195 protein-coding genes, 5 tRNA genes, 3 pseudogenes and 1 riboswitch (2 of these 204 only partly in view) are annotated in these 230,686 nt (G+C 70.0%); of the genes and pseudogenes, 80 read left to right on the plus strand and 123 right to left on the minus strand.

The features are described 5' to 3' along the window. The 4 genes from OG584_RS08720 to OG584_RS08735 form a co-directional block, all read right to left on the minus strand. On the minus strand, nt 1–2,268 hold the 5' portion of the coding sequence (locus OG584_RS08720) for a [protein-PII] uridylyltransferase (RefSeq protein ID WP_405776717.1). The gene continues 198 nt to the left of window position 1, outside the view; only the first 2,268 of its 2,466 coding nucleotides appear in the window; it begins with the start codon at nt 2,266–2,268; its stop codon lies off the left edge, out of view. A 24-nt stretch (nt 2,269–2,292) separates the two neighbouring features. Next, entirely contained in the window at nt 2,293–2,631 is a 339-nt protein-coding gene (locus OG584_RS08725) for a P-II family nitrogen regulator (protein WP_405776719.1), read from the minus strand. Beyond that, nucleotides 2,628–3,971: an ammonium transporter gene (locus OG584_RS08730; RefSeq protein WP_405776721.1), complete on the minus strand. Its 1,344-nt coding sequence runs from the start codon at nt 3,969–3,971 to the stop codon at nt 2,628–2,630. The genes OG584_RS08725 and OG584_RS08730 overlap by 4 nt, the downstream gene beginning before the upstream one ends. A gap of 307 nt (nt 3,972–4,278) precedes the next feature. After that, nucleotides 4,279–5,757 carry a hypothetical protein gene (locus tag OG584_RS08735; protein ID WP_405776723.1) on the minus strand — a complete coding sequence of 493 codons (1,479 nt, stop codon included), beginning with the start codon at nt 5,755–5,757 and terminating at the stop codon, nt 4,279–4,281. 428 nt (nt 5,758–6,185) lie between these two features. Between OG584_RS08735 and OG584_RS08740 the strand changes: the two genes are divergently transcribed. Continuing rightward, a complete protein-coding gene (locus OG584_RS08740; RefSeq protein WP_405776725.1) occupies nt 6,186–6,842 on the plus strand; it encodes a bifunctional DNA primase/polymerase in 657 nt (218 codons plus the stop codon). Nucleotides 6,843–7,008: 166 nt separating this feature from the next. Here the strand turns inward: OG584_RS08740 and ftsY are convergent, their stop codons facing one another. Then, the gene (gene ftsY / locus OG584_RS08745; protein ID WP_405776727.1) at nt 7,009–8,229 is read right to left on the minus strand and encodes a signal recognition particle-docking protein FtsY; all 1,221 of its coding nucleotides are present in this window, start codon (nt 8,227–8,229) and stop codon (nt 7,009–7,011) included. A 193-nt stretch (nt 8,230–8,422) separates the two neighbouring features. Here ftsY and OG584_RS08750 point away from each other — a divergent pair, with 193 nt between their 5' ends. Together OG584_RS08750 and OG584_RS08755 are read left to right on the plus strand one after the other, a co-directional pair. Next, nucleotides 8,423–9,892 carry a purine-cytosine permease family protein gene (locus OG584_RS08750; RefSeq protein WP_405776729.1) on the plus strand — a complete coding sequence of 490 codons (1,470 nt, stop codon included), beginning with the start codon at nt 8,423–8,425 and terminating at the stop codon, nt 9,890–9,892. Between the two features lie 61 nt (nt 9,893–9,953). After that, nucleotides 9,954–10,931: an LLM class flavin-dependent oxidoreductase gene (locus OG584_RS08755; protein WP_405776731.1), complete on the plus strand. Its 978-nt coding sequence runs from the start codon at nt 9,954–9,956 to the stop codon at nt 10,929–10,931. Between the two features lie 28 nt (nt 10,932–10,959). Here the strand turns inward: OG584_RS08755 and OG584_RS08760 are convergent, their stop codons facing one another. The 4 genes from OG584_RS08760 to OG584_RS08775 all read right to left on the minus strand — a co-directional run bounded on the left by OG584_RS08760 (nt 10,960) and on the right by OG584_RS08775 (nt 17,463). Beyond that, the gene (locus tag OG584_RS08760) at nt 10,960–12,378 is read right to left on the minus strand and encodes a sugar porter family MFS transporter (RefSeq protein WP_405776733.1); all 1,419 of its coding nucleotides are present in this window, start codon (nt 12,376–12,378) and stop codon (nt 10,960–10,962) included. Nucleotides 12,379–12,508: 130 nt separating this feature from the next. Continuing rightward, nucleotides 12,509–16,366: an AAA family ATPase gene (locus OG584_RS08765; protein ID WP_405776735.1), complete on the minus strand. Its 3,858-nt coding sequence runs from the start codon at nt 16,364–16,366 to the stop codon at nt 12,509–12,511. Nucleotides 16,367–16,575: 209 nt separating this feature from the next. Further along, nucleotides 16,576–16,791 carry a hypothetical protein gene (locus tag OG584_RS08770; protein ID WP_164267867.1) on the minus strand — a complete coding sequence of 72 codons (216 nt, stop codon included), beginning with the start codon at nt 16,789–16,791 and terminating at the stop codon, nt 16,576–16,578. 390 nt (nt 16,792–17,181) lie between these two features. After that, the gene (locus tag OG584_RS08775) at nt 17,182–17,463 is read right to left on the minus strand and encodes an acylphosphatase (RefSeq protein ID WP_405776736.1); all 282 of its coding nucleotides are present in this window, start codon (nt 17,461–17,463) and stop codon (nt 17,182–17,184) included. Between the two features lie 131 nt (nt 17,464–17,594). On the opposite strand from OG584_RS08775, the gene OG584_RS08780 reads away from it, so the two are divergent. Beyond that, complete coding sequence (locus OG584_RS08780) at nt 17,595–18,491, plus strand: CAP domain-containing protein (RefSeq protein WP_405776738.1); 897 nt, start codon at nt 17,595–17,597, stop codon at nt 18,489–18,491. 55 nt (nt 18,492–18,546) lie between these two features. Here the strand turns inward: OG584_RS08780 and mutM are convergent, their stop codons facing one another. The 9 genes from mutM to OG584_RS08825 form a co-directional block, all read right to left on the minus strand. Next, nucleotides 18,547–19,479, minus strand: a complete 933-nt coding sequence (gene mutM, locus OG584_RS08785; protein ID WP_405776740.1) for a bifunctional DNA-formamidopyrimidine glycosylase/DNA-(apurinic or apyrimidinic site) lyase — start codon at nt 19,477–19,479, stop codon at nt 18,547–18,549. A gap of 102 nt (nt 19,480–19,581) precedes the next feature. Beyond that, nucleotides 19,582–20,385, minus strand: coding sequence for a ribonuclease III (gene rnc, locus OG584_RS08790; protein ID WP_405776742.1), 804 nt, complete (start codon nt 20,383–20,385; stop codon nt 19,582–19,584). A 19-nt stretch (nt 20,386–20,404) separates the two neighbouring features. Next, a complete protein-coding gene (gene rpmF, locus OG584_RS08795) occupies nt 20,405–20,578 on the minus strand; it encodes a 50S ribosomal protein L32 (protein ID WP_030753522.1) in 174 nt (57 codons plus the stop codon). A gap of 2 nt (nt 20,579–20,580) precedes the next feature. Next, nucleotides 20,581–21,225 (minus strand): YceD family protein, encoded by a 645-nt coding sequence (locus OG584_RS08800; protein ID WP_405783941.1) that lies wholly within the window; start codon nt 21,223–21,225, stop codon nt 20,581–20,583. Between the two features lie 210 nt (nt 21,226–21,435). After that, a complete protein-coding gene (locus OG584_RS08805) occupies nt 21,436–22,536 on the minus strand; it encodes a cell division initiation protein (protein ID WP_405783942.1) in 1,101 nt (366 codons plus the stop codon). Nucleotides 22,537–22,655: 119 nt separating this feature from the next. After that, nucleotides 22,656–23,147 (minus strand): pantetheine-phosphate adenylyltransferase, encoded by a 492-nt coding sequence (gene coaD / locus OG584_RS08810; RefSeq protein WP_405783944.1) that lies wholly within the window; start codon nt 23,145–23,147, stop codon nt 22,656–22,658. Between the two features lie 26 nt (nt 23,148–23,173). After that, nucleotides 23,174–23,758 (minus strand): 16S rRNA (guanine(966)-N(2))-methyltransferase RsmD, encoded by a 585-nt coding sequence (gene rsmD / locus OG584_RS08815; RefSeq protein ID WP_405776744.1) that lies wholly within the window; start codon nt 23,756–23,758, stop codon nt 23,174–23,176. A 74-nt stretch (nt 23,759–23,832) separates the two neighbouring features. Then, the gene (gene recG / locus OG584_RS08820; protein WP_405776746.1) at nt 23,833–26,043 is read right to left on the minus strand and encodes an ATP-dependent DNA helicase RecG; all 2,211 of its coding nucleotides are present in this window, start codon (nt 26,041–26,043) and stop codon (nt 23,833–23,835) included. A gap of 57 nt (nt 26,044–26,100) precedes the next feature. After that, nucleotides 26,101–27,765, minus strand: a complete 1,665-nt coding sequence (locus OG584_RS08825; protein WP_405776748.1) for a DAK2 domain-containing protein — start codon at nt 27,763–27,765, stop codon at nt 26,101–26,103. Between the two features lie 245 nt (nt 27,766–28,010). On the opposite strand from OG584_RS08825, the gene rpmB reads away from it, so the two are divergent. Beyond that, nucleotides 28,011–28,196 (plus strand): 50S ribosomal protein L28, encoded by a 186-nt coding sequence (rpmB, locus tag OG584_RS08830; protein ID WP_015036441.1) that lies wholly within the window; start codon nt 28,011–28,013, stop codon nt 28,194–28,196. A gap of 164 nt (nt 28,197–28,360) precedes the next feature. Here rpmB and thiD read toward each other — a convergent pair whose 3' ends face one another. Together thiD and OG584_RS08840 are read right to left on the minus strand one after the other, a co-directional pair. Further along, complete coding sequence (thiD, locus tag OG584_RS08835; protein WP_405783946.1) at nt 28,361–29,179, minus strand: bifunctional hydroxymethylpyrimidine kinase/phosphomethylpyrimidine kinase; 819 nt, start codon at nt 29,177–29,179, stop codon at nt 28,361–28,363. Then, nucleotides 29,149–30,114: a thiamine-phosphate kinase gene (locus OG584_RS08840; protein ID WP_405776750.1), complete on the minus strand. Its 966-nt coding sequence runs from the start codon at nt 30,112–30,114 to the stop codon at nt 29,149–29,151. Before OG584_RS08840 ends, thiD begins: the two co-directional genes overlap by 31 nt. 272 nt (nt 30,115–30,386) lie before the next feature. Here OG584_RS08840 and OG584_RS08845 point away from each other — a divergent pair, with 272 nt between their 5' ends. Both OG584_RS08845 and OG584_RS08850 read left to right on the plus strand, forming a co-directional pair. Then, entirely contained in the window at nt 30,387–30,620 is a 234-nt protein-coding gene (locus OG584_RS08845; protein ID WP_405776752.1) for an Lrp/AsnC family transcriptional regulator, read from the plus strand. Between the two features lie 19 nt (nt 30,621–30,639). Next, nucleotides 30,640–31,110, plus strand: coding sequence for a DUF3515 domain-containing protein (locus tag OG584_RS08850; protein WP_405776754.1), 471 nt, complete (start codon nt 30,640–30,642; stop codon nt 31,108–31,110). 20 nt (nt 31,111–31,130) lie between these two features. Here OG584_RS08850 and OG584_RS08855 read toward each other — a convergent pair whose 3' ends face one another. From OG584_RS08855 to OG584_RS08865, 3 genes are read right to left on the minus strand one after another with little or no spacing between them, the layout of a single operon-like run. Beyond that, nucleotides 31,131–32,294, minus strand: a complete 1,164-nt coding sequence (locus tag OG584_RS08855; protein WP_405776755.1) for a D-alanine--D-alanine ligase family protein — start codon at nt 32,292–32,294, stop codon at nt 31,131–31,133. A 34-nt stretch (nt 32,295–32,328) separates the two neighbouring features. Next, on the minus strand, nt 32,329–33,330 hold the full coding sequence (locus tag OG584_RS08860; RefSeq protein WP_405776757.1) for an NAD(P)H-dependent glycerol-3-phosphate dehydrogenase: 1,002 nt from the start codon (nt 33,328–33,330) through the stop codon (nt 32,329–32,331). Continuing rightward, nucleotides 33,327–34,079 carry a lysophospholipid acyltransferase family protein gene (locus OG584_RS08865; RefSeq protein WP_405776759.1) on the minus strand — a complete coding sequence of 251 codons (753 nt, stop codon included), beginning with the start codon at nt 34,077–34,079 and terminating at the stop codon, nt 33,327–33,329. Before OG584_RS08865 ends, OG584_RS08860 begins: the two co-directional genes overlap by 4 nt. A 138-nt stretch (nt 34,080–34,217) precedes the next feature. Between OG584_RS08865 and cofC the strand changes: the two genes are divergently transcribed. After that, nucleotides 34,218–34,946, plus strand: a complete 729-nt coding sequence (gene cofC / locus OG584_RS08870; protein WP_405776761.1) for a 2-phospho-L-lactate guanylyltransferase — start codon at nt 34,218–34,220, stop codon at nt 34,944–34,946. 43 nt (nt 34,947–34,989) lie between these two features. Continuing rightward, on the plus strand, nt 34,990–35,199 hold the full coding sequence (locus tag OG584_RS08875; RefSeq protein ID WP_405776762.1) for a hypothetical protein: 210 nt from the start codon (nt 34,990–34,992) through the stop codon (nt 35,197–35,199). A gap of 143 nt (nt 35,200–35,342) precedes the next feature. On the opposite strand, the gene OG584_RS08880 is transcribed toward OG584_RS08875, so the two are convergent. The 4 genes from OG584_RS08880 to leuC all read right to left on the minus strand — a co-directional run bounded on the left by OG584_RS08880 (nt 35,343) and on the right by leuC (nt 38,498). Then, entirely contained in the window at nt 35,343–35,999 is a 657-nt protein-coding gene (locus OG584_RS08880) for an HU family DNA-binding protein (protein ID WP_405776764.1), read from the minus strand. A gap of 125 nt (nt 36,000–36,124) precedes the next feature. Then, a complete protein-coding gene (locus OG584_RS08885; RefSeq protein WP_266852593.1) occupies nt 36,125–36,370 on the minus strand; it encodes a hypothetical protein in 246 nt (81 codons plus the stop codon). A 104-nt stretch (nt 36,371–36,474) separates the two neighbouring features. Continuing rightward, nucleotides 36,475–37,068: a 3-isopropylmalate dehydratase small subunit gene (leuD, locus tag OG584_RS08890; protein WP_405776766.1), complete on the minus strand. Its 594-nt coding sequence runs from the start codon at nt 37,066–37,068 to the stop codon at nt 36,475–36,477. 5 nt (nt 37,069–37,073) lie between these two features. Then, entirely contained in the window at nt 37,074–38,498 is a 1,425-nt protein-coding gene (gene leuC, locus OG584_RS08895; protein WP_405776768.1) for a 3-isopropylmalate dehydratase large subunit, read from the minus strand. Between the two features lie 173 nt (nt 38,499–38,671). Here leuC and ndgR point away from each other — a divergent pair, with 173 nt between their 5' ends. After that, on the plus strand, nt 38,672–39,388 hold the full coding sequence (gene ndgR, locus OG584_RS08900) for an IclR family transcriptional regulator NdgR (RefSeq protein WP_164265352.1): 717 nt from the start codon (nt 38,672–38,674) through the stop codon (nt 39,386–39,388). Nucleotides 39,389–39,488: 100 nt separating this feature from the next. Here ndgR and OG584_RS08905 read toward each other — a convergent pair whose 3' ends face one another. Then, entirely contained in the window at nt 39,489–40,004 is a 516-nt protein-coding gene (locus OG584_RS08905; protein WP_405776770.1) for a DUF4188 domain-containing protein, read from the minus strand. A gap of 134 nt (nt 40,005–40,138) precedes the next feature. Here OG584_RS08905 and OG584_RS08910 point away from each other — a divergent pair, with 134 nt between their 5' ends. Beyond that, on the plus strand, nt 40,139–40,780 hold the full coding sequence (locus OG584_RS08910; RefSeq protein WP_405776772.1) for a MerR family transcriptional regulator: 642 nt from the start codon (nt 40,139–40,141) through the stop codon (nt 40,778–40,780). An 82-nt stretch (nt 40,781–40,862) separates the two neighbouring features. Here OG584_RS08910 and OG584_RS08915 read toward each other — a convergent pair. From OG584_RS08915 to OG584_RS08955, 9 genes are all read right to left on the minus strand, one after another. Continuing rightward, nucleotides 40,863–40,935: transfer RNA gene (locus OG584_RS08915), tRNA-Glu, on the minus strand. Nucleotides 40,936–40,954: 19 nt separating this feature from the next. After that, nucleotides 40,955–41,026: transfer RNA gene (locus OG584_RS08920), tRNA-Gln, on the minus strand. Nucleotides 41,027–41,034: 8 nt separating this feature from the next. Beyond that, nucleotides 41,035–41,107, minus strand: a tRNA-Glu gene (locus OG584_RS08925). Between the two features lie 61 nt (nt 41,108–41,168). Next, nucleotides 41,169–41,241, minus strand: a tRNA-Glu gene (locus tag OG584_RS08930). 34 nt (nt 41,242–41,275) lie between these two features. Next, nucleotides 41,276–41,347, minus strand: a tRNA-Gln gene (locus OG584_RS08935). A gap of 84 nt (nt 41,348–41,431) precedes the next feature. Next, nucleotides 41,432–42,151, minus strand: a complete 720-nt coding sequence (locus OG584_RS08940) for an HAD family hydrolase (RefSeq protein ID WP_405776774.1) — start codon at nt 42,149–42,151, stop codon at nt 41,432–41,434. 4 nt (nt 42,152–42,155) lie between these two features. Beyond that, on the minus strand, nt 42,156–43,652 hold the full coding sequence (gene gltX / locus OG584_RS08945; protein ID WP_405776775.1) for a glutamate--tRNA ligase: 1,497 nt from the start codon (nt 43,650–43,652) through the stop codon (nt 42,156–42,158). Next, nucleotides 43,645–44,430 carry a fumarylacetoacetate hydrolase family protein gene (locus tag OG584_RS08950; RefSeq protein WP_405776777.1) on the minus strand — a complete coding sequence of 262 codons (786 nt, stop codon included), beginning with the start codon at nt 44,428–44,430 and terminating at the stop codon, nt 43,645–43,647. The genes gltX and OG584_RS08950 overlap by 8 nt, the downstream gene beginning before the upstream one ends. Before the next feature lie 80 nt (nt 44,431–44,510). Then, nucleotides 44,511–44,705: a hypothetical protein gene (locus OG584_RS08955; protein ID WP_405776779.1), complete on the minus strand. Its 195-nt coding sequence runs from the start codon at nt 44,703–44,705 to the stop codon at nt 44,511–44,513. A gap of 590 nt (nt 44,706–45,295) precedes the next feature. Here OG584_RS08955 and OG584_RS08960 point away from each other — a divergent pair. The 8 genes from OG584_RS08960 to OG584_RS08995 all read left to right on the plus strand — a co-directional run bounded on the left by OG584_RS08960 (nt 45,296) and on the right by OG584_RS08995 (nt 55,882). Next, nucleotides 45,296–49,144 (plus strand): nitrate- and nitrite sensing domain-containing protein, encoded by a 3,849-nt coding sequence (locus OG584_RS08960; protein WP_405776781.1) that lies wholly within the window; start codon nt 45,296–45,298, stop codon nt 49,142–49,144. A 9-nt stretch (nt 49,145–49,153) separates the two neighbouring features. Beyond that, nucleotides 49,154–49,567 (plus strand): roadblock/LC7 domain-containing protein, encoded by a 414-nt coding sequence (locus OG584_RS08965; protein WP_164260060.1) that lies wholly within the window; start codon nt 49,154–49,156, stop codon nt 49,565–49,567. A 117-nt stretch (nt 49,568–49,684) separates the two neighbouring features. After that, nucleotides 49,685–50,092: a DUF742 domain-containing protein gene (locus tag OG584_RS08970; RefSeq protein ID WP_405776783.1), complete on the plus strand. Its 408-nt coding sequence runs from the start codon at nt 49,685–49,687 to the stop codon at nt 50,090–50,092. After that, nucleotides 50,073–50,654, plus strand: coding sequence for a GTP-binding protein (locus tag OG584_RS08975; protein WP_405776785.1), 582 nt, complete (start codon nt 50,073–50,075; stop codon nt 50,652–50,654). The genes OG584_RS08970 and OG584_RS08975 overlap by 20 nt, the downstream gene beginning before the upstream one ends. A gap of 367 nt (nt 50,655–51,021) precedes the next feature. Then, nucleotides 51,022–54,252, plus strand: coding sequence for a nitrate- and nitrite sensing domain-containing protein (locus OG584_RS08980; RefSeq protein WP_405776787.1), 3,231 nt, complete (start codon nt 51,022–51,024; stop codon nt 54,250–54,252). A gap of 10 nt (nt 54,253–54,262) precedes the next feature. Continuing rightward, complete coding sequence (locus tag OG584_RS08985; RefSeq protein ID WP_164260062.1) at nt 54,263–54,676, plus strand: roadblock/LC7 domain-containing protein; 414 nt, start codon at nt 54,263–54,265, stop codon at nt 54,674–54,676. An 89-nt stretch (nt 54,677–54,765) separates the two neighbouring features. Continuing rightward, entirely contained in the window at nt 54,766–55,320 is a 555-nt protein-coding gene (locus OG584_RS08990; RefSeq protein WP_405776789.1) for a DUF742 domain-containing protein, read from the plus strand. Further along, entirely contained in the window at nt 55,301–55,882 is a 582-nt protein-coding gene (locus OG584_RS08995; protein ID WP_014048542.1) for an ATP/GTP-binding protein, read from the plus strand. The genes OG584_RS08990 and OG584_RS08995 overlap by 20 nt, the downstream gene beginning before the upstream one ends. 95 nt (nt 55,883–55,977) lie before the next feature. Here OG584_RS08995 and OG584_RS09000 read toward each other — a convergent pair whose 3' ends face one another. The 4 genes from OG584_RS09000 to OG584_RS09015 all read right to left on the minus strand — a co-directional run bounded on the left by OG584_RS09000 (nt 55,978) and on the right by OG584_RS09015 (nt 61,194). Next, a complete protein-coding gene (locus OG584_RS09000; RefSeq protein ID WP_405776791.1) occupies nt 55,978–56,184 on the minus strand; it encodes an acyl-CoA carboxylase subunit epsilon in 207 nt (68 codons plus the stop codon). 60 nt (nt 56,185–56,244) lie between these two features. Then, nucleotides 56,245–57,828: an acyl-CoA carboxylase subunit beta gene (locus OG584_RS09005; protein ID WP_405776793.1), complete on the minus strand. Its 1,584-nt coding sequence runs from the start codon at nt 57,826–57,828 to the stop codon at nt 56,245–56,247. Between the two features lie 198 nt (nt 57,829–58,026). Beyond that, nucleotides 58,027–60,399: a polysaccharide lyase 8 family protein gene (locus OG584_RS09010; RefSeq protein ID WP_405776795.1), complete on the minus strand. Its 2,373-nt coding sequence runs from the start codon at nt 60,397–60,399 to the stop codon at nt 58,027–58,029. Nucleotides 60,400–60,675: 276 nt separating this feature from the next. Then, the gene (locus tag OG584_RS09015; protein ID WP_405776797.1) at nt 60,676–61,194 is read right to left on the minus strand and encodes a hypothetical protein; all 519 of its coding nucleotides are present in this window, start codon (nt 61,192–61,194) and stop codon (nt 60,676–60,678) included. 282 nt (nt 61,195–61,476) lie between these two features. Between OG584_RS09015 and OG584_RS09020 the strand changes: the two genes are divergently transcribed. Next, nucleotides 61,477–62,097 carry a YceI family protein gene (locus OG584_RS09020; protein WP_405776799.1) on the plus strand — a complete coding sequence of 207 codons (621 nt, stop codon included), beginning with the start codon at nt 61,477–61,479 and terminating at the stop codon, nt 62,095–62,097. Between the two features lie 193 nt (nt 62,098–62,290). Continuing rightward, a pseudogene (locus OG584_RS09025) lies at nt 62,291–62,548 on the plus strand (MFS transporter); the annotation flags it as partial. On the opposite strand, the gene OG584_RS09030 reads toward OG584_RS09025, so the two are convergent. After that, nucleotides 62,538–62,939: an ATP-binding protein gene (locus OG584_RS09030; RefSeq protein ID WP_405776801.1), complete on the minus strand. Its 402-nt coding sequence runs from the start codon at nt 62,937–62,939 to the stop codon at nt 62,538–62,540. The pseudogene OG584_RS09025 and the gene OG584_RS09030 sit on opposite strands and share 11 nt — an antisense overlap. Nucleotides 62,940–63,050: 111 nt before the next feature. On the opposite strand from OG584_RS09030, the gene OG584_RS09035 reads away from it, so the two are divergent. From OG584_RS09035 to OG584_RS09050, 4 genes are all read left to right on the plus strand, one after another. Further along, the gene (locus OG584_RS09035; RefSeq protein ID WP_405783947.1) at nt 63,051–63,875 is read left to right on the plus strand and encodes a helix-turn-helix domain-containing protein; all 825 of its coding nucleotides are present in this window, start codon (nt 63,051–63,053) and stop codon (nt 63,873–63,875) included. Further along, nucleotides 63,872–64,105 carry a DUF397 domain-containing protein gene (locus OG584_RS09040; protein ID WP_405776803.1) on the plus strand — a complete coding sequence of 78 codons (234 nt, stop codon included), beginning with the start codon at nt 63,872–63,874 and terminating at the stop codon, nt 64,103–64,105. The genes OG584_RS09035 and OG584_RS09040 overlap by 4 nt, the downstream gene beginning before the upstream one ends. A 77-nt stretch (nt 64,106–64,182) precedes the next feature. Next, nucleotides 64,183–65,385, plus strand: coding sequence for a phospholipase D-like domain-containing protein (locus OG584_RS09045; RefSeq protein ID WP_405776805.1), 1,203 nt, complete (start codon nt 64,183–64,185; stop codon nt 65,383–65,385). 67 nt (nt 65,386–65,452) lie between these two features. After that, nucleotides 65,453–65,866, plus strand: a complete 414-nt coding sequence (locus OG584_RS09050; RefSeq protein WP_405776806.1) for an STAS domain-containing protein — start codon at nt 65,453–65,455, stop codon at nt 65,864–65,866. Nucleotides 65,867–65,922: 56 nt separating this feature from the next. Here OG584_RS09050 and OG584_RS09055 read toward each other — a convergent pair whose 3' ends face one another. Then, nucleotides 65,923–67,086 (minus strand): PP2C family protein-serine/threonine phosphatase, encoded by a 1,164-nt coding sequence (locus OG584_RS09055; protein ID WP_405776808.1) that lies wholly within the window; start codon nt 67,084–67,086, stop codon nt 65,923–65,925. A gap of 460 nt (nt 67,087–67,546) precedes the next feature. On the opposite strand from OG584_RS09055, the gene OG584_RS09060 reads away from it, so the two are divergent. The 4 genes and pseudogenes from OG584_RS09060 to OG584_RS09075 all read left to right on the plus strand — a co-directional run. Then, the gene (locus tag OG584_RS09060; RefSeq protein WP_405776810.1) at nt 67,547–68,680 is read left to right on the plus strand and encodes a globin domain-containing protein; all 1,134 of its coding nucleotides are present in this window, start codon (nt 67,547–67,549) and stop codon (nt 68,678–68,680) included. Continuing rightward, nucleotides 68,677–69,462, plus strand: coding sequence for a pyridoxamine 5'-phosphate oxidase family protein (locus tag OG584_RS09065; protein WP_405776812.1), 786 nt, complete (start codon nt 68,677–68,679; stop codon nt 69,460–69,462). Before OG584_RS09060 ends, OG584_RS09065 begins: the two co-directional genes overlap by 4 nt. A 151-nt stretch (nt 69,463–69,613) precedes the next feature. Next, on the plus strand, nt 69,614–70,132 hold the full coding sequence (locus tag OG584_RS09070) for a MarR family winged helix-turn-helix transcriptional regulator (protein ID WP_405776814.1): 519 nt from the start codon (nt 69,614–69,616) through the stop codon (nt 70,130–70,132). A gap of 329 nt (nt 70,133–70,461) precedes the next feature. Continuing rightward, a pseudogene (locus tag OG584_RS09075) lies at nt 70,462–71,919 on the plus strand (glycoside hydrolase family 30 protein); the annotation flags it as partial. A 126-nt stretch (nt 71,920–72,045) separates the two neighbouring features. On the opposite strand, the gene cimA reads toward OG584_RS09075, so the two are convergent. The 6 genes from cimA to ureA all read right to left on the minus strand — a co-directional run bounded on the left by cimA (nt 72,046) and on the right by ureA (nt 79,572). Beyond that, entirely contained in the window at nt 72,046–73,653 is a 1,608-nt protein-coding gene (gene cimA / locus OG584_RS09080; RefSeq protein WP_405776816.1) for a citramalate synthase, read from the minus strand. A 339-nt stretch (nt 73,654–73,992) separates the two neighbouring features. Next, complete coding sequence (locus tag OG584_RS09085; protein WP_405776818.1) at nt 73,993–75,324, minus strand: MFS transporter; 1,332 nt, start codon at nt 75,322–75,324, stop codon at nt 73,993–73,995. A gap of 111 nt (nt 75,325–75,435) precedes the next feature. Beyond that, entirely contained in the window at nt 75,436–76,047 is a 612-nt protein-coding gene (locus tag OG584_RS09090) for a TetR/AcrR family transcriptional regulator (protein WP_405776819.1), read from the minus strand. Nucleotides 76,048–76,086: 39 nt separating this feature from the next. Then, nucleotides 76,087–77,118 carry an agmatine/peptidylarginine deiminase gene (locus OG584_RS09095; RefSeq protein ID WP_405776821.1) on the minus strand — a complete coding sequence of 344 codons (1,032 nt, stop codon included), beginning with the start codon at nt 77,116–77,118 and terminating at the stop codon, nt 76,087–76,089. Between the two features lie 109 nt (nt 77,119–77,227). Then, on the minus strand, nt 77,228–78,892 hold the full coding sequence (locus tag OG584_RS09100) for an urease subunit alpha (RefSeq protein ID WP_405776823.1): 1,665 nt from the start codon (nt 78,890–78,892) through the stop codon (nt 77,228–77,230). After that, the gene (gene ureA / locus OG584_RS09105; RefSeq protein WP_405776825.1) at nt 78,889–79,572 is read right to left on the minus strand and encodes an urease subunit gamma; all 684 of its coding nucleotides are present in this window, start codon (nt 79,570–79,572) and stop codon (nt 78,889–78,891) included. The genes OG584_RS09100 and ureA overlap by 4 nt, the downstream gene beginning before the upstream one ends. A gap of 143 nt (nt 79,573–79,715) precedes the next feature. Here ureA and OG584_RS09110 point away from each other — a divergent pair, with 143 nt between their 5' ends. Both OG584_RS09110 and OG584_RS09115 read left to right on the plus strand, forming a co-directional pair. Beyond that, entirely contained in the window at nt 79,716–81,173 is a 1,458-nt protein-coding gene (locus tag OG584_RS09110) for a cytosine permease (RefSeq protein ID WP_405776827.1), read from the plus strand. An 11-nt stretch (nt 81,174–81,184) separates the two neighbouring features. Further along, complete coding sequence (locus tag OG584_RS09115) at nt 81,185–82,396, plus strand: amidase (RefSeq protein ID WP_405776829.1); 1,212 nt, start codon at nt 81,185–81,187, stop codon at nt 82,394–82,396. Nucleotides 82,397–82,512: 116 nt separating this feature from the next. Here the strand turns inward: OG584_RS09115 and OG584_RS09120 are convergent, their stop codons facing one another. Both OG584_RS09120 and OG584_RS09125 read right to left on the minus strand, forming a co-directional pair. Further along, nucleotides 82,513–83,619 carry a branched-chain amino acid aminotransferase gene (locus OG584_RS09120; RefSeq protein WP_405776831.1) on the minus strand — a complete coding sequence of 369 codons (1,107 nt, stop codon included), beginning with the start codon at nt 83,617–83,619 and terminating at the stop codon, nt 82,513–82,515. 228 nt (nt 83,620–83,847) lie between these two features. Then, complete coding sequence (locus OG584_RS09125) at nt 83,848–84,888, minus strand: 3-isopropylmalate dehydrogenase (protein WP_405776833.1); 1,041 nt, start codon at nt 84,886–84,888, stop codon at nt 83,848–83,850. A 130-nt stretch (nt 84,889–85,018) separates the two neighbouring features. Here OG584_RS09125 and OG584_RS09130 point away from each other — a divergent pair, with 130 nt between their 5' ends. After that, on the plus strand, nt 85,019–86,587 hold the full coding sequence (locus OG584_RS09130; protein WP_405776835.1) for a purple acid phosphatase family protein: 1,569 nt from the start codon (nt 85,019–85,021) through the stop codon (nt 86,585–86,587). Between the two features lie 174 nt (nt 86,588–86,761). Here OG584_RS09130 and OG584_RS09135 read toward each other — a convergent pair whose 3' ends face one another. Further along, nucleotides 86,762–86,899 (minus strand): hypothetical protein, encoded by a 138-nt coding sequence (locus OG584_RS09135; protein WP_405776837.1) that lies wholly within the window; start codon nt 86,897–86,899, stop codon nt 86,762–86,764. Nucleotides 86,900–87,162: 263 nt separating this feature from the next. On the opposite strand from OG584_RS09135, the gene OG584_RS09140 reads away from it, so the two are divergent. Then, nucleotides 87,163–87,510, plus strand: coding sequence for a PadR family transcriptional regulator (locus OG584_RS09140; protein WP_405776839.1), 348 nt, complete (start codon nt 87,163–87,165; stop codon nt 87,508–87,510). Next, nucleotides 87,507–88,241, plus strand: coding sequence for a hypothetical protein (locus tag OG584_RS09145; RefSeq protein WP_405776841.1), 735 nt, complete (start codon nt 87,507–87,509; stop codon nt 88,239–88,241). Before OG584_RS09140 ends, OG584_RS09145 begins: the two co-directional genes overlap by 4 nt. A 72-nt stretch (nt 88,242–88,313) precedes the next feature. Here OG584_RS09145 and OG584_RS09150 read toward each other — a convergent pair whose 3' ends face one another. Beyond that, entirely contained in the window at nt 88,314–89,603 is a 1,290-nt protein-coding gene (locus tag OG584_RS09150; RefSeq protein WP_405776843.1) for a multiprotein-bridging factor 1 family protein, read from the minus strand. Nucleotides 89,604–89,736: 133 nt separating this feature from the next. Between OG584_RS09150 and OG584_RS09155 the strand changes: the two genes are divergently transcribed. From OG584_RS09155 to OG584_RS09185, 7 genes are all read left to right on the plus strand, one after another. Continuing rightward, entirely contained in the window at nt 89,737–90,117 is a 381-nt protein-coding gene (locus OG584_RS09155; RefSeq protein WP_405776845.1) for a hypothetical protein, read from the plus strand. A 579-nt stretch (nt 90,118–90,696) separates the two neighbouring features. Further along, a complete protein-coding gene (locus OG584_RS09160; protein WP_405776846.1) occupies nt 90,697–92,067 on the plus strand; it encodes an ATP-binding protein in 1,371 nt (456 codons plus the stop codon). Further along, nucleotides 92,064–92,492 carry a roadblock/LC7 domain-containing protein gene (locus tag OG584_RS09165; RefSeq protein WP_405776848.1) on the plus strand — a complete coding sequence of 143 codons (429 nt, stop codon included), beginning with the start codon at nt 92,064–92,066 and terminating at the stop codon, nt 92,490–92,492. Before OG584_RS09160 ends, OG584_RS09165 begins: the two co-directional genes overlap by 4 nt. Beyond that, entirely contained in the window at nt 92,489–92,848 is a 360-nt protein-coding gene (locus tag OG584_RS09170; RefSeq protein WP_405776850.1) for a DUF742 domain-containing protein, read from the plus strand. Before OG584_RS09165 ends, OG584_RS09170 begins: the two co-directional genes overlap by 4 nt. A gap of 49 nt (nt 92,849–92,897) precedes the next feature. Next, a complete protein-coding gene (locus OG584_RS09175) occupies nt 92,898–93,443 on the plus strand; it encodes a GTP-binding protein (RefSeq protein ID WP_405776852.1) in 546 nt (181 codons plus the stop codon). Then, nucleotides 93,443–94,762: a cytochrome P450 gene (locus OG584_RS09180; RefSeq protein WP_405776854.1), complete on the plus strand. Its 1,320-nt coding sequence runs from the start codon at nt 93,443–93,445 to the stop codon at nt 94,760–94,762. The genes OG584_RS09175 and OG584_RS09180 overlap by 1 nt, the downstream gene beginning before the upstream one ends. Nucleotides 94,763–94,772: 10 nt before the next feature. Then, the gene (locus OG584_RS09185; protein ID WP_405776856.1) at nt 94,773–96,023 is read left to right on the plus strand and encodes a cytochrome P450; all 1,251 of its coding nucleotides are present in this window, start codon (nt 94,773–94,775) and stop codon (nt 96,021–96,023) included. A gap of 423 nt (nt 96,024–96,446) precedes the next feature. Here OG584_RS09185 and OG584_RS09190 read toward each other — a convergent pair whose 3' ends face one another. From OG584_RS09190 to OG584_RS09225, 8 genes are all read right to left on the minus strand, one after another. Next, nucleotides 96,447–96,812: a hypothetical protein gene (locus OG584_RS09190; protein WP_405776858.1), complete on the minus strand. Its 366-nt coding sequence runs from the start codon at nt 96,810–96,812 to the stop codon at nt 96,447–96,449. A gap of 306 nt (nt 96,813–97,118) precedes the next feature. After that, nucleotides 97,119–97,796, minus strand: coding sequence for a hypothetical protein (locus OG584_RS09195; RefSeq protein WP_405776860.1), 678 nt, complete (start codon nt 97,794–97,796; stop codon nt 97,119–97,121). A 113-nt stretch (nt 97,797–97,909) separates the two neighbouring features. Continuing rightward, on the minus strand, nt 97,910–98,677 hold the full coding sequence (locus OG584_RS09200) for a transposase (RefSeq protein WP_405773694.1): 768 nt from the start codon (nt 98,675–98,677) through the stop codon (nt 97,910–97,912). Nucleotides 98,678–99,500: 823 nt separating this feature from the next. After that, nucleotides 99,501–99,947: a hypothetical protein gene (locus OG584_RS09205; RefSeq protein WP_405776861.1), complete on the minus strand. Its 447-nt coding sequence runs from the start codon at nt 99,945–99,947 to the stop codon at nt 99,501–99,503. Nucleotides 99,948–100,202: 255 nt separating this feature from the next. Next, nucleotides 100,203–101,450, minus strand: coding sequence for an LPXTG cell wall anchor domain-containing protein (locus OG584_RS09210; RefSeq protein ID WP_405776863.1), 1,248 nt, complete (start codon nt 101,448–101,450; stop codon nt 100,203–100,205). A 405-nt stretch (nt 101,451–101,855) separates the two neighbouring features. Continuing rightward, complete coding sequence (locus OG584_RS09215) at nt 101,856–102,533, minus strand: DUF4291 domain-containing protein (RefSeq protein WP_405776865.1); 678 nt, start codon at nt 102,531–102,533, stop codon at nt 101,856–101,858. A 153-nt stretch (nt 102,534–102,686) separates the two neighbouring features. After that, nucleotides 102,687–104,327 carry an L-glutamate gamma-semialdehyde dehydrogenase gene (gene pruA, locus OG584_RS09220; protein ID WP_405776867.1) on the minus strand — a complete coding sequence of 547 codons (1,641 nt, stop codon included), beginning with the start codon at nt 104,325–104,327 and terminating at the stop codon, nt 102,687–102,689. Nucleotides 104,328–104,375: 48 nt separating this feature from the next. Continuing rightward, the gene (locus OG584_RS09225) at nt 104,376–105,302 is read right to left on the minus strand and encodes a proline dehydrogenase family protein (protein ID WP_405776869.1); all 927 of its coding nucleotides are present in this window, start codon (nt 105,300–105,302) and stop codon (nt 104,376–104,378) included. Nucleotides 105,303–105,482: 180 nt separating this feature from the next. Here OG584_RS09225 and OG584_RS09230 point away from each other — a divergent pair, with 180 nt between their 5' ends. Then, complete coding sequence (locus tag OG584_RS09230) at nt 105,483–106,637, plus strand: PucR family transcriptional regulator (protein WP_405783949.1); 1,155 nt, start codon at nt 105,483–105,485, stop codon at nt 106,635–106,637. A 16-nt stretch (nt 106,638–106,653) separates the two neighbouring features. On the opposite strand, the gene OG584_RS09235 is transcribed toward OG584_RS09230, so the two are convergent. The 7 genes from OG584_RS09235 to OG584_RS09265 all read right to left on the minus strand — a co-directional run bounded on the left by OG584_RS09235 (nt 106,654) and on the right by OG584_RS09265 (nt 117,001). Then, nucleotides 106,654–107,235: a TetR/AcrR family transcriptional regulator gene (locus OG584_RS09235; RefSeq protein ID WP_405776870.1), complete on the minus strand. Its 582-nt coding sequence runs from the start codon at nt 107,233–107,235 to the stop codon at nt 106,654–106,656. A gap of 78 nt (nt 107,236–107,313) precedes the next feature. Continuing rightward, nucleotides 107,314–108,906, minus strand: a complete 1,593-nt coding sequence (gene serA / locus OG584_RS09240) for a phosphoglycerate dehydrogenase (protein ID WP_405776872.1) — start codon at nt 108,904–108,906, stop codon at nt 107,314–107,316. Between the two features lie 223 nt (nt 108,907–109,129). Then, complete coding sequence (gene ilvC / locus OG584_RS09245) at nt 109,130–110,131, minus strand: ketol-acid reductoisomerase (protein WP_405776876.1); 1,002 nt, start codon at nt 110,129–110,131, stop codon at nt 109,130–109,132. A 130-nt stretch (nt 110,132–110,261) separates the two neighbouring features. Continuing rightward, complete coding sequence (gene ilvN, locus OG584_RS09250) at nt 110,262–110,789, minus strand: acetolactate synthase small subunit (RefSeq protein WP_405776878.1); 528 nt, start codon at nt 110,787–110,789, stop codon at nt 110,262–110,264. Between the two features lie 20 nt (nt 110,790–110,809). Beyond that, nucleotides 110,810–112,696, minus strand: a complete 1,887-nt coding sequence (locus OG584_RS09255) for an acetolactate synthase large subunit (protein ID WP_405776880.1) — start codon at nt 112,694–112,696, stop codon at nt 110,810–110,812. A 215-nt stretch (nt 112,697–112,911) separates the two neighbouring features. Then, on the minus strand, nt 112,912–115,764 hold the full coding sequence (locus OG584_RS09260; protein WP_405783951.1) for a putative bifunctional diguanylate cyclase/phosphodiesterase: 2,853 nt from the start codon (nt 115,762–115,764) through the stop codon (nt 112,912–112,914). 298 nt (nt 115,765–116,062) lie between these two features. Next, on the minus strand, nt 116,063–117,001 hold the full coding sequence (locus OG584_RS09265) for a 2-hydroxyacid dehydrogenase (protein ID WP_405776882.1): 939 nt from the start codon (nt 116,999–117,001) through the stop codon (nt 116,063–116,065). A 47-nt stretch (nt 117,002–117,048) separates the two neighbouring features. Here OG584_RS09265 and OG584_RS09270 point away from each other — a divergent pair, with 47 nt between their 5' ends. The 3 genes from OG584_RS09270 (at nt 117,049) to OG584_RS09280 (ending at nt 119,623) form a co-directional block, all read left to right on the plus strand. Then, complete coding sequence (locus tag OG584_RS09270) at nt 117,049–118,041, plus strand: aldo/keto reductase (RefSeq protein ID WP_405776884.1); 993 nt, start codon at nt 117,049–117,051, stop codon at nt 118,039–118,041. Between the two features lie 142 nt (nt 118,042–118,183). After that, on the plus strand, nt 118,184–119,374 hold the full coding sequence (locus OG584_RS09275; RefSeq protein WP_405776886.1) for a PQQ-dependent sugar dehydrogenase: 1,191 nt from the start codon (nt 118,184–118,186) through the stop codon (nt 119,372–119,374). Between the two features lie 66 nt (nt 119,375–119,440). Further along, entirely contained in the window at nt 119,441–119,623 is a 183-nt protein-coding gene (locus OG584_RS09280; protein WP_405776888.1) for a DUF6191 domain-containing protein, read from the plus strand. On the opposite strand, the gene OG584_RS09285 is transcribed toward OG584_RS09280, so the two are convergent. The 5 genes from OG584_RS09285 to OG584_RS09305 all read right to left on the minus strand — a co-directional run bounded on the left by OG584_RS09285 (nt 119,583) and on the right by OG584_RS09305 (nt 126,666). Further along, nucleotides 119,583–122,744 (minus strand): AAA family ATPase, encoded by a 3,162-nt coding sequence (locus tag OG584_RS09285; RefSeq protein ID WP_405776890.1) that lies wholly within the window; start codon nt 122,742–122,744, stop codon nt 119,583–119,585. The two genes, OG584_RS09280 and OG584_RS09285, sit on opposite strands and share 41 nt — an antisense overlap. A gap of 179 nt (nt 122,745–122,923) precedes the next feature. Next, entirely contained in the window at nt 122,924–123,097 is a 174-nt protein-coding gene (locus tag OG584_RS09290; protein WP_405776892.1) for a hypothetical protein, read from the minus strand. A gap of 194 nt (nt 123,098–123,291) precedes the next feature. Further along, nucleotides 123,292–123,900, minus strand: coding sequence for a hypothetical protein (locus tag OG584_RS09295; protein WP_405776894.1), 609 nt, complete (start codon nt 123,898–123,900; stop codon nt 123,292–123,294). Between the two features lie 35 nt (nt 123,901–123,935). After that, nucleotides 123,936–124,490, minus strand: a complete 555-nt coding sequence (locus OG584_RS09300) for a GNAT family N-acetyltransferase (protein WP_405776896.1) — start codon at nt 124,488–124,490, stop codon at nt 123,936–123,938. Continuing rightward, nucleotides 124,468–126,666, minus strand: coding sequence for an MMPL family transporter (locus tag OG584_RS09305; protein ID WP_405776898.1), 2,199 nt, complete (start codon nt 126,664–126,666; stop codon nt 124,468–124,470). Before OG584_RS09305 ends, OG584_RS09300 begins: the two co-directional genes overlap by 23 nt. Nucleotides 126,667–126,831: 165 nt before the next feature. Here OG584_RS09305 and OG584_RS09310 point away from each other — a divergent pair, with 165 nt between their 5' ends. Continuing rightward, nucleotides 126,832–127,218 (plus strand): RNA-binding S4 domain-containing protein, encoded by a 387-nt coding sequence (locus tag OG584_RS09310; protein WP_405776900.1) that lies wholly within the window; start codon nt 126,832–126,834, stop codon nt 127,216–127,218. A gap of 92 nt (nt 127,219–127,310) precedes the next feature. Here the strand turns inward: OG584_RS09310 and OG584_RS09315 are convergent, their stop codons facing one another. From OG584_RS09315 to OG584_RS09350, 8 genes are all read right to left on the minus strand, one after another. Beyond that, complete coding sequence (locus OG584_RS09315; RefSeq protein ID WP_405783953.1) at nt 127,311–128,567, minus strand: SLC13 family permease; 1,257 nt, start codon at nt 128,565–128,567, stop codon at nt 127,311–127,313. Between the two features lie 162 nt (nt 128,568–128,729). Then, nucleotides 128,730–130,238, minus strand: a complete 1,509-nt coding sequence (gatB, locus tag OG584_RS09320; protein WP_405776902.1) for an Asp-tRNA(Asn)/Glu-tRNA(Gln) amidotransferase subunit GatB — start codon at nt 130,236–130,238, stop codon at nt 128,730–128,732. 16 nt (nt 130,239–130,254) lie between these two features. Beyond that, the gene (locus tag OG584_RS09325) at nt 130,255–130,488 is read right to left on the minus strand and encodes a hypothetical protein (RefSeq protein WP_405783954.1); all 234 of its coding nucleotides are present in this window, start codon (nt 130,486–130,488) and stop codon (nt 130,255–130,257) included. 5 nt (nt 130,489–130,493) lie between these two features. Next, on the minus strand, nt 130,494–132,002 hold the full coding sequence (gene gatA, locus OG584_RS09330; protein WP_405776904.1) for an Asp-tRNA(Asn)/Glu-tRNA(Gln) amidotransferase subunit GatA: 1,509 nt from the start codon (nt 132,000–132,002) through the stop codon (nt 130,494–130,496). A 3-nt stretch (nt 132,003–132,005) separates the two neighbouring features. Beyond that, nucleotides 132,006–132,302 carry an Asp-tRNA(Asn)/Glu-tRNA(Gln) amidotransferase subunit GatC gene (gene gatC / locus OG584_RS09335; protein ID WP_266852761.1) on the minus strand — a complete coding sequence of 99 codons (297 nt, stop codon included), beginning with the start codon at nt 132,300–132,302 and terminating at the stop codon, nt 132,006–132,008. 169 nt (nt 132,303–132,471) lie between these two features. After that, nucleotides 132,472–134,637 (minus strand): putative bifunctional diguanylate cyclase/phosphodiesterase, encoded by a 2,166-nt coding sequence (locus tag OG584_RS09340; protein WP_405776906.1) that lies wholly within the window; start codon nt 134,635–134,637, stop codon nt 132,472–132,474. 298 nt (nt 134,638–134,935) lie between these two features. Further along, nucleotides 134,936–137,119 carry an NAD-dependent DNA ligase LigA gene (gene ligA, locus OG584_RS09345; RefSeq protein WP_405776908.1) on the minus strand — a complete coding sequence of 728 codons (2,184 nt, stop codon included), beginning with the start codon at nt 137,117–137,119 and terminating at the stop codon, nt 134,936–134,938. A gap of 33 nt (nt 137,120–137,152) precedes the next feature. Next, a complete protein-coding gene (locus tag OG584_RS09350; protein WP_405776910.1) occupies nt 137,153–138,157 on the minus strand; it encodes a methionine synthase in 1,005 nt (334 codons plus the stop codon). Between the two features lie 97 nt (nt 138,158–138,254). Here OG584_RS09350 and OG584_RS09355 point away from each other — a divergent pair, with 97 nt between their 5' ends. Continuing rightward, the gene (locus OG584_RS09355) at nt 138,255–139,640 is read left to right on the plus strand and encodes a PQQ-binding-like beta-propeller repeat protein (protein ID WP_405776912.1); all 1,386 of its coding nucleotides are present in this window, start codon (nt 138,255–138,257) and stop codon (nt 139,638–139,640) included. Between the two features lie 106 nt (nt 139,641–139,746). Here OG584_RS09355 and OG584_RS09360 read toward each other — a convergent pair whose 3' ends face one another. Both OG584_RS09360 and OG584_RS09365 read right to left on the minus strand, forming a co-directional pair. Then, nucleotides 139,747–140,445 carry an SDR family oxidoreductase gene (locus OG584_RS09360; RefSeq protein ID WP_405776914.1) on the minus strand — a complete coding sequence of 233 codons (699 nt, stop codon included), beginning with the start codon at nt 140,443–140,445 and terminating at the stop codon, nt 139,747–139,749. 7 nt (nt 140,446–140,452) lie between these two features. Further along, nucleotides 140,453–140,992 carry a TIGR00730 family Rossman fold protein gene (locus OG584_RS09365; protein ID WP_405776916.1) on the minus strand — a complete coding sequence of 180 codons (540 nt, stop codon included), beginning with the start codon at nt 140,990–140,992 and terminating at the stop codon, nt 140,453–140,455. A 50-nt stretch (nt 140,993–141,042) separates the two neighbouring features. Between OG584_RS09365 and OG584_RS09370 the strand changes: the two genes are divergently transcribed. Then, nucleotides 141,043–141,366 carry a DUF427 domain-containing protein gene (locus OG584_RS09370; protein ID WP_405776918.1) on the plus strand — a complete coding sequence of 108 codons (324 nt, stop codon included), beginning with the start codon at nt 141,043–141,045 and terminating at the stop codon, nt 141,364–141,366. Nucleotides 141,367–141,533: 167 nt separating this feature from the next. Here OG584_RS09370 and mnmA read toward each other — a convergent pair whose 3' ends face one another. Then, nucleotides 141,534–142,709, minus strand: coding sequence for a tRNA 2-thiouridine(34) synthase MnmA (gene mnmA, locus OG584_RS09375; protein ID WP_405776920.1), 1,176 nt, complete (start codon nt 142,707–142,709; stop codon nt 141,534–141,536). 80 nt (nt 142,710–142,789) lie between these two features. Here mnmA and OG584_RS09380 point away from each other — a divergent pair, with 80 nt between their 5' ends. Beyond that, a complete protein-coding gene (locus tag OG584_RS09380) occupies nt 142,790–143,440 on the plus strand; it encodes an N-acetylmuramoyl-L-alanine amidase (protein ID WP_405776922.1) in 651 nt (216 codons plus the stop codon). A 117-nt stretch (nt 143,441–143,557) separates the two neighbouring features. Here the strand turns inward: OG584_RS09380 and OG584_RS09385 are convergent, their stop codons facing one another. From OG584_RS09385 to OG584_RS09395, 3 genes are read right to left on the minus strand one after another with little or no spacing between them, the layout of a single operon-like run. Continuing rightward, nucleotides 143,558–144,721: a cysteine desulfurase family protein gene (locus tag OG584_RS09385; protein WP_405776924.1), complete on the minus strand. Its 1,164-nt coding sequence runs from the start codon at nt 144,719–144,721 to the stop codon at nt 143,558–143,560. Nucleotides 144,722–144,781: 60 nt separating this feature from the next. Beyond that, complete coding sequence (locus OG584_RS09390; RefSeq protein WP_405776926.1) at nt 144,782–145,054, minus strand: DUF4190 domain-containing protein; 273 nt, start codon at nt 145,052–145,054, stop codon at nt 144,782–144,784. An 11-nt stretch (nt 145,055–145,065) separates the two neighbouring features. Beyond that, on the minus strand, nt 145,066–145,239 hold the full coding sequence (locus OG584_RS09395) for a hypothetical protein (protein WP_405776928.1): 174 nt from the start codon (nt 145,237–145,239) through the stop codon (nt 145,066–145,068). A 132-nt stretch (nt 145,240–145,371) separates the two neighbouring features. On the opposite strand from OG584_RS09395, the gene OG584_RS09400 reads away from it, so the two are divergent. Continuing rightward, entirely contained in the window at nt 145,372–145,998 is a 627-nt protein-coding gene (locus tag OG584_RS09400) for a TetR family transcriptional regulator (protein WP_405776930.1), read from the plus strand. A gap of 97 nt (nt 145,999–146,095) precedes the next feature. Here OG584_RS09400 and OG584_RS09405 read toward each other — a convergent pair whose 3' ends face one another. The 11 genes from OG584_RS09405 to OG584_RS09455 form a co-directional block, all read right to left on the minus strand. Beyond that, nucleotides 146,096–146,932 carry a thioesterase family protein gene (locus OG584_RS09405; protein WP_405776932.1) on the minus strand — a complete coding sequence of 279 codons (837 nt, stop codon included), beginning with the start codon at nt 146,930–146,932 and terminating at the stop codon, nt 146,096–146,098. 23 nt (nt 146,933–146,955) lie between these two features. Beyond that, nucleotides 146,956–147,618 carry a trimeric intracellular cation channel family protein gene (locus OG584_RS09410; RefSeq protein ID WP_405776934.1) on the minus strand — a complete coding sequence of 221 codons (663 nt, stop codon included), beginning with the start codon at nt 147,616–147,618 and terminating at the stop codon, nt 146,956–146,958. A gap of 295 nt (nt 147,619–147,913) precedes the next feature. Further along, nucleotides 147,914–149,305, minus strand: coding sequence for a M1 family metallopeptidase (locus tag OG584_RS09415; RefSeq protein ID WP_405776936.1), 1,392 nt, complete (start codon nt 149,303–149,305; stop codon nt 147,914–147,916). A 124-nt stretch (nt 149,306–149,429) separates the two neighbouring features. Continuing rightward, nucleotides 149,430–150,689, minus strand: coding sequence for an ABC transporter ATP-binding protein (locus OG584_RS09420; RefSeq protein ID WP_405783955.1), 1,260 nt, complete (start codon nt 150,687–150,689; stop codon nt 149,430–149,432). Nucleotides 150,690–150,727: 38 nt separating this feature from the next. Beyond that, complete coding sequence (locus OG584_RS09425; protein WP_405776938.1) at nt 150,728–151,822, minus strand: ABC transporter ATP-binding protein; 1,095 nt, start codon at nt 151,820–151,822, stop codon at nt 150,728–150,730. Further along, nucleotides 151,819–152,826: an ABC transporter permease gene (locus OG584_RS09430; RefSeq protein WP_405776940.1), complete on the minus strand. Its 1,008-nt coding sequence runs from the start codon at nt 152,824–152,826 to the stop codon at nt 151,819–151,821. Before OG584_RS09430 ends, OG584_RS09425 begins: the two co-directional genes overlap by 4 nt. A gap of 95 nt (nt 152,827–152,921) precedes the next feature. Continuing rightward, a complete protein-coding gene (locus OG584_RS09435; protein ID WP_405776942.1) occupies nt 152,922–154,667 on the minus strand; it encodes an ABC transporter substrate-binding protein in 1,746 nt (581 codons plus the stop codon). A 46-nt stretch (nt 154,668–154,713) separates the two neighbouring features. Continuing rightward, nucleotides 154,714–155,712 carry an ABC transporter permease gene (locus OG584_RS09440; RefSeq protein ID WP_405776944.1) on the minus strand — a complete coding sequence of 333 codons (999 nt, stop codon included), beginning with the start codon at nt 155,710–155,712 and terminating at the stop codon, nt 154,714–154,716. A gap of 337 nt (nt 155,713–156,049) precedes the next feature. Further along, the gene (locus OG584_RS09445; RefSeq protein ID WP_405776946.1) at nt 156,050–156,823 is read right to left on the minus strand and encodes an enhanced serine sensitivity protein SseB C-terminal domain-containing protein; all 774 of its coding nucleotides are present in this window, start codon (nt 156,821–156,823) and stop codon (nt 156,050–156,052) included. Nucleotides 156,824–157,042: 219 nt separating this feature from the next. Continuing rightward, on the minus strand, nt 157,043–157,792 hold the full coding sequence (locus tag OG584_RS09450) for an enhanced serine sensitivity protein SseB (RefSeq protein ID WP_405776948.1): 750 nt from the start codon (nt 157,790–157,792) through the stop codon (nt 157,043–157,045). 21 nt (nt 157,793–157,813) lie between these two features. After that, nucleotides 157,814–158,503: an AAA family ATPase gene (locus tag OG584_RS09455; RefSeq protein ID WP_405776950.1), complete on the minus strand. Its 690-nt coding sequence runs from the start codon at nt 158,501–158,503 to the stop codon at nt 157,814–157,816. A 127-nt stretch (nt 158,504–158,630) separates the two neighbouring features. Further along, nucleotides 158,631–158,726, plus strand: a riboswitch (glycine riboswitch). A 142-nt stretch (nt 158,727–158,868) separates the two neighbouring features. Between OG584_RS09455 and gcvT the strand changes: the two genes are divergently transcribed. From gcvT to OG584_RS09500, 9 genes are all read left to right on the plus strand, one after another. Beyond that, complete coding sequence (gcvT, locus tag OG584_RS09460; protein WP_405776952.1) at nt 158,869–159,984, plus strand: glycine cleavage system aminomethyltransferase GcvT; 1,116 nt, start codon at nt 158,869–158,871, stop codon at nt 159,982–159,984. Nucleotides 159,985–160,051: 67 nt separating this feature from the next. Then, on the plus strand, nt 160,052–160,432 hold the full coding sequence (gene gcvH, locus OG584_RS09465; protein ID WP_405776954.1) for a glycine cleavage system protein GcvH: 381 nt from the start codon (nt 160,052–160,054) through the stop codon (nt 160,430–160,432). A 9-nt stretch (nt 160,433–160,441) separates the two neighbouring features. Continuing rightward, on the plus strand, nt 160,442–161,704 hold the full coding sequence (glyA, locus tag OG584_RS09470; RefSeq protein WP_405776956.1) for a serine hydroxymethyltransferase: 1,263 nt from the start codon (nt 160,442–160,444) through the stop codon (nt 161,702–161,704). A gap of 172 nt (nt 161,705–161,876) precedes the next feature. Beyond that, a complete protein-coding gene (locus tag OG584_RS09475) occupies nt 161,877–163,244 on the plus strand; it encodes an L-serine ammonia-lyase (RefSeq protein WP_405776958.1) in 1,368 nt (455 codons plus the stop codon). Nucleotides 163,245–163,726: 482 nt separating this feature from the next. Then, complete coding sequence (locus OG584_RS09480) at nt 163,727–164,143, plus strand: hypothetical protein (protein WP_405776960.1); 417 nt, start codon at nt 163,727–163,729, stop codon at nt 164,141–164,143. A 602-nt stretch (nt 164,144–164,745) separates the two neighbouring features. Beyond that, nucleotides 164,746–166,653, plus strand: a complete 1,908-nt coding sequence (locus tag OG584_RS09485; protein WP_405776962.1) for a serine/threonine-protein kinase — start codon at nt 164,746–164,748, stop codon at nt 166,651–166,653. After that, on the plus strand, nt 166,650–167,456 hold the full coding sequence (locus OG584_RS09490) for an FHA domain-containing protein (RefSeq protein ID WP_405776963.1): 807 nt from the start codon (nt 166,650–166,652) through the stop codon (nt 167,454–167,456). The genes OG584_RS09485 and OG584_RS09490 overlap by 4 nt, the downstream gene beginning before the upstream one ends. Before the next feature lie 77 nt (nt 167,457–167,533). Next, on the plus strand, nt 167,534–168,364 hold the full coding sequence (locus OG584_RS09495; protein WP_405776964.1) for a right-handed parallel beta-helix repeat-containing protein: 831 nt from the start codon (nt 167,534–167,536) through the stop codon (nt 168,362–168,364). A gap of 140 nt (nt 168,365–168,504) precedes the next feature. Then, the gene (locus OG584_RS09500) at nt 168,505–169,062 is read left to right on the plus strand and encodes a glycoside hydrolase family 25 protein (protein WP_405783957.1); all 558 of its coding nucleotides are present in this window, start codon (nt 168,505–168,507) and stop codon (nt 169,060–169,062) included. Between the two features lie 3 nt (nt 169,063–169,065). Here the strand turns inward: OG584_RS09500 and OG584_RS09505 are convergent, their stop codons facing one another. Then, the gene (locus OG584_RS09505; RefSeq protein WP_405776965.1) at nt 169,066–169,770 is read right to left on the minus strand and encodes an NADPH-dependent F420 reductase; all 705 of its coding nucleotides are present in this window, start codon (nt 169,768–169,770) and stop codon (nt 169,066–169,068) included. A gap of 394 nt (nt 169,771–170,164) precedes the next feature. On the opposite strand from OG584_RS09505, the gene OG584_RS09510 reads away from it, so the two are divergent. Beyond that, entirely contained in the window at nt 170,165–171,370 is a 1,206-nt protein-coding gene (locus tag OG584_RS09510; RefSeq protein WP_405783959.1) for a glycoside hydrolase family 64 protein, read from the plus strand. Between the two features lie 59 nt (nt 171,371–171,429). Here the strand turns inward: OG584_RS09510 and OG584_RS09515 are convergent, their stop codons facing one another. From OG584_RS09515 to OG584_RS09525, 3 genes are all read right to left on the minus strand, one after another. Further along, nucleotides 171,430–172,092 (minus strand): ANTAR domain-containing protein, encoded by a 663-nt coding sequence (locus OG584_RS09515; protein ID WP_405776967.1) that lies wholly within the window; start codon nt 172,090–172,092, stop codon nt 171,430–171,432. Between the two features lie 94 nt (nt 172,093–172,186). Beyond that, nucleotides 172,187–172,399 carry an EF-hand domain-containing protein gene (locus OG584_RS09520; RefSeq protein WP_405776968.1) on the minus strand — a complete coding sequence of 71 codons (213 nt, stop codon included), beginning with the start codon at nt 172,397–172,399 and terminating at the stop codon, nt 172,187–172,189. A gap of 35 nt (nt 172,400–172,434) precedes the next feature. Next, the gene (locus OG584_RS09525) at nt 172,435–173,379 is read right to left on the minus strand and encodes a MerR family transcriptional regulator (RefSeq protein ID WP_405776969.1); all 945 of its coding nucleotides are present in this window, start codon (nt 173,377–173,379) and stop codon (nt 172,435–172,437) included. A gap of 57 nt (nt 173,380–173,436) precedes the next feature. Between OG584_RS09525 and OG584_RS09530 the strand changes: the two genes are divergently transcribed. Continuing rightward, the gene (locus tag OG584_RS09530; RefSeq protein WP_405776970.1) at nt 173,437–174,099 is read left to right on the plus strand and encodes a GNAT family N-acetyltransferase; all 663 of its coding nucleotides are present in this window, start codon (nt 173,437–173,439) and stop codon (nt 174,097–174,099) included. 84 nt (nt 174,100–174,183) lie between these two features. Here the strand turns inward: OG584_RS09530 and OG584_RS09535 are convergent, their stop codons facing one another. The 6 genes from OG584_RS09535 to OG584_RS09560 form a co-directional block, all read right to left on the minus strand. Next, nucleotides 174,184–175,383, minus strand: coding sequence for a hypothetical protein (locus OG584_RS09535; protein ID WP_405776971.1), 1,200 nt, complete (start codon nt 175,381–175,383; stop codon nt 174,184–174,186). Continuing rightward, entirely contained in the window at nt 175,380–176,183 is an 804-nt protein-coding gene (locus OG584_RS09540) for a polysaccharide deacetylase family protein (protein ID WP_405776972.1), read from the minus strand. The genes OG584_RS09535 and OG584_RS09540 overlap by 4 nt, the downstream gene beginning before the upstream one ends. A 245-nt stretch (nt 176,184–176,428) precedes the next feature. Further along, a complete protein-coding gene (locus OG584_RS09545) occupies nt 176,429–176,953 on the minus strand; it encodes an ATP-binding protein (RefSeq protein WP_405783960.1) in 525 nt (174 codons plus the stop codon). 221 nt (nt 176,954–177,174) lie between these two features. Beyond that, entirely contained in the window at nt 177,175–177,942 is a 768-nt protein-coding gene (locus OG584_RS09550) for an enoyl-CoA hydratase/isomerase family protein (RefSeq protein ID WP_405776973.1), read from the minus strand. 120 nt (nt 177,943–178,062) lie between these two features. Continuing rightward, the gene (locus OG584_RS09555) at nt 178,063–179,319 is read right to left on the minus strand and encodes an Ig-like domain-containing protein (protein WP_405776974.1); all 1,257 of its coding nucleotides are present in this window, start codon (nt 179,317–179,319) and stop codon (nt 178,063–178,065) included. A gap of 188 nt (nt 179,320–179,507) precedes the next feature. Continuing rightward, complete coding sequence (locus tag OG584_RS09560; protein ID WP_405776975.1) at nt 179,508–180,719, minus strand: Ig-like domain-containing protein; 1,212 nt, start codon at nt 180,717–180,719, stop codon at nt 179,508–179,510. 198 nt (nt 180,720–180,917) lie between these two features. Between OG584_RS09560 and glgX the strand changes: the two genes are divergently transcribed. Next, on the plus strand, nt 180,918–183,134 hold the full coding sequence (gene glgX, locus OG584_RS09565; RefSeq protein ID WP_405783962.1) for a glycogen debranching protein GlgX: 2,217 nt from the start codon (nt 180,918–180,920) through the stop codon (nt 183,132–183,134). Nucleotides 183,135–183,157: 23 nt separating this feature from the next. Here the strand turns inward: glgX and OG584_RS09570 are convergent, their stop codons facing one another. The 4 genes from OG584_RS09570 to OG584_RS09585 are packed head-to-tail and all read right to left on the minus strand — an operon-like array spanning nt 183,158 to nt 186,819. Further along, nucleotides 183,158–183,799 (minus strand): response regulator, encoded by a 642-nt coding sequence (locus tag OG584_RS09570; protein WP_405776976.1) that lies wholly within the window; start codon nt 183,797–183,799, stop codon nt 183,158–183,160. Next, entirely contained in the window at nt 183,789–185,099 is a 1,311-nt protein-coding gene (locus OG584_RS09575) for a sensor histidine kinase (protein ID WP_405776978.1), read from the minus strand. Before OG584_RS09575 ends, OG584_RS09570 begins: the two co-directional genes overlap by 11 nt. Nucleotides 185,100–185,134: 35 nt before the next feature. Then, nucleotides 185,135–185,920 carry an ABC transporter permease gene (locus tag OG584_RS09580; protein WP_405776980.1) on the minus strand — a complete coding sequence of 262 codons (786 nt, stop codon included), beginning with the start codon at nt 185,918–185,920 and terminating at the stop codon, nt 185,135–185,137. Continuing rightward, entirely contained in the window at nt 185,917–186,819 is a 903-nt protein-coding gene (locus tag OG584_RS09585; RefSeq protein ID WP_405776982.1) for an ATP-binding cassette domain-containing protein, read from the minus strand. Before OG584_RS09585 ends, OG584_RS09580 begins: the two co-directional genes overlap by 4 nt. Nucleotides 186,820–187,001: 182 nt before the next feature. On the opposite strand from OG584_RS09585, the pseudogene OG584_RS09590 reads away from it, so the two are divergent. Beyond that, a pseudogene (locus OG584_RS09590) lies at nt 187,002–190,678 on the plus strand (ABC transporter ATP-binding protein). On the opposite strand, the gene OG584_RS09595 reads toward OG584_RS09590, so the two are convergent. Beyond that, nucleotides 190,679–191,389, minus strand: a complete 711-nt coding sequence (locus OG584_RS09595; RefSeq protein WP_405776984.1) for a DUF6333 family protein — start codon at nt 191,387–191,389, stop codon at nt 190,679–190,681. A 239-nt stretch (nt 191,390–191,628) separates the two neighbouring features. Here OG584_RS09595 and OG584_RS09600 point away from each other — a divergent pair, with 239 nt between their 5' ends. Then, nucleotides 191,629–193,869, plus strand: a complete 2,241-nt coding sequence (locus OG584_RS09600) for a hypothetical protein (protein ID WP_405776986.1) — start codon at nt 191,629–191,631, stop codon at nt 193,867–193,869. Nucleotides 193,870–193,986: 117 nt separating this feature from the next. Here OG584_RS09600 and OG584_RS09605 read toward each other — a convergent pair whose 3' ends face one another. Further along, nucleotides 193,987–194,910 carry a sulfurtransferase gene (locus OG584_RS09605; RefSeq protein ID WP_405776988.1) on the minus strand — a complete coding sequence of 308 codons (924 nt, stop codon included), beginning with the start codon at nt 194,908–194,910 and terminating at the stop codon, nt 193,987–193,989. Nucleotides 194,911–195,348: 438 nt separating this feature from the next. Here OG584_RS09605 and OG584_RS09610 point away from each other — a divergent pair, with 438 nt between their 5' ends. From OG584_RS09610 to OG584_RS09620, 3 genes are all read left to right on the plus strand, one after another. Further along, a complete protein-coding gene (locus OG584_RS09610; RefSeq protein ID WP_405776990.1) occupies nt 195,349–197,379 on the plus strand; it encodes a M4 family metallopeptidase in 2,031 nt (676 codons plus the stop codon). A 174-nt stretch (nt 197,380–197,553) separates the two neighbouring features. After that, nucleotides 197,554–199,185 (plus strand): M4 family metallopeptidase, encoded by a 1,632-nt coding sequence (locus tag OG584_RS09615; protein ID WP_405776992.1) that lies wholly within the window; start codon nt 197,554–197,556, stop codon nt 199,183–199,185. Nucleotides 199,186–199,311: 126 nt separating this feature from the next. After that, nucleotides 199,312–200,007 carry a response regulator gene (locus OG584_RS09620; RefSeq protein ID WP_405776994.1) on the plus strand — a complete coding sequence of 232 codons (696 nt, stop codon included), beginning with the start codon at nt 199,312–199,314 and terminating at the stop codon, nt 200,005–200,007. Between the two features lie 60 nt (nt 200,008–200,067). On the opposite strand, the gene murJ is transcribed toward OG584_RS09620, so the two are convergent. Continuing rightward, on the minus strand, nt 200,068–201,636 hold the full coding sequence (gene murJ, locus OG584_RS09625) for a murein biosynthesis integral membrane protein MurJ (RefSeq protein ID WP_405783963.1): 1,569 nt from the start codon (nt 201,634–201,636) through the stop codon (nt 200,068–200,070). Between the two features lie 291 nt (nt 201,637–201,927). Between murJ and OG584_RS09630 the strand changes: the two genes are divergently transcribed. Continuing rightward, nucleotides 201,928–203,466: a sensor histidine kinase gene (locus tag OG584_RS09630; protein WP_405776996.1), complete on the plus strand. Its 1,539-nt coding sequence runs from the start codon at nt 201,928–201,930 to the stop codon at nt 203,464–203,466. A gap of 77 nt (nt 203,467–203,543) precedes the next feature. Here OG584_RS09630 and OG584_RS09635 read toward each other — a convergent pair whose 3' ends face one another. Continuing rightward, nucleotides 203,544–204,791 carry an alginate lyase family protein gene (locus OG584_RS09635; RefSeq protein WP_405776998.1) on the minus strand — a complete coding sequence of 416 codons (1,248 nt, stop codon included), beginning with the start codon at nt 204,789–204,791 and terminating at the stop codon, nt 203,544–203,546. 178 nt (nt 204,792–204,969) lie between these two features. After that, complete coding sequence (glgP, locus tag OG584_RS09640) at nt 204,970–207,597, minus strand: alpha-glucan family phosphorylase (RefSeq protein ID WP_405777000.1); 2,628 nt, start codon at nt 207,595–207,597, stop codon at nt 204,970–204,972. A gap of 637 nt (nt 207,598–208,234) precedes the next feature. On the opposite strand from glgP, the gene OG584_RS09645 reads away from it, so the two are divergent. From OG584_RS09645 to glgB, 4 genes are all read left to right on the plus strand, one after another. Then, entirely contained in the window at nt 208,235–210,385 is a 2,151-nt protein-coding gene (locus OG584_RS09645) for an alpha-1,4-glucan--maltose-1-phosphate maltosyltransferase (RefSeq protein WP_405777002.1), read from the plus strand. Then, nucleotides 210,382–212,088, plus strand: coding sequence for a maltose alpha-D-glucosyltransferase (gene treS / locus OG584_RS09650; protein ID WP_405777004.1), 1,707 nt, complete (start codon nt 210,382–210,384; stop codon nt 212,086–212,088). The genes OG584_RS09645 and treS overlap by 4 nt, the downstream gene beginning before the upstream one ends. Nucleotides 212,089–212,305: 217 nt before the next feature. Further along, nucleotides 212,306–213,763, plus strand: a complete 1,458-nt coding sequence (locus OG584_RS09655) for a maltokinase N-terminal cap-like domain-containing protein (protein ID WP_405777006.1) — start codon at nt 212,306–212,308, stop codon at nt 213,761–213,763. A gap of 122 nt (nt 213,764–213,885) precedes the next feature. Further along, nucleotides 213,886–216,063: a 1,4-alpha-glucan branching enzyme gene (gene glgB, locus OG584_RS09660; RefSeq protein WP_405783965.1), complete on the plus strand. Its 2,178-nt coding sequence runs from the start codon at nt 213,886–213,888 to the stop codon at nt 216,061–216,063. Nucleotides 216,064–216,137: 74 nt separating this feature from the next. Here the strand turns inward: glgB and OG584_RS09665 are convergent, their stop codons facing one another. From OG584_RS09665 to OG584_RS09680, 4 genes are all read right to left on the minus strand, one after another. Beyond that, nucleotides 216,138–218,405 carry a HelD family protein gene (locus tag OG584_RS09665; RefSeq protein ID WP_405777008.1) on the minus strand — a complete coding sequence of 756 codons (2,268 nt, stop codon included), beginning with the start codon at nt 218,403–218,405 and terminating at the stop codon, nt 216,138–216,140. A gap of 189 nt (nt 218,406–218,594) precedes the next feature. Further along, nucleotides 218,595–218,927: a thioredoxin gene (trxA, locus tag OG584_RS09670; RefSeq protein WP_405777010.1), complete on the minus strand. Its 333-nt coding sequence runs from the start codon at nt 218,925–218,927 to the stop codon at nt 218,595–218,597. Then, nucleotides 218,924–219,343: a MerR family transcriptional regulator gene (locus OG584_RS09675; protein WP_405777012.1), complete on the minus strand. Its 420-nt coding sequence runs from the start codon at nt 219,341–219,343 to the stop codon at nt 218,924–218,926. The genes trxA and OG584_RS09675 overlap by 4 nt, the downstream gene beginning before the upstream one ends. A gap of 95 nt (nt 219,344–219,438) precedes the next feature. Further along, nucleotides 219,439–221,031 carry an MFS transporter gene (locus OG584_RS09680; RefSeq protein WP_405777013.1) on the minus strand — a complete coding sequence of 531 codons (1,593 nt, stop codon included), beginning with the start codon at nt 221,029–221,031 and terminating at the stop codon, nt 219,439–219,441. Between the two features lie 94 nt (nt 221,032–221,125). Here OG584_RS09680 and OG584_RS09685 point away from each other — a divergent pair, with 94 nt between their 5' ends. Next, complete coding sequence (locus tag OG584_RS09685; protein ID WP_405777015.1) at nt 221,126–221,740, plus strand: TetR/AcrR family transcriptional regulator; 615 nt, start codon at nt 221,126–221,128, stop codon at nt 221,738–221,740. Between the two features lie 138 nt (nt 221,741–221,878). Beyond that, entirely contained in the window at nt 221,879–222,103 is a 225-nt protein-coding gene (locus OG584_RS09690) for a hypothetical protein (protein WP_405777017.1), read from the plus strand. Nucleotides 222,104–222,231: 128 nt separating this feature from the next. Here OG584_RS09690 and OG584_RS09695 read toward each other — a convergent pair whose 3' ends face one another. Beyond that, complete coding sequence (locus OG584_RS09695; RefSeq protein ID WP_405777019.1) at nt 222,232–223,263, minus strand: alcohol dehydrogenase catalytic domain-containing protein; 1,032 nt, start codon at nt 223,261–223,263, stop codon at nt 222,232–222,234. 272 nt (nt 223,264–223,535) lie between these two features. On the opposite strand from OG584_RS09695, the gene OG584_RS09700 reads away from it, so the two are divergent. After that, entirely contained in the window at nt 223,536–224,108 is a 573-nt protein-coding gene (locus OG584_RS09700; protein WP_405777021.1) for a DNA-3-methyladenine glycosylase I, read from the plus strand. A 76-nt stretch (nt 224,109–224,184) separates the two neighbouring features. Here OG584_RS09700 and OG584_RS09705 read toward each other — a convergent pair whose 3' ends face one another. Next, nucleotides 224,185–225,597, minus strand: a complete 1,413-nt coding sequence (locus tag OG584_RS09705; RefSeq protein ID WP_405777023.1) for a cation:dicarboxylate symporter family transporter — start codon at nt 225,595–225,597, stop codon at nt 224,185–224,187. 105 nt (nt 225,598–225,702) lie between these two features. Between OG584_RS09705 and OG584_RS09710 the strand changes: the two genes are divergently transcribed. From OG584_RS09710 to OG584_RS09730, 5 genes are all read left to right on the plus strand, one after another. Then, a complete protein-coding gene (locus OG584_RS09710; RefSeq protein ID WP_405777025.1) occupies nt 225,703–227,280 on the plus strand; it encodes an ATP-binding protein in 1,578 nt (525 codons plus the stop codon). Next, complete coding sequence (locus OG584_RS09715; RefSeq protein WP_405777027.1) at nt 227,277–227,951, plus strand: response regulator; 675 nt, start codon at nt 227,277–227,279, stop codon at nt 227,949–227,951. Before OG584_RS09710 ends, OG584_RS09715 begins: the two co-directional genes overlap by 4 nt. 180 nt (nt 227,952–228,131) lie before the next feature. Further along, entirely contained in the window at nt 228,132–229,499 is a 1,368-nt protein-coding gene (locus tag OG584_RS09720; RefSeq protein WP_405777029.1) for an extracellular solute-binding protein, read from the plus strand. Beyond that, nucleotides 229,496–230,389, plus strand: coding sequence for a carbohydrate ABC transporter permease (locus OG584_RS09725; RefSeq protein WP_405777031.1), 894 nt, complete (start codon nt 229,496–229,498; stop codon nt 230,387–230,389). The genes OG584_RS09720 and OG584_RS09725 overlap by 4 nt, the downstream gene beginning before the upstream one ends. Beyond that, nucleotides 230,389–230,686: the beginning of a carbohydrate ABC transporter permease gene (locus OG584_RS09730; protein WP_405777033.1), read on the plus strand. It continues 548 nt past the right edge of the window; the window shows 298 of its 846 coding nt (coding positions 1–298); its start codon is at nt 230,389–230,391; the stop codon falls past the right edge of the window. Before OG584_RS09725 ends, OG584_RS09730 begins: the two co-directional genes overlap by 1 nt.

Below are 230,686 nucleotides of genomic sequence, written 5' to 3' on the forward strand. Positions count from 1 at the left end.
GGCGCGGACCTCGATCACTGTGGCCAGCCGCGAGCCGGTGGGGGCCACCTTCACGCGTGGCGGCGGCGCCTGGATGCCGCGGCGGCGCGGGTAGGCCGCCTCCCGCTCGGCCAGCCTGGCCCGGACGTCCAGTGAGCCGTCCAGCGCCCTCACGAGATCCGCGCGCAGCCGCACGGCCTGCGGGAGTGATCCGTACTCGGCCGCCACCCGCCAGGTCAGCAGCAGCACGGCCGCCTCGCGGCCCAGCTCCGTGGGGAGCTCCACTGCGCGCAGATCGGCCGCGCGTACCGTGAGCCGGTGCAGGGCCAGGACGCCGGCCACCGCGGGCAGCACGCCGGGCCGGTCGGGGAGCGCGATGAGCAGTTCCACGCCCACCGGCTCCGGGGCGCCGTCCTCCTGCGGTTCCTCGGTCCTGGCGTGCAGGGCCAGCACCGGCCCGCCGGTGCGCAGCGCCTCGACGGCCAGCCGCTCGTGCTCGGCGCCCGGCGCACCGGGCTCCGGCTCGTCGGGTGCCTCGCCGGCCAGTACCGCGGCGACCCGTCCGGTCAGGTCGTCCACCAGCGACGCCCGCCACGACGACCAGGCCGCGGGGCCCGTCGCCAGCGCGTCGGCCTCGGTCAGCGCGTGCAGCAGTTCCAGCGTGGCGGTGGACTTCACCGCATCCGCGACCGTACTCACGGTCGCCGGGTCGTCCAGGTCGCGCCGGGTGGCGGTCTCGACGAGCAGCAGGTGGTGGCGTACGAGGGTGGCGAGCACCTCGGCGTCCGCGTGGTCGAAGCCGATGCGGGCCGCCACGTCCCGGGCGATGACTTCGCCCGCCACCGAGTGGTCGCCCGGCCAGCCCTTGCCGATGTCGTGCAGCAGGGCGGCGACGAGCAGCAGGTCGGGGCGGCTCACCCTGCGGGTCAGTGACGAAGCCCGCACGGCGGTCTCGACGAGATGGCGGTCGACGGTCCAGGTGTGCACGGGGTTGCGCTGGGGCCTGCACCGCACTCGCTCCCAGTCCGGCAGCAGCCCGGTGATCAGCCCCTCGGCCTCCAGAGCCTCCCAGACCGGCACCGTGGACTCCCCCGCGCCGAGCAGGGTGACCAGCTGTTCGCGCGCCTCGGCGGGCCAGGGCGCCGGCAGCGGCCTGGTGCCTCCCGCGAGCCTGCGCACGGCGTGCAGGGAGATCGGCAGCCCGGCCTGTGCCGCCGCGGCGGCCGCCCGCAACGGCAGCACGGGGTCGCGCTCGGGGCGGGCGGTGCGGGCCAGCACCACCTCGCCCTCCAGTTCCACCACGCCTTCCGCCAGCGGGGTCCGCTCGGCCGCCGCTGTCCTGCCGCCGCCAGCGCCGAGCAGGGCGCGCAGCCGCGGGCGGGCGGAGCGTGCGCGCAGCACCCGGTTGACCTCGCGCCAGGTGACGTCGCCCGCGTACGAGACGGTGCGGGCGGCTTCGTACACCTCGCGCAGCAGCACATCGGCGTCCAGCAGCCCGAGTTCGGCGGCGACCTGGTCCTGTTCCTGGAGTGCGAGGCGGTCGGTGGCGCGCCCGGTGACCAGGTGCAGAGCGTCCCGTGCGTCGAGGAGCCGCCTGCGGGCTCCGTCGAGACCCGCGCGGGGCGCGTCGGCCAGCCAGGACGCGGCGACGGCGCGCAGCGCGGTGGTGTCCCGCAGTCCGCCCCTGGCCTCCTTGATGTCCGGTTCGAGGAGGAACTGAAGCTCCCCCTGGCGCTCTGCTCGCTCCTGGCACAGTTCGTACAGCTCCGGCAGCCGTTTCGGCGCCTGGTTGCGCCAGTCGGCGAGCACGGAGGTCCGCAGCCCGGTGGTGAGCCCCAGGTCACCGGCTACGTGCCGGGCGTCGAGGAGGCCGAGCTGGACCTTGAGGTCGTCGCCCGCCGTCTTGCGCGCCTCCCCCGGTGTCCTCACGGAGTGGTCGAGGTCGAGCCCCAGGTCCCACACCGGGTACCAGACCCGGTCGGCGAGCGAGGCGATGGCGCCCGGGTCCGCCTTTCCGTCGTGCAGCAGGAGCAGGTCCAGGTCGCTGCGCGGTGACAGCTCGCCGCGCCCGTACCCGCCGACCGCCACCAGGGCCGCACCGCGCACCCCGGCGGCCTCGGCGGCCGATGTGAAGAGCGCGCTCGTCCACGCGTCGGTCAGCCGGGCGAGGGCGGACCGGCGCGGCGGTCCGGGCTGCGCCTTCTCCTGGAGGAGGCGCAGCCGGGCCGCCGCGTAACCGCTGGGTCCCGGGTCATCCGCCTGACCGGTCAGTTCGTCGGCACTCGTCACCCGGCAGTTCCCGTCTCTCGTCGTTCAGAGCGCGTCAGGGCCGCGTTCGCCGGTCCTGACCCGGATCGCTGTCTCGACCGGGACGCTCCAGACCTTGCCGTCACCGATCTTGCCCGTCCTGGCCGCTTTGACCACCACATCGAGGAGCTGATCGGCATCCGCGTCCTCGACGAGGACCTCGATCCGGATCTTGGGCACCAGGTCCACGGTGTACTCGGCGCCGCGGTAGACCTCGGTGTGGCCGCGCTGGCGCCCGTATCCGCTGGCCTCCGTGACGGTGAGGCCCTGGACTCCGAAGGTCTGGAGCGCCTCCTTGATCTCGTCGAGGCGATGGGGCTTGACGACCGCGGTGATGAGTTTCATACGTCCACCTTCTTGTTCGCTGGGCCCGCCGGTCCGCCGGCGGCGGGCGGGACTGTCCGCGAGCCGCCGCCCGCTCCGCTGAAGTCGTATGCCGTCTCGGCGTGCTCGTCCTGGTCGATGCCTGTGACCTCGACGTCCTCGGTGACCCGCATCCCCATGGCCCTGTCGATCAGGAAGGCCAGGGCTGCCGACACGACCAGCGAGTAGCCGAGGACCGAGAAGACCCCGATGGCCTGGATACCGAGCTGGTGGAAGCCGCCGCCGTAGAAGACGCCCGCCACGTCGGACTGCACCCCGCCGGTCGCGAAGAACCCGATGAGCAGGGAGCCGACGATGCCGCCGACCATGTGGACCCCGACGACGTCGAGCGAGTCGTCGATGCCGAAGCGGTACTTGAGGCCGACGGCCATGGCGCACAGCACACCGGCGATGGCGCCGACCGCGATCGCGCCGAGCGGGCTGACCGCGCCGCCGGACGGGGTGATGGCGACCAGGCCCGCCACCGCGCCGGAGGCCGCGCCGAGTGTGGTGAAGGAGCCGTGGCGAAGCTTCTCGTACGCCAGCCAGGCCAGCATCGCGGCGGCTGTGGCGACCTGCGTGTTGACGAACATGACGGCGCCGACGCCGTCGTCGTTGCCCAGCCATGATCCGGCGTTGAAGCCGAACCAGCCGAACCACAGGAGGGCCGCGCCGAGCATCACCAGCGGAAGGCTGTGCGGGCGCATCGGGTCCTTCTTGAATCCGACGCGCTTGCCGATCACCAGGATCACGCCGAGAGCCGCGGCGCCGGCGTTGATGTGGACCGCGGTACCGCCGGCGAAGTCGATGACGCCCTTCTTGAAGAGCCAGCCGTCGGAGGCCCAGACCCAGTGCGCGACCGGGAAGTAGACGACGGTGACCCAGCCGACGATGAACAGCGCCCAGGCCGTGAACTTCACACGGTCGGCGAGCGCGCCGCTGATCAGCGCCGGGGTGATGATCGCGAACATCAGCTGGAAGACGGCGAAGACGTAGACCGGGATGGTGTAGCCGGGCCACAGCTCGGTCAGTCCGATGCCGCTGAGTCCGAAGTAGTCCTTGGACCAGCCGAAGAAGCCGTTGCCGGAGCCGAAGGCGACGCTGAATCCGTAGAGCACCCAGAGGATCGTGACGATCCCGAGGCTGATGAAGCTCATCATCAGCATGTTCAGGGTGGATTTGACCCGGACCATGCCTCCGTAGAAGAAGGCCAGACCCGGTGTCATGATCATCACCAGGGCGGAGCAGATCAGCATGAAACCGGTGTTGGCGGAGGACAGTTTCGGAGCTGCTGCAGCAAGAGTCATGATGCCTGCGGGCATCGGCGTCTCCTCGTCGTCGGTGCGGCCACGTGCGGGCGAGCTGTGGGGAGCGGCGGGAAAGCGGGCCGGTTATGCGCCAGAGACTGGCGCAGCGCGGTTTCCGCCGATGCTGCCCGGTGTTTCACCGCAGTGACGAAGAGGTGGCGCGTGTTACGCCCGGATGAAGCACGGGATCACCCCCGTCGGTCCGGGTCCGCCCCGCGGACGACGCAGACCGGCCACGGCAGCCACCCTGATGACCTGGCGTGGGGGAGCCGAGTCGGGCATCACGGGGTGAGCTGTCGTGGCCGGGGCCTTGGGGTGCGGATCAGACCGCTTCGGCGGTCTCGGGGAGCTGCTCGGCGAGACGTTCGGTGAGGTCGATGACCGCGGGGACGTCGCCGAAGTTCCTGACCGCCGTGTCGACGGTCTTGCGGAGCCTGGTGTTGACGCGCTCCGAGCGGACGCGCTTGGCGATGTGCAGCGCCTGGGTGGCGAACGAGGTGGACTGCTCCGGTTCCCTCTTCAGCAGGTGCACGGTGGCCATGCCGACGAGGTTCAGGGCGTACGAACGCTGGTGCTCCTCGTCCTTGCCGAAGAGCGCGACCGCGTTGTCGAGGACCGGCTCGGCGAGCGAGGCGTAGGTGGGGCTGCGGCCGGCCACGTAGGCGAGATCGCGGAACGAGTGGCCGTTCTCGCCGTTCAGTTCGGCCTCGGAGAAGAAGCGGATCCAGTCGGGCTCGGGCTCACCGTCGACGCCCGCGTCGGAGAAGGTGTCCTCGGCCATCCGTACGGCTCGTTTGCACCTGCTCGGCTGGCCCATGTTGGCGTAGGCGCGGGCCTCCATCGCATACAGCATCGCCTGAGTGCGGGGGGTGGCGCACTCCCGGCTGCCGTACTGCGCGAGATGGACCAGTTCCAGTGCGTCGTCGGGCCGGCCGAGATGGATCATCTGCCGGCTCATGGAGGAGAGGATGTACGAGCCGAGTGGCTTGTCGCCGGCCTCCTTGGCCGCGTGCAGGGCGAGCACGAAGTACTTCTGGGCGGTGGGCTGGAGACCTACGTCGTAGCTCATCCACCCGGCCAGCTCGGCCAGTTCGGCGGCGCAGCGGAACAGCCGCTTCGACGTGGCGCCCGGCTGCGGCTCCTGCAGCAGGTCGGTGACCTCGTGCAGCTGGCCGACGACCGCCTTGCGCCGCAGCCCGCCGCCGCACTGGGCGTCCCACTGGCGGAACATCGCGGTGGTGGACTCCAGGAGTTCGAGCTCGGGCGGCGAGAGTCTCGAAGGGCGCCGCGCGTGGTCGGCGAGGTCCTCGGCGGCGGGCTCAGCGGCCGGTGCGGGCACCAGCCAGCGCTGCATCGGCTCGATGAGCGTCGGCCCCGCGGCCAGTGCGAGCGAGCTGCCGAGGAAGCCGCGCCGGGCGAGCATCAGGTCGCTGCGGGAGAACTCGCTGAGCAGCGAGACCGTCTGCGGGCCGGCCCAGGGCATGTCGACACCGGACACCGAGGGCGACTGGTGCGCCGCGCGCAGCCCCAGGTCCTCGATGGCGACCACACTGCCGAACCGTTCGGAGAAGAGCTCCGAGAGGATGCGCGGGATCGGCTCACGCGGGTTCTCACCGTCGAGCCACCGCCGCACTCGCGAGGTGTCGGTGCTGATGTGGTGGGCGCCCATCTGCCGTGCCCGGCGGTTCACCTGGCGGGCCAGTTCGCCCTTCGACCAGCCGCTGCGTACGAACCAGGAGCCGAGCCGCTCGTTCGGGCGCTTCCCGGCACCTGTTTCGTCGCCGTCGCCACTGCCGACCACTGGAACGCCCCCATCCCGCTGAAGCCTCATTACGCCAACGCATATCAGATTGCCGCGAGTTGAGGTTCTCTGTCCGGCGCTTGCGCCTCTTCGAACAGAAAACCGGCTTGCCCCCGGCATACCCGCGAGTGCATCCGTCCCGAGGGTTCGTGCACTGAAAGTAATCCTACGATCACGCACCCGGCGAGGGCGATCCCGGAAACGCCACCATTCGCCACCCCTTCGAATGAACGCGCCTGGCGCCGCGCGCGATTCACTTGACACTCGGCGATAAGGGTCAGGCGGAGCGGTGCGCGCCGGGGCGTGCGATTCACTTCGCACCACCCCCGACGTCACTCCACGCCACCGATACCCAGGCGTTTGCGACACAGGGTGACGGAGAGACTCCAGGTCGTAACCACCGGTGCGCACGACCCGTTGGAGGGGGCATGGGCTTCACTATCGGCGGCATCCGGGACATCCGCTCCGCCACCCGGCGTCGCGGCCGCACATCGGAGTGCACGACAGCGGCCGAGTTCACCGGCCTCTGGGGCTGGGACGTGGTCCCTGGCGCGCGGGCGGCCGCGGGCGACTGCTCCTGCGGCGACTCCGCCTGCGCCTCGCCCGGCGCCCATCCGCTCGGGTTCGCGCCCGAGGTACCCGCGGGGGCCACCCTCGACGAAGCGGCGAGAGCCTGGTCCCTGACACCGGGCGCCTCGGTGCTGCTGCCGGTCGGCCGCTGCTTCGACATCATCGACGTGGCCGAGCCGGCGGGGCGCACAGCCCTGGTCCGGATGGAGCGGATGGGGCTTCCACTGGGACCGGTCAGCGCCACCCCGGACGGCCGGGCCCAGTTCTTCGTCGCCCCGGGGGCCGCACGCGAACTTCCGGAGCTGCTCTACCGGATGGGCTGGGACGACGCGGATCTCGATCTGCACTGCCTCGGCCCCGGCGAGCACATCACCGCCCCGCCGTCGAATCACGCGGGGCTGGGCCCGGCCCGCTGGCTGCGCCCCCCGTCTCTGGAGACGACGGGCGGCCTGCCCCAGGCGCGGCTGCTGCTCGGCACCCTCGCGTACATCTGCCACCGCCACCTGCCCGCCTGACGGACGCGTCCGGAAGCCGCGGCGCGGACCACGGCCCCCGCGCCGGCCGGCGCCGGCGCGGGACAGCGCGAAGGGCCCCGCCGCGTCTGCACTGTGCGGCGGGGCCCTTCGCATTGCCTCCGGTCAGCAGCCGGGACCACCGGTCTGCGTCAGCGGGAGGCGGGGTTCACTCCCCGACGAGCGCGTCCACGAACGCCTCGGGTTCGAAGGGGGCCAGGTCGTCCGGGCCCTCACCGAGGCCGACCAGCTTGACCGGTACGCCCAGTTCACGCTGGACAGCGATCACGATGCCGCCCTTGGCCGTGCCGTCCAGCTTGGTCAGCACGATGCCGGTGATGGACACCACCTCGGCGAACACCCGCGCCTGCACCAGGCCGTTCTGCCCGGTCGTGGCATCCAGGACCAGCAGCACCTCGTCCATCGGCCCGTGCTTCTCCACGACCCGCTTGACCTTGCCGAGCTCGTCCATCAGACCGGTCTTGGTGTGCAGCCGCCCGGCGGTGTCGATGAGGACGACATCGGCGCCCTCCTTGATGCCCTCCTTCACCGCGTCGAAGGCGATCGACGCGGGGTCGCCGCCCTCGGGGCCGCGTACCGTCCGCGCCCCGACCCGTTCGCCCCAGGTCTGGAGCTGGTCGGCGGCTGCGGCCCGGAAGGTGTCGGCCGCGCCGAGCACCACGCTGCGGCCGTCGGCCACCAGCACCCGGGCGAGCTTGCCCGTGGTGGTGGTCTTGCCGGTCCCGTTGACCCCGACGACCATGACGACGCCCGGGGTCTCCAGACCGCCCTCGGTCTTGACCTCCCGGTCGAACTCCGTGCCGACCAGGTTCAGCAGTTCCTCGCGCAACAGGGTGCGCAGATCCTGCGGTGTGCGGGTGCCGAGCACCCTGACCCGCTCACGCAGCCGCTCGACCAGCTCCTGGGTGGGTGCGACCCCGACATCCGCCGTGAGCAGGGTGTCCTCGATCTCCTCCCAGGTCTCCTCGTCGAGGTTGTCGCGCGACAGCAGGGTGAGCAGTCCCTTGCCGAGCGAGTTCTGCGAGCGGGCCAGCCGGGCGCGCAGCCGTACGAGACGGCCCTCGGTCGGTTCCGGGATCTCGATCTGCGGGGCGACGGGCTCCGCGACGACCGGGTCCTCGACGGCGGCAGGGGCTCCCGCCGCCTCGTCGGCGGGCGGGAGATCCACCTCCTCGATGGTGCGGCGCGACTCGTCGCGCGGTGGGGCAGCGTCCTCGCCGACCTGGGGTTCGGCGGGCGGCGCTGTGATGGTCGGCGCACTCGGCGGTGCCGTGGGCAGCTGCTTCTTCTTGCGGCTGCTGACCACGAGCCCGCTGATCGCGCCGACAGCGACCAGGGCGATGACTACAGCAAGGATCACGATTTCCATAACCCCCCCAGTATCAGCCACGGCTCAGCGTTCGTTCACAGCCCGGCCGTACAAGCCTTCGTCGGAACGCACAAGGGACTAAATCCTCTATTTGAAATTTTCACCGCCGCCCTACCATGATGTCGCTATCTACGCGCGTCACATCGCCTTCCCCCTCGTCCCCAACTCCCCTCACACGTGCACGGAGTACCCCATGCCACACGCCTCCGACGTCGAAGGCGCGGTGGAAACCCGCGGTCTCGAACCCGTCCCGGACAACGAACGCAAAGGCCGTGTCCGCGACCTGATCCCGACCTGGGTCGCCGCCAACATCAGTGTGCTGCTGCTCGCGATGGGCGCGAGCCTGGTCGTCGCCGACAAGCTGAACTTCTGGCAGGCACTGATCGCCGCCTTCGTGGCCCCGGTGATCAGTTACGGCCTTGTCGGCTTCATCAGCATCGCGGGCAAGCGCGGCGGCGCCCCCGGCATGGCACTGTCCCGTTCGGTCTTCGGTCAGCGCGGCAATCTGCTGCCCGGTTCACTGATCTGGATCGCCCGCTGGGGCTGGGAGACGATCAACGCGGTCACCGGTGCGTACGCGCTCCTGACCGTCCTCGACATCTGTTTCGGCATCCACAGCAGCACCCCGCTGATCGTCGTGACCCTGCTGCTCTTCGTCGCCGCGACGTTCCTGATCTCAGGGCTCGGCATCAACGCGCTGCACCTGTGCAACAAGTGGTCCACGTATCTCTTCGGGATCTTCTCCGTCCTGGTGCTGGTCTATCTGATCGCCGACACCGACTGGTCGGCCGTCTTCGCCAAGCCGGCCGGTACCACCGCGTCCCTCATCGCGGGTATAGGCCTGATCGCGGCGGGCGGCCTCAGCTGGGTCCCGTCCGGGCCGGACTTCGCGCGGTACCTGCCGCGGCGCTCCTCCGGCGGCGGCATGATCGGTGCCTCGATCGGCGGCGCCGGCATCGTCGTCCTGCCGATGGTGCTGATGGGCGCCGTGATGGCGGTCTCCACCCCCGACCTCGCGAACGCCTCCGACCCGGTCTCCTTCCTGGGCAAGGTCCTGCCGATGTGGATCGCGGTGCCGTATCTGCTGATCGCCGTGGTCGGCATGGTGCTCATCAACGCGATGTCGATGTACTCGGCCGGCTTCACCGCGCTGACGCTCGGCATCAAGGTGCCGCGCGCCTGGGCGGTCTCGGTGAACGCCGTGATCAGTGTGGTGCTCGGACTGATCCTGATGCTGGCCGCGACAAGCTTCCTCGGCTCATTCGTCGCGTTCCTCTCGCTGCTCGCGGTGGCCTTCTCCGCCTGGATCGGGGTATTCGGCGCGGACATGCTGCTCGGACGCACATACGATCCGGTGGCCCTGATGGACACCACGCGGACGAGCGCCTACTGGTACCGGGGCGGGTTCAGCCCCGCCGCCGTCGTCGCCTGGCTCGCCGCACTGGTCACCGGGATGCTGTTCACCACGGCGGGCACCGCGGACTCCGCGTGGTTCAGCGGCCCGTTCGCGGACAGCTGGCTCGGGCGCAACGGCCTCGGCTGGGTGGTCACCATCCTGGTCTCGGCCGCGCTCTACGCCCTGCTCCCGAAGCCGAAGCCGCGGGCCGGCGCCGCGGGGCAGGGCCCGGACCAGGACCGTGAGCCCACGGCCCTACCTATCTGACGCTACGTCAGCTACCGTCCCCCTTCGCCAGCTCCCACCCGGCGAAGGGGGACTTCCCGTCATGGCCTTCACAGTCGTCAGGTTCAATCTCGTCGACCCGCGGGCGACCCCCGAGTCGCTCTCCGCCCGCTACCGCACCGCCCTGGAGATGGCCGCGTACGCGGACGACCGTGGTGTCGACACCGTGCAGACGGAGGAGCACCACGGCACCGGCAACAACTGGCTGCCCTCCCCCTTCGTCTTCGCGGGGTCCGTCTTCGGGGCCACCCGCCGGATCGCGGTCACCGTCTCGGCGATCATCGGGCCGCTCTACGACCCGCTGCGCCTCGCGGAGGACATCGCGGTCCTCGACCTGATCGGCGCGGGCCGGCTGGTGACGGTGGCGGGCATCGGCTACCGGCCCGAGGAGTACGCGCAGCAGGGAGTCGAGTGGACCCGGCGCGGCAGACTCCAGGACGAGCTGCTCGAAACCCTGCTCGCGGCGTGGACCGGCGAGCCGTTCGAGTACCGGGGGCGTACCGTCCGGGTCACCCCGGCCCCGTACACCCGGCCCCACCCGCTGCTGCTCGTCGGCGGTTCCTCCAGGGCGGCCGCCCGCCGGGCGGCCCGTCTCGGACTGCCGCTGTTCCCCAGTGCGCATCTGCCGGAACTGGAGACCTACTACCACCAGCAGCGCGCGGAGTTCGGGACGGAGGGCTTCTGCATGATGCCACCCGCCGAGACCCCGCTGCTGCACGTCGCCGAGGACCCCGACCGGGTCTGGGCCGAGTACGGCGACTGCTTCCTGCACGAGGCCCGGACGTACTCGTCCTGGCAGTCCGCGGACATCCGCTCCGCGGTCCGTTCGGGCGCGGAGACCGTGGACGGGCTGCGCGCGGAGGGCATCTACCGGGTCGTCACACCGGACGAGTGCGTGACGCTCGCCGAAGGCGTGGGGAGCCTCGTGCTGCATCCGCTGTGCGGCGGAATTCCGGTCGCCGAGGGATGGCGCAGTCTTCGTCTCTTCGCGGAAAGCGTGCTGCCCCGGCTCAAGGGCTGAGCCGGGGCGGCACGGTACGGGGCGGCCCTCAGCCCATCTCCTCCAGCGTCTTGCCCTTGGTCTCCTTCACGAAGAGCAGCACGAAGGGGATCGAGAGCACGGCGAAACAGGTGTAAATGACGTACGTCGCCGAGAGGTTCCAGTCCGAGAGGCTCGGGAAGCTGGCCGTGATCGCCCAGTTGGCGATCCACTGGGCCGACGCGGCCACCCCGAGCGCGGCGGCACGGATCTTGTTCGGGAACATCTCGCCGAGGAAGACCCAGACGACGACACCCCACGACATCGCGAAGAAGAACACGAACCAGTGGGCGGCGACGAGCGCCACCCAGCCCTGGAGGGACGGCAGCTTGCCGCCGACGAGGTGGTACGAGAACGCCCAGGCTTCCAGCGCGAGCCCGATGACCATGCCCACGGAGCCGATCAGCACCAGCGGCCGGCGGCCGATCCGGTCGACGAGGACCATGGCGACGACGGTGCCGATGATGTTGATGATGGACGTGGTGAACGAGTAGAGGAACGAGGTCGACGGGTCGATGCCCACCGACTGCCACAGGGTCGCGGAGTAGTAGAAGGCGACGTTGATGCCGACCAGTTGCTGGAAGGCCGAGAGGCCGATACCGATCCAGACGATGCGCTTGAAGTAGAAGCCGCCGCCCAGCAGGTCCTTGAACGTCGACTTGTGCTCGCGCTTCATGGCGAGCTGGATCTCCCGCACCCGGGCGTCGAGATCGATGTGCTCGCCCTCGACCTCGGCCAGCACCTTCCTGGCCCGTTCCTCCTTGCCCGCCGAGATCAGATAGCGCGGCGACTCGGGGATCGCGAAGGAGAGGAGACCGTAGATGACCGCCGGGATCACCATGACACCGAGCATGAGCTGCCAGGCCTCGACGCCCAGGAGCTTCCCGCGCTGATTGCCGTTCGCGGTCTGGAGAATGCCGTAGTTGACGAGCTGCGAGATGGCGATACCGATGACGATCGCCGCCTGCTGGAAGGACCCGAGCCGGCCGCGGTACGCGGGCGGGGAGACCTCGGCGATGTAGGCAGGCCCGATGACCGAGGCCATCCCGATGCCGAAACCGCCGATGATGCGCCACAGGGCCAGGTCCCACAGGGCGAAGGGGAGCGCGGAACCGACGGCGCTGATGGTGAACAGCACGGCCGCGATCTGCATGCAGCGGATACGCCCGATGCGGTCGGCGATACGGCCGGCTGTCGCCGCGCCGATCGCACAGCCGATCAGGGCGACGGCGATGACCTGGGCGAGCGTCGCCGAACCGACGTCGTACTTGCCGCGGATCCCCTCGACGGCCCCGTTGATCACCGAGCTGTCGTAGCCGAACAGGAATCCGCCCATCGCAGCCGCCGCCGTGATGAAGACGACGTGGGCGAGATGCTCCGGGGCAGCGGGGCTGCCTCCGGCCTGCGGTGTGTTCGCCGTGCTGGTCACATGAGCTCCTCGGGCCCGTCCGCGATGACGGCCATGGGGGTACGAGCCCCTCCAGTTGCGCACAGCTTCCGGACGCGCACCACTTGAGGACCGCTCCGTCTGAGGGCCACTCAGAACGGCCGGGGCGGGCTCAGCGCAGGCGCTGGCTGATCACCTTGGAGACTCCGTCGCCCTGCATGGAGACGCCGTAGAGGGCGTCGGCGACCTCCATCGTCCGCTTCTGGTGAGTGATCACGATGAGCTGGGAGCTCTCCTGGAGCTCCTCCATGATCCGGATCAGCCGCTGCAGGTTGGTGTCGTCCAGCGCGGCCTCCACCTCGTCCATCACGTAGAACGGACTGGGCCTGGCCTTGAAGATCGACACCAGCAGGGCCACCGCGGTCAGCGACCGCTCCCCGCCGGAGAGCAGGGAGAGACGCTTGACCTTCTTGCCCGGCGGCCGGGCCTCCACGTCCACACCGGTGGTCAGCATGTTGCCGGGGTCGGTGAGGATCAGCCGTCCGTCGCCGCCGGGAAAGAGCCGCGCGAAGACCCCTTCGAACTCCCGTGCGGTGTCCCGGTACGCCTCGGTGAAGACCTGCTCGACGCGTTCGTCGACCTCCTTGACCACCAGCAGGAGGTCGGCCCTCGTCTTCTTGAGGTCCTCCAGCTGCTCGGAGAGGAACTTGTGCCGCTCCTCCAGCGCGGAGAACTCCTCAAGGGCGAGCGGATTCACCTTCCCGAGTTGCTGGTACGCCCGTTCGGCCGACCTGAGCCGCTTCTCCTGCCCGGCCCGGTCGAACGGCACCTGCTGGTTCCTCGGATGGTCCGGGTCGTCGGGCAGCTCCTCCCCCTCGGCTGCCGGGGACGGCGGCACCGGCTGGTCCGGGCCGTACTCGGCCACAAGACCGGCCGGCTCCACGCCCAGCTCCTCCAGCGCCCTGGTCTCCAGCTGCTCGATCCGCATCCGCTTCTCGGCCCCGAGCACCTCCCCCCGGTGCACCGAGTCGGTGAGCAGGTCGAGTTCGGTCTTGAGCTCGCGGCCCCGGTTCCGCTCGGCGGACAGGTCCTGCTCCCGCCCGGCTTTCGCCGCGTCGGCCGAGGCCCGCTCCTGCTCGGCACGGACCAGGGACACCTCCACGTGGGCGAGCAGCTGACGCGCCCCGTCCGCGACCGCCGAAGCGACAGCGGCCTCGTGGCGCAGCCGGGCGCGGCGCTGTTCGGCGCGCGTCCTGGCCTCACGCTCGGCCCGCGCCCCCCTGTCGAGCGCCTCGGCCCGCCCCGCGAGCCCCTTCACCCTCTCCTCATGGGTACGGGCCTGCAGCCTGGCCTCCATCTCGGTCTGCCGGGCATTGGCCCCGTCGGCGGCGAGCCGGTCCCGTACGGAGGTGTCGGGCTCCTCCTCCATGGGTGACTCCTCGGCCACCAGCAGCCGTTCGGCCAGCTCCTCGGCTTCCGCGGTCGCGCGCTCCAGGGCCTCCTGGGCCTTGGCTGCGGCCGCCGCCGACCGCTCGGCCTCGCCGGCTGCCCCACGGGCCTGCCCGGCGAGGCGCCCGAGCTGCTGGGCGACACCGGACTTCTCGCGGTCCGCGGCACGCCGCAGCTCCGCGAGTTCCTCGACGAGCGCCGCGCAGTCGCCGCGCCGGGCGACGGCCGTCCGCTGCGCCCCGGCCAGCTCTTCGCACCGTACGGCCAGTTCCGCGAGGCCGGTGGCGGCCTCGTCCACGGACGCCTGCACTTCCAGGAGACTGGGCGCACCGGCGGAGCCCCCGTGTGCGAAGTGCGCGCCCAGGACATCGCCTTCGGCGGTCACCGCGGTCAGCTCGGGCCGGCCCGCGATCAGTTCCTCGGCGTCGTCGAGGGTTCCCACGACGACGATGTCGCGGAGCAGTCTGCGCACCCCGGGCAGCAGTTCCGCGGGGCCGGCGACCAGATCGACCGCGAGGGGGGCGGCGAGAGCGAGGGCGGCGCGGCCCGGCGGCGCGGCGTCCGGCGGGTGCGCGGCGCTCCCCGCCTGGCTCGCGGCCTGTCCCGGGACGGTCGCGCGGGGCGGACCGCCGAGGGCCGGGCCCCCTCCGGGCCCCGCATCCGGTTCCTGATCCGCTTCCTGCTGCTGACGTGGCTCCCGGCCCTGCTCCGCTTCCCGGCCCGAAGCCTCTTGCGGTCCGGGCGGAGCGGTGTGCGGCGGCTGCGCCCCGGCATGCGCCGACCGGGCTCCGCCGACCGCGGTGGCCGCGCCGGTGGCCTGGCCCGGCAGACCACCGGCGCCGGGTTCCCGCGACGGTACGGCGGCCACGCCCGGCAGCAGTGTCGCGCGGCCCGCTTCCTGCTTGCGCAGCTGCCGGATCGCGTCAGCGGCAGTGGCTGTGTCGCGCACCGCGAGCGCGTCGGCCGCGACCCCCAGTGCCGCGGCCACCGGGACCTCGTACCCGGCCGTCACCGTCAGCAGCTCCGCGACCGGGCCCAGCAGACCGGCCGGGCGGTCCTCGGCCCCCAGCAGCGCGCCGGTGCCGTCCTTGCGGCGCAGGCCGAGCGCCAGCGCCTCGTGGCGGGCCGCCAGTGCGGCGCGCTCGCGCTCCGCCGCGGTGGCCGAATCCCGGGCCGCGGTGAGCGCGGCCTCCGCCGCGGCCATTGCGGACTTCGCCGCGTCGTACCGGCCGGCCAGTTCCAGGTCGCCGGCGTCGAGCCCGTCGACCTCGGCCTTGAGCTGCTCGTACTCCTCCCGGGCCGCGGCAGCGCGCTCCTGAGCACCGTCACGTGCCTCGGTGAGCCGGTCGATCTCGGCCTGCGCCGAACCAGCCCGGCTGCGGGCCGCGTTCACCTGGCCGTTCAGCCGCGCGAGTCCTTCACGCCGGTCGGCGATGGCACGGGCGGCGTCCCTGAGTCTGCGTTCCTCGGCCGCGAGCTCCCGCTCCAGTTCGGCCCGGTGCGCCGAGGTGTCCTCCAGCGCGCGCTCCGCGGACTCCAGCGCCGCCTCCAGCTCCGCTTCCTGTTCGCGGATCCTGGCCGCCTCGCGCTCCATGTCCTCGGGGTCCCGGCCCCGCCGCTCCTCCTCGGGCGCCGCGGACGCGCTCTTCACCCGTGCGCCGGCGAGCGAGACCGTGCCGCGTACCCGCTCGGCCAGCTGCGACAGTTCGTACCAGGTCTGCTGGGCCCGCTGGAGGCGCGGGGCCAGCTGCCGCACCTCGTCCTCAAGGCCTGCCTCGCGCGAGAGCGCGGCCTTCAGCGCGGCTTCCGCCGTCTCTCTGCGCTGCTTCAGCGCGGCCTCGTCGGCGATCTCGCTCCGCAGGGCCCGGCGCATCGTCACCAGATCGTCGGCCAGCAGCCGCAGCCGGGCGTCCCTGAGGTCGGCCTGGATCACGGCGGCGCGCCGGGCGACCGCGGCCTGGCGCCCCAGCGGTTTGAGCTGGCGCCGCAGTTCGTCGGTGAGATCCTGCACGCGGGCGAGGTTGGCCTGCATGGCGTCCAGCTTCCGCAGCGCCTTCTCCTTGCGCTTGCGGTGCTTGAGCACACCCGCGGCCTCCTCGATGAAGGCCCGGCGCCCCATCGGATCGGCGTGCAGTACGGAGTCGAGCTGTCCCTGCCCGACGATGACGTGCATCTCGCGGCCGATCCCGGAGTCCGAGAGCAGTTCCTGGATGTCGAGCAGCCGGCAGGTGTCACCGTTGATCTGGTACTCGCTGCCGCCGTTGCGGAACATGATCCGGGTGATGGTGACTTCCGCGTACTCGATGGGCAGCGCACCGTCGGAGTTGTCGATGGTGAGCGAGACCTCGGCGCGGCCCAGCGGCGGGCGGCCGGTCGTCCCGGCGAAGATGACGTCTTCCATCTTGCCGCCGCGCAGCGACTTGGCTCCCTGCTCCCCCATGACCCAGGAGAGCGCGTCGACCACGTTGGACTTACCGGATCCGTTGGGGCCCACGACACACGTGATGCCCGGCTCGAACCGGAGGGTGGTGGCCGAGGCGAAGGATTTGAACCCGCGGAGGGTCATGGCCTTGAGGTGCACGCCGCCGGACTCTACCTTTCGCTGCCGGTTTCACCCGTGAAGGTGCAGGGCACATCAGACGTTGAAGGCAGCACGCCGAAGCAGACGGGGGCCGGGGGAAGCGAGCGGACAGAAAGAAGGGACGCCGAAGCGTCCCTTGCATATCCTTGCGCATTGGATCTCAAGCGGCTGTACGGATCAGCCCGGCCCGTGCCCTTGTGGGGTGTGGGTCAGGTGAGCGCAGGCTCCGCCTGGGGTACGTCCATGTCGATACCGTCGAGCAACGAGTCTCCGTGGTGCTGAACAGCGGCGGCCAGCGCGTCATTCTCGGACTGAATCCGTACAAGCTCGGACTCGAGGTCCTGGACGCGCTGCTGAAGCCGTCGCATCTCGGAGAGAAGTCGCGGGTCGGAACCGCCGACGTAACCGAGAAGCGCCTTTGCCATGATGGATGGTCCTCCACACTGAGTGACCGACCGGGGAGTGGTGGGTCGTAGGGGGAATCGCACCCGCGGAACTCGGCAGCCTCTGTCTTCGTGCTGTTTCCTTGCGTTTCCCGCTGCCGAGCAGCTGAGGTGCGCGGGGCTTCCAGAGTCTCACCAAAAAGTTTGACGGTCAACACGATCACACCCCGTATCGATGGGCAGACCCGGGGGCTCGCGCCGGAACATGTCCGGTGCGGCTCTCCTGCGGGGCCCAGGGGGCGCGGAGATCATTCCTACTGCCGGAGCCTGGCACGGGGAGCGCTACTTGGCAACCACCAGGCATTTTCTGCCCACCGCATATGTCAGCGGCAGATCAACGAGGCCCCACGTCCACCCCTGGGCCGGGCCGCTTCAGCGGATCGCGAAGGTCTGGTACCCGCCGCGTGGAGTGTCCCAGATCTCAGTGACACCATCGACGCGCCCGGGTGTGTCGGACGACCTCAACCACTCCAGGAGAAGGCGGCACCTCTCGCCCGGCCCTTCGGCGACAACCTGCACCCTGCCGTCCTCAAGGTTGAGGGCGAATCCGGTGAGTCCGCCGATCCGCAGAGCGTTCGCCCTGGTGAACCAGCGGAATCCCACGCCCTGCACCTTGCCGCGCACCCAGGCGGTAAGCCGTACATCTTCGTTCATGTCTGCACGCTAACCGGCCAATTGCCCCGGCAGCACCTCGCCTCCGGGCCCCATGGACTACAGTCCCGAGCCAATGAGCCTCACCCGGACGGGTGAGCCACGTCGAGCCGAGCGAGAGGAAGGCACCGCGTATGGGACGCCATCGTCGCTCCGCCGCCGCACCTGCCGCCGTTGAATATCCGGCGGGACCCGAAAGCGGCCGCAGGAACCACGGCAGGGGCCGGGGCACCACGCCCGTACGCACCGGGCTGCTGGGAGTGTCGGCAGCCGTCGCGGTGGGTGCCGTGGCGATGGCCTCGGGGCTGCTGCCCGGCGGCGGCTCCTACGCGGTGGACGGCTCGGGCGGCAGCGACCAGGTACGTGCCGACGGAGTACCGGACCTCCAGGCCCAGGGCGGATCATCGGCCTCACCGGCATCCGGCGCCCCGTCGTCCCCCGCCGCGCCGTCCGCCACCCGCGCACACGCCCCGTCGGCCTCACCCTCCCCGCGTACTCCGAAGTCGTCCGCCGTGCCCTCGCAACGGAAGAAGAGCAGCCCCGCCACCCGGAGCGGGTCGCCCAGCGCCGCCCCGGCCAGAGCCGCGGCGCCCGGCGCGGCACCCCGGCACACCACCGAGGCCACCGCTCACACCGACGCTGCCGGGAGCGCCGAGAGCACCGCCGCAGCCTCGGTTCTGAGCCTGGTCAACCAGCACCGGGCGCAGGCGGGCTGCCGGCCGTTGCGGCCCGACGCGGCTCTCGCCTCACTGGCCGGGTCCTTCAGCGACGAGATGGCGTCCCGGGGCTTCTTCGACCACACCGATCCCGACGGGGCGACCCCGTGGGACCGGGCGGACAAGGCGGGCGTGCAGCACCTGGGCGGCGAGAACATCGCGCGCGGGCAGACAGACGCCGCCTCCGTGATGGACTCCTGGATGAACAGCCCCGGCCACCGCGCGAACATACTCAACTGCGACTTCAGGACGCTCGGCGTCGGTGTCCACTTCGGTACCGGCGGCCCCTGGTGGACCCAGGACTTCGGCTACTGAGATCCGGCCGCCGAACAGAGTCCGGCGCCCCTCCACCCGGCCGCAGGGACCGGGATCAGGCGCGCGGCCCGGCGGGCGGGCGCTGGCAGCGCGGGCAGAAGTAGCTGGAACGGTTCATCCAGGGACGGCGGCGCATGGGGGTGCCGCAGCGGCGGCACGGTTCGTCCTCGCGTCCGTAGGCGTCGAGCGACCGGTCGAAATAGCCGGATTCGCCGTTCACATTGACGTAGAGGCTGTCGAAACTGGTGCCGCCCGCGGCGAGTGCCTGGTTCATCACGTCCCGCACGTGACCCAGCAGTTCCGCGGTCCGGGGGCGGGTGAGCGTGGCGGTGGGACGCTCGTAATGGAGCCGCGCGCGCCAGAGCGCCTCGTCCGCGTAGATGTTGCCGACCCCGCTGATCAGCGACTGGTCGAGCAGGGCGCGCTTGACGGTGGTGCGGCGCAGCCGCAGCGCCGTGTGGAACGCGGCGTCGTCGAACTCCTCGTCCAGCGGGTCGCGCGCGATGTGCGCGATGACGTCGGGCAGCCCGTCGGGGGTGTTCGGGTGCAGCGAGAGCCCGCCGAAGGTGCGCTGGTCGACGAAGCGCAGCTCGGTGCCCTGGATGTCGTCGAACCGGAGCCGGATCCGCAGGTGCTTCTCGTCGGGGGCCGCCTCGGGCTGGACCAGGAGCTGCCCGCTCATGCCGAGGTGCCCGAGTACCGAGTACCCGGCGTCGGGCTCCGGACCGCCGGCGGTGACGGCGGTCGAACTGCGGGTGCCCGTTCCCGCGGCCGTGCCGGTGTCCTCCAGGGGCAGCCAGAGGTATTTGCCCCGGCGGCGGGCCACGCCGAAGCGGCGCCCGCGCAGGACCGCGGCGAAGTCCGCACCGCCCGCCGTGTGACGGCGCACCGCACGCGGGTGCAGCACCTGCACTTCGGCGACGGTACGGCCGGCGACCCAGCGTTCCAGTCCGCGCCGTACGACTTCGACCTCGGGCAACTCGGGCACGCTGCTCCTCCGGGGTGGATCACCGTGAACGGTGAGGGCTGAGAGGGACCATGAAAGAACCGCCCGTCCCCCGGAGGGGACGGGCGGGGAAAGAAACCGGCGTCAGGCCGAGGCCGTGCCTGCGGCCGGAGCCGAAGAGGTGTCGGCGTCCTCTTCGGGTTCGGCGGGGGCGGCCTCGGCCGCCACCGCGCGCTCTTCCGCCGCGGCGCTGATCGCGCGCCACGCGGACTCCGCCGCCTGCTGTTCCGCTTCCTTCTTGCTGCGGCCGGTGCCGGTGCCGTACGAGACACCACCGACGCGAGCAGCAGCGGTGAAGGTCTTCTCGTGGTCCGGTCCGGTCTCACTGACCAGATATTCCGGGACCCCGAGACCTTCGCTCGCGGTGAGTTCCTGGAGGCTGGTTTTCCAGTCCAGGCCCGCACCGAGGTTGGAGGACAGCTCGATAAGGGGGTCGAAGAGCCGGTGTACCAGCTCGGACGCCGCTTCGAGGCCCTGATCGAGATAGACGGCGCCGATCACCGCTTCCAGGGTGTCGGCGAGGATGGATGCCTTGTCCCGCCCGCCCGTGCCTTCTTCGCCCCGGCCGAGCCGGATGAAGAGACCGAGTTCGAGGCCACGGCTCACCCCTGCGAGCGCACGCGAATTGACCACCGCCGCCCGGAGCTTGGCCAGCTGGCCCTCCGGGAGATCGGGGTGGGTGCGATAGAGCGTGTCCGTGACCACCAGACCGAGCACGGAGTCCCCGAGGAACTCCAGCCGCTCGTTGGTGGGCAGACCGCCGTTCTCGTACGCGTACGAACGGTGGGTGAGCGCACGCACCAGAAGGGCGGACTCGAGTGTGTACCCGAGCCGCCCTTCCAGAAGCGTGTGGGACGAGGCATTGTCCGTCTTGTTGACGTCAGACATTGCGCCTCTCACCAGCCGCTCAGACCTCGAGGACCTGGCGCTTGTTGTAGGTGCCGCAGCTCGGGCACGCGATGTGCTGGAGCTTCGGCTCCTGGCAACGCTCACACGCAACCAGGGTGGGGACCGCAGCCTTCCACTGCGACCGGCGGTGGCGCGTGTTGCTGCGCGACATCTTCCGCTTCGGAACAGCCACGGCTACTTCTCCTGCTTCTCGTCGACGCCAGGTTCGGCGCCGTCAACGTTGTCCTTCTCGTCGACCTGGCCGGTCCCGACGAGTCCCTGCAGCGCCGCCCAACGTGCGTCGACGGCGTCATGGTGGTGACCGGGTTCGTCGTCGAGCCTGATTCCGCATTCGGAACACAGACCGGCGCAATCCTCCCGGCACACCGGCTGCATCGGCAGTGCGAGCACCACCGCATCACGCAGCACGGGTTCGAGGTCGAACAAGCCGTCCTCAAGGGGGGTGATTTCCTCGTCCTCGTCGTCGGCACTGTCAGCCGGGTCCGCCTTCTTGCTGCGGCCCCGGTCGTCGGCTTCGGGGTACGAGAACATCTCCTGGAAATCCGCTTCGAGCTCTCGCTCCAGCGGCTCCAGACACCTTACGCACTCCCCCTCGGCGGACGAACGGGCGGTGCCTGTGACAAGCACCCCGTCCATGACCGACTCAAGGCGGAGCTGCAGTTCTACGGGAGCGCCTTCCGGCACTCCGACGACCCCGGCTACGCCGAGGTCCTTGGGCGCTGCGACCGAGCGGGTAAGCCGCTGGAGCGCACCGGGACGCCGGCCCAGCTCGTGTGTGTCGAACACGAGGGGGTTGCGGTGGTCGAGGCGGGCGTTCAGGGCTCTTCCTGCTTTCGGATCGCTGAAGACTGGGGAAGGAGGCGCCGCCTCTTCGGAATCCGTCCGGGAGACCGTCGGAACGGGCAGCACGGATCACGGAGGTACGGGCGACCGAAGAGCCAGGATACTGGACCGGCCGCCATAGACCCAATCGGCCCCTTCGGGCCCCGGGGCTCCCTGCCCGCGGGCGCCGCAGCCCCCGGACACGGCCTAGCGCCCCTGCTCGTACTCCCGCAGCTGATCCAGGTTGATCATGCTGGTGTCGAAGAGACTGGTCTCGTCGAGGGCGCCCTGCTGCTGGGGGTGCTGCGGCTGCTGAAGCTGCTGAGCGTGCTGGACCTGCTGGGACGGGTCGGACTCCGGGTAGCCGTAGCCGTCCTGCTGCTGGGCCTGCTGATAAGCGTACGGATCGTGCTGGTAGGCGTACTGCTGCTGCTGGTACGCGTACGGGTCCTGGGGCTGCGGCTGATAGCCGTACGGGTCGTACATCTGCTGGACCGGCATGTCCACGGGCTGCTGCGGGACCGCGTCCGGCGGAAGCTGGGCCGCCATCGGGGCGGGCGCCTGAGCGGGCAGCTGGGCCGGGGCCTGCGGCTCGGCCAGGTCCGAGAGGAAGTCCGCGTCACTGCTGTGCCTGCGGCCCATCTCGTCCTGCTCGGCCATGTGTACACCGAGCTCGTCGGACGCGACCCGGCCGTGCAGCTTCTGCCTGCCCCGTCCCACGGCTTCGAGGGTCTTCGCCATCACGGCCTCGAAAGCACCGAGCTTGGTGTCGACGTACTCGTCGGCGCGCATCCGCAGCGTCTCGGGGTCCTGGCTGCGCTCCGGCGCCTCCGGGTCCTCGTAGCCCTGGTCGTCGAGGCCCGGACCGCGGCCGAGCAGCTTCTCGCGGCCCCGGTCGACGGAGCCGATGGTCTTGGTGAGGACGACCTCGAAGTTCGCCAGCTTGGAGTCGACGTAGTCGTCCGCCTCGGCGCGGATCTCGTCGGCGTCGCGCCGGGCCTCGGCGAGCACCCGGTCCGCCTCGTCCTGGGACTGCCGGGCGACCTCGGTGTCGGAGATGAGGGAGCCGCGCTGGGCGTGGGCCGCCTCGATGATCCGCTCGGCCTCGTCACGGGCCTGCTCGACCAGCTGCTCACGGCCGCCGATCAGCTCCTCGGCCTGCGCCAGGGAGCCCGGTAGCGCTTCGCGGACCTCCTGGAGCATCGCCAGCAGCTCGGCGCGGTTGACCACGCAGGAGGCCGACATGGGCATGGACCTGGCACTGCCGACCGTGTCGACGATCTCGTCCAGCTTCTTCTGCACGTCCACCGTGTGCGCCACCTGTTCTTCCGGCCTGGAGACGGACGGGGACGACTGTACGGCCAGTCGGCGCCCGCCCGACACCTGGTGACGGTCCGTCAGTCAACCGTCGGGTCAGTGTCCGTCCGTCACCCGGCGTCCCGCTTCTCGCCCAGCCGCTTCGTCAGAGCCTCGCGGACCAGCGGGGGCAGCAGATGCGAGACATCCCCGCCCCAGGTCGCGACCTCTTTGACCAGGCTGGAGGAGAGGAAACTGTAGGTGGGGTTGGTGGGGACGAAAAGCGTCTCGACGCCCGAGAGGCCGTTGTTCATCTGGGCCATCTGCAGCTCGTAGTCGAAGTCACTGACCGCGCGGAGCCCCTTCACGATGGCCGGGATGTCGCGCTGTTTGCAGAAGTCGACGAGAAGGCCGTGGAAGGACTCGACCTCGACGTTCCCGAAGTCCGCGGTGACCTGGCGGATCAGCTCCATCCGTTCCTCGACGGAGAACAGACCGTGCTTCGACTGGTTGATCATCACGGCCACATGTACGACGTCGTACAGTCTGGAGGCGCGGGCGATGATATCGAGGTGTCCATTGGTGATGGGGTCGAATGACCCCGGACAGACGGCGCGGCGCAACTGAAGTCCCTCGCTCCCGGGTCCGGTCATCGTGCGTCTTCGCACGTAGAGGCGGCGCGACCGTACCAAAGCGTGGCCTCGCCGTACCGACGGGCCCGCAAAGGCTCAAAACCCTTGGGCCACTTGAACTCTCCGCCTCTTGTGCTCCGTTCCACCGTGACGAGGGCATCGCCCGTGAGCCACCCCTGTGCACGGAGTGTGAGCAGGATCTCGCGAAGATCGTCATCGGTGACGGCGTACGGCGGATCGAGGAAGACCACGTCGTACGGGGCGGCCGGCGCCGGTCCTGCCACGATCTGCTCCGCTTTGCCGGTCCGCACCTCCGCCCCGGGGAGACCGAGCGTGCGGACGTTGTCACGGACCGTGGCCACTGCCCGCGGGTCCGCCTCGACGAGCAGGGTGTGCGCGGCGCCACGGGAGAGCGCCTCAAGACCGACGGCGCCCGAACCGGCGTACAGATCGGCGATACGGGTTCCGCCCAGGGTGCCGAGCAGCGCTTCCCAGGTGGAGAAGAGCCCCTCTCTCGCACGGTCGGAAGTGGGGCGGGTGCCGTTGCCCGGCGGTACGGCGAGGCGGCGCCCGCCGGCCGTACCGGCGATCACGCGGGTCATCTCAGTCCTTCTCGGTGAGCGGAAGCTGTCCTGGTCTGGCTCCTGTCCCGGCCAGTCTCTCACCCGGCGGCCCCTCAGCCCTTGTCGAGATACCGCTCGCGCTCCTGGTCGAGGAGGGCGTCCAGGGCGGTGCGCAGGGCGGGCAGATGTGCCAGCTCCGGGTCGGCCGCGACGACCTGCGCGGCCTCCTCGCGGGCCGCCGCGATGATCTCCTCGTCGTCGATGACGGCGAGCATCCGCAGCGAGGACCGGACCCCGGACTGGGCCTGGCCCAGGACATCGCCCTCACGACGCTGTTCGAGGTCGATACGGGACAGCTCGAAGCCGTCGAGCGTGGCGGCCACCGCACCGAGCCTGGCACGGGCGGGGCCGGCTTCGTGCGCCTCGGTCACCAGGAGGCAGAGGCCGGGCGCCGAACCGCGGCCGACCCGTCCGCGCAGCTGGTGCAGTTGCGATACGCCGAACCGGTCGGCGTCCATGATCACCATTGCGGTGGCGTTGGGTACGTTGACCCCGACCTCGATGACCGTCGTCGCGACCAGGACGTCCACCGCGCCCGCGGCGAAGCGGCGCATGACGTCGTCCTTGTCGTCCGGGGCCATCCGCCCGTGCAGCTGCTCGATCCGCAGTCCGCTCAGGGGCCCGCCGGCCAGCTGTCCGGCGATCTCGACCACGGCGAGCGGCGGCCGCTTGTCCCCCTCGGCCTCCGCCCCCTCCGCCGTTTCACCCGATGCGGGCTTCCGCTTCTTCGGCTCGTCGTCGCCGTCCCCGATGCGCGGGCACACCACGTACGCCTGGTGGCCGTTCTCCGCCTCCTCGCGCACCCGCTCCCAGGCGCGGGCCAGGAAGTGCGGCTTGTCCCTGGCCGGCACGACATGGGTGGCGATCGGTGAACGGCCGGCGGGAAGCTGATCGAGTACGGAGGTCTCCAGATCCCCGAAGACGGTCATGGCGACCGTACGGGGGATGGGCGTGGCCGTCATGACGAGCAGATGCGGCGGCTGCTTCCCCTTGCCCCGCAGGGCGTCGCGCTGTTCCACACCGAAGCGGTGCTGCTCGTCGACCACGACCAGACCGAGGTCGTGGAACTGGACCTTGTCCTCGATCAGCGCGTGCGTGCCGATGACGAGTCCGGCCTCCCCCGTGACCAGGTCGAGCAGCGCCTTGCGACGGGCGGCCACCCCCATGGACCCGGTCAGCAGCACGACCTTGGTGGACAGCTCGCCGCCGCCCAGCATCCCGCCCTCGGCGAGCTCGCCCATCATCTCGGTGACGGACCGGTGGTGCTGCTGGGCGAGCACCTCGGTGGGCGCCAGCATCGCGGCCTGTCCGCCCGCGTCGACGACCGCCAGCATCGCCCGCAGCGCGACCAACGTCTTGCCCGAGCCGACTTCCCCCTGGAGCAGCCGGTGCATCGGGTGCTCGGTCGCGAGCTCGTCGAAGATCTCCCCGGTGACCTTCCGCTGGCCTTCGGTGAGGGTGAAGGGCAGCTTGGCGTCGAAGGCGTCGAGCAGCCCTCCGGGTACGGGTTTGCGCGCCACAGCTGGCAGTTGGGTCTCGGCGTGCCTGCGCCTGGCGAGCGCGACCTGGAGGACGAAGGCCTCGTCCCACTTCAGCCGGTCGCGCGCCACCGCCACATCGGCCTTCGTGCGCGGCCGGTGCACCTTCTGCAGCGCGTCGGGCAGCGTGGTCAGTCCGCGTCCGTCGCGCAGCGCGGGCGGCAGCGGGTCGACGGCCTCCTGCGCGGCGGGCAGCACGGCGTCGACGGCTTTGGAGATCTTCCAGGACTCCAGCCCCTTGCAGGCCGGGTAGATGGGGATCAGCTCATTCGCCCAGGCCTCGACGGCGCCCGCGTCGGTGTCGGCGTCCAGCAGTTCGTACGTGGGGTGTGCGAGCTGGAACTTCTGGTTGAACTTGGACACCTTGCCCGCGAACATCGCGCGGCGGCCCGGGAGCAGCTCCTTCTGGGGCTTGTGGATGCCCTTGCCGAAGAAGACGAGCTGCAGACGGCCGCTGCCGTCGGTGATGTTCACCTCCAGGCGTCTGCCCCGGCCCTGGTTGAAGGTGAGCACCCGGGCGTCGGCGACCTGCGCGAAGACCGTGACGTGCTCGTCCAGGGGCAGCTCGGTGAGCTGGGTGAGCTCACCGCGCTCGGCGTACCTCCGGGGGTAGTGGTGCAGGAGGTCGCCGACCGTGTGCAGGTCGAGGTGGTCGGCCATCACCTTGGCGGTGGGGGCGCCGAGCGTGTTCTTGAGGGGTTCATCGAGCGCGGGCACGCCGTCCATTGCACACCATGGGTCCGACAGCGGGGGTATTTCCCCCTCGCCGCCCTGACCGGCGCGCTACTCCACCCCGATCAGCAGCGGGGCCGGCTGACGGCCGCCGTCGTAGACCACCGTGTCGACCGCCAGGTGTCCGCCCCGTACGAACGCCTCCAGGCGTTCCGCGACCGTCTCCGGTACACCGTCGCCGAGGACCAGGGTCACCAGTTCGCCGCCCGCCGAGAGCATCCGGTGCAGCACCGTCTCCCCCGTGGTTACCAGATCCGCTCCGATCACCGCCACGTCACCGTCGATCAGGCCCAGCACGTCGCCGGCCTGGCAGACACCGGCCGATGTCCAGGACTGCCGCTCGGCCAGCGCCAGTTCGGCGTAGCGGGTGGCGCCGGCCGCCGCTGTCATCGCGACGACGTCCTCGTCGAACCGCCGCTCGGGTTCGTGCACGGCCAGCGCCGCGACACCCTGGACGGCCGCCCGCGTCGGGACGAGGGCCACCCGTACGCCCTCCACCCTCGCCTGTTCCGCGGCCGCCGCCGCCGTGTGGCGCAGTTCGGCGTCGTTGGGCAGCAGCACGACCTCCCGGGCGTGCGCGCGCCGGATCGCGTCGACCAGTTCGCCGCTGGCGGGCGGCTCTCCCGGGCGGGCGAGCACGGTGGTGGCGCCGGCCTCCCGGCACAGAGCCGCCAGCCCTTCGCCCGGCACGACGGCGACCACGGCTCGCTGGACCTGCTCGGGTGCGGGTGTCGCGGCCGCGCCGAAGTGGGTGATGCGGATCCGGTACGGGCGCCCGGCGTCGACTCCCGCCTCCACGGCGGCTCCGGCGTCGTCGACATGGACATGGACGTTCCAGAGGCCGTCGCCGCCGACGACGACCAGCGATTCGCCGATGCCGTCCAGCCGGGTGCGGAGCCGGGCCACGGCGTCGTCCGACGCCTCCAGGAGGTAGATCACCTCGAAGGCCGGGCCGCCGTCGGCCGGGCAGTCGTCGGTGAAGTGCGCGGGCACAGTGGGGGCCCGCCGGCGCTCCGCGGCCGGGGCCTCCCCCGAGAACGCTCCGGCCAGCGCGGCGAGCACATCCACCAGGCCCCGGCCGCCGGCGTCGACGACGCCTGCCCGGCCGAGTACGGCCAGTTGTCCCGGGGTGGCGTCGAGCGCGGTGCGCGCCCCTTCGTGTGCGGCGCGCGCCACCTTCGTACAGCTCGCCCCGCTGCCGCGGCAGGCGGTGGCAGCGGCTTCGGCCGCCGCGGTGGCCACGGTCAGGACGGTGCCCTCCACCGGGTGCGCGACCGCCTGGTAGGCCGATTCGGCCGCCCGCCGGAGCGCCCGGCCCAGCAGCACGGCGTGATCATCGTCACCCGCCGGCGCCCCGATCACCTCGGCCATGCCGCGCAGCAGCTGGGCCAGGATCGTGCCCGAGTTGCCCCGGGCCCCGATGAGCGCACCGTGGGCCATGGCCCGTACCGCGTCCGCCAGGGCGGGGGCCGAGTCCCTGGCGCCGGGCTCGTCGGAGGTGCCGGTCGAGAGGGTCCCGTGTGCGACGAAGACCGCTTCCACCGCCTGGGCCGCGGACTCCACGGTCAGATAGAGGTTGGTGCCGGTGTCCCCGTCGGCGACCGGGTAGACGTTGATCGCGTCGATCTCCTCGCGGTCCCTGCCCAGCGCTTCCAGGGCCAGTGAGCACCAGGTGCGGACCACGACGGCATCGATCTCGTCGGGCGGCTGCGGCACCTGAAGCCTCCTTGAGCAGCGGGGTTGAACCGCAGGGTAGTCGTGGGCCGGGGAGGGCACCGGGGACCCGGGCCGGGCGGGGGGCGGTGCCAACCATGGTAGTTTCGTTCCACCGGCGCAGTCGTTGTATGCTGCTTCGGTTGCCCGATGAGAATCGGGCCATTCCTCCGGTACCGCCACTTCAGTCAATGATTCCGGCGCGCCGGATTTCACTGTAAGTGCACCTGAAGTCTTTGGAGTGACCCGTGGCTGCCAACTGCGACGTCTGCGGCAAGGGGCCGGGCTTCGGCAACAACATTTCGCACTCGCACCGCCGTACTCCGCGTCGCTGGAATCCCAACATCCAGCGCGTGCGTGCAGTGGTCGGTCGGACGCCGAAGCGGCTCAACGTCTGCACCTCGTGCATCAAGGCCGGCAAGGTCTCGCGCTAATTTGAGGTTGCTCCCCGCCTGTGCGGGGATGACCCAGCCGACGTTTCGTCGTAGCGCAGCCCCTTGCGGTTGCCTTGAAAAGCCGGTCCACCTCGGTGGACCGGCTTTTTCGCGTGCCCGCCCGGCTGTCCCGCCGGGCCGGCTGTCCCACCGGCCCGGCGGGGTTACCGGCGAAGCCGCCAGCCGTGGTCGACCGGGCCGATGCCCGAGCCCAGCGCGAATCCGGCGGCGATGGCGCCCGTGACGTACTCCTTGGCCGCGGCCACCGCGTCGGGCACGGCCTGGCCGTGCGCCAGCTGCGCCGCGATCGCCGATGCCAGCGTGCATCCGGTGCCGTGGGTATGGCGGTTGTCGAAGCGGGGTGCGCGCAGCCAGTGCTCCTCGCTGCCGTCGGTGAGCAGATCCACCGCGTCACCGGCGAGGTGACCGCCCTTGATCAGCACCCACTTCGGCCCATGTGCGAGCACGGCCGCCGCTGCCCGCGGCAGATCGGCCTCACTCTCCACCCGTACCCCGGTGAGCTGGGCCACCTCGTCCAGATTGGGGGTGGCGACGGTGGCCGTCGGGAGCAGCAGCTTCCGTACGGATTCGAGCGCCGAAGCGGCGAGCAGCGGATCACCGTGCTTGGAGACCCCCACCGGGTCGACGACGACCGGAGCTCCGGTCCCGGCGAGCAGTCCGGCCACTGTCTCCACCAATTCGGCGGACGACAGCATTCCGGTCTTCACCGCGTGCACGCCGATGTCGTCGACGACGGCGCGGTACTGGGCGCGTACGGCTTCGGCGGGCAGCTCCCACGCGCCGTGCACACCCTGCGAGTTCTGTGCGGTGACCGCGGTGAGCACGCTCATTCCGTGCACGCCGAGTGCCAGCATCGTCTTCAGATCGGCCTGGATGCCCGCGCCGCCCCCGGAGTCGGAACCGGCGACCGTGAGGACCAGCGGTGGCGCCGTCACGACGGGTCGTCCCCGAAGTGGTCCCAGCCGCCCTTGCTGGTCCAGGGCGCCCCGTCGACCGTCACATGGGGCAGGGCCGAGGGGTTGACCACCTCACCGATCACCTTCCAGCGGGCGGGCAGTTTCACGTCCGGCGGGAAGGTCGCCACGATCGCGTGGTCCTCTCCCCCGGTGAGCACCCACTGGAGCGGGTCCACACCGACGGCCTGGCCGATGTCGCTCATCTGCGAGGGGATGTCGATGAGCCCCGCCCGCAGGTCGATCCGCACCTTGCTGGCCTCGGCGATGTGCCCGAGATCGGCCACGAGGCCGTCGCTGACGTCGGTCATCGCGGTGGCACCGAGGCCGGCGGCCGCGGGCCCCGCGTGGTACGGGGGTTCGGGGCGCCGGTGCGCCTCGACGAAGGCGCGGGGCGAGCGGAATCCGCGGGAGAGCACCGCGAACCCGGCGGCGGACCAGCCGAGCCATCCGGTCACGGCCACGACGTCGCCGGGCCGGGCGCCCGACCTGGTGACCGGTTCGTGGTTGCGCAGATCGCCGAGTGCGGTGATGGAGACGGTGATCGTCTCTCCGCGTACGACGTCACCGCCGACCACGGCGGCCCCCGCGACCTGGCACTCGTCGCGGATGCCGTCCATCAGCTCGGTGGGCCAGGTGACCGGGAGCTCGGCGGGCACCACGAGCCCCAGGAGTATCGCGGTGGGAACCGCACCCATGGCCGCGATGTCCGCGAGGTTCTGCGCCGCCGCCTTGCGGCCGACGTCGTACGCGGTGGACCAGTCCCGGCGGAAGTGCCGCCCCTCCAGCAGGATGTCCGTACTCGCCACGACCCGCCGGTCGGGAGCGGCCACGACCGCGGCGTCGTCGCCGGGCCCCAGCCGTACCGCCGGGGTCGTCGTGAGCCGGGAGGTGAGCTCTCTGATCAGCCCGAACTCCCCGAGCTCCCCCACAGTGCCCTTCATCGCCGCTCGCCTCTCCTCGTGATCCGGACCTCGTGTCCGGTCTGTCTGCCGGCTTGCCTGCCAGGGGGGATGCCCCGTATGCCCCGGTCCGCTTGCGGTCGCGGGCCGCCACTGCTGTCGGTAACGTCAATGAGGTACGTCAACTCCACATCCCGTACGCCCCGGACGCGTGTGACTGCCGGGTGCGCGGGTCTCCCCGCCACCTCGGGCGACGCGATACCGTGGCGTCCCTTTCTCCCCCACATGATCCTCGTGGCCCCCTTGGAGGTTCCGTGGTACAGGCGTACATCCTCATTCAGACCGAAGTGGGCAAGGCGACAGCCGTCGCCGAGCTCGTCGGGAAGCTCCCCGGGGTGATCCAGGCCGAGGACGTGACCGGTCCCTACGACGTGATCGTGCGCGCACAGGCCGACACCGTCGACGAACTCGGTCGCATGGTGGTCGCCAAGGTCCAGCAAGTGGACGGCATTACCCGCACTCTGACCTGCCCGGTCGTTAATCTGTAGCCCCCTCTACGCTGAGCCGGTGAAGTCCAACAGCCACCGGCTCCTGTCCCTTTCCGCCGCCGCCCTGCTTCTGGCGGCGGCGGGCTGTTCAGCGACGGACGACACGGCGTCCGTCTCGGTTCCCGAGCCTCCCGCGGACCAGGTCACGCTGTGCAGGGCACTCGACAAGGCGCTGCCGAAGACCGTCGCGGGGCTGACCCGCGGCGATCCGGATCCGAAGTCCGAACTGACCGCCGCATGGGGGGACGCGGCGATCGTACTGCGCTGCGGTGTCCCGCGGCCCGCCGAGATGGACGACTCCCAGGCCAAGGCAGTGGACGCGAACGGGGTCAACTGGCTGCTGGAGCAGCGGGCCGGCGGACCCCGGTTCACGAGCACCTACCGCAAGGCCTACGTCGAGGTGACGCTGGGGCCGAAGTACGCCCACGACGTCACCCCGCTCTCGGACTTCGCGGGTGCCATCAGGAAGACGGATCCGTCCAGCCTCTGAAGGCCGTCCGGAACACGGTCTCAGCGCAGCCCCGTCGAGCGGCGCAGCGCGGCCTGGATCAGCCGGTCCACCAGCTCCGGGTAGCCGACGCCGCTCTCCTGCCACATCCGCGGGTACATCGAGATCGGCGTGAAACCGGGCATCGTGTTGATCTCGTTGATGACGAACCCGCCGTCATCGGTGAGGAAGAAGTCGGCCCGCACGAGGCCCTCGCAGGAAACCGCTTCGAACGCCTCGACCGCGAGCCGCTGGACCTCCGCGGTCTCCTCGGCCGTCAGCGGGGCGGGCACCATGCCCTCCGCGGACTCACCGGGGATGTACTTCGCCTCGAAGTCGTAGAAGTCGTGCGAGGTGACCGGCGGGATCTCGGCGGGCACGCTCGCCCGGGGCCCGTCCTCGAACTCCAGCACCCCGCACTCGATCTCACGGCCGCGCAGCAGCGCCTCGACGAGCACCTTCGGGTCGTGCCGCCTGGCCTCCTCCACCGCGTCGTCGAGACCGGCCAGTGAGTCGACCTTGGTGATGCCCATGGACGAACCGCCGCGTGCGGGCTTGATGAAGAGCGGCCAGCCGTGCTCACCGGCGAAGTCCACGATCTTCTTGCGGGCGGCGGCCGGATCCAGGCTCCACTCGCGGGGACGGATCACCTCGTACGGGCCGACCGGCAGCCCGTACGAGAGGAACACCCGCTTCATGTACTCCTTGTCCTGGCCGACGGCGGACGCGAGGACGCCCGCACCGACGTAGGGCACTCCGGAGAGTTCCAGCAGCCCCTGAAGGGTGCCGTCCTCGCCGTAGGGGCCGTGCAGCACCGGGAAGACCACGTCGACGTCGCCCAGCGCCTTGGGCACCGAACCCGGTTCGCTGTAGACGACTTCACGGTTGCCGGGGTCGACGGAGAGCACCACGGCGCCGTCCGCGCCCTCTGCGATCGCGGCCACCGACGGCATGGTCCGGTCGGTGATGGCCATCCGCTCGGGATCGTCCGCGGTCAGCGCCCACCGGCCGTCCGCAGTGATGCCGATGGGCAGCACGTCGTACTTCGTCCGGTCGATGGCGCGCAGGACAGCACCCGCGGTGACCACCGAGATGGCGTGTTCGGAGCTGCGCCCGCCGAAGACAACCGCCACACGCGGCTTACGACGCTGCTGCTCAAGGCTCTGGGGGGAGTTCTCGCTGCTCATATCGCGTTGAGGGTACCTGCTGGTACGTACCGAGTCAGCGTCGCTCGGCCTTGGCGCTGCGCGACATCAGTTCCTTCAGCGCGACGAGCGGGGCCTTCCCGTTGTGGACGATGTCCACAACCGTCTCCGTGATGGGCATGTCGACGCCGTGCCGGCGGGCCAGATCGGCCACCGACTCGCAGGACTTGACGCCCTCGGCGGTCTGGCTGGTGGCCGCGATCGCCTCCTGGAGGGTCATGCCCCGCCCGAGGTTGGTGCCGAAGGTGTGGTTGCGGGAGAGCGGCGACGAGCAGGTGGCCACCAGGTCGCCCAGGCCGGCGAGTCCGGAGAAGGTCAGCGGATCCGCGCCCATCGCCAGGCCCAGACGGGTGGTCTCGGCCAGCCCGCGGGTGATCAGCGATCCCTTGGCGTTGTCCCCCAGCCCCATGCCGTCGGCGATCCCGACAGCGAGGCCGATGACGTTCTTGACGGCGCCGCCGAGCTCGCAGCCGACGACGTCGGTGTTGGTGTACGGGCGGAAGTACGCGGTGTGGCAGGCGGCCTGAAGCCGCTGGGCCACCGCTTCGTCCCGGCAGGCGACCACGGCGGCAGCGGGCATCCGGCCGGCGATCTCCTTGGCCAGGTTGGGCCCGGTGAGTACGGCGACGCGCTCGGTGGGGACCTTGCCGACCTCCTCGATGACCTCGCTCATCCGCTTGGCCGTGCCGAGTTCGACGCCCTTCATCAACGAGACGAGGACGGTCCCCGGGTGCAGCAGCCCCGTCCAGTCCGCCAGGTTGGCACGCACCGTCTGCGAGGGCACGGCGAGCACGGTGAAGTCCGCGCCGCGGGCGGCCTCGGCGGGGTCCGCGGTGGCGTGCACCGACGCGGGGAGTTCGATTCCCGGCAGATAGTCCGGGTTGGTGCGGGTGGCGTTGATGGTCTCCGCGAGAGCGGCACGGCGGCCCCACAGGGCCACCTCGCACCCCGCGTCGGCGAGGACCATGGCGAAAGCCGTGCCCCAGGATCCGTTGCCGAAGACGGCTGCTCGCGTCACTTGGTGCCCTCTCCTGCGGCCTTGCGGCGCTCTGCGGCGCGGGCCTTGCGGTGGTCGTACGGTTCGGCGGGGGCCTGCTCGCCGCGCAGGTCCTCCAACAGGACGGTGACGGCGGCCATGATGGCCTCGGTCGCTTCCTTGAGCACCTCGGGGGTCGGGTCCTTGCCGTAGAACCGCGTGAGATCCACCGGCGGTCCGGCCTTGACCTGAAGGGTTTTGCGCGGGAAGAAGCGGATCTTCTTCGCGCTCGCATACGGCGGCATCGCGAGGTTGGCGCCCCACTGGGCCACCGGGATCACCGGAGCCTTGGTGAGGAGCGCGGCCCGCGCGACCCCACTCTTGGCGGTCATCGGCCACTGCCCCGGATCGCGGGTGAGAGTGCCCTCCGGGTAAAAGGCCACGCACTGCCCCTGCTCCACTGCCGTCACCGCGGCCCGGAACGCGCCGAAAGCGTTGGACGACTCCCGGTAGACGGGGATCTGTCCGGTGCCGCGCAGCAGGGGTCCGACGACGGGAACCTTGAAGAGCGCCGCTTTGGCCAGGAATCGGGGGACCTTGCCCGTGTTGTACTGGAAGTGGCCATAGGAGAACATGTCGAGATACGAGTTGTGATTGACAGCGGTGATAAATCCGCCATCATCCGGAATGTGCTCCATTCCGCTCCAGTCCCGCTTGAACAGAACCAGCAGCGGCGGTTTAGCAATGACCGCCGCCAGGCGGTACCAGAAGCCGATTCTGCGGCGGGACACTCGGACACCTTCCTCTTGAACCTCAACGCTGCCTGGCTACGGAACGTCACGCGTCGCCCCAGGCCCCTGCTCTGTCGAGAACACCGTACGCCCGGCCCGGCCCGCCCGGTATCGCGGGCTGGGGCCACAATAGGGCCGATGCCGAACTCGGATCGGACCGCCAACTGGTCCCTGGTCGTACCTCTGAAGCCGTTGGCGCTGGCGAAGAGCAGACTCGCGCCGACGGCCTCCGACGAGGTGCGTCCCGGGCTCGCCCTGGCCTTCGCGCAGGACACCGTCGCCGCGGCGCTGGCCTGTTCCGCGGTGCGGGATGTGGCCGTCGTCACCGACGACGCGCTGGCCGCCGCCGAACTGGCCGCGCTGGGCGCCCGGATTGTGCCGGACACGGCCGCCGCGGGCCTGAACCCCGCCCTGGCGCACGGTGCTCGTGCCGTCCGCGAGCTCCGCCCGGACGCGGCCGTGGCCGCGCTGAACGCGGACCTTCCCGCACTTCGCCCGGTGGAATTGCGGCGAGTACTGGACCGGGCGGCCGAATTTCCCCGCGCATTTCTGGCGGATGCCGCCGGAATCGGCACGACTTTGCTGACCGCGCGTGCGGATACGGAATTGAGCCCGGCATTCGGTGGGCCGTCGCGGGCGCGGCATCGCGCATCGGGGGCGGTGGAAATACTGCTCGGGGACGTCGTCTCGGTACGCCAGGACGTGGACACCGGTGACGATCTGCTGGCCGCCGCGGCGCTGGGGCTCGGCCCGTACACGGCCCGCAGATACTCGGCGGTCACGGCGGGGCCGGGGCCCGCCCCCTCCGCGGGCGGCCGGCCGGAACGCGGTACCGCGCACGGGCCGGCGGCCGGTCCTGAGGCCTGAGCACAGCAGGGAACCGGCCCGGGGGACGCCGTAAGCTGCGCCCATGCAGGCGACCGCGTACACGTACGACTCCGAGACCCGCAGCGGCAGCGTGCTGCTCGACGACGGCACCCCGGTGCCCTTCGACGCCGCCGCATTCGACGCGGGGGGCCTGCGGCTGCTGAGATCCGGCCAGCGCGTGCGGATCGAGACGGCGGACGACGACGGGGGCGAAGCCCCGCACATCACTCTGGTGACACTCCAGACGTTCTGATCCGGCGGGATTTTCCGGGGCACCGGGGGTCGCCGTCCGGCTTCCGGGCTCCCGTCCGGCCGCGCCGCAGGCGCTCTTGCGAACGCACCGCGGGCCGGACTCCCCAAGGGGAGTCCGGCCCGACGCGTGGGTGGCCGTACCGCTTACTTCTTCCTGGCGGTGGCCTTCTTGGCGGTGGTCTTGCGCGCCGTGGTCTTCCTGGCGGGCGCCTTCTTCGCGACCGCCTTCTTGGCCGGCGCGGTCTTCTTCGCGGTGGCCTTCTTGGCGGTGGTGGCCTTCTTCGCCGGAGCCGCCGTCTTGGCCGCCGACTTCTTGGCGGTGGTCTTCTTCGCCGGGGTGGCCTTCTTGGCCGCCACCGTCTTCTTGGCAGCGGTCTTCGCCGCCGTGGTCTTCTTCGCAGCCGTCTTCTTCGCGGCGGTGGCCTTCTTGGCCGCGGCCTTCTTGACGGTCGTGCGGGTGGAAGATCCGCCGGAGAGGCTGCCCTTGGGTGCCTTCTTGACGGCCACATCGTTCTTCGGGAGCTTCTTCGAGCCGCTGACCAGGTCCTTGAAGCCCTGCCCCGCGCGGAAGCGCGGCACCGAGGTCTTCTTGACCCGGACGCGCTCACCCGTCTGCGGGTTGCGGGCGTAACGGGCCGGCCTGTCGACCTTCTCGAACGAGCCGAAGCCGGTGACCGACACCCGGTCGCCGCCGACAACTGCGCGGACGATCGCGTCCAGTACGGCGTCGACAGCGTCTGCGGCCTGCTGGCGGCCACCGACCTTGTCGGCAATGGCCTCTACGAGCTGCGCCTTGTTCACGTCTTCCCCTTCGGAGACATTGCCAGAACGAAACTGTTCAGGCTTTTTCGCACGTTAGGCAGATATATACCGCAAATCAAACACGAAACGGTCTAATCACCCTTGTGCCGCAACGAACTCAACCGTCACGGAGATCCACCAAGGGAGTTGCCATCGGGGAATCGACCCTCGTCGAGGTCCTTCATCAGCCGATCCAGCCGCGTTGCTGCATCGGTGAGATCGTGCTTCGCCGCGGCCGTGATGACCAACAGCTTCCGGGACAGCGCCATCCTTACGCCCTCCGGGACTTGCAGTTCACGCACCCTTGCGTGCGCTTCTTTCATTTGTTCGGCGACTTCCGCGTAAAGCTTGAGTTGGTTGTCGCGTTCCATGCGCCGATTGTGCCATCTGGGGCGAGTTGTCGCCCGGCGGGGGCTCAACAAGCGACTGCGCCCCCTGCCGCATGGCAGGGGGCGCAGTCCTGAAAACGTGCTGCTCAGACCTCAATTGTGCGTGGCTTGTGGGCGGGTCGGGCCGCCTCGTAAGCCGTGATGTCCGCTTCGTTCTGAAGGGTGAGGCTGATGTCGTCCAGACCGTTCAGCAGCCGCCAGCGGGCGTTCTCGTCCAGCTCGAATCCGGCGGTGATGCCCTCCGCGACGACCTGACGGCTCTCCAGGTCCACGGTGATCTCGGCGGACGGGTCGGCCTCCGTCAGTTTCCAGATGGCGTCCACGACCGTCTGGTCGATAACCACGGTCAGCAGGCCGTTCTTCAGCGAGTTCCCGCGGAAGATATCGGCGAACCGGGACGAGATGACCGCCTTGAAGCCGAAGTTCTGCAGAGCCCAGACCGCGTGCTCGCGGGAGGAACCCGTACCGAAGTCAGGGCCTGCGACCAGCACCGATGCGCCTTCGCGCTCCGGGCGGTTGAGTACGAACTCGGGGTCCTTGCGCCAGGCCTCGAAGAGCCCGTCCTCGAAACCGTCGCGGGTGACCTTCTTCAGCCAGTGGGCCGGGATGATCTGGTCGGTGTCGACGTTGCCACGGCGCAGCGGGACGACCCGGCCGGTGTGCTTGGTGAAAGCTTCCATGGAAATCAGGCCTCCACGAGAGTCGGGGCGTCGGACAGGTCGGCGGGCGAGGCCAGATGCCCCAGCACCGCGGTGGCGGCGGCCACCTGCGGGGAGACCAGGTGGGTACGGCCGCCCTTGCCCTGCCTGCCCTCGAAGTTGCGGTTGGAGGTGGACGCGCAGCGCTCGCCGGGCGCGAGTTGGTCGGGATTCATACCCAGGCACATTGAGCACCCCGCGTGCCGCCATTCGGCGCCCGCAGCGGTGAAGACCTTGTCCAGGCCCTCCTCGATGGCCTGCAGAGCGACCCGCACCGAGCCGGGGACGACCAGCATCCGCACGCCGTCGGCGACGCTGCGGCCCTTCACCAGGGCGGCCGCGCTGCGCAGGTCCTCGATGCGGCCGTTGGTGCAGGAACCCACGAACACCGTGTCGACCTTGATGTCGCGCAGTGGCTGGCCCGCGGTCAACCCCATGTATTCCAGGGCCTTTTCGGCGGCCAGGCGCTCCGAAGCGTCTTCGTACGAAGCCGGGTCGGGGACGCTGGCGGAAAGCGGTGCACCCTGGCCCGGGTTGGTGCCCCAGGTGACGAACGGGGCCAGTTCGGCGGCGTCGATGAGGACCTCGGCGTCGAATGCCGCGTCGTCGTCGGTGCGCAGCGTCTTCCAGTACTCGACCGCGGCGTCCCAGTCCTCGTCCTGCGGGGCGTGGTCGCGGCCCTTGAGGTAGTCGAAGGTGGTCTGGTCGGGGGCGATCATGCCCGCCCGCGCGCCCGCCTCGATCGACATGTTGCAGATGGTCATCCGGGCTTCCATCGAGAGCTTCTCGATGGCGGAGCCGCGGTACTCCAGGACGTAGCCCTGGCCGCCGCCGGTACCGATCCGGGCGATGATCGCCAGGATCAGGTCCTTGGCCGTGACCGAGTCGGGCAGTTCGCCCTCCACCGTGATGGCCATGGTCATGGGGCGGGCCATCGGGAGCGTCTGGGTCGCCAGCACGTGCTCGACCTGCGAGGTGCCGATGCCGAACGCCAGCGCGCCGAAGGCGCCGTGCGTGGACGTGTGGCTGTCACCGCAGACCACCGTGGTACCCGGCTGGGTCAGACCCAGCTGCGGTCCGACGACGTGGACGACGCCCTGCTCGACGTCGCCCAGCGGGTGGAGCCGTACGCCGAAGTCCGCGCAGTTCTTGCGCAGCGTCTCCAGCTGGACGCGGGAGACCGGGTCCGCGATCGGCTTGTCGATGTCGAGGGTGGGAGTGTTGTGGTCCTCGGTGGCGATGGTGAGGTCGAGGCGCCGTACGGGCCGGCTGTTCTGGCGCAGACCGTCGAACGCCTGCGGGCTCGTCACTTCGTGCAGCAGGTGCAGATCGATGAAGAGAAGGTCGGGCTCGCCTTCGGCGCGCCTGACGACATGGTCGTCCCAGACCTTCTCCGCGAGTGTCCTACCCATCGCTTTCCCTCCGGCCGGCGTCTTCGCCGGCCCAACTAGAGATCGGGCGCCCCCGTCCGAACCCCCGTACCGGGCGGGTGACTGCGAGCCGTTGTACGGCCGCACCTACAGGTTGGCAAGTTCCATGGAAAATTGAACTTGCGTTTCACAGAGTGAGACGCGAGTATCGTTGCATGGACAACTCTAGCGGCGTCGGCGTTCTCGACAAGGCAGCTCTGGTATTGAGTGCTCTGGAGTCCGGCCCGGCCACCCTCGCCGGACTGGTCGCGGCGACCGGGCTCGCACGGCCCACGGCACACCGCCTTGCCGTGGCACTGGAACACCACCGGCTGGTGGCGAGGGACATGCAGGGCCGGTTCATTCTCGGTCCGCGGCTCTCCGAGCTGGCAGCGGCGGCGGGCGAGGACCGCCTGCTGGCCACCGCCGGGCCGGTATTGACGCATCTGCGCGATGTCACGGGCGAGAGCGCTCAGCTCTACCGCCGGCAGGGAGACATGCGGATCTGCGTGGCGGCGGCCGAGCGGCTCTCCGGGCTGCGGGACACCGTTCCGGTCGGCTCGACGCTCACCATGAAGGCCGGCTCCTCGGCCCAGATCCTGATGGGCTGGGAGGAGCCCGAGCGGCTCCACCGCGGACTCCAGGGCGCCCGCTTCACGGCGACGGCGCTGTCCGGAGTGCGCCGCAGGGGCTGGGCCCAGTCGATCGGCGAGCGCGAGCCGGGCGTGGCCTCGGTCTCGGCCCCGGTACGCGGGCCTTCGAACCGGGTGGTCGCCGCCGTCTCCGTCTCGGGGCCCATCGAGCGGCTGACCCGCCACCCGGGCCGGATGCACGCCCAGGCGGTCATCGATGCCGCCGGGCGCCTCTCCGAGGCGCTGCGCCGCACCAGCTGACCGGAGCCCCGTCGGCTCCAGCCCCTTTTGAGCACCACCGCCCCGCCATCCCGGCGGGCCGCCCCAGCGTCGTGGCGGCCCCCGCGGACCCGGTCCGCCGTCAGCGCGCGGGGCGCGCCGGCTTCGCACCGGAGCGGTGCGCGAGACGCTCCGCCGCCGAGCGGCCCCTCCCCCCGACCGGGAGCACACCGGTCGCCGCCGACAGCCCGTAGGGCGGCATATCGGCGTAGATGGATTCGTACGACCCCTCCGGCACGATGTACGTCTCGTGCCACAGCCCCACATGCTGCCGGGACTTGCGCTCCGTGCGGTTGATCCTGGCCCACGCCGTGCGGTGGAACATGTCGGGGGCGGACGCGTACGCGTACAGCTTCTCCTTCGACTCCCAGTACTGGACGACGTAGTACGTCCGCGGCGAGCCCGTCAGCAGCGTGTAGCCGAGCAGCCCCCGGCTCTTGTCCCTGGACAACTCCCTGAGCATGCGCGGCATCGCCAGGAGGACCGGGAACCAGTGGTGCACTCCCCGGAAGTGGTTGATGCGCATCCCGATCAGCAGGACGACCACATCACCCTCAGCGGCCGCAGTCGTCCGTCCCGGAACCGGTTTCGCGAACATGCCGTACCCCCTTCGCCGTACTGGACTTCGCTTGGCTGGACTTCGCCGTACTGGAGCATGGTGTTGGATAGTGACGCTATCCAGTAATGGACAGTGGCACTGTTCGAACGGCTGCGCAAGGGAAGGCGCCAGGAATGCGACTGTCGGAACTCAGCGAGCAGAGCGGCGTCCCGACCGCGACGATCAAGTACTACCTGCGGGAGCGGTTGCTGCCCGCAGGCCACCGGATCAGTGCGACCCGGGCCGACTACGACGGGAGCCATCTGCGCCGGCTGCGCCTGGTGCGTGCGCTCATCCAGGTCGGCGGGCTCCCGGTGGCCACGGCGCGGGAGGTACTGAGCCATGTCGACGACGCGTCCCTGAGCCGCACGATCCGGCTGGGAGCGGCTCTCTGGGCACTGCCGCACGGACCCGATCCGGACGACGCGGCGCCCGTCACGGCCGCCGCGCGCAGCGAGGTCGACCGGCTCCTGGGCCGGCTGGGCTGGACGACCGCACAGGAGATCGGCGAGCTCTCACCCGCCCACCGTTCGCTGGTCGCGTCGGTGGCCACACTGCTGCGGCTCGGCTATCCGTGCGAGGCCGATTACCTGGTCCAGCAGGCCCGGCTGATGCATCAAGTGGCTGTGCAGGACCTGGACATGATGGAGACGTACCCCTCGGAGAAGGAGCAGGTGGAGTCGGCCGTCGTGGCGACCGTGCTCTACGAGCCGCTGCTGAATTCACTGCACAGGCTGGCGCAGGAAGAGGAGTCGGCGCGCCGCTACGGGCTGTGAACGGAGCGCACGCCACCGGGAGTTCGGGCATCCGGGCATGCAAAAAGGCCCTTCACCGAAGTGAAGGACCTTACTTGTCCTGTACCCCCGACCGGATTCGAACCGGCGCTACTGCCGTGAGAGGGCAGCGTGCTAGGCCGCTACACAACGGGGGCTTGTACAACAAGTGTTGCGCTGGGCTACCAGGACTCGAACCTAGAATGACGGTACCAGAAACCGTTGTGTTGCCAATTACACCATAGCCCATGGTGGAGTACCCCCGACCGGATTCGAACCGGCGCTACTGCCGTGAGAGGGCAGCGTGCTAGGCCGCTACACAACGGGGGCCCTGGCGATCCTGCATCAAGCTCATCGGGTGCGACCCTGATGAACTCACGGGAAGGATCTGTACCCCCGACCGGATTCGAACCGGCGCTACTGCCGTGAGAGGGCAGCGTGCTAGGCCGCTACACAACGGGGGCTTGTACTGCAAGGTGAGTTACTGCTGATCCTGCGCTGGGCTACCAGGACTCGAACCTAGAATGACGGTACCAGAAACCGTTGTGTTGCCAATTACACCATAGCCCAATGAAACGCAACCCCTGGAGGGTCTGTTTCACTCACGCTGTCCGCTCCGGCCTTCCGGCCCGCTCGGGCGGCGCAAGAAGAACATTACCTGAAGGTGGACGGCGCTCCAAAACGGGTATCGCCCCGGAGCAGCCCGGGAAGTCCGCCCAGCCCGGTGATCCGGTCCAGCTCGGGACGCCCCCCGCGGTCCGCACGGTCCAGCCAGACCGCCCGCAGTCCGGCGGCGAGCGCTCCGGCGGCGTCGATGTCCGGGTGGTCCCCCACGTACAGGACCTCCGGCGGGTCCAGGCAGAGCGCGTCGCACGCCGCGTGGAAGGCTCCGGCCGCGGGCTTGGCCACCCCCAGGTCGGCCGCGCAGACCAGCACCTCGAACCGGTCCCGTACCCCAAGGACGCGCAGCTTGCGGTCCTGGTTGCGGGCCGCGGAATTGGAGAGGAGGCCGTGGCGGTAGTCGTCCGCCAGCTCGTCGAGTACCGGGACGGCGTCCGGGAAGAGCGCCCAGGCCGCCTCGTAGTGCGCCAGGTGCCGGGCGAACCAGGCATCGGCCTCCTCGTCGCTCAGCTCCGTACCGGTGAAGGTCCGGACCCGCTCGCGGCGCTGGCCCTGCCAGTCGGTCTCGCCCGCGGCGAACCTCGCCCACTGCAGATCGGTGATCTCGCGCCAGCGGCCGAGGGCCTGCTCGATGGAGGTGTATCCGTCGGGCAGGCCCTCGGTCTTCAGGTGCTGCAGCAGTCCTGTGCGGTCCGCGGTGGTGTAGTCGAAGATCGTGTCGTCGATGTCCCAGAGGACGGCGCGGATCGCCATGGGTTCAGGCTGCCAGCTTCGCCAGCGCCGCGTCGATCCGCTCCAGCGAGCGGTCCCGGCCCAGGATCTCCAGGGACTCGAAGAGCGGCAGGCCGACCGTGCGGCCGGTGACGGCGACGCGGACCGGGGCCTGGGCCTTGCCGAGCTTGAGGCCGTGCTCCTCGCCGGCCGCGAGCACGGCGGCCTTCAGCGCCTCGGGGCTGGACCAGTCGGCGTCGGCGAGCTTCGCGCGAGCCGTGGTGAGCAGGGCCACCGGGTCGCCCTTCATCGCCTTCACCCAGGACGCCTCGTCCTCGACCGGCCGGTCGAGGAAGAGGAAGTCGACGTTGGCCGTGATGTCCGAGAGGACCGTGAGGCGGGTCTGCGCGTACGGGGCGATGGCCTCCCACGCCGCCTGGTCGAAGTTCTCCTGCGGCCAGTTGGCGTGCGGGGCGCGCAGCCACGGCATGCACGCCTCGGCGAAGGCATTGACGTCCAGCAGGCGGATGTGGTCGGCGTTGATCGCCTCGGCCTTCTTCAGGTCGAAGCGGGCCGGGTTGGCGTTGACGTCCGCGATGTCGAACTTCTCGACCAGCTGGGCGACGGAGAAGATGTCCTGGTCCGCCGAGTACGACCAGCCCAGCAGGGACAGGTAGTTGAGCAGGCCCTCGGGGAGGAAGCCCCGCTCACGGTAGAGGTTGAGGGATGCCTGCGGGTCCCGCTTCGAGAGCTTCTTGTTCCCTTCGCCCATGACGTACGGGAGATGCCCGAAGAGCGGGACGTACTTGGCGACGCCGATGTCGATCAGCGCCTTGTAGAGCGCGATCTGGCGCGGGGTGGAGGAGAGCAGATCCTCGCCGCGCAGCACGTGCGTGATCTCCATCAGCGCGTCGTCGACCGGGTTGACGAGGGTGTACAGCGGCGCGCCGTTGGCCCGGACGATCCCGTAGTCCGGCACGTTCTCCGGCGTGAAGGTCAGCTCGCCGCGGACCAGGTCCGTGAAGGTGATCGTCTCGTCGGGCATCCGGAAGCGGACGATGGAGGTCCGGCCCTCTGTCCGGTACTCCTCGACCTGGCCCGCGGTGAGGTCCCGGCAGTGGCCGTCGTAGCCGGAGGGCCGTCCTGCCTTGCGGGCGGCGTCACGGCGCTCGTCGAGCTCGGCGGTGGTGCAGTAGCAGTCGTACGCGTGGCCCGCGTCCTGGAGCTTCTTCGCGATGTCCGCGTAGATGTCCATGCGCTGCGACTGGCGGTACGGCGCGTGCGGGCCGCCCTTCTCGTCGGGGCCCTCGTCCCAGTCCAGGCCGAGCCAGCGCAGCGAGTCGAGCAGCTGGTTGTACGAATCCTCGGAGTCGCGTGCCGCGTCGGTGTCCTCGATACGGAAGACCATGGAGCCGCCGGTGTGCCGGGCGAAGGCCCAGTTGAACAGGGCGGTGCGGACCAGTCCCACGTGAGGGTTGCCGGTCGGGGAGGGACAGAAACGTACGCGGGGGGGTACCCCCGGGGACTTCGTCGCGTTAGCCACGCTTGATCACCTTGTTGGTGAGAGTGCCGATGCCTTCGATGGAGACGGCGACCTCGTCGCCGACGTTGAGCGGTCCGACGCCGGCCGGGGTGCCGGTCAGGATGACGTCGCCGGGCAGCAGCGTCATGGCGTCGGAGATGTTGACGATCAGATCCTCGATGGAGTGGATCATCTCGCTGGTCCGGCCGAGCTGCCGCTGGCCGCCGTTGACCGTGGCCTGGATGGTGACGTCGGACGGGTCGAGGTCCGTCTCCACCCAGGGCCCGAGCGGGCAGGAGGTGTCGAAGCCCTTGGCCCTGGCCCACTGCTTCTCGCGCTTCTGCACATCACGGGCGGTGACGTCGTTGGCGCAGGTGTAGCCGAAGATGACGTCCTTGACACGCTCGCGGGGGACCTCGCGGCACATCCGGCCGATCACCACGGCGAGTTCGGCCTCGTGGTGCAGTTCGCTGGAGAAGGAGGGGTACTCGATCGCGTCCCCCGAGCCGATCACCGATGTGGTCGGCTTGAAGAAGGCGAACGGCGCGTCGGGCACGGCGTTGCCGAGCTCCGCGGCGTGCTCCGCGTAGTTGCGGCCGAAGGCCACGACCTTGTTGGGGAGTACGGGGGGCAGCAGCCGCACCTTGCTCAGCGGGACCTTGACACCGGAGAGCTCGAAGTCGGCGTACGGAATGCCCTTGATGATGTCGAGGACGAGGTCGCCCGAGGGATCGGAGCCCTCGCCCTCGACCACGCCGAAGGCGACATTGCCGTCGATGGAGAATCTGGCGATGCGCACGAGTGCTGTCGCCCCTCACTTACTGGCTGGCTGGAGTCTGACGCTCCAGGCTAACGCGGCGGCGGGGGGCTCCGGCGCGATTACTTCGCGCCGATGACCTGCGCCGGGGCCGGTGCTTCCATCAGGATGGTGCGGCGCGGGTTCGCCGTCACGGCCGGCAGGGTCGCGGCGTGCTCCGGCTGCTCGGGGCGCTGCAGCTGCTCGGCGTCCGGGAGATGGGCGAGCGTGGTGCGGCGGGGGTTGGCAATGTTGCGGAACAACGTCGTGGTCTTCATCTGTTCGTGAGGCCCTGTCGGTCGGGCGGCGCCGGAGCGCCGGTGTCGGATTCGCCATCCCTTGCAAAGGGTCAGGCTAAACATCTGATTCCCCGCAGAAGCGTGGCCAGGACAACGATCTAGGTGTGAGTTTGCTCACGAGTTGAGTGATATTTAGGGCATTGCGGTCACCCATTCCTGACCCAGTAAGCGGACATTACGTACCTGAAGCTCCCATTCCGCTCCTGATCATCGCGACTGGGACACCCCTGACCCGTAAGCAGTACGTAAACAAAAGTCCGATTCATCCGGGAACAATTTCTACGCCAGGTGATGTGACGCTCACGCCCTGTCAATAAGGTCACATCCCGGTACTCGGGCCTTGTTGGAGATCCGTCGCTGTGCTGGAATTCCACGCACTGCCGCGCAGTCTTTGTGAAAACACAGGCAGGCCGGCGCACGAAGGGCGCGACGCAGCGCCAAGTGGCGGCGGTAAAAGGGGGAGAACACGCCGGTCACTGACGACCACCATGGGGCGCGCCGCGCCCCACGACTCGACACCGTTCCGCCGCCTGTGCGGGGGAACGCCTGGTCCAGAGGTTGCGACGCTAGTGCAGGGACGTTTCAAGAGGGATGGCAGCGCTGCGGCTGAAGAGGAGCCGCGCGGCGGGACCGACCGCGGCTCCTCGCCCCAGCACGCCCAGACCCCGCAGAACCATGGTCCGGCTGCGGCCGGCGGCGGTGAGTCCAGGACCACGCCCTCGGCTCCGGCTGTGCCGAAACCCAAGGGCCCGGTCAACACGGGCTCACGAGTAGCCCTGCGCAACTGGCGCATCAGCACCAGGCTCGTCTCTCTGCTGGCACTGCCCGTGGTCGCCGCGACCACCCTGGGCGGGCTGCGCATCAATGACTCGCTGGACAAGATGCAGCAGCTGGACCACATGCAGCTGCTCACCCAGATGACCAAGCAGGCGACCGAGCTGGCCGCCGCGCTCCAGGAGGAGCGCGACAAGTCCGCGGGTCCGCTGTCGCACGGTGCGAAAGCCAGCGACTTCAACGTCGAAGAGCCCCGCAAGCGCACCGACCTCGCCGACCAGGCCTTCCTCGCGGGCACCGCCGACTTCGACAACGCGAAGCGCGACGACTCGATCGAGTCGATCCGCGGCAGCCTCCGGGGCATCGCCACCAAGCTGACCCGGCTCAAGGCCATCCGCGCCGACGCGTACCAGGGCAGCGCCACCACCTCGCAGACGGTCAACGAGTACAGCGAACTGATCGACTCGCTGCTCGGCCTGTCCCAGGACATGGCCCAGGCGACCGCCAACCCCGAGATGATCAAGCGGACCCGCGCGCTGGCGGCCTTCTCCTCCGCCAAGGAGTACGCGTCCATCCAGCGTGCCGTCATCGCCGCCGCCCTGCCGCCGAACAAGAAGGGCCACGGCCACCTGGCGGAGAGCGACCGGCTCTTCGCCAAGTCCGCCATGCAGAGCGAGGACGACGCGCTCAAGTCCTTCAAGCTGGTCTACGCGGGCAACTCGGCGACGCTGACCGCCCCGCTGGACACCGGCAACCCGGAGATCACGGCCGCGAGCCTGTACGCGAAGCACGTCCTGGAGAACCAGGGCGGTCTGGAGAGCCAGACCCCTCGTTCGTACAAGGACTGGTACGACGCGGACAGCAACCGCATCACGGCCATGAAGACCATCGAGGCCACGCTGCTCGGCGAGATGGAGCAGAAGGCCCGCGGGCTGCGCAACGACGCGGAGCGCGAGGCGATCATCAACGCCGCGCTCATCGTGCTCGTCCTGGGCGTCTCGCTGGTCGGCGCCTATGTCGTGGCCCGTTCCATGATCCGCTCGCTGCGGCGGCTCCAGGACACCGCGACCAAGGTCGCCAGCGAGCGGCTTCCGGAACTGGTCAAGCAGCTCTCCGAGACCGACCCGCAGGATGTCGACACCTCGGTGGAGTCCGTCGGTGTGCACAGCCGGGACGAGATCGGAAAGGTCGCCGCGGCCTTCGACGACGTGCACCGCGAGGCCGTCCGGCTCGCGTCGGAGCAGGCCATGCTCCGGGGCAACGTCAACGCGATGTTCACCAACCTCTCGCGCCGCAGCCAGGGCCTCATCCAGCGCCAGCTCTCGCTCATCTCCGAACTGGAGTCGCGCGAGGCCGACCCGGACCAGCTGTCCTCGCTCTTCAAGCTCGACCACCTCGCGACCCGCATGCGCCGTAACGGTGAGAACCTCCTCGTCCTCGCGGGCGAGGAGCCGGGCCGCCGGTGGACCAGGCCCGTGCCGCTCGTCGACGTGCTCCGCGCCGCCGCGTCCGAGGTGGAGCAGTACGAGCGCATCGAACTGGCGGCGGTACCCGCGACCGAGGTCGCCGGACGCGTCGTCAACGACCTCGTCCACCTGCTCGCGGAGCTGCTGGAGAACGCCACGTCGTTCTCGTCGCCGCAGACCAAGGTCCGTGTGACCGGTCACGCGCTGCCCGACGGACGGGTGCTCGTCGAGATCCACGACACCGGCATCGGCCTCTCCCCCGAGGACCTCGCCGCGATCAACGAGCGGCTCGCGTCGCCGCCCACCGTGGATGTCTCCGTCTCCCGCCGCATGGGTCTGTTCGTGGTCGGCCGGCTGTCGCTGCGCCACGGCATCCGAATCCAGCTCCGGCCGTCCGACTCCGGTGGTACGACGGCGCTCGTCATGCTGCCCGTCGATGTCGCCCAGGGCGGCAAGAAGGCCCCGGGCGCGGGCAAGCCGGGGATGCCGGGGATGCCCGGCGGCCGGCAGCAGCCGCAGCAGCTGGGACAGACACAGCAGCAGAGCACGGGTGCACCGAACCGAGCCGGTGCGGGCGCAGTCGCAGGTACGGGCGCCGGGACCGGCCCGGCTTCCGGTGCACCGCGCGGCCAGGTCTCGGGAACGGGTCCGCGTGCCGCGCTGCCCTCCCGCGACGGCGACCGCTCCATCCAGCCGGGCGGCCCGCAGCAGCAGGGCCAGCCGCAGAGCGGCTCCGCACCCGCTCCGGCGATGAACGCCTTCGGCGCCGGCGCACCCATGCCACGGCGTACCGGCCGCGGCGGCCAGGGCGGTCAGGGCGGTCAGGAAGCAGCCCCCGGCCGCAACAACGGACAGCAGCAGCCCGGGGACGGCATGTTCCAGCCCCCGGCCGGCCGTCAGCAGCAGCTGCCGCCCACCGGCGGCCCGCGGGCGGAACTGCCCGGTGGCAATCCCCGGTCGCAGGCCCCTGCCCCGCAGAGCCCTCAGCCGCCGCAGAATCCGCAGGCACCGCAGCGCCCGCAGACCACCAGCTGGGGCAACGAGCTCCCGCAGCGGGCTGCCCAGGACCTGCCGCGCGGCCATGAGGAGCCGGACGCCAGGACCCACGGAGCCGGTGCGAACGGCCCCGGCGCCCAGTACCGCCAGCCGATGCGCCCGCTCCGCCAGTCCGGCGAGCGCGCCCCGGCCGACGGCCGGTTCGCCGACGACCCGTTCGGCGACAACCGCCAGGCCGGTGACCGGCTCTCCGCCGACCGCCAGGGCCCCGGCTCCACCGCCGAGTTCCAGCGTCCGGACTTCAACGGACCGCCGCCCGGCTCCACCGGTCAGTTCGAGCGGGCCGACGTCTTCGAGCGTCCCGACGTCCGTGGCCCGCGGCGCCGCCCGCAGATACCCCAGGTACCGCAGATACCCCAGGTGCCGCAGGCTCAGCAGCAGGACGAGCGGTACCAGGACGACCGGTACCCGAACACACAGCAGCAGAACCTCCCGTACCAGGACCGGCAGCAGCAACCGCAGCCGCAGGACCCGGCGTCCACGGCGCAGTTCCCGCGGGCCGACTTCTCGGACTTCGGCGGCTTCGACGCCCCGCGCCCGGCAGCACCTTCGGACGCTCCCGGCAGCGCACCGCACCAGCAGCGCGAGCGTGCCGAGAACGACTTCGGCGCGCCGCGCCCCGCAGCTCCGCAGAGCCTGCCTCCGCAGCCGCAGTACGACGCGCTGCCGCCGGCCGCCGACCCCGGCGACGGGCGCACGCCGCTCTACGACACGCTGGAGACCAACTGGTTCCACGGCGCGCAGTCCGCGAGGGCCGCCGAGCCGCAGGAACCGTCCGCTCCCCGGCAGCCGGAGCCGACCGCTCCCCCGGCACCGCTCAGCGAGCCGATGGCGCAGACCGCCCCCGGCAGCAACTGGCGGGCGTCGCCCAACGACGAACTCGTACGGCAGGCCGAGCGGGCGAAGAAGCCCGCCGCCGGTGGTGTCACCACATCCGGTCTGCCCCGACGTGTTCCCCGTGCCAATCTGGTCCCCGGCACCGCACAGCAGCAGGCCCACCAGGCCGGTCCGCAGGTCTCGCGTGCGCCTGACGACGTACGCGGCCGGCTGACCAATCTCCGGCGCGGCATCCAACAGGGTCGCCAGGCCGGAACCGGCCCCTCTCACCAGCAGGAGCACTAGTTGAGTCCGATGAGCCAGGCAGCGCAGAATCTGAACTGGTTGATCACGAACTTCGTGGACAACACCCCCGGGGTGTCCCACACAGTGGTGGTCTCCGCCGACGGACTCCTTCTGGCGATGTCCGAAGGCTTTCCGCGTGACCGTGCCGACCAGCTGGCGGCCGTCGCCTCCGGGCTGACCTCGCTCACCGCGGGCGCCTCCCGGATCTTCGAGGGCGGCGAAGTCGCCCAGACCGTGGTGGAGATGGAGCGCGGCTTCCTCTTCCTGATGTCCGTCTCCGACGGCTCGTCGCTGGCCGTGCTCTCCCACCCGGACTGCGACATCGGCCTGGTCGGGTACGAGATGGCTCTGCTCGTCGACCGTGCGGGCAGTGTCCTCACCCCGGACCTGCGCGCCGAACTGCAGGGGAGCCTGCTCCACTAGACACCTCCCCCACAGGTTCAGCCCGTACGTTCATCACCAACCGTCCGGCCGCATCCCGCCCCCCACCGGCCCAGTCAGACGGCACTCCGACTCATCGCTGTCACGCCCGGAGGATCCATGACCCCGCCCCCCGCCTCTCACGATCCGTACGGCGTGCTCCACGACACGTCGTACGACAGTGAAGGCGACCAGCCGCTGGTACGTCCGTACGCCATGACCGGCGGCCGGACCCGGCCCCGCTACCAGCTCGCCATCGAGGCGCTGGTCAGCACCACGGCCGACCCGGCGCACCTCGCGGGTCTGCTTCCCGAGCACCAGCGGATCTGCCACCTGTGCCGTGAGGTCAAGTCGGTGGCCGAGGTCTCGGCGCTGCTCTCGATGCCTTTGGGCGTGGCGCGGATCCTCGTGGCCGACCTGGCGGAGGCCGGCATGGTGGCCATTCACCAGCCGGGCAACGGAGAGGCCGGCGGCACGCCGGACGTGACACTGCTCGAAAGGGTGCTCAGTGGACTTCGCAAGCTCTAGTGGCGGTGCGGTCAGATCGACCACCTCCGCGAAGATCGTGGTGGCAGGGGGCTTCGGCGTGGGTAAGACCACGTTCGTCGGCGCCGTCTCGGAGATCAACCCGCTGCGTACCGAGGCCGTCATGACGTCCGCTTCGGCAGGCATCGACGACCTCACACACACCGGCGACAAGACCACCACCACGGTGGCCATGGACTTCGGACGCATCACCCTCGACCAGGACCTGATCCTCTACCTGTTCGGCACCCCCGGCCAGGACCGCTTCTGGTTCATGTGGGACGACCTCGTACGCGGAGCCATCGGCGCCGTCGTCCTCGTCGACACCCGCCGCCTTTCCGACTGCTTCCCCGCCGTCGACTACTTCGAAAACTCAGGACTCCCCTTCGTCATCGCCCTCAACGGCTTCGACGGACACCAGCCCTACACCCCCGACGAAGTACGCGAAGCACTCCAGATCGGCCCCGACACCCCCATCCTCACCACCGACGCACGACACCGCGCAGATGCAAAGAGCGGACTGATCACGCTCGTCGAGCACGCACTGATGGCACGTCTCAAGTAGTCATGCTTCTACGGCAGTTGTCGTAGCCGTTCTGGGGCGGACTTGTGTCCTTTGACACGATCCGCCCCCATGTTCATAACGTTTCGACAGAGAATTCATCGACTGCGGACACCCGTTGCATTCGCATGGTGCCGCTGCGCTCACATCCGCCTCGGCTTTTGGCGCGGCTCGCTCTTTATGACCGTTTTATCTGAGGCGTACGCCACTCGGCGCGGCGGGTTCCAGCTGTTTGGAACCACGCCGCCCGACGTGCTGCAATTCGGCGAACTCCCGAGTAGGACCGCCTCCGACCGGCGGCGGTCCGCAGTACGGCTATGAATGATGGACGGCACACCGTAGGTGCCGACGCCGAGAGGTTGTTGGTCGAGTGAGGCGAAGCAGGAACAGCTCCGCGGCGGAGCAGGCGCGGGGGAACTTCACGCCGCCGTCGCAGTCGGCGACGCCTGCCGACCGGTCCGGAGCCGCTGCCGCGGGCAGCGACGCCGTGCAGAGCGGCAGCAGGCTCGCGCCGCGCAACTGGCGGGTGCCCACCAAACTCAACGCCATTCTGCTGATTCCCGTGGTCGTCGGCCTCGTCATGGGCGGGTTCCAGGTCCACAGCTCGATCACCACCTGGAATGACGCTCAGGACGCCGAACGGGTTGCACTCGTCGTACGGTCCGCTTCGGCCTACAGCGAAGCGCTCCTCAACGAGCGGGACACCAGCGCGGAGCCGCTGCTGTCCAACAAGCGCACCGGCGACTTCAACGTCAAAAGGGCCTACGAGCGCACCGACGACGCCGCGAAGTCCTTCGACACCGCGGTCAAGGACCTGCCGAAGACCAAGGGCCTCCAGCGCCGCCTCAAGCTCTTCCGCGCCGAGGAGCCCACTCTCGCCACGCTGCGCAAGACCGCGTACGCCGAGGCGATGGACCCGGTGAAGACCGAAGAGGGCTACGTCAAGGTCCAGCACTCGCTGATGGAGTTCTCCAACGAACTCGGCCTCGGCACCGGCAACATCACCAGCTACGGCCGCACCGTCTACGCGATCCAGCTGGCCCAGGCCGCGGAGTCGCTTCAGCGCGCCATCGGCACGCACCTGCTGGTACGCCCGAGCCAGGACCCGGCGACCTTCCAGGCACAGGTCGTCGCGTTCAACTCGTACAACTACCTGGAGCAGATCGCGCTCCAGGAATACGTCTCGGGCGGCACCGAGGCGGATGCCACCGCGCTGAAGAAGGAAATGGCCTTCCAGGCCACCAGCGCCAAGCACTTCGCCGACGAGGACAGGGATTCGGCCAAGGGCACCAAGAAGCACTACGTGCAGCCGCCGTCCAAGGCCGGTTCGATGTTCGACGGCATCGCGGCCGAGATCGGCAAGGGCCAGACCCCCGCCGCGCTGAAGGCCAAGGGCATCGACTCCGAGTCCTGGGACATCGCGGCCGGCACCAAGTTCAACGGCTACAGCTCGGTCGAGAAGGACCTGGTCGACAAGGCGGTCGGGGACGCGTCGGTCATCTCGCACAACGCGAAGAACGACGCCATCACCAACGGCGCCGTCGTCCTCGTCGCCCTCCTGATCGCCTTCGTCCTCGCCGGGATGATGGCCCGCCAGATGAGCCGGGCGATGCGCCGGCTGCGCACCGCCGCCTTCGGGGTGGCCGAGCAGCGGCTTCCGATGCTCGTCGATCAGCTCTCGCGTACCGAGCCGGGCCGGGTGGACACCCGTGTCGAGCCCATTCCGATCCACACCCAGGACGAGATCGGCGAGGTGGCGCGCGCCTTCGACCAGGTGCACCGCGAGGCGGTCAGGCTCGCGTCGGAGCAGGCCATGCTCCGGGGCAACGTCAACGCGATCTTCACCAACCTCTCCCGCCGCAACCAGTCGCTCATCGAGGGCCAGCTGACGCTGATCACCGATCTGGAGAACAACGAGGCCGAGCCCGAGCAGCTGGAGAGCCTCTTCAAACTGGACCACCTGGCGACCCGGATGCGCCGCAACGGTGAGAACCTCCTCGTCCTCGCGGGCGAGGAGCCGGGACGCCGCTGGAATCAGCCGGTGCCGCTGGTCGACGTGCTCCGGGCCGCCTCGTCCGAGGTGGAGTCGTACGAGCGCATAGAGCTGAGCGGGGTGCCCGAGACCGAGATCCACGGGCAGTCCGTCACCGACCTCGTGCATCTGCTCGCCGAGCTCCTGGAGAACGCCACGACGTTCTCCTCCCCGCAGACCAAGGTGCGCGTGACGGCGACCCGGCTGCCGGACGGCCGGGTGATGATCGAGATCCACGACAAGGGCATCGGTCTCACCGCCGAGGACTTCGCCGACATCAACCACAAGCTGGCGAACCCGCCGACCGTGGACGCGGCGATCTCGCAGCGCATGGGGCTGTTCGTGGTCGGCCGCCTCGCCGACCGGCACGGTGTACGCGTACAGCTGCGCCCGTCGGGCGAGCAGGCGGGCACCACATCGCTGGTCATGCTCCCCGACGCCATCACGCACGGCGGCGGCGGCGACCAGCTGCCCGCCGACGACTTCAGCGTCTCCTCGATCATTCCGGCCCGGGAGCCGGGGGACCATCACTCCCCGCACCCGGCCCCGCAGCGGACGGCCGCCGAGCTCGGCTTCGACGACACCCGCTACGGCGAGAGCGAGCCGCGCCGTCTCGACCCGGTCAACCGTTCGCTGATGCGCGAGGAGCGCCGTGCGGCGCTCGAAGGGCCGCAGAACGGCGACGGCAGGCCGCTGTTCCGCGACGAGGTCCCGGTGCCGGAGCAGCACGGGCACGGGCAGCAGCCGCAGTACACGCAGCAGGATCAGTACACGCAGCAGCACGACGGCTACGCGCAGTACGGCGAGGAGCAGCGGGCGCCGTACGGCCAGAACGGTTACGGGGCCCAGGACGGCCACCAGGACGCGGTCTACGGGGGCTCCGGCCACCCCGCGTCCGACAGCCTGCAGCAGCCCTACGACCGCTCGTTCGAATCGTCGGCCCACCAGGACGACTGGGCTGGTCAGGCCACGTACCAGGACGGTTTCCGGTCGGCCTACCAGCCGGAGGCGGAATCTGCGCAGGGCGCTCCCGCAGGTCCTTTTGAACGCGTAGGCTTCGACCGTCCGGGACCGTCTCCGAGCACTTCCCACGAACTGACCGACGCCGGCCTCCCCCGCCGTGGCGGCCAGCCGCAGGCTCCCAGGGCCGTCCCGGAAGCGGATCTTCCCGGTCAGCAGAGTTCCGGTCAGCACCATGCCGGACAGCAGAATCCCGAGCAGCAGAACAACGGGGAAGGGGACGGTGACGGCAGCGGACCGGCCGGCTGGCATTCGTCGAACGACGAGCGCTGGCAGCGGGCGGACAAGCTGCGCGAGCCGAAGGCGGGCGGGGTCACCCCCTCCGGTCTCCCCCGGCGGGTGCCCAAGGCCAACCTGGTCGAGGGCAAGGCTGAGCAGACCCCGCAGGGCGGCCCCCAGGTTTCCCGCGCACCCGAGGACGTCAGGGGCAGGTTGAGCAACCTGCGCCGCGGTGTCCTGCGGGGGCGCAATGAAGGTAGTGACACGAACGGTCAGTCCACCGGGAATCACCACGGTGGTCCTGACAGCACCTACAACCAGGAGCGTTAGTGTGAGCCCGATGAGCCAGGCGGCGCAGAACCTGAACTGGTTGATCACCAACTTCGTGGACAACACCCCCGGGGTGTCCCACACAGTGGTGGTCTCCGCCGACGGACTCCTTCTGGCGATGTCCGAAGGCTTTCCGCGTGACCGTGCCGACCAGCTGGCGGCCGTCGCCTCCGGGCTGACCTCGCTCACCGCGGGGGCGTCCCGGATCTTCGAGGGCGGTCATGTCAACCAGACCGTCGTGGAGATGGAGCGCGGCTTCCTCTTCATCATGTCCGTCTCCGACGGCTCCTCGCTGGCCGTACTCGCTCACCCCGAGGCCGACATCGGCCTGGTGGGTTACGAGATGGCCCTTCTGGTGGACCGCGCGGGCAGCGTCCTGACCCCGGATCTGCGCGCCGAATTGCAGGGCAGTCTTCTCAACTAGCAAACAGACAGTGCGTTTCTCGCCACCGCGCCATAAGGTGCGGTGGCGCGGCTCCACAGGAACAGCGACGGGCAGTCGGAGGAGGAAACGTGGCAACACCCCCAGGCGGTCACCCTTACTACGGTGAGCGGGTTCCGGGTGAGTTCGACCGGAACCGTTTCGATTTTCCCTCCACGCCGGGCAGACACGGCAGGCAGCCGAACCGGCAGCCCGATCCGCCTTCGCCGTACGACCAGCCGCCCCGTATCCAGCCGGTGCAGCCGAGCTGGAAGCCGCAGCCCGACCCGGCTCCGGCTCAGGACCGCAACCCCCTCGTACGCCCGTACGCCATGACCGGCGGCCGGACCCGGCCGCGTTACCAGCTCGCCATCGAGGCGCTGGTCAGCACCACGGCAGAACCGTCACAGCTGCAAGGGCAGTTGCCCGAGCACCAGCGGATCTGCCGGCTCTGTGTCGAGATCAAGTCTGTTGCCGAGGTCTCGGCACTCCTTACGATTCCTCTCGGCGTCGCCCGGATTCTCGTCGCCGATCTGGCGGAGGCCGGGCTTGTCGCCATTCATCAGCCCGGCGGCGACGACGCCGTCGGCGGCCAGCCAGATGTGACACTGCTCGAAAGGGTGCTCAGTGGACTTCGCAAGCTCTAGCGGCGGTGCAGCCCGCTCCACTACCTCCGCGAAGATCGTGGTGGCAGGGGGCTTCGGCGTGGGTAAGACCACGTTCGTCGGCGCCGTCTCGGAGATCAACCCGCTGCGTACCGAGGCCGTCATGACGTCCGCTTCGGCAGGCATCGACGACCTCACACACACCGGCGACAAGACCACCACCACGGTGGCCATGGACTTCGGACGCATCACCCTCGACCAGGACCTGATCCTCTACCTGTTCGGCACCCCCGGCCAGGACCGCTTCTGGTTCATGTGGGACGACCTCGTACGCGGAGCCATCGGCGCCGTCGTCCTCGTCGACACCCGCCGTCTCGCCGACTGCTTCCCCGCCGTCGACTACTTCGAAAACTCAGGACTCCCCTTCGTCATCGCCCTCAACGGCTTCGACGGACACCAGCCCTACACCCCCGACGAAGTACGCGAAGCACTCCAGATCGGCCCCGACACCCCCATCCTCACCACCGACGCACGACACCGCGCAGACGCGAAGAGCGCGCTGATCACGCTGGTCGAGCACGCACTGATGGCCCGCCTGCGGTAGCGGCCGTCCGTGCGTACAGCGCAAGGCCCGCACTCTCGGAGGAGAGTGCGGGCCTTGTGCTGTGTCCGGCGTGAGGCGAACCGGAGGCCGGGGCCTCAGCCCTGCCAGGAGTGCGGCGCCCGGAAGCCCGGGGTGCGCTCCAGGCGGCGCCAGCCGGCCGTGGTGCGGGGCGTGTATGCCGGCGCCTCCGGCCGGTTGCCGGCGCGGGCCAGCAGGATCGCGGTGATCGCGGCCAGCTCCTCCGGCTCCGCGTGACCCTTCTCGACGCGGAGCAGCGATGCGGCGGCGGTGGGAGTACTCAAGGTGTTTCCCCTTACTGAGTCGTGCTGGGAGAAGAACGGAGAAGTGCGGAGGCGCTGTGCCTACTGGGGCGGGTTGCCGTGCTTGCGGGAGGGCAGGTCGGCGTGCTTGGTGCGCAGCATCGCGAGGGAGGCGATGAGGACTTCGCGGGTCTCGGCGGGGTCGATGACGTCGTCGACCAGGCCGCGCTCGGCCGCGTAGTAGGGGTGCATCAGCTCGGCCTTGTACTCCTTGACCATGCGGGCGCGCATGGCGTCGGAGTCCTCGGCCTCGGCGATCTGCTTGCGGAAGATGACGTTGGCCGCGCCCTCGGCGCCCATCACCGCGATCTCGTTGGTGGGCCAGGCGTAGGTGAGGTCGGCACCGATGGACTGGGAGTCCATGACAATGTACGCGCCCCCGTAGGCCTTGCGCAGGATCAGCGAGATGCGGGGCACGGTCGCGTTGCAGTACGCGTAGAGCAGCTTCGCTCCGTGGCGGATGATCCCGCCGTGCTCCTGGTCCACACCGGGCAGGAACCCGGGGACGTCGAGGAGGGTGATGATCGGGATGTTGAAGGCGTCGCACATCTGGACGAAGCGGGCCGCCTTCTCGGACGCCTCGATGTCCAGGACACCCGCCAGGGCCTGCGGCTGGTTCGCCACGATCCCCACGACCTGGCCGTCCATCCGGGCCAGTGCGCAGATGATGTTGCGCGCCCAGCGCTCGTGGATCTCCAGGAAGTCGCCGTCGTCGACGAGCTCCTCGATCACCTTGTGCATGTCGTAGGGTCGGTTCCCGTCGGCGGGCACCAGGTCCAGGAGGACCTCGGAGCGCCGGTCGGCGGGGTCGTCGCTGGGGTGCGAGGGCGGGTTCTCGCGGTTGTTGGAGGGCAGCATCGAGACGAGGTAGCGGACCTCGGCGATGCAGGTCTCCTCGTCGTCGTACGCGAAGTGCGCCACGCCCGACGTCTCGGCGTGCACGTCCGCACCGCCGAGCCCGTTCTGAGTGATCTCCTCACCCGTCACCGCGCGGACCACGTCGGGTCCCGTGATGAACATCTGCGAGGTGTCCCGGACCATGAACACGAAGTCGGTCAGCGCCGGGCTGTAGGCGGCGCCGCCGGCGCACGGGCCGAGCATCACGCTGATCTGCGGGATCACACCCGAGGCCCGCGTGTTGCGCTGGAAGATCCCGCCGTATCCGGCGAGCGCCGATACGCCCTCCTGGATGCGCGCGCCCGCGCCGTCGTTCAGGGAGACCAGCGGGGCACCCGCCGAGATCGCCATGTCCATGATCTTGTGGATCTTCGTCGCGTGAGCCTCACCCAGCGCCCCGCCGAAGATCCGGAAGTCGTGCGCGTAGACGAAGACCGTCCGGCCCTCGACCGTGCCCCATCCGGTGATGACACCGTCGGTGTACGGCTTCTTCGCCTCCAGGCCGAACCCGGTCGCCCGGTGCCGGCGCAGCTGTTCGACCTCCTTGAACGATCCCGCGTCCAGCAGCAGCTCGATGCGCTCGCGCGCGGTCAGCTTGCCCTTCGCATGCTGGGCCTCGGTCGCTCGCTCACTGGGCCCGCGCCTGGCCTGCTCGCGCAGCGCCAGCAGCTCGGCCACCCGCCCGCGTGCGTCGGTGGGCTCGCCCGCAGTCTCGTCCAAAACGGTCATGTTCCGACCCTACGAACTCCAGCAAGAAAATACGCAGTGCACTTCGAACAGTCTCCGGACCAGTTTCCTGGCCGCCCTGGACAGAAGACACCTCAGGCGCAGCCGAAGTGCCAGTCCAGGGCCACCCTGGATTGTGGAGTTCCCACAAGAGCCGCAGGCGAGCTCGCGGCGGGGGCCGGAGCGCGGGCGGCCGCGCGGTCAGCCGGTGACGACCTCGCAGGCGTGCGTGGCGCCCGCGGTGCCCGGAGTGATCCGCAGCCGCAGCGACCGCCCCGTCGAGACCACCTGCACCGAGGGATCGGCGCTGGTCACCCGGCGTACCGGCTGCTTCCAGACGATCTCCACCGGCTTCCCGGACCGCGGCGGCTCACTGATGTGCAGGGTCGCGGTGTGCCGCTTGCGCCGCACGAGCACGCTCGCCGGAGCGGACGCGGTGAGCGGCCCCACCGTACCGGCCTGCCAGAAGTTCGCCGCGGTCAGCCCGAGCGAGCGGACCGCGACCGCCTGCTGGGCCGCCGTGTTGGCCAGTACCTCCAGCCAGCCGCGGTCGGCCGCGCGGGCCGCGAGCGTACGGCTGGAGGCGCCCGGCATCAGCAGATACGCGTACGACGCGTCCACCGGGTCCGTCCCGTGGTCCAGCCAGAGGGTCTGAAAGGTCCTGGTCTGTTTGTCGGTCGAGCTGGTGGTGTTGATGTCGTGCCAGGCCCCGGTGCGGGCCTCCCGCAAGGTGTGCAGCGCGTCCGTGCCTCCGGGGAACACCCACCCTCCGTGGCCCGCGAGGTGGGCCCAGCGCGGTCGGCGGTGCTCGTCCAGCGTGAACGCGCCCTTGCCGCCGGCGCCGAGATTGCGGTTGTCGACGACCGTCTCGACCGGGACACCGTCGGTGGCGGTGATCCCGGCGCCCAGGCAGATCACCGTGTCGGCCACGCAGAACCAGGACTTGCGCGCCTGCAGCGTGGAGAGCAGCCCCTTGACGTCCTGGCCCACGGCCGCGAACTCGCCGTCGCTCGCCCCGCCCACCCACTTGACGGCCGGTTTGGCGGCGCCCCACTCGCCGCCCGCGTTGTCGGCAAGTCGCTTGGTGGACACAGTCGTTCCGGGCATCCGGTACGGGTCGACGGTCGGCCAGAACCAGTCCGTGTAGTGGTCGTTCGCCTGCTTCGCCGGCCACCAGTAGAGCATTCCGGCACCGGTGTGCCAGCCGTGCAGGTTCTCGCCGTTGCCACACTCGTAGTACGAGATCCGCTCGGAGGACATCGAGATGTTCGCGGCCCAGCCGTGGCGGCGGTGCACGGCGCGGTCCATGGAGGCGAAGAGGTTGTGGGCGACGGGCTCGGGGGCCGCGGCCACCGGAGCGTCGGCGACCGCCCGCAGCCGCGAGAGGTCCGCTACGCCGAACTGCGGTGATGTGAGGATCGGCGTCGTGGTGTCCCGCTCGATCCAGCCCTTGATCATCCCCTGCCAGCGCAGCCGTTCGGCGTCGGACGCACCGCCCGCTATCACCGCCATGGCGGCGATCAGCCCCTTCCCGTGGAAGTGGTCGCTGCGCATCACGTGCTGGTCGTCGCTGGTGAGGTAACCACGGCTGACCGCACGCCCGTTGACGCTGTCCATGGCCAGGCCGTTGTAGATGATGGGCGCGTAGGCGTGCTCGACACTGTCCAGGATGATCTGCCGGTTGGGATCGGTGACGTCCCAGGTGGAGCCCGCGAGCAGGGTGAACAGCCGGCCGAGTCCGTCGAGCATGACCTGGCCGTAGGTACCCGAGTAGGCGATCGTCGTGTGCTGAAGGAAGGAGCCGTCGGGGTAGAGCCCGTCGCTCGTGGTGACGTACGGGAAGACGGGCGAGAGTGCGTCGCGGGCCAGCGCGATCTTCTCCGGGGAGCGGCCGTTCACCCCGCGCATGGCGACCGAGCGGCAGAGGTCGACCCGGTTGGCGCCGGTCGAGGTGCCCGAGTAGGCGGCGAGCACCAAGTCGGGGATGAAGTGGTCGACGGCCGCGCACGCCGCCTGGATCTGCGTGTCGGTGAGGTGGCTGTAGAGGGCGGCCACCAGGTCCATCAGCAGCCGGGGGCTGCCGATCTGCCACTCCCACCAGTTGCCGTAGACCGTGGTCTTCTCGTTGTAGATCTTCGCGGAGAGATGGTCGATGCCCTTGACCACGTCGGCGAGCAGCCCGGCGTCGCCGGTGAGCCCGGTGCCGTCCTGGAGGTACGCCTGGGTCATCGTCCACAGCCGCGTGTAGCTCTGGGTGATGCCGGCGGGCGGGTCGAACGGGTAGTCCGGCCAGAGGGACTTGTCCGCCGGGACCATCGACGCCCGGAAGCCCATGGCGAGTTCACCGGTGGCCTTGAGAACGGAGGCGTACGGCTCCGCGGTCGCGTCGTAGCCGCTGCCGAGCGCGAGATCCAGCCAGCGGGCGCGGAGCGTCGCGAACTCGTCGTCGGAGCCTGCCCCCGCGGCGGAGGGCGCGGGGGCGGCGCTCGCGTACGGGACGGCCGTCAGGGTGAGCGCACCGGCGCCCGCGGTGGCGAGAAAGGCGCGGCGGGACCAAGGGGGCAACGAGGGCACAGGGGACTCCCGGAGACAGGCGGCGTGGAACTGCTAACCGCTGGTGTAGCAGGGCGCCAACTGCCGGGCAATGGTCTGGACAACATGATTAGAAAGCGCTTGCTCCCGGATCACCGCGAACCAGGAGCAAGCGCTTTCTCCGGGCGGCCGATTCCTCCGGACCTCCGATTCCTCCGGACCTCCGAATCCTCAGGACCACCAGGTCCTCCGGACAGCCGATCCCTCCGGACGACCTGAACGCTCCGGACGACCCGGACGACCCGGACGCTTCCCCGGTCAGCAGCCGCCGCAGTTGTAGAACGTGATGTCCCAGTGGCTGCCCTCGTCCGCATAGACGTTGCCGGCGCCGGACTTCCACTGCGGATAGCCGTCACCGCGCAGGCCGATGTACGTGAAGGTGTTCTTGACGTAGTTGGTCAGGCAGGTCGTCTTGGCGATGTCGAGCTTGTAGCCGTTCCAGTGCGAGTACGTACCGGACGCGTGCCCCGTCTCGGTCCCTCCCGTGATGTTCACCGCGCAGCCGAGTGCGCCCTTCAGCGTTTGGGCGCCTTGCGCGGTGGCCAGGTTGAGTTGGTCGAATGAGGTGCAGGTGGCCACGTTCCGGTCGGAGCAGCCGCCGGACGAGGACCAGGTGATGCCGGACGAACGGAACATCGAGGTGGCCGTCGCCTGGCTGATCTTCGTCACGGCGAAGGCCTCGGTGGCACCGCCGAGAACTCCGACGCCGGGTGCGAACAGGACACCGAGGACGAGTGCGAGCGCTACGAGAACCGGACGGACCGGGTGGTTTTTCATGGGGGATTCCCTCCTGCTGATGGCCGTGAAGACCGTGATGACCGCGTTGTCCGTGGGGCGGCTGTGCAGGTGGAGCGGGACAGATAGTGCCGCAGTTCTACGCGCGTCCGCCAGAGGGCGTCAGCACGCACCACGATCGGGTTCACCGGCGCGTCCGTAATCCCGCCCGCGATCCGGCCGACGAAGATGTTGAACTTTGAACCAGATGTGTTTACAGTGAATCTCGTTGAAGGTTAAACAACCTTGTTCGCAGCCGTACCAGTCACCACCCGAGGAGGAGCCATGGCTCTGTTCAACCGCAAGTCCCCGACCGCCCCGGCCGCCGCCACCGCTCTCCCGGTGGACCCCGCCCTGGCCGCCCTGTCCGGCGACTACAGCATCGACCCGGCGCACAGCGCCATCGGCTTCACCGTGCGCCACGCCATGGTGACCAACGTGCGCGGCACCTTCACGGAGCACGAGGGCACGCTGCATCTGGACGGGACCGACCCCGCGCAGTCCACCGCGGCCATCGACATCCGGATCGAGAGCGTCGACACGGGCATGGCGGACCGCGACGGCCACCTGCGCGGCGACGACTTCTTCGACGCCGGGCAGTTCCCCCGCATGACGTTCCGCTCCACCCGCGCCGAGCAGCTCGGGGGCGACGCCTACCGCATCGTCGGCGACTTGACCATCAAGGACGTCACGAAGCCGCTCTCGATCGACCTGGAGTTCAACGGCTCGGCCACCGACGTCTACGGCAACCAGCGCGTCGGCTTCGAGGGCGGCGCCGAGATCCTGCGCTCCGACTGGGGCCTGACCTGGAACGCGGCGCTGGAGACCGGCGGCGTCATGGTCAGCGACAAGGTCAAGCTGTCCTTCGACATCTCGGCGATCAAGTCCGCCGGGTCCCAGGCGTGATGACGGCGCGCAAGCCGTAGCGCTCGCAGTACCCGCTGTCCGTACGCGCCCGAGGCCCCGGCTGCCCGCCGGGGCCTCGGTCCGTCCTCCGGGAGCGCCGGTGAGCCGCCACTCCCGGAGGACGGACCGGCGCGAGCGCCACCGGCGGGCAGGGCAGGTCCCCCTCGACGACGAAGACGTTCCCACAGAACGGGGAAGCACAGAGACCGCGCTGTTCGCGGTGCGCCACCGGGAGGCGCCCGAGCGGCTGCGCGGCCAGATCTTCACCACGGGCGCCAGCCTGAAGCTCACCGGATTCGCCGTCGGCGCGGCCGCTGCCGGGCCACTCGCCACCTGGTCACTGCCCGGCGCGCTGCTGACGGCGGCCGGGATTCAGCTGCTCGCCGCGCTCAGCTTCTCCGCCCTGTCTGCCATGTCCACCATCACCGACACGGTCACAGTCACAGAGTGAACTCGCACCACACCGTTTTGCCCGGACTCCGTTCCCCCACGCCCCACTTGTCGGCGATAGCCGCGACGATGGACAGCCCTCGCCCACCGTCCGAATCCACGGCTTCCGGCGGCACGCGTACCTCACCCGGGCCACTGTCATGGATCTCCAGACGGAGCAACCCGTCACGCTCCAGGTAGAGATGCAGACGAAATCCCCGGCCGGGCGGGACGCCGTGCAGCAGCGCGTTGGTGGCCAGTTCGCTCACACAGAGCAGCACATCGTCCGTACGGGCGGTGCGGCCCCAGTCGGCGAGAGCCTCCGCGGTGAACTTCCTGGCCCGGGGGACGGACCTGCGCTCCCGCCGGTAGAACGCCTCACGGAAGTAGGGGAGTTGGAGTTCCAGGTTCATACGACAACGGTCACGCAATGTGACTAGGGTGGGCCAATGAGTGAAGGCGTACAGATTCCTGGTACGCCGCGAAACCGGTCCTTTGCGGCCTCGGGCGGGAAGGCAGCCCCCATGCACCCGGCGAACAAGCGCAAGAAGAACCCGTCCTGGCATCTGATCGGTGCGCAGCTCAGACACTTCCGCAAACGGGCCCGGCTGACGCAGCCGCAGCTGGCCGACGAGGTGAACGTGCACGTCGACACGGTCGCCTCGATCGAACAGGGCCGCCGGCCGCTGCAACCCGACCTGGCCGACCGGCTGGACCGGGCGCTGGAGACGGGCGGGGCGCTGGCGGTCGGGGTGGAGGAGATGCCGGACCGGGAGCGATTTCCCGTGTTCGTCCAGGACTTCATCGACTACGAGGCGGGGGCGCGCACGCTGCTTTCGTACGAGAATCAGGTCGTTCCCGGGTTGCTTCAGACCCAGGACTATGCGCACGCCGTCTTCGGCTCGCTCTACCCTCCGCTGGCCGCAGAGGAGTTGAAGGAGAACGTTTCCGCTCGGATCGACCGGCAGAGACTGTTCCAGCGTACGCCGTGGCCACCAATGATGAACTTTCTGATTGAGGAGTCCATCCTGCACCGCCCGACCGGCGGTCCACGAGTCAGGCACGAACAGATCACGCACCTGCGCGAGTGCGCCGAACTCCCTTTTATGGGGCTCCAGATCATGCCGACCGGTCAGGAGGTTCATGCTGGACTCTCAGGCCCATTCGTCCTGCTGGAAACTGCGGAACACGATCACCTCGCCTACCTCGAAGTCCAATACGCAAGCTTCCTCGTCGATGATCCGGATCAGGTCAGCGTCTACGAGCAGAAATATGGGATGCTGCGTTCGCAGGCCCTCTCGGTACAGGACAGCATGGGCCTGCTGGACTCCCTGCTAGGAGACTCATGATCCCCGAACTGATCTGGTTCAAGTCGGCTCACAGCGGCAGCGAGGGCGGCAACTGCGTAGAGGCCACTTTCACCTGGCACAAGTCGAGCTACAGCGGAGACACCGGCGGCAACTGCGTAGAAGTGGCAGCCCACCCCCGCGCCATCCATATCCGTGACTCCAAGGTCACCGACGGTCCCGTCCTGACCGTCGCCCCGGACGCCTGGGCCGCCTTCCTCGCGGAGCGCTGAGCCGGGCGCTGACGCGCACCGTTTACGCTCCTCATCGTCGTCGCGCACCACCGTGCGGCGACGAGGAGGAGAGACTCATGCAGCTCACGCAGCAGAAGACAGCGGCAGCGCCGCCGGATGACGCCCAGGTGCGCAAGCAGCGTCTGCGAAGACGGCTGGAGCGGCTCATCGGGATCGCGGCGACCGAGGGTAACGAGCTGGTCCCGCTGCGCAACGGGGACGAGATCTTCCCCGCCATGCTGGACGCCGTCCGTACGGCCGAGCACACCATCGACCTGATGACCTTCGTGTACTGGCGCGGCCAGATAGCCCGCGACTTCGCGACAGCGCTGGCGGACCGGGCCAGTGCCGGTGTGCGGGTGCGGCTCCTCCTGGACGGCTTCGGCGCCAAGGAGATCGAGCAGGATCTGCTCGACGCGATGGACGCCTCCGGGGTGCAGGTCGCGTGGTTCCGCAAGCCCACCCGGCTCTCCCCCTTCAAGCAGAACCACCGCTGCCATCGCAAGGCCCTCGTCGTCGACGAGCACACGGCCTTCACCGGCGGTGTCGGTATCGCCGAGGAGTGGTGCGGCGACGCCCGGAGCCCGGCCGAGTGGCGCGACACCCACGTACGGCTCCGCGGGCCCGCCGTCGACGGCGTCGCCGCTGCCTTCGCCCAGAACTGGGCCGAGTGCCATGACGAGTTGTTCGACGAGCGCGACCGCTTCACCGAGCACGCCCAGCCCGGCGACGCGACTGTCCAGGTGGTCCGCGGTTCGGCCAGCTTCGGCTGGCAGGACCTGCAGACCCTGATCCGGGTGATGCTCACATCCGCCGAGCAGCGCTTCCGGTTGGCCACCGCCTACTTCGCGCCGGACGACTACTTCATCGAGCTGCTGTGCGCCACGGCCCGCCGAGGTGTGCAGGTGGAGATCCTGCTGCCGGGGCCGCACACGGATCAGCGCGCGTGCCAACTCGCGGGCCGCCACCACTACGCCGCCCTGCTGGCCGCAGGTGTCGACATCCGCGAGTACCAGCCCACGATGCTCCACACCAAGATCATGACGGTGGACCATGTCGCGTCGCTGATCGGGTCCAGCAACTTCAACCGCCGGTCCCTCGACCACGACGAAGAGGTCATGCTCGCGGTGCTAGACGAGACGTTCACCGCCGCGCTCGACGCCGACTTCGACGAGGACCTGAAACACGGCGAAGCGATCGACCCCGCCCGCTGGGGCCGCCGGGCGCTGTCCGAGCGGCTGCGCGAGGCGGCGGTGCTCCCCATCAGGCGCTTCCTGTGAGGGTGAACTCCGCCATGGTGGCCGGAGGGCACTCGCCAAGGCACGGCGGCCATGCGATCATTGCCGAATGACAACAGTTAGCTTGCCTCCGGAACAGAACGGTGGAAGGGGCGTCCTGTCCTGCTCCGAAGAGGGCACTGTCACGGTAGTGGCACCTGCCGGCGAGATCGACATCGACGCCGCCCCGCCGGTCCGGGAAGCCATCTCGGGCGCTTTCCAGGCCGGGAGACCCGTGGTCCTCGACCTGTCAGGGGTGACGTTCGCCGACTCCAGCGCGCTGAATCTGCTGCTCTGGGCGAACAGCACCGGGACGTTCTGCCTGGCGGGCCCCGTCCAGCAGCAGGTGCAGCGTCTGTTCGACGTCACCGGGGTCGACGGGATCTTCACCACCGCCCCCACTCGCGCCGAAGCACTGCTCCTCGTGGTCCGGGCAGAGGCGCAGGGGCCGACCGCGGACGCGCAGGACCACACCGCGAGGTGAGGAGCCGCGAGGGGAAGGGGCGCAAGGCGGCACCGTCCGGGGTCCGCCCCGCACGGTCAGCCGCGCCCCGCCCAGTCCACGCAGACCACCAGGGCGTCGTCGGCGAGCGGTACACCGCTGCGGTAGGTGGCGAGTTCACCGAGGACGGCGCGCGGTACCTGCGAGGGAGGCAGCAGCCGGGTGGAACTCATGGAGCGGGCCAGGGCCCGGTCTCCGTATGTCTCACCGCTGGCCGACCTGGTGTCGTAGACACCGTCGCTCCCGAACAGCAGACGGTCTCCGGCGAGGACCTGGAAATGCTCGGTGGTGTACTGGGTGTCCTCGAACATGCCGAGCGGCAGCTGGGCCTCGAAACGGACCTGTTCGACCTCGGACCCGCGCATCCGCCACAGGCGGGGCGAACCGGCGTCCACCGCCTCCACGTCGCCCGTCGCCAGGTCGAAACGCATCAGGAGCACAGAGAGGTAGGCCTTGCCCCGGTACTGCCCGTAGATGGCCTGGTCGGCCAGTGCGGCCTGGTCCGCGAGGCCGAGGCCCGCGCGCCGCGCGTTGCGCAGGGCGTTGGTCGCGAGGCTGCTGAGCAGCGAGGCGTTGATCCCTTCGCCCATGCCGTTGGTCACGGCCAGCGTCAGGGTACTGGCGGAGACCGCCCAGTCGTAGCCGTCGCCGAAGATCGCGTACGCGGGCTCCAGATGGGCGCCGAGCGTGAACTCCGGGCGGTCGAGCGACCGTCCGGGAAGCAGCTGCCACTGCACCTCGGCGGCCAGCGTCAGCCGGGCGGCCCGGCGCGCCACGAGGTACAGGTCGGTGTCACGTTCCGCGACGAGGATCTCGTGTCCGAGCGCCTCACAGATGTGCACCAGCTCCGGCAGCATGGCCTTCTCGTACCGGGCCTCCGGGAGACTCACCGACAGGACGCCCATGCGGTCCCCGCGGATGGTGACGGGCAGGTGAACGGTCACCAGGCCGCCGCTTCCGCGCTCCACGCGGGGCTCCTGCGCGCCGAAGGCACGGCCCTGCGGGCTGTCGTGGACCGAGACGGGTTCCGTGGCGAGGGGGACCGGCTCGACCACCTGCAACGAGGTCACGGCGTAGTCCGCCATGCGCAGCTCTACACCCACCGCGCCCCAGTGCTCACGCAGAGCGTCGGCGGCCACATCCACCAGCAGGTGAGGCGCTGCCGTGCGAAGCGCACGCTCCACCGCTGCGTAACTGTCCACACCCGCGATGATGACACATCCGGATTACGGGCTTCCCCTATGGCGTAAGGTCTGCGGATCTACGCCACCGGCGAGGGCTTGCGTAGTGATCAAGCCGTCGCTGTAATGGCTGCCGCAATGGAACTGTCGCTGCTTGGATCCGCCCTGCGGTCAGCAAGCCCCGCAGGATCCGTGGAACCGAGGAGCTGGGAAAACACATGACGGACAGACCGGACCTGAGCGGTATACCCGGCGCGGCCGCCGACCATGCCGCGTCACACCCGTCAACCGGCGCACTGTGAGGGAGTCGCCGCCCAGCGGCGGCGGCTGGTTCCGCCGAGGCCCCATCCCTTCCGAGCACGCGGCGCACAGCGTGCCGCCGCCCGAGCCGCCTCCGCGGACCGCAGCGCAGCCCGCGGCCCCGCCGGAGGCGACGGCCGACGGCCAACGGGACGTAGCGCTCATCCGGGCCAGTCTGGAGGTGGTCGAGCCACAGATCGCGGACGTCACGGTGTACTTCTATGCCATCCTCTTCGCCCGGTATCCGGCGGTTCGCGAGCTCTTCCCCGCCAATATGGACGCGCAGCGGGACCGGCTGCTGCGGGCGCTCCTGCGCATCGTCGAGCTCGTCGACGATCCCGAGAACCTGACGCGCTTCTGCTCGCACCTGGGCAGGGACCACCGGAAGTTCGGGACGCAGAGCGCCCACTATCCGGCGGTGGGTGAATGTCTCCTCGACGCCCTGGCGCGTTTCGCGGGGCCCGCCTGGAACGAGGAGCTCGCCGGGGCCTGGGGACGGGCCTACACGGCGGCGGCGAACATCATGGCCGGGGCCGCCGAACAGGACGCCCAGCGCTGCCCGGCCGTCTGGGAGGCCCGGGTGACCAGGCATGTGCTCCACCCCTCCGGCATCGCGGAAATCACCGTGCGCCCCGACCAGCCGTACGGCTACACCGCGGGCCAGTACCTGAGTCTCGAGTCGCCGTGGTGGCCCAGGGAATGGCGCCATTACTCCCCGGCCAACGCGCCCCGCGCAGACTCGTCCATGACCTTCCACATCCGGGCCGTCCAGGACGGCCGGGTCAGCCAGGCCCTCGTCCACCACACGGCCGTCGGCGACCGGCTGCGGCTCGGCCCGCCCCAGGGCGACATGGCCATCGACCCCGCCTCCCGTGACGACGTGCTCTGCGTCGCCGGAGGCACCGGGCTCGCCCCCATCCGGGCCCTGATCGAAGAGGTGTCCCGGCAGGGCATGTCGGACCGGCGGAGTGTCGATCTGTTCGTCGGCGCGAGGACGGCCGAGGAGCTGTACGGACTCGACGACATGCTCCGTATGTCCCAGCGTCTGCCCTGGCTCACCGTCCGTGCGGCCGTCTCCGAGGAGAACATCGTGGGCCGCACCGGCTCGCTCCCCCAGGTACTGGCCGAGTTCGGCCCCTGGGACCGGCACGAGGCGTATCTCAGCGGCCCCCAGCAGATGATCGCCGCGTCCGCCGACGTCCTGCTCCGCCGCGGTCTCCCGCCGGCCAAGCTGCACTACGACCCGTGGGGTGCGCCCGCCCTCGCCTCGTCTCTGCGCCATGCCCGCGCTCAGGAGGAAGTCGATCAGCCGTGACCACATATGACGAAACCTTCGGCTCCCCCGGGGAGCGGCTGCTGCAGGAATCCCTGGGGACGGCGGACCGCGCCTCCGGCTTCTACGAGAAGCAGATGCGGCCCTGCCTCACTCCGGCCATGCGTGACTTCATCGCGCGGCAGTACATGGTCTTCCTGTCCACCGCGGACGCGCACGGCGAGTGCGACGCGAGTTTCCGCTCGGGGCCGCCGGGATTCGTCATCGCCATCGACGACCACACCCTCACCTACCCGGAGTACCGGGGCAACGGGGTGGTGGCCAGCGCGGGCAACATCACCGAGAACCCGCACCTCGGCATGCTCTTCATCGACTTCACCGAACACCACATCGGTCTGCACGTGAACGGGCGCGCCCAGGTCTACTCGGCCCACCAGCATCACGCCCTGTATCCGCACCTGCCCGTCGACACGGCGCCCGGCAGGCAGCCTCAGATGTGGATACACCTGTCGGTCGAAGAGGCGTACATCCACTGCTCCAAGCACATCCCGCATCTGGAGCCCGCGCCGCGGCCGCGCGTCTCGCCGGACGAGCGGCCCAAGGACGCCGAGTACTTCACCGGGGAACGGCGCCCGACGCAGCCCGCGTATCCCGCACAGCCCGCGTATCCCGCCGCACAGCCCGAATCCCCCGCACCGCCCGTACCGCCCGCGTCCCCCGCACGCCACGCGGCTCCCCCGCGCCATGCCGCCGCCGGGGGCGAGAACGCCTCCGAGGCGCTTCCACGGACGCGGCGGCAGCGTCTCCTGAACCTTCTGCGCTGACCGCCCGGACCGCACCCATGAAAGACTGTCCGGGCGGCCCCATGCCGTCAGCCCGACTTCAGCGCTGCCCCCGGCACACAGGGGGCAGCTCCACGGATCACGTATCGGTCAGCGTCGCGCACTGACACAGATGATTCGGAGTACCCCAGCCATGGCTCTGTCCCGTAAAGCCTCGAACTCACGGCCTCAGCCGGCCGCTGACGTGTCCTCCGAGGTCATCGAGCTGCTGGAGGTTCTCTGGGAGCACGGCAGAGACGCCGTCTCGCCCGCGCCCGTGTCCACGTCCCAGCTGAGAGTGCTGTACACGCTGGACCGCGAGGAAGGTATCAACCAGCGGTCGCTCGGCGAGGTGCTGGGCGCCGCCCCCTCCTCGGTCAGCCGGCTGTGCGACCGGCTCCAGGCGCTGGGCTTCGTCGAGCGCTCCCCCAGCCCGGTGAGCCGTCGGGAGCTGGAGCTCAGGCTCACCGCGCAGGGCAGGACCTACCTCCGCGACCTGCGCGCCCAACGGGAGGAAGCCCTGCTGGCGGCCATCGCGACCATGCCCGCGGCGACCCGGCAGGCGCTGGTCGAGGGCCTGACGGGTTTCCGGCACGCCCTGGAGACCACATCGCCCGTCGCCGCGCCGGACCGCGGCGACACCCGGTGGGGAGCCCACGGGATGCCGGCCTAGTCCGGACGGCCCGTTCCCGTCCGCAGCTTCCCACCGCACCGCATCGTGCCGGGCCGTCGGCCCGCGCACTGGTGTCAGGCAGCGGTGTCGCGCCGACGTCGCGCCGCGAGTAAAACGCACCCCCTGAGTGCCGTCAATACTTCACACCGCAATTGGTCCAGACCGAGCTTTCCGGCAGGCCGGAACCGTCTTTCGTTCAGGTCATGAAGCCGTACCTATTGACGTGGACACGCTATGCGCAGTTCACTCACGCAGCGATCGACGGCACTTCCCCGGCATCTCCCCCACATCTGCCAGAAAGGCAGCTGCCCATGATCCGACCGGCATCCATGAGCCGCCTCACCCGGACACTCCTCGCGGGCGTGCTCGCGACAGCGGGTCTCACCGCGCTCACCACCGGCCACGCGCACGCATCGGGCGAGCAGATGAACATCTGGCTCACCACCACCGACGACGCGGGGGGACGGCATGTCACCCGCGGCCTGGAGCAGCAGACCCCGCTCACGTTCCAGTCGGGCGGCGGCGGCAGCGGCGAGAACATCGACATCGACGAGGGCACCCGCTACCAGACGTTCACCGGCGGCGGCGCGGACTTCACCGACACCGCGGCCTGGCTGATGAACAGCAGCGGCGCCCTGTCGCAGGCCACCCGTGACGCCACGATGAAGAAGCTCTTCTCCCCCGCGGACGGCATCGGACTGTCCTTCGTCCGCAACCCGATGGGCGCTTCCGACCTGGCCCGCACCGGCTACACGTACGACGACATCCCGGCCGGGCAGACCGACCCGGCGCTGTCCCGCTTCTCCGTGGCACACGACGAAGCGGACGTGCTGCCGCTGACCAAGCAGGCCAAACAGCTCAACCCCGGGCTGACCACGATGGCCTCACCATGGACTGCGCCCGCCTGGATGAAGGACAGCGGTGCGCTCAACGGCGGCTGGCTGAAGGCCGAGGACTACGGGGCGTACGCCGACTACTTCGTGAAGTACCTCCAGGCCTACCGCGACCAGGGCGTCCCGGTGGACTACGTCACCCCGCAGAACGAGCCGACGTGCTGCGACGGCTATCCGTCGATGAGCTGGAACGGTTCCGGGCTCGCGTACTTCACCAAGAACGACCTGCTGCCGAAGCTCCAGGCGGCCGGTCTCTCCACCAAGGTCCTGGCGCTGGACTGGAACTGGGACAAGTACGACGAGTACGCGGCCCCGACCGTGGACGACGCCGCGATCCGCGACCACCCGAACTTCGGCGGGGTCGCGTGGCACGGATACGGCGGCGACGTGGGCAAGCAGACGGAGGTCCACGACAAGTACCCGCAGACGGACGCCTTCGACACCGAGCACTCCGGCGGCACCTGGGTCACCGATCAGCAGCACGACGACATGTACAACATCATCGACTACACACGTAACTGGGGTAAGTCGGTCATCAAGTGGTCACTGGCGGTCGACCAGAACCGCGGTCCGCACAACGGCGGTTGCGGCACCTGCGACGGATTCGTCACGGTGCACAACGGCGACAGCCGAAGCGGGCAGGTGGACTACAACATCGAGTACTACACGATGGGCCACCTGACGAAGTTCGTCCGTCCGGGGGCGACCAGGATCGCTTCGACGGCGAGCACCTCCGTACCGAATGTGGCGTGGCGCAACACAGACGGTTCCAAGGCGCTCATCGCGTACAACGAGAGCACTTCGGCGAAGGAGGTCACGGTGAACTGGGGCGGCCGGCACGCGACGTACTCGCTGCCCGGCCGTACGTCGGCCACCTTCACCTGGCAGGGGACGGCAGGTTAGACGGCACCCCCGTTCCGGGCTCCGGGCGGGCTTGGAGGAGCGCTTCAAGCCCGTCCGGCGTTCGACGGCATCCCGCGTGCCGCGTGCGAGGGCGGCCGGCACCGCAACGCCCGCGCCCTACTCCGGCGGTTCCACCCCGGCCCGCAGCAGCCCGTACGTGTACGCGTCCTCCAGCGCCTGCCAGGAGGCAGCGATCACGTTCTCCGCGACACCCACCGTCGACCACTCCGCCTCGCCGTCACTCGTCGTGATCAGCACGCGGGTCGTCGAATCCGTACCGTGCCTGCCCTCCAGGATGCGGACCTTGTAGTCCGTCAGCTCCAGCTTCGCGAGCTGGGGGTAGATCCGCTCCAGGCCGACCCGCAGCGCCCGGTCGAGCGCGTTGACCGGGCCGTTGCCCTCCGCCGTCGCGACGATGCGCTCGCTCTTGGCCCACAGCTTCACGGTCGCCTCGTTGGCGTGCGTCCCGTCGGGGCGGTTCTCCACGATCGCGCGCCACGACTCGGTCCGGAAGTAGCGGCGGGCCCGGCCCTCCGCCTCCTCGCGGAGGAGCAGTTCGAAGGAGGCGTCCGCAGCCTCGTAGGTGTAGCCCTGGAGCTCGCGTTCCTTGACGCGGTCGACGACCCGTGCGACCAGCCGGCGGTCGTCGCCCAGGTCGATGCCCAGTTCCTTGCCCTTGAGCTCGATCGAGGCCCGGCCCGCCATGTCGGACACCAGCATCCGCATGGTGTTGCCCACCTGTTCGGGGGCGATGTGCTGGTAGAGGTCGGGGTCGACCTTGATCGCGGACGCGTGCAGCCCCGCCTTGTGCGCGAAGGCGGAGACACCTACGTACGGCTGGTGGGTGGAGGGCGTGAGGTTGACGACCTCGGCGATGGCGTGCGAGATCCGCGTCATCTCGGCCAGCGCGCCCTCGGGGACGACGGTCTTGCCGTACTTCAGCTCCAGGGCGGCGACGACCGGGAAGAGGTTGGCGTTGCCGACCCGCTCCCCGTATCCGTTCGCCGTGCACTGGACGTGGGTCGCGCCCGCGTCGACGGCCGCGAGGGTGTTGGCGACGGCGCAGCCGGTGTCGTCCTGGGCGTGGATTCCCAGGCGTGCGCCGGTGTCGGCGAGGACCGTGGCAACGACCGCCTGGATCTGGGCGGGCAGCATCCCGCCGTTGGTGTCGCAGAGGACGACGACGTCGGCGCCGGACTCCGCCGCCGCCCGCACGACGGACTTGGCGTACTCCGGGTTGACCTTGTACCCGTCGAAGAAGTGCTCGCAGTCGAGGAAGACGCGCCGGCCCTGCGCGTGCAGGTAGGACACGGAGTCACGGACCATCGCCAGGTTCTCGTCGAGCGTGGTGCGCAGCGCCAGTTCCACATGGCGGTCGTGGGACTTGGCCACCAGGGTGATCACCGGGGCGCCGGAGTCCAGGAGCGCCTTGAGCTGCGGGTCCTCATCGGCGGGGGTGTTGGGCCGGCGGGTGGCGCCGAAGGCCACCAGCTTCGCGTGCTGGAAGTCGATCTCCTGCTGCGCACGGGCGAAGAACTCCGTGTCGCGGGGGTTGGCGCCGGGCCAGCCGCCCTCGATGAATCCCACGCCGAAGTCGTCGAGGTGCCGGGCGATCGTCAGCTTGTCCGAGACGGTGAGGTTGATGCCTTCGCGCTGCGCGCCGTCGCGCAGCGTCGTGTCGAAGACATGGAAACTGTCGTCCGTGGCCTTGGCCTCTGTGGTCATGCTGATCTGACTCCTGTCGGATGGGTGGATCCGGACTGTCTGGCTCCACTTGCCCCCATCTTCGCGTGCGCCCCGTTCCCGGCCGAGGTGGGGCCTGGAAACGAAAAAACCCCTCGCGGGTGCGAAGGGTTGGCGCGCGGGTCTGGGGCACGATGGCCGTGCCGTACATGGTGGTACGGACGCGGTCACTGCGGACCGGCGCGCCTGCTGCCGATAATCATGGCGAACGAGGACACAGTCGCAGTCTGCCATACGGCCCACGCCCGTCAGCGGGAATCTCACGATCCGGTCAGACCGGAGCGCGGGCGTGGTGGAAACCACGCCCGCGGCCGCGCGCTTTCACAGCGCGGACGGGCTCGTCTCCCCCAGGCTTTCCGGCGCCCTGGGCCCATCTGCCACTAGGGACGCCCGGTTCAGGTCGATGTCACGAGTCTCCCGCATGGTGAGATACACCACCAGGGAGACGGCCGCGCACCCGGCCACGTACCAGTAGAACCCCGACTCGGCCCCGGCCCTCTTGAACCAGAGCGCGACGTACTCCGCGGTGCCGCCGAAGAGGGCGTTGGCCACCGCGTACGGCAGCGCGACGCCCAGCGCGCGGATGCCGGTCGGGAAGAGTTCGGCCTTCACACACGCGTTGATCGATGTGTACCCGGTGACGATGAGCAGAGCGAGCAGCGCCAGGCCGAACGCAGGCCAGAACGTCCCGGCGTGCTTGAGCATCGTCATGATCGGCACGGTCAGGAACGTCGATCCGACCGCGAACGTGACAAGCAGCGGGCGGCGGCCGATCCGGTCCGAGAGGATGCCCGCCAGCGGCTGGACGCACATGAAGACGAACAGCGCGCAGAAGCTGACCAGCGAGGCGGTCGACTTGCTCATGCCGGCGCTGGAGGACAGGAACTTGGTGAGGTAGGTCGTGTACGTGTAGTACGCGACGGTGCCGCCCATGGTGAGCGCCATCACCAGCACCGCTTCCCGCCGGTGCGCCCAGAGCAGCTTGAGCGTGCCGCGGCTCTCGTCGGCCGCCGCTCCGGACTCCGCGTACACCTCGGTCTCCAGGAGCGAGCGCCGCAGGTAGAAGACGACGGCCGCGCCGACGGCCCCGACGACGAACGGGATGCGCCAGCCCCAGCTGTGCAGCGCGTCGTCGGACATGGAGCGCTGGAGGATGATCTGCAGCCCCAGGCCGACGAGTTGGCCGGCGGTCATGGACACGTACTGGAAGCTGGAGGCGAAGCCGCGCTTGCCGGGGGCGGACGCCTCGGTGAGATAGGTGGCGCTGGCCGCGTACTCGCCGCCGACCGAGAGCCCCTGGAGCAGCCGGGCGACCAGCAGCACGGCGACACCCCCGTACCCGGCGACCCCGTAGGTGGGAGCGATCGCGATCAGGATCGCCGATGCCGACATCAGGCTGACGGTCAGGGTCAGCGCGGCCTTGCGGCCCCTGCGGTCACCGGTGCGGCCCAGCAGCCAGCCGCCGACGGGCCGCATGAAGAATCCGACGGCGAAGATCCCCATGGTGTTCATGAGGTTCGCTGTCTCGTTCCCCTTCGGGAAGAACGCGTCGGCGAAGTACACCGCGAAGGTCGCGTACACGAACCAGTCGAACCACTCGACCATGTTGCCGGCCGAACCGACCCAGATCTTCTTCCACTGCTCTCGTCCCATGAGGACCCACGGTGGCGCAGCCGCCCGAGGGCTCACAAGAGGGCCGCACGCAACGATCATGCGTACTTGCGTGCGTTGTGTTCTCCGGGCGCCGTCGGCAGGCCGCCGCTCTCACACCGGCGGAGCGAGCGCGTCGTCGATGAACTCCCTCACGTGGGCGAGGACTTGGGGACGGTCCGAGCCGGGAAGCGCCATCGCGACATGCGTGCTGAAGCCGTCGAGCAGCGCCCGTATCCGTGTCGCGAACCGCTCGGTGTCGACCGCCCGCAGCTCGCCCCGCGACGCTCCCTCGACGAGCAGCGCGACCAGGTCGCGGTGCCAGGACAGCTCGATGTCGAGCAGCCGGGCACGGGTGTCGTCGTCGACGCCGTGCGCCCGGTTCCACAGCTCCAGCCAGAGCGACCAGTGCGGGTCGCGGGGGCCCGCCGGGATGTACAGGTCGACGTAGGCGTCGATCCGTTCACGTACCGGCACCTGCAGGGCGAGCGCCGTCCGGCGCTCCATGCCGAGCAGCTCCTCGCTCCATTCGAGGGTCTGGAGGAGCAGCTCGTCCTTGGTACGGAAGTAGTAGAGGAGGTGGCCGCTGCTCATCCCGACCTCGCGCCCGAGCCCCGCCATGGTGAGCCTCTCCAGACCGGCGGCGGCGATACTGGCCATGGCCGCGGCCAGCAGGCTCTCGCGGGGCGGGGCGTTCTTGCGTGCGCGGGCCGCCGGTTCGTTCATGTCGCCCAGAATATGGGATGCCCCGGCGGCCATCGCGTCCTATCCCGCCTGCTGTCCCGGGCCCACCAACGGCTGCTGCTGGGTGATGCAGTGGATCCCGCCGCCACCCGCGAAGATCGTCCGGGCGTCGGCCTGGACCACGGTGCGGTCCGGGAAGAGACCGCGGAAGATTTCCGCCGCCTCCTCGTCCCTGGGGTCGTCGAACGAGCAGAGCACCACTCCCCCGTTGCAGAGGTAGTGGTTGATGTACGAGTAGTCGGCCCAGCCCCCGTCGGCCTCCAGGACGGTCGGGGCGGGTACCTCCACCACCTCGAGCGGGCGGCCCCTGGCGTCGGTCTCCGCCCGGAGCTGCGCCACGATCCCCTTGCACACCTCGTGGTCGGGGTGGGCGGGGTCGGGCTGGGTGTGGGCGACGACCACGCCGGGCCGCACGAACGCGGCGACGATGTCGACATGTCCCCGGGTGCCGAACTCACCGTAGTCGCCGCTGAGTCCGCGCGGCAGCCAGATCGCCTTCGTCGTACCGAGCCGGGCATGGATCTCGGCCTCGACCTGGTCGCGTGTCCAGTCCGGGTTGCGCTCGGGGCCGAGCTGCACGGTCTCGGTCAGCAGGACGGTGCCCTCACCGTCGACGTGGATCGCGCCGCCCTCGTTGACCAGCTCCGAGGCGTGGGTCTGCGCCCCCGCCAGGTCGGAGACGTACGCGCCGATCTTGGCGTCGTGCCCCCAGCGCGCCCAGGACTGGGCGCCCCACCCGTTGAACGTCCAGTCCACCGCGGCCAGCCGTTCGCCGTCGGTGACGAAGGTCGGGCCGATGTCCCGCATCCAGGCGTCGTCCAGCTCACGCTCGACGAGGTCGATGTCCGGGCCGAGCAGCATACGGGCCTGTACGGACTGGCCGGGTCCTGTCACCACCGTCACCGGCTCGAAGTAGCGGACCGCGCGTGCCACGGCAGCCCAGGCCTCACGCGCCTGAGCCAGCCCGACCGCGTCGTCGAAGGTGGGGTTGGGGCCGGGCCAGGCCATCCAGGTGCGCTCGTGCGGGGCCCACTCGGGCGGCATACGGAACATGGGCGGGTCCTCCGGGGGAGTCGGGAAGGCGCTGAGGCGGATGACGGACTGTGCGGATCGGCTGTGCCGGTCAGTGGTGCGGATCAGCTGTACGGATCAGCTCCGCGGATCAGAGGAAGTACAGGCGGTTGAGCGGGACCGAGTCGGCCGGCTGCGACTCCAGCGGGTCGCCGTCGAGTGTGACGAGACCGGTGCGCTGGTTCACGTCCACCGCTCCCGTCCGGGAGTTGAGGCGCAGGTCGGCCGGGCCGATGCCGCGGGTGCCGCGTACGGCGACGCGCCGGCGGCGGGTCGGCATGTGGTCGCTGCCCAGATCGATGGCGGCCTGTGCCACGAAGGCGACGCCCAGGTCCGCGGCTGTCGCCCCGTAGGACCCGAACTGCGGTCCCAGGATCAGCGGCTGGCAGGTGTCGGTCGCCGCGTTCGGGTCGCCGGTCACTCCGTACGCCGGGAAGCCCGACTTGAGGACGAGCTGCGGCTTCGCGCCGAAGGAGTCGGGGCGCCACAGCACGATGTCCGCGAGCTTGCCCGTCTCGATCGAACCGATCTCGTGGGAGAGGCCGTGCGCGATGGCCGGGTTGATGGTCAGCTTGGCCATGTAGCGCAGGACACGGGCGTTGTCGTCGTCGCCCTCGGCGCCGCGCTCGGCCTTCATCTTTCCGGCCATCGCGAAGGTCCGGCGCACGGTCTCACCCGCGCGCCCCATGCCCTGGGCGTCCGATGAGGTGATCCCGATGGCACCCAGGTCGTGCAGGACGTCCTCGGCCCCCATCGTCCCCGCGCGGATCCGGTCGCGGGCCATGGCGGCGTCACCGGGCAGATCGGTCTTCAGGTCGTGGACGGAGACGATCATCCCGTAGTGCTCGGCCACGGCGTCCCGGCCGAACGGCAGCGTCGGGTTGGTGGACGAGCCGATGACATTGGGGACCCCTGCCATCTTCAGCACGTTCGGGACATGGCCGCCGCCGCACCCCTCGATGTGGAAGGCGTGGATCGTGCGGCCTTCCAGGACGCTCAGGGTGTCCTCGACGGAGAGGCACTCGTTCAGCCCGTCGCTGTGCAGGGCGACCTGGACGTCGTACTCCTCGGCGACGCGCAGCGCGGTGTCCAGGGCGCGGGTGTGCGCGCCCATGTCCTCGTGCACCTTGAAGCCGGAGGCGCCGCCCTCTGCGAGCGCCTCCACCAGCGGGGCCGGGTCGGACGACGAACCGCGCGCCAGGAAGCCGATGTTGACCGGCCAGGCGTCGAAGGCGTTGAAGGCGTGGCGCAGTGCCCAGGGCGAGTTGACGCCGACGCCCCAGACCGGGCCGAACTCCTGGCCGATGATGGTCGTCACGCCGGAGGCGAGCGAGGCCTCCATGATGCGCGGCGAGAGCAGATGGACATGCGCGTCGACCGCCCCCGCGGTGGCGATCAGCCCCTCACCGGAGACGATCGAGGTGCCGGTGCCGACAACGACGTCGACCCCGTCGAGGGTGTCGGGATTCCCGGCCCGCCCTATAGCGGAGATCCGGCCCTCACGGATACCGATGGACACCTTGCGGATGCCCTGCACCGCGTCGATCACCAGTACGTTGCTGATCACGACGTCACAGGTCTCGCGGACCGCGGCGGCCTTGAGGTGCAGACCGTCGCGGGCGGTCTTGCCGAATCCGGCGAGGAACTCGTCGCCGGGCCGCTGCGCGTCGGACTCGACCCGGACCGTCAGCCCGGAGTCGCCGAGGCGGACCCGGTCGCCGGCCCGGGGGCCGTGCACGGCTGCGTACTCACTCATCGTTCCGCTCCCAGATATCCGCAGGCCGCCGCGCGCCGCAGGGCCTCTTCCTTCGCGCCCGGCGCGTCCAGCTCCCCGTCGACCAGTCCCGCGAACCCGATCGCGATCCGGGCGCCGCCGATCGGGACCAGCTCCACTTCGGCGCTCTCGCCGGGCCCGAACCGGACGGACGAGCCCGCCGGCACACACAGCCGCATGCCGTAACCGGCGGCGCGGTCGAAGTCCAGCCGGGGGTTGGCCTCGAAGAAGTGGAAGTGCGAGGTGACGCTGACCGGTACGGACGCGGTGTTGCGCACGGTCAGCGTCACCTCGGGGACCAGGTCCGGGTAGCCCGGACCCGGCAGCACCGCGCCCGGCGCCTCCTCACCCAGGGAACCGCCGCCGATGGGGTCGGCGATCACGGCGAGCCGCGACCCGTCGTCGAATACGGCCTCGACATGCACCTCGGTGACGACATCGGCGACGCCGGGCAGCACATCGCCGGGGCCGAGCACCGCGCGCGCCGCCTCGATCGCCTCGGCGAGGCGGCGCCCGTCACGGGCGGCCTCACAGACCGTGTCGGCGATCAGCGCGGTCGCCTCGGGGACGTTGAGGCGCAGCCCGCGCGCACGGCGCGCCCGTGCCAGCTCCGCGGCGCCGAACAGCAGCAATCGGTCGCGCTCCGTCGGGGTCAGTCTCACGCCCACTCACTTCCATCGATCATGGATTTGAACGCCACTCTAACCGTAAACAACGGCTATAGAAAGAACAGAAACCATTGACATGCGAATGCGGAGCGCATGAGATTGAGCGGCACTCAAACAGACGAGCGGAGAGGTACCTCGTGCCGATCGAACAGCGCGGAGTCGACACCATCCCGGACGCGGAGCGCACCAGCGGTCCACGCGATGTCATCAGCATCCTCCTGGGTTCCAACCTCTGCCTGGGTGTGATCATCTTCGGCTGGCTGCCGGTCTCCTTCGGCCTCGGGCTCTGGCCCGCGGTCACCTCCGTCGTCGCCGGTACGGTCGTCGGCACCCTGCTGACCGCACCGCTGGCACTGGTCTCGCTGCGGACCGGTACCAACCTCTCCACATCGAGCGGCGCGCAGTTCGGCGTACGCGGCCGGCTCATCGGATCGGTCGTCGGCCTGCTGCTCTCGCTCGGCTACACGGCGCTGACCCTGTGGACGGGCGGCGACGTGATGATCGGGGCGCTCTCCCGGCTCACCGGGCTGCCCGACAACGGCTGGATGCACGCACTCGTCTACGCGCTGCTCGCCGCCCTCACCGTCACCGGGGCGGTGTACGGGTACCGGATGCTGCTGCGCCTCAGCAAGGCGCTCGCCGTCGGCATGACGGCCCTGCTGGTGATCGGGCTCTTCGCCTACGCCCCCCACTTCACCACCGCGGCGGCGCCGCACAGCACCTATCTGCTCGGCTCCTTCTGGCCCACCTGGTTCCTTTCGGCGGTCGCCGCCGGACTCAGCGGGCCCATCGCCTTCATCACCCTGCTCGGTGACTACACCCGGTACGTGTCGCCGCGCCGCCACACCTCCCGCAAGGTCCTCACCGCCACCTGTCTCGGCCTGATCGTCGGGCTTCTGGTGCCGCAGCTCTTCGGCACGTACACCGCACTGGCGGCCCGCTCGGCCGTCGACTTCGCGGGACCGCTCGTCGCCGCTTCGCCCGGCTGGTACCTGATCCCGCTCCTGCTCGCGGCGTCCGCCGGTTCGATCGGCAACGCGGGGCTGATGCTCTACTCGATGGGCCTGGACCTCGACGCGATCCTGCCGCGCGCCACCCGTGCGCGGGCCACCCTGGTGGTGGCCGCCGTCGCCACGGCCTTCGTCTTCGTCGGCCACTTCGCCTGGGACGCGCAGTCGGCCATGACCTCGTTCGTCCTGCTGCTCACAGCCGTCGGCACGCCCTGGGCCGTGATCACCGTCATCGGCTACGTCCGGTGCCGCGGCCAGTACGACCCGGACGCCCTCCAGGTCTTCAACCGCCGGTCCAGGGGCGGCGTCTACTGGTACCGCTCCGGCTGGAACGTCCAGGCGGCGGTGGCGTGGGCGGCCGGCGCGGCCGTCGGTCTCGCCGCGGTCTCCACCCCGTTCTACGAGGGCCCCCTGCTGCACCTCACCGGCGGGGTGGACTGCAGCTTCCTCTTCTCGGGCGCGGTCGGCGGGCTCGTCTACTCGGCCCTGACCGCGCGCACGGCCGCAGCCGGTGCTCTCGCGGTGACCCCGGCAGGACCGGCGGACCCTTCCGAGACCCCTGCCGGAGCGCTCGCGGAGTTGTAGCCTCACGGTCCATGGACCGTGAGATACAGGCTTTCGTTCCCGAACCGGCCCGCACCGAACGGATCGCGGCCGAGACGGCGGCGGTCACCGCCCGCTGGCCCGATCCCGCGGACCGGCCGCCCCTGTTCGGCGTCCCGGTCGGCATCAAGGACATCATCCACGTCGACGCGCTGCCCACCCGGGCGGGCTCGGCCCTCCCGCCGGAGGCCCTGGCCGGTCGCCAGGCCAAGGTCGTCGACCGGCTGCGAGCGGCGGGAGCGGTGATCGCGGGCAAGACGGTGACAGCCGAGTTCGCGGTACTGGCACCGGGCCCGACCCGTAACCCGCAGAACCCCGCGCACACACCCGGCGGATCGAGCAGCGGCTCGGCCGCGGCCGTCGCGGCGGGAATGGTCCCGCTGGCCGTGGGGACCCAGACGGTCGGCTCCGTCATACGGCCGGCCGCGTACTGCGGGGTGACCGCCTTCAAGCCGACGTACGGACGCATCCCGGTGGACGGCGTCATCGCGAACGCGCCGAGCTTCGACACCCTCGGCCTCTTCGCCGCGGACGTGGCCGGGCTGGTGCCCGCGGTGGCCGCGGTCTGCGACAACTGGCGCCCGTACGAGCCGGGCGCGGCCCCGGTCGGCCCCTCCCCCGTCCTGCCGGTGCTCGCCGTGCCGGAAGGGCCGTACCTGGAATGCGCCGGAGCTGAGGCACTCGACGTCTTCGCGACCCGGGTGGAGCGGCTCCGCGCGGCCGGATTCGCGGTGCGGCGCATCCCCGTGATGGCCGATTTCGAACAGATCAGGGCCCAGCTCTTCACCATGAACCGCTACGAGCTGGCCCGTACGCACGCGGAGTGGTTCGCCGAATACGGAGCGCTCTACCGGCCGGAGACGGCGCGCGCCATCCGTGAGGGCCAGGCCATCACGGAGGTGGAGTACACACGGGCCCAGCGGGAGCGGGTCGCCTTCCGGGACCGGATGGCGTCGGCGATGGACGGGATCGACCTGTGGATCACCCCGTCGGCGACCGGCCCGGCCCCCGTGGGGCTGGCCACCACCGGCAGTTCCGTCATGTGCCTGCCCTGGAGCAACGCGGGACTGCCGTCCCTGACGCTCCCGGCCGGGCACGCGGGCAACGGGCTGCCCCTGGGGATCCAGTGCGTGGGCGCCGCCGGGAATGACGAGCGCGTACTCGTGTGGGGCGCGGCGGTCGAGGCGGCGCTCGGGGAGGGGTGACCTCTCTGCCGTCGGCCGCCGGAGGAGCCGGACGCAGGGCCCCCGCTCGCCGGAGGAGCGTTCCGGCTCCTCCGGCGACAGCGGCGCGGAGTCCGGGGCGGAGCCCCGGGGGCACATCAGCCCAGCGGGTGCATCCAGCCGTGCTTGTCCTCGCCGATCCCGCGCTGGATGTCCAGCAGCGCCGACCGCAGTGCCAGCGTGACCTCGCCCGGTGTCCCGTCGCCCTGGGCCCACTCGCCGCCGGCCGACTTCACGGTGCCGACGGGGGTGATGACCGCCGCCGTGCCGCAGGCGAAGACCTCGGTGAGCGAGCCGTTCTCGGTGTCACGGCGCCACTGCTCGATCGAGACGCGGCCCTCCTCGGCGTCGTAACCGAGGTCACGGGCGACGGAGAGCAGCGAGTCACGGGTGACGCCCGCCAGCAGGGAGCCGGTGAGCGTCGGCGTGACGATCTTCGGCTTGCGGCCTTCCCCGCCCCCGTAGACGAAGCACAGGTTCATGCCGCCCAGCTCCTCCACCCACTTGTGCTCGACGGCGTCGAGGTAGGCGACCTGGTCGCAGCCCTGCCGGGCGGCCTCCGCCTGGGCCAGCAGGGACGCGGCGTAGTTCCCGCCGGTCTTCGCCTCACCCATGCCACCGGGCACCGCACGCACCCGGTCCTCGGACAGCCAGATCGAGACCGGCTTGACGCCGCCCTCGAAGTAGGCGCCGGCCGGCGAGGCGATCACGAGGAAGAGGTACTCGTTGGCCGGCTTCACACCCAGGCCGACCTCGGTGGCGATCATGAACGGACGCAGGTACAGGGACTCCTCGCCGCCGTGCGCCGGGACCCACGCCTTGTCCTGCTGGACCAGCGCGTCGCACGCGTCGAGGAACGTCTCGACCGGCAGCTCCGCCATGGCGAGGCGGCGCGCGGAGAGCTGGAAGCGCCTGGCGTTGGCCTCCGGGCGGAAGGTCGCCACGGATCCGTCGGGCTGGCGGTACGCCTTGAGCCCCTCGAAGATCTCCTGCCCGTAGTGCAGGGTCATGTTCGCGGGGTCGAGCGAGAGCGGCGCGTACGGGACGAGCTGGGCGTCGTGCCAGCCGCGCCCCTCCGTCCACTTGATGGTCACCATGTGGTCGGTGAAATGGCGGCCGAATCCGGGGTGGGCCATCAGCGCCTCCCGCTCCGCGTCGGACAACGGGTTGGAAGAGGGCTTGAGCTCGATCGGGAGCGTCGTCATGAGTGGTATGTCCTTCACCGGTTGTTTGTGACGGACCGCGCTCACGCCACTACTAGGACGTCCGAGCTTCCCCTCATACCGCGGCCCCACGTCCGATTATCGCTCGGAGGTGTCCGCTGATGAAAGGCGTGAATGCGGTCCAGGATTCGATGGTCGCACCCGGGGACCGCAAAACACAGCCGCCGGGTGTCTGGGAGACCCGGCGGCTGTGATGAATCAGTCGACGGGTCAGCCCGCTACTCGTACCGCGAGCGCGTCGCCGATCTCGTCGGTCGTACGCGACCCCGTGCCGCGCTCCGCCAGGTCGGCGGAGACCGCGTCCTCGATGCGGGCGGCCTCGGACTCGTGGCCGAGGTGGCGCAGCAGAAGGGCGACGGAGAGGATCGTGGCGGTCGGGTCGGCCTTGCCGGTGCCCGCGATGTCGGGCGCCGAACCGTGCACCGGCTCGAACATCGACGGGAAGGTGCCCGTCGGGTTGATGTTGCCGGAGGCCGCCAGGCCGATGCCGCCGGTAACGGCAGCGGCCAGGTCGGTCAGGATGTCGCCGAAGAGGTTGTCGGTGACGATGACGTCGAAGCGCTCGGGCTGCGTGACGAAGAAGATCGTCGCGGCGTCGACGTGCAGGTAGTCGGTGGTGACGTCCGGGAACTCCTGGCTCACCTTGTCGAAGATGTTCTTCCACATGTGGCCGGCATAGACGAGGACGTTGTTCTTGTGCACCAGCGTCAGCTTCTTGCGCGGGCGCGCCTGGGCGCGGGCGAACGCGTCCCGGACGACCCGCTCGACGCCGTACGCCGTGTTGACGCTGACCTCGGTCGCGATCTCTGCGGGCGTGCCCGTGCGGAGGCTGCCGCCGTTGCCGGTGTACGGGCCCTCGGTGCCCTCACGGACGACGATGAAGTCGATGTCCGGGCGGCCGGCGAGCGGGGTGGCCGTGTTCGGGAAGAGCTTCGACGGGCGGAGGTTGACGAAGTGGTCGAAGGCGAAGCGGAGCTTGAGCAGCAGACCGCGCTCCAGGACGCCCGACGGCACGGAGGGGTCACCGATCGCGCCGAGCAGGATCGCGTCGTGCTGCTTGAGCGAGTCGAGTTCGGCGTCCGGGAGGGTCTCACCGGTGCGGTGCCAGCGCTGAGCACCGAGGTCGTACTCCTCGGTCTCCAGCTTCACATCCTGAGGAAGGACCGCGTTCAGGACCTTGAGGCCCTGGGCCACGACTTCCTGGCCGATGCCGTCACCGGGGATCACTGCGAGATTGAGGCTGCGAGACATGACGGCACTCTACTGCTCCGTCCCAGGGGATGACATGAGGCGTCCAGTATCCGGACATGTGATCTGCTGTACGGGCACCGTTCATCCGTACGGCAGGCGCGCGTCAGGCGGACCGGGCACCTTGTCGGCCATGGACACACCTCGCTTCGGTATCCCCGAGAAGCTCGCCGACCGGATGAGTATGGCCGAGCAGCACGAGTACCTCCGGACCCGGCTGACCCGCCGCGGAGTGCTCCGTACGACCGCTGCCGGCGCCGCGGTCACCGTCGCCGGTACCGCCCTGGGCACGCCGTCCGCGTACGCCGCACCCGCGAACAGCGCCACGCACTCCATGCCGGCCGTCGACGGCTCGCTGGTCGCACCCTTCGGCAGGCACCTCGCCTACGGCGCTGACCCCAGGACGCAGATGCGGGTCTCCTGGCAGGTCCCGTTCGCGGTGAAGCGGCCGTACATCCGGATCGGCACCTCGCCCTGGGACCTGAGCAGGAAGATCACCGCCGAGGTGCGGCACCTGACGACGCCGAGCCTGAACGGCGGGCAGATCGCCGCCGCGGAACAGTTCTACGTGCACGCGGGACTCGACCGGCTGCGGCCCGGAGCGACGTACTACTACGGCGTCGGACACGATGGCTTCGACCCGGCCGACCGCCGCAACCTGGGCACGCTCGGCACCTTCCGCACCGCGCCGTCCCGCGCCGAGCCGTTCACCTTCACGGCCTTCGGCGACCAGGGCGTCAGCTACCACGCGCTCGGCAACGACCAGCTGATCCTGGGCCAGAACCCGTCGTTCCACCTGCACGCGGGCGACATCTGCTACGCGGACCCCTCGGGCTCCGGCCAGGAGACGGACGCCTACGACGCCCGCACCTGGGACCAGTTCCTGGCCCAGACCGAGACAGTCGCGAAGACCGTGCCGTGGATGGTGACCACCGGCAACCACGACATGGAGGCCTGGTACTCCCCAGACGGCTACGGCGGCCAGAACGCCCGCTGGTCGCTGCCGGACAACGGCCCGGACCCGGTCGGCCAGCCCGGCGTGTACTCGTTCGTGCACGGCAACGTCGGGGTGGTCGCGCTGGACGCCAACGACGTCTCGTACGAGATCCCCGCCAACCACGGCATCAGCGGCGGCAAGCAGACCCGCTGGCTCGACAGGCGCCTGGGTGAACTGCGCGCGGACCGCGACGTCGACTTCGTCGTGATCTTCTTCCACCACTGCGCGTTCTCGACGACGAACTCGCACGCGTCGGAGGGCGGGGTACGCGAGCAGTGGGTGCCGCTCTTCGAGAAGCACCAGGTGGACCTGGTCATCAACGGCCACAACCACGTGTACGAGCGCACGGACGCGATTCTGCGCAACAAGGTCGCGCGCAAGGTGCCGGCCGGCGAGCGGACGGACCCGACACGGGACGGCATCGTGTATGTCACCGCGGGCGGCGCGGGCAAGTCGCTGTACGACTTCCCGGCGCCCGACAGCTATGAGGGACACGTCCACGAACAGGAGAGCGTGCCCACTTACCACTGGGTCGAGGGCGGCGCCAAAGCGACCGAGACCGTGGAGTGGTCACGGGTGCGCTACACCGGCTACTCGTTCCTCGCGGTGGAGGTCACAACCGGCCGGCAGGCGGCGCTGAAGGTCAGCGCGCTCGCCGAATCGGGCGAGCGCATCGACCACTTCGAGATCCGGCGCGGTCACTGAGCCACGTCACTGAGCCACCGGCCCCGGACCGCGACAGACAGCCTCCCGCGACCGCCCTCGCCGTACCGCCTCGCGCCGTACGGCGGGGGCGGTCGTGCGTGGGGCGGCTGTGCGTGGGGGGCGGCTGTGCGTACAGGACTGACGCGCTCACAGCTCCCGGCAGGGAGACCCCGGTCAGTGCCCGGTGGAGCCGCCGTTGTCACGGCGGTCGAGTGCGCGCTGGAGGGCGGCTGCCGCGTTCTTGCGGTCGGAATCACCCGAGCGGGCGGCGCGGGTGGTGTGACGGACGCGGCGGACAGTCGTCTCGGCCATGGTGATCGACTCCTTTGAAGCAAGGGGGATATCGATGCGCCGGAGGGGGCGGGGAGCGGGCGCCGCAGGGGTTACCTGCTCCAAGGCGCCGCTCACGACCGCCAGTCGCTGGGTCGAGCGAGACGTTCGGCTTCTTTCAAGCTAGGGGAGCCGAGCCCGTCTGTCTGCACAATTACTCGGACTTCCTACTATCTGAGACGCACTCACGAAAGTGCACACCTACCTAGGTTGCATTCCTAACTAGATAGTGATGCACTGTCGTCATGGCCGCAGACCGCAGATCCAGCTGGCTCAAGGGTGTCCTTGACCTCCTCGTCCTCTCCTGCCTCACCGGTGGTGAGAGTTACGGATACGAGATCGCCAAGTCACTGGCCGCCGCCGGGCTGGGCGAGATCAAGGGCGGAACGCTCTACCCCGTACTCAACCGACTCGAAGAGGCCGGACTGGCCGTCGGGGAGTTCCGCGCCGCGGAGCGGGGGCCGGGACGGCGGTACTACCGCCTGACCGACGCGGGCCGGCGGGCGCTCGGTGAACAGAGCGCTTCCTGGCTGGAGTTCCACGCGGCCGTGAAGAGCACGCTGTATCCAGGGGGAACAGGGGACATGACATGACGAAGTATTTCGACGACCTCACCGCGGCACTGCGCTCGCACGGCATGCCCGGGGAAGACGTGGCGGCCACCGTCGCGGACCTCTCGGGGTACCTCGCGGAGACCGGTACGAGCGCGGAGGAGGAGTTCGGCCCGGCCGTGATCTTCGCGGAGCGGCTCGCCGGGGGCGGTGGCGCCGGAGAGCCCGGGGACGGGGCCGAGACCTGGAAGTGGATCTGCGACATCTACACGGACCGCAGGTATCTGAACTTCTACGGGGACCAGGGCTGGGAGCTCGAAGGGCTGGACCGGCTCGGCCGGTTCGTCTGCCACCGGGACCCGGACGCGGCGATGCGCTGGGAGTACCGGCGGGAGGCCGCGAAGAACGCCGCCGAACGGGACACCCTCGCGGCCGGCCTCGCCCCGGACGGCTGGGAGCCGTGCGGGCACTGGGTCTTCTACATGTACTTCAAGCGCCCCAAGGCCGCCGGCGCCGGCCCGGCCGCCGCACTGGACACCACCCCACGCGCCCCCGACCGGCATCTCCTGCTCGGCGACCGGTACCGCGGCAAGCTGAGGCAGATGGCGGTGTCGGCCGTCATCGCGGGACTCGTGACGTTCGCGCTCATCCACTTCAGCGGGGGCCTCCCGAGGACCCCGGTCCTGATCGGCGCCGCCGTCGCGGCACCGCTCGCCGGCTACCTCGGCTGGCGGCGCATCAAACGCGAGGTGATCAGCGGAGCCGAGGGCTGAAACGCCGGAGTCCCGCACCCGCCGTCGCCGGCCTCCCGCACCCGCCGTCCCACGGACACCGCGGGCGCCGTTTCAACGGACCAGCGCACTGACGGTCGGCCCCCATCCGTACAGCCGGTCGTCGAGATCACGCACACAGGGTTCGTGCCGGTGGGGAGCGAGTGTCCTGCGCGCATCCCGCACGCGGTCCATACCCGCCCCGTACCAGGCCACCTCCAGCTGCTCCAGCGCCTGGAGCGCGTGTGCGCAGGCGCGGTCGGGGCGGCCGTCGGCGGCCTCCACACCGGCCAGGTCTCCCAGGACGACGGTCCGCTGTCTGCCGTCGCTCCGCGGAGTCCGTTCGAGCACCCCCAGGAGGGTCTGCCGGGCCTGCGACAGGAGCCCCGCCTTCAGCTGGGTGTTCCCCTTGACGGCGGCCAGTGCCGCTGGGCTGAACCAGTCCAGCCAGTCCGGGCTCGGGTGGGCCGGCTCCTGGATCAGCGCGTCCTCGGCCTGACCGATCAGGTGCAGAGCGGTGCGGGTGTTCCCGCACCTGGTCTGGCACTCCGCCTCGACCGTGTCCAGCCACGCCAGGAAGAGCGGGGAGGGCCGCCCCCTGCGGGCGAACGAACGCGCCGCCTGCATGCGCTCCATCGCCGCTTCGTGCTGCCCTTCCCACCCCGGGACGAGTGCCAGGTGGGCCAGTACGGCCGCGCCGAGCACCTGGTCGTCGGCCTCCGCGGCCATCTGCAGGGCCAGCAGCATGGTCTGGCCGGCCTTTTCCGGCTCCCGTAAGTCGAAGAACGTGATGCGCCCGGCCAGCAGATACGTCTCCGCCAGCGCCCCCGCCAGCTTCTTCCGCGTCTTCCCGGTGGTCTCCGGCAGCAGCACGCTGCCGAGGTTGGCGTGCGCTATCACTGCCGGACAGAGCTTGTCGGGAGCGACCGACCAGTACAGGTGCCGGTGCGCGGATGTGACATCGAGGAAGTCGACCGCCGCGGAAGGCGGCTGAGTGAGAGTCGACTGCCGCACCGCCACCACGGACAGCCGCCCCGCCCCCGCGCTCGACGCCGGCCTGCGCGCTCCCGCGGCGGGGGTGCCGTGCCCTCCCGGCGCCGTGAAGCCGAGGTCCGGCAGGTCCTGGCCGAGTACGTGTGTCAACGCCCTGCACTGTTCAGGATGCGGCCAGCCGGGGTTCCCCGATTCCCAGCGCCTCACCGTGCGGACATCGACGTTCAGCATCCTGGCGAGTTCCGCTTGCGAGCGGTACCCCTTCGCCAGCCGGGCCGCTCTCAGACGGGAGTTCCCCCCTGCGGGCGTCCTCGTGATCACGCTGTACCTCCTGTGCTCCCGGCTTTGCCACGACACCTCAGAGGATGTCATCCCCGAGTACCATCTCCCTCCGGAAATAGCCTACTTATGACTCTCAATGTCCTACGGATGTCCTTGTCATCCAGCTGATCGCGGGCGAGTCTTGTCGCACTGACAGTCGCTCAGATGTACGACGGGAGATGACATGGCCCTGCGGAGGCCGCCGGTCGAAGCGGTCCCCATCCTGGTGCCACGCGGGGTGGGACTAGGGGCGATGGCGATTCTCGGTGACCGCTGCGGCGCCGTCCTGGAGGACGGTGAGGGGCTCCGTCTGTACTGGTTCGTGGCCAAGGACACCGCCGAGGACTGGAACGTGGGCAGCACCCGATGTGTGCGATCGGCGGATCTGCCCCCCGTGCCGCCCCCGAATCTCACTGCGGGTCCTGGCCCGCGCTGGCGCATGTGCCCGGGTGACAACAGGTGGCTCACGAACACCGCCGCTCTCAAGGCCGCCCTGGCCGACGCCTTCAGCTCGGCACCGGCGGTACGGAACCCCACCGCACACGACACCCCGCGCGCTTCGTGATCCCTGAGTGCCGTTGCGGGAACCCGTGCGCCCGAAAACTTCAGCCGTGGCCACCGGCGCACCAGCGGATCCACCCGGATCGGCCGGATCAACAACTGCGCCTTTCCCCCTGCGCCGTTGGGCCACCGGGGCGCCTCACCGCGACAGGCCGTCCGGCCGTCCCGTGCCCGGCCGCTCATCTCCCCATGCCAGTCCCTCCCCCTCCCTCCGGAGCTTCCGTGACCGACAGCAGACGCCTTCCCGGCACCCCCGAAGCGGACCGATCGGGCCGGCCGAGATCGCGCGGGAGACGGGTGATCGGGTCCGCTCCCGCCCGGTGAGCGGGGGCCCACTCAAGGACCTTGGCGTACGGAGCCGTACTCCAGAGGAACGGTCCGCCGGAGCGGCCGGGCAGGTGGCGTGTCCACCGGCCGGGGGCCCTGATCTCCGGTTACGGCGTCCACGTCCTGCCGCGCGGACTCAAGCCGCCACGAAGCCGTTCCCACTCCGCCCGCTCGCCTGTCGCCCACACCCGCCCCTGCACCTGCCCGTCGCCCGGCTGTTCGTCCGACTGTTCTCCCGTCTTCGTCCGAGGATCTGATGACCCCACTCACCACGGCCGTATTCGTCGTGCTCCTGCTGTGCACGGCCCTCGCCATCGCCAAGGCCATGAGCTACCGCAGGAGCGCGCACAGCAGCGCCTGCGAGATCCAGAAAGTGAAGGACGAGGCAACCAGGCACCTCACGCACATAGGCCGGCTGAACGGCGAGGTGGGCCAGCTGAGCGACCAGGTGAAGGTCCTGGCCACGACGCTCGACGAGCGCGACGCGGAGGCCGACTACACCGTGCGGTTCCGGCTGCGCCAGGTGGTGGATGAGGTGATGGCAGGGCACACTCCGCCGGACCCCGGCCCCTTGCACACTCACCTGGCCGGTACGCCGTTCGCCCAGGCGATGGAAGAAGTCGTACGGATCGTCCTCGGAAACGGCGAAGCAGCGGCCCAGCAGGCCGAGCAGCATGCGGAGGTGGCCGCCCGGTCCGCGATGAACGCGGCCACCAAGTCGATGCAGGCCCTCCTCAACGAGCTGGATGCCGCCGTCATGGAGACGCTGTCGCGGCACGCCGACGAGAAGGTACTGGCCGACCTGCAGGACATCGACCATCTCTGCCGCCAACTGGCACGCCGGGCGACGGGCATCAGTATCCTGACCGGCTCCTGGCCCGGCCGCAGCCGCCAGAACTCGTCGATATCCAACGTGGTGCGCGGCAGCATGGGCCTCATCCGCGACTTCAAGCGGATCAAGGTCACCGGGAACCCGCCGTTCGACGTCCTGGGCCGTGCCGTGGAACCGGTCGTGCTGGCTGTCGCGGAACTGTTCGACAACGCCGCCCGGCATTCCTCGCCGAGCCAGGACGTACGGGTGTGGTTCGTCGAGGGCCACAACGGCGTCACCATCGGCGTCGACGACGCGGGGATCGGCATGCTGCCCGAGACCAAGGTCCAGGCAGTCACTGTCCTTTCCGGAAGGATGCCGGTCCGTCTGACGCAGATACCCGCCCCGCCGCAGCTCGGACATCTCGTGGTGGGCCAGCTGGCCGCAAGGTACGGCTTCAGGGTGAGCGCCACCCAGGACTCCGACTTCGGGGGTGTCCGGGCGACTGTCTTCCTCCCCAGTGAACTGCTCGTCGCGTCCAGCAGCCCGCTGTCCCTGCCCGGCAACCAGCGGGTGGCGCAGCCGGTGACACCGTCTCCCGCCCTGGAGGGCACGGTGACCGGTCCTCACACGGAGCCGGCCCCGACGCGCCCCGACGGCCTGCCGCAACGCCGTCGCTCGGCCAGGCAGACGGCCCCGGCCGAGCAGGGGCCGGCCACTCATACCCCCACCAACCCCGGTCAGGTCTTGGGGGCCTTCACCCGCCGCAGGCAGGCCACCGAGAGCACCCCTCCCGATGAAAGGAATTCGTCTTGAGCTCCCCCAACAACGCCGGCTCCCCCACGGGGAGCATCGACTGGATCCTCGACGACCTGGTCAGGACGCCTCACACGCGGCACGCGCTGCTCACTTCCGCCGACGGCCTGGTCGTGGCCCTCTCCCACGCCACCGGGAAGGACCGCGGGGACAGAACGGCCGCGGCCGTCTCCGGCCTGCAGGCACTCAGCCGTACGGCTGCGGAATTCGCGGACTGCGAGAGCGAGCCCCTGGAACAGACTCTGATCCAGTTCTCCGGCGGCTACTTCATCATCATGGCCGCCGAGCGCGGGAGCGTCCTGGCCCTCAGTGCGAGCAAGGAGGCAGATATCGCGATCGTCTCCGACGCCATGGTGAATGTGATCGCCCGCCTCGGGCGCGCCATGGCCGTTCCGGAGCGCGACAGCATAAGCACGGGCTCATGACGGGGGCCCGCGAGGGCCGGGACCAGCTGGTACGTCCCTACGTCGTCACCGGTGGCCGCTCGACCGCCGGACGCAACGCGTTCTCCGAGGTCACGCTCGTGATGCTCGGTACTGACGGCCTCTCCAGCAGCAGCCTCACCCCCGAACAGACCGGCGTCCTGGAGCTCCTGCGGCACGGGGCACTGTCGGTTGCCGAGATCAGCGGGTACCTCGGGCTGGCCCTCAGCGTGCTGCGGATCGTCCTGTCGGACCTGATGGACAGCGGTCATATCAGGACCCGCTCGCCGATACCGGCCGCCCGTCGCGCCGACCGAGACCTCTTGGAGGCAGTCCTTGCTGGACTCCAGAACATCTGACCCCGGGACCCTTGGCGGCAGTGCCTTCCTCCGGGGCACGGAGAACACAGTGAAGATCGTGGTCGCCGGTCACTTCGGTGCCGGCAAGACCACTTTCATCGGGACGTTGTCGGAGATCCGGCCGCTGTCCACCGAGGAGGTCATGACCACCGCGAGCGAGGGCACCGACAGCCTCGCCGGACTGCCGCACAAGACGACCACCACGGTCGCCATGGACTTCGGCCGGCGGACCCTGAGCGAAGACCTGGTGCTGTACATGTTCGGCGCCCCCGGCCAGGCGCGGTTCGATTTCCTGGAGGGCCTCGTTCAGGGGGCCCTGGGAGCTCTCGTGCTGGCCGACACCCGGGTTCTGGCCGAGAGCTTCCCGGTCATCCAGCGGCTCGAAGAACTCGGTGTGCCGTACGCCATCGCGATCAACGTGTTCGACAACCACCCCGAACGCCGGGACTACACCGTGGAACAGCTGCGTTCCGCGATGGATCTGGAACCCGGAACACCACTCGTCCTCTGCGACGCACGCGACCGGCTCAGCGCCAAACAGGCTCTGATCACGCTCGTCACCTACCTCCTCACTCTGCCCCCGGAGCCCTCCTGATGACTACTCACCGCTCCCCCGGTCCGGGCCAGGCACCGGCCCCGGGCTGTCCGGTCGGCCGCGGGGCCGACCCGACGCCGCAGGGCCGGCTGATCCCGATCCACGGACCGGATTTCTCGGCCAACCCCGGCGCCACGTACGCGGCTCTGCGGAAGCTGGGGCCGATCGCCCCCGTCGAGATCGCACCGGGCGTCGCGGGGTACCTCACCACGACCTACCGGGCCGCTCTCCACCTGCTGCGCAACACTCCCAGCCTGTTCGCCAAGAACCCCGAGCACTGGGTGGCGCTGCGCAGCGGGCAGGTACCCGCCGACAGTCCGGCCGCCGTCATGATGATGCCGCGGGACAACGCGCTGTGGATGGACGGGGCCGCTCACACCCGGCTGCGCTCGGCCATCACCGACAGCCTGGCCCAGGTGGACACCCATGCCCTCACCGAGATGGTGACCCAGGTGGCGGACGAGCTGATCGACGCCTTCGTCGAGCAGGGTGAGGTCGACCTCGTCGCCCAGTACACCGAACCGTTGCCGATGCTCGTCCTGGCCCGGCTGTTCGGCTGCTCGCCCGACATCACCCGTGACCTGCTCACGTCCATCGCGATGCTCTTCGACACCGACGAGAACGCGGCCGAGGCGAACGCCGCGGTGCTCAAGGCGTGCATGGCGCTGATCACTCTCAAACAACGCCGGCCGGGCCGCGACATCACCTCGTGGCTGCTGGCACATCCCACCCGGCTGACCGACGAGGAGATGACGCAGCAGATCCTCCTCACGGTCGGCGCGGCAAGCACCCCCAGCACGAACCTGAGCAGCAACGCCCTCGCGCTGATCCACGGCGAGAAGGAGATACGCGGGGGCCTCTTCGAGGGTGTCATGCCCGTCAGCGATGCCGTGGACCACGTGCTCTGGACCGACCCACCGGTCTCCAACTACAGCCCGCTGTACGCGCTCACCTACCAGGCGTACGAGGGGGTGACGCTTCCTCCGGGGGTACCGATCCTGGTCAGTTTCGCCGCAGCCAACGGCGATCCCGAGCACCACATGACCGGCAACCAGTACGTGGGAAACCGCGGGCATCTCGCCTTCAGCGCGGGCGTTCACGGCTGTCCCGCGCCGGGCCTCGCCCGCGTGATCGCCGAGACCGCCATCGAGCGCGTCCTGGACCGGCTTCCCGACCTCACGCTGTCCTGCCGGCCGGAGCAACTCGTGCGCCGTCCGGGGACGTTCCACTCCGGATGGACCAGTCTGCCCTTCACCTTCGAGCCCACCGCGCCCTCGACGCGTGCGTCAGCCACACCCGCGTCCTCCACCACCGTTTAGGAGAGCCCGAATGGAACCCACCACCACCGGTTGCCCCTACATCCTGGATGCCGGCGCCGCCGACATCCACGGCGAAGCCGAACGGCTGCGTGCGCACGGCCCGGCCGCCCTGGTCGAACTGCCCGGCGGTATCGAGGCCTGGTCGGTGACCGACCCGGAGCTCATCAAGCGGCTGCTGTCCGACCCACGGGTCTCCAAGGACGCGTACAGCCACTGGCCGGCGTTCGTCAACGGCGACATCCCCGAGGACTGGCCGCTGCGTATCTGGGTCAGCGTCCGCAACGCCCTGACCGCGTACGGCTCCGAGCACAAGCGGCTGCGGCGTCTCATCGCCCCCGCGTTCAGTGCCCGCCGGGTCCGTGCGCTGACCCCCGCCATCGAGAAGGTCACCGCCGAGCTCCTCGACAGCCTCGGGCAGGAGGGGGACGGCGTCGTCGACCTGCGGGAACGGTTCTCGGGGGAACTTCCGCTGCTCGTCGTCAACCTGCTGCTCGGCGTACCCACCGGGCTGCACGCCAGGTTCCGGTCCGCGGTGGGCAGTCTGTTCTCCACCGGCCTCAGCGGAGAGGAGGCCATGGCGAACGCGATGGAGGTCAGCCAGATCCTGACGGAGCTCATCGCCGCGAAGCGCCAGGTCCCGGGCGACGACGTCACCACCGCGCTCATCGCAGCCCACGACGACGAGACCGGAACCGAGCTGGACGAGGAGGAACTCCGTGACTCCCTGCTCCTGCTGATCGGCGCGGGCCACGAGACGACGGTCAACGCCATCGGCCACGGGGCCTGCAGCCTCCTCACCCACCCCGAACAGCTGGCCCTCGTACGCTCCGGACGCCATACCTGGAGCGACGTGGTGGAGGAGTCCCTGCGCCACCAGGCCCCGATCGCCAGCATCATCATGCGATACCCCATCGAGGACATCCACGACAGCGGTCTGGTCTTCGCCAAGGGCACCCCCATCGTCATCAACTACGCGGCCGCCGGCCGCGACCCCCACGTCCATGAGGACGCCGGGCGCTTCGACATCACCCGCACCAAGAAGGACCACCTCTCCTTCGGCCACGGGGCGCACTTCTGCCTCGGCGCGGAACTGGCCCGCCTCGAAGCCGGCATCGCCCTGGCCGCGCTCTTCGACCGCTTCCCCGATCTCGCCCTCGCCGTACCCGTCGAAGACCTGCAGCCGATGCCGTCGTTCATCTCCAACGGCCCGCAGGAGATCCCTGTCCGCTTGAAGGGGCCGGTCCGGGCCGTTCTCGCCTGAGCCGCACACCTGTACACGCAGGCAGTTCGCCACTGTGCTCACGTCCGGCAGCGCTGTCGCCGTGGCTGCCGGGCAGCCACCTCGGCCCCGACGGCTACGGCGGTTCCACGGCTGACGTGAGCCGTCACGCATGTGCTGTGGGGAGGCCGGGTGGGGCGCTCCGCTTGCCTGCCGGCCGGTGTCGGACACCGGCCGACAGACAAGCAGTAATGGGTGTCGGGCCGCTCGCGAGCGGCGGCCCAGGTACGCGTCCCCGGAACCGCCTGCGTTCCGGGGAACGCCCTGCACCGTTTCCCTTCTCACCGACGCCCGGGGGCACGTCAGTTCACGACGCCCGGGACGGCGAATCCAGCCGGAACGGGGGATGCTTCAGGCAGAAAAGCCGTTTCCCCCGGAACGTGTCTTCGCCTCACGAGACCTCACTCACCTGGCCCGCTCAAGGTGATCCGGGTCGGGGAAACCTGTCGGCACTGGAGATTTCGAGGCGTCCTTCGGATCGTACGGGTCGCTCGACTGACTCCCGTAGTCACGGAGCACCTCCTTCTTGGCGTCTCCCACATCCGTGCATCCGCTTCGAGCCCAAAGTGAGGCACCGGGCTTCTGACCGGCCTCGCGCTTCAACGGAACGAGCACAAGCTTCACGTCACGCACTGTGGACGAATAAACATTCCTACCCGAAGGACGAAGGTCCCACCCTGCGTCAGCCAATTCAAGTTTCAGCGATTGCAGAAACTCCGAACCGGTTTCCTTGCCACTCGCTTCAATAAGGGGTGAGTAGATTTCGTACATGCTGGAGTTCTCGACATCGCCTCCTGTGCATTCAGCGAATCGGCCGACGCCGGGCGTTGCGCCACTCGGGGGCGTACCAGCACGGAGGCGGAGTCCAGTTGGAATCGGTGGAGGCCAGCTGACCGGAGCCGCCTCCGCTGTTGCCGGAGGCGTGGTACTTGATTGATACCTGGGAGCCGATGGTCCGGTTTGGGTGCTCGGTCCGCTTGGCTCCGCTGATGGTGTCTTCCGCACTGGCTGGCGCAACGACTGCCCACAGCAGCGAGCTACTGATGACCGAAACCAGGACTGGCTTACATATCACCTTCACATGCACTGAGCGGCCTCCCCCTGCACCTTGATCTCCCTGGCGCGCCAGAGACCGTTGACGCCGTCCGCAGCACTCATCCCGATCTGCCAGAAGTAGAAGTCCTTGACGCTCCTGGTGGTTCGGGTCACGGCGCCACTCTTGACGTTCTTGCTGTAGAGCTTCGAACCGTCACTACAGAAAGTAACAACGGCGGCCTTCTTGCCGTTGACCGACTGCACCTTGGGCTCGTAGTACTTCCTCTCGCCGGTGACGGTCATACCCGCCTCAACATGCTGGGCGATCTGGTCCCGCGCATAATCCTGGGCAAGGCTCTGGAATTCGGAGTAGAACTTGTAAGCTGCGTCGTCCTTGTCCTGCTTGACGATTCCGTGTTCGATGGCGCGAATGAAATTCTCGGCATCGCCCAGGGCTGCAGCCTGGTCCGGATCCGCCAGATGGGACACGGGGAACGCGAACTTGACGTCTCCAGGAAGCTTCACATCGGGCCGGTCAATACCGGGCGCCTTGCTCGGCGCAGGCTTACTCGGCGCCGCGGTCTTCTTCGCTCCCCCGCCATCCGCGCCGGCGGTCTTGTCGTTACCGGAGCCCTTGTCCCCACCTCCGCATCCGGTCAGCAACAGGGCAGCGGCCGCCGCGAAGGATACTGCGGCGGGCAGGACACGACTGCGGTTCACTGGTAACTCCCGTTAGGCGAGGGTTCTTTGAGTCAAAGGTTCGTACTAAGACCTGTCCCGTAAATGATCTCTGCCTGGTGTGGACGTGGGCGGTGACCAGCCCGACCGCTCGTCTATCCGGCGAGGTTGAGGTTGTGCAGGCGGGCGATGCCGAGCATGGCGTGGTGGACGCCGTCGCCCTTGAGGCGGCAGTCGCGGAGGATTTTCCAGGTCTTCATGCGGGCGAAGACGTGCTCTACGCGGGCGCGGACCTGTTTGTGGGACTTGTTGTGGGCGTGTTTCCAGTCGGGCAGTTCCTCGCCGTTGCGGCGCCGGTGTGGCATCACCAGCCCGGTGCCCGGATAGCCGCCGTCGGCGATTGTCATCGTCTTGCCGACGGCGGCCTTCGCGCCGGACTCCTCCCACGCCTTGCAGTCGTTGCGGTTGCCGGGCAGAGGCCGGCCGACCACCACAACGAGCCGAGTGTCGGCGTCGATAACGACCTGGTGGTTCGTGGAGTACCGGTAGTTCTTGGACTGCTCGGCGATGGTGTGGTCGCGGGTGGGCACCAGGGTGCCGTCCACGATGAGCACGGTGTCCTTGCGGAACCGCTTGCGGGGCTGCAGCGCGAGGGACGGGCCGAGGTGGTCGATGATGCGGTCGGCCGCGGACTTCGAGATACCGAAGAGAGGGGCGATCTGGCGCAACGTCAAGTTCGTGCGCCAGTAAGCCGCTACCAGCAGCACCCGGTCCTCCAGCGGAAGAGACCACGGGCGGCCCTTGCGGACCGGATCTGCACCTTCGCGGCGCAGCGCGGTCACCAGCTTGCCGAAGATACGCGGGCTCAGCCCGGTGAACGGGGCTATCCAGGACGGCTCCGACGCCGTGATCACACCAGACACAGCAAGATCATCTCACCTGTGACCAGCAGTTACGGGACAGGTCTTAGCACCAGCCGCGCAGACGTTCAGCCCATCCTCCCAGCGAGAATACGGCGCTCGGTATCGGCCTCGGCCTCTGTGACCTCCTTGGGGTGACCGGCGCGCTGGCGCTGCACATCCGCGAGGAAGCCATGCGCCTGCCTCCTTACAGAGGGTGTCGAGCTCCTGCCGTACAGGGCTGGGACCTTCTTTTCTGGCCTACCAGCCATAGGAACCTTCCAGAAATTATACGTTTGGAACTAATTCGAGCTTCGCCGAACGGACACACTAGGTGGATTCGAATTAATTTCCTTCGCAGCCCCACCCAGATCAAGGCATTTACTCTGCACGCGGAAGGCAACCGTCCTGTCATTGATCGTGGATGCTTGCATCTCAACACTTACACCATTCTTTGATGCGGAGCGAATCCCACCGGATGGCTTCAAGTGCCACCCGATATTATCCAATCGATTGGCAACCGTAGCCATGAAATGCTCACGCGTCATCTTTTCTTGGCTCTTCCCCTCAGGGTTGAGAACAGATCCGACAATGAAGATCAGTGAATCATCCCGATCGTCATCACACCCCTGAAAGTATCTCTGGGCCGGAGACCTATTCGCCTTATCGCCAATCGCATCGTAAAGTTTCCAGTAGGTTTCCGTCACGGACTTCTGTGATTTGTTAGCCAGCTTCTTTCCTTCGGCGAGACTCGGCTCGGCACTCCCGCCCGAACAGGCACTCGTAAGCACTGCAACCGTGAGAAACATTGGCAGCCATGGATGCTTCATCATTAACCAGCTATCTTTTATCCGTCGGTGCGACCTTGAGCTCGCAGGCCGAATGAATTATGCCTTCCAGCAATAGAGAGGCCCACTTCGGGGTCTTTCCTGGCGGCCTTCTTCGCGGCCTTCTGGGCGGCGACCTGCGTCTTGTACTTGCCCAGGTCACCCGCTCCGGAAGTGACCATGCCCGCGCCCAGCCCTGCGTCCTTGTCCAGCTTCTCCTCATCCATCACCAGGCTGTGGCGGCGCCGGAGCATGGCCAGTTGGCCGTGCGCCCAGGTGAGGTGACCGGTCATCTTCGTCAAGCGGGACGGATCCATCTGAAGGCGTCTCGCGTGGTTCATCCATCTGTCTATGTGAGGCTGGCCCGCCGCAGCCCCGTCGCCGGAGTTGGTGTTGATCAACTTGATGAGATCGCCGAGTCTGTCCGGGTTGATGCCCTGGAAACCCTTACCAGCATCCGGATCCATGAACGTCCCCATGGGTCAGTGCTCAAGTCAAGTGAAGTTGTGACGAGTTGCGCGAGCGGGGCCGCGAGCATGGCAGAGCGCCCCCCGGTGCCTCATGACGCTATCTGTCGTGCCCATGGTTTCGCCAGTGCCAACACTGTTACCGGCCGTGATCCCGCACAGCGGAACGCCCCGGCTCGCCCCGACTTCGCAAAGCTGTCGGAGCAATCCGGGGCGACGGACGGTCAGGACTGGACGCCGAACCGACCGGAGAAACTACTGGGCCTTCGCGGCGTTCCTGCGGCGCAGGGCGAACACCATGCCGCCGCCGAGCGCCACCGCTGCCGCGCCGGCTCCGGTGAGCAGCGGGGTGTTGCTGGAGCCCGTCGACGCCATGGTGCCGGTCGCGCCGCCGGACGACGAGGAGCCGCCCGTGCTGAGCGCGGAGCCCGTGCCACCGGTGGACTGGGCATGGGTGCCGCTCTGGGTGGCCGCGCCCCCGGTGTCCGAGCCACCCGTCGTGCCGGCCGACGAACCACCCGTGGCGGTACCGCTGTTGGAGCCGCCGGACGTTCCCGAGCCGGAACCCGAGCCGGTCCCCGTCCCCGTGCCCGAACCCGTGACGTCGACCGTGAGCTTGGCCTTGTCGTTGGCGGGGTTCTTGTCGAAGTCCGGGTGGATGTCGTACACCGAGGTGGCCTTGACCTCGCCCGACGTGTCCTTCGCACCCTTCTCGATCTTCAGCACGAACTTGTAGGCGTTGAGCGAGCCCACCTCGTAGATGTGGTCCGGGGGCAGGCAGACGTACTTGGGCTTCCCCGGTGCGGACGGGCCGCTCGGGCCGTCTATCCCGAAGGGCTGGCAGTCCTTCGGGACCTCGACGGCCGTGGTGCCCTTGGGAATGTTGACCATCACCGCGGGCTGGTCGTCGCTGGTGTTGATGTCGACCCAGCCGGGGCCGTCGTTGCGCAGTCCCGCGGTCACCGTGACCTTGTCGCCCGGCTTGCCCTTGGCCGTGTCCCCGACCGCCGCGAGGTCGGCCGTGCTGTCCGCGGTGACCGCGAGCGAGCGGTAGCTGAGCGCAGTCGACCCGGACTCCGGGTCGCCGCCGGTGGTTCCCGTGCCGTACTCCACGTTCTCCATCAGCGCCTTCGGCAGCACCTTGAAGTTGACGGGCGCGGTGAAGTGCTGGCCGGGCTCCAGCACCTTGTCGAAGTGGCACACGGCCACGGAGACCTGGTCGCTGTCGGTGGAGTAGGTGCAGCCTGCCGCGTTGTCGGGGAAGGCCAGGCCGCGGGTGATCCGCAGGCGCATCGTGACGCCGTCCGCGGGAGCGTCGCCCTGGTTGGTGAAGGTGAGGGAATCCGTCCGGACCTCGCCCGGCTTCCAGGGATCGCTGGACAGCTCGGACACCACGAGAGCCGGGGCAGCCGCGTCATCGGCGTGCGCCTGGACGGCCGGTGCGAGGGCTACGGCAAGCAGGGCGGCCGCGACGGCGGACACGGAGCTGATGCGGTGACGCAAAATGATTCTCCTGTTATGGGTTCACGAACGCGTATCAAACCTTGGATGCACGAAAGTCGAACGAAGTTGCGCGCACACACCGGACCATCACTGATGAGGCACGCTTTCTCCACATCGGCCGTCGTTGCCAGCCACTCAGGACCGAACCTCAGGTCGTACGCCGGCCACAGCCGGTCCAGCCGCTCGGCGACGACCCCTCGGCGAGCTGCTCCGGCGTGAACATGCCGGAGATCCGGGTCCGCGGCCGCCGCGCAGCCGGCGCAGGGCATGCAGCTCCGCCATGTCCGACACCGGGAAGCCGAAGCCGTTCTCGTCGAGCTCGTCGAGCTCGTCGAGCTCGTCGAGATGAACGATGATCTCGTCCGCGTCCGCGTCGGTGCCGGTCCGGTAGCGTCGCCGGGCGACTCAGCCGTCCCGCCGGGAAGCACCTCCGGGAAGCACCGCGGACAGCAGCCCGTCCTGTCCGGGGTACGGACGTTCCCGGGGCAGCAGCGCTGCCGCGCCCTCGTCGTCACCGGCTCGGACGAGCGCATGAATCCGGTGGGCCAGCGGGGTCACATCGGTGATCGACACGGTCCACTCGTCGGCGTACCGGCGGGCAGCGGGGCCGGCGAGGCCGAGCTGCAGCGAGCGGTGGGGCTGGGGCCTGAGCCGCAGGTCCCGTTCCGGATCCCACTGCACACGGGCCGGTGACTGCCGCAACTCCCGCTTCCAGGAAGCCTGGTCGGGATGGACAGTGCGCTCGTAGGAGGAGAGGCAGGCGTGACGCAACGCCCAGTCGAAACCGGCTCTGCTCATCTCGACGGCGAGCACCGTCTCCTGACCCTCCTTCGTCCCCCAGCCGCAGCGGTACATCATCCACAGGAACGACGGCTTGATCCACGTCATCCGGTCCCGCTTCCAGGCCGCGGGGAACCGGCCGTCGCGCGCCGCCGGGAGCCCGATGGACGGGGTGTACGCCTGGTACACGGTGACCGTCGACTCGGTGTGCAGGGCGCGGACGTGGTGCTTCGGCACCTCGACGGTCCGCGCATCGGCGCGGTGATCGTTCAGTTGTTCTGCCACCCGGCCAGGGTGCTCCATCGCCGCTCTCGCGCACCACCGAAATACCGCTCCGCCGACGGGACGCGGCCCGCGGGAACGGCGCCACCGGACAGGCGGGGTGCCGCCGGACATGGAACCGCCCCCTCGCGGCGGGGGACCGGGAGGGGGCGGTGTCTCAGGGGTGGGCCGGTATCAGCCCTGGTGGGGGTAGGTGTACTCGGTCGGCGGGACCAGGGTCTCCTTGATGGCCCGGGTCAGGGTCCAGCGCTGGAGGTTCTGCGGGGCACCGGCCTTGTCGCAGGTGCCCGATGCGCGGCCGCCACCGAAGGGCTGCTGGCCGACGACGGCGCCGGTCGACTTGTCGTTGATGTAGAAGTTGCCCGCCGCGTAACGCAGCTTGTCCATCGTGTGAGCGGCCGCCGCGCGGTCCGACGCGATGACCGAGCCGGTCAGGGCGTAGTCGGACGCCGACTCCATCTGGGCGAGCATCGCGTCGTACGAGCCGTCCTTGCTGTCGTCGTAGACGTGGACGGCGAGGATCGGGCCGAAGTACTCGGTCGTGAAGACCTCGTTCTCCGGGTCGCTGCACTCGATGACCGTGGGCCGCACGAAGTACCCTACGGAGTCGTCGTACGTGCCACCCGCGACGATCGTGCAGGTCGGGTCGGACTTGGCGCGGTCGATCGCGGCCTTGTTCTTCGCGAACGCGCGGTCGTCGATGACGGCGCCCATGAAGTTCGACAGGTCGGTGACGTCACCCATGGTGATCCAGTCGACCTCGGCGGCGAACTCCTCGCGGAAGCCGCTGTTCCAGATCGACGCGGGGACGTACGCACGCGAGGAGGCCGAGCACTTCTGGCCCTGGTACTCGAACGAGCCCCGGGTCAGCGCGGTCTTCAGCACGGCGCGGTCGGCGCTCGGGTGCGCGACCACGAAGTCCTTGCCGCCGGTCTCACCGACCAGACGCGGGTACGTGCGGTACTTGGTGATGTTCTCGCCGACCGTCTTCCACAGGTACTGGAAGGTGGGCGTGGAACCGGTGAAGTGGATGCCGGCGAGGTCGCGGTGGTTCAGCGCGACCTCGGAGACCGCGATGCCGTCGCCGGTCACCAGGTTGATGACGCCCTTGGGCAGACCGGCCTCGGCCAGGAGGTCCATCAGCAGCACGGCCGCGTGGGTCTGGGTCGGGGACGGCTTCCAGACGACCACGTTGCCCATCAGGGCGGGGGCGGTCGGCAGGTTGCCCGCGATCGCCGTGAAGTTGAACGGCGTGACCGCGTAGACGAAGCCTTCGAGCGGGCGGTGGTCGAGCCGGTTCCAGACGCCCGGAGAGTTGGCCGGGGGCTGCTCGGCCAGCAGGTCACGGGCGTACTTGACGTTGAAGCGCCAGAAGTCGACGAGCTCGCACGGGGTGTCGATCTCGGCCTGCTGGGCCGTCTTGCCCTGGCCGAGCATCGTCGAGGCGGCCATCGTCTCGCGCCACGGGCCGGAGAGCAGCTCGGCGGCGCGCAGGATGATCGCGGCGCGGTCGTCGAAGGACATCGCGCGCCAGGCGGGGGCGGCGGCCAGTGCGGCGTCGATCGCGTCCTGGGCGTCGGCCTGCGTGGCGTGCGCACCGGTGCCGATGACGGACCGGTGGTTGTGCGGCTGGACGACGCTGAACGGCTCGCCGCCGCCCATCCGCTTCTCACCGTCGATGGTCATCGTGAGGTCGATGGGGTTCTCGGCCAGCTCCTTGAGCTTGGCTTCGAGACGCGCACGCTCCGGGGTGCCCGGGGCGTAGGAGTGGACCGGCTCGTTGACCGGCGCGGGGACCTGGGTCACAGCGTCCATGAGTGCCTTGTCTCCTTGTGTCTGAGGTGGGGTGGTCAGCCGGGCAGGTCAGCCCTTGGTGAGCACGGAGCGGCCGAAGAACAGCAGGTTGGCCGGCTTCTCCGCGAGACGGCGCATGAAGTAGCCGTACCAGTCCGTGCCGTAGGCCGTGTAGACGCGCATCCGGTGGCCCTCGGCCGCGAGCCGGACGTGCTCGTCGCTGCGGATGCCGTACAGCATCTGGAACTCGTACTCGTCCAGTTTGCGCCCTGCCTTGCGGGCCAGCTCCTGGCCGATGGCGATCAGACGCGGGTCGTGGGACCCGATCATCGGGTAGCCGGTGCCGTCCATCAGGATCTTCAGGATACGGACGTACGCCTTGTCGATCTCGGCCTTGACCTGGTACGCGACCGAGGCGGGCTCCTTGTAGGCACCCTTCACGACGCGGACCCGGCTGCCGGCCGCCGCGAGACGGCGGGCGTCGTCCTCGGTGCGGAAGAGGTAGGCCTGGATGACGCAGCCGGTCTGCGGGAAGTCCTTCCGCAGCTCCTCGTGGATCGCGAACATCGAGTCGAGCGTCGTGTGGTCCTCGGCGTCGAGGGTGACCGTGGTGCCGATGGCCGCGGCGGCCTCGACGACCCGGCGGACGTTGCCGAGCGCCAGCTCGTGCCCACCCTCCAGTCTCTGGCCGAACATCGACAGCTTGACCGACATCTCGGCCTTCTCGCCCAGACCGAGGTCCTTGAGGCGGTCCACCAGCTCCAGGTAGGCGTCACGGGCGGCGACGGCCTGCGCGGGGGTGGTGATGTCCTCCCCCACCACGTCCAGGGTGACCTCCAGGCCCTTGCCGGCGGCGTCCTCGATGACCGGGACGACCTGCCCGACCGTCTCTCCGGCGATGAACCGGGCGACGACCTGCTTGGTGCCGGGGGCGGCCGATATGAAGCGGCGCATCTTGTCACTACGGGCCGCAGCCAGGATCACGGGAGCCAGCACGGGGCACCTCCAACCAGAAGTACGAACGAGGACCGTAGCGGCACGGACCGAATCGGACCGGCACAGCACGGAGAACCACTTCGAACCTAAGGACCGCTCCGATGTTCTGCCATCGACAGCTGTCACGCATCCGTGGACTGGATCTCAGACATATGTCTGAAGGGGTGGGAGAATGCCAGGGTGAAGGGCGACTACCAGGAACTGGCCGACGAGATCTCGGCGCTGCTCGGTGCTCCCGCGACCCTGGAGAACCGGGATTTCGGGCTGATCGCGTTCGGAGCGCACAACAGCGAGGACGACAGCGAGATGGACCCCGTCCGCACCCGCTCCATCCTCACCAGGCGCTCCACCCCGGCCGTCCGCTCCTGGTTCGAGGACTTCGGCATCACCCGCGCCACCGGCCCGGTCCGCATCCCCGCCGCCCCCGAGGCCGGCGTCTACCGCGGCCGGATCTGCCTTCCGGTGCGCCACCGGGGCACCGTGTACGGATACGTCTGGCTCCTGGACACCGACCCCGGCCCCACGGACCGCCGGCTGGCGGCGGCGATGGAGGTCACCGCACGCATCGGCGACCTGCTGTTCGACGAGGAGCAGGCGGGGGCGGGGCTCTCCCGCGAATTCCGCGCGGTGCTCACATCCGAACGGGGCTGGCCGCGCGACATGGCGGTCTCGGCGCTGCGTACGGCCCTGGGCCCGAGCGCGGACGGGTTGCACGTCATGGTGTGTGTGGCGCCCTGGCCCGACGAGGAACCGCCGGTCCGCCCGGTCCCGGCAACCGCGGCGCTGTGCACCGTGCCGGGAGCCGGCCCGGACGCCGGGGAGGACTCCGCGTACGCCCTGGCCGCGCTGATCAGGCTGCGCACAGCGGGCACCCTCGACCCGGCGCTGAGCGCCGCTTCGCGGCTCGCCGAGCTGGCGGGAGCCGGAGCGACGGCAGGGGTGTCACCGGCGCGGCACGGCCTGGCGGAGCTGTCCGTGTCCTGGCGGGAGTGCTCGGCCGCCGCCCGCGCGGCGTCGGCCGAGACGCGCTTCGGCCCGGTCGCCGAGTGGGCCTCGATCGGTCCGTACCGGCTGCTGACCGCGCTCCCCCGGGACCTGGCGCAGGACACGGCCGTACGGGATCTCACACAGCCGGTGCACGCGGAACTCGCCCACACCGCCGAGGTGTTCCTCGACTGCGCGGGCCAGGCCGGGCGCACCGCGTCGGTCCTGGGCATCCACCGGCAGACGCTGTACTACCGTCTCTCGCGCATCGAGCAGTTGACCGGGCTCGACCTGGACGAGGGCGAGGACCGGCTGCTGCTGCACATGGCGCTGAAGGGCACCCGGCTGTAGGAGCGGGGGCAGGCCGTCACGCGGGACGCGCGTCTCCGGTGATCGCCCTGAGGCCGTCCGTCAGGTCCCGCGCGGAGGGCGCCGAGTCCGGATCCACCAGCCACTGCATCATCACGCCGGCGAGCAGCGCCTGGTAGACGAGCCCGGCCGTCCGGGCCCTCTCCGGGTCGGTCTTCTCGTCGATGCCCTGGAAGATCCCGGCGAGACCCGTGCGGCCCTCCTGCTGCGGCCCGGCGATCGCCTTGCGCAGCTCGGGGTCGTGATCGACGCGCGCCATCACTTCGAGCTGGAGCTTCCACAGCGACCGGCTGTTCTCGTAGGAGCCGATCAACGGCCCCCACACCGCTTCGAAGCGCTCGTACGGATCGGCGACGGCAGCGGGGTCCACTCCGGACTGCTCACCGAGCGTGTCGCCCCACTCCTCGGTCATCTTGAGAAAGGCCAGATTGAGCAGGGCCTCCTTGGAACCGTAGTGATAGCCGATCGAGGCCAGATTCGTGCCGGAAGCGGCGACGATGTCGCGGGCCGTCGTCCGCGCGTACCCCTTGTCGAGCAGGCAGCGCTTGGCGCCTTCGAGCAGATCCTCACGGTGTCCCATGAAAGCAGCGTACCCGGCCCGCAGACGCCTGTGTAAGACAGATGTCTACGAGCCGGGTACGCCGGGGACCTGCGGAGGTCAGTCGGTCAGGTCGACCGAACGGGCCGAGACGGCGCCGATCTCCTCGGAGATCTCGGCCAGCACGGCCGGCGGCACGTTGTCGTCGACGGTCAGGACGACCAGCGCCTCGCCACCCACGGCCGCGCGCGAGACCTGCATGCCCGCGATGTTCAGCCCGGCCTCGCCGAGGATCTTGCCGACGGCGCCGACCACACCGGGGCGGTCCGCGTAGCGCAGCACGACCATGTGGTCGGAGAGCGCCACGTCCACGTCGTACTCGCCGACAGAGACGATCTTCTGGAGGTTCTTCGGACCGGCCAGTGTGCCGGAGACAGAGACCTCCTCGCCGTCCGCGAGTGTTCCGCGGACAGTGACGACGTTGCGGTGGTCGGGCGACTCGGAGCTGGTCGTCAGACGGACCTCGACTCCGCGCTCCTGCGCGAAGAGGGGGGCGTTGACGTAGCTCACGGTCTCATCGACGACATCCTCGAACACGCCCTTGAGCGCGGAGAGTTCGAGCACCTTGACGTCGTGCTGGGTGATCTCGCCGTACACCTCGACGTCGAGCCGGGCCGCGACCTCGCCCGCCAGCGCGGTGAAGATCCGGCCGAGCTTCTCGGCGAGCGGCAGCCCCGGGCGTACGTCCTCGGCGATCACGCCGCCCTGGACGTTGACCGCGTCGGGGACGAGCTCACCTGCGAGCGCGAGGCGGACGGACTTGGCGACCGCGACGCCCGCCTTCTCCTGCGCCTCATCCGTGGACGCACCGAGGTGCGGGGTGCAGACGACCTGGTCGAACTGGAAGAGCGGGGAGTCCGTGCAGGGCTCCTTCGAGTACACGTCCAGACCGGCACCGGCGACGCGGCCCTCCTTGAGGGCGGAGGCGAGGGCCTCCTCGTCGACGATCCCGCCACGCGCGGCGTTGACGATCCGCACGTGCGGCTGCACCTTGTGCAGGGCGTCGTCGCCGATCAGGCCGATCGTCTCGGGGGTCTTGGGGAGGTGGACGGTGATGAAGTCCGCCACTTCGAGCAGCTCGTCGAGGGAGAGGAGCTTGACGCCCATCTGTGCGGCGCGCGCGGGCTGCACGTACGGGTCGTAGGCGACGATCTTCATACCGAAGGCCGACATGCGCTGCGCGACCAGGACACCGATCCGGCCGAGGCCGACGACACCGAGGGTCTTCTCGCTCAGCTCGACACCGGTGTACTTCGAGCGCTTCCACTCGCCGTTCTTGAGCGCGCTGTTGGCCTGCGGGATGTTGCGCGCGGTGGCGACCAGGAGACCGCAGGCGAGCTCGGCCGCGGTGACGATGTTGGAGGTCGGCGCGTTCACGACCATCACGCCTGCCTTGGTGGCGGCGGAGACGTCGACGTTGTCCAGGCCGACGCCGGCTCGGGCGACGATCTTCAGCTTCTTGGCTGCGGCGACGGCCTCGGCGTCGACCTTCGTCGCCGAGCGCACCAGGATCGCGTCCACATCGGCGATGGCGGGCAGCAACTCAGCGCGGTCCGCGCCGTTGCAGTGCCGGACCTCGAAGTCCGGGCCCAGCGCGTCCACAGTGGCGGGCGACAGCTCTTCAGCGATGAGTACGACAGGTTTCGAGCTCACGTAGTCCTCACAAGTCCGTTGCGGAGGGCCGTCCCGACGGCCGCAGGCGGAGGGGCTGGGCGCGTGGAAGACGCACGACGCTGTGGGCCTGACGCGTATGTTCTGAGCAGTGTAGTGGCGTTCCGGCTTGCGTATTCCGCCAGTACGGAAGGATCACTCGTACGTGGTTGGACGGTGTGGACAGGGGGTCCTGCCGGCCGGCAGGACCCCCTGTCCCCGGGGCTTACGCCTCGTCGTTGTCGACCCAGCTCATGAGCTTGCGGAGCTCCTTGCCGGTGGTCTCGAGCAGGTGGTTCTCGTCGGCCTTCTTGTACTCGTTGTACTTCTTCAGGCCGCCGTGGTACTCGTCCATCCAGTTCTTGGCGAACGTGCCGTCCTGGATCTCACCGAGGATCTTCTTCATCTCGACCTTGGTCTGGTCGGTGATGATGCGGGGACCGCTCACGTAGTCGCCCCACTCGGCGGTCTCGGAGATCGACCAGCGCATCTTCTCCAGGCCGCCCTCGTACATGAGGTCCACGATGAGCTTCAGCTCGTGGAGGCACTCGAAGTACGCGATCTCCGGCTGGTAACCGGCCTCGGTCAGGGTCTCGAAGCCCGCCTTGACCAGCGCGGCGGTGCCGCCGCAGAGCACGGCCTGCTCACCGAAGAGGTCGGTCTCGGTCTCCTCCGTGAAGGTGGTCTTGATGACGCCGGCGCGGGTGCCGCCGATGCCCTTCGCGTAGGAGAGCGCCAGCTCCAGGCCCTTGCCCGACGCGTCCTGCTCGACGGCCACGATGCACGGAACGCCGCGGCCCTCCTCGTACTGACGGCGGACCAGGTGACCCGGGCCCTTCGGGGCGACCATGCAGACGTCGACACCGGCCGGCGGCTTGATGAAGTCGAAGCGGATGTTCAGACCGTGGCCGAAGAACAGCGCGTCGCCGTCCTTCAGGTTGTTCTTGATGGACTCCTCGTAGACCTGCGCCTGAAGCGGGTCCGGGACGAGGATCATGATGACGTCGGCCTCGGCGGACGCCTCGGCGGGCGTCACGACGCGCAGGCCCTGCTCCTCGGCCTTGGCCTTGGACTTGGAGCCCTCGTGCAGGCCGACTCGGACGTCGACACCCGAGTCACGCAGCGACAGCGCGTGGGCGTGGCCCTGGCTGCCGTATCCGATGACTGCGACCTTGCGGCCCTGGATGATCGACAGGTCGGCATCGTCGTCGTAGAAAAGCTCGGCCACTGGGATATCTCCTTGGTGTGCAGGTGTTACGGCCCACCGTACGGGGGGCGGGGAAGGGAAGGTTTCCGGGTCTCGCCATACGAGCGGGCGGGCACCGCGTGGTCAGGAGGACCGCGCGGTGCCCGACGGCTCAGGCGCTGCGGTCGAGCGCCCGCAGGCTGCGGTCCGTGATGGAGCGCGCGCCGCGGCCTATGGCGATCGATCCGGACTGGACGAGTTCCTTGATGCCGTACTGCTCCAGCATCTTGAGCATCGCGTCCAGTTTGTCGGTGCCGCCGGTGGCCTCGATGGTCACGGCCTCCGGTGAGACGTCCACGGTCTTGGCGCGGAACAGCTGGACGATCTCGACGATCTGGGAGCGGGTCTCGCTGTCGGCGCGGACCTTCACCAGGACGAGCTCGCGCTGGATCGCAGCGCCGGGCTCGAGTTCGACGATCTTCAGGACGTTGACCAGCTTGTTGAGCTGCTTCGTCACCTGCTCCAGCGGCAGGTCGTCGACACTCACCACAATGGTGATGCGGGAGATGTCGGGGTGTTCGGTGACGCCCACGGCGAGCGAGTCGATGTTGAAGCCGCGGCGGGAGAACAGGGCGGCGATCCGGGCGAGGATGCCCGGCGTGTTCTCGACCAGGACGGAGAGCGTGTGCTTGGTGGACATGTCGTCGGTCTCTCTCTGTCTCAGTTCTCTTCGCTGTCGCCGAAGTCGGGGCGGACGCCGCGGGCGGCCATGACTTCGTCGTTGGAGGTACCGGCGGCCACCATCGGCCACACCATCGCGTCCTCGTGGACGATGAAGTCGACCACGACCGGACGGTCGTTGATCGCGTTCGCCTCGGCGATGACCTTGTCGAGGTCCTCCGGACGCTCACAGCGCAGCGCGACGCAGCCCATGGCCTCGGACAGCTTCACGAAGTCCGGGATCCGGGTGCCTCCGCTGGCCTTGCCCTCCGCGGCGATGCCGTCGGCGCCGGGGCCCGAGTGCAGCACCGTGTTGGAGTAGCGCTGGTTGTAGAAGAGGGTCTGCCACTGGCGGACCATCCCGAGCGCGCCGTTGTTGATGATCGCGACCTTGATCGGGATGTTGTTGAGCGCGCAGGTGGTCAGTTCCTGATTCGTCATCTGGAAGCAGCCGTCACCGTCGATCGCCCAGACCATGCGCTCGGGCATACCCGCCTTGGCGCCCATCGCGGCCGGGACCGCGTAGCCCATCGTGCCGGCACCGCCGGAGTTCAGCCAGGTCGCGGGCTGCTCGTACTGGATGAAGTGCGAGGCCCACATCTGGTGCTGCCCGACGCCCGCCGCGAAGATCGTGTCCGCGTCGGCCGCCCGGCCGATGCGCTCGATGACCTGCTGCGGCGAGAGGCTGCCGTCGGTGGGCAGGTCGTAGCCGAGCGGGTAGGTGTCGCGCCAGCGGTTGAGGTCCGCCCACCAGTCCGCGTAGCGCTTCTGGGCGGCGGCGCCCATGGTGCCCTCGGTGAGCTCGGCCTGGACGGCCTGCACCAGATCGGCGATGACCTCCCGGGCGTCCCCGACGATCGGGACGTCCACCAGGCGGTTCTTGCCGATCTCGGCGGGGTCCACGTCCGCGTGGATGACCTTGGCGTCCGGCGCGAAGCTGTCCAGCTTGCCGGTGACCCGGTCGTCGAAGCGGGTGCCGAGCGCGATCAGCAGGTCGGACTTCTGCAGCGCGGTCACCGCGGTCACCGCGCCGTGCATCCCGGGCATGCCCACGTGCTGCGGGTGGCTGTCGGGGAACGCGCCGAGCGCCATCAGCGTGGTGGTGACCGGCGCCCCGGTCAGCTCGGCGAGGACCTTCAGCTCCGCGGTGGCGTGGGCCTTGATGACACCGCCGCCGACGTACAGCACCGGGCGCTTGGACTGCGCGATGAGCCGGGCGGCCTCACGGATCTGCTTGGCGTGCGGCTTCGTGACCGGCCGGTAGCCGGGCAGCTCCTGCTGCGGCGGCCAGGAGAACGTGGTCTGCGCCTGCAGCGCGTCCTTGGCGATGTCCACCAGCACCGGGCCCGGCCGGCCCGTCGAGGCGACGTGGAACGCCTCCGCGATCACCCTGGGGATGTCGGCCGCGTTGGTGACCAGCCAGTTGTGCTTGGTGATCGGCATCGTGATGCCGCAGATGTCCGCCTCCTGGAAGGCATCCGTACCGATGGACGCGGAAGCCACCTGGCCGGTGATCGCGACCATCGGGACGGAGTCCATGTGAGCGTCGGCGATCGGCGTGACCAGGTTGGTGGCACCCGGCCCCGACGTGGCCATGCACACCCCGACCTTGCCGGTGGCCTGCGCGTAACCGGTGGCTGCGTGCCCCGCGCCCTGTTCGTGCCGGACCAGGATGTGACGCACCCGCGTGGAGTCCATCATCGGGTCGTACGCCGGGAGGATCGCACCGCCAGGGATGCCGAATACCGTATCGGCCCCGACTTCCTCGAGAGAACGGATGAGGGACTGCGCGCCCGTGACGTGCTCGACGGTGGCGGACGACGGTCCGCCGTTACGGGCCCGCGGCTGCGGGTGGTGGGCCCCGGTGGCCTGCTCGGTCATCGTCATTCTCTTCTCGAAGCTGAGGGTTTTTGCGGGGGTTTTCGCGGTGTTCGGATGGCGCTGGTGCAACAAAAAACCCCCCGTGCCGTGAGGCAGGCGAGGGGAGCGCGTCGGGGGCGTTGAGCGGAGCTGTGTGGAGCCCTGCTTCAGCCGACGCGCTTTCCAAGTACGAGAATTCGGGTGGTCATGGCATTGACCCTCCTCCCGGCCCCTGGTGACTGTCAAGTGGGTGGGACTCGCGTCTCATTATTTGAACCGGCGAACGACCGCGTCGCGAGCAGTACCGGCCTGGCCGCGCCACCCGGCAGAGGCAGGCGCGAACGGCTCAGGGAGCGGCGCAGCCGGTACTCGTCCAGCGGCCCGGAGAACGCCATTCCCTGCCCGTGCGTACACCCCATCGCGCGCAACGCCGTCACCTGCTCGGGTAAGTCGACACCGTCCGCGACCGACTGCATTCCCAGATCGCGGGCGATGCGCAGCAACCCACTGGTGATCTTGTGCAGCCTCGCCGATTCCACGACACCTTCGACCAGGCCCCGGTCCAGTTTGAGTACGTCGACGGGGAGCCGACGCAGGGCGTTTATCGCAGCGTATCCCCGCCCGAATCCGTCCAGGGCGATCCGTACGCCGAGCCTGCGCAGTGCCATGAGGCGACGCTCAAGATCTTCGATGGGGATCCTCGGGTCGCTGTCGGCGATCTCGATGACCAGAGCGCCGGACGGCAGCCTGTGCCGGGTCAGGAGCGCCTCGATTGATCCGAGGGGCATCGACTTGTCCAGCAGCCGGCGGGCCGTGAGGCGCACGGCCACCGGCACCTGGTGTCCGGCACCTCCGCGGTCGGCGGCCTGCTCGACGGCCTCCTCCAGCAGCCATCGGCCGAGCTCGCCGGTGCGGGCCCCCTCGGCCATGTCTCCTGTCTCCTGGATCTGGAGAAACTCCGCCGGGGTGAAGAGGATGCCCTGCGTGGACCGCCAGCGTGCCTGAGCGGCCACGGCGGCGATCCGGCCCGTCGCGAGGTTCACCACGGGCTGATGCAGCAGGGCGAATTCGCCGTCGTGGAGCGCTGTTCGGAGCCGGGCGGTCAGCTCGGAGCGGCGTACGACCTCGGCCTGCATCTGCGGCGCGTACAGCTCTACGCGGTTCTTGCCGCCGGCCTTCGCCCGGTACATGGCCAGATCCGCGTTCCTCATCAGGTCCGTCGGGGTGATGCCCGACTCGGCGAAGGCGACTCCGATGGATGCCGCGACCCGCACCTCGCTGCCCTCGATCCGGTACGGCTCGGACAGCCGCAGCCGCAGCCGGTCGGCGATCTCATGGACCTGGCACTCCCGCGCCGACTGGTCGTGGCAGCCGTTTCCGATGATCAGGGCCGCGAATTCATCGCCGCCGAGTCGGGCCGCCGTGTCCGCGGCCCGGACCGACTCCTGGAGGCGGCGGGCCGCCTGGATCAGCAGCTCGTCCCCGGCCTGGTGACCGATGGTGTCGTTCACCGCCTTGAAGCCGTCAAGGTCGATGAAGAGCACCGCCGTGCCGTGGTCCGTCGCTCTCTGGCCCACGAGCGCTTTGCGGACCCGGTCGGTGAAGAGCGCGCGGTTGGGCAGGTCGGTGAGCGGATCATGCTCGGCGTTGTGCTGCAACTGGGCCTGGAGCCTGACCCGTTCGGTCACATCCCTGCTGTTGAAGATGAGTCCGCCCTGATGGCGGTTGACCGTGGATTCGACGTTTAGCCACTCACCCGTACCTGATCTGAAGCGGCATTCGATGCGGGTGGTGGGCTCGGCGGCAGGTGAGGCGGCAAGGAAACGCCGCACCTCGTGGACCACCCGCCCCAGGTCCTCGGAGTGGATGAGTGAGGCCAGCTCGGAGCCGATGAGGTCCTCGGCGTCCCGCCCGTAGACACCGGCGGCGGCCGGGCTGACGTAACGCAGGATCCCCGTGGGCGCGGCGATCATGATGACATCGCTGGATCCCTGCACCAGGGAGCGGAAGTGGTTCTCCTTCTGGGCCAGTTCATGGGTGAGCGAGATATTGTCGAGGAGCATGATTCCCTGCCGCACGACCAGGGCCAGTACGACCGTGCAGCCGGTGAAGACGACCACCCGGTCCACCCGGCGGCCGTCGATCACATTGTCGAGGATGCCGAGGGTGCAGACGGCGGCGGCGAGATACGGCGTGAGGGCGGCCAGCGATCCCGCGATGGGGCGGCTGGGTCGGCCCGGGAGGCGGGTTCCCGGCGGCTCCGGCACCGGGTCGGTCCCGGTGAAACCGGTGGCTCCCAGCCGGGCACCCCAGGGCGCGTAAGCCAGCAGCAGCGATCCGGCGAACCAGCCGGCGTCCAGCAGCTGGCCCGAGTGGTAACTCGCCCGCAGCAGGGGCGAGGTGAACAGGGCGTCGGACAGTACGGTCAGGGCTAGCCCGGCGATGGCCATGTTGATCGCCGAGCGGTTGGCGTTGGACCTGCGGAAGTGCAGGGCGAGCACCATGGACACAAGAACGATGTCGAGGAGCGGATAGGCGAGGGAGAGGGCGGCATGGGCGACGCTCTCGTGCCTGCCCTCCAGACGCGTGGTGTGCGCGAGCGCGAGGCTCCAGGAGAGCGTCAGCAGCGAGCCGCCGATGAGCCAGGCGTCCAGCGCCAGACAGATCCATCCGGCCCGGGTGACCGGCCGTTTCGCGAGCACCAGGAGGCCTACGATGGCGGGGGGCGCGAAGCAGAGGAAGAAGAGGTCGGCCAGGGAGGGAGTGGGCACCGGGACCTGTATGACGACCTCGTACCAGCCCCACACCGCGTTTCCGCAGGAGGCCATCGCGGAGGAGAGCGAGAACAGCAGCCAGGCGGGCCGAAACCTGATCTCCCGGGTACGCGCGTAGAAGAAGCAGGAGACCGCAGCCAGTGCCGCGGCGAAGCTCAGACCGAAGTCGCCCATCACGAGCGCGAGTTGTTTGGAGCCCCAGTCGAACGCCGAGCCCACCGCGTATCCCCCGCACACCACTGCGAGGAGGAGCTGGGAGAGCAGACCCGCGGGGCCGCCGGAGACCGGCTGCCTGGCGAGGAGCGCCCCCGACGCGCTCACCGCCCCTCCCCCGGCGCCGCCGACCGCGGCATCGTCCGGCGCGCACCGGATCTGTACATCACGGGCCGCCGGGGAAACTGTCGATGGCCCCGCCGCGTCAGCTGCTTCGTCCATTGGCTGTGCATCGCCCGTCGCCCCCTTGGAATCTGTACGCTCCCCCGCACCGTGACGTTGCGCGGCGGAGCCCCCAACCGGACGATACACCAGTACCGTCACTCAGGGACATAGCATCTCTACGCTCCGTTACTAGCAGGAGAGTTACGGGCAACGGGCGCATCGATATACCCGCAGAATGTGCTTATTCGGTCGTCAGGACGACATTGGCCAGCTGCTCGCCCGCGGCGTAACGGGCCAGCTGTGAAGCGAGCAGCCGCTTCGCCCGCGGCATGAACGCCGAGGTGGGGCCGCCCGCGTGGGGGCTGATGAGGCAGCCGGGCGCATGCCACAACGGGTGCCCCGCGGGCAGCGGTTCGGGATCGGTGACGTCCAGAGCAGCACGCAGCCGTCCCGACTCCAGCTCGGCAAGAAGCGCCTTGGTTTCGACAACGGCTCCCCGCGCGACGTTCACCAGCAGCGCACCGTCCCTCATGCTCGCCAGGAACTCCGCGTCCACCAGGCCCGTGGTCTCCTGCGTCAGTGGCGTGGACAGGACGACGACGTCCACTTCCGGCAGAAGCCGGGGCAGATCGGTGAATGCGTGCACTCGACCGCGCTCTGTGGTGCGTGCGGAGCGCGCGACGCGCGCCACCCGCGCGCACTCGAAGGGAACGAGCCGGTCCTCAATGGCGGAACCGATCGATCCGTATCCAACGATCAGCACGGACTTGTCGGCGAGCGCGGGACGGAAACCGGACTGCCACTCCTCCCGCTGCTGTCCGCGTACGAAGTCGGGGATACCGCGCAGCGATGCCAGGACCAGCGTAAGGGCGAGTTCGGCGGTCGACGCCTCGTGCACACCGCGCGCATTGCACAGCCGTACGCCCGAGTGGATACGGTCAAATCCCGGGCGCACATGGTCAATTCCGGCCGTGAGGGTCTGCACGACACGCAGGTTCGTCATCGCGCCGAGGGGGCGCAGAGCGACCTCCATGCTCGTCATGTACGGGACCACGTAGAAAGCGCAGCCGGACGGGTCCGCGGGGAATTCGGGACCCCCGTTCCAGAAGAGGTACCGGGGGCCGTGGGGCAGGCCGTCGACCTCGTCGGGCGGGAAGGGGAGCCACACATCAGCAGTCATGGCCTGGAGGTTAGTTTGGGGGACGCGATGAGGGAGGATGCGGCCAGGTGGAGCGCAGGACAATCGGGGCGGCAGCGCTCGAAGTGGGTGCGATCGGTCTCGGCTGCATGCCGATGAGCTGGGCCTACACCGGTTCGCAGCAGCGCGGGGACCGTTCGTTGCGTACTGTGCACGCCGCTCTCGACGCCGGCTCGACCCTGCTCGACACGGCCGACATGTACGGTCCGTTCACCAATGAACTGCTGCTGGGCCGGGTCCTCAAGGACCGCAGGGCCGATGCCTTCCTCTCGACCAAATGCGGCCTCCTGGCGGGCGAGCAGCACATCGTCGCGAACGGCAGGCCCGGCTACATACGCAGGGCCTGCGACGCGTCGCTGCGGCGACTGCAGACCGATGTGATTGACCTCTACCAGCTGCACAGGGCCGATCCCGAGGTGCCGGTAGAGGAAACCTGGGGGGCGATGGCCGAGCTGGTCGCCGCGGGGAAGGTGCGTGCCCTCGGGTTCTGCGCGGTGGGGGCGCGGGCCTCCCGGCGGGCGGGCGCGCACCTGCACGACGCGACAGTCGGGCAGCTCGAACGGGTGCAGCAGGTCTTCCCCGTGAGTGCCGTGCAGGCCGAGCTCTCCGTCTGGTCCCGGGACGCCCTCGACACACTGCTGCCGTGGTGCGAGGCGCGAGGGGTCGGATTCCTGGCGGCGATGCCGCTGGGCAACGGTTTCCTCACTGGCACGCTCACCCCTGGGCAGGGCTTCGAACCCGACGACGTGCGGGCCAGGCATCCGCGGTTCACGGCCGAGATGATGGCGGCGAACCAGCCGGTGGTGGCAGGGCTGCGGCGGGTCGCGGGGCGGCACGGCGCGACACCTGCCCAGGTGGCGCTGGCCTGGGTGCTGGCGCAGGGGCCGCACGTGGTGCCCGTGCCGGGGACGAAGCAGGAGCAGTGGGCCGTGGAGAACGCTCGCGCTGCGGAACTCGCGCCGACGACCGAAGATCTCAGGGAGATCGCGGGACTGCCGCCCGCCCGGGGTTCCTGGGACTGACCCGGCGCAGCCGGGGCCCCTGGCAGTGGGTCGTCCCGGTTCTGCGCACGTGCTCGCCCGGGACCTGCCGGGATCTGCCCGGCCGGGCCGTTCCCGGAGCCGCGCGGAGTACGGGTGGGAACCGTCGGCGGGCCTGCGGTGTATGAACAGTGACTGTGCTGTCGTCGAAGGGATCAGAACGGTGCAACGTCGAACTGTGACAGCCGTGTTGGCATCGGCCGTGCTGTTGTCCACCGCCGGGTGCTCCTCGGGGGGCGGCGACGGCGTCTCGGCCACGGGCCACGCCCCCGGACCGCATGCGGCCGCCTCCGCGTCGGCCTCCCCGTCCGTCCCGCCGGCCAAGGGGTCCGTGCGGGTGGTCTCGACCCTCACCACGGGCCTCAATTCCCCGTGGGGGGTGGCGGTGCTCCCTGAAGGGGACCTCCTGGTCTCCTCGCGGGACCGGGGGACGATCACCAGGGTCAACGCCAAGACCGGTGCGAAGACCGTGCTCGGGAAGGTAGCGGGGGTCGCACCCGCGGGCGAGGGCGGCCTGCTCGGGATAGCCCTCTCCCCCTCGTACGCATCGGACCATATGGTCTACGCCTACTTCACCACCACGTCCGACAACCGCATAGCACGCATGTTCTACGACGAGAAGCAGCCGGCGGGGCAGCAGCTGGGCGCACCCGACACGGTCTTCAAGGGCATCCCGAAAGGCACCCTTCACAACGGCGGGCGTATCGCGTTCGGCCCGGACAAGATGCTCTACGCAGGCACCGGGGAGACCGGCGACCGCGGGCTGGCCCAGGACAAGAAGTCGCTGGGCGGCAAGATCCTCCGCATGACCCCTGACGGTCAGCCGGTGCACGGCAATCCGTGGGCCGACTCCGTCGTCTTCTCCTACGGCCACCGCAATGTGCAGGGCCTGGCCTGGGACAGGAGCGGGCGGCTGTGGGCCGACGAATTCGGCCAGGACACCTGGGACGAACTGAATCTGATCCGGCCGGGGAAGAACTACGGCTGGCCCGACGCGGAGGGCAAGGCGGGAAAGGCGGGATTCACGGACGCGGTGGAGCAGTGGAAGCCCGCGGACGCCTCACCGAGCGGTATCGCGTATGCCGAGGGGTCCATATGGATGGCGTCGCTGCGCGGTGGGCGGCTGTGGAGGATCCCGCTCTCCGGCGAAAAGCCTTCAGCCAAGCCGCAGGCCTTCCTCCAGGGCAAATACGGACGGCTGCGCACCGTGGTCGCAGCGGGGGGCGACAGGCTGTGGCTGGTCACCAGCAACACCGATTCCCGTGGCGCTCCGAAGGCCGGGGACGACCGGATCCTTCAGCTGGAGGTGAAGTGACCGGAGGTACGCTGAGAAGGGCCCACCGCTGGGGGGCCCGGCCGGGGCTCACCACAGGGGGTCTGGATGTTCAACCTGATAGAGCAGCTCTTCGCGCCGGGGCGCAAGCACACCGAGGACGAGAACAAACGGCTGGAGCTGTCCCGCGTCGATCTCAACGACGGCGATCCCGGGCACGGCCCGATAGACCTGGACTCGGGCACAGTGATCATCCGGCCGCAGGAGCAGGACCCGCCCCCCTCCCAGTGACAGCGGCACCCGCGGCCGCACCATGGTCGGCCCTGGAGCCGACGGGTGGCACAGCTGCCTGAACCGGGGCCTCCCGGAGATCCTGCGCCGCGTCGGCGAAAAGGTGCAGCCGGTGAGCGAGCGCGGCCGCTTCACCGCGTCCGGTGACGCCCAGCTTGCCCAGAATGTTGGAGACGTGAACGCTCGCCGTCTTGGGTGCGATGAAGAGCGTCTCGGCTATCCGGCGGTTGGTGTGGCCGGCTGCGACCAGGCGCAGGACGTCCTTCTCCCGGCTGGTCAGGCCGAAGCCGTCGACGGCGGCACTGCGGGTGTCGTCGGGGGTGGGGGCAGGCCGGTCGTCAGCTGCCTCGGTGAGCGGGAGTCTGGCTCGCTGTGCCAGCAGCCTGATCTCCTCGACCAGTGGGCCGGCGCCCAGCCGGTCGGCCGTGGCGTGGCTGCGGCGGAGCAGCTTCGCCGCGAGCTCCCGGTCGGAGCCGTGGGCGAGCAGGGCGGCGGACCAGTGCTGATGCACCTGCGCCAGCTCGTAGGGGCGCCCCAGGGGCTCCAGTGCCTCGGCAGCCGCGCTCCAGTGGTCTGGGCTGTCGAGACCCTCAGCGCGGGCCAGCTCGGCGCTGACGAGCAGCGCGTAGGCGCCCCACAGCGGCACGGGGGTGGCGAGCCTCTTCGATGTCGACCGGATGAGGGTCAGCGAGCCCGCGCGCCCCGGCTCGGCCGCCGGGAGTCCCCGGGTGTTCGCCTCGGCGGTGGCGGCGGCCAGCAGCAGGGGCCAGCCGTAGCGCTGGGTTCCGGGAGGGAATCCGGCTTCCATCGTGCCGGCCAGTACGTCGCGCGCCGCGTCCAGCCGGCCCTGGGCGGTGAGCGTCTGAAGGGTGACCCTGGCCAGCGGGATGGAGTGCTGGGGCATCGGATCGTGGGTACCGAAATGGGCGTTCGCGGCGGCCAGTTGCGCGGCCGCCTCGTCGGGGTCACCGCGCAGCAGCGCGAGGTCCGCCAGCCGAAGGCAGACGTTACCGCGGGGCTTGGTGCTCTGCTCGCAGCGCAGCACCCACTGCGCGCAGGAGAACGCCTCGTCCCAGCGTCCCAGTGAGAACAGCGAGTCGGTCAGGTTCGCCCTCACCCAGGCCTCGTGGTCCCGCAGGCTGTACTTGCCCGCGAGGGCGATCCCGGCGGCCCCCACCTCGACCGCCTCCGCGGAACGGCCGATGGACTCCAGGTTCGACATCAGGTTGCTGTGCGCGCGGCAGGCTTCGGCGCTCAGGCCGAGTTCCGTCGTGCGCTCGAGCGTGGCGTGCATGGTGGCCAGTCCGGTTTCGATGTCACCGGCGTCGATGAGGAGACCGCCGAGCGTGAGACGGGCGCTCAGCTCGATCTCCTCCGCGCCGACCAGCCGTGCGTAGTCGACGGCGCGCTCCGCGGCGGCCAGGCTGTCCGGTCCCGGCTCATGGAGCATGGCCCAGTTCGCCGCGGTGGTGAGGACCTGGGCATGGACCGCCGACGGCGGGAGTCCCCGTACCAGCTCCTGGGCAGTGGCTATCTCCCGCCAGCCGTTGCCGCGGGCCAGGCTCTGCTCCAGTCTGGCCCGTTCGGTCCAGAACCAGGCGGCGCGCAGCGCGTCGTCGGCTCCGTCACCGATGGCGCGCAGGGCCTTCTTGGCGATCTTGAGGGACCGTTCGCGCTCGCCGCAGCAGCGCGCGGCGACCACCGCTTCGGCGAGCAGATCGAGATAGCGCAGCGCGGAGCCCGTGCCCTCGCAACCGCAGGCCGGATAGGCGCCGGCGGAGTCCATGGGCCGCAACCCGTCCCGTACATCGGCAGGCGCACTGTCCCAGACCTCCATCGCCCGGTCCAGGAGCCGCAGTTGCTCGGCGTAGGCATGGCGCCGGCGCGCCTCCGCGGAGGCCAGCAGCACCGCGGGCAGGGCTTTCGCCGCGTCGTGCGCGTAGTACCAGTAGCCCGCGAGCCGGGTGGCGCGTGCGTCGGCCCGCACCAGTGAGGGGTCGGCCTCCAGCGCCTCGGCGCAGCGGCGGTTGATACGGGAACGCTCCCCCGGCAGCAGGTCGTCGCTGACGGCCTCGCGCACCAGCGAATGGCGGAAGCGGAAGCCGTCGCCGTCCGGCGCCGCGATCAGGATGTTGGCCCCGACGGCAGCCCGCAGCGCCTCGATCAGGTCGTCCTCGGAAAGCCGGGTCACCGCGGTGAGCAGCGGGTACTCGACGGTCGAGCCTCCCTCGGCCGCGAAACGGACAACCCGTTGGGCGTTTTCGGGCAGCGCCTCCACGCGGACCAGCAGGAGATCGCGCAGCGAGTCACTGATGCCGCTGACCGAACCGCTGCCGCTGCAGACGGCCAGCTCCTCGACGAAGAAGGCGTTGCCGTCGGAGCGGGCGAAGATCTCGTCGGCCAGCGACGCCTCAGGCTCCACGGCGAGGATGCCGGCCAGTTGGAGGCGCACCTCGGGCCGGGTGAAGCGGGCCAGCTCGATACGGCGGACGGTGCGCAGCCGGTCCAGTTCGGCCAGGAGCGGCCGAAGGGGGTGGCGCCGGTGGATGTCGTCGGCACGGTAGGTGGCGACGACCACGAGGCGGCCCCTGCTGAGGGTCCGGAAGAGATAGGCGAGCAGATGTCGCGTCGACGCGTCGGCCCAGTGGAGATCCTCCAGGACCAGCACCACCGTACGGTCCGAGGCGATCCGCTCCAGGAGCCTGGAGGTCAGCTCGAAGAGACGGGCCGTACCGTCCTCGTGGTGCGCCTGGCTGCTGGTGTCACCCAGTTCGGGCAGCAGCCGGGCCAGTTCGCCCTCCTGGCCCTCGACCGCCGCGGCCATCTCGTCGGGAAGCTGGCGGCGCAGGGCACGCAGAGCGGTGGAGAACGGGGCGTACGGAAGGCCGTCGGCGCCGATCTCGACACAGCCGCCGACCGCGACAACCGCCCCGGCGCTGCAGGCGCTGCCGAGGAACTCCTCGACGAGCCGGGTCTTGCCGACACCGGCCTCCCCGCCGATGAGCAGCGCTTGCGGCTCCCCTGCGGTGGCGCGCAAGAGGGCTTCCGCAAGGGCTGCCAACTCATCGCCCCGACCGACGAATACCGGGCTGACTGACGTGAACTCCACAGCGCCGAGCATCGCACAGCGATCCGGCAGTGCGGCACCCGATATACGGATGCCGCCTGCCCGCGCGCTTCCCGCCGCCCCAACCGGCCCCGGCCGGCTGCCGATCGGGCTTCCCGGCCGGCGGCCCACTGCGGTGCCTGCCGCCGACGGGCTGCCCGCCTCCCTGCCCGTGTCCGGCCGCGTGGCGCTCATCAGGCCGCGTGGACGAACCGGTCGCGCAGTGATCTCACCGCCCCTTGCGTATCGTTCCGCCCGGAACGGCGAGCGGCCCTGCGGGCCCTCAGCGCCCGCCCGGCCAGCCGCTCGGCCTCGGCCCTGCGGAGGAGTTCGGCGGCGTACACCTTCTGGAGCTCGTACTGGAACATGGTGTGTTCTCCCCTGTGGCGGAGGCCGGTTCCGGCTTCCTTCGATGCCTCGACTCTCGTCTCCCAGGGGGGTCCGCCGCATCGGGCGAGTGCCGCATCCTCATGGCGGAGGGGGCCTTAGGCGGCGTACGTGAGTGCTTACGTACGGCCCAAGGCCCCCTCGGGAATGCCCTACGGGTTTCTGCCCACCGGTCCTACTGGGTCGGGGCGGGCGTGGCGGCGGGAGCGGGGGCGCTCGGCAGCGCGGCGAACAGGTCGAAGTACATACCGATGGCGACGATCAGGCCGATGACGGCGACGCCGACAGCGCCCCAGGCGACGGCGCGGACCCAGGGGGCCTGGGTACGCACCGGCGAGCTGAAGAACGGGCGGGCCAGTACGAGGCCTCCGACGACCAGCGCCAGCAGCGCGAAGACGCCGTTGACGAGGGCGGTCGTGTGCCAGGAGTCGGCGTAGACCTCGTGGATCTGCTGCGAGGCGGTGGCGCTCTGGGAGAGCTTCAGCTGACCGGTCAGGGTCTCGCGCTCCGAGAGCACCTTGCCCATCCAGCTGCCGGAGAGCCCGACGAACCCGAGCGCCGCGGCGACGACGGCTGCTGCTCCCGCGCCGATCCCCGAGCGTGCTGCAGGGAGACTGGCCGCGGCCAGCTCGGCCTCCTCCTCGGCTGCGGCTTCCGCTGCGGCGTCGTCCGCGTCGATGTCGGTGTCCTCCGCGGTCGCCTCCGCCGCGGCCTCCTCGGCCTCTGCGGCCTGCACCGTGGTGGCGGAGTCGTCGGTCGTGTCGGTCTTGGTGGTGGCGTTCATACCGCGCACGCTAGGCGGCCTTTCTGAGAGCGGGCTTAACGCTCTCTGTGTGCCTTCCACTCAGGTGCCAGGACCGCCCAGACCTCCGCGTCGTGCCGCGTCCCCCGGTGGGGGTAGTTCTGCCGCAGCACGCCCTCCAGCGTCATCCCCAGCCGCTTCGCGACGTTGACGCTCGCGGTGTTCTGGGGGCTGGCGTGCCACTCGACGCGGTGCATGCCGCGTTCGTCCACCGCCCAGTCGATCAGCAACCCGGCGGCCCGTGTGATCAGCCCGCGGCCCACCGCGGCGGGCTCCAGCCAGCAGCCGACCTCGCAGCAGCCCGTCGCGGCGTCGAAGTGCGGGAACAGCACACCGCCCACGAGTGTGCCGTCGAACCGGATCCCGAAGATCCGGCCGCTGTCCGCTGCCTGTTTGTCGGCGTACGACTGGAGGAAGGCGCGCGCCGCCCCGATGTCCCGGGCCGCGTCCGCGAGTCCGATGTGCTGCCCGATGAATTCGCGCCCGCGGTCGATGTGGGCCAGGTACTCCTCGGCCTGCCAGGGCTCCAGGGGCCCCAGTTCCCCGCCGTCACCGAGCGATGTCGCGAACATACTTCTCCTCCACCAGGGGTGTGGGCTCCGGGCGCAGTCTCGCACGGGCACCGGGGGCGGGTGACTCGATGCTGATCCGGGGAAGCCGCCGGTCCAGCCAGTCGGGCAGCCACCAGTTGGCCCGGCCGAGAAGGTGCATCAGCGCGGGAACCAGGAGTGTACGCAGCACGAAGGCGTCGAGCGCCACGGCCGCGGCGAGCGCGATCCCGAACATCGCGATGACCCGGTCGCCGCTGAGGACAAAGGCGAGGAAGACGGAGATCATGATGACCGCGGCGGAGTTGATCACGCCGCTGGTCTCGGCGAGACCGACCCGGACGGCCCGCCGGTTGTCGCCGGTCTCGCGCCATTCCTCGTACATCCGGCTGACCAGGAAGACCTGGTAGTCCATCGAGAGTCCGAAGAGCACCGAGACCATGATCACCGGCAGGAAGGGCTCGATGGGGCCCGCGCTGCCGAGCCCCAGCAGCCCGCTCCCCCACCCCCACTGGAAGACCGCGACGACCACGCCGAACGCGGAGGCCACCGCGGCCACGTTCATCACGGCGGCCTTGAGCGGAATACCGATCGACCGGAATGCCAGCAGGAGGAGCAGACAGCCGAGCGCGACGACCACTCCGACGAAGAGGGGGAGTTTGCCGACGATGACCTCGGCGAAATCGTCGTAGCTCGCGGTCACCCCGCCGACCTGGACGTCGAGCGATGTCCGGTTCTCGGCCGACGGGAGGACATCCGTGCGCAGCCGGTCGACGAGATCGCTGGTCCGCTGAGACTGCGGGGCCGAGTCGGGCACGACCGTGAGGAAGGCCGTGTCGCCGCTGCCGTTGTAGCTGACCGGGCTCACGGATGCGACATCCGCTGTCGTACGCAGCCGGGCGGGCAGATCGCCGAGTGCCACCCGGTCCGCAGCGCCGTCGAGCTTGGCCACCAGGGTGAGCGGGCCGTTGGCTCCCGGTCCGAAGCCCTTCCCGATCAGGTCGTACGCCCGGCGCGTGGTCGAACCCGCGGGGCTGTTGCCCTGGTCGGACGTGCCCAGGTGGAGGCCGAGAGTGGGCAGTGCGAGGACCAGCATCACCGCAGCCGCGAGCGCGCCGAGCAGTTTCGGGTGGCGCTCCACGAAGGCCGACCAGCGGGCCGCGAATCCGGTGGGCAGTTCGGGCTGCGGGCCGTGCTCGGCAAGCCGTCTGCGTTCACGGCGGCTCAGCGCCCGCATCCCGATGAACGAGAGCAGTGCGGGGAGGAGGGTGACCGAAGCGGCCACGGTCAGGACGACTGTGAGGGACGCCGCGACGGCCACACCGTTGAGGAAGTTCAGCCGCAGGATGAGCATGCCGAGCAGCGCGATGCAGACGGTCGCCCCGGCGAAGACGACGGCGCGACCGGTCGTACTCACCGCATGCGTCACCGCGTCCGCGACGGACAGACCGCGGCGCAGCGCCTTGCGGTGCCGGGTGACGATGAACAGTGCGTAGTCGATGCCGACACCGAGCCCGATCAGCATGCCGAGCATCGGTGCGAAGTCGGCCACGGTCATGACATGACCGAGCAGCCCGATCCCCGCGTACGCGGTCCCGACGCTGACGAGGGCGGTGGCGATGGGCAGCAGGCTCGCGGCGAAGGCGCCGAACGCGAGGAAGAGGACCAGCGCGGCGACGACCACCCCGACGGCCTCGCTGAGGTGCGCGCCGGCCGTCTGGGTGAGCGCGACTGCGCTGCCGCCCAACTCGACCTCGAGCCCGTCGGCCTCGGCTGCTTTCGCGGTGTCGACGACGGTCCTGACCTGCGCCTCCGGGATCTCGTCGGACTGCGCGTCGAAGGTGAACGTGGCGTAGGCGGTGTGCCCGTCGGCGCTGGTGCGCGGCGCTCCGACGGAGGAGATCCCGGGGAGGTCGTCGATCTTGTTGAGGGTCTGCGTCATCCGCTGTTCGACACCCGATGCGCGCACGCCGCCGCGGCCGGCATGCCAGACAACGGTGTCGCTGTCCCCGCCCTGGCCGTGGAATCCGTGGTCGAGCAGGGCGGTGGCCCGCCCTGATTCCGTACCCGGCACTTCGTAGTCGTTGGAGTAGGCGGAACCGGCGAATCCGGCTGCTGCCGCAGTACCACCGAGGGCGAGGAGCCAGAGAAGAACGGTCGGCAGACGGTGTCTGATGCACCATCGCGCGATGGCTGCCAACGGACTGCTCCCTCGGGGATAGACCTGGGTGGTTCATCGGACTTTATCGGGAATAAACCGTAAAGAGCGCAGACCTTTGGCGCATCACTCTGGCATCGAAACGTGATCATTTGACTGTTTCGTGGGGTTAGTCACAAGGGCACACACGGCCGTAGGCTCTGGGGTATGGCTGCTGAAGAGGGGACCGTACGCCTCGACACCTGGATCTGGTCGGTGCGGCTCACGAAGACGCGCTCCCAGGCGGCTGCCGCCTGTCGCGCGGGCCACGCCCGCCTCAACGGCGAGCGCGTGAAGCCGGCCCACGCGGTGCAGGCCGGCGACGAGGTGCGGCTGTTCCACGCGGGACGCGAGCGGATCGTCGAGGTGTCACGCCTGGTGCGCAAGCGGGTGGGCCCGCCGGTCGCCGCCGAGTGCTATGTGGACAACAGCCCGCCGCCTCCTCCGACGGTGGCCGTTCTCGACATCCCGGTACGCGACCGGGGCACGGGACGCCCGACGAAGCGGGACCGGCGTGAACTGGACCAGCTGCGCGGGGACATCGGACAGCGCTGACCTGTCATGGCGCCGGCATCGTCGGCGCCGGCCTGCCGTGCAGGCACATCGACGCCCTGACCTGGTACGCGGTCCTCGGCCGGCGGTCCCGGTCACGCTCCGACGACCGCGAGGGCTCCCCACAGCGCGACGGTCGACACGGCCAGTGTCGCCGGTACGGTCAGCAGCCCGAGCCGGGTGAAGACGCGGAGTTCGGGCTCGTGCCCGTACTCGTTCATGATGCGGCGCCACAGCAGCGTTGCCAGCGAGCCGACGTAGGTCAGGTTCGGCCCGAGGTTGACGCCGATCAGCGCGGCGAGGACCGGTCCGGGTCCGGCGGGTCCGACGACCGGCAGCAGCGCCAGGATCGCCGGCAGGTTGTTGATGGCGTTGGACAGGACAGCGGCGACCCCCGCCACCGCGAGGAGCGCGGGCAGCGAGGCGCCGCCTGGCAGCAACTGCCCGATCGCGTCGCCGAGTCCGTTGTCGACGACTGCCTTCACCACGACGCCGAGCGCCAGGACGAAGACGCAGAAGAACGGGTTGGCATCGCGCACCAGGCCCGGCAGGGTGGTCCGTCCGCGGACCAGCGCACGGACACCGAGCACCAGGACCCCGGCGAGCGCGGCCCAGACCGGTTCGGCGCCCGCGAAGGAGGTGACCACGAAGCCGACGAGCGTCAGACCGACCACGACCATGGTGAACACCGGCGCATCGGTCCGCTCCGCGGCGTCGGGAGTGTGCGCCTCCTCGGCCAGATCGCTCGCGAAGAAACGGCGGAAGACCGCGTACTCGACCGCTACGGCGGCCAGCCACGGCACAGCCATCAGACCCGCGAACCGGGTGAACGTCAGGCCGCTCGCGGTGAACGCCAGCAGATTGGTCAGATTGGAGACCGGCAGCAGCAGGGAACCGGAATTGGCCAGGTGGGCGCAGGCGTAGACATGGGGCCGAGGCCGGGCGCCGACCCTCGCGGCTGTCGCGAAGACGACCGGGGTGAGCAGTACGACGGTGGCGTCCAGGCTGAGTACAGCGGTGACCACGGCGGCGACCACGAAGACGCCGCCGAGCAGCCTCACGGGCCGGCCACCGCAGACCCGGGCCACCAGGTCGCCGGCGGCGTCGAACAGGCCGTCGGCGGCGCAGAGCTGGGAGAGCACGAGCACCGCGGCGAGGAAGGCCACCACAGGCAGCAGGGTGCGCGTCTGGTCCCACGCATCGGACGGCGAGACAGCTCCCAGGAGCACGACCAGCGCTGCCGCGGGCACCGCGGCCACCGCCTCCGGGCGGCCCTGGGGACGGGCCACAGCGAAGGCGAGCACGCCCAGGAGCAGCGCTACGGAGAGGATCTCGGCGGGGACGGTGTTCAGGGCGTGCTCCGTGGTGCAAGCGGGACGGGGCCGCTCCCCGGAACTCCGTGGCTTCCGCCGTCGGGGGGATGTGGGGCACAGGTCTGGCCTGTGCCCCACATCCCCCCGACATCCGCGGAGCGGGGTCCGGGGCGCGGCCCCGTGCGACGGTGCGTGAGTGGATCAGCCTTCGGCGCCGAGCTTCTCCAGGATCAGCTCGCGGACCCGCGCCGCGTCCGCCTGCCCCCGAGTGGCCTTCATGACCGCGCCGACGAGTGCACCGGCGGCGGCGACCTTGCCACTGCGGATCTTGTCGGCGATGGCCGCGTTGCCCGCGATGGCCTCGTCCACGGCGGCGCCGAGCGCCCCGTCGTCCGAGACGACCTTCAGACCGCGCTTCTCGACGACATCGTCCGGTCCGCCCTCACCGGCGAGCACGCCGTCGATGACCTGGCGGGCCAGCTTGTCGTTGAGGTCGCCCGCCGCGACAAGCGCCGCGACCCGTGCGACCTGCTCGGGCGTGATCGGCAGCGCGGCGAGATCGCGGCCGGTCTCATTGGCGTTACGGGCCAGTTCGCCCATCCACCATTTGCGGGCCTGGTCGGACGGGGCGCCCGCGTCGATCGTGGCCAGGATCGGGCCGAGCGCACCGGCGTTGAGGATCGACTGCATGTCGAACTCGGAGACGCCCCACTCCTCGCGCAGCCGGTTGCGGCGCACGCGCGGCAGCTCGGGCAGCGCGCCCCGCAGCTCTTCGACCCAGTCGCGCGCGGGCGCGACGGGGACCAGGTCGGGCTCCGGGAAGTACCGGTAGTCCTCGGCGTTGTCCTTGATGCGGCCGGCCGTTGTTGAGCCGTCCTCCTCGTGGAAGTGCCGGGTCTCCTGGACGATCGATCCGCCGGACGTGAGTACGGCCGCGTGCCGCTGGATCTCGTAGCGCGCGGCACGTTCGACCGAGCGCAGCGAGTTGACGTTCTTCGTCTCGGAGCGCGTCCCGAGCTTCTCGACGCCGTGGAGACGCAGCGACAGGTTGACGTCGCAGCGCATCTGGCCCATCTCCATACGGGCATCGGAGACGCCCAGGGCCTTGATCAGCTCGCGCAGCTCGGCGACGTACGCCTTGGCGACCTCGGGGGCACGCTCGCCCGCTCCCTCGATCGGCTTGGTGACGATCTCGATGAGCGGGATGCCCGCACGGTTGTAGTCGAGCAGCGAGTGGGACGCGCCGTGGATACGGCCGGTGGCACCGCCGACGTGCAGCGACTTGCCGGTGTCCTCCTCCATGTGGGCGCGCTCGATCTGCACCCGGAAGATCTCCCCGTCCTCCAGCTGGACGTCCAGATAGCCGTCGAAGGCGATCGGTTCGTCGTACTGCGAGGTCTGGAAGTTCTTCGGCATGTCCGGATAGAAGTAGTTCTTCCGGGCGAAACGGCACCACTCGGCGATCTCGCAGTTCAGTGCGAGACCGATCTTGATGGCGGACTCGACGCCGATCGCGTTGACGACCGGCAGCGAGCCGGGCAGGCCCAGACAGGTGGGGCAGGTCTGCGAGTTGGGCTCGGCGCCCAGCTCGGTCGAACAGCCGCAGAACATCTTGGTCCTGGTGCCGAGCTCGACATGGACCTCAAGGCCCATGACGGGGTCGTACGTCGCGAGGGCTTCCTCGTACGACGCGAGTTCAGTGACGGTCACGATGAGACTTTCCCTCTCAGCCCAGCAGGACGTCGTCGTCGCCCAGGCGCTTCAGTTCGCGGTAGAGGATCGCCAGTCCGGTGGCGATCGCCGCAGCCGAGATGGCGGCGTCGACCAGTCGGAGCGTGTCGTTCTCCTGGCGGGCCAGCTTGGCCTGCTTGATCACGCTGAGCGCGCCCATGGCGGTGGAGCCCAGGGACACGTAGACGCCGGTCTTGGACTTCTTGAAGTTCTTGGCCTTCTTGGTCATGGCACTCACAACGACGGAGCCTCCTCAAGCAGCGGGTGTCCCCACTTTTCCACGAAGGCGGCCTCGACGGCAGCTCCGACCTTGTACAGCCGGTCGTCCTTCATGGCTGGGGCGATGATCTGCAGGCCGACCGGCAGCCCGTCCTCGGGTGCCAGGCCGCAGGGCAGCGACATGGCGGAGTTGCCGGCCAGGTTGGTCGGGATGGTGCACAGGTCGGCGAGGTACATCGCCATCGGGTCGTCGGCGCGCTCGCCGATCGGGAAGGCGGTGGTGGGCGTGGTCGGCGAGACGATCACATCGACGCCGCCGCCGCCCTCGAACGCCTTTTCGAAGTCACGCGTGATGAGCGTGCGGACCTTCTGGGCACTGCCGTAGTACGCGTCGTAGTAGCCGGAGCTGAGCGCGTACGTGCCGAGGATGATGCGGCGCTTGACCTCGTCGCCGAATCCGGCTTCGCGGGAGAGCGCGGTGACGTCCTCGGCGGACTTCGTACCGTCGTCGCCGACCCGCAGGCCATAGCGCATGGCGTCGAAACGGGCCAGGTTGGAGCTGCACTCCGAGGGGGCGATCAGGTAGTACGCGGAGAGCGCCAGGTCGAAGGAGGGGCAGTCCAGCTCCACGATCTCGGCGCCGAGGCCCTTGAGGAGCTCGACGGACTCGTCGAAGCGCTGGAGGACCCCGGCCTGGTAGCCCTCGCCGCGGAACTGCTTGACGACCCCGACGCGCAGCCCGGCGACCGATCCGTTGCGCGCGGCTTCGACGACCGGCGGGACCGGGGCGTCGATGGAGGTCGAGTCGAGCGGGTCGTGTCCGGCGATGGCCTCGTGCAGCAGGGCGGCGTCCAGGACCGTACGGGCGCAGGGGCCTCCCTGGTCCAGGGAGGAGGAGAACGCCACCATGCCGTAGCGGGAGACCCCGCCGTAGGTCGGCTTGACGCCGACGGTGCCGGTGACGGCCGCCGGCTGGCGGATGGAACCGCCGGTGTCCGTACCGATGGCCAGCGGGGCCTCGAACGCCGCCAGCGCGGCGGCTGAGCCGCCGCCGGAGCCGCCGGGGATCCTGGTGAGGTCCCAGGGGTTGCCGGTGGGCCCGTACGCGCTGTTCTCGGTCGACGACCCCATGGCGAACTCGTCCATGTTGGTCTTGCCGAGGATGACGACGTCGGCGGCCTTGAGCCGCTTGGTGACGGTCGCGTCGTACGGCGGGATCCAGCCCTCGAGGATCTTGGAGCCGACGGTGGTCGGTACGCCCTCGGTGGTGAAGATGTCCTTCAGCGCGACGGGCACACCGGCGAGCGGTCCGAGCTTCTCGCCGTTCGCCCGCTTGGCGTCGACGGCGCGGGCCTGCGCGAGCGCGCCCTCACGGTCGACGTGCAGGAAGGCGTTGACCTTCTCGTCGACGGCCGCGATCCGGGCCAGATGCGCCTCGGTGACCTCTACGGCCGTGAGCTCGCCGGAAGCGATCTTCGCGGCGGTCTCGGCGGCGGTGAGCTTGATGATGTTGATGTCCGTCATGGGTTAGTCCTCCCCCAGGATCTGCGGCACCTTGAAACGCCGCTGCTCCTGAGCGGGGGCGCCGGAGAGGGCCTGCTCCGGGGTGAGCGACGGACGGACCTCGTCCGCGCGCATGACGTTCGTCAGCGGCAGCGGGTGGGAGGTCGGCGGTACGTCTTGGTCGGCAACCTCGGATACGCGGGCGACCGCGCCGAGAATGTCGTCGAGCTGTCCGGCGAAGTGGTCGAGCTCTTCGTCCTTCAGCTCCAGACGTGCCAGCCGTGCGAGGTGGGCGACCTCCTCGCGCGTGATGCCAGGCATGCAGCGATCCTCAGGGGTGAGTGTGTGGATTTTCGCCCAATCCTATGGGGCCGGGGGCCGCGGCCACTAAACGGTTCCACCGCGGCGGTGCACGGAGGGCGGTCCGGCGCTGCGGGACACGCCTCCGGCACCTCCGGCGGGGGCGCCACGGGCCAGGAGCGGGGCCGGGTCACGGACGCGGATCCTGCGGCGCTCCCGGCCGGCTGTGCAGGACCACCTGCCCCGAGGGCAGCTTCGCCTTCTCGGCAGCGGCCGCCGCCGCGAGCTCAGCCGGCCGCTGCCATCCCCGGGACCCCCGGGCCAGCAGCCACGCGGTCGCCTCGTGGGGCGGCATCGCCGCCGCCACCAGCCAGCCCTGCACGGCGTCGCAGCCCAGATCGCGCAGCCGCTCCCAGGTCTCGTCGTCCTCGACGCCCTCGGCCACGACGATCAGGCCGAGCGAATGGGCGAGGTCGACCGTGCAGCGAACGATCTCCGCGTCCTCGTTGTCCACCGCGAGCCTGGCCACGAACGACCGGTCGATCTTCAGCTCGCTCACCGGAAGCCGTCGCAGATGGACCAAGGACGAGTACCCCGTACCGAAGTCGTCCAACGACATCTTGACGCCGTGCGCGGTCAGTCCGGCCAGTGTGTCGGCGGCCCGCTGCGGGTCCTCCAGCAGGACGTGTTCGGTTATCTCCAGTTGGAGGGCGCCTGGCGGTACGCCGTGCCGTGCCAGCCGCGCCGCCACCGCACCGGCGAAACCGGGGGTGTGCACGTCGCGCGGCGACACGTTGACCGCTACCGGGACCTTCAGGCCCTGGAGGCGCCACTTGGCGACCTGGGCCAGGGCCGTCTCGAGGACGTACTCGGTCAGATGCGGCATCAGTCCCGACGACTCGGCGATGGCGATGAACTCGTCCGGGGGGACCCTGCCGCGCTGCGGATGCACCCAGCGGACGAGTGCCTCGAGCCCCGCCACCTGCCCGTCGAACCGGACCTTCGGCTGGTAGTGCAGCTCCACATCGCCCGCGTCGAGGGCCCGCCGCAGATCGCCGAGCAGGCCGAGCCGGTCAGGGGTGTTGCTGTCGCGCTTGGACTCGTACACCTCGACACCCGTGCGGTCCCGCTTGGCCTGGTACATCGCGACGTCCGCGCGCTGGAGCAGGCCCTCGGCGTCGAGGGCGTGGTCGGGGAAGACCGAGACACCGGCGCTGGCCTCGAGTACCAGCGTCAGCCCGTCCAGGTCCAGCGGGGAGCCCAGCTCGGCCACGAGGTGGCGCGCGATACGCATGACGCTCGTTGCCGAATCGGCCACCGGCAGCAGTACGGCGAACTCGTCGCCGCCGAGGCGTGCGACCTCCGCGCCGCGCGGCAGCGCGAACCGCAGCCGCTCCGCTATCTGCAACAGCAGCCGGTCGCCCGCGAGATGTCCCAGCGTGTCATTGACCGAGCGGAACCGGTCGAGGTCGATCAGGACCAGGGACGACCTGAATCCGCCGTTCTCGGCCTCCGCCAGCGCCGCCCAGGTCCGCTCCAGCAGCCACTGGCGGTTGGGGAGCCCGGTCAGCGGGTCACGCAGCTGCTCCTCCGCACGGGCTCTGGCGATCCACAGCGTCGAGTCCAGTGCGATCAGCGGGACCGAGAACAGCGGCAGCAGCAGCGGCTGTGACATGGCGACCACGCAGATCAGCGGGGCGATCCCGAGCAGCGCAACGCCGACGAGGCCCTGTCTGACCAATGCCGTGCGGGCGACGGTCGGCAGCCCGCGGTTGCCCGGCGGCTGCGCGGACCAGAGCAGGAACCGCGCCACGGCCAGATAGGCGACGGCCGCCATCACGATCTCCAGCGCGGAGCCGATCCCCCAGTCGAGTGGCCGCCAGGGGTGCTCGACCGCCGGGGTCTCACCGAACGCGGCGAGAACGAGGGCGGCTGCGCCGATGCCGAGGACGTCGGAGGCGCCGTGCAGCAGTCCCTGGCGCCAGCGATGACTGCGGGCGGCCCCCACGAGGACAACCACGGCCAGGCTGACCAGCACCGCCGGTACCCAGCCGTACAGCAGCAGGACGGCAAGCGTGAGGGCGGCACCGGATCCGGTGCCGCCCCACCAGCGGTCGCGGCCGAGCGCGACAAGATGGCCGACGATGATGCCTGTCAGCACAGCGAGCGCCCAGCCTGCCGTGCCGTCCGGGAACAGTGCTCGGCCGTCCCTGATGTCGCCTAACAAGCCGGTCAGCAGGACGACTGCGGCCAGCCCCACGACGAACGGGAAAGCGGGCAGCCTCGCCACGGATTGAGCGAGCTGTGCGACACCGCGCACCCGCAGCCCCGGATCGGCGCTCTCGGTCGGTTTCATGCCCGTCCCTCTCACAGCCGGCAGTGCCCATGCCACGTCGTGCTGGCCCGCTGTCATGCCGTCACGGCTCATATCTTGTCCCGGACTCGGGAAGAAACTCCAGAGGAAAGAATCTCCAGGAGACCGGGGCAGGCCCCTTGCAGCCGTGCGGGACGGGCGCACCCTTCAACAGTAGGCCGCAGAGGGCTCCAACGGGCAGCGCTCTGCAGGTCTTGCCCGAATGCAACCCGACCGTCCCGATGCATCTGCTATGGGCCGAACGGGTGAGCTTGCCCCGCCTCCCGCTGCCGCTCCCCCGCTACTCCTCGACGGGTACCGCCGCCTCGCGGGCCGCGTCAGGACCCTGTTCGAGCAGGACGGCGAAGCCCTCCTCGTCCAGTACGGGGACCTTCAGCTGCATCGCTTTGTCGTACTTCGAACCGGGGCTCTCTCCGACCACAACGAACGCCGTCTTCTTCGAAACCGACCCCGTCACCTTCGCGCCGAGGCTCTGGAGCGCTTCTTTCGCGCCATCCCGCGTGTGGTGTTCCAGAGTCCCGGTGACGACCACGGTCAGCCCGTCCAGCGGTCGGGGGCCTCTGTCCTCACCGGCGCCCTCGTCCTCCATACGGACCCCGGCCGCCTGCCACTTGCGGAGGATCTCGCGGTGCCAGTCCTCTTCGAACCACTGCTTGACCGAGGCCGCGATGATCGCGCCGACGCCCTCCACGGCCGCCAGCTCATCCCCCGTGGCCTGCTCGATCCGCTCGATCGAACGGAACTCACGAGCCAGCGCCTCCGCCGCCACCGGGCCCACATGACGGATCGAAAGGCCGGTGATGATCCGAGCGAGCGGACGCTCCTTCGCCGCAGCGATGTTCTCCAGCATGGCCAGTGCGTTCTTCCTGGGCTCACCCTGTTGGTTGGCGAAGACCGTGACGATCTTCTCCTCGCCGGTCTTCGGGTCCCGTTTGGGGAGTCCGCTGTCCTGGTCGAGGACATACGCCTTGATCGGCAGCAACTGCTCGATGGTGAGGTCGAAAAGGTCGCTCTCGTCCCTGAGCGGCGGCTCGGCGGGCTCCAGCGGCTGGGTCAGCGCGGCCGCTGCGACATAGCCGAAATTCTCGATGTCCAGCGACTTGCGGCTGCCCAGATAGAAGAGCCGCTCACGCAACTGGGCAGGACAGGAACGCGCGTTGGGGCAGCGGAGGTCGATATCCGCCTCCTTCATGGCCCGCAGCGCCGTACCGCACTCGGGGCATTCGGCCGGCATCACGAACTCCCGCTCGCTGCCGTCCCTCAAATCCACTACGGGGCCCAGGATCTCGGGGATGACATCGCCAGCCTTGCGCAGCACCACGGTGTCGCCGATGAGCACCCCCTTGGCCTTCACCACGTCCTGGTTGTGCAGCGTCGCGAACTCGACTTCGGACCCGGCCACGGTGACCGGCTCCACCTGCGCGTACGGCGTGACTCTGCCTGTGCGCCCCACGCCGACCCTGATGTTGACCAGTCTCGTGTTGACCTCCTCCGGCGCGTACTTCCAGGCGATGGCCCAGCGCGGCGCCCGCGAGGTGGAGCCGAGCCGCCCCTGGAGCGGGATCTCGTCGAGTTTGATGACGACCCCGTCGATCTCGTGCTCCACCGAGTGGCGGTTCTCGCCGAAGTACGCGATGAACTCCCTGACGCCCGCCAGATCGTCGACCACCTTGTTGTGCTTGGCGGTGGGCAGGCCCCACTCGTGCAGCAGCTCGTACGCATGCGACAGACAGTCGATGTCGAAGCCCTCACGGGCCCCGATGCCGTGTACGACCATGTGCAGCGGGCGGGTCGCTGTGACCTTCGGGTCCTTCTGGCGCAGCGAACCGGCCGCCGCGTTGCGCGGGTTGGCGAATGGCTTGTCGCCCGCTTCCACCAGCCGTGCGTTGAGCCCTTCGAAGGCCTCCATGGGGAAGTACACCTCACCACGGATCTCGACGAGCTCCGGGATCCGCTCGCCGTGCAGCCGGTGCGGGATGTCCGTGATCGTCAGCACGTTGGGGGTGATGTCCTCGCCGGTCCGGCCGTCGCCCCGGGTGGCGGCGCGGACCAGTCTGCCGTGCTCGTAGGTGAGGTTGACGGCCAGACCGTCGACCTTGAGCTCGCACAGGAAGTGGTAACCGGGCGAGCCGACGTCGCGCGCCACCCGGTCGGCCCAGGCGGCCAGTTCCTCGTCGTCGAAGGCGTTGTCCAGCGACTGCATCCGGTCGCGGTGCTGCACGGACGTGAACTCCGTCTCGTACGCCCCGGCGACCTTCTGGGTCGGCGAATCCGGAGTGCGCAGCTCCGGATACTGCTCCTCCAGGGCCTCCAGCGCTCGCAGCTGCGTGTCGAACTCGGCATCGCTGACGACCGGCTGGTCCTTCACGTAGTACCGGAAGCGGTGCTCTTCGATCTGCTCGGCCAGCTGAGCGTGGCTCTCCCGTGCCTCCGCAGGCACCGCACCTTGCTGTTCGACAGCCACCGTCTCGTCCTCCCGTTGATGAAAGCGATCCCGCTACTCAGGGTTGTCAGCGAGTGACCTCGCCGCGCGGGCGCAGTGTGCGAGCGCCGCACGGGCGTAGTCGGGTGAAGCGCCCGCGAGCCCGCATGCCGGGGTGAGCACCAGAGACTCGGCGAGAGTCCCCGGATTCAGCCCCAGCCTGCGCCACAGCGTTCTGACACCCATGACGCTACCGGCAGGGTCCGACAATGCGGTGTCAGTGCCGGGCACCACACCGGCGAAGAGCTGGGTACCGCCTTCCACGGCCTCTCCGATCGCCTCTTCATCACGCTCGGTGAGGAGACTGAAATCGAACGAGATGCCGGCCGCACCGGCCCGCCGCAACAGGCCGAACGGCACATCGGGGGCGCACGAATGCACGATCACGGGCCCGTCACTGACCGCCATGACGTCCCGCAGGACGCCTTCGATGACCTGTCGGTCCACGGCCCGGTGCGTCCGGTAACCGCTGGCAGTCCTGATCTGCCCGCGCAGTACGGAGATGAGTGACGGCTCGTCGAGCTGGAGCACCACCTGCGCGCCGGGTACCCGCCGCCGCACGTCGGCCAGGTGTCCGCGCAGCCCCTCGGCGAGTGAGGCGGCGAGGTCCCGGCACGCCCCGGGGTCTCCGAGCGCGGCCTCCCCGCCCCGCAGTTCGAGCCCGGCGGCCAAGGTCCAGGGGCCCACCGCCTGTACCTTGAGCGGTCCTTCGTACCCCTGCGTGAACTCCTCCAGCGAGTCGAGGTCCTCACCGAGCCAGGAGCGGGCCCGCCTGGTGTCGCGTCCGGGCCGGTCGCTCACCCGCCAGCCACTGGGCTCCACATGCGCGTACATCTCGACGAGCATCCCGGTGGTGCGTCCCAGCATGTCGGCGCCGGGGCCGCGCGCGGGCAGCTCCGGAAGACAAGGGAAGCCCTCGAAGGACCCGACCACGGTTTTCGCGCTCTCGCGCGCGTCACCGCCGGGCATGGACCCGATCGCGGTGGCAGGACCCCAGCTGAACTTGCTCTTCTCGCTCACCCCCGAAGCGTACGAGAGTGCCGGGGCGGAACCGGGCCGGGCCGGGCGGTGTATGTATCAGTGACTACCATCGGGTACGCGTTCAAGGGGGAGATCGATGAAGGACCGGCTGGACGGCTGGACATGGGATTCCGGCGACGATGACACGGAGGCCGTTCCAGGTCCCCCGGCGCGGGCGTGGTACGCCGTTCCGCGCCTGCAGCGGACCCCCGCCCAGTCGGCGCGTGCGGCGGGCGCCTGGATCCGGGCGAGGTGGATCAAGCTGGCGACTGTCGTGACGGTGCTGGCCCTCTCGATCGGCAGCTGGCAGACGTATCACTACCTCACGCGCTTCCACGAGCAGATGAGTGGCCCGCACGGCGGTTTCCCCGCCGCCCTCGGCACCGCTGCACCGGAGCGGCCGGGCACGGTGCTGGCGAGTGGGGATGGCCCTGCGAGGGTCGTCGGGGGGCTGGCCCTGCACGAGCAGTCCAGCGGCATCATGGCTTCAAACGTCCGTACCGGCCGGAGCTACTGGCATTACGGGCGCGAGAAGAGCGCTCTGATAGACGATTCGGTCGTCGGCGACGCCGTCGTCCTCTGGTACGACGACGGGCTCACGGTCTCGGTGGACCTGCGAAGCGGGAAGCCTCGCTGGCACACGAAGGTGGCAGGGGCGCCCCGCGGGGAATCCGGGAGCCAGGTCTGGCGGGCGGGGAACGACACCGTGATCCTCAACCAGGGGCTCCGGCTGACCGCTCTGTCGGCACACAAGGGAAAGCAGCTCTGGTCCATCGCTCCGCCCAAGGGGTGCAAGAGCTGGGACAGTCGGCCGCCGGTCGATCTGCTGGGGTCCGAGGCATTCGACGCCGCCCACTGCGCCGTGCCGGGGGGAAACGACCAGGTTCTTTACGGGATCGATGCCGCCCGTGGCACGGCCCTCTGGCACGTCCAGGAACAGTTCATGGGATACGGACGTCTCGGAGACCACACGCTTGTCTCCGAGGGGTTGCGCGACTCGCTCGTCACGGTGGACGTATCAGGCACACGGCCCCTGACGCACACCACCAAGCTCTCGCACGAGGAAGGTCTGCGCGGCCTCAGCGACGGGATGGTCCTCCTCGGCCCCGACGACACCTCGCTGACGGCGCGACAGGTCAGCAACGACGGCAGCAGCAAAGCCCTCTGGACCGTGAAGGCGGGCAAGGGACGCGAGCTGGGCATATCCCGGATTGCCGACGGCCGGGTGTACATACCGGAGTACCGGCCGCGGACGAAACCGCGGCAGCACATCGCCCCGGGCCTGGGCCAGCTACTCGTACTGGACGCGCGGACCGGTCACGAGCTGCACCGGACTACGTTGCCCACGTCCCTCTACGAGAATGCGTACGGTGCCGAACCCGGCACGATGACTGTGCTCAGCGCGGGCTACGGCGTGGTCAGGATCGGGTGGAGCGGTTTCCTGTCCCCCTCCTCCACGGAGCAAGTCATCCTGGCCGACTAGGGCCCGGCCGGGCCCTAGTCGAGAGGCGAGCCCGGTCCGACCGGCCCGGACACCTGCTCGCGGGGCCCCGCACCGGTCAGCGCGCCGGACGTCCGCGCATCCGCGCTCAGTGCCCCGCCCGCACCGTCACATCGTTGATCTCCGCATCGCGCGGGAGGTCCAGGGCCGTCAGGATGGTGGTGGCCACCGATTCGGGGTCGATCAGACCCTCCGGGCGGTACTCCTTGCCCTCCTGCGAGTGGATCTTGGCTTGCATGGGGCTAGCCGTGCGCCCCGGGTATACGGACGTGACCCGGACGCCGTTCTCACGCTCCTCCTCACGCAGAGCGTCGGCCACGGCCTTGAGACCGTGTTTGGCGGCGGCGTACGCGCCCCACTCCGCATGGGCGTTGAGACCGGCACCGGAGTTGACGAATACGACCTGGCCTCGGCTGCTGCGCAGCTGCGGCAGCATCAGCCGGGTCAGTTCGGCAGGCGCGATGAGATTGGTGTTGAGCTGCTGGTGCCAGGTCGGGGGACGGAGTTCGCCGATGGGAGAGAGGTCGGCGATACCCGCGATGTGCAGCAGCGAGTCAACCTGTTCCGGCATCGGCTGCTTGCCGAGCGCCCAGGAGATGCGGTCGGGATTCGCCAGGTCGGCGACCAGCGTTTCCGCGCCGGGGAAGTGCCCCCTGAGCTCCTTTCCGCGCCCGGCGTCCCGCGCCACGATGACGAGGTGATCGCCGCGCTCATGAAGGCGGCGCGCGACAGCCGCGCCGATACCGGAACCAGCGCCAGTGATCACATGTGTAGCCATGGGCACCATCGTCGCACTACTGGACGCCCCGCGACTCCTCCAGGTAGGCCAGCGCCGCCAATCCGTCCTCAGCGAAGAACACCAGGTCAGTGAGGGGAACGGGCAGGAAGCCCTCGTCCTCCATCCGCTGGAACTGCTGCTTCAGGCCGTCGTAGAAACCGGCCGTGTTGAGCAGTACGACGGGCATGGTGGTCTTGCCGTGCTTCTTCAGCTCAAGGATCTCGGTGGCCTCGTCCAGAGTCCCGGTGCCACCGACCATGATCACCACAGCGTCGGCCTTGGCGAGCAGAAGCGCCTTGCGCTCGGCAAGATCGGAGGCGATCACCATCTCGTCCGCGTTGGTGCGGGCCCTGGCGGCCAGAAAGTCCACGGACACTCCGACGAGCCGCCCCCCTGCCTCCTGCACCCCGTCGGCGACGACCTTCATGAGGCCGCTCTCCGAGCCTCCCCAGACCAGCGTGTGGCCGCCCTTGCCGAGCAGTTCGGCGAATTCCCGGGCGGGGCGTGTGTAGTGCTCATCGAGGTCGGCTGCGGAGAGGAAGACACAGATATTCATGCGTTCACGGTACGGGGAAGAAGCGGGCCCCTCCAGGCGCTGAACCGGGTATGACTACTGGACACCGCATCACCGTCGAGCAGGGCACCGACCACGTAAGGGTTGTCCGCGAGGGCCAGATCCTGGCGGAGAGCCGCCGCCCCCTGCTGCTGCACGAGACGGGGCTGCCGGTGCGCTACTACCTCCCGCCGGAGGACGTACGCACCGAGTTGCTGACCGCGTCGGACACGCACACGCACTGCCCCTTCAAGGGCGACGCGTCCTACTGGTCGCTGCCTGACGCGACCGATCTCGTCTGGGCCTACCCGGAGCCGCTGGCCCGAGTCGCAGAGATCAAGGACCACTTCTGCTTCTACGACACCGAAGTGGTCTGAGACCGCAATGTCCCGGACCACGGGGGCTGGGCTCAGACCGCGCACAACCCGGACGGCCCGACACGCACCACCACCCGGGTCCGCCCGACCTGAGACCGCGCCGCCTCGGACAGCGTGACCTGAGACCGCGCCGCCTCGGACAGCGTGACCTGAGACCGCGGCGGCCTTCAGACAGCGTGACCCGAGACCGCGGCGGCCCTCTCGGGCGGTGCGGTCCTGGCCGCCCGGTCCGTCGTGGCGATGGTCGCCGAGCCGACCACACGTGTGCCGTCGTAGAGCACGATCGCCTGACCGGGCGCCACGCCCCTGACCGGCTCGTCAAAGGCCACCCTGAGCTCGCCGCCGACCAGCTCGGCCGTCGCCGGCGTCTCGCCGCCGTGCGCGCGCAGCTGGGCGGTGTACGTCCCTGGGCCGGTCGGGGCGTTCCCGCACCAGCGGGGCTTGATCGCGGTCAGCGCGGTGACGTCCAGTGCTTCCACCGGTCCGACCGTCACTGTGTTGGCCACCGGGGAGATGTCGAGCACGTAGCGCGGTTTGCCGTCCGGGGCGGGGTGACCGATGCGCAGGCCCTTGCGCTGGCCGATCGTGAACCCGAAAGCACCGTCGTGGTCGCCCACCTTGGTACCGGACTCGTCGACGATGTCGCCCTCCGCCTTGCCGCCGAGCCGGGAGGCGAGGAAGCCCTGGGTGTCACCGTCCGCGATGAAGCAGATGTCATGGCTGTCGGGCTTCTTCGCGACGGCGAGGCCCCGCCGCTCAGCCTCGGCGCGGATCTCGTCCTTGGTGGTCAGGGTGTCCCCCAGCGGGAACATGGCGTGTGCGAGCTGGCGCTCGTCGAGCACCCCGAGTACGTACGACTGGTCCTTGGCCATGTCGGAGGCCCGGTGCATCTCGCGTGATCCGTCCTCGTTGAGGACGACCGTCGCGTAGTGACCGGTGCAGACGGCATCGAAGCCGAGAGCCAGCGCCTTGTCGAGCAGCGCCGCGAACTTGATCTTCTCGTTGCAGCGCAGACAGGGGTTGGGGGTGCGGCCGGCCTCGTACTCCGCGACGAAGTCGTCGACGACGTCCTCACGGAACCGTTCGGCCAGGTCCCAGACGTAGAAGGGGATACCGATGACATCCGCCGCACGCCGGGCGTCGCGGGAGTCCTCGATCGTGCAGCAGCCCCGCGCTCCGGTACGGAACGACTGCGGATTGGCGGAGAGCGCCAGGTGCACGCCGGTCACGTCGTGTCCGGCCTCGGCGGCACGGGCGGCGGCCACGGCGGAGTCCACGCCGCCGGACATCGCGGCCAGTACCCGGAGGGGTCGGGGGCGGGGGCTCTGGGGTGTCTGAGTCATAGCCGTACCAGGGTACGGCCACCGGGGAATCCCGCGCCGCCAGGGGAATCGCGGGCTCACGCGGATGCGTTGACGGACACATGGAGCGTACGGGCGGCGACAGGGACCGGCATGTGGACCGACGGGCCCTGCTGGTCGGCGGGCTCGGTGCCGCCGCTGGTGCAGCGGCCCTGGGCAGAGGCGAGCTGGGGCACGTGTGGGACCGCATGTCGGGTGGCGGGAAGCCGCACGAGAGCGCCGAGGTGGATTTCGCGGGAGCCCAGTGGGCCGCGGCGTCCCCGGCCAACTACCGGCGGGCCGACCGGCCCGATGACTATGCGATAGACCGGGTGGTCATCCATACCGTCCAGGGCAGTTACGCGATGGCGCTGAGGGTATTCGCGGATCCTGCCCACGCGGCCGCCGCGCACTATGTCGTCCGCAGGGACGGGAAAGTGGCGCAGACGGTCCGGGAGCCGGATGTGGCCTTCCACGCGGGAAACCGCGCATACAACGAACGCAGTATCGGCATCGAGCACGAGGGGTTCGTGGACCGGGCCTCGTCGTTCACGGACGCGATGTACCGGTCGTCCGCACGGCTGACCGCGGAGATCTGCGCGCGCTACGGGATACCCGTGGACCGGCAGCACATCATCGGGCACGTGGAAGTACCTGGAACCGACCACACGGACCCCGGACCGTACTGGGACTGGGCGTGGTACGTGCGGCTGGTGCGCAGAGCCCGCGGGTGAGCCGGCACGCCGCTCGCACAGCCCGGCGACAGCTCAGCACAGCCCAGCCCGGCGAAGCCCGGCTCAGCGACAGCCCGGCGAAGCTCACGCCGCTCGCACAGCACAGCCCGGCGAAGCTCAGCTCAGCCCGGCCGACCTGGCCCGTTCCACCGCCGGGCCGATGGCCGCCGCCACCGCCGCCACGTCCGCCGCGGTCGAGGTGTGCCCGAGGGAGAAGCGCAGCGTGCCGCGGGCCAGATCCGGGTCCGTCCCGGTGGCCAGGAGTACATGGCTCGGCTGGGCGACACCCGCGGTGCAGGCGGACCCCGTGGAGCACGCGATGCCCTGGGCGTCCAGGAGGAGCAGCAGGGAGTCTCCCTCGCAGCCGGGGAAGGTGAAGTGGGCGTTGGCGGGGAGGCGGTCCGCCGGGTCGCCGCCCAGGACCGCCGTGGGGACCGCGGACCGTACCGCGGCGATCAGCTGGTCGCGGAGTGCGCCGATCTCCCTGGCGAAGACCTCGCGCCGCTCGGCCGCCAGCGTTCCGGCGACGGCGAAGGAGGCTATGGCGGGGACGTCCAGCGTCCCGGAGCGGACATGACGTTCCTGGCCGCCACCGTGCAGCACGGGGACCGGCGTGTACTCACGGCCGAGCAGGAGGGCGCCGGTGCCGTAGGGGCCGCCGACCTTGTGGCCCGACACGGTCATCGCGGCCAGGCCCGACGCGGCGAAGTCCAGCGGGAGCTGGCCGTACGCCTGCACCGCGTCGGCATGCAGCGGGATCTCGAACTCGGCTGCCACATCAGCCAGTTCACGCACCGGCATGACCGTGCCGATCTCGTTGTTGGCCCACATCACGGTAGCCAGGGCCACATCGGAGGGGTCGCGCTCGATCGCTTCGCGCAGGGACTCGGGGCGCACCCGGCCGTAGCCGTCGACCGGCAGGTATTCGACCGTCGCGCCCTCGTGTTCGCCCAGCCAGTCGACGGCATCCAGGACCGCGTGGTGCTCGACCGGGCTGACCAGCACGCGGTTCCTGCCGGGTTCGGCGTCCCGGCGGGACCAGAAGAGCCCCTTGACGGCGAGGTTGTCGGCCTCGGTCCCGCCGGAGGTGAGGACCACCTCACTGGGGCGTGCGCCGAGTGACTCCGCGAGAGCCTCGCGGGCTTCCTCGACGGTACGCCGGGCCCGTCGCCCGGCGGCGTGCAGCGAAGAGGCATTGCCGGTGACGGTGAGCTGGGCGGTCATCGCCTCAACCGCCTCCGGAAGCATGGGAGTGGTCGCAGCGTGGTCGAGGTAAGCCATGGTGCCGACGATTCTACGAGTTCCGGGGCGGGCTCCCCGCCGCGCACCCCGGCCGGGCGGTCAGCCGCCGAAGTTCCAGATCACGGCGCCGCTCGAAGTGAAGACGGTGGCCAGGACCACCAGATCGGCCACACCGAGCGCGAGACCGAGCAGGGCACGGGCGCGACGGGCGGTCCCGCGCCAGAGCGCGAGGCCGGCCAGCACGATGGCCGTGGGCCCGAGAACGATGTTCAGCACGAGCAGGCCCAGCAGTCCGAGCACGAACGAGGCGACGGCCATGCCGTCGGCGTCACGGATGCCGGTCCGGCTACGGGCGGATGCGGTGAGTTCCATGATTCGCTCCCTTACTTGTTGAGGCGCTCGGTGAGGCGTCCGCGGCCCAGGCGCTCGCGCACGGCGAACACGGCCAGCCAGCCGCCGATGACGGCTGCGGCGATCAGGGACACGGAGAGCGGGAAGTGGGCCACAGCACCCAGCACGACTCCGAAGACGAGGAGAAGCGCGACGAGGGCAATCATCACTGTCCTTTCGGTGCGCACCCGGTTCGGCGCACACACGGATCGATTGAGTGAACAACTGTGAGTACGACTGTTCACTGACCACTGAGTCTACGCTTCCCTTCGACGGAGAACGGTTGTTTACTGAATGGCATGAGTCACACCGTCGGCATCCGTCAGGCCCAGAAGCAGAAGACCCGCCAGGCCCTCCTGGACGCGGCGCTCGCCCTGCTGGAGGAACAGAGCCTCTCCAGCCTCGGCCTGCGTGAGGTGACCCGCGCCGTGGGCGTCGCACCGACGGCCTTCTACCGGCATTTCCGGGACACCGCCGATCTCGGTGTCGCGCTCGTCGAGGAGACGCTGGGTTCGCTGCACGGGCTGATCGCCGCGACCCTGGCGGGCACCGGAGACAGCGCGGTGCGGATCGGCACCACAGTCGACCTGATCGCCGACCTGGTCCGCACGCAGCCCGCGCACGTCCGGTTCATCGCCCGCGAACGTCACGGGGGCGTCCAGCCGGTCCGTGCGGCCATAGCGGCCCAACTGCGCCTCTTCACCGAGGAGGTGGCGGCGGCCTTCGCGGGTGAGGAGCGGTCACGGGGCTGGAGCGAGAGCGATCTGCTGATGCTCGCGGGCGTCTATGTGGACCACATGGTGCTGACGGCGTCGGTTCTGCTGGAGGCCGAGGAGGAGGGGCCGGTGGCCTCGGAGCGGGCACGGGACACCGCCCGGCGCCAGATGAGGCTGGTCACGCTCGGCCGCCTGCACTGGCTGGACTGAGGCGCCGGACCGGCCGGACCTGGCCGCATCGGCACCCGGCGCCCGCCCCGCCTCTCACCCCGGCCCGCCCCAGGGGCACTTTCGGCCGCCGCCGTCGCTATCCCCTTGGCACCAGCGCCAGTTGCCTGGACTGGGCCACCAGCCGGTCGGCACTGTCCCAGACCTCCGCGTCCTCCTCGAGGAAGCCGCCGGCGAGATTACGCGTGACGATCGAGACCCGCAGCGGGCCGGGCGCGGGGCGGCACCTGACGTGGGCCGTCAGCTCGACCGTGGGCACCCAGCCCCTGATGCCGATTTCGAAGGCGGTGGGCGGCAGCGCGTCCACCGTCAGCAGCAGCGACAGCGGATCGGCGTCGCGGCCGTCGGAGAGTCCGAACCACGCCCGCATCTCACCCTTGCCGGACGGCGCACCCACCGCCCAGCCGCAGGTGGCCGGGTCCAGCTTCAGCATCAGGCGCTCCGTGATGGCGGAGGAGCCGGGTATGGGCGCCGGGCCGTCGCCGGATCCCAGGCAGTGCTCGATGGGCGGGATCGACGGCGGCTTGGCGGTGGTGCGCACGTCGTCGGGGAGCGCGTCCAGATCGCCGTACGAGGCGAGCACCCGGATGCGCTCGACCTCGGTGCCGTCCGCCTCGTACTGGAAGAGCGAGGCCTGGCCCGTGGAGAGCGAACGGCCGCTGCGGACGGTCTGGGTACGGATCACCGCGGGCCCCGGCCGCGAGGCGGTGACGTAGTGCGCGGAGACCGAGAACGGGTCGCGGTGCGCAAGGGCGTCACCGAGCGCACGGCCGATCAGGGCCAGCAGATAACCGCCGTTGACCGCTTTGATGATGGTCCAGCCCGCGGAGAGCTCCGCATCGTAGACGCCTTCCTCACGACGGGTGACCGCTGTGTCACGGTCGAACTCACTGTCCCCGATGGATGCCTGTGCCATGGACAGCACCGTACACCGCAAAGTTACTCGTCGGTAGAGACGGCTGCCGAACGCCGGTTCCAGGCCCGCGAGGCCCGCCAGCGAAAGCGCAGGGCGAGCAGCCGCAGCACGAAACAGGTGAGCACGGCGACGCAGCCCGTCGTGGTCGTCAGCACGTCGAACCGGATGAAGAGGGCCACCATGGCGGCTCCCACCATCGCCGGCACGGCGTACAGATCGCGGTCCCAGCGCACCAGCGACGGCGTCTCGTTGGCCAGTACGTCACGGAGCACACCGCCCCCGACCGCGGTGGCGAGCCCCAGCACGGCCGAGGCGGTGTAGCCGAGGCCGTAGTCGTACGCCTTGGTGGTGCCCGTCACACAGAAGAGCCCGAGCCCCATGGCGTCGAAGACATTCACCCCGGCCTGGATCCGCTCGACCTCCGGGTGGAGGAAGAAGACCAGGGCGGCCGCGATCAGCGGAGTGATGAAGTACCCGAGGTCGGTGAAGGCGGCAGGCGGCACCGCGCCGATCACGATGTCCCGGAACAGCCCTCCGCCCAGCGCCGTGACCTCGGCGAACACCGCGATCCCGAAGGCATCGAAGTTCTTCCGGACGGCGAGCAGCGCACCGGAGATCGCGAAGACGAAGATCCCCACGAGATCGAGCGAGTGCTGGACGGAGGTGTTGAACAGATCATGGAGCACCCGACAGTTCTACCCCTGCCGCGCCCGCCACGGTGCGGTGCGGCGCCCCGAGGGGTCCTTGCGCTATGAGCGACTCGGTCACTCGTAGCGCAAGGACCCCTACTAAGAGCGTTTCCCCCTCATCCCTGGCGGGCGCACCACGACAGCTACGGCACTCCCCCGCGCCTCCAGCCTGGGGCCCCGACGCCGCGTTGCCGGAACGCACGAATGCGCCCCCTTTGCAATAGCTCCTCCGCCTTGCGGCGCACCGCATCCGGCGCCGTGCGCCGATCCACCAGCGATGACGGGACAGCCCTCAGAGTCCCGGTTTGCCCGTGGTGCGCAGCCACGCGTCGAAGAACCCGTCGAGCCGCTGACCGGAGATCCTCTCGGCGAGCGCGGTGAACTGCCCGGTGTCGGCGTTGCCGTACCGGTGCGCCTTCGTCCAGGCGGGCAGCAGCCGGAAGAACGCTTTGTCCCCGATCCGCTCGCGCAGCGCCTGGAGTGTCATCGCGCCCCGGTCGTAGACGGCCGACGCGAACATCGTGTCGCGCTGCGGGTCGGCCACCTCCGTCTGCCAGAAGGAGGAGTTCGCGGGTGTCGCGTTGTACTCGGCGAGGAAGGCGTCGTGGGCCGAACGCTTGCCCTCGTGCTCGTCCCACAGCCACTGCGCGTACGTCGCGAAGCCCTCGTTCAGCCAGATGTCCTTCCACTGCTGCACGGAGACGGAGTCGCCGAACCACTGGTGGGCCAGCTCGTGCACGATCGTCGACTCGTTGCGTACGGCCGAGTAGCTCGGCTTGGACTGCGTCTCCAGCGAGAAACCGGCCTGCGGCATGTCGTCGACGACCGCCCCTGTCTCCTCGAACGGGTAGGGCCCGAAGAGCTTCGCCCAGTAGTCGGTGGCCTCGGCCGTCACCGCGTAGACATCGACGGCGTTGCTGCCGGCGAGCTCGGGGTCGATGGCGACGTAGATGGGCGTACCACCGGGCGTCCGGCCGGTTCTGACGTCGAACTTCCCGATCGAGGCGGTGGCGAGATAGGTGGCCATCTGCCGGGACTCACGCCAGTGCGAGACGGTGGACGCGCCCTGCGTACGGGTGGAGACCAGCCGCCCGTTGGAGACGCCGGTCAGCCCCTTGGGCGCCTTGACGGTGATGTCGAAGGAGGCCTTGTCGGAGGGGTGGTCGCTCGAAGGGAACCAGGTGGAGGCGGCGTTGGGCTCGCAGGCGACGAAGACGCCGTCCTTGGTCTTCATCCAGCCGTAGTCGGAACCGAAGACGATCGCGCCGCTGAGCGCCTGCGGCACACCGCCGTAGACGACCCGCACGGTGAAGGTCCGGCCCTTGTGCAGCGGGTCGGCCGGACTGATGCGTATCTCGTCGCCGGACCGGGTGAAGCGGGCGGGCCTGCCGTTCACCTCGACCGCGGACACCGTCAGTTTCTGGAGGTCCAGGTCGAAGGAGGAGAGGTTCTGGGTGGCGCGGGCCGTGACCGTCGTGCGGCCGTCGAGACGGCCGGTGTCCGGGGCGTACCCGATGTCGAGACCGTAGTGCAGGGCGTCGAAGCCGCCATTGCCCAGCTGGGGGAAGTAGGGGTCACCGATTCCGGCCGAACCGGGTGAGGGGGCCGGAGTTGCCGCGATGAGACACAGGGACGCCGTCGCGGTGGCGAGGGCGGCCAGACGTGCCGAACGGGAGAGCGCCAAGAGTCTGCCCTTCGTGCGTGCGCCGTTGTTACGGACACGCTGACCCTGCACTCTCCCGTTTAGGCATGTACATGACTTTGCCAAGTCGTCATGGGCCGCCCTGCCGCCGCACCAGGCAGCGGAACTACTTCTCGTCCGGCTCCACGGCGGCGTCGGTACCGGCGTCCCCGCCGGCCTGCGCCGCCGGTCCCGGAGCGGCGGAAGCCTCGGCTTCCCGGCTCCCGTCAGCAGCACCCTGCGCAGCGGAGTCCTCCGCGGCCGTGCCGTCCGAAGCCTCCGGCGCCGGCTTCGCGGCCGGGACGAGCAGGGCCGCCTCCCGGACCACGGACAGCAGCTCCTCTCCGGGTACCTGGTCGGGTGCGCCCTCCGGGTGGTGGCACGCCACCTGCTGTCCGGTCCGCAGCGTCAGCAGCGGCGGCTCCTTCTCCGCGCAGGTCTGCGTCGCCTTCCAGCACCGGGTGTGGAACCGGCAGCCGGACGGCGGCGAGATCGGCGAAGGCACGTCCCCCTCCAGCCGGATCCGGTCGCTCCTGACACCCTTGCGCCGCGGGTCGGGCACCGGCACCGCGGAGAGCAGCGCCTTGGTGTACGGGTGCATCGGCGACTCGTAGAGCGACTTGCGGTCCGCCAGCTCGACGATCTTCCCGAGGTACATCACCGCGATGCGGTCCGAGACATGGCGGATGACCGAGAGGTCGTGCGCGATGATCACGTAGGTGAGGCCGAGCTCGCTCTGGAGGTCGTCCAGCAGGTTCACCACCTGCGCCTGGATCGACACGTCGAGCGCCGACACCGGCTCGTCGGCGACGACGAGCTTGGGCCGCAGCGCGAGCGCGCGGGCGATACCGATGCGCTGGCGCTGGCCGCCGGAGAACTCGTGCGGATAGCGGTTGTAGTGCTCGGGGCTGAGGCCCACCAGCTCCAGCAGACCCTGGACCTCCTTCTTCACGCCGCCGGGGGGCTCGACGCCCTGCAGCCTGAAGGGGGTACCGACGATCCCGCCGATGGTGTGCCGGGGATTCAGCGAGCCGTACGGGTCCTGGAAGATCATCTGGACGTCGCGGCGCATCGGCCGCATCTTCCCCGCGGACAGGTGCGTGATGTCCTGGCCCTCGAACTCGACCTTGCCGCCGCTCGGTTCGAGCAGCCGCGTGATCAGCCGGCCCATGGTCGACTTGCCGCAGCCCGACTCGCCGACGACGCCCAGGGTCTCCCCCGGGTAGACCTCGAACGACAGCCCGTCCACGGCCTGGACAGCGCCCACCTTGCGCTTGAGCACGCCCTTGGTGATCGGGAAGTGCTTCACCAGGTCGGTGACCTTGAGCAGCGGCTCCGCCCCGGTGTCCTTCCCGGGTGCCGGTGCCGCGGCGGAGTCCTTGGACATCTGCGGCGGGACCCGCGGACCCTTCTTCGTCTCATCAGTCACAGCTTCGGCGCAATCTCTTCGGTCCAGATCTTTTCCCGCTGAGCCTTCGTCATGTGGCAGGCGGAGACGTGGCCTTCCGTGGTCTCCCGCAGGTCCGGACGCTCGGTGCGGGTGATGTCGTCCTTCGGCACGTCGGCATACGGGCAGCGCGGGTGGAAGGCACAGCCGGACGGCACGTTGATCAGGCTGGGCGGTGACCCCTTGACGGGCACCAGCCGCTCCGTCTGGTCACGGTCGATGCGGGGCATGGAGCCCAGCAGCCCCCAGGTGTAGGGGTGCTGGGGCTCGTAGAAGACCTTCTCGGCCGAGCCGCGCTCGATGCAGCGGCCCGCGTACATCACCAGGAGCTCGTCCGCGATCTCGGCGACGACGCCGAGGTCGTGGGTGATGATGACGACCGCCGAGCCGAACTCCTTCTGCAGATCGCGGATGAGATCGAGGATCTGCGCCTGGACGGTCACGTCAAGGGCGGTCGTCGGCTCGTCCGCGATGAGCAGCTCGGGGTTGTTGACCAGAGACATGGCGATCATCGCGCGCTGGCGCATACCGCCGGAGAACTGGTGCGGGTAGTCGTCGAAGCGGCGCTGCGGCTCGGGGATACCGACCCGGTCGAGCATCTCGACCGCCCGCCTGCGGGCGGTCTTCTTGTCGACCTTGTTGTGGACGCGGTACGCCTCCACGATCTGGGCGCCGATGCTGTAGTACGGGTGGAGCGCCGACAGCGGGTCCTGGAAGATCATGGCCATCTTCTGGCCACGCAGGTTACGGACCCGCTCGGGGCCCGCTCCGATCAGCTCCTCGCCGTCGAGCCAGATCTCACCGGAGATCCGGGCCCGGTCCGAGTTGTGCAGGCCCATGATCCCCAGCGAGGTCACCGACTTGCCCGAGCCGGACTCGCCGACGATGCCGAGCGTCTGACCGGCCTTCAGGTCGAAGCTGACGCCGTCCACGGACTTGACCAGGCCGTCGTCGGTGTCGAAGTGGATCCGCAGGTCCCGCACTGAGAGGAAGCTCTCGCCTGGGGCGGACGGCGCACCGGCCGGGCCGCTCTTCGCGGGCTCGGCGGAACCCTTCTTGTGCACGTCGCTCATGAGAGCCTCACCCGGGGGTCGATCGCGGCGTACACAAGGTCCACCAGCAGGTTGCAGATGACGATGAAGAAAGCGGCCACCAGCGTCACGCCCATCACGACCGGAAGGTCGCTGCCGGTCACGCCCTGGATGGCGTAGGCCCCCATCCCCTGGAACGAGAAGACGGTCTCGGTGATGACGGCGCCGCCGATGAGCAGCGCGAAGTCCATGCCGAAGATGGTGACCAGCGGGGTCAGCGCGGCGCGCAGACCGTGCTTGACGACCACGTTCCGCTCCCGCAGGCCCTTGGCCCGCGCGGTTCTGATGTAGTCCTCGCCCATGGTCTCCAGCATCCCGGCCCGGGTGAGCCGGGCGTAGAGCGCCGAGTACAGGAAGGCGAGGGTGCACCAGGGGAGGATCAGGTTCCAGGCCCACTCCGCCGGATTGTCCGTGAAGGGCACGAAGTGCACGTCCCAGATCTTCCAGTTGGTGCCGAAGAGGGCGAGCGAGACGAGTCCGGTGAAGAACATCGGCAGTGAGACGCCGGCCAGGGCCACGCCCATCGCCAGCCGGTCGATGAGGGTGCCCCGCTTGAGCGCGGAGAGCACGCCGGTCGCGACACCGCTGACGACCCAGATGACCGCCGCACCGACCGCGAGCGACAGGGTCACCGGGATGCGCTGCTGGATCTCGGGCCAGACCGCCGAGTGGGTCTTGAAGGAGTAGCCGAAGCACGGCGCGTGGCACACCGCGGGGTCGGGCCCGAAGTGGTAGTTCGCGCCGACGACGATGCCCTTGATGAAGTGCCAGTACTGCTCGTACAGGGGCTGGTCGAGCCCCAGGTTCTTCTTGACCGCGGCGAGTGTCGCCGGGTCAGGGCTCTTGCCCACGTACTGGGCGGCCATGGAGTCGGTCGTCTGACCGCCGAGGCGGGGGACGAGGAAGAAGATCGCGAAGGTGACTGCGCTGACCACCAGCAGCAGCAACACCGCGGCGAATACGCGTCGGATGATGTACGCAGCCACAGCCGTGCGGCGCCGGGTCGGACGAACGGGGTAGGCCCGTCCGTCCCGGCGCCTTCACCTGCCTTTCAGGGGGTGCTGTCGATGAACAGGTGTTACTACTTGGTCGAGGTCATCAGAACGTAGTCGTACATACCGAGGTACGCCTGGCTGACCGTTACGTTCGCCGCCGAGTCCGGGCGGTAGAGCAGGTTCTTGCGGTAGAAGAGCGGGACGAGTGACGCGTTCTGCATCACCATCTGGTCGACCTTGCCCCAGGTGGCGTTGCGCTTCACGTTGTCCAGCGTCCCGATGCCCTTGACGATCTCCGCGTTGATCTTCGGGTCGTTGAGCTCCATCAGGTTGGTGCCACCGGACGGCTTGATGGCCTTGCCGTCGACGATCTGGTCGATGTAGCCGAAGCCGGCCGGCCAGTCGGCGCCCCACGCCATCATCATCATTCCGGCGTTGTTCTTGTGGACCCAGTCCGGGACGCCCGCGAAGTCGGTGAAGTACTTGTCCGACGGGAACGTCTTGATGTCGGCGGTGACGCCGATCTTCTTCAGGCTCTGCTGGAGCTGCGTGGCGCTGGTGACCTCGTCGGGACGGTCGGAGCGGGCGGTCAGCGTCGTCTTGAAGCCGTTGGGCTTACCGCACTTGGCCAGGTACTGCTTGGCCTTGGCAACGTTGCCCTTGTTGTCCTTGGTCGGGTACAGGTCGAACTTCTTGTAGCCCGAGACACCCGGCGGGATGACGGTCGTGGCCGGGTCGCCCCGGACCTCGCCGCCGATCGCGTCGACCATGTCGGCCTTGTCCGCGACGTACTGGACGGCCTTGCGGCACTCGACGTTGTCGAACGGCTTCACGTGCACGTTCAGCGCGAGGTACTGCAGCGCGCCGGCGTACGGGTCGTCCGTCTTCGCCTTCTCGGTGGCCTTGGTGATGACCTTCGGCTGGGTCTTGGACTGCAGACCCGTACCGGCGATGTCAGCGGTGCTGACGTCGTTCAGCAGGTGCGCGTCGACGGTCGTCGGCGTGATGTTGAGCTTCAGGTTGATCTTGTCCGGCAGCGCCTTGCGGATCGGGTCCGTCTTGGGATCCCACTGCGGGTTGCGGACCAGGGTCGCGCCGCGGCTCTCGCTGTACGAGGCGAACTTGTAAGGGCCCGACGACACGATGTGCTGGACGTACGAGGCGCCCTTGTCGGCCTTCTGCGGCACCGGCGCCGTCTGCGAGAACGAGGCCAGGTAGTCCATGTCCGCGAACGGCTTGCTCAGGTGGAAGACGATCGTGGAGTCGTCCGGCGTCTCGATGGACTTGAGGCCGTCGGGCGACTTGTCCTTGTACGGACCCTTGTACTTGTCGCCGTCCTTCAGGTATGTGCTGAAGTACGTGGGCCCGTTGGACAGCGCCTCACGGGCGAAGGTCCGCTCGACGGCGTACTTGACGTCCTTCGAGGTGATGACGGAACCGTCCTGGAACTTCACGCCCTTGCGGAGGTGGTAGGTCCAGGTCTTGGCGTCCGGGGACGCCTTGCCCAGGCTCGTCGCCAGGTCGGGCACGATCTTGAGCCCTTCCTTGCCGGGAGCCGGCTTGAAGGTCACCAGCGCACGTGCGTAGAGCCGGGAGAAGTTCTGCACCCAGCCGTAGTACGTGTTGCCGGGGTCCAGGGAGTCCGGGCCACTGGAGTGCTCGTAGGTGACCGTCCCCCCCTTCTTGTCCGTCTTGTTGACCACGCTGGTCAGAGCTGCGTCAGCCTTGCCGTGGCCGCCCCCGCTGCCACTGTCACTGCTCCCGCAAGCGGTGGCAGCGAGCCCCAGCGCTACCGTCGCGGCTATCGCCGCTGCCGTCTTCCTGCTGTTCATGCTGAGGAAAGCCCCCTCGGTTGTCCGGTGTGCGGCAAGGCCGCGATTACTTGCCACGGGGGTCGAGTGCGTCGCGCAGCCCGTCCCCCAGCAGATTGAAGGCCAGCACGGTGATGAAGATCGCCAGGCCGGGAATGACCATGAACATCGGGTCGACCTGGTAGAGGTCGACCGCGGTGGACAGCATGCCGCCCCAGGAGGCCTGCGGCGGCTGGATGCCCACGCCGAGGAAGCTCAGGGACGCCTCGAAGAGGATGTTGGTGGGGATCAGCAGCGTCGAGTACACGAGGATCGGCGCGATCAGGTTCGGGAGCAGCTCGCGGAAGAGGATGAAGGGACCGCGGGCCCCCAGCGAGCGGGCGGCCTCGACGAACTCCCGTTCCCGCAGACTCAGCGTCTGTGCGCGGACGATACGGCCCATGTAGGGCCAGTTGAAGAATCCGATCACGAAGATCAGCACGCAGATACGGAGCGTCAGGCCGCTCAGGCCGAACGCGTTGCCCTGCAGCGAGGCCGAGATGGAGATCGCGAAGAGCAGCAGCGGGAACGCCAGGAAGGTGTCCATCAGGCGGCTGATGCCGCTGTCCACCCAGCCGCCGTAGAAGCCGGCCACCACGCCCATCACGACGCCGATGACCACCGAGAGCAGGGTCGAACCGGCAGCGACCACCAGCGAGACCCAGGAGCCCTCGATGATGCGCGCCAGGATGTCGCGGCCGGTCTGCGGCTCCACACCGAGCGGGTGGCTCCAACTGATGCCGCCGAAGCCGCCCTTGGGCGCCAGCAGAGCCGGGTCGACCAGGTTCTGGTGGAAGTCGTTGGGGTCGAGCCCGAACATCGCCTGGATCGGCTTGGAGAGGACGGCGACCAGCACCAGGAGGATCACGACGACCCCGCCGGCCATGGCGACCTTGTCCCGCTTGAAACGCGTCCAGGCGATCCGGCCGAGTGAACGGCCCTCGATCTGGCTCTGCGTGGCCCCCGTGAGTACTGCCTCCGGCTGCGCTTCGGCAGTCGATCCGGTGGTCTCGATCGGTGCGGTCACAGTGCCTTTGACCCCTCCCGGCCGGCGGTGGCCGGCCCGTACCTGCCGCGGTGGCGGCTGCTGTGCATCAAGCGCATCGGGTGATGCCACTGTGCTGAAGTGACGGAATGTGTTCGCAGCGCGCCGCAGAAGGGCACGACAACGTTCTCTTCAGGGAGTCTTCATTGCCGTTGCGATCACCCGCCAGACCTGGCGGTGAATGTATGCGCAACCGTGATGCGGTCAATGGGCTTCCGTTATCCGGACGCCGGGCTCGACTGAGCGGAAACTTTCCTCGCTAATGCGCTAGTTCGGACATCAAGCCCAACAGCCGCCATTGGCGCCTTATTTGGTGCACTCAGCCTACGGGCGGGTAGCCGTATCCCGCCGCCGGTGAAGGTGCCGCGTGGGCCTCGCGGTCGTAGAAGGGCCGCGAGTTGGCCCGAAGCCACATCCCGACCGGGTCGTACGCGTCGGACAGCGCCACGGTCGAGACGGGCAGCCCCTCGGGCACCGCGGCGATCGACTGCTGCATCATCGCGCGCACCGAGTCCACGGACTGCTGGCTCGTGTCGTACAGATCGAGCCCGATGGCCAGATACGGAGTACCGAGCGCGGGCTGCACCCAGACCCGGCTCAGCGAGCGGATCGCCGGAGTGTGGTGGGCACTCTGCGTGAGCAAAGCGTAGAACTGCGGGATCTCGATGGCGGGCTCGGAAAGCCGCAGCGGTCCGGCCGGCATCCGGTCGAGGCCGGTGGCGATCCGCCGCAGATCGGTCCAGGGGATGCCGACCCCGCCGCCGGGGGCGTGCGGATTCAGCCAGATCCCCCAGTGGTCCGGGTAGAGCGAACGGGCGATGTCGCGTCCCGTGACCACCTCGTGCGCGCGGTTCCAGCCGGACACCGCGAGCTCCTGTGCGGAGGTCACGCAGGGGGCGTAGCCGAGCCCTTCGATCTCCATGTTCCCGTACTGGGCGTCCGGCGAACCGGCCTGGCCGTGCCAGAGCAGCATCCAGACCTGGCTGTCGGCGAGCGCCTGCAGCAGTGCCTCATAGGCGTCGTACCGCCCGGGAGTCACCTGGCGCAGCATCTGCTCGACCTGCCCGGCCGCCGCCGTGCCCGACGCGCTCACTCTGGGTCCCGCCCCTCTTCGATCCACCCGTTGACGGCCCACATGCCGGGCCGCCCGTCGTTCCGTACGGTTCTGGCCATCCGCGGGCCGTCCTCCCACGCATCGGGCCAGCTTAGACCGGCCGGCAAATGAGGGGCGGCGTGTTCCCGGCACACCCGCTGAACCCGCGCCGCGTGCGTTCCGCCGCACCGGTTCCGCAGCCGGCCCCGTGGTACCCGCCTACAGGACCGGCCCAGCAGCGCCGGCTCTGACGTAGAACGGCCTGACCCTGTCCAGCATCCAGTCGGCGACCGGGTCCTGGGCCACGTCCAGCAGGACGAGATTGACCGGCCAGGGCACCTCGACCCGGTGGAGCGCCCGGCCGAGCGCGTCCATCGGGGCGTTGCGGCCGGCGCCGTCCCACGTCGCGAACTCGACCCCGACGAAGAGGACCGGGTCGCCGCCCTCGATGGAGGCGAGTGCCCGGCGCGCCGAGCGCACCACACCCGACTCCTCGAACTCGCCCGCCGCGGCGGAGAGGAAGTCGACGGGCTCCTCCTGCCAGTCCGGTTCGAAGAGCCGTACCCGTCCGCCGGACGCGGGGCCGTCCAGCGAGGTCCGGCCGACCCGGCACAGTTCGGCCACGGCGGGCGGCGGCAGCGGCATCCCGACCGCGCCGCCCGGGTTCACCGCGACTCCCAGCTGGGGCGGCAGCCCCCGGGCGAACTCGATGGCGGGGGCCACCGCGAAGGAGAAGTGCGAGCCGACGCACTGAAGAAACTGCGCCTCTGAACTGAAGACAGGCACATAGGCTCCGCCTTCGATATCCAGGGTCGGGAGGTCGAGGGAACTGCTTTCGTTTCCACCGCCGTTGGGCAGCGGGACCCAGAGGTTGCTGCGCCCCAGCACCTCGATCAGCCGGCCGCCCGCGGCGGGGTTCCCGACCGACGCGGCCAGTACCTCTTCGAGCTCGTTTCCCGGCCATGCCATGTCCACCGAGGTATCCCCTTCTCACCTGTTCACCTGCCGACCGACCCTAACGGCCTCCCCCACGATAGAGAGCGGGGCCGTCGCGCCACCGTCCCCGAAAGCGATCCGGCCCAGCACCGCCGCCGCCTGCCGGTCGAGCAGCACCACCGAGGCGCACCCGGCGGGCAGCCGCACCCGCTCGGCATCGCGGACCAGCCCGGCGACCGCCCTGCGGTGCCGGGCGAAGGCGTAAGCGGAGACCTTCCGGCCGCGCTCCGTCTGGCCGGCCCGCGCCACCCCGGGCGCCACGTCGAGCAGCAGCAGGTGCAGGGAGCTCCGGCGCCTGCGGGCCGTCCGGGCCAGCAGGGTGCGCACCCAGGGGTGCGCACCGCAGTCGTGAACGACCACACCGGCGCCCGAGCCCAGGGCGCGCCACAGCCTGAGGTAGTGGGCGGCGCGCACCAGAGGGCGGAAGCTCCAGTAAGGGAGCCGGCGGGGAAGCCGGCGCTCCCAGAGCTCCCTGGTGTCCTGCGAGTCGACCGCGTGAGCCCCCGCCGCCCTGCGTAAGAACGTGGACTTCCCACTGCCCGGCAGGCCGGACACCACCACCACATCCCCTGCCGCGAACACCAGAGCGTGCGGGCTGCGGCCCGCCAGCCGGCGCAGGTCCCGCACCGTGTCCGCCGCTCCAGGCCCGCCCGCTGCCCCGTACCCGCGCCGCCTCGGCCCCATGGCCGCTCCCCCCGTCGGGCCACCTGTGTCCCTGCCCATGAAGTGTAAAGAAAGAGTAATGCGACACAAGTGCTGCGCCGCTCCCCCGGCATGCGATGATGTGCGCGCCAACTCCATACAGGCCGTTCGAATCCGCGCGGGAGAGTCCCCGGTCACCGGCCGGGGCGCCGAAGGAGCAAGTCCCTCCCTTGTAATCTCTCAGGCCCCGTACCGCGCGGACGAGGCAGATCTGAAAAGCGGGCCGCCGTGCGGCCCCACCCAAGGTGCAAGCCGTGCCCTCTCAACAGGCGCCGGCGAACCTCTCAGGTTCCGATGACAGATGGGGAGGAATCGTCCTCGTCTGTCATGCCCCGGGAGTACCGCATATGAGCCCCGCCACCCGCCTCACAGCACTCGACGCCCTGCACCGGTCGCTCGGCGCGACCATGACCGACTTCGCGGGCTGGGACATGCCGCTGCGCTACGGCAGCGAACGCGACGAGCACATCGCCGTACGGACGCGCGCCGGGCTCTTCGACCTCTCCCACATGGGCGAGATCACCGTCAGCGGCCCGGATGCCGTGAAACTGCTCGACCACGCCCTGGTCGGCAACATCGGCACTGTCGGCAACGGCCGTGCCCGCTACACCATGATCTGCCAGGAGGACGGCGGAATCCTGGACGACCTGATCGTGTACCGGCTCGGCGAGCAGGAGTACATGGTCGTCGCCAATGCCGGCAACGCCCAGGTCGTGCTCGACGCCCTGACCGCCCGTGCGGCCGGCTTCGACGCCGTCGTGCGGGACGACCGCGACGCGTACGCCCTGCTGGCCGTACAGGGCCCGGAATCCTCCGGCATCCTGAAATCGCTCACCGACGCCGACCTCGACGGGCTGAAGTACTACGCGGGCCTGCCCGGCACCGTCGCCGGTGTCCAGGCGCTCATCGCCAGGACCGGCTACACGGGAGAGGACGGTTTCGAACTGTTCGTCGCCCCCTCCGACGCCGAGAAGCTCTGGCAGGCGCTGACCGTGGCGGGCGCCCCGGCAGGCCTGGTGCCGTGCGGCCTCTCCTGCCGCGACACGCTGCGCCTGGAGGCCGGCATGCCGCTCTACGGCCATGAGCTGACCACCGCGCTGACCCCCTTCGACGCCGGCCTCGGCCGGGTCGTCAAGTTCGAGAAGGAGGGCGACTTCGTCGGGCGTACGTCCCTGGAAGCCGCCGCCGAGCACGCAGCCGCCGCCCCGCCGCGCAAGCTGGTCGGACTGATCGCCGAGGGCCGCAGGGTCCCCCGCGCGGGCTACCGGGTCGTCGCGGACGGCCAGGTCGTCGGCGAGGTCACATCGGGCGCCCCCTCACCGACGCTGGGCAGGCCGATCGCCATCGCGTACGTCGACGCGGCCCACGCTGAGCCCGGCACGTCCGGTGTCGGAGTGGACATCCGCGGTACCCATGAGCCGTACGAGGTCGTGGCACTGCCGTTCTACAAGCGCCAGAAGTGACCCACACCATCTCAGCCCGTAAGACCATCGTCCACCAGCACTCCCCCGCATCCAGGAGAATCAGGTCATGAGCAACCCCCAGCAGCTGCGTTACAGCAAGGAGCACGAGTGGCTGTCGGTCGCCGAGGACGGCGTCTCGACGGTCGGCATCACGGAGTACGCGGCCAACGCGCTCGGTGATGTCGTCTTCGCCCAGCTCCCTGAGGCCGGGTCCACGGTCACCGCGGGCGAGACCTGCGGCGAGCTGGAGTCGACCAAGTCGGTCAGCGATCTGTACGCCCCGGTGACCGGTGAGATCACCGAGACCAACCAGGACGTCATCGACGACCCGTCGCTGGTGAACACCGCCCCGTACGAGGGTGGTTGGCTGTTCAAGGTGCGCGTCACCGGCGAGCCGGACGACCTGCTCTCCGCCGACGAGTACGACGCATTCTCCGCCGGCAACTAGGGACTATTGATGTCACTTCTTGATTCCTCCCTCCACGAGCTCGACCCGGACGTCGCCGCCGCTGTCGACGCCGAGCTGGTCCGCCAGCAGTCCACCCTCGAAATGATCGCCTCGGAGAACTTCGCTCCGGTCGCGGTCATGGAGGCCCAGGGCTCCGTCCTCACCAACAAGTACGCCGAGGGCTACCCGGGCCGCCGCTACTACGGCGGCTGTGAGCACGTCGACGTGATCGAGACGATCGCGATCGACCGCGTCAAGGCACTGTTCGGCGCCGAGCACGCGAACGTCCAGCCGCACTCGGGTGCCCAGGCGAACGCGGCCGCGATGTTCGCGCTGCTCAAGCCCGGTGACACGATCATGGGCCTGAACCTCGCCCACGGCGGGCACCTGACCCACGGCATGAAGATCAACTTCTCCGGCAAGCTCTACAACGTGGTCGCTTACCACGTCGACGAGGAGACTGGTCAGGTCGACATGGACGAGGTCGCCCGCCTCGCCAAGGAGTCCCAGCCGAAGCTGATCGTGGCCGGCTGGTCCGCCTACCCGCGCCAGCTGGACTTCGCCGCCTTCCGCCGGATCGCCGACGAGGTCGGCGCGTACCTGATGGTCGACATGGCACACTTCGCGGGCCTGGTGGCAGCCGGTCTGCACCCGTCGCCGGTCCCCCACGCGCACGTGGTCACCACGACCACGCACAAGACGCTGGGCGGCCCGCGCGGTGGTGTGATCCTCTCCACCGCCGAGCTCGCCAAGAAGATCAACTCCGCGGTCTTCCCGGGTCAGCAGGGCGGCCCGCTGGAGCATGTGATCGCGGCCAAGGCTGTCTCGTTCAAGGTCGCGGCGACCGACGAGTTCAAGGAGCGCCAGCAGCGCACCCTGGACGGCTCCCGCATCCTGGCGGAGCGCCTGGTGCAGGCCGACGTCACCGAGCACGGTGTCTCGGTCCTCTCCGGCGGCACCGACGTGCACCTGGTCCTGGTGGACCTGCGCAACTCGGAGCTGGACGGCCAGCAGGCCGAGGACCGTCTCCACGAGATCGGCATCACGGTCAACCGCAACGCCGTCCCGAACGACCCGCGCCCGCCGATGGTCACATCGGGGCTGCGGATCGGTACGCCGGCGCTGGCCACCCGCGGTTTCCAGGCCGAGGACTTCTCCGAGGTCGCGGACGTCATCGCGGCCGCGCTGAAGCCGGCCTACGACCGGGAGGCGCTGGCCGCCCGGGTCTCCGCACTGGCCGCGAAGTTCCCGCTCTACCCCGGGCTGAAGTAGGACCGATTCGGTCCTGATCAGTACCGTTTTGTACGAACCACGGGGCACCCCGCACACTGGACAGTGAGCGGGGTGCCCCGCACCACGTAGGCACCGCGCTCACTGCTGTACCGCGCTACCTCTGCACCACCCCGGCAGACAACGGCGTCTACCCACACCAAGGAGTCCTCCCGTGGCCATATCGGTCTTCGACCTCTTCTCGGTCGGCATCGGCCCGTCCAGCTCCCACACGGTGGGCCCCATGCGGGCCGCCCGGATGTTCGCCGCCCGCCTGAAGAACGAGGGCCTGCTGGCCCACACCGCGTCGGTCCGCGCCGAGCTCTTCGGCTCGCTGGGGGCCACCGGCCACGGACACGGCACCCCGAAGGCGGTGCTCCTCGGCCTGGAGGGCGAGTCGCCCCGTACGGTCGACGTCGAGCACGCCGACGCCCGCATCGACGAGATCCGAGCCAACGGCCGCATCAACCTCTTCGGTGCGCACGAGATCCCCTTCGACTTCGACGCGGACCTGATCCTGCACCGCCGCAAGGCGCTGCCGTACCACGCGAACGGGATGACGGTCCTCGCGTACGACGCCGAGGGGGCGCCGCTCCTGGAGAAGACGTACTACTCGGTGGGCGGCGGCTTCGTGGTGGACGAGGACGCCGTCGGCGAGGACCGCATCGTCCTCGACGACACCGTCCTGAAGCACCCCTTCCGCACCGGCGACGAGCTGCTGCGGCTGACCCGCGAGACGGGCCTGTCCATCTCCGCGCTGATGATGGAGAACGAGAAGGCCTGGCGCACCGAGGCGGAGATCCGCTCGGGGCTCCTGGACATCTGGGGCGTCATGCAGTCCTGCGTGGCCCGCGGCATGTCCCGCGAGGGCATCCTGCCGGGCGGCCTCAAGGTACGCCGCCGCGCGGCCAACTCGGCCCGCCAGCTGCGCGCCGAGGGCGACCCCCTCGCCCGCGCCATGGAGTGGATCACCCTCTACGCGATGGCCGTGAACGAGGAGAACGCGGCGGGCGGCCGCGTCGTCACCGCCCCGACGAACGGCGCGGCCGGCATCATCCCCGCCGTTCTCCACTACTACATCAACTTCATCCCCGGGGCCGACGAGGAGGGCGTCGTCCGGTTCCTGCTCTCCGCGGGCGCCATCGGCATGCTCTTCAAGGAGAACGCGTCCATCTCCGGCGCCGAGGTCGGATGCCAGGGCGAGGTCGGCTCCGCCTGCTCCATGGCGGCCGGCGCACTGGCCGAGGTCCTGGGCGGCTCCCCCGAGCAGGTGGAGAACGCGGCGGAGATCGGCATGGAGCACAACCTGGGCCTGACCTGCGACCCGGTCGGCGGACTCGTCCAGATCCCGTGCATCGAACGGAACGGCATGGCGGCCGTCAAGGCGGTCACGGCGGCGAAGATGGCGATGCGCGGCGACGGCAGCCACAAGGTGTCCCTGGACAAGGTCATCAAGACGATGAAGGAGACCGGCGCCGACATGTCGGTCAAGTACAAGGAGACGGCCCGGGGCGGGCTCGCGGTGAACATCATCGAGTGCTAGACAGATGGGCCCTGGCCAGCGCTTATTAATCTTTCAGCGCTGTCAGGGCCTTCCCTGCTCACGCGGCGGAAAGTCCCTGAAAACGCCCTGGGACAGATGTGAAAGTCCCTGAAAAGTCCCTGGGATATCCCCCTGGAAGGGGTTTTTGACCTGCCGGTTCGCGGCATGTGATCAACGCCGGATATGCCGCTCACCCACCAGCTGATGTATCAAATCGTTCCCCCGCTCCCACCCAAGGGGTGTCATTCGATACATGAACGCTGCGGAAAACCCGCGCTTGGAGCAGCGGCTGGCCGGCCTCTCCCCCCACATTCACGACGGCGCAGGCGCGACAGGCCCTGCTCTCCCCTCGCGATCTGGCGCACTTGGTCACGGAGGGGGAGGTAGCCGAACTGTCCCGTGGGGTGTACCGGCGGGCAGACGCCCCGGAAACGGCGCACGCGGATTTACTGGCCGTGTGCGCACGGGCCCATCGCGCCGTCGTGTGCGGTGAATCCGCCCTGGCTCTGCATGAACTGATCGACGACATCCCCGCAGCAGTACACATCGCCGTGCCGCGCGGTTCACGCCGCCCGACGATTTCCTACCCGCCGACCGTGGTGGCGCAGTACGCCGCAAAGACCTTCGACCTCGGTATCGAACGGTTCGAAGCAGCCCCGGGAGAAACCATCCCCATGTACAGCGCAGCTCGCAGCGTCGTCGACGCAATGCGGCACCGCAGCCACCTCGGCGAAACCCTCGCCCTGTCCGCGCTCGGCCGTTACCTGCGCCGAAGCGGGCGCGGTGGCGTTGGCGTTGGCGTTGGCGTTGGCGTTGGCGTTGGCGAACTCCAGCACATCGCAAGCGAGTTGGACGCCCTCGCCGTCGTCCGCCCCGCCGTAGAGGCGGTGCTCGCCTGATGGCCAACCCCACCCGCGACACCACCGCCGACCGCGTCTACAACGACCTGCGCAACCTGGACGGCCAAGAATTCACCACAGCGCCGACCGCCACCGCCACACACCGCGGCATCACCCTGAAGCCCCCTCAGCACCACCATCACCGACCTCGGCGAGCGCCGCCAGACCTCCTACACCGCCTGGCACCGCCGGCAAGGCACCGCCGAAACGAGCTACCCCGGACGCTTCACGGATGTCGTCCGGCAGGTCACCGCCTTCGCAGACACACTCCTCAACGGCGAGGCTGTCAACCCCACTTGGAGTGCGGCGACCCTCACGTGGTCATGAAACAGGCCTGGCCGACCGGCCAGGCCTGCGGGCCGGCCCCGGAACCTACGCATGACGAATGGAGTACCGGCCGGAAGCCGGGACGCACCGCACGCGGCTTCACAACTGAGCCGACCTGCCTCGTGGTTGGCAGTACGGGGAGGTAACCGCCACGCCTCGGGAAGATCCTGTGCCGGTCCGCCCGAAGCCCTGCTGGACAGATCACCGGACAGTACACTCTGTGATCGTTGCAGGACTGTCCGGTGTCATCCGGCACGAGGCGTGAGGACGGGGCGGTGCTGGTGACGCCAGAGGCAGGCATCAAGGTCGCGGGGCGGTATCTGTTGCAGGAGACCGTCGGCAAGGGCGGGATGGGCGTCGTCTGGCGGGCCTGGGACGAGCGGCTCGAGCGGCAGGTCGCGGTCAAGTTCGCCCACCCGGACGACGACCGGGCCACGCAGCAGCTCATGAAGGAGGCCCGCAACGCCGGGCGGCTGCACCACGCGAACATCGTGGGCGTCTTCGACTGCGACCACGACGCCGACACCTGCTGGATCGTCATGGAATACGTGCCCGCCCGGAGCCTGGGCCAGATCGTCGCGGAGCGCGGTCTGCTCCCGCCCGACGAGGCCGGGGCGATCGGCTGCCAGATCGCGGCCGCCCTGATGAAGTCCCACAGCGCCGGCGTGGTGCACGGCGATGTGACCCCGGAGAACATCCTGGTCACCGACGAAGGCATCGCCAGGCTCACCGACTTCGGGATCTCGCGGGCGATGTGGAGCGAGACCACCCGCACGACGACCGGTGTGGTGCGCGGCAAACCCCGCTATCTGGCGCCCGAGTTGGTCAGGGGGAAGCGGGGGGACGAGAAGTCCGACGTGTTCTCACTGGGTGCGACGCTGTACACGGCGGTCGAGGGCCAGTCGCCGTACGGGCAGGCCGAGCACCCCATGGCGTACGTGGCCAGGGCCATGGAAGGGCACATCGAACCCGCGGTCCGGGCCGGTCTGCTGTCCGGGCCCCTGGCCGCGCTGCTGGAGGTGGAGCCCCGGGACCGGCCCGACGCCGCCGGTGCGTACGAGTTGCTGACGCGAGCCGCGCCGCCTCCACCCGAGATCACGGCGAAGCTGCGCGGGGCCCGCACTCTGCCGCTCGGCCCCCTCCCCTCCGTCACCCGCCGGTTACCGAGGGCCGTACGCCGCCGGGGCCGACCGCTCGCGCTCGCGTCGGGGGCGCTGCTCGCCGCCGCCGCGGTCACGGCCGCCGTGCTGCACCCGTGGACCGCGGATGGTGACCGCCGGACGCACGCGGAAGCCAAGCCCCCGGCCACCGCGACCGCCGGCCGGCCCGGGACCGTCGGCGACGCCGCGACTGCCGACCCCTGCGGTCTGCCCGACGCCGCCTCGCTGAGCAGGTTCGGCGCCACCCATCTCGACGCGGCCTACGGGGAGTTCAACCGCTGCGATGTAGTGGCGGAGGCGGGCAACGGGGACGAACTCGCGGATCTGGAGCTCGAACTCGACAACACACCGGCGCAGTTCGAGGGCGACGTGCCCACCAGGCGCGTCGGCAACGTCACCGTCGGGTCGTACGCACGCGACGGAGACGAGTGCGAGCGGCACATCGCGACGGCGGACCACGAGCAGATCGTGATCGTCGGGAAGCGGCGCGCGGCCGGGGCGCCCGACCCGTGCGCACTCGCCGACGCGGGAACCGACGTGGCGGTCGGCGTGCTGGACCGGGGGAAGGTACCGCGGCGCGCCGCCCCCGTCGCCGCTGCCTCCCTGGCCCGGCTCGACGCGTGCTCGCTGCTGGACTCCTCCGCCCTCCGGAAGGTGGGGGGCGTCGGGACGCGGGAACCTGAGCGGGGCTTCGGCAACTGGCACTGTGCGTGGTCCTCGTCCGGCGATGAATCGGGCGTGGACCTCCTGTTCAACCGGGACAACGAGCTGTCGGACGACGGAAGGCCGGCCCGCGTCGCCGGGACGACGAGCTATGTGTCGCCCGGGGGATCCGGCGCGCACAGTTGCGTCGTCCGCACCCCGCACCGTACGTACCCGACCGCCGCCGGGGACGACATCACCGAGTTCACCGAGCTGACCGTCTACGCACCGCAGCCGGCCGGCCGGCTCTGCGGCACCGCCGAGAAGCTGTCGGCCACCGTGGTGCACGAACTCGCGAAGCAGTTGCCGGAGAACAAGTGACCTCGCGCCCCGTGGCGCCACGTCCCGCCCCGGACGGGCACACCCTGCCCGCCGGTCACGGCAGCCTGGCCAGGGGCGCCTCCGGCCCCGTGCCCGGAACACTTCTCGCGCTGGCGCTCACCGGCGGCATGACACTGGGCCCGGGTGAGGGACGTGAGGTGCTGTTCGGCCGCAACCGGCCCGATGTGCACATCTGCCTGGGCGAGGACGACGGCCGGGTGAGCCGTCACCAGGGCACGTTCACCCATCGGGACGGGCGGTGGTGGGTGAGCAACGACGGGCGGCTGCCGATCCGCTGCGCCGCGTCCCGGCTGCTGTTCCGGGGCGAGGAGCCGTTTCCCCTCGCCACCGGCTACACCCCGCTGTTCGCCGGCGGCTCCCGGGGGCGCGAGCACCTGCTGGAGGTCTTCGTCACCGGCCCGGAGCACGAGCGGCCGGTGCCGCGCCACGGTGATGTCACCCGTCCGCCCCGGGTGTGGCTGCTCGGTGAGCAGGAGAAGCCGGCTCTCGTCGCGCTCGGGCGGCGGTACCTGTCGCACGAGCCCCGCCCGCAGCCGCTGACGTGGAAGCAGACAGCCGCACTGCTCGCCGATGTGCGGCCCGGTGCGGGCTGGACGGACAAACGCGTCGAGCACACGGTCAACGCGGTGCGCCTGCGGCTGTCCCGCGGCGGGGTGCCCTGGCTGACCCGCGAGGAGGTGGGCGAGCCGGTCGGCAACGCGCTCAACGACCATCTGATCCGCGCCCTGATGTCGTCGACCAGCCTCGTACCGATGGACCTGTCGCTGATCGATGCCGCCTGACACCCGGCTGAGGCCCGGCTGACGACGGCAGCGACGCCCGGGACCCCTCCCGGGGCCCGCTCCTACGCTCACGCACCATGACGCCCACGCCCCTCCCCCCGAACGGCTTCCGCGGCCGGCTCGTTCCCGCCGCCGCCCTGCTGGCGACGCTCACGGCCGCGACCGCACAGCCCCTGGCCCCGGCCTCCGCCGCGGACTCCGCTCCGTCACGCCCCGTACGGCTGGTCATCACCGAAGGCGGCACGGCCCGACACCCCGCCGTCCACCGCGGCTACGGCCGCACCGTCGACGGCATCACCGTCGAGGCCGACCACGTCGTCGTCGAGGGGTACACCGTCGACACCCCGAAGGCCCCCGGCATCGAGATGACCGGCAATGACATCACCGTACGGAACAACACCGTCACCCGCCCGCACGGCGGCGACGGGGACGGCCTGCGCTTCTTCGGCGACAACCTGAGGATCCAGCACAACACCATCACCGGCGCCTCCAACCGGTACGGCCACGCGGACTGCATGCAGACCTTCGCCAGCGACACCCCTCCCAGCCACCACGTCCTGATCGAGGGCAACAGGTGCGCACGGATCGACAACATGTGCCTGATGGCCGAAGGCCCCAACGACGGCGAGGGAGACGGCCGGGGCCACACGTACGGGCTCACGGTCAGGAACAACTACTGCGAGACCAGGAAGGCTTCGCAGACCCTGATGTTCGAGGACGTCCAGAACGCCACCGTCACCGGCAACATCTTCGCCGCCGCCCCGGACCATGCCATCGGCCTCGCCATCCACTCCACGGGCGCCCGCGTCAGCGGCAACAGGGTCAGCTCCGGTATCCGCTACGAAGTCGGCATCGACCGGTCTTCCCTGCCGGGCTACCGGGGCCCCCGTCCGGGCGGCGCTCCCTGACCGCCGCTGACGGGCGGGCCGAGCTCCGCGGCGGATCCGTTCGCACGGACCAGCGTCGCCCAGGTGAGCGAATGCGGTCGGGACCTCCGAAGTGGGTAAGTGGAACAGCGAAGTCCCCACGAAACCTGGAGGCGGTGCACATGCTGCACGGCATCGATGTCAGTACTTACCAGTCGTCGTTCGACACCGGCGGTCTGGCTTTCGTGTTCATCAAGGCCTCCGAGGGCCACACCTACGTCAACCCGCGGCTGACCACGCAGACCAAACTGGCCCGGGACGGCGGGTGCGTCACCGGCTTCTACCACTTCCTGTGGCCCGGGAACATCCAGACGCAGGCCGAGTACTTCGTGAGCAAGGCCCCGGAGAAGGCAGGGGATCTGCTCGCGGTGGACTGGGAGACGACCGGCGACCAGACCAGGGCGAGCAACGCGGAGAAGGACAGCTTCATCCGCGCCGTGAAGAAACTGCGGCCGCACAACCGGGTACTGCTGTACACGAACCGCGACTTCTGGCTGAACCACGACACCACCTCGTACGCCGGGGACGGCCTGTGGATCGCGGACTACGTCACGGCGGGCAAGCCCCGCATCAAGGCGACGTGGACCTTCCACCAGTACACGAGCAGCCCCATCGACAAGAACGTGGCCCACTCCCGCTTCGCGAGCAAGAGCGCGCTGAAGGAGTGGGCCACACCGTAGAGGTCAGGCGCGGAATGAGGCGGGGCGCTCGCGCGGGGCGGCCGCGAGCGCCTTCGTGACCCCGTCCACGTCGGCCGAGAGACCGTAGACGGGGGTGTCCGGCTGCTGGCGCCAGGAGTCGTCGATGCCGCCCGCGTCGACGGTGTCGAAGCCGATCGCGTCGATCAGCTCGCGTACCGCCTTCTTGGCGGCCTCGTCGTCACCGGCGACCGGCAGCGCGAGCCGGCCGGGCGCGCCCGCGGGCCGGGCTTCGTCGACGATGTTGTGGGCGTAGATGCCGTTGAAGGCCTTGATGACCGGGTGGCCGATCTGCTGTTCGGTCCAGCGGCTCTCCACGAGCCCGTCCTCGATGGCGTCGATGCGTCCGTCCCGCTGCTGCGGGTAGTAGTTGCCGGTGTCGATCACGGCGACGCCCTGCGCCGCACCGTCGAGCAGGCCTGACGGCAGATCCGGGACGGCCTTCAGCGGGATCGTGACCACGACGACCTCGGCGCCGCGTGCGGCCTCGGCAACCGGGACAGGGGTCGCGCCTGTCTCCCCGGCGAGCTCTCCCAGGGTGTGCGGACCGCGCGAGTTGGCCACGGAGACGTCGTGCCCCAGGGCCGTGAGCCTCCGGGTGAGATTGCCACCGATGTTTCCGGCGCCGATGATGCCGATCTTCATGATGTGCCCTTCGCTGCGGTGTCCGGGTGCGGTGCGCTGTCGCATCGGTCGCCAACCCTCCCGGCGGCCCGGCTATTCCGGCGCGACCTCCCGTTCACCCGGATACCGGATCCGGCGTCCCGGCACCCCGGCACCCCGGCACCCCGGCACCCCGGCACCCCGGCACCCCGGCACCCCGGCACCGGTCGATCCTCCGGTCCGGCGCCCGGCGCGGCGGATCGCCCCCGTCCGTCTTCAAGTCCGTCCTCAAGTCGGCCCGTTCTGCGTTCACATGGTGAAGGAGCAAAGATTATGAGAGCGCTCTCAGCCATAGGTATTGACCTGTCCCCCGAGTCTCGCGACAGTAAGGGCCATGCGGGAGGAGGACACCCCACACCTCGCTCCTCTCCCGCGCTACGCCCCCCACAGACCACAGGAGACTCGCGTGATATCCCGCAGAATGTTCCTGACCGGCGCCGCGGCGACCGCCACCGCTCTCACCTACCCCGCCTGGGGAAGCGCGCTGAGTCCGCGTGCGTCCGCTTCTGCCGCGACCTGCGAACTCGCCCTGGAGAACAAGTCGTTGCCCGGCAACGTCAATGCCTATGTCACCGGGCACGAACAGGGCACCGACAAGTGGGTACTGCTGCGCGCCGACGGCAGCGCCTACCACCCCGAGTCGCCTTCGGCCCCGCAGACACCCCTGCCCGTCGACTGCGCCATCCCGCTGAACGCGGCCGGAGCGGGGCCCGTCACCCTGACCCTGCCTCAGATGTACGGTGCACGCGTCTACTTCGTACGGGACGACAAGCTCGACTTCTTCGTCAACCCGGGCCCGGCCCTGGTCGAACCGGCCTTCGCCACCGCAGCGGATCCCAACTACGGCCGCACCTGGTCGTTCTGTGAGTTCACGTTCAACCCGGACCAGCTGTACGCCAACATCTCCTACGTCGACCTGGTGACCTCCCTCCCCATCGGACTCTCACTGACCGGGGACGCCGAACACACCGTGGCCCCGCTCCCCGACGGCGCCGTCGACAAGATCGCGGCGGACCTGACCGCGCAGGCGGCCAAGGACGGTCAGCCCTGGGACAAGCTGGTCATCCGCGGGTCGGACGGCAAGGCCCTGCGGGTGATCTCGCCGCAGAATCTGATGGCGTCCGCCTCCCCCGACGCGATGCCCTTCGGGGACCTGTGGACCGGCTACGTCGACCAGGTCTGGGAGAAGTACAGCTCCACCGACCTCACCATCGACCTGCAGGGCGGCAAGGGCAGCCTGAAGGGCCGGGTGAGCGGGGGCGTCCTCACCTTCGACGGCGGCCACACCTTCGCCAAGCCCGACTCGAAGTCCATCTTCACCTGCAACGACGGCCCGTTCGCCAACAATCCGGCGGACCCGGACGACAAGAAGGCGCTGCTCGCACGGCTCGCTGCCGGGTTCAACAGGTCGATCATGCTCACCCACCCCAGTCAGCCGAACGGCACGACAGCGGCCGACTACTACCAGGGGGACGTGACGAACCACTGGGCGCGGGTGCTCCACGCCAATTCGCCGATCGGGTACGCGTTCCCGTACGACGACGTGGTCCCCGACGGACAGCCCGATGTGTCGGGCGCGGCGAACGACGGGAACCCGGTCCGCTTCACGGTGTCCGTCGGTTCCTGAGCCCGGTACGGACATGGGCGGCATGGGCGGCACCAGGACCCCGTGCCGCCCGTGTCCGCTCAGCCGGACCGCGGTCCGCCGAGCCGCAGTTCGCGGTCGACGACGGCGCGCGCCACGTCGGCCAGCTTCAGCCGGTGGGACCTGGCGTGGCCGCGCAGTACGTCGAAGGCGGCGCCGGTGCCGGCCCCCAGCTGTTCGGCGAGCATCCCCTTGGCCTGCTCGATGACGACTCTGCTGTCCAGGGCACGGCTCAGCTGCCCGGCTGTCTCACGGTGGCGGCCGAGCTCCTCGCCCTGGGCCCGGAGCACCATGGCCAGGTCGCCCAGCCGTTGTGCGGACTCGATCCCGGCTTCGGACAGCTTCCGCTCGCCGCTGAAGAGCTGGAGTACGGCGCACGGCCGGCCGGTGCTGCCGTGCAGCGGGAGCAGCGTCGCGAGCGTGTGGCCCTCGGCCAGCGCGCGCTCGGTGAACCCGGGCCAGCGGGCACCCTGTTCCCGGAGGTCGACGTTGATCAGGGCGTGGTCGTCGCGCAGGCACTCGGGCCCCGGGTCGCCGCTGTGTTCCTCCGCGGCTCCGGCCAGTAGCACGCCGGCCCCGGAGAGGCTGAGCAGCGCTGCGCAGTCCTGGCTCAACCGCCGCATGAGAGTGGGCGCCCGGGTCTCGTCGGCCGCGACGACCGCGAGCCCGAGAGCGCTGCGCATCCAGTCCTGTTCCCGGTCCATGTCGGGCCAGATTACCCAGGGCGGGTACCGCGTGCCGCGGTACGGCGTGACGCCCCCCGGCAGCGGGGCCGGAGGGCGTACGCGCAACGTGCCGCTACTTGTTCAGCGACGCCCAGAACTCCTCGAAGGAGAGCTTGCCGTCGCCGTTGGCGTCCTTGGACCTGATGATGGACTGAGCCACTGTCTCGGTCACGTGGAAGTCACCGAGCTGCGCCATGACGCTCTTGTACTCGTTCGCCGTGATCCGGCCGTCGCCGTCCACGTCGAGACGCTCGAACGCCTTGCGGGCCTCTTCTTTGTCCGCCACTGGGTCCACCCCTTCTTGGTACGTGTCTGACGGAGTCAGATTAGCCCTACCGGGTGAGCCCGCAGCGCGGCGGCCAGCCAGGCGAAGTCCTCGTTGTGCCGGGGCTGGGGCTCCCGGCCGTTGATGACCGCCATCAGCTGCCGGTAGCGGTCCGCCTCGGCGAAGGCGGCACCCTCCAGCCGCATGAGCACCGCACCGCGGTCGGCGCCGGTGGCGAACAGCTGGTCCAGGACACCGGCGGCCTCCGGTGAGCCGGGCGCGATCCCGCTCTCGCGGGCGTCGCCGGCCAGCCGGGTGACCTGCTCGGCGAACCACGGCTGGGCCCCGGCGCCGCGGGACCTGGCGCCCGGTCCGCCCCCGCCCTGCTCGGCCGCCCCGGTGTTGAACTCGGCCATGGCCCGCATGCGCTGCCGGAAGGCGGGGTCCTGGACCAGCTCGGCGAGCTCCACCCAGGCATCGACCTGTTCGGGGGTGGGGTCGTCGGGCAGCTCGACCGCGAGGGCCCGGACCCGCCGCCTGATGCCCGGTGCGGCGTCGAGGCCGCCGAACACCTCGTCGGTGAACTCCTCGATGATGTACCCGCGTTCCGCTGCCGAGAGCCGTGCCAGCCTGTTCATGAGTGCGGTCTCCTCGGCGCCCGATGCCCTCTTCGCGATGGTCGACAACACGGCCCGGTTCAGTCTCAGCGAGCGGATCTGCGCGTCCAGGGCCGCTACATGGGTGGCCGCCACGTCGGCGATCCCGCTCTCCCCGGACAGCACCCGGCGTACCGGTGCGAGGCCGAGGCCGAGTTCGCGCAGGGTGCGGACGAGTTCGAGCCGGGCCACGCACGCGGCGTCGTACAGCCGGTAGCCCCCGGCCGACCTGCCGGCCGGCGGCAGGGCCCCGCTGTCCGACCAGTAGCGGATGGTCCGCACGGGAAGGCCGGTGCGGCGGGAGAGCTGACCGATGGTGAGGACTTCGGGTGTGTCGTCGTCCATGTCTGCGAGTCTGTTCCTTCCAGCAGGTGGAGACTCAAGCCGGGGAGAGCCGCGAAATTGAGTACGAGCGGGAACAGCGCGTCGCGCGGCGCACTCGCGGCCATCCTGGCAGCGGCGGCACGCGGTACCTATCCTCCGGCCGACGGGACCACGACCGTTGTCGCCCAGCCGAACGTCCGGGACGCCGGGGTGCTGGCCCTGACCGCCCACTCGGTGGTCTTCCTCGACGAGGACCCGCTGTGGGTGCGCGCGATGCTGGACAGGACGGCGGCCGACCCGCTCGCGGCGGCGATGAATCCCGGTTTCCTGGCCGCTCTGATGGCCCGTACCGGCCGCCGGATGAACACCATCGATCTGCTGACGGCCGCCCCCGCACTGCCCGGCGGCCCCCCGATCGCGCTCCGGGAGATCGAGGACGCGGAGCATCCGAGAGTGGTGCGCTCCAGGGCGTTCCGCGACGGCGTACGGGTGTGGGCCGCGGACGGCGGTGTGCTGGTCCTGGGGCACGGGGTGGCGGGGCGCCCGGAGGCCGCGATCGAGGTGGACGAGTCGGCGCGCGGCCGGGGGCTCGGGCCGCGCCTGGCGGTGGCCGCCCGGCATCTCGTCGAGGGGGACGTCGTGTGGGCCCAGCAGTCTCCGGGCAACGCCCGCAGCGTGCGGGCGTTCCAGCGGGCGGGCTACCGGCCGGTGGGCTCGGAGGCCCTGCTGGTCGCGGAGTGATCCGTGCGGACCGGCGGCCGGCCCGCACGCCCGGTGCTGAAGCAGACCGGCGGGCGCCTTCAGCGGGAGACGCCCGGCGGGCGGCTACCTGAAGATCCCGGTGTGCCCCAGTGAGTACCGTCCGGGCTGCGGATACACCGCGAGTCCGTGCGGTCCGCTGCCGACCGGGATGCGGGCGAGCTGCTTGCCGCTGGTGGTGTCGATCGCGTACACCTCCGCGTTGTAGCGGCCGGTCAGCCAGAGGACCTTGCCGTCCGCCGACACGCCGCCCATGTCGGGGCTCCCGCCGCCGGGCAGCACCCACTTCTTGACGAGCTTGTTCTGCGGGAAACCGAAGACCGAGATGGTGCCCTCGCCCCGGTTGGAGATGTACATCTCCTTGGAGTCGCGGCTGATGTAGAGGCCGTGGCAGCCCTTGCCGGTGTGCAGCAGCTTCGGCGTGGTGAACTTGTCCGCGCCGAGCACCCAGACCCCGTCGGCCATCATGTCGGCGATGTAGAACGTCCGGCCGTCCGGTGAGATCTTCACGTCCTGCGGCATCGCCCCCTTGAAGGGCAGCTTCTGCTGGCCGACCACCTTCATCCTCGCGGTGTCGACCTTGAGCAGTTCTCCGGAGAACTCGCAGGAGACGATGAAGTACCGCCCGTCGGCCGAGAAGTCCGCGTGGTTGACGCCCGCACATGTCACCGGGAGGGTCTTCTTGATCTTCATGGTGTGCGGGTCGCGGAAGACCAGCTGGTGGTCGAGCGAGGCCATGACGATGGCGTACTTGCCGTTGGGTGTGAAGTAGAGGTTGTACGGGTCGTGGACGTCGAGGGCCTTCCCCGCCTTGCCCGTCGCCGGATTGATCGGCGTGAGCGTGTTGCCCCGGTCGTTGTTGACCCAGAGCGTCTTGAGGTCCCAGGAGGGCACGACGTGCTGCGGCTGCACACCGACCGGGATGGTGCGGATGACCTTGTACGTCTTGGGGTCGATCACGTTGACCGTGTTGGAGTTGGTGTTCGGTACGTAGACCAGGGAGGGGAACTTCCGGACGACCGGCGAGAGTTTGCCCGGCCGGTCCGCCGCGTACAGGTCCTTGGGGTCGAGGACCGGGGGCATGCCCTCCAGCGGCGTGGGCCCCGAGCTCTTCGCGGCCGTTCCACGTGGCACCGCGGCGGCGGTGGTCCTGGTGGCGCCGGTGTGATGAGCGGGACCGGCGGATGCCCCGCAGCCGCCGAGCACGACGGTCAGGCCGGTGGTGACGGTGGCGGCAGCGAGCCCTGCGGTGCGTTTGGTGATCATGAGGTCAGCAGCTCCGTAGTCGTCACCGCGTGCAGCCCGCGGCGGTGGAAGGCGTCGAGGATCGCGGGCAGCGCGGCGACCGTGTCCGCGTAGCCGAAGTGCATCGAGACCACCGAACCGGCCCGGACCGCGCCGGTGACATTGCGGACGACGGCCGCGGAGCCGGGCGAGGTGTAGTCGAGGGAGTCCGTGTCGTACGAGAGCACGTGGGGGTATCCCGCACGGGCCGCGAGCCGCTGGACGAGGGGCGTCGCGTACTGGGTCCGCGAGGGACGGAACCAGGTACCGATGGAGCCCGTGAGGCGGCGCAGCCGGTCCGCGCAGCCGGTGATCTCGGCGTAGGCCTCCTGCTCGCCCATGGCCGAGATGGACGTGTGGTGGAGGGTGTGGTTGCCCAGGTCGTGACCGCCGTGGAGGATCCGGCGGGCCATCTCGGGATGCTGGTCGAGCCAGGTTCCGACGGCGAGGACGGTGACCCGCGCGCCGGCCCGTTCCGCCTCGGCGAGTACGGACTTGGCGATGGCGGGATCACCCTGGCCGTGGAAGGTGAGCGCGACACGGGGGCGGTTGCGGGGCCCGTTGGCGATCTGGACCGGCTGCCCGGCGAAGGCGAGCGGGGCCGGGGCATGGAGGGGCGCCGGAGACTTCGCGGGCCCGGACGGGGACCGCGCCGGGCCGGCACCGGCCGGGGACGGGGCCGTTGCGGGGGCGGCGTGGCCGGAGCATCCTGCGGCGAATGCCCCGGCGACGGCCGCGCCGGCTGCTGCCCGCAGTGCGCTGCGGCGGTTGATCTCAGTCACGAGCCCCATTCAATGGGGAATCAACCGCACCGGCCTTTTTTGCCCTTGGGCCCCGATCGGCCAAACGAGGCAGCAAGGAGCGATCGGGCTCGGTCCGGTCCGGGAATCGGCAAGCCCGATCCCGCACCGGCTGCGCGGATACCGGGCCTTCGAGAGGCTTGCGCCTGGGATTCACACCGCCGATGCCGCAATCCGGCGGGGTACGTCCGAATGGCGTCTCCGGCGTGGCGGACGCCGCCGGGCCGTCAGGACGGCTGGCGGTCGGCGACGCGCATCTCGAACCAGGTGGTCTTGCCGCGCGGCAGCAGATCCACCCCCCAGCGGTCCGAGAGCTTGTCGACCAGGAAGAGGCCGCGTCCGCTGACGTCCATCGGCTGCACCGGCATCAGACAGGGCAGCCCGCGGGACGGATCGCGCACCTCCACCCGGATCCAGCCCCGGCGGCGCAGCATCCGGAGCCCGAAGACCCGCGCGCCGGTGTGGCGCACCGCGTTGCCGACGAGCTCCGACACGAGTAACACCGCGCTCTCCGCGGTCTGCGGGGAGAGGCCCCACTGACGCAGGACGACGTATCTGGCGAGCCGCCGCGCGGTCGCCGCGGACTCGGGACGGGACGCCAGACGGACCTCCGACTCCGTTGGGCTGCCGAACAACTCCATTGCTTCCAGAGCCTGTTCGTCCTCGACGGCCGGCACCCATCGCGCGGTATTCGCGTGAGCGCGCTGCCGCGGTTGCTCCACACCCTCCAGGCCCGCCATGCCCCCCATCATGGCCGCCCGAAGCGGCCTCCGGGGCCGTTCCAGCGGAATCCGCAGGGCGGAAACACGGACTGCCACCTTGCACCCTGGCATATGCGTCAGGCATTACAGGCCCCCTAAAACCCACCCTGACCTGCAACGGTCCTCTCCTCATGAACCAAGTTCAAGGTCCACGACCACGCACATTTTAAGGTTCACTTAAGGTGCGGCTAAACCACCCAACCGGGTATCCCTCAAAGGAACTTGGCCTTCCCGGGGCCCTCCTCGACGAAGCTCCGCATGCCCCGTTCGCGGTCCTCCGTCGCGAAGAGACCGGCGAACCAGGTGCGCTCGATGGTGAGCCCGGTGTCGAGATCCGTCTCCAGGCCCGCGTCGACGGACTCCTTCGCGGCGCGCAGCGCGATGGCCGGGCCCTGGGCGAGCCGGGCGGCCCAGGCGTGTGCCTGCTCGTACACCTCGGCCGCCGGGACGACCCGGTCGACCAGGCCGAGGGCGAGCGCCTCCGGCGCCTTGACCTGACGGCCGGTGAAGATCAGGTCCTTGGCCCTGGACGGCCCGATCAGCCGGGACAGCCGCTGGGTGCCGCCCGCGCCGGGGATCAGGCCCAGCAGGATCTCGGGCTGGCCGAGCTTGGCGTTGTCGGCCGCGATGCGGAAGTCGGCGCAGAGCGCCAGTTCGCACCCGCCCCCCAGCGCATAGCCGGTGACCGCGGCGACGACGGGCTTGGGGATCCGGGCCACCGAAGTGAAGGACTCCTGCAGGGCACGGGAGCGCAGGACCATGTCCGTGTGGCCCATGGTCTGCATCTCCTTGATGTCCGCCCCGGCCGCGAACACCTTCTCACCGCCGTACAGCACCACGGCGCGTACGTCGTCACGGCGGGAGACCTCGTCCGCGAGTTCGCGCAGGCGATCCTGGATCGCGGCGTTGAGTGCGTTCATCGGCGGGCGGTCCAGACGGATGGTGCCGACGCCTTCGGAGACTTCGAGAGTGACTGTCATGACAGCAGGTTAACGGCGGCTAACGCACTGCGGCCCGGTGCACTTGGTCACAGTGCACCGGGCCGCGCCCGCCACCTGCCCCGTACCGGGAGGGGGCCGGACAAGCCTGGAGAGGCGGTCCTACTTCTTCCAGTCCGCCCAGGACATGTTCCAGCCGTTGAGGCCGTTGTCCGGCTGGATCGTCTTGTCGTGCGAGTTCTTGACGACCACGACATCGCCGACGATCGACTTGTTGTAGAACCAGGCGGCCGGCGTCTGCTTGCTCCAGCCTCCGCGCACGTCGTGCATGCCGACGCAGCCATGGCTGGTGTTGGCGGCGCCGAACGTGCTGCCGGACGCCCAGTAGTTGCCGTGCACGAAGGTGCCGGAGTCGGACAGGCGCATCGCGTGCGGCACGTCCTTGATGTCGTACTCACCGCCGAAGCCGACCGTGGCACCGTTCATCCGGGTCACCGCGTACTTCTCACTGATGACCATCTCACCGTTGTACGTCGTGGTCGCCGGGGCGCCCGCGCTGATCGGCACGGTCCTGATCAGCTTGCCGTCCTTGACGACCTTCATCGTGTGCTTGTCGGCGTCAACGGTGGAGACCATGGAACGGCCTACGGTGAACCTGACGGTCCTGGTCTGCTTGCCGTACACCCCGGGCCGCCCCTCGACCCCGTCGAGGTTCAGCTTCACCGTCACCTTGGTCCCGGCCGCCCAGTACTTCTCGGGGCGGATGTCGAGACGGTCGTTGCCGAACCAGTGTCCCTCGACCGGCACGGCGGGATCGGCGGTCACCTTGATCGCGTCCTCGACGTCCGCGGGATGCGTGATCCCGCGGGTGAAACGGACCGATACGGGCATGCCGACACCCACGGTCGCGCCGTCCTCCGGCGTGTACTGGCCGAGGAAGGTGTTCTTCGGCACCAGCGTGGTGAAGGCGGTGTCCTTCGCGGACTCCCGGCCCGCGCTGTCCTTGGCGACCGCGTGCACCTTGAACCTGGTCGCGGCGGGCAGATGCTGGAGCGGCTGCCAGCTGGCGCCGCCCGCCGCGATCCGGCCGGCGACCTCGTCGCCCTTGGCGTCCTTGACCGTGACGGCGGTCAGCCGGCCCTTGTCCGCAGTGACCTTCAGCGCGTCGCTGGTGGCCACGGACTCGGCGCCGTCCTTCGGGGACACGGTCACGACGGCCTGCGACGCCGTGGACCCCGCCGCCTTGGCCGCGCCCTGCCCGGCCTTCTCGCCGCTGCCGCCGCTCCCCGGCCCGCCGCAGGCCGTGACGAGCAGCAGCGTCGCGCCCAGCAGCACGGCCGGCAGTGCCCGCCCCCCGCGCCGCGGCCCGCGTGCGAGCCGGCCAGCGGCCGAAGTCCCGGATATAGGTCGCCCGTTCAAGATGGTGGTCTCCCCTCGCGCACGGCCCGGACCCGCCGGAGCACGTACCCCCGCGCGACGGATCCGCGCGCACTGGACCCAGAATAATCGCAGCGCGGGTGCGCCGGGCTCCCCCGCATTGTCACCGTTCGGTCCCAACCGGGCGGCGCCGCGCAGGTCATGGGGGCAGCGGACAGCGGGCCGGGGGCTCAGTCGAGCGCGGAGCCGGACGTCCAGCGGGACCAGTTCAGATTCCAGCCGCCGAGTCCGTTGTCCGGTGCGACCCGGGTGTCGGGCGAGTGGACCACCTCGACCACGTCCCCGATCAGCGTGTGGTCGAAGAGCCAGCCGGCCGGTGTCCGGGCGCTGCCGCCGCGCACGTCCCGCAGCCCGACGCAGCCGTGGCTGGTGTTGGCGGCGCCGAAGGTACGGGCGGACGCCCAGTAGTTGCCGTGCAGGAAGGTCCCCGAGCGGGTCAGCCGCATCGCGTGCGGGACGTCGGGGATGTCGTACTCGCCGCCGAAGCCGACCGTGCGCCCGTTCATCCGGGTCACGGCACGCTTCTCCATGACGACCATCTTCCCGTTGTACGTGGTGTGTTTCCTGGCTCCCGCGGTGACCGGCAGGGTCGCGATCAGGGCGCCGTCACGGCGTACGGCCATGGTGTGGGCCGCGGTGTCGACCCGGGACACCTGGGAGCGGCCCACCCGGAAGCCGACGGTCTTGCGCTGGGTCCCGTACACCCCCGGCGCCGCCTGCACGTCGCGCAGCCGCATCCCGACGGTGACCCGGGTGCCGGGCTTCCAGTACGCGCTCGGGCGGAAGTCCAGGCGGCTGCTGCCGAACCAGTGGCCCCTGACCGGTACCGAGGGGCTGGCGGTGACGCGGATCGCCCGCTCCACCTCCTGGCGGTTCTCGACGGGGTGGCTGAAGTTGAAGGAGAGGATCATGCCGGTGCCGACGGTGGAGCCGTTCTCCGGTGTGAAGTAGCCGATGAAGCGGTGCGGCGGGACGAACGTGGTGAACGTCGTGTGCCGGGCCAGGGTATGACCGTCCCCATCCGAGGCCACCGCGTCCACGGAGTACTCGGATCCGAGCGCGAGCCGGCCGCCGTCCGGCTTCCAGGTCAGGCCGTCCGCCGAGACGGCGCCGGGCAGCACCTCGCGCTGTCCGTCCGTGACGCTGTAGACGGTGACCTGTTCGAGCCGGCGCCCCTCCGGCACATGTACCTCGACCTTGCCATTCGCGCCGATGCCCTTCGCGCCGTCGTCCGGAACCACCCGGATCGCCTCCTCCGGGGCCCGGGGCTTCCCGTTGCTCCCGCCGATACCGGAGCCGCATCCGCCGAGTCCGGCCATGAGTCCCGCCCATACCAGCGCGGCCGCGACGCCCGCCCCTGTCCGCTTTGTCAGTTGTCTCACGAACCGCTCAACGACCACCCCCCTGCGGGGGAAACGTGAGATTGCCGGTTGTTGCGGGCAGAACAAGAGCGAGGACCATGCGAGGAGCCGCGGCCGGGACGCCGCGGCCCGGCGCGCCGACGGTCCCGATGAACCGCGGGAGGCCGACAGGTGTCGAGCGCAGCCGAGCAGGAGACCGTACGGGAAGTGCAGCGGGCGGTGCCCGAACTGGAGGGGCACCCCGGCCGTGACGGGGTGCCCCAGGAGAGGGCCCGGCCGCCCGTGGCCGTCTGGCCCGGTACCCCCGTGCCGCTCGGCGCCCGGTACCGGGTGGGGCCCGACGGGGTCGCAGGCACCAACTTCGCGCTCTGGGCGGGCGGCGCCGAAGCCGTCGAGCTCTGTCTCTTCGACGATTCGGGCCACGAGACACGCTGCGAACTGACCGAGCTGACCCATGAGGTCTGGCACGGCTTCCTGCCCGGAGTACGGCCCGGCCAGCGGTACGGCTACCGGGTGCGGGGTCGGTGGGACCCCTGGACAGGTGCCCGCTGGAATGCCGCGAAGCTGCTGCTCGACCCGTACGCGCGCGCCGTGGACGGGGAGTTCCTGCTGCCGCCCGAGGTCTACGGCCATGTCCGTGACTGGCCGCAGCAGGAGGTCGCCGACACCGTCCGCGACGAGCGGGACTCCGCGCCGTACGTGCCCAAGGGCGTCGTCGTCCACGACGACACCCCCGGCGACGAATGGGCCGACGACATCCGGCCCAAGACCCCGTGGGCCGACACCGTCATCTACGAGCTCCATGTGCGCGGGTTCACCAAGCGGCACCCCGGGATCCCGGAGGAGCTGCGGGGGACGTACGCGGGTCTGGCCCATCCCGCGGCGGTCAGCCATCTCGTACGGCTCGGGGTGACGGCGGTCGAGCTGCTGCCGGTGCACCAGTTCGCGCACGAGGACCATCTGCTGCGGCGCGGGCTGAAGAACTACTGGGGCTACAACTCGGTCGGCTACTTCGCCCCGCACGCCGGGTACGCCGCTTCGGGCACCGGCGGGCAGCAGGTCGGCGAGTTCAAGAAGATGGTGCAGGCCCTGCACGCCGCCGGGATCGAGGTCATTCTCGACGTCGTCTACAACCACACGGCGGAGGCCGGTGAGCTGGGGCCGATGCTGTCGCTGCGCGGTGTGGACAACCGCGGCTACTACCGGCTCCAGGACGACCCGCGCCGGTACGCGGACTACACCGGGTGCGGCAACACCCTGCACGTGGTGCAGCCCCACGTGCTGCGGCTGATCACCGACTCACTGCGCTACTGGGTCACCGAGATGGGGGTGGACGGCTTCCGTTTCGACCTGGCCGCCGCGCTGGCGCGGTCCTTCCACGACGTGGACATGCTCTCGCCCTTCCTGGCCGTGATCGCCCAGGACCCGGTGCTGCGGCGGGTGAAACTGATCGCCGAACCGTGGGACGTGGGCAGCGGCGGCTACCAGGTGGGCTCCTTCCCGCCGCTGTGGACGGAGTGGAACGACCGCTACCGGGACGCGGTGCGGGACTTCTGGCGCGGTGCGCTGCCCGACGTACGCGATCTGGGGTACCGGCTGTCCGGCTCCAGCGATCTGTACGCCTGGGGCGGGCGGCGGCCGCAGGCCTCCGTCAACTTCATCACGGCGCACGACGGCCTCACCCTGCGCGACCTGGTCACCTACGAGCACAAGCACAACGAGGCCAACGGCGAGGACAACCGGGACGGAACCGACGGCAACCGGTCGTGGAACTGCGGTGCGGAGGGCGAGACGGACGACCCCGCTGTCAACGCGCTGCGCAGGAGGCAGCTTCGCTCACTGCTGACGACGCTGCTGGTGTCGACGGGGGTGCCGATGCTCGTCGCGGGCGACGAGATGGGGCGTACACAGGGCGGCAACAACAACGCGTACTGCCAGGACAACGAGGTCAGCTGGGTCGACTGGACGCTGCTCGACGAGCCGGGTCCACGGATGCTGCTCGGGCTCACGTCCCGGCTGCTGGCCCTGCGCCACGCCCATCCGGTACTGCGCCGCCGGGCGTTCTTCTCCGGCCGGGCGCGGGCGGGCGACGGCCTGCGGGATCTGGCCTGGTTCACCCCGCACGGCCGTGAGATGACCGAGCAGGACTGGTACGCACCGGCGGCCACGCTCGGCGTCTATCTCTCGGGCGGCGACATCCCGGGCCGCGACGAAAGGGGTGAACGGATCACCGACGACAGCTTCCTGACGGTGCTGCACTCCGCCGGGCGGCCGGTGGAGTTCCGGCTTCCCGGCGCGCCCTGGGCGGACACCTACGAGCTGCTCGTGGACACCTCACGGGAGGACCAGACCGGCCCGCCCGGCACCTTGCACCCGGGCGGCACAGCGATCACCGTCCCGGCCCGTTCGGTACTGCTGCTGAGGGTGCGGACCTGAGCGGACCGAGCGGGAGCCGGGGGTCAGCCGAGGATCTTGCGGTCGTACGCCACCGCGACCGCGGCCGCGCGGTCCTTGACGTCCAGCTTCCCGTAGATGTGGGTCAGATGGGTCTTGACCGTCGCCTCGCTGATGAAGAGTTCGCGCGCGATGTCACGGTTGGACGTGCCCCTGGCGACCAGCACGAGCACCTCGCGTTCGCGTGCGCTCAGGGCCTCGTGGCCCGGCGCGGCGGGGGCGCGCACCCTGGAGACCAGCCGGGAGGCGACCGCCGGGGAGAGCACGGTACGGCCGTCGGCGGCGGCGCGGACCGCGGTGAAGAGCTCGTCGCGCGGGGCGTCCTTGAGCAGATAGCCGGTGGCGCCCGCCTCGATGGCCGGGAGGGTGTCGGAGTCCGTGTCGTACGTGGTCAGGACGAGCACCTTGGCACGGCTGCCCCGGCGGGTCAGCTCGGCGATGGCGTCCACGCCGTTGCCGCCCGGCATCCGGAGGTCCATCAGGACCACGTCGGGGTCGAGCCGCCCGGCGAGTTCCACGCCGGCGACGCCGTCGGCGGCCTCGCCGAGGACCTGGAAGCCGGGGGCGTCGGCGAACATGCCGCGCAGGCCGTCCCGGACCACAGGATGGTCGTCGACGATCAGCAGGGTGATGACGTCAGAGTTCATGGCGGACCAAAGGTACGCGAGCCGACACCGCTGTGCCGTGCCCCTGCTCGGACTCGACCACCACCGAACCGGCGATCCGCTCGGCGCGGGCGCACATGCCGCCGAGGCCGAAACCTCTGTCGGTGCTGCGCGACGGCAGTGCGGCAGGGTCGAAGCCGCGGCCGTCGTCACGGACGTCCAGGGTCATCTCGTCGTCCATGTACGACAGGGTTACCCCGACGCGGGCCGCCGCGGCATGGCGCTCGGTGTTGGCGAGGGCCTCCTGGGCGATACGGAGCAGGGTGGCCTCGACCTCCTCGTGGAGCGGCTCGACGGTACCGGTGACGGTGAACTCCGCGCGTACGCCCGCCGACACCGACCACTCGGCAACCAGCTTCTTCAGCGCCTCGGGCAGTGCGGCATCGGCCAGCGCGACCGGGCTGAGATTCTGCACGGAGCGGCGGGCCTCGCCCAGGCTGTGCCGGGCGAGCTCCTGGGCGCGGGCCAGGTGTTCACCGGCGACGCCGGGCGTCCTGGTGAGCGAGACGACCTGGAGCTGGGTGATGATGCCGGCGAGGCCCTGCGCGATGGTGTCGTGGATCTCGGCGGCCAGCCTGCGGCGCTCGTCGGCGACCCCGGCCTCCCGGGCCTGGACCAGGAGCTGGGCGTGCAGGGCGGCGTTCTCGTCGAGCGCCTGCTGGAGGCGCGCATTGGTGCGCTCCAGCTCGTCGATGGTCTCGACCTGCTGCTTCGCGCGCTCGTCCTCCAGGCCCGCGAGATGACTGAAGACGATGATCAGGGTGACGTTGACGGCGAACAGCGCGCCGAAGACCACCCAGCCCATGGGCCCGTGCGGCGGCAGCCCGCCGGACTGGGAGCCCGACATGGTGACCGCGCTGGCGAGCAGTCCGATCCGTACCGCCCGGCGGGGCAGCAGCCGCTCGGCGCCGAAGTAGCCGGTGACCGCGTAGAAGGCGTAGAAGGGGTTCAGCCAGGTCAGGGCGAAGGCGATGGCCCAGCGCAGCGTGTAGTAGCAGGTGCCTGCCGCCGAGGGGCCCGGCGGCAGGCTGCGGCTGGCATGGCCCCACCACAGCTGGAGCACGGCCCCGGCGGCGGTGAGGGCCGCCGCCGCGATCAGCTCGTACCGGCTCATGTGCAGCACGCCGGCGGTGGCGCACGCGGCGAGGGTGGAGATGGCGAGCAGCGCGTAGGGGCCCCAGCGGTAGAAGGCCGCCCACCCGATGCCCAGCCTGCTGGCGACCAGGGGCGCGGCAGCTTCCTGGCCGGTCCGGGCGGCTGGGCCGGTCGGGTCCGTTGTCATCCACCCAGTCTGCCCGCACCCGCCCGCCACCGTGGTCACTCCCAACGGAACCAGCGGTTGGCCCCGGCCGACAGCAGCACCGTCCACAGGGCGAGCACGCCCAGGTGGGACCAGCCGGGCCAGCCGCCGGTGGCGGCCTGATCGAGGGCCTGGGCGGCAGCGCCGAAGGGCGTCAGTTCGACGATGTGGCCGAGGGCGTCCGGCATCGCCTGGACGGGCAGCCAGACACCGGCGCAGAACATCATCGGAAAGAGCACGGCGGAGCCGATCGCGTTCGCGACCTTCTGGTTGCGCGACAGGGCGGCCACCAGCGAGCCGAGGGCCAGCGCGGCGCAGACCGCCAGGGCCAGCGAGAGCACATAGCCGAAGATCTGCTGGGGCAGGGCGACCTTGAAGACGGTGCGCGCGACCCCCAGCGAGAGCACCGTCGAGACCAGGGCGGCCACGCCGTGCAGCCCCATCTGGGCGGTGAGCAGCGCGTGGGGGCGTACCGGTGTGGTGGACATCCGGCGCAGGATGCCCCGCTCGCGGTAACCGGTGATCACCTGGGGCATCACCTGCAGCCCCGCCATGATCATCGCCAGCAGCACGGTGACGGGCACGTACGCACTGACCAGCGTCTGGCCGCCGACGGACGGGTCGTGCTCACGGAAGGAGGGGATGGAGCCGAGGATCACGAGCAGGATGGTGGGGAACACCATGACCCAGAAGATGGTGGCCGGTTCGCGGCGGAAGAGCCGGAACTCGGTCCGCAGTACGGCGGCCGGCGCAGCCGGCCCGGCGGAGACCTTCGTACCGGTGGTCGCGGTCGCTGTGCTCATGATGCTGCTCCCGTCAGGTCGAGGAACGCGTCGTCCAGTGTGGCGTCGGTGACCCGCAGTTGGTGGGCGGTGATGTGGTGCCTGGCGAGCAGGGTGATGACGGCGTTGACCGTCTCGTCGGTGCCCTCGATCACCAGGGCGCCGTCCCGCTGCTGCACGGACGCCGCGCCGGGCAGTGTGTCCAGCTCGCCCGGGTCGAGCGGCTGCGAGGGGGTGAAGGAGATGACCGTCGAACCGGACGAGCGGCGGATGAGGCCCGCCGGTGTGTCGAGGGCTGCGACCCGGCCCTTGTCGATCACCGCGATCCGGTCGCAGAGGCGCTGGGCCTCCTCCATGAAGTGGGTGACCAGCAGGACGGTCACTCCGCCGTTCCTGACGTCCTCGATCAGCTCCCAGGTGTCTCGGCGGGCGCGCGGGTCGAGCCCGGTGGTCAGTTCGTCGAGTACGACGACCTTGGGGTTGCCGATCAGCGCGAGAGCGATGGAGAGCCGCTGCTTCTGGCCGCCGGACAGCTTGGCGAACCGGCAGTCCGTCTTCTCGCCGAGACCGAGCCGCTCGGCGAGGGGGCGCCAGTCGGCGGGGTGCGGGTAGAAGGAGGAGTAGAGCTCCAGCGCCTCCCGCACGGTGATCTTCGCCTGGAGTTCGCTCTCCTGGAGCTGGGCCCCGAGGATGCGCGTCACCCGGCCGTGGTCGGCGACCGGATCGAATCCGGCCACCCGCACCTGCCCTCCGTCGGGCGACCGCAGTCCGCTGACGCACTCGACCGTCGTCGTCTTCCCCGCGCCGTTCGGCCCGAGTACCCCGAAGATCTCCCCCACCTCGACGGTGAAGGACACCCCGTCCACGGCGCGCTTCCCGCCGTAGGCCTTCCGCAGTCCGTCCACTTCGATGATTGCCATACCCACAGGCTCCCGGGGGCCGGAGGTCCGCGGTATCCGCCAACGCGCTCGAACCGGCATCAACCGATCGGATGATGCCGGCATACGACCCGCCCGGCGGCCGGCGTCGCTCGGCGGACGGCGTGCGGGACGCCGCAAAACCCGGTGGGCACTGTCAGTGGCGAACCGTAGGCTCCCCCTCGATGCCCGAAACACATGCAACAGACAGACAACTGTCCGCCGTACGTTCGCTGCTGCGGCTCTGGCCGTACGTACGGCCGGTACGAAGACGGCTGGCCGGCGCGGCCTGTGTCGCGGTCGTCGCCTCCTGTCTGAGTCTGGTCATCCCGCTCGTACTGAAGTGGATCGTCGACGGTCCGGTGACCGATCGGGACACCCGCGGAGTCTGCCTGGGCGCGCTGATGCTCTTCGGGCTCGGCGTCGCCGAAGCGGTGCTGTTCGGCCTCCGCCGGTGGATGGTCGCCCGGCCGCTCTCCTGGGTCGAGGCGTCGATGCGGGCCGACCTCTACCGGCACCTGCAGCGGCTGCCGGTCGCCTTCCACGACCGGTGGCCATCGGGCCAGTTGCTCTCGCGCGGCACGACCGATCTGATGATGGTCCGGATGTTCCTGGCCTTTCCGCTGACGTTCCTCCTGGTCAACGGGGTGACGATCGTGGTCGGCTTCGTCATCCTGCTGGTGCAGCAGTGGACGCTGGGGCTGGTGCTGCTGGCTCCCGCGATTCCGCTGATCATCCTCTGCAAGATCTTCGAGGCCAAGTACTCCAAGGTCGCCCGGGTCTCCCAGGACCAGGTCGGCGACCTCACCACGGTCGTCGAGGAGAGCGTGCTCGGCATCCGCATCATCAAGGGCTTCGGACGCCACCGCAGCCAGGCCCAGGCCTTCCGCGAGCTCTCCGGGCGCCTGCGCTCCACCGAGCTGGTCAAGGCGCGGCTCCTCGCGGGCATCTGGGCGGTGATCACGACCATCCCCGAGCTGGCCATCGGTGCGGCCCTGGTGCTCGGCACGGTGCAGGTCGCCGACGGCCATCTCTCCGCGGGCACCCTGGTCGCCTTCCTCTCCACCGCGCTCGCCCTGCGCTGGCCCGTGGAGTCGATCGGCTTCCTCCTGGCGATCAGTCAGGACGCGTCCACCGCGACCCAGCGCTACTTCGAGGTCATCGACGTGGCCCAGGAGGCGGACGCCGCCGGAGAGACCGGGCCCGCGCCCGCCGGGGCCGACGGCGGGCTGCGCTTCGAGGGGGTCGAGTTCCGCTACCCCGACGCCGCGCCGGGCACCCCGCCCGTCCTCAACGGCATCGATCTGCACATCAGACCGGGCGAGACACTGGCCCTGGTGGGCTCCACCGGTTCGGGCAAGACCACCCTCACCGCGCTCGTACCGCGGCTGCACGAGACCACCGGGGGCCGCATCACCCTCGACGGTCAGGACATCACCGCCATGCCCCGCGAGCAGCTGCGCGAACTGGTGTCGGTCGCCTTCGAGGAGCCCACCCTCTTCTCGGCGAGCGTCGGCGACAACGTCCGGATGGGCGACGCGGGCGCGGACGACGAGGCGCTGCTGCGCGCCCTGTCCACCGCCCAGGCCGACTTCGTGCACGAGCTGCCGCACGGCCCGGACACCCAGGTCGGCGAGCAGGGGCTGAGCCTGTCGGGCGGGCAGCGGCAACGTCTCGCGCTGGCCAGGGCCGTCGTCGGGCAGCCGCGCTTCCTGGTGCTCGACGATCCGCTGTCCGCGCTGGACGTGCACACCGAGGCGCTGGTCGAAGCGGCACTGCGCCGGGTACTCGCGGAGACGACCGCGCTCGTCATCGCGCACCGGCCGTCCACCGTGCTGCTCGCCGACCGTGTCGCGCTGCTGTCGGACGGACGTATCGACGCGGTCGGCACCCACCACGAACTCCTGAACAGCAACGCCGAGTACGCCTGGCTGATGTCCGGCGCCGAAGGGGGCGAGACCCGATGAGCACCAGCATCGACGGCCCGCAGGTCGCAGAGCCGGAGCCGGGCGCAGAGCCGGGCGCGGCACCTCTCGCGGAGCCCGCGGCCGCACCCGGCAAGCCGGGCGGCGACCCGTTCGACAAGGACGCCCTGCCCGCTCCGCCCGGCGCGACCGGCGCCCTGCTGCGCTCGCTCATCGCCCCGCACCGCAACCGGGCGCTCGTCTCCGCTCTGCTGATGCTCGTCCAGCAGGCGGCCGTGCAGGCGGGGCCGCTGCTCGTCGCCTACGCCATCGACACCGGTGTGCCCGCGTTCCGCGATCACGACCGCGGCCCGCTCATCGCAGTGGCCGTCGGCTACCTCGCCAGTGCGCTGCTCTCCGGGGGGCTGCAGTACGCGTTCGTACAGGTCTCCGCCCGCCTCAACCAGGGCGCCCTGCTCGACCTGAGGGGCCGGATCTTCCGCCACGCGCAGGCGCTGAGTGTGGACTTCCACGAGCGCTACACGTCGGGCCGGCTGATCTCCCGCTCCACCAGCGATGTCGAGTCGCTGCGCGAACTGCTCAGCGACGGTCTGCAGGAGCTGATCGGTGTCGTCCTCTCCGCCGTCTACATCTGCGCGATGCTGCTGTACCTGGACGCCGGGCTCGGCGCGGTCGCCGTGCTGTCGTTCGTACCGCTGTATCTGCTGGTCCGCGGCTACCGGCGACGGGTCACCGTCGTCTTCAGCCGGCGCTCCACCGCGGTCGCCGCCGTCATCGTGAAGTTCGCGGAGACGATGAACGGCATCCGCCCGGTGCGTGCGTTCCGCAGGGAGCGTGCCAACGACGCGGAGTTCGACCGGCTCAACCACCACCACGAGGTGGCCAACGGCGACTCCATGCTGGAGATGGCCCGCTATGTGACCGGCTCCCGGCTGGTCGCCAACACCGCCGTGGCCTGCATCGTGCTGTGGGGCGCCTACCGGGTCACCCAGGGCGGACTCGAGCTCGGGGTGCTGGCGGCCTCGGTGCTGTATCTGCGCAGGCTGTACGACCCGATCGACCGGCTGGGCATCTTCCTCAACTCCTACCAGGCGGCGGCCGCTTCCCTGGAGAAGATCGCCGGGCTGCTGGCCCAGGAGCCGACCGTGCCGGCTCCCGTCTCCCCGCGCACGCTGCCCGTCCGCGCGTCCGGACACCCCGGCCGCGAGGTGGTCTTCGACGGTGTCCGTTTCGCGTACCGCACCGGAGGCGAGGTGCTGCCGCGTTTCGACCTCACCATCCCGGCGGGCCAGACCGTCGCGGTCGTCGGCTCGACCGGCGCGGGCAAGTCGACGCTCGCCAAGCTCCTCGCCCGTTTCTACGACCCGACGGAGGGGCGGATCCGGCTCGACGGCGTCGTGCTGGGCGACCTGGACGTGCCCGAACTGCGGCGCGGCGTCGTCATGGTGACCCAGGAGGCGTTCCTCTTCTCCGGGACGATCGCTGAGAACATCGCCATCGGCCGTCCGGAAGCGACACCTGACGAGATCGAGCAGGCGGCGAAGGCGATCGGGGCGCACGACTTCATCAGCGCCCTGCCCGATGGATACGGCACGGACGTACGGAAACGGGGCGGCCGGATCTCCGCCGGCCAGCGGCAGTTGGTGGCCTTCGCCCGTGCGCTGCTCGCCGACCCCGCCGTACTGATCCTGGACGAGGCCACCAGCTCGCTGGACATTCCCGGCGAGCGGGCGGTGCAGCAGGCGATGGACACGGTGCTGCACGGCCGCACCGCGGTCGTCATCGCCCACCGGCTCTCCACCGTGGAGATCGCCGACCGGGTGCTGGTGATGGAGGACGGCCGGATCGTCGAGGACGGCACGCCGGACTCCCTCATCGGCGGCAGCGGGCAGTTCGCGGGCCTGCACCGCGCCTGGCGGGAGAGCCTGGTGGGCTGACTAGGGGAACCACACCTCGCCGATGCCGGTTTCGCCCTCCTGGGTGCGGCCGACGACGAACGCCGACTCCAGGCGCTCCTCGTCCGCGTAGACGGAGAGGGCCCCACCGGTGAGCATGTGGAGGAAGCCGTCGTAGTCGAAGAACCCCTCTTCGCCGACGTCGTAGTCCTCGCCCAGCCGGTCGGGGTCGATCCCCGCGGCGGCGAGCGTGGCACGCCGGTCACCGGTGACCTCCAGTTCACCGAAGCCCTCGACCGCCAGGTCCGGCGCACCGGGCACGGCGACAAGGATCTTCAGGTAGGAGGCGCCGAAGTCCCGTTCGCAGACAGCGGCGATCCGGGCAGCCGGATGCCTCCCCTTCTGCGCCCGGAACTCGTCCTCCAGAGCGCCGGACAGCACCCCGTCCTCCACCAGCGCCGGGTCACTGATCTTCACCGTGGAGCCCCACACGGCCGCCCGTACCCCGTCCAGCTCCTCCCGGTCCGCCGGGCTTCCCGGATGCTCCAGAGGGGACGGGGCGTGCTCGCGGCGGATCTCCGAGACGGCTGACAGGGAGAGCACCGCGGCTCTGGCCGCCTCCGGGTCGTGGGCAGTGGCGGGCGGCCGTTCTCCGGGCCTGAGCGGGGCCGCGAAGGGGGGATGGACGACGACCAGATGCGCGTGCCCGCTGTGACGCGGATCGACCTGTGTTCCGGGAGGTACGGGACTCATGGCGCTCAGCGTATGCCGGAGGCATCAGCAGGTCGTAACAACCCTGTGGAGATGGCGAGTTGAAGCTGTCTGCGAACCGTGTACCGCCTGCAGCCGGCACCCGTGTGTGCCTAGTGTGATGCCCGCTCGACGGCGCCGGACCGACCACGGGGGCCCCTGGCGCCACTGGGCTCACCACGCCTGCCGGGCCTCCACGGGGACATCACGTGACCAGATCCATACCCAGCAGACGGTCGCATATGCTGCGGCGTTCGGCCGTCGCGTTCGCCTGCGCCTCAGCCATGGCGCTCACCGGAATTCCCGGACTCCACATGGCGGTCGCCGCGTCGAAGCCGCTGAACCCGGGCCAGCGCTGTGACGAGATGTACGGCCTGCCCAGCGACACGAGCCCGACCGTGAATCTGCCGGACGCCGACGCCTCCCGGGCGACGTCCCATTGGGACAAATACTCCTACGTCAACCCCGCCAAGAAGTGGGACGGCCTCGGACCGCCGTCCGCCGCCAAGGAAGCGGCACTGTCCAAGCTGGCCAAGGCACCCGCGACGCAGCCCGACCGGGTCTGGTGGAGGTGGCTCCAGCAGAAGGACACGTACCCCGACTTCGAGCGCTACCGGGACGCGAAGTTCATCACGTCCTCCGGGAACGACCCGCGTGGCAAGGCCTTCGAACGGAAGGTGATCGGGGATCACGGACTGGTCGGGCCGGACTGGATCTGCCAGAAGGAGGTCGAGTTCAAGGACCCCGACACCGGCAAGACCTACCGGCGTCAGCTCGATGCCTACAACACGCGAACGAAGCAGATCCTGGAGATCAAGTCCAACGGCAGCCCGGACCGGACCCAGATCCCCAAGGACCTCGCCTGGGCGAAGGACCCCGCCTGGAAGGACAGCCAGGTCAAGTACGTGTTCGCCGAGCCCCAGAAGGCCGACGCGAAGAGGTTCCTGGGGAACATGCGCGACATCGCCGGGGACCGGGTCACCGAGTACAACTACCGCTCCCAGCGTGTGGAACTCGCCCCGGAGGGCGGACAGCGCGCCACGAGCGGCCTGGTGCAGCCCCCGGGCGAGTCCGGCACCACCCGCGGCGGTGTCACCGATCTGATCCGTGAGTCGCAGCCCACCGAGAAGGGCATGGAGGAGTACCTGAAACTCAGGAACGCCGCCAACCCGGCCGGTCTGCCACGCGGCCCCGGCGGCGTCGACTTCTCCACCCTCGATCTGAAGTACATCGGCAAGCCGGTCAAGGGCAAGGGGGTCGACTTCGCGTTCGACGCGAAGGAGGACCCCACCGAGAACTCCGGGTGGGGCGGCAAGGCCAAGGCCCAGCTCATCTCGGACTCCTTCTTCACCTGGCTCGCCCTGACCCCCGACAAGTTCTGGGTCAACCTCAACCCGGACGAGCCGGACCGCATCATGGACGCCGAGTTCAGCAGGACCGACGCCGGCCGTGTGCTCCTGGAAGCCGACCTGCGGATGAAGCACGACTTCTACCAGGCCATGGACCCCAAGACCGACCTGGGCAAACGCTATTGGGCCGCTCTGCCCAAGCAGAACGGCTACCCCTGCATGCCCGGCCTGCGCAACTGGATCGAGCCGAAGACCGCGCAGGTCCGCGAGCAGGACGGCGGCATCTACATCCTCGACTCCCCGCTGCGCCTGAAGTCGACCGCGCAGTCCACGATCACCCCCGGCCCCGGCAAGCCGATCTGCACCCCGGACAAGGCCGAGACCGCTGCGGCGCAGCGCGTCATCGACCGGATGATCGTCCCCGCGGTGGAGAAGACCATCAACACCGCCCCCCAGTACGCCGACCTGCGGCGCGTCTACACCGCGCGGGTCGCGGCCGAGTACATCCGCCAGCAGGACGCCAAGGCGCCCGCCGACTACCACAAGATCATCAACAGTGGTGACGTCTCCCGCTGGCCACTGCGCGCCCCCAACCAGAACTGGACCCGCGAAGCCCTGTTCCAGAAGTACCGCTACATCTACACGCACGGCGAGTTCCAGTACACGATCCCCGCGAACGGCACCGTCCGGGTCTACATCGTGGGCGGCGTCGACATGTCCAAGCAGCCCAAGCACAACGTCAGCAAGGCCGCCTTCACCGGCGGACACCGGTATCTGCCCCGGCAGACGCAGACCAGCGTGAAGACCCTCGCCGACAACACCGACATGGCAGGGCACCTCCTCCTCGGCGCGAACACCGCGGGGGACGACACCGGTGGCTCCTCCACACCCACGCCCACTCCGACACCGACACACACGGGCAAGCCCACCCCGGCCCCGACCCACAGCGGCGGCGCCGGGAGTACGCCCGCACCGCCGCCCGCCACGCCCGCGCCCAGCGAGCCGGGCGGGGACCTGGCCCATACGGGCAACGACTCCCCGATCGGCCTGATCGTGGGCATCGCAGCCGTCCTCGCCGTGGCGGGCGGGGCGCTCGTGTGGTGGACACGCCGCCGCAGGACCGCCCGGGGATAGCCTCCCCGGCGGACGGACACCCACGACGGGGCCGGCACGCGCGACCGCGTGCCGGCCCCGGCACCGCGTCCGGCGTGTGCGTCCGGCGTGTGCGTCAGGCGTGTGCGTCAGGCGTGGTTACGAGGGTTCCGTCCCGGCACGGCCCCCGCCGGTCACCACGGGGCGCGAGGAGGGCAGACCCCACTCGCTCCAGGAACCGTCGTACACCGACAGGTCGCGGTATCCGGCCAGTTCGGCGCCCAGGGCCAGTACACAGGCGGTGACACCCGATCCGCAGCTGAAGACCAGCCTCCGCCGCTCCCCGGCGAGTGCGGAGAACGCGGCGCGCAGTTCGGGGGCCGGGGACATGAAGCCGTCGTGCTGGATCTCTCCGAACGGCAGGTTCACGGCTCCGGGCATGTGGCCGCCGCGCAGCCCGGCACGTGGTTCGGGGGCCGCACCGGAGAACCGCTCGCGGGAGCGCGCGTCGAAGACCGCCGCTGCCGGGTCGGCGAGGGCAGCGGCGACCTCGGCGCTGCCGACGACCGGGCCCGTACGGGGCCTGGCGGTGAAGTCGCCGCAGAGGCCGACGGGTCCGGGCCCGCCGCTCTCCACCGGAAGCCCCGCCGCCACCCAGGCGGGCAGCCCGCCGTCCAGCACCGCGGCCCGGTCGAAACCCATCGCCCGGAGCATCCACCAGGCACGCGCGCTGGAGTAGATACCCACCGCGTCGTAGACCACGACCGTGTCGGTGTCGTTGACGCCCAGGGAGCGCAGCTCCTCGGTGAAGCGGTCGGCGCCCGGCATCGTGTGGGGCAGCGGGCCCGCGCCGTCGGAGAGCGCCCCGTCGATGTCGAAGATCCGGGCGCCCGGAATTCCCCTCCGGTCCTCGCGGGGCCGGGGAGAGCCCGGTGCGATGCCCCGGTGCGCGCCGACCGATGCGTCGAGCACCACAAGGCCCGCCCCGCCGAGGCGCGGAGCCAGCCAGTCGGCGCCGACCAGCGGGCCGGGGAGGGTGCCCACCGGTGACTGCGCGCCTCCCGGTATGTTCCGTACGCCCATGCGTTGCCTCCCATGAATCAGGCGGGGCGCCTGCGCCCGGCTCGGACAGCCAGGCTGCCACCTCCGCCGCCGGGGAGCCCGACTCGTACGCGAGGTGACGAGCGGATGGCCGGGAACGAGACACAGTTCGGACTCCCGCTGCGGCCGGCGCCACTTCGCATATCAATTCGCTGGCCGAACACAGGGGCTTCTACTGGTCCCTGCGAGTGTCTTTGTCTGCGGTGCGTCCCGGATGCTGGACGGGATTGCCGCGCACCTCTGCAAAGATTCCGGATAGCGAACACGACCATGTGGTCAACGGACGATTTCCGGCCAACCTTTTGACGCGGTCCTGACACAGGGTCCTCACAGATGTCACTCTCTCCCCGTTCTGCGCACTGCTTGCTCGTCAGAGCGGCCCACCAGGTCGTCCTGTCCACCCATGCAGAAGGAGTCCGCGTGAGACCCACGCACCGTCGTGCCACAGCCACCGGCGCCCTCATCGCCGCTGCGGCACTGCTCGCCGTAGGAGTCCAGGCCGGCACAGCCTCCGCTTCACCCGGGAACACCGCCGCGTCCGCGGCGGTGAGCAGCAAGTCCGCACCGGGCGCCGCCCCCGCCGCTCTCTCGCCCTCCCAGCGGGCCGAGTTGATCCGCGAGGCCAACGCCACCAGGGCGGACACCGCCAGGAGTCTCGGACTCGGGACCCACGAACAGCTCCAGGTCCACGACGTCACCAAGGACCGGGACGGCACCACGCACACGCGGTACGAGCGCACCTACGACGGGCTCCCCGTCCTCGGCGGCGACCTGGTCGTCGACGCGTCGAAGGCAGGCAGGACCGAGGGCGTCACCAAGGCGTCCCGCGCGGAACTGAAGAACGTGAACACGACCGCGGCCGTGGCTCCGGCCGCCGCCGAGAAGTCGGCACTGAAGGCGGCGGCCGCACGCGGCTCGGCGAAGACCTCCGCCGACCGGGCGCCCCGCAAGGTGGTCTGGCTGGCCCAGGGCAAGCCAGTACTCGCGTACGAGACGGTGGTCGGCGGCTTCCAGGACGACGGCACCCCGAGCGAGCTGCACGTCGTCACCGACGCAGCCACCGGCAAGAAGCTCTTCGAGCGCCAGGCCGTCGAGACCGGCGTCGGCAACACCGAGTACAGCGGCAAGGTCACCCTCGGCACGACGAAGTCGGGGTCGACCTACTCCCTGACCGACGCGGCGCGCGGCGGCCACAACACGTACAACCTCAACCACGGGTCGTCCGGCAAGGGCACCCTGTACACCAACACCACGGACACCTGGGGCAACGGCCTCGCCTCCAACTCGGAGACGGCCGCCGCCGACGCCCACTACGGGGCCGCGGAGACCTGGGACTTCTACAAGAACGTCTTCGGCCGCACGGGGATCGCGGGTAACGGTGTCGCCGCCTACTCCCGTGTCCACTACGGCAACGCGTATGTCAACGCCTTCTGGGACGACAGCTGCTTCTGCATGACGTACGGCGACGGCGAGGGCAACGCCGACCCGCTGACCGCCATCGACGTCGCGGGCCACGAGATGTCGCACGGTGTCACCGCGGCCACCGCCGGGCTCGACTACAGCGGCGAATCGGGCGGACTGAACGAGGCCACGTCCGACATCTTCGGTACGTCGGTCGAGTTCTACGCCAACAACGCCACGGACCCCGGTGACTACCTCATCGGCGAGAAGATCAACATCAACGGTGACGGCACTCCGCTGCGCTACATGGACAAGCCCAGCAAGGACGGCGCGTCGGCCGACAACTGGTCGTCCAGCCTCGGCGGACTCGACGTCCACTACTCGTCGGGCCCGGCCAACCACTTCTTCTACCTCCTCAGCGAGGGCAGCGGAAAGAAGACGGTCAACGGCGTCAACTACGACTCGCCCACGTCCGACGGTCTGCCGGTGACCGGCATCGGCCGGGACAAGGCCCAGCTGATCTGGTACAAGGCGCTCACCGAGAAGTTCACGTCGACGACCGACTACGCCGCGGCCCGCACCGGGACGCTGGCGGTCGCGAGTGAGCTGTACGGCGCCACCAGCGCCGAGTACAAGTCGGTGGCCGACGCCTGGGCCGGCATCAACGTGGGCTCCAGGCCCGGTGGCGGCGACCCGGGGACGGGCACCGTCTTCCAGTCCACCACCAAGGTCGCGATCCCGGACGCCGGTTCGGCGATCAACTCGCCGATCGCCGTGACGGGGCTGACGGGCAAGGCCCCGGCCACGCTCAAGGTCGACGTCAACATCAGCCACACCTACCGCGGCGACCTGGTCGTCGACCTGGTCGGCCCCAGCGGGAAGGCGTACCGGCTGAAGAACTCCAGTTCGTCCGACTCGGCGGACAACGTGGTGGCCTCGTACACGGTCAACGCGTCCACCGAGACGGCCAACGGCACCTGGAAGCTCAAGGTCCAGGATGTCGCACGGCAGGACACCGGAACGCTGAACAGCTGGAAACTCACCTTCTGATTTCCAGCCACAAAGCCGCCCGGCCGCACTAATGTTCCACACACGAACACCGCTTCACAGCATGGCTGTTCCAAGGACAGTGCTGCCCGGGGGACCCCAATCTCCCCCGGGCGGCGCCACCACCGCACGTCACCCGCATCTCCCCAACCCCCCACGTACGAAAGGGAAAATCGAGTGACCTCTCACATATCGCGTTCCCAGCGCATCGCCGGTTCCGTCGCTGTAGCGGCGCTGCTCGCCACCGGCCTCACCACGCTCTCCTCCGGATCGGCGGGCGCCGCGCCGACGCCGGCCGCCCCGGGTGCGCGGGCGCTCGCCCTCTCCTCCACCCAGCACGCGGCCCTGCTCCGCACGGCGGCGGCGAAGACCGCGAGCACCGCTGGACAGCTCGGTCTGGGCAGCCAGGAGAAGCTCGTCGTACGGGACGTCATCAAGGACGCCAACGGCACGACGCACACGCGGTACGAGCGCACCTACGCAGGGCTTCCGGTCCTCGGCGGCGACCTCGTCGTCCACACGCCGAAGTCGGGTGCGGCCACAGTCACCAAGGCGACCAAGGCCACCATCAAGGTCGCCGGCACCACCGCCGCACTGAAGCCGGCCGCCGCGCAGCAGAAGGCGCTCAGCGCCGCCAAGACCGCGGGCGCCGACAAGGCTTCGGCCGACAAGGCCCCGCGCAAGGTCATCTGGGCGGCCACCGGCAAGCCCACGCTGGCGTACGAGACCGTCGTCGGCGGGTTCCAGGACGACGGCACCCCCAGCCAGCTGCACGTCGTCACCGACGCCGCCACCGGCAAGAAGCTCTCCCAGTGGCAGGCCGTCGAGACCGGTACCGGCACCAGCGAGTACAGCGGCAAGGTCACCCTGGGCACCACTAAGTCGGGGTCGAACTACACGCTGAACGACGGTGCACGCGGCGGCCACCAGACGTTCAACCTGAACCACGGGACGTCCGGCAAGGGCACCCTGTTCAGCAAGTCCACGGACGACTGGGGCGACGGCACCGCGAAGAACGCGGAGACCGCCGCGGTGGACGCGCACTACGGTGCGGCCGAGACCTGGGACTTCTACAAGGACGTCCTCAAGCGCAACGGCATCGCCGGCGACGGCAAGGCCTCCTACAGCCGGGTCCACTACGGCGACTCCTACGTCAACGCCTTCTGGGACGACAGCTGCTTCTGCATGACGTACGGCGACGGCGAGGGCAACGCCGACCCGCTGACCGCCATCGACGTCGCGGGCCACGAGATGTCGCACGGCCTGACCGCGGCCACCGCGAACCTCGACTACACCGGTGAGTCCGGCGGGCTCAACGAGGCCACGTCCGACATCTTCGGCACCGCCGTGGAGTTCTACGCCAACAACACGTCGGACCCGGGCGACTACCTCATCGGCGAGAAGATCAACATCAACGGTGACGGTTCCCCGCTGCGCTACATGGACAAGCCCAGCAAGGACGGCGGTTCGGCCGACTACTGGTCGTCCAGCCTCGGTGACCTCGACGTCCACTACTCGTCGGGCCCGGCCAACCACTTCTTCTACCTCCTCAGCGAGGGCAGCGGAAAGAAGACGGTCAACGGCGTCGACTACGACTCGCCCACGTCGGACGGCTCCACGGTCACCGGGATCGGCCGGGACAAGGCCATCCAGATCTGGTACAAGGCCCTGACCACGTACATGACCTCGACGACCGACTACGCGGCGGCCCGTACGGCGACGCTCAAGGCGGCGAGTGACCTGTACGGCGCGGACAGCGCCGAGTACAAGGCGGTCGGCTCGGCCTGGACCGGGATCAACGTGAAGTAACGGTCTGCCCACCTGTACCACTGCGAAGGCCCCGTCCCCCACGCCGTACACCGGCGGGTGGACGGGGCCTTCCGCTGCGCGGGCCGCCCCACGCAGCCGCCACGCCACCGCCCTACGCTGTTGCCCGTGAACGGGATACCGCAGGACCACAGCCCGGCAAGGCGTGTGAGGGTGCTGCTCGCCGACGACGAGGCGCTGATCAGGGCGGGCATCCGGGCCGTCATCGGCGCCGACCCCTCCATCGAGGTCGTGGCGGAGGCGGCCGACGGTCACGAGGCGGTCGAACTGGCCCTGAAACACCGGCCGGACGTCGCCCTCCTCGACATCCGGATGCCACGCGTCGACGGGCTGCGGGCAGCCGCTGAGCTGCGGGCGGCAGTGCCGGCCACCGCCCTCGTCATGCTCACCACCTTCTCCGAGGACGAGTACATCGTGCGGGCCCTCGACAGCGGTGTGAGCGGGTTCCTGCTGAAATCCGGCGACCCCCGGGAACTGATCGCCGGTGTCCAGGCCGCCGCCGCGGGTGCGGCTTTCCTCTCCCCCGCCGTGGCCCGGCGCGTCCTCACCCATCTCGGCACCGGGCGGCTCTCCCGTGCGGCGGAGGCCCGCGCCCGGCTCGATCCGCTCACCGACCGGGAACGCCAGGTGGTGGCGCTCGTAGGCTCGGGGCTCTCCAACGCGGAGATCGGGACGGCACTGCACGTCGTCGAGGGCACCGTCAAGGCGCATGTCAGCTCCGTGCTGGGGCGCCTCGAACTCAGGAACCGCGTCCAGCTGGCGATTCTGGCCTACGAGGCCGGGCTGGTCACCGGCACCGGCTGACGGCCCGCCCCGCGTCAACACCGCCGCCGGACGCGCGCGCGGCGGCCCGGCCGGCTCCCTTCACCGCAGCCCCGGCACTGAGCGCAGCTCCCCGATCCGCAGCACCCGGGCGAGCAGCAGGAACAGCAGCAGCATGGTGGCGCCGCCCGCGGCCAGGGCCAGAGCCGCCGCCTTCGTGGGCGAGCCGGGCGGCTCCGGGCAGAGAGCTGCCACCGACCATCCGGCGGCGCCTGCCAGGAGCGCCGCCCCTCCCAGCTTTCCGTACGTGCGGCACACCCGTCCGGCGTCCAGCCGCCCGTCGAGCCTTCGGCGCAACAGCCGTACGGTGCCCAACAGGCCGACCGTACAGGCGACTCCGTAACCGGCCGCCATGCCGGTGACCGCCCACCGCGCGGGCAGCAGCAGTTCACAGCCGGTGGCCAGCGCGATCTGGACCGCGCCGGTCCACAGCGCGGTCAGGAAGGGGGTACGGGTGTCCCCGAAGGCGTAGAAGGCGCGCAGCAGCACGTACTGCGCGGAGAAGGGGATCAGTCCGGGGCCGAACGCCTGGAGCATCTGCCCCAGCGGCCGGGTCGCCGCCGCGCCGACGGCGCCGTGCGCGAAGAGCAGCTGAGCCAGCTGCGGGCCCAGCGCGACGAAGAAGAAGGCCGCGGGAACGATGACGGCTCCACTCGTCCGCAGCACGTGGGAGAGGTCGCTGCGCATGTCGTCCGGGCGGTGCTCGGCGACGGCGCGGCTCATCCGGGGCAGCAGCGCGGTGACCAGGGTGACCGTGACAACGGACTGCGGCAGGGACCAGATGGTCTGTGCGTACGTGTAGGCGGTGAAGCCCACACCGGCCCGGGGCAGGGCCCGGTCGGCCGCCGTGGCGAAGCGGGTCACCACCGTGGCGGCCACCAGGTTGGCCAGGACGAACAACAGCGTCCAGCGGGCCGCTACGGCACTCGCCCGCATACCGGTCCCGCGCCAGTCGAAGCGCGGCCTGAAGCGGAATCCGGTGGCGCGGACGAAGGGCACCAGGGCGAGAGCCTGGGCCGCCAGGGCGACGGTGGTGCCCACGCCCAGCAGCGTGACCTGCGCACGGGTGATGTCGTGCACCCCGCGCGCGGCCGTCATGACACCGGCGTACCAGCTGAACACCGCGATCAGCAGGATGTTGTTGAGTACCGGGGTCCACATCATCGCGCCGAACGCGTTCCGGGCGTTGAGCACTTGACCCAGGACACCGAACAGCCCGTAGAAGAAGATCTGCGGCAGCAGGAACCGGGCGAAGACCACGGTCAGCTCGAAGGCCTCGTGGTTGCCGGGCGTATCGCTCTGGTACACGCCGATGATCTGCGGGGCGGCCCACACGGCGAGCAGGGTGCCGGCCCCGAGTACGGACATCGTGAGTGTGACGAGACGCTGTTCGAAGGCGCGTCCACCGTCGGGCTGCTCGATCCGGGCGCGGACCAGCTGCGGCACGAGGACGGAGTTCAGCGCCCCTCCTATCAGCAGGAAGTACAGGCTCGCCGGGACAACGTTGGCCTGGTTGTACGTGGTCGCCAGGAGCCCCGTGCCGAGCGCGCCGGCCTGCAGCACCTGCCGGATCAGGCCGGTGGCACGGGAGGTCACGGTCCCGGCCGCCATCAGTACCTGGGGAAGCAGCAGCGCGCGCCGGGCCCTGCCCGGCTTCCGGGTGGCGGCATGCCGGCCCCGGGGAGCCCTCCCGCCCGGCCGCGCCCCCGGCACGGACTCCGTCCCCTCCACGCTGTCTCCCCGCTGTCTCTGTTCGTTTCTCGTCCGCGCCGCAGTCACCTTCGGGGCCGGCCCGGACCGACGCTAGATGGCGCGTCCGGCCGGTTCTTGGGGCGAAGGGCAACCGCCGGCCCCGACTTTCGTCGGGGGCCATGGGGCGGCCGCATCCGGCAAGCTGGTCGCATGCGGAAAGAGCGGATCACCGGCCTGGCACTCTGGGCGCTGGTCTGCGCGCCCGTGGCCCTGAGCGCCGTGCTGGACGGCGGGGGCGCGTGGTGGCGGCCGGTGGCAGGCGTCGTGGTTCTCGGCGCGGCCGCGGCCCTGTCGCGCGCCAGACCGCTCACCGCGCTGCTGCTCGCGGTGGCGCTCGCCCTGACGGTCACGCCCCGGCTGTGGAGCCCGGAGTACGCGGCGGCCCTGGTCGTCTTCGGCTATCTGGCCGGGCGGCGGACCGCGCTCGCCAGGCCCGCGCTGCATCTGTTCGCCGGGACGGCCGCGGGGGGACTGCTGATCCTGCAGGCCGCGCACCGGGACTTGTGGACCTGGCTCGTCCAGTTGTCCACGCTGGCCTTCGCGGTGATGGTCCCGTGGCTGCTCGGACGGTACGTGCGCCAGTACGCGCAACTCGTCGACACCGGCTGGCTGCTCGCGGGCAGGCTGGAGCGCGAACAGCGCGTCACCGCCGACCGGGCGCGGTTGCTGGAGCGCTCCAGGATCGCGGGTGACATGCACGATTCGCTGGGCCACGATCTGTCGCTGATCGCTCTGCGGGCGGCGGCTCTTGAGGTGGATCCGTCGCTGAGCGGGAAGCAGCAGCGCGACGCCGGTGAGCTGCGGGCCGCGGCGGGCGACGCCACCGACAGGCTGCGCGACATCATCGGTGTCCTGCGGGAGAACGACGGGGCGGCGCCCGCCTCACCGCCCGGCGAGACCGTGGCGGAACAGGTCGGCCGGGCCCGTGAGTCGGGGATGGATGTGGAGCTGAGTGGCGAGGGCCCGGCGGACGGCCTGGCCCCGATGACGGGACGCGCCGTGCACAGGACCGTCCAGGAGTCGCTCACCAACGCGGCCAGACACGCGCCGGGCGCGCCGGTGACGGTCCGCCTCGTACGGTCCGGCGCGGAACTGACGGTCACCGTCACCAGCGCGGCGCTGCCGCCGGCGCGCGGCGGGCCGGCCCCCGACGTGGATCTGCCCGGCGGCGCGGGCGGCGGTACGGGGCTGGTCGGCCTCGACGAACGAGTCCGTCTCGCCGGCGGGGTACTGCGTCACGGGCCGCTGCCCGGAGGCGGCTTCGAGGTGTCCGCGACCCTGCCCCGAACGCCGGGCCCGCCCACCGCCATCGCGCCCGAACACCTGTCCTCGGCGGATGAGTTGGCCTGGGAGCGTAAGCAGGTGCGGCGGCGTCTGAAGCAGGCGGTCTGGGTCCCGCTCGCCGCGACCGCCGCGATCGGGCTGCTGATCGGCGCCGTAGCTCTGCTGACCCGCTACGAGTCGGTCCTCGGCCGCGCGCGATACGACCTGATCCGGGTCGGCGACAGCGCGGCTTCGGTGGGTGACCGGCTCCCCGGTCACACCATGGGCGGCGCACCGGGAGGTGCGCCGCCCGCGCCGGCGGGCCAGGAGTGCCGTTACTACCGCGCCGGGCCGTTCAGCGGGCTGCCCGCGTACCGGCTCTGCTTCAGTGGTGGCGCCCTGACGTCCAAGGCGGTGCTCCGCTGACAGCGGGCCGGCTCCGGCCCAGGGTCTGTCGTCAGAGTGCCGTCGCACCGCAGAGGGCAGTTCGACGGCAGACCCTACTAGGCCGGATTGTCCCCGTGGGTCAGCGTCTCCCAGGCGACGAACAGGTTGTCCGTCCCCGCGGGGCGCTGCTTCTCGGTCAGGGCCTGGGTGTTGGTCATGGCGATGCCGAGACGGTTGTGCAGGGCGTTGTAGCCGACCTCGGTGACCGGTCCGAGGCTGTCCTTCAGGGAGCCGCCGCACAGGTTGGACGGCACGGCCGCGCCCATCATGTACTTGGACTGGAGACCCAGTGCCTGACGGAGCCGCTCCTGGATCTCGGGGTAGAGGTCCTGTCCCTGGATGCGGCTGGTCTCGGCTATGTGGGAGATCGCCGAGAGCCCGTAGCCGGTGTGCGTCAGGTCGCGGCAGGTCTCCTGAGTGAGCCCGTCCATGAAAGTGGACTGGCCCTGCCAGTACTTGACGATCGCGTCGCGTCCGCTGAGACCGCTGCCGGGTGCGACCTTCGGCAGGGCGCCGTCCGAGCTGAGGTAGATGTACGCGGGCACCCGGCCGCGGAACGTGGCGACCGCCTTGTCGTAGGAGGTGCGGTCCTCCAGGAAGACGGAGATGCCGATGGCGGCCTCCGTCATCGACAGTTCCCAGTTGCCGTTGGACTGGGAGCCGTTGATGACCTCGGGCAGATAGACGTCACGCAGCATGGTGGCGAACCGGTCTGCGTTGGGCCAGCCGGTGTAGGTGTACTTGATGATCTCGGCGGCGCGCGGCCAGACCGATCCGGCCCAGCCGGTCTGGAGGGGGGCGTTGCTGTTGGTGTGCTCCTTGATCACGCCCGACCAGGCGTCCATCAGCTCGATGGACTTCTTGGCGTACCGGTCGTCGCGGGTGATGTACCAGGCGAGCGCGTCGGTGTACGCGGCGATGGCGTCCTCACGCTCGTCCGTACAACCGTTGTTGGGGTCGGAGTAGGAACCGCACTCGACGTTGGCACGCGGTGCGGGGGTGCGCGAGAGCGAGGCGTATTTGCTCGCCATCATCTGCGCGTCGGCGCTCTTCCAGGGCTCGGTACCCGCCTGGACCTTGCCCCGGACGAAGTCGAGCTGCGGGCGGCTGACGAGGACGCCGGGGTGGGCGAACGCGGCGGGAGCCGCCGCCGCTGCCGGTGCGGCGGCGGTGGCGGGCGCCTTGGCCGCCATGGCCTGGGGCATCAGCGCCAGGCCGAGGAGGCCGGTCAGCGCCGCGGTGACGCCGGTCGACCAGAGTCTGATGTGGCGGGGGGATCGCTGCGAGGTGGTTCCGGTGCGCATGTGGGGGTGCCTTCCGGTAGGAAATCCTCCCGGAGTTCATACACATGAACAATTATTGTGTTGATGAACTCCAGTGTGCGTGTGGAACCTAAAGGCATTCCATGAGCACGTCAAGAGTTGCGTTCAGGAAGCGAAAAGGCCCGGCGCCGATACGACGCCGGGCCTCCCTGATCCTGTGTCACCTCAGGAGTACGCCCGCGCCCTCCCCCGTCGCGGCGGTCGGCGCCGCCACGAGCCCCAGCTCAGCGCCGCTCGCCAGCAGGTGGTGCGCGGGCAGGATCCGGACCGTGTAGCCGTACGCGCCCGTGCGGTCAAGCGCGAGCGGGCCCTCGTACAGCAGCCGTCCGTCCAGGTCGGGGCCGCCCGCCGGTTTCAGCGCGACGGTCCGCGCGTCCGCGATCCGGTCCTGCGCGTCGACCCGGCCCGACACCGCCTGCACCTCCACGTCGTCGGGCCGCAGCGCACCCAGTGCGACCTGCACCCGCAGCAGCAGGGTGGAGCCCAGCTCCGCGGTACCGTCGGCCGTGGTCGCGGCTGACGCCTCCACATGGTCGACATGGACGTCCGGCCAGGCGGCGCGCACCCGCGCCTTCCAGCCGGCCAGCTCCCCGGCCGCGTCGGGCCCGAGCGCCCGGTGGGCGAGAGCGGCCGGCGCGTAGAGCCGCTCGACGTACTCCCGCACCATCCGCCCCGCCAGGACCTTCGGCCCCAGCGTGGCCAGCGTGGAGCGGACCATCCCGACCCAGCGTTCGGGCAGCCCCTCGGCCGTACGGTCGTAGAAGCGCGGTGCGACCCGGTCCTCGATCAGCGAGTACAGCGCCGCCGACTCCAGCTCGTCACGCCGGTCCTCGTCCATCCCCGAGCCGTCCGCGGTGGGGATGGCCCAGCCGAAGTCGGGCTCGAACCACTCGTCCCACCAGCCGTCGAGCACCGAGAGGTTGAGACAGCCGTTGAGGGCGGCCTTCATCCCGGACGTACCGCACGCCTCCAGCGGGCGCAGCGGGTTGTTCAGCCAGACGTCGCAGCCTGGGTAGAGCCGCTCGGCCATCGCCATGCCGTAGTCCGGCAGGAAGACGATCCGGTGGCGCACCCGCGGGTCGTCCGAGAAGCGCACCAGCTCCTGCACCAGCCGCTTCCCGCCGTCGTCCGCCGGATGCGCCTTGCCCGCGACCACGATCTGGATGGGCCTGGTCGGGTGGAGCAGCAGCTCGGTCAGCCGGTCGCGGTCGCGCAGCATCAGTGTGAGGCGCTTGTACGAGGGGACGCGCCGGGCGAAGCCGATGGTGAGCACCGACGGGTCGAGCACCCCGTCGATCCAGCCCAGTTCGGCCTCGGACGCGCCGCGTCCGCGCCAGGAGGCGCGCAGCCGGGTCCGCACCTCCCCGACCAGTTGTTCGCGCAGGGTCCTGCGCATCTCCCAGATCTCCGCGTCCGGGATGCCGGCCACGGCGTCCCAGCGGTCGGATCCGCCCACCGACAGGGCGTGTTCGGTGCGTTCGGCGCCGATCCGGCCGACGGCGGTACGGGTGATCGCGGGCGCCACCCAGGTCGGGGCGTGCACTCCGTTGGTGATCGAGGTGATCGGCACCTCCTCGGGGTCGAATCCCGGCCAGAGTCCGGCGAACATCTCCCGGCTGACAGCGCCGTGCAGGGTGGAGACGCCGTTGGCGCGCTGGGCGAGACGCAGGCCCATCACCGCCATGTTGAAGAGGCGGGGCTCACCGCCGGGGTAGGTCTCGGTGCCCAGCTGGAGCACGCGTCCGGCGTCGATGCCCGGCAGTTCGCCGTCGTCCCCGAAGTGGCGGGCGACCAGGTCGCGGTCGAAACGGTCGATCCCGGCGGGGACGGGTGTGTGCGTGGTGAAGACCGTTCCGGCGCGTACGGACTCCAGGCCCGCGTCGAAGTCCATTCCCTCACCGGCGAGTTCGCGGATGCGTTCCAGGCCGAGGAACCCGGCGTGGCCCTCGTTCGTGTGGAACACCTCGGGGCCGGGGTGCCCGGTGATCCGGCAGTAGGAACGCAGCGCCCGTACCCCGCCGATGCCGAGCAGCATCTCCTGGAGGAGCCGGTGCTCGCTGCCTCCGCCGTAGAGCCGGTCGGTGACACCGCGCTCCCCCGGCTCGTTCTCCTCGACGTCGGAGTCGAGCATCAGCAGCGGGACGCGGCCGACCTGCGCCTGCCAGATGTGCGCGTGGAGGGAGCGCCCTCCGGGCAGGGTGAGAGCCACCTTGCTGGGTGACCCGTCCGCCTCGCGCAGCAGCGTGACCGGCAGCTCGTCGGGGTCGAGGACGGGGTAGTGCTCCTGCTGCCAGCCGTCGCGGGAGAGGGACTGCCTGAAGTACCCGTGCCGGTAGAGCAGCCCGACTCCGATGAGCGGGACTCCGAGGTCGCTGGCGGCCTTCAGGTGGTCTCCGGCGAGGATGCCGAGGCCGCCGGAGTACTGCGGGAGCGCCGCGGTGACACCGAACTCGGGTGAGAAGTAACCGACGGCGGCGGGCAGTCCGGCGGGCTGCTCCTGGTACCAGCGCGGTCCGTGCAGATAGGTGTCGAGGTCGGCGGCGGCTTCGGCCAGGCTGCGCAGGAAGCCGGCGTCGGCGGCCAGCTCGGCGAGCCGGGCGGCGGACACCGCCCCGAGCAGCGCGACGGGGTCGCCCCCGGCGTGCAGGAGCCCGCCGGGGTCGACGGCTCGGAAGAGGTCCTTGGTCCCGGCGTGCCAGGACCAGCGGAGATTGCGGGCGAGCTCGCCCAGGGGGCGCAGCGGCTCGGGGAGGACGGGGCGGACGGTGAATCGACGAATGGCCTTCACGTGTTCCACCTTCGCAGGGGAGATGCGCATCCAGGGGACGCACAGCGGTGTGCGTCCGCACTTCACCCCGAAGGTATCCGTCACCGCCCTCCGCAACCACGGCGCGAGGGCCCGGTGGCGCGCGCCGGTCCGGCCCCCGGCGCCGGGCGCGCCCGCGCGCGTCCCGGCGGTCGGTATGGCCGGTTCTCCCCCCTCGCGTGGGCTTGTGGCACTTCGCGACACGGGTGAGGCTGCTCTGTAACACCTGCGGCGGAAGGGAGCGTGCCCCGATGGAACGACCCGTCACCTGCCGGGCGCGGACGGGCCCATGAGGTCCGGCCCGCTCCCTGCTCGCACGGCGCACGACCGGCGTGCGCCGTGCGCCGTGCACGCCTCCCGCGGCGCACTCCGGCTGGTCCTCCCGGCCGCCCCGGTGGACGGCCGGCTCTGCCAACGGTGTGAATCCACGGCCGCCCTCACGTCCGGTCACGGCGCGTCGGCGACGCGCGGCCCGCCCGGTCCTTGCCTTGCACATTACGCACGAGTACTTAACTCAGGAGCCGGATTGCCCACCCAAGGTGCGGGGGAAGGCTTCCCCGGTACCTGCCTGAGCGCACCCCCTCCACCACCAACTGAGTGAACGCGGACAGGAGCGGTCATGCCCGCAGCCCGCCAGCCATCGTCGGACAAGCCCACCGGGGGGAGTTCTCCGCAGTCCCCGGGACCGCGGAAGCCCCCACGGCGGAAATCCCCGAAATCACCGAGGCGGCCGACCTCGGGTCAGCCGATCGGCCGTATCCCGGTGCTCGATGTCCGGCCGCACGTCGACGGCGGGCGCAGGCCCGCCAAGGCGGTGGCCGGTGAGACCTTCCAGGTCACGGCGACAGTCTTCCGCGAGGGCCATGACGCGGTCGCGGCCAACGTCGTCCTGCGCGGCCCGCGCGGCCGGACGGCACCCTGGGCGCCGATGCGGGAGCTGGCGCCGGGCACCGACCGCTGGGGCGCCGACGTCACCCCGGACCGCGAGGGGCGGTGGACGTACACGGTCGAGGCGTGGAGCGACCCCGTCACCACCTGGCTGCACACCGCCCGTATCAAGATCCCGGCAGGCATCGACACGGAGCTGGTGCTCGCCGACGGCGCCGAGTTGTATACGCGTGCGGCCGCGGGAGTACCGAAGAGCAAGGGGCGCGCGGCAGTGCTCGCGGTGGCCCGGGGGCTGGGCGACGCCTCCGCCCCCGCCGGGCAGCGCCTCGCCGCCGCACTCGCACCGGAAGCGGTGGCGGCGCTCGCCCGGTACCCGCTGCGCGAACTGGTCAGCGCTTCGGAGCCGCTGCCGCTGCGGGTGGAGCGCGAGCGGGCGCTCCAGGGCTCCTGGTACGAACTGTTCCCGCGCTCCGAGGGGGCTGTGGTCGAGGAGGGGAAGCCGCACGTCAGCGGCACCTTCAGGACAGCGGCGAAGCGTCTTTCGGCGGTGGCGGCCATGGGGTTCGACGTGGTCTATCTGCCGCCGATCCACCCCATCGGCACCACCCACCGCAAGGGTCCCAACAACGCGCTGGCCGCCGGGCCCGACGACGTGGGGGTCCCGTGGGCCATCGGCTCGCCGGCCGGCGGCCACGACGCCGTCCATCCCGACCTCGGCACCCTGGAGGACTTCGACGACTTCGTCGGTCGCGCCGGGGAGCTGGGGCTGGAGATCGCACTGGACTTCGCGCTCCAGTGCTCCCCGGACCACCCGTGGGTGACACAGCACCCCGAGTGGTTCCACCACCGGGCCGACGGCACCATCGCGTACGCGGAGAACCCGCCGAAGAAGTACCAGGACATCTACCCGATCGCCTTCGACCGCGACATGGCCGGCCTGGTCACCGAGACGGTCCGCATCCTGCGCTTCTGGATGGAGCACGGCGTACGGATCTTCCGGGTGGACAATCCGCACACCAAGCCGGTGGTCTTCTGGGAACGGGTCATCGCGAAGGTCAACGGACGCGACCCTGATGTGATCTTCCTGGCCGAGGCGTTCACCAGGCCCGCGATGATGCACACCCTGGGCGCCGTCGGGTTCCAGCAGTCGTACACGTACTTCACCTGGCGGACGGGCAAGCAGGAGCTGACCGACTACGTCACCGAGCTGGCCGGCGAGTCCGCGGCGGCCATGCGGCCCAACTTCTTCGTGAACACCCCGGACATCCTGCACGGCTACCTCCAGCACGGTGGCCGTCCGGCCTTCGAGGTGCGTGCGGTGCTCGCGGCGACGATGGCGCCGTCGTGGGGGGTGTACGCCGGATACGAGCTGTGCGAGAACACCACGGCACGGGCGGGCAGCGAGGACTACCTGGACTCGGAGAAGTACCAGCTGCGGCCCCGCGACTGGGAGTCCGCGGACCGGGAGGGTCGGACCATCGCCCCGCTGATCACCACGCTGAACGAGCTGCGCCGCCGCCATCCGGCACTGCGTCAGCTGCGTTCGGTGCACTTCCACCACACCGACAACGACTCGGTGATCGCGTACTCGAAGACGGCCGCCGCACCGGCTTCCACGGCGGCCGGGGACGCGTCCGGATCGAACACGGTTCTGATTGTCGTCAACCTTGACCCGCACCACACCCAGGAGGCCACGGTCTCGTTGGACATGCCGGATCTCGGCCTCGAATGGCACGAGTCCGTCCCGGTGCGCGACGAGCTCACCGGCGAGACCTACCACTGGGGCAGGGCCAACTATGTGCGTCTGGAGCCGGGCAGTACGCCCGCGCACATCCTGGTGCTGCGACCGTCCCCGCCGATCGGAGGGTCACCCACATCATGATTGTCAATGAGCCTGTCCACGACAAATTCGAGGACACTCCCACCAAGGACCGTGACCCCGACTGGTTCAAGCGCGCCGTCTTCTACGAGGTCCTGGTCAGGTCGTTCCAGGACAGCAACGGGGACGGCGTCGGCGACCTCAAGGGCATCACCGCGAAGCTGGACTACCTCCAGTGGCTCGGCGTCGACTGCCTCTGGCTGCCGCCGTTCTTCAAGTCGCCCCTGCGGGACGGTGGTTACGACGTCGCGGACTACACGTCCGTGCTGCCGGAGTTCGGCGACCTCGCCGACTTCGTCGAGTTCGTCGACGCCACCCACCAACGCGGCATGCGCGTGATCATCGACTTCGTGATGAACCACACGAGCGATCAGCACGAGTGGTTCCAGGAGTCGCGCAAGGACCCGGACGGCCCGTACGGCGACTACTACATCTGGGCCGACGACGACAAGCAGTTCGCGGACGCCCGGATCATCTTCGTCGACACGGAGACGTCCAACTGGACCTTCGACCCGGTGCGCAAGCAGTACTACTGGCACCGGTTCTTCTCCCATCAGCCGGATCTCAACTACGAGAACCCGGTGGTGCAGGAGGAGATCATCTCGGCGCTGCGCTTCTGGCTCGATCTGGGCATCGACGGATTCCGGCTCGACGCGGTCCCGTACCTCTACCAGGTCGAGGGCACCAACTGCGAGAACCTGCCGCAGACCCACGCGTTCATGAAGCGGGTACGCGCCGAGATCGACGCGAGCTACCCGGACACGGTGCTGCTCGCCGAGGCCAACCAGTGGCCCGAGGACGTTGTCGACTATTTCGGCGACTTCAAAAAGGGCGGCGACGAGTGCCACATGGCATTCCACTTCCCGGTGATGCCGCGCATCTTCATGGCCGTGCGGCGGGAGTCCCGCTACCCCGTGTCGGAGATCCTCGCCAAGACCCCGGCCATTCCGAAGAACGCCCAGTGGGGCATCTTCCTGCGCAACCACGACGAGCTGACGCTCGAGATGGTCACGGACGAAGAGCGCGACTACATGTACTCGGAGTACGCCAAGGATCCCCGGATGCGGGCCAACATCGGCATCCGCCGGCGGCTCGCGCCCCTGCTGGACAACGACCGCAACCAGATCGAGCTGTTCACCGCGCTGCTGCTCTCGCTGCCCGGCTCCCCGATCCTCTACTACGGGGACGAGATCGGGATGGGCGACAACATCTGGCTCGGCGACCGGGACGCCGTCCGCACGCCGATGCAGTGGACCCCCGACCGGAACGCGGGCTTCTCGTCCAGCGACCCCGGACGGCTCTTCCTGCCGACCATCATGGACCCGGTCTACGGCTACCAGGTGACGAACGTCGAGGCCTCCATGGCCTCGCCCGCCTCGCTGCTGCACTGGACCCGGCGGATGATCGAGATCCGTAAGCAGAACCCGGCCTTCGGCCTCGGCTCATACACCGAACTCCCGTCGTCCAACCCGGCCGTCCTCGCCTTCCTCCGCGAGTACAAGGACGACCTGGTGCTGTGCGTACACAACTTCTCGCGGTTCGCGCAGCCGACGGAGCTGGATCTGGGCACCTTCACCGGACGCCATCCGGTGGAGCTGATCGGCGGAGTGCGCTTCCCTCCGATCGGTGATCTGCCGTACCTGCTGACCCTCGCGGGGCACGGCTTCTACTGGTTCCGCTTGCGGAAGGACGCCGCCACCTTGTGACGGCGGCCCGGGGCGGGGCGGTTTCCGCCGCCCCGCCCCGGGCACTCTTTCCACCAGCACCCGGCCCACAGGGCCGTAGTCCATCTGGTCCATCCTCACCCGCACCGTCCCGCACAGCCGGATTCCCGTCCCCATTGCGTTCAGCATGGGAGACGACCCCACGCAATCCGGGACACTCTGCGCATCGTGTGGCGTGCCCGGGAAAGGACGCGATGCCATGTCCAAGGCTGCATCCACCCGGAACAGCGCGCGCTCCGCCGGGTCGTCCGGCACCCTCAGCCTGCTCGACTCGCTCGCCCCCCTGCTGCACGACTGGCTGCCCCGGCAGCGCTGGTTCGCGGGCAAAGGGCGCCCCGTAACCGCCTTCACCCTGGTCTCGGCCACCGAACTGCTGCCGGTCGGCGCGGCCCCCGGGCTGCTCCATCTGCTGGTGCGGGCCGAGCAGGAATCGCCCGCGCCCGCCCACCCCACCGGAGACTGCTACCAGCTGCTGATCGGCGTACGGACATCCCTGCCGCCGCGTCTGAGCGCCGCGCTGATCGGCCGGGCCCGCACCGGGGCGCTGGCCGGCTCGGTGCTGTACGACGCGCTGCTCGACCCGCGGCTCACCGGGCTGCTCCTCGAGCGGCTGCGCGCGCCCGGCCGGATCGGGGCGCTGCGGTTCGACCGCGACCCCGCCGCGGAGATCCCGGCCGGGCTGCCCGCGCGCCCGCTCGGCGCCGAGCAGTCCAACACCTCACTGGTCTATGGCGATACGTTCATCCTGAAGGTCTTCCGGCGCGTCCACCCAGGTTCGAACCCGGATCTGGAACTGCCGCTCGCGCTTGCCCAGGCGGGCTGCGCCCGAGTGCCCGCACCCGTCGCCTGGTACGAGACCACCGAGCCGGAGCCCGCCACGCTCGGGGTCCTCCAGCCCTTCCTCACCGGCTCCGAGGACGGCTGGCAGCTGGCCCTGCTCGCACTCGCCGACGGCCACGACTTCGCGGCGGGCGCGCGGGCGCTCGGCCGGGCGACGGCCGAGGTGCACGGGACGCTGGCGGCCGCGCTGCCCACCGCGGTGCTGCGCAAGCGGCAGATAGAGCATCTCGCCGCGGAGATGACGCAGCGCCTGGAGGCCACGGCCCAGGCCGTGCCCGCGCTCGCGCCGTACGTGGCCGGGCTGCGCACCGCCTTCGACGCGGTCGCCGAGCTCGGCCACGCGGGCCGCACCTGGGCCGCCCAGCGCATCCACGGCGACCTGCACCTGGGCCAGAGCCTGCGGGCCGGGAACGGGGAGTGGTCGGTCATCGACTTCGAGGGCGAACCGGCCCGGCCGCTGGCCGAGCGCACCCGCCCGCAGCCGGTGGTCCGCGATGTGGCGGGCATGCTGCGCTCCTTCGACTACGCGGCCCGCACCCACCGCCCCTGGTCACCCAAGTGGGCCATCGGCTGCCGGGACGCTTACTGCGAGGGGTACGCGTCGGTGTCGGGAGACGACCCACGCGCCGAACCGGAGCTGCTGCGGGCCTACGAGACCGACAAGGCGGTGTACGAGGTCCTGTACGAGGCGAGGAACCGCCCCGACTGGCTGCCCGTCCCGATGGCCGCGATCGAGCGGCTCTCGCTTCCCGAACCCCCCATTTCCCACCGCGTTTCCCACCGTGCGCCGAAGCTGCCGAGGAGGCCGCCCCAGTGACCGCCCGTCCCCCGTCCCGCACTCCGTCGCCCGCCGAACCCGAGCCCGCCGGAGCCACCGAGCCCGCAGCGGACACCCCCGTACTGCCCTCCCAGCCGACCGGGGGCGTACGGCCCGCGGAAATGCTCGGCGACGGCGACCGGGAGCGGCTGCTCAGCGGCGGCCACCACGACCCGCACGCGCTGCTCGGCGCCCACCCGGTCACCGGCGGCGTCGCCGTGCGGGCCCTGCGTCCGTACGCCCGCGCCGTGACCGTGATCGCCCAGGGGCTCCGCGCCGAACTGCGCGACGACGGGCAGGGCTTCTTCTCCGGGCTGCTGCCACTGAGTACCGTCCCGGAGTACACGCTGCTCGTCACCTACGACGACGGCGGGATCGAGGTCCACGATCCGTACCGCTTCCTGCCCGCCATCGGCGAACTCGATCTGCACCTCATCGGCGAGGGCCGCCACGAGGAACTGTGGAAGGCCCTCGGCGCGCAGCCGATGACCTTCCAGGGGGTCACCGGTACCCGGTTCACCGTGTGGGCGCCCGACGCGCGCGGGGTACGGGTCAGCGGTGACTTCAACTACTGGGACGGCACCGCGTATCCGATGCGGTCACTCGGGTCGACCGGTGTGTGGGAGCTGTTCGTGCCGGGTGTCGGCGAGGGGGCGCTCTACAAGTTCGACCTGATGCGCCCGGACGGCAGCCACACCCTGCGTGCGGACCCGATGGCGCGGCGCACCGAGGTGCCGCCCGCCACCGCGTCCGTCGTGACGCAGGCGCACCACATCTGGCAGGACGAGAACTGGATGGCGCACCGCGCCGACCGTCCGGTCCACGAGGCGCCCTTCTCGGTCTACGAGCTGCATCTGCCTTCCTGGCGACCAGGCCTGACTTATCGTCAGCTCGCGACCCAGCTGACGGCCTACGTCCAGGACCTCGGCTTCACCCACGTGGAGCTGATGCCGGTCTCCGAGCACCCCTTCGGGGGCTCCTGGGGCTACCAGGTCACGGGTTTCTACGCGCCCACGTCCCGCATGGGCACACCGGACGACTTCCGGTACCTGGTGGACTCGCTGCACCGGGCCGGCATCGGCGTCCTGATGGACTGGGTGCCGGCGCACTTCCCGAAGGACGACTGGGCGCTGGCGCAGTTCGACGGCCGTCCGCTGTACGAGCACGCCGACCCGACCCGTGCGGAGCACCCCGACTGGGGCACGCTGGAGTTCGACTACGGCCGCACCGAGGTGCGTAACTTCCTTGTCGCCAACGCCACTTACTGGTGCGAGGAGTTCCACATCGACGGGCTCCGGGTGGACGCCGTCGCCTCGATGCTCTACCTGGACTACTCCCGCGAGGAAGGCCAGTGGTCACCGAACGAGCACGGCGGCCGGGAGAACCCGGACGCGGTGGCCTTCCTGCAGGAGATGAACGCGACCGTCTACCGGCGCAACCCCGGTGTGGTGACGATCGCCGAGGAGTCGACGGCCTGGGACGGCGTCACCCGCGCCACCGACCAGGTCGGGGCGGGCGGCTTCGGCGGCCTCGGATTCGGGCTGAAGTGGAACATGGGGTGGATGCACGACTCCCTGGAGTACGTGTCCAAGGAGCCGGTGCACCGCAAGTACCACCACAACGAGATGACGTTCTCGATGGTGTACGCCTTCAGCGAGAACTACGTCCTGCCCATCTCGCACGACGAGGTGGTGCACGGCAAGCAGGCGCTGGTGTCGAAGATGCCGGGCGACTGGTGGCAGCAGCGCGCCACACACCGCGCGTACCTGGGCTTCATGTGGGCCCACCCCGGCAAGCAACTCCTCTTCATGGGACAGGAGTTCGCGCAGGGAGCCGAATGGTCGGAGGCGCACGGCCCGGACTGGTGGCTGCTGGACCCGTCGTACGGGGCGGCGCACGACCACCGCGGCGTCCGGGACCTGGTGCGCGACCTGAACGCGGTGTACGCGACGGCCCCCGCCCTGTGGCAGCGCGACACCGATCCGGGCGGTTTCGCCTGGGTGGCGGGTGACGCCGCGGAGGACAACGTCTTCGCGTTCCTGCGCTACGACGCGCACGGCGCCCCGCTGCTCTCGGTCTCCAACTTCTCGCCGGTGGTGCGGTACGGCTACCGGCTCGGCGTGCCGGACTCCGTACCGGCGTGGCAGGAGGTGCTGAACACCGACACCGGGCTCTACGGCGGCGGCGACATCCGCAACACGGAGCCGCTGAAGCCCGAGCCGGTGCCGTACCACGGACGTGCTTCCAGCGTCGGACTGACGCTGCCGCCGCTGGCGACGGTGTGGTTCAGGCCGGTCTGAGCCGTCCGGGAGCACCGGCCCCGGTGGCCGGGGTGCGGCGGCGTGGACATCACCCGCCGCCGCGCCCCGCCCGGTCACTGCCGGGGATCCGTTGCCGCACCTCTGAGGCACTCCGGCAGCCGGTCGCCCGTGTGCACGATGCCGGCCCGCTGGGTGGCCCGGGTCAGCGCCACGTACAGGTCGCTCGTGCCACGCGGCGAACCGGAGAGGATCTGGCCCGGCTCGACCACGATCACCGTGTCGAACTCCAGCCCCTTCGCCTGCCGGGGTGCCAGCAGGACGACGGGCCGGTGCAGGTCCGGCTCGCCCTCGTCCACGTCCGGGAGAACGGCTGCCAGTTCGCGGTGCAGCCCGGCCGGGGCGATCACCGCGATCCTGCCCTCGTCGGCGCGCGCCGCCTCGACGGCATCGGCCACGGTGCGGGCCAGGTCGCCGGTGGCCCGCACCCAGGGCGGCACCCCCGTGGAGCGGATGGAGCGCGGCGGCCGGAAGGACGGGTCGTCCGCACGCGGGACGGCTGCCGCGACCTCCATGATCTCGGCGGGGGTGCGGTAGTTGATACCGAGCCGTACATGCTCGTACCGGTCCTCGACGTACGGGGCGAGCATGGTCGCCCAGTCCCCCACGCCGCCCGGCTCGGCGGTCTGGGCCGGGTCGCCGACCAGGGTCATCGAGCGGGTCGGGGAGCGCCGCATCAGCAGCCGCCACACCATGGGTGAGAGTTCCTGCGCCTCGTCGACGATGATGTGGCCGAAGGCCCAGGTGCGGTCGGCCGCCGCGCGTTCGGCGGCGCTGCGGTGATCGGCCTCCTCGTGCCGCTCGGCCATCCGCTCGGCGTCGATGATGTCGTGCGCGGCGAGCAGTTCGGACTCCTCGTCCTCGAACTCGAAGGACTCGGAGCCCAGCGACAGATCGAGGACGCCCTGGGCGAACGCGACCTGCTCCTGACGCGCGGCCTCGGCCGCCGCGCGCAGCGCCGAGTCGTCCTCACCGAGCAGTTCGGCGGCCTCGTCGAGGAGGGGGACGTCGGCAGGCGTCCAGTCGCCGCTCGTGCGGCGGATGGCGGCCGCGTCGGCGTCCGGCAGGTACACGGGGTCGGTGAGGTAGTCGGCGACCACCTGTTGTGCGGTGCACAACGGCCACAACTCCTCGATGGCCGCGTGCACTTCGGAGCTTGCCGCGACGGCCTTGCCGATCTGGGCGAGGTCGTCGGGACCCAGGAAGTTGGGCCCGCCGTAGGGGTCGGCGCCGAGCCGGTCGGCCAGCTGCGCGGTCAGGTCGTCGATGATCCGGAACGCGAAGTGCGGTCGGGCGAGGTTGTGCGGCAGCAGGGTCGAGCGGGCACGCTCGCGGGCGGCGTCGGCGATGGTCCAGTCGAGCAGCAGATCACCGTCGTCGTGCGGGATCACCAGGGGGCCACCGGGCTCCGGTGTCCGCTGGAGGTCGCGGACGAAGGCGGCGAGCGCATCCGCCATCTCCGTACGCCCCTTGACCGCGGCGGCCTCCGGAGTGTCCGTACCGGTGGCGGTCACACCGGGGAACAGCTCACCCGGCGTGGCCAGCAGCACGCCCGTCTCGCCGAGTGAGGGCAGCACCTCACCGATGTAGCCGAGGAAGGCCGGGTTGGGGCCGACGACGAGGACCGCCCGGCGGGCGAGCTGGTCACGGTGGGCGTACAGGAGGTAGGCGGCCCGGTGCAGCGCGACCGCGGTCTTGCCGGTGCCGGGGCCGCCCTCGACGACGAGGACCCCGTGGTGCGGGGCTCGGATGATCTCGTCCTGTTCGGCCTGGATGGTCTGCACGATGTCGTGCATCCGGCCGGTGCGCGCGGAGTCCAGCGCGGAGAGCAGCACCGCGTCGGCGTCGGCGCCCTCGTGCCCGGTCCGCTCGGTGTCGGCGAGGTCGAGGATCTCGTCGTGGAGCGCGGTGACGGTCCTGCCCTGGGTGGTGAGGTGCCGGCGGCGGCGCAGTCCCATCGGGGAATGCCCGGTGGCGAGATAGAAGGGCCGCGCGATCCGTGCGCGCCAGTCGATCACCAGCGGAGCACGTTCGTTGTTCTCGTCGGCTGCCTCACGGATTCCGATACGGCCGATGTGATAGCGGGAACCGTCGGCGAAATCGATACGCCCGAAGCAGAGCCCGGATTCCACCGAATTCAGCGCGCCGAGCAGCCCGGACTGTTCGGCGACCAGCACATCGCGCTCGACGCGCGCCTGAAGCCCCTTGCCCACCTGGGCGAATGAGCTCTGCACGGCGGCCTCGGCGCGCTCACGGAGCGCGTCGAGCCGCCCGTAGAGCCGTGAGACGAATTGCTGTTCGTTCTGCAATTCCTCGGTTGACAATGCAGCTCCTGACGCGGTACGGTGCGTGTATAAGACTTCTTCTTGGCTTTACTGCGCACAGAGTTGTGCACAAAGACAGGAAGCATCCACTGTACGCGCCGCAATACCCCGGACGCCAATTCGCCCGGGGTATTTCTGTGCCGGTCTCCTTTTTTCGGTCTCCCGTACCGGAGCCGGAGCGGCCGCGGGTCAGAGCACGTCCGCGAGTTCCTGGAGCAGCCGCCGCTTCGGCCGGGCACCGACCATAGACTTCACCGGCTCGCCGTCCCGGAAGACCATCAGCGTCGGCATCGCCATCACCCCGTACCGGACCATCACATCCGGATTGCTGTCCACGTCCAGCTGCACGACCTTGAGGCGTCCCGCCTCCTCGCTCGCGACGGCGCTCAGCACCGGCGCGAGCTGCCGGCACGGCCCGCACCAGTCGGCGGTGAACTCGACCAGGACCGGCAGCCCTGCCCCGAGTACCTCACGGTCGAAATCGGCGTCCGTCACGGACTCGACGCCCTCTGCGTGCATCATCTCTGCTGGTCCTCCCACTCGGCCCTGTCGGACAGTTCACAGCGCGGTTCCGGCCCGCCCGGCAACTCCGCCTCGGCGCGGGCCAGTTCCGCTCCCACCTGCTGCCGTACGCCCTGGAGCTGCCCGATCAGCGCGTCCAGCTCGGACAGCTTGCGCCGGTACACGGCGAGCGAGGCGGGGCAGACGTCCCCGGCCGGATGGCCGGCGCGCAGGCACTCGACGAACGGCCTGGTCTCCTCCAGGCCGAAGCCGAAGTCCTGCAGCGTCCTGATCTGCTGGAGCAGCCGCAGATCGTCCTCGTCATAGGTCCGGTAACCGTTCACCGCCCGCCGTGCGGGCAGCAGCTCCCGTGACTCGTAGTACCGAAGAGCACGGGTGGTGGTCCCGGCCCGCTCCGCCAGCTCGCCGATTCGCATGGCCCGAAGGTAATCCTTGACGTCGGCGTCAAGGCAAGGCCCCTTCCGGCAGCCGCACCTCCGGGAATCAGGACAGGGCCGGGGGCCGGACACCGTCACACCGGGGCCGTCGCCCGCTCCTCCTCCTGCGCCACAGCCGGCTCCGTACGCCGGCCGCGGCCGGGCACCAGCACGGCGACCAGCACGGTGCCGATACCGAGTATCACCGCGCCGACCAGGCTGGTGTGGGCGACGGCCTGCGAGAAGGCGCCGTTCACCGCGTCCGCCAGGGCGCGCGCCTGCCCTGGTCCCGCCGTGGTTCCGGCCTTCCGCGCCACCGCGAGGCCCGCTCCCACCGAGTCCTGGGCGGTGCTCAGAGCACCGGCGGGCAGCTTGCCACCGACCGCGTCCGCGAGGTGCGAGGAGTACGCGCCGGAGAGCACCGATCCGAGAATCGCGATGCCCAGCGAGCCGCCCAGCTCGATCGAGGTGTCGTTGACCGCGCCGCCGACGCCCAGTTCGGACTCCGGGAACGCGCCCATGATCGCGTCGGTGCACGGCGACAGGGCGAGCCCGATGGCCAGGCCGAGCAGGACCAGCGGCAGGACGAACTCCCCGTATCCCGAGGCCGCGTCGATCCGGGTGAGCAGCGCCAGCGAAGCCGTACCGCCGACCATGCCCGCCGTGACCGTGACCCGCATCCCGAGCCGGGGCGTCAGGATTCCGGTCAGCGCCGAGCCTGCGAAGACGGCGCCGGCCAGCGGTAGCATCCGCACCCCGGTCTCGAAGGCGTTGAAGCCGAGCACAAACTGCAGATGCTGGGTCAGGTAGTAGAAGGCGCCGAACACGGCCAGGAAGAAGAGGGCCACGGCGAGATTCGCCCCGGCGAAGCCCCGGTCGAGGTAGCGCCGCACGTCGAGCACCGGGCGCGGGTGCCGCAGCTCCCACAGCACGAACGCGACGAACCCGGCTCCCGCCACGACTGCCGCGGTGACGGCCTTGACGCCCCAGCCGAAGTGCGGCCCTTCGATGATCATGTAGACGAGGGCGCCGACGGAGACCACCGAGAGCAGTCCGCCCACGTAGTCGATCCGGTCGCGGTGGCCCGCCTTCGACGGCGGCACGAGCACGAAGGCGCCGATGACGGCGAGCACCGCGATCGGCACGTTGATCAGGAAGGTGGACGCCCAGCCGTGGTGCTGGAGCAGGGCTCCGGCGACCAGCGGACCGGCGGCGATGGCGAGCCCAGCGGTGGCCGTCCAGAGCACGATCGCCTTGGCCCGCTCGGCGCGCGGGAAGCTCGCCGCGAGCAGCGACAGCGTGGCGGGCATGATCATCGCCGCGCCGACCCCCATGACGGCGCGGGCCGCGATGACTCCCGTGGCACTGCCGACCAGCGACCCCGCGACCGCTCCCCCGCCGAAGACGACGAGCCCCAGTACGAGCGCGCCGCGCCTGCTGTACTTGTCGCCGATGGCGCCGAGCAACAGCATCAGGGCCGCGTACGGGACGGTGTAACCGTCGATCACCCACTGCAGGTCGGAGCTGCTGAGCCCCAGATCCCGCGTCATGTCGGGGGCCGCGACCGTCAGCGCGGTGTTCGCCATCACGATGATCAGCAGGCTCAGGCAGAGGACAAGCAGCGCCCACCAGCGGCGCCGGTACGGCCCTTCCATCTCCGCGACCGGTTCCCTCACCACGAGATTCATGACGTCCCACCATCCCTACTACTTGCACATGCTTGTGCAATTACACACTGCTGTGCAATTTAACGCGCTTCCCGGCGCGGTGCAAAATGGGCCCGTGACTTCCGGACGAGCAGACGCCAACCGCCGCCGCATCCTGGATGTGGCGCTCACCGAGCTGCTGCACGATCCGGAGGCCTCGATGGACCAGATCGCCCGCGCGGCCGGAGTCGTACGCCGCACGGTCTACGGCCACTTCCCCAGCCGCGAGGCCCTGATCGCCGCGCTCGTGGACAACGCGGCGGCCGCCGTGGCGCAGGCGCACGCCACCGGGCGCGAGGGCGCCGGCGACCCGGCCGAGGCACTGGCCCGCGCGACGCTCGCGGTCTGGGAGATCGCCGACCGCTACCGGCTGCTGGTCGCGCTGGCGCAGCGCAGCGTCACGATGGCAGGCATCAAACAGCGCCTCACCCCGGTACGCGACGCGTGCACGGCCCTGCTCCAACGCGGCCTGGACGAGGGCGTGTTCGTCTCACCCCTGCCGGCCGAGGCCCTCGCGTACGTCCACGAGCAGACACTGTTCGGCCTGATGGAGGCCGTCAACGAGGGGGCCCTGCCTGCTGCGGAGGGCGGAGCCGCGGCCGCCGGCACGCTGCTGATGACGGCGGGCGTGACGGCGTCGCGGGCGGCGGCGGTCGTGGGGGCGGCGCTCGGACAGCCGGACGGTACGTAGAGACGGTGGCGGTCGCCGTGAATCGGATGTTCCGTTCTGCCGAGAAGGCGTGCGATGTAGTGCGTGGCCCCCTCGGCGATCGGCCCCTTCTGCGCAAGCTTCGGGCAGCGGTCGGCCACATCCTCGGGAAAGCACGCAGTGACCAGAGTCAGCGGAGCAGGTCTCACGGACACCGCCGTGTACGGCGTCGAGGGGCCCGCCTGGGCCCTGCTGAAGGCGACCGAGCACCACACCGGGGAATCGCTCGCGGGTTCAGGGATGTTCCACTCCGCTCTCGCCGCAGCCCGCACGGCGGAGCCCTGCCCCGAACTCCTCGCCGCCAGCTCGCACCTGCTCGCGGTGGGCCGCCGGCCGCTCGGCTGAAGCGGCCTGCGCCCGGCGGACGGCCAACGGACGCGCCGCGTGGCCTCCCCTGCGTACGACAGCCGGGCCTGCGGCGGTGAGCGGAGCCCAGCCGGTCCGCTCACCGTTCGGCCCGGCGCAGGCCGGCCTCAGAGGCCCGTCGTAAGGACCATGCGGAAGCGCGCCGCGCCCGACATCATCTTGTCGAACGCCTCGCCTGCGTCCTCCAGCGGCGCCTCCTCGGTCCAGGAGCGCACACCGCTCTGCGCGGCGAAGCGCAGGGTGTCCTCGGTGTCCACGGCGGTGCCCGACGCGTGGCCGTAGACCTTCTTCGTGCCGCCGATGAACTGCAGCCCGCTGAACGTCATTTCGTCGGGGGTGGCGCCGGCCACGATGAGTTCGCCGCGCCGGCCGAGACCGTCGAACGTCGCCGTCATCGCCTCGCCGTTGGTGACCGTGGCCAGGACGACCTTCGCACCGCCCAGCTTCTGGAGCTCCTCGGCGACGTTCTGCGATGTGCTGTCGATGTAGTACCTGGCCCCGAGGCTGTGCGCGAGCTTCGCCTTCTCCGGACCGCGGGCGACGGCCACCGTACGGAAGCCCATCTTCGCCGCGAACTGCACGCCGAGATGGCCGAGTCCGCCCACTCCGAGGATCGCGACCAGATCACCGGGGCCGGCGGCGCTGCGCCGCAGCGCGTTGAAGACCGTGACGCCCGCGCAGGCCAGCGGGGCGGCCTCGACGGAGGTCAGCTCGTCGGGGACGCGGGCCAGCGCGACCGCGGGCACGACGACGGTGTCGGCGTATCCGCCGGGGTAGGCGGCGCCCGGGATCCGGAGCTCGGCGCAGTTGACGCCGTCGCCCACGCGGCAGGCCTCGCAGTGACCGCAGCTTCCGCCGTACCAGCCGACGGCGACCCGGTCGCCGGCCGTCCAGCCCGCCACGCCGTCGCCGAGCGCGTCGATGCGGCCCGCGATCTCATGTCCGGTGGTCACCGGGAACGTCACTCCGGGCAGCATGCCCCCGGTGATCATCGCGTCGGAGTGGCAGATGCCGCACGCCTCGACGGTGATCCTGACCTGGCCCGGCCCCGGCTCGGGGAGCTCGGTCCGTACAAGGGCGAAGGGGCCGCCGGGCTCGGTCACCTGCATCGCGCGGGGAGACGTGGGGGTGGATGTCATGGGGGTCTTCCTTGCCTTCCGGGGAGGGTTACGAGAAGCGCACGGGGCGGCGTCGGTGATCCGCCGCCCCTCCCAGTGTGGGCACTCCGCGCCCCGTCGGCCACGCGCGCCGCGCGGGTGCGGCGCCGGGCGGGTGCGCCATGAGCGCCGGAAGCCGCCCACGAGCATCAATGTCAGTGGCCGGTGGCAGCATGTGATCCGTCCGCCGCCCGAACCCGTACAGCAGTCCCGCGTCCGTCCCCGCCCCCCGACCGCACCTCCAGGGAATCCGTATGAAACACGCCGAACACCGCTGTGCCTGGGCGGACAGCTCCGACCTGATGGCCGCCTACCACGACGAGGAGTGGGGCCGCCCTTCGCACGACGACCGCTACCTCTTCGAGTTCCTCGTCCTGGAGGGGGCCCAGGCCGGGCTCTCCTGGTCGACGGTGCTCAACAAGCGGGACAACTACCGGCGGCTGCTCGACGGGTTCGACCCGGTGAGGATCGCCGAGTACGACGAGGCCAGGCTCGCGGAGCTGCTCGGCGACGCGGGCATCGTACGGAACCGGCTGAAGGTCGCCTCGCTGGTGAAGAACGCCCGCGCCTTCCTCACTGTGCAGAAGGAGTTCGGCTCGTTCGCCACATACCTCTGGCAGTGGACGGACGGGAAGAGAATCGTGAACCGGCCGGGCCCCGGAGACCCGCTTCCTACCAGCACCGAGCTCTCCGACCGGCTCAGCAAGGACCTCAAGCGGCGCGGCTTCACCTTCGTCGGAACCACGATCGTCTACGCCTATCTGGAGGCCGTCGGCGTCGTCGACGACCACTGGACGGGCTGCCCGGCAGCGGTGCCGCGGGACTGAGCCGTCGGACCGGGGCGCCGGTGCCGGGTCTCCGGCCCGGCGCCCCGGCAGACGGCCCCCAGCCAGGGGCGGGCCGTCACTGCTGGGCGGCCGGTTCCCTGCCGCTCTCCCGGGGCAGCGGCACCTCCTGGGGCCCGTCGCCGTCCCTGCTCTCCGGCCTGTCGTCCATCAGCGTCGCCTCGTCGAACGGCAGCCGGCCACGCAGCACCTCCTCCGCCCGCGCCTTGTCGATCTCCTTCGTCCAGGTACCCACCAGGACCGTCGCCACGGCGTTGCCTGCGAAGTTCGTCATCGCCCGTGCCTCACTCATGAAGCGGTCGATGCCGACGATCAGGCCGACCCCGCCGACCAGATCCGGGCGGTGCGACTGGAGACCCCCGGCGAGCGTGGCGAGGCCCGCGCCGGTGACACCCGCCGCGCCCTTCGACGCGACGATCATGAAGAGCAGGAGCGAGATCTGCTCGCCGCCGCTGAGCGGCTTGTCCATCGCGTTGGCGACGAAGAGCGCCGACATCGTCAGATAGATCGCCGTGCCGTCGAGGTTGAAGGAGTACCCCGTGGGGACGGTGATCCCGGCGACCGGCCTGCTCACGCCCAGGTGCTCCATCTTCGCGATCAGCCGCGCCAGCGCCGACTCCGACGACGAGGTCGAAAGGATCAGCAGGAACTCACGGCCCAGGTACTTCAGCAGCAGGAAGATGTTCATGCCCGCGATCAGCCGCAGCAGCGTGCCGAGCACGACGAAGACGAAGAGCGCACAGGTCAGATAGAAGCCGATCATGATGACTGCCAGTGACTTCAGCGCGTCCACACCGGTCTCGCCGACCACCGCCGCCATCGCGCCGAAAGCGCCCACCGGGGCCGCCCACATGATCATGGCCAGGATGCGGAACACCAGCCGCTGGATGTGCTCGATGCCCCGCAGCACCGGCTGCCCCGCCGGGCCGATCGCCTGGAGCGCGAACCCGGAGAGCAGCGCGATCAGCAGCGTCTGGAGCACCTGCCCCTCGGTGAAGGCGGAGACCATGGTCGTCGGGATGATCCCCAGCAGGAAGTCCGCGGTGGAGTCCCCGCCGCCGGTGGCCTGCGCGGCGCCCGCGTGCCGTACCGCTTCGGTCAGATGCAGCCCGGATCCCGGCTCCAGGACGTTCCCGACGACGAGGCCGATGGCCAGTGCCACCGTCGACATCACCAGGAAGTAGCCGAGGGCCAGACCGCCGACCGCGCCCACCTTGGCGGCCTTGCGGACCGAGCCGACCCCCAGCACGATCGTGCAGAAGATGATCGGCGAGATCATCATCTTGATGAGATTCACGAACCCGTCGCCCAGCGGCTTGAGTTCGACGGCAACCCCGGGTGCGGCGAAGCCGACCGCGATGCCGAGCACCACCGCGGCGATCACCGCGAGGTAAAGATAGTGCGTACGGTCCCGCTTCTCTGCGGACACGCTTGCCTCCTGGTACACGTCCGATCCACGTCCGATCCACATCCCTGACCATCCCGGTGGATCCCCGCGACTCTCCATCAGGCTGTGACCGCGGTCACCCTTGCGTGCATTTCGTTCACGCGTTTCGCAGCGTGCAGACTGTCGGCCATGCACATACGCCCTCCCCGGCCCCGCAGCCTGGCCGGCCAGCTCTTCGCGATGCAGGTCGTACTCGTCGCGGTGATCGTGGCCGGGTGCGCGGTGTTCAGCTATGTGTCGGACCAGCGCCAGGCCAGGGCGGCCGCCCGGCGCCAGGCCACCGCTGCCGCGACCGCCGTGGCGCTCTCGCCCTCCGTCCGGCGGGCCACCGTCTCGGACGACCCGTCCGCCGTGCTCCAGCCGTACGCCGAGCAGGTGCGCCGCTCCACCGGAGTGGCCTTTGTGACGATCATGGACACCCACGGGATCCGCTGGACGCACCCCGACCCGCAGCGGATCGGTGAGCACTATCTGGGCCACACCGCGGAGGCGCTGCACGGCAGGACGTACGCCGAGACCTACACCGGCACACTCGGCCCGTCCGCGCGGGTCGTCACCCCGGTCAGGGCGGACGGCGGCGCACACGCCAGGGTCACCGGGCTCGTCAGCGCGGGCATCACCGTGGAACGGATCGACGCCCAGCTCCAGGCACAGGTGAGCGTGCTGCTCTGGTTCGCCGGGGTCGCTCTGGCGCTGGGCGGTATCGGCACGTACGTCATCAACGCCCGGCTGCGCCGGCACACGCACGGGATGAACCCCGCCGAGCTGAGCCGGATGCACGACTACCACCAGGCCACGCTGCACGCTGTGCGGGAGGGGCTGCTGATGCTGGACAGCGGCCGGCGCATCGCCCTCATCAACGACGGCGGCCGGGAGCTGCTGGGGCTCGGCGAGGACGTGGTGGGCCGCGGCGCAGCCGAACTGGGCCTCCCCGCGCCGCTCACCGGGCTGCTGCTCGCCGACGGGCCGCGGGTGGACGAGGTCCATCTGACCGCCGACCGCGTCGTGGTCGTCAACAGCCGCCCCGTCTCTTCGGGTGAGCACCGGGGCACGGTCATCACTCTGCGCGACCGCACCGAACTCCAGGCGCTGTCGGGCGAGCTGGACTCGGAGCGCGGCTTCACCCAGGCGCTGCGCGCCCAGGCCCACGAGGCGGCCAACCGGCTGCACACGGTTGTCTCGTTGATCGAGCTGGGCCGGTCGGCGGAAGCCGTGGAGTTCGCCACCGGCGAGCTGGAGCTGGCGCAGACCCTCACCGACCGGGTGGTGGGCGCCGTGGACGAGCCGGTGCTGGCCGCGCTGCTGCTGGGCAAGGCGGCGCAGGCCAACGAGCGCGGGGTCGAACTGGTCCTGGCCGAGGACAGCGTCATCGACGACGGGCTGCTGCCGGCCCGTGACCTGGTCACGATCCTCGGCAACCTCATCGACAACGCGGTCGACGCCGCCCAGGGCAGTGACGGCGCCCGGGTGACCGTGACGGTGCGAGCGGCGGACGGTGAGCTGCTGATCCGGGTCCGCGACACCGGTCCGGGCGTCGCCCCCGGCGACGACGTCTTCCGGCTCGGCTGGTCGACGAAGAGCACCGGCCGCGGCCTCGGCCTGGCCCTGGTCAGGCAGACCGTACGGCGTGGCGGGGGCACGGTCACGGCGGCGGGCCCGGAGTTCGTCGTCCGGCTGCCGGTCCGGCAGGAGGTGACACCGGCGTGATCAGAGTCCTGGTCATCGAGGACGACCCGGTCGCGGCGGACGCGCACGAGCTGTACGTGGGCCGGGTGCCCGGATTCACCGTGGCGGGCGTGGCGCACTCCAGGGCGGAGGCCGTACGGGTCCTGGACCGCACACCCGTCGATCTGCTCCTGCTCGATCTGCACCTGCCCGACGGCCACGGCCTGCAGCTGGTCCGCTCGCTGCGCACCGCGGGGCACACCGCTGACGTCATCGCCGTCACTTCGGCGCGTGATCTGGCCGTCGTGCGGGAGGGCGTCTCGCTCGGTGTCGTGCAGTACGTGCTGAAACCGTTCACCTTCGCCACCCTGCGCGACCGTCTGGTGCGGTACGCGGAATTCCGCGGGGCGGCCGCCGGCGAGGCGAGCGGCCAGGAGGAGGTGGACCGGGCGCTGGCCACCCTGCGCACACCCGAACCCGCCTCACTCCCCAAGGGGTTGAGCGCGCCGACGCTGGAGGCGGTGACCCGCACCCTGCGGTCGGCGGCCGACGGAACGACCGCCACCGCGACCGCCGACGCGGTCGGGATCTCCCGGATCACCGCGCGCCGCTACCTGGAACACCTGGTGACCACCGGCCGGGCGGTACGCCGCCCGCAGTACGGGCAGATCGGGCGTCCGGAGCTGCAGTACCGGTGGCTGAGTCACCCGTAGCGGCCGGCGCACGGACGGGCTCCGCCGTCAATGGGCCGTGCCGTCGAACGGCCGTCCGCCGCGCACCGCCCCGGCATCCCAACAACGTTGTCATGCACAGGCATTGACCCGCAATTGCGGGCCGCCATACCTTCGCCGGGCAGCCGCTGACCGCGGTTCGCGCCAGAGGAGGTCGTGCCCGTGCGCCCCACCGCCCCGCTCATCCTCGCCGCCGCAGCCACCGTCCTCGCCGCAGGCTCGCTCACCGCCTGCGGCAGTGGATCCGGCAGCGATCCGGACACCGTCAAGGTCGCCTACAACCGCTCGACGGACAACAACGTCCGCTTCAAGGACCAGTTCCTGGAGTCGATGAAGAAGCAGTTCGAGAAGGCACACCCCGGCAAGAGGATCGAACTCGTCCCCATCCAGGCGCCGGACGACGACTACGCGACGAAGGCGCAGCAGATGATGCGCTCCCCCAGGACGGCGCCCGACGTGATCTACGAGGACACGTTCCGGATCAACTCCGATATCAAAGCCGGGTACTTGAGGCCGCTGGACGGCTATCTGGCGAAGTGGGCCGACTGGGCCCACTTCGCGGACACCGCGAAGACGGCGGCCAAGGCCGCGGACGGCAGGACGTACGGCGTCCCGGACGGCACGGACACCCGCGGGCTGTGGTTCAACAAGAAGCTGTTCGCCAAGGCGGGGCTGCCCGCCGACTGGCACCCGAAGACCTGGGCGGACGTCCTGGACGCCGCCCGCACGGTCAAGAAGAAGCTCCCCGGCGTCGTTCCGCTGAACGTCTACACCGGCAAGGCGCCCGGCGAGGTCGCGGTGATGCAGGGCTTCGAGATGCTGCTGTACGGGACCGGGGACAACCCGCTCTACGACCCGTCGGCGAAGAAGTGGGTGGCCGGGGGCAAGGGGTTCAAGGACGCGCTCGGCTTCCTCCACACGGTGTACGGCGAGAAGCTCGGCCCCGACCCGTCGGACGCCCTCGACGCCAACATCAATACGACGGTGGGCACCGAGATGCTGCCCGAGGGCAAGCTGGCCATCGATCTGGACGGCTCCTGGCTCGGGCAGTTCTGGCAGGCCAAGGGCACCAAGAAGTGGCCCGCGTGGAGCACGACACTCGGTCAGGCCCCGATGCCGACCCAGCACGGGCAGGCCCCCGGCGAGGTATCGATGTCCGGCGGGTGGACCTGGGCGATACCGCAGAAGTCCGGGAATGCCGCGCTCGCATGGGAGTTCATCCAGCAGCTGCAGCAGAAGGACAACGCCGCACGGTGGGATGTGGCGGACGCGCAGATCGCGGTGCGCGACGACGTGGCGGCCGACCCGGAGTACCTGAACTCCATGCCGGGCATCAAATTCTTCACGTCCCTGGTCAAGAACACCCATTACCGGCCCGCGCTGCCCGTCTATCCGCAGGTCTCGTCCGCGATCGGCGAGGCGCTGGAGTCGGTCACCACCGGTGACTCCACACCGGCGGGGGCGGCGAAGACGTACGACGGCCAGCTGAAGTCGGTCACCGGCGGCGCGGTCGTCGACGGGACCGGATGAGCACCGCGAGCCGGACGGGCACCGCTCAGCGCGGGAGGCGGCAGCCGGCCCGCTGGCTGCCGCTGGCCCCCGCCACGCTCCTGCTGCTGCTCTTCCTGGCCGGTCCCATCTGCTACTGCGTCTACATCGCCTTCACCAACATGCAGCTCACCGGCTCGTCCCACACGGATTTCGTGGGCCTGGCCAACTTCCGACGGGCGCTGTCCGACGCGCGGTTCCGCAATGCCGTGTGGCTCACGCTGGTCTTCACCTTCGTCTCGTCCGTGTTCGGCCAGAACACCCTGGGGCTGGCGCTGGCCGGTCTGATGCGCCGCGCCTCACGCACCGTCCGCACGCTGACCGGTGCGCTCGTCATCACGGCATGGGTGCTGCCGGAGATCGTCGCGGCCTTTCTGCTGTACGCCTTCTTCCGCCGCGAGGGCACGCTGGACGCGGTGCTGTCCTGGCTCCATCTCCCCGGCCAGAACTGGCTGTTCACCCTGCCGATCCTCGCGGTGTCGTTCGCGAACGTCTGGCGCGGCACCGCCTTCTCGATGCTCATCTACTCGGCGGCGCTCGCGGAGATCCCCGAGGAGATCACCGAGGCCGCGGAGGTGGACGGCGCGAGCGGCTGGCGGGCGGTGTGGCATATCACGCTGCCGATGATCCGCCGGTCGATCGGCACCAATCTGATGCTCAACACCCTGCAGACCCTCTCGGTGTTCGGACTGATCTGGGCGATGACACGCGGCGGGCCGGGCGACCGCAGCCAGACGCTGCCGGTCTTCATGTACGACCAGGCGTTCACCAAGAGCCTCATCGGCTACGGCACAGCGGTGGCCCTGCTGCTGCTCCTGGTGGGCTCGCTCTTCTCTGTCGTCTATCTCCGGCTGATGAAGGTGGAGGTCTGATGCGCCCGCCTCACACCGCCCTGCCGCGCCGCACCCGGCGCAGGCTGGCCGCGGACGCGGCACTGCTCGTGGTCGCCGCCGCGTTCGTGCTGCCGCTCGCCTGGCTGGTGCTCGCGTCGTTCGACGACGGGGCGACCCTGCGCGTGCGGGTGCCCTCGTCGCCGACCCTGGACAACTTCTCGGCGGTCCTCACCGACGACATCACCTTCACGCCGATGCTGAACAGCCTGGTGCTCTGCGGCAGCGCGACCGCGCTGACGGTGGTCTGCGCGGCTCTCGCCGCGTATCCGCTCTCCC

This window comes from Streptomyces sp. NBC_00859, from assembly GCF_045161865.1.
Classification (GTDB): domain Bacteria; phylum Actinomycetota; class Actinomycetes; order Streptomycetales; family Streptomycetaceae; genus Streptomyces.

What these genes read in the sequence shown, in the direction of transcription:
- OG584_RS08725 (WP_405776719.1), bottom strand. Translation starts at nt 2,631, where the DNA reads ATGAAACTCATCACCGCGGTCGTCAAGCCCCATCGCCTCGACGAGATC.
- OG584_RS08730 (WP_405776721.1), bottom strand. Translation starts at nt 3,971, where the DNA reads ATGCCCGCAGGCATCATGACTCTTGCTGCAGCAGCTCCGAAACTGTCC.
- OG584_RS08740 (WP_405776725.1), top strand. Translation starts at nt 6,186, where the DNA reads ATGGGCTTCACTATCGGCGGCATCCGGGACATCCGCTCCGCCACCCGG.
- ftsY (WP_405776727.1), bottom strand. Translation starts at nt 8,229, where the DNA reads ATGGAAATCGTGATCCTTGCTGTAGTCATCGCCCTGGTCGCTGTCGGC.
- OG584_RS08750 (WP_405776729.1), top strand. Translation starts at nt 8,423, where the DNA reads ATGCCACACGCCTCCGACGTCGAAGGCGCGGTGGAAACCCGCGGTCTC.
- OG584_RS08755 (WP_405776731.1), top strand. Translation starts at nt 9,954, where the DNA reads ATGGCCTTCACAGTCGTCAGGTTCAATCTCGTCGACCCGCGGGCGACC.
- OG584_RS08770 (WP_164267867.1), bottom strand. Translation starts at nt 16,791, where the DNA reads ATGGCAAAGGCGCTTCTCGGTTACGTCGGCGGTTCCGACCCGCGACTT.
- OG584_RS08775 (WP_405776736.1), bottom strand. Translation starts at nt 17,463, where the DNA reads ATGAACGAAGATGTACGGCTTACCGCCTGGGTGCGCGGCAAGGTGCAG.
- OG584_RS08780 (WP_405776738.1), top strand. Translation starts at nt 17,595, where the DNA reads ATGGGACGCCATCGTCGCTCCGCCGCCGCACCTGCCGCCGTTGAATAT.
- rnc (WP_405776742.1), bottom strand. Translation starts at nt 20,385, where the DNA reads ATGTCTGACGTCAACAAGACGGACAATGCCTCGTCCCACACGCTTCTG.
- rsmD (WP_405776744.1), bottom strand. Translation starts at nt 23,758, where the DNA reads ATGACCCGCGTGATCGCCGGTACGGCCGGCGGGCGCCGCCTCGCCGTA.
- recG (WP_405776746.1), bottom strand. Translation starts at nt 26,043, where the DNA reads ATGGACGGCGTGCCCGCGCTCGATGAACCCCTCAAGAACACGCTCGGC.
- OG584_RS08840 (WP_405776750.1), bottom strand. Translation starts at nt 30,114, where the DNA reads ATGAAGGGCACTGTGGGGGAGCTCGGGGAGTTCGGGCTGATCAGAGAG.
- OG584_RS08855 (WP_405776755.1), bottom strand. Translation starts at nt 32,294, where the DNA reads ATGAGCAGCGAGAACTCCCCCCAGAGCCTTGAGCAGCAGCGTCGTAAG.
- cofC (WP_405776761.1), top strand. Translation starts at nt 34,218, where the DNA reads ATGCCGAACTCGGATCGGACCGCCAACTGGTCCCTGGTCGTACCTCTG.
- OG584_RS08875 (WP_405776762.1), top strand. Translation starts at nt 34,990, where the DNA reads ATGCAGGCGACCGCGTACACGTACGACTCCGAGACCCGCAGCGGCAGC.
- OG584_RS08885 (WP_266852593.1), bottom strand. Translation starts at nt 36,370, where the DNA reads ATGGAACGCGACAACCAACTCAAGCTTTACGCGGAAGTCGCCGAACAA.
- leuD (WP_405776766.1), bottom strand. Translation starts at nt 37,068, where the DNA reads ATGGAAGCTTTCACCAAGCACACCGGCCGGGTCGTCCCGCTGCGCCGT.
- leuC (WP_405776768.1), bottom strand. Translation starts at nt 38,498, where the DNA reads ATGGGTAGGACACTCGCGGAGAAGGTCTGGGACGACCATGTCGTCAGG.
- ndgR (WP_164265352.1), top strand. Translation starts at nt 38,672, where the DNA reads ATGGACAACTCTAGCGGCGTCGGCGTTCTCGACAAGGCAGCTCTGGTA.
- OG584_RS08905 (WP_405776770.1), bottom strand. Translation starts at nt 40,004, where the DNA reads ATGTTCGCGAAACCGGTTCCGGGACGGACGACTGCGGCCGCTGAGGGT.
- OG584_RS08910 (WP_405776772.1), top strand. Translation starts at nt 40,139, where the DNA reads ATGCGACTGTCGGAACTCAGCGAGCAGAGCGGCGTCCCGACCGCGACG.
- OG584_RS08940 (WP_405776774.1), bottom strand. Translation starts at nt 42,151, where the DNA reads ATGGCGATCCGCGCCGTCCTCTGGGACATCGACGACACGATCTTCGAC.
- OG584_RS08955 (WP_405776779.1), bottom strand. Translation starts at nt 44,705, where the DNA reads ATGAAGACCACGACGTTGTTCCGCAACATTGCCAACCCCCGCCGCACC.
- OG584_RS08965 (WP_164260060.1), top strand. Translation starts at nt 49,154, where the DNA reads ATGAGCCAGGCAGCGCAGAATCTGAACTGGTTGATCACGAACTTCGTG.
- OG584_RS08970 (WP_405776783.1), top strand. Translation starts at nt 49,685, where the DNA reads ATGACCCCGCCCCCCGCCTCTCACGATCCGTACGGCGTGCTCCACGAC.
- OG584_RS08985 (WP_164260062.1), top strand. Translation starts at nt 54,263, where the DNA reads ATGAGCCAGGCGGCGCAGAACCTGAACTGGTTGATCACCAACTTCGTG.
- OG584_RS09005 (WP_405776793.1), bottom strand. Translation starts at nt 57,828, where the DNA reads ATGACCGTTTTGGACGAGACTGCGGGCGAGCCCACCGACGCACGCGGG.
- OG584_RS09015 (WP_405776797.1), bottom strand. Translation starts at nt 61,194, where the DNA reads ATGAAAAACCACCCGGTCCGTCCGGTTCTCGTAGCGCTCGCACTCGTC.
- OG584_RS09020 (WP_405776799.1), top strand. Translation starts at nt 61,477, where the DNA reads ATGGCTCTGTTCAACCGCAAGTCCCCGACCGCCCCGGCCGCCGCCACC.
- OG584_RS09030 (WP_405776801.1), bottom strand. Translation starts at nt 62,939, where the DNA reads ATGAACCTGGAACTCCAACTCCCCTACTTCCGTGAGGCGTTCTACCGG.
- OG584_RS09035 (WP_405783947.1), top strand. Translation starts at nt 63,051, where the DNA reads ATGCACCCGGCGAACAAGCGCAAGAAGAACCCGTCCTGGCATCTGATC.
- OG584_RS09040 (WP_405776803.1), top strand. Translation starts at nt 63,872, where the DNA reads ATGATCCCCGAACTGATCTGGTTCAAGTCGGCTCACAGCGGCAGCGAG.
- OG584_RS09045 (WP_405776805.1), top strand. Translation starts at nt 64,183, where the DNA reads ATGCAGCTCACGCAGCAGAAGACAGCGGCAGCGCCGCCGGATGACGCC.
- OG584_RS09050 (WP_405776806.1), top strand. Translation starts at nt 65,453, where the DNA reads ATGACAACAGTTAGCTTGCCTCCGGAACAGAACGGTGGAAGGGGCGTC.
- OG584_RS09070 (WP_405776814.1), top strand. Translation starts at nt 69,614, where the DNA reads ATGGCTCTGTCCCGTAAAGCCTCGAACTCACGGCCTCAGCCGGCCGCT.
- cimA (WP_405776816.1), bottom strand. Translation starts at nt 73,653, where the DNA reads ATGACCACAGAGGCCAAGGCCACGGACGACAGTTTCCATGTCTTCGAC.
- OG584_RS09085 (WP_405776818.1), bottom strand. Translation starts at nt 75,324, where the DNA reads ATGGGACGAGAGCAGTGGAAGAAGATCTGGGTCGGTTCGGCCGGCAAC.
- OG584_RS09090 (WP_405776819.1), bottom strand. Translation starts at nt 76,047, where the DNA reads ATGAACGAACCGGCGGCCCGCGCACGCAAGAACGCCCCGCCCCGCGAG.
- OG584_RS09095 (WP_405776821.1), bottom strand. Translation starts at nt 77,118, where the DNA reads ATGTTCCGTATGCCGCCCGAGTGGGCCCCGCACGAGCGCACCTGGATG.
- OG584_RS09100 (WP_405776823.1), bottom strand. Translation starts at nt 78,892, where the DNA reads ATGAGTGAGTACGCAGCCGTGCACGGCCCCCGGGCCGGCGACCGGGTC.
- OG584_RS09115 (WP_405776829.1), top strand. Translation starts at nt 81,185, where the DNA reads ATGGACCGTGAGATACAGGCTTTCGTTCCCGAACCGGCCCGCACCGAA.
- OG584_RS09120 (WP_405776831.1), bottom strand. Translation starts at nt 83,619, where the DNA reads ATGACGACGCTCCCGATCGAGCTCAAGCCCTCTTCCAACCCGTTGTCC.
- OG584_RS09125 (WP_405776833.1), bottom strand. Translation starts at nt 84,888, where the DNA reads ATGTCTCGCAGCCTCAATCTCGCAGTGATCCCCGGTGACGGCATCGGC.
- OG584_RS09130 (WP_405776835.1), top strand. Translation starts at nt 85,019, where the DNA reads ATGGACACACCTCGCTTCGGTATCCCCGAGAAGCTCGCCGACCGGATG.
- OG584_RS09135 (WP_405776837.1), bottom strand. Translation starts at nt 86,899, where the DNA reads ATGGCCGAGACGACTGTCCGCCGCGTCCGTCACACCACCCGCGCCGCC.
- OG584_RS09140 (WP_405776839.1), top strand. Translation starts at nt 87,163, where the DNA reads ATGGCCGCAGACCGCAGATCCAGCTGGCTCAAGGGTGTCCTTGACCTC.
- OG584_RS09145 (WP_405776841.1), top strand. Translation starts at nt 87,507, where the DNA reads ATGACGAAGTATTTCGACGACCTCACCGCGGCACTGCGCTCGCACGGC.
- OG584_RS09150 (WP_405776843.1), bottom strand. Translation starts at nt 89,603, where the DNA reads ATGACATCCTCTGAGGTGTCGTGGCAAAGCCGGGAGCACAGGAGGTAC.
- OG584_RS09155 (WP_405776845.1), top strand. Translation starts at nt 89,737, where the DNA reads ATGGCCCTGCGGAGGCCGCCGGTCGAAGCGGTCCCCATCCTGGTGCCA.
- OG584_RS09160 (WP_405776846.1), top strand. Translation starts at nt 90,697, where the DNA reads ATGACCCCACTCACCACGGCCGTATTCGTCGTGCTCCTGCTGTGCACG.
- OG584_RS09170 (WP_405776850.1), top strand. Translation starts at nt 92,489, where the DNA reads ATGACGGGGGCCCGCGAGGGCCGGGACCAGCTGGTACGTCCCTACGTC.
- OG584_RS09180 (WP_405776854.1), top strand. Translation starts at nt 93,443, where the DNA reads ATGACTACTCACCGCTCCCCCGGTCCGGGCCAGGCACCGGCCCCGGGC.
- OG584_RS09185 (WP_405776856.1), top strand. Translation starts at nt 94,773, where the DNA reads ATGGAACCCACCACCACCGGTTGCCCCTACATCCTGGATGCCGGCGCC.
- OG584_RS09190 (WP_405776858.1), bottom strand. Translation starts at nt 96,812, where the DNA reads ATGTACGAAATCTACTCACCCCTTATTGAAGCGAGTGGCAAGGAAACC.
- OG584_RS09205 (WP_405776861.1), bottom strand. Translation starts at nt 99,947, where the DNA reads ATGGATCCGGATGCTGGTAAGGGTTTCCAGGGCATCAACCCGGACAGA.
- OG584_RS09215 (WP_405776865.1), bottom strand. Translation starts at nt 102,533, where the DNA reads ATGGAGCACCCTGGCCGGGTGGCAGAACAACTGAACGATCACCGCGCC.
- pruA (WP_405776867.1), bottom strand. Translation starts at nt 104,327, where the DNA reads ATGGACGCTGTGACCCAGGTCCCCGCGCCGGTCAACGAGCCGGTCCAC.
- OG584_RS09235 (WP_405776870.1), bottom strand. Translation starts at nt 107,235, where the DNA reads ATGGGACACCGTGAGGATCTGCTCGAAGGCGCCAAGCGCTGCCTGCTC.
- ilvN (WP_405776878.1), bottom strand. Translation starts at nt 110,789, where the DNA reads ATGTCCACCAAGCACACGCTCTCCGTCCTGGTCGAGAACACGCCGGGC.
- OG584_RS09255 (WP_405776880.1), bottom strand. Translation starts at nt 112,696, where the DNA reads ATGACGATGACCGAGCAGGCCACCGGGGCCCACCACCCGCAGCCGCGG.
- OG584_RS09265 (WP_405776882.1), bottom strand. Translation starts at nt 117,001, where the DNA reads ATGACTGCTGATGTGTGGCTCCCCTTCCCGCCCGACGAGGTCGACGGC.
- OG584_RS09275 (WP_405776886.1), top strand. Translation starts at nt 118,184, where the DNA reads ATGAACAGTGACTGTGCTGTCGTCGAAGGGATCAGAACGGTGCAACGT.
- OG584_RS09280 (WP_405776888.1), top strand. Translation starts at nt 119,441, where the DNA reads ATGTTCAACCTGATAGAGCAGCTCTTCGCGCCGGGGCGCAAGCACACC.
- OG584_RS09285 (WP_405776890.1), bottom strand. Translation starts at nt 122,744, where the DNA reads ATGCTCGGCGCTGTGGAGTTCACGTCAGTCAGCCCGGTATTCGTCGGT.
- OG584_RS09290 (WP_405776892.1), bottom strand. Translation starts at nt 123,097, where the DNA reads ATGTTCCAGTACGAGCTCCAGAAGGTGTACGCCGCCGAACTCCTCCGC.
- OG584_RS09295 (WP_405776894.1), bottom strand. Translation starts at nt 123,900, where the DNA reads ATGAACGCCACCACCAAGACCGACACGACCGACGACTCCGCCACCACG.
- OG584_RS09300 (WP_405776896.1), bottom strand. Translation starts at nt 124,490, where the DNA reads ATGTTCGCGACATCGCTCGGTGACGGCGGGGAACTGGGGCCCCTGGAG.
- OG584_RS09310 (WP_405776900.1), top strand. Translation starts at nt 126,832, where the DNA reads ATGGCTGCTGAAGAGGGGACCGTACGCCTCGACACCTGGATCTGGTCG.
- OG584_RS09325 (WP_405783954.1), bottom strand. Translation starts at nt 130,488, where the DNA reads ATGACCAAGAAGGCCAAGAACTTCAAGAAGTCCAAGACCGGCGTCTAC.
- gatA (WP_405776904.1), bottom strand. Translation starts at nt 132,002, where the DNA reads ATGACGGACATCAACATCATCAAGCTCACCGCCGCCGAGACCGCCGCG.
- gatC (WP_266852761.1), bottom strand. Translation starts at nt 132,302, where the DNA reads ATGCCTGGCATCACGCGCGAGGAGGTCGCCCACCTCGCACGGCTGGCA.
- OG584_RS09340 (WP_405776906.1), bottom strand. Translation starts at nt 134,637, where the DNA reads ATGAAACCGACCGAGAGCGCCGATCCGGGGCTGCGGGTGCGCGGTGTC.
- OG584_RS09355 (WP_405776912.1), top strand. Translation starts at nt 138,255, where the DNA reads ATGAAGGACCGGCTGGACGGCTGGACATGGGATTCCGGCGACGATGAC.
- OG584_RS09360 (WP_405776914.1), bottom strand. Translation starts at nt 140,445, where the DNA reads ATGGTGCCCATGGCTACACATGTGATCACTGGCGCTGGTTCCGGTATC.
- OG584_RS09365 (WP_405776916.1), bottom strand. Translation starts at nt 140,992, where the DNA reads ATGAATATCTGTGTCTTCCTCTCCGCAGCCGACCTCGATGAGCACTAC.
- OG584_RS09370 (WP_405776918.1), top strand. Translation starts at nt 141,043, where the DNA reads ATGACTACTGGACACCGCATCACCGTCGAGCAGGGCACCGACCACGTA.
- mnmA (WP_405776920.1), bottom strand. Translation starts at nt 142,709, where the DNA reads ATGACTCAGACACCCCAGAGCCCCCGCCCCCGACCCCTCCGGGTACTG.
- OG584_RS09380 (WP_405776922.1), top strand. Translation starts at nt 142,790, where the DNA reads ATGGAGCGTACGGGCGGCGACAGGGACCGGCATGTGGACCGACGGGCC.
- OG584_RS09385 (WP_405776924.1), bottom strand. Translation starts at nt 144,721, where the DNA reads ATGGCTTACCTCGACCACGCTGCGACCACTCCCATGCTTCCGGAGGCG.
- OG584_RS09390 (WP_405776926.1), bottom strand. Translation starts at nt 145,054, where the DNA reads ATGGAACTCACCGCATCCGCCCGTAGCCGGACCGGCATCCGTGACGCC.
- OG584_RS09395 (WP_405776928.1), bottom strand. Translation starts at nt 145,239, where the DNA reads ATGATTGCCCTCGTCGCGCTTCTCCTCGTCTTCGGAGTCGTGCTGGGT.
- OG584_RS09400 (WP_405776930.1), top strand. Translation starts at nt 145,372, where the DNA reads ATGAGTCACACCGTCGGCATCCGTCAGGCCCAGAAGCAGAAGACCCGC.
- OG584_RS09405 (WP_405776932.1), bottom strand. Translation starts at nt 146,932, where the DNA reads ATGGCACAGGCATCCATCGGGGACAGTGAGTTCGACCGTGACACAGCG.
- OG584_RS09420 (WP_405783955.1), bottom strand. Translation starts at nt 150,689, where the DNA reads ATGTCCAAGGACTCCGCCGCGGCACCGGCACCCGGGAAGGACACCGGG.
- OG584_RS09425 (WP_405776938.1), bottom strand. Translation starts at nt 151,822, where the DNA reads ATGAGCGACGTGCACAAGAAGGGTTCCGCCGAGCCCGCGAAGAGCGGC.
- OG584_RS09435 (WP_405776942.1), bottom strand. Translation starts at nt 154,667, where the DNA reads ATGAACAGCAGGAAGACGGCAGCGGCGATAGCCGCGACGGTAGCGCTG.
- OG584_RS09450 (WP_405776948.1), bottom strand. Translation starts at nt 157,792, where the DNA reads ATGGCATGGCCGGGAAACGAGCTCGAAGAGGTACTGGCCGCGTCGGTC.
- OG584_RS09455 (WP_405776950.1), bottom strand. Translation starts at nt 158,503, where the DNA reads ATGGGGCCGAGGCGGCGCGGGTACGGGGCAGCGGGCGGGCCTGGAGCG.
- gcvT (WP_405776952.1), top strand. Translation starts at nt 158,869, where the DNA reads ATGAGCCCCGCCACCCGCCTCACAGCACTCGACGCCCTGCACCGGTCG.
- gcvH (WP_405776954.1), top strand. Translation starts at nt 160,052, where the DNA reads ATGAGCAACCCCCAGCAGCTGCGTTACAGCAAGGAGCACGAGTGGCTG.
- glyA (WP_405776956.1), top strand. Translation starts at nt 160,442, where the DNA reads ATGTCACTTCTTGATTCCTCCCTCCACGAGCTCGACCCGGACGTCGCC.
- OG584_RS09495 (WP_405776964.1), top strand. Translation starts at nt 167,534, where the DNA reads ATGACGCCCACGCCCCTCCCCCCGAACGGCTTCCGCGGCCGGCTCGTT.
- OG584_RS09500 (WP_405783957.1), top strand. Translation starts at nt 168,505, where the DNA reads ATGCTGCACGGCATCGATGTCAGTACTTACCAGTCGTCGTTCGACACC.
- OG584_RS09505 (WP_405776965.1), bottom strand. Translation starts at nt 169,770, where the DNA reads ATGCGACAGCGCACCGCACCCGGACACCGCAGCGAAGGGCACATCATG.
- OG584_RS09510 (WP_405783959.1), top strand. Translation starts at nt 170,165, where the DNA reads ATGTTCCTGACCGGCGCCGCGGCGACCGCCACCGCTCTCACCTACCCC.
- OG584_RS09515 (WP_405776967.1), bottom strand. Translation starts at nt 172,092, where the DNA reads ATGGACCGGGAACAGGACTGGATGCGCAGCGCTCTCGGGCTCGCGGTC.
- OG584_RS09525 (WP_405776969.1), bottom strand. Translation starts at nt 173,379, where the DNA reads ATGGACGACGACACACCCGAAGTCCTCACCATCGGTCAGCTCTCCCGC.
- OG584_RS09535 (WP_405776971.1), bottom strand. Translation starts at nt 175,383, where the DNA reads ATGATCACCAAACGCACCGCAGGGCTCGCTGCCGCCACCGTCACCACC.
- OG584_RS09545 (WP_405783960.1), bottom strand. Translation starts at nt 176,953, where the DNA reads ATGATGGGGGGCATGGCGGGCCTGGAGGGTGTGGAGCAACCGCGGCAG.
- OG584_RS09550 (WP_405776973.1), bottom strand. Translation starts at nt 177,942, where the DNA reads ATGACAGTCACTCTCGAAGTCTCCGAAGGCGTCGGCACCATCCGTCTG.
- OG584_RS09570 (WP_405776976.1), bottom strand. Translation starts at nt 183,799, where the DNA reads ATGAACTCTGACGTCATCACCCTGCTGATCGTCGACGACCATCCTGTG.
- OG584_RS09575 (WP_405776978.1), bottom strand. Translation starts at nt 185,099, where the DNA reads ATGACAACGGACCCGACCGGCCCAGCCGCCCGGACCGGCCAGGAAGCT.
- OG584_RS09580 (WP_405776980.1), bottom strand. Translation starts at nt 185,920, where the DNA reads ATGAGCACAGCGACCGCGACCACCGGTACGAAGGTCTCCGCCGGGCCG.
- OG584_RS09585 (WP_405776982.1), bottom strand. Translation starts at nt 186,819, where the DNA reads ATGGCAATCATCGAAGTGGACGGACTGCGGAAGGCCTACGGCGGGAAG.
- OG584_RS09595 (WP_405776984.1), bottom strand. Translation starts at nt 191,389, where the DNA reads ATGAGTCCCGTACCTCCCGGAACACAGGTCGATCCGCGTCACAGCGGG.
- OG584_RS09600 (WP_405776986.1), top strand. Translation starts at nt 191,629, where the DNA reads ATGCTGCGGCGTTCGGCCGTCGCGTTCGCCTGCGCCTCAGCCATGGCG.
- OG584_RS09605 (WP_405776988.1), bottom strand. Translation starts at nt 194,910, where the DNA reads ATGGGCGTACGGAACATACCGGGAGGCGCGCAGTCACCGGTGGGCACC.
- murJ (WP_405783963.1), bottom strand. Translation starts at nt 201,636, where the DNA reads ATGGCGGCCGGGACCGTGACCTCCCGTGCCACCGGCCTGATCCGGCAG.
- OG584_RS09630 (WP_405776996.1), top strand. Translation starts at nt 201,928, where the DNA reads ATGCGGAAAGAGCGGATCACCGGCCTGGCACTCTGGGCGCTGGTCTGC.
- OG584_RS09635 (WP_405776998.1), bottom strand. Translation starts at nt 204,791, where the DNA reads ATGCGCACCGGAACCACCTCGCAGCGATCCCCCCGCCACATCAGACTC.
- OG584_RS09645 (WP_405777002.1), top strand. Translation starts at nt 208,235, where the DNA reads ATGCCCGCAGCCCGCCAGCCATCGTCGGACAAGCCCACCGGGGGGAGT.
- treS (WP_405777004.1), top strand. Translation starts at nt 210,382, where the DNA reads ATGATTGTCAATGAGCCTGTCCACGACAAATTCGAGGACACTCCCACC.
- OG584_RS09655 (WP_405777006.1), top strand. Translation starts at nt 212,306, where the DNA reads ATGTCCAAGGCTGCATCCACCCGGAACAGCGCGCGCTCCGCCGGGTCG.
- glgB (WP_405783965.1), top strand. Translation starts at nt 213,886, where the DNA reads ATGCTCGGCGACGGCGACCGGGAGCGGCTGCTCAGCGGCGGCCACCAC.
- trxA (WP_405777010.1), bottom strand. Translation starts at nt 218,927, where the DNA reads ATGATGCACGCAGAGGGCGTCGAGTCCGTGACGGACGCCGATTTCGAC.
- OG584_RS09675 (WP_405777012.1), bottom strand. Translation starts at nt 219,343, where the DNA reads ATGCGAATCGGCGAGCTGGCGGAGCGGGCCGGGACCACCACCCGTGCT.
- OG584_RS09680 (WP_405777013.1), bottom strand. Translation starts at nt 221,031, where the DNA reads ATGAATCTCGTGGTGAGGGAACCGGTCGCGGAGATGGAAGGGCCGTAC.
- OG584_RS09695 (WP_405777019.1), bottom strand. Translation starts at nt 223,263, where the DNA reads ATGACATCCACCCCCACGTCTCCCCGCGCGATGCAGGTGACCGAGCCC.
- OG584_RS09700 (WP_405777021.1), top strand. Translation starts at nt 223,536, where the DNA reads ATGAAACACGCCGAACACCGCTGTGCCTGGGCGGACAGCTCCGACCTG.
- OG584_RS09705 (WP_405777023.1), bottom strand. Translation starts at nt 225,597, where the DNA reads ATGTGGATCGGACGTGGATCGGACGTGTACCAGGAGGCAAGCGTGTCC.
- OG584_RS09710 (WP_405777025.1), top strand. Translation starts at nt 225,703, where the DNA reads ATGCACATACGCCCTCCCCGGCCCCGCAGCCTGGCCGGCCAGCTCTTC.
- OG584_RS09725 (WP_405777031.1), top strand. Translation starts at nt 229,496, where the DNA reads ATGAGCACCGCGAGCCGGACGGGCACCGCTCAGCGCGGGAGGCGGCAG.